Origin of the sequence: Cellulomonas persica (genome assembly GCF_007989825.1) — a bacterium.
GTDB lineage: Bacteria > Actinomycetota > Actinomycetes > Actinomycetales > Cellulomonadaceae > Cellulomonas > Cellulomonas persica.
The window spans coordinates 57,672-239,436 of sequence record NZ_BJUA01000007.1; the positions used below are offsets into that span (position 1 = coordinate 57,672).

Sequence of the window (181,765 nt, forward strand, 5' to 3'; positions counted from 1 at the left end):
GACTACGCGCTGACCCCGACGGTCGCGATCATCGACCCGGTCCTGACCTCGAAGATGCCGCGCTCGCTCGCCGCCGACTCGGGCTTCGACGCCCTGACGCACGCCACCGAGGCGTTCGTCGCGGTCTACGCGAACGACTTCACCGACGGCATGGCGCTGCAGGCGATCCGCCTCATCTTCGACAACCTCGCGCAGTCCGTGAACGGCGACCCGGCCGACCCGGCCACGCAGGACGCGCGGGAGAAGATGCACAACGCGGGCACGATCGCCGGCATGGCGTTCGGCAACGCGTTCCTCGGGATCGTGCACGCGATGGCCCACGTCATCGGCTCGACGTACCACCTGGTGCACGGCCGGACGAACGCCACGCTGCTCCCCCACGTGATCCGCTACAACGGCACCGTCCCGACGAAGCTCACGAGCTGGCCCAAGTACGAGAGCTACGTCGCACCGGAGCGGTTCCAGCAGATCGCCCAGACGCTCGGTCTGCCGGCCGCGACGCCGGAGCAGGGCGTCGAGTCCTACGCCCTGGCGGTCGAGGCGCTGCGCGCGAAGGTCGGCATCCCGTCGTCCTTCCAGGCGCAGGGCGTCGACGAGCAGGAGTTCATGTCGCGTCTCGACGAGGTCGCCATGGGTGCCTACGAGGACCAGTGCGCCCCCGCCAACCCGCGCATGCCGATGATCGACGACATGAAGGACATCATGACCGCGGCCTACTACGGCACGTCGCTGGAGGACGTCCGAGGCCGCAAGAGCGGGCAGGAGGGCTGACCACCTCCGGCGGGCTCCCGACCAGGCTGTAGCCGTCGGTAGAGCCCCGCCCGCTCCGACGCCCCGTCCGGCTCATCCCTCGCCGGACGGGGCGTCGACCTTTGTCCCCGGACCCCGGCGCCCGCTCCTGGCGCCCCGGGGCGTGCGCGACCCGGCGCACCGGACCTGCCGCGCAGCGCGGCTCGGACGTTCGTCCACAGCCGCATGGAACCCACCCCAGCAGGGCGCCCGATATGGGTAGGTTCGCGGGCGTGCACACGACGCCGACCACCGTGCCCCTCGCCGAGCGCCCGGTTCGCCGTAGCTGCGGGCATCCCCGCCGCCGCGCGCTCTGGCCGTACGCGGCCGTGCTCGCTCTGGTCACGGTGCTGGCCGCCTGCACGGGCGACGCCCCTGCCCCACCGCCCTCGTCCGCCACGGCCGCGAGCACCCCGACCGCAACCGCCGCACCGACGCCATCGGCGACGCCCACGCCGAGCGCGCTCCCGAGCGCGTCGGACGACTTCTCCTCGATCGACCTCACCGTCCCCCCACCGCGCCCGGACGCCCTCGACGCACCCCCGAGCAAGGAGGCCGCCGCCGAGATCGCGACGTACTTCGCCTTACTCTTTCCGTACAGCGCGGTCACGCACGACCTCCGCGCGTTCGACGACCTCTCACACCCGGAGTGCGGGTTCTGCAGCGACTTCATCGATGAGATCCAGGGGTACGAGGCCCAGGGCGTGACCACCGAGGGAGGTGCGATCGCCGTCCATCGAGCCGACGTCCGGACGCAGACCGACGACTACTTCATCGTCACCACGACGATGTCGCAGGACTCGTCCCGCGAGCTCGACGCGGACGGCGGAGTGGTAGGGAGAGACGAGGGCTTCGCGGCCAGGACCTTCGAGATCGACGTGATGTGGTACGACGGCTCGTGGCTCATCGCCTCAGTGGTCCCCACATGAGAGCAGGACGACGAGCGGCGGCGACGGTCACCGGCGGCGTCGCGTCGCTCGCGCTGTTGCTGCTCAGCGCCACGGGCGCCGCGGGCGTCGGATGGACCCCGAGCGTCGACGACGACAGCCTCCTGATCCGCGCCCGCAACGCCAGCCGGGGTGCCGCCGAGTACGAGGCGAACCCTGACGCGGGGGCATATGTGTGGAAGCGGGACCTGCCGTGCTGGAGCCGGTACCCCGAGATCGACCGGGACTCGAGCGAGGCGTGCTGGGGCGGTTCGGCGATCCAGCACGACCCGCCCGTGTGCGAGGACGGAGCGCCCCTCCTGCCGATCTGGCGCCGGCCGCGCACGGAGGAGACGTGGTACCTCCAGGTCGGGTGGCACTGCCCGGAGGATCTGATCCCGCGCATGACGCAGGACGACTTCAGGCGCATGACGATCCCCGCTGCGCCCGCGCGCATGCAGCCCGACGGCGGTCCGGTGCTGGTGAACAAGCAGACGATCGTCTATACGGAGACCGGGGTGCAGACGCTCCGCACCGATCTGCTGGGCTACGGCGTCGAGGTCGAGGCGACTCCCGTCTCGTACGCGTGGGACTTCGCCGACGGGCAGAGCCCCCTCGTCACGACGTCACAGGGCCACCGCTTCCCCGACCACGACGTGTACAGCACGTACGTCCGCCCCGGCACGGCCCGGATCACGCTCACGACGACGTGGACTGGTCGCTACCGCGTGGACGTCGACCCGCTGCACAAGTGGCGCGAGATCGGCGGCAACGCCTTCACGACGTCCGCCACTGCCGACTTCGAGGTCGTCGAGCTGCGTGGGCACCTCGACGGATGAGCCGTCCGTCGTCGCACGGGTCGCGTGAGGGTGGTTCGTGGTCGTGCGGGTGACCTGCCGCCCCTGTCGTGGGGAGGGACGGGTTGCGTCCGTCCGCGGACTCGGGGACGGTGTCCGGGTGACCCGGACGACCTCCTCCCGCCCGCGAGCGCTCACGACCGCCGTCGCCGCCCTCGGCGTCGCCCTCGCGCTCACCGCGTGCGACGCGACCGACGACGCCCGTCAGGCCGTCAGCGACGCGGCGTCGAACGCCCAGTCGCAGCTCGACAAGGCCCGCGCCGCGATCGACGACCTCAAGGGCTCGGTCGCGGACGCCCGCGCGAAGGCCGACGAGGTCCGCCGTCAGCTCGCCGACGTCGCGCCGGACAAGCGCGAGGAGGCGCAGGCCGCGGTCGACGAGGCGAGCGCCGCGCTGGCCGACGCGAAGAAGGCCCTCGAGAGCAGCGGCGAGGACGCGTCCGCCGAGGGGAAGAAGGCCCTCGAGGACGCCCGTGCCCGCGTCGAGGACGCCAAGAAGTCGCTGGACGACGCCGCGGCCGACGCGGGCGGGAAGGCCGCCGACGGCCTGAGCGGTCTCGCGGACCAGCTCGAGGGCGTCGCCGACGACCTGCGCTCGGCGTCGGGGTCCTGACCCGCCCTCCAGCACCGGTCGCGATGGCGACCGAACGGGTGATCTCCACGACGGTGTACCCCGGATGTTGTACCGCGGGGCTCTGCTGCCGATCTTGACTGACATGGCAGACCGTCGAGCGATTCGTCGCCACCACGTGGAGTGGTGGGTCGTCGCCGCGTGGTCGTCGCTCGCCCTGGTCGTCGTCGCCGGGCTGGCCGCGGCCGCCGGCTCCTTCTAGCGACCCGCACCCCACCGGCCCGGCATGTCCCGGCGCCGGGCGACGTCGGCGCGAGACGGGACGTCGCGGCGAGACGTGACGTCGCCCGTCGCGCGCGCGACCTACCCTCGGCTGTCATGAGTGCTCCCCGTTGGGTCGACGTGGCCCGGGCCGCGAACCTGCTCGGTGCGGACGGCACCCCGCGCGCGACGGTCTTCGCGGAGATGTCCGCGCTCGCCGCCGCCACGGGCTCGGTCAACCTGGGTCAGGGCTTCCCCGACGTCGACGGGCCCGAGTCGGTCGCGCGCGTCGCGGCGGACTCGATCCGCGCGGGCGTCAACCAGTACCCGCCGGGGCCGGGCATCCCGGAGCTGCGTCACGCGATCGCGGCGCACCAGGCCCGACGCTACGGCCTGTCGCTCGACCCGGACTCGCAGGTGCTCGTCACGGCGGGCGCGACCGAGGCGATGGCGGCCACGGTCCTCGCGCTGGCCGGACCCGGCGACGAGGTCCTGACCCTCGAGCCGTTCTACGACGCGTACGCCGCGGTGATCGCGCTCGCGGGTGCGACGCACACCACCGCTCCCCTGCGCGCGACGCCCGACGGGTTCCGGCTCGACGAGGACGCGCTCGCGGCGGCGTTCACGTCCCGCACGCGGCTCGTCGTGATCAACACGCCGCACAACCCGACGGGTGCGGTGCTCACGCGCGACGAGCTCGGCCTGGTCGCGCGCCTCGCGCAGCAGCACGACGCGCTCGTCGTGACCGACGAGGTGTACGAGCACCTGACGCTGCCCGGACCCGACGGCGTGCGCGCGACGCACGTGCCGATCGCGACGCTGCCCGGCATGGCGCAGCGCACGCTGACGATCTCGTCGGCCGGCAAGACCTTCTCCTTCACGGGCTGGAAGATCGGCTGGGTCAGCGGCCCCGCCGAGCTGCTCGACGCGGTGCGGACGGTCAAGCAGTTCCTCACGTACGTCAACGGCGCACCGTTCCAGCCGGCGGTTGCGTTCGCGCTGCAGGACGAGGGTGTCGCGGCATGGGTGGACGAGCTCGCGGCGTCGCTCGCGCGGCGCCGGGACCTGCTGAGCGACGGGCTGCGGGCGGCGGGTTTCGCGGTCGCGCGCCCGCAGGGTACGTACTTCGTCGTGGCGGATGCCGCGCCGCTCGGCTACGACGACGGCGTCGCGCTGTGCCGCGACCTGCCGCGCCTGTGCGGCGTGGTGGGCGTGCCGGTCAGCGCGTTCACCCGGCCCGGATCGCCGACCGACGAGGCCCTGCGCTCGTGGGTGCGCTTCACGTTCGTCAAGCGCGACGACGTGCTCGCCGAGGCGGTCGGACGCCTCGCGCGCCTGGGCGCCTGACGACGTCCGGGCCCGGCCGCTCGTCGGCTCAGCCGGTCCAGCCGCCGCCGGGCCGGTAGGCCGGCGTCGCGAGCGCGAGCACGAGGAGCGCGGAGGCCGCCGCGCCGACCATGACGCCCGCCATCGCGACCGCGTCGCCGCCGAGCAGCCCGGAGACGGGTGAGATGAGGCCCGAGATCGTGGCCTGCGTGGCACCGATCAGTGCGGCTGCGGTCCCCGCGATCTCGCCGTGCCGGCTCAGCGCGAGGGCCGAGGCGTTGGGCGGCGCGAAGTTCACCATCGCGAGCACGAGCCACAGCATGACGAGCAGCACGGGCAGCCCGCCGACTCCGGTGATCGCGATGGCCAGCAGCCCGAGCGTGAGCGCGAGCGACACCGGCAGCACGACGCGGATGATGCGGATCGGCGCGACGCGGCGCACGAGGGCCGCGTTGACCTGCGCGCCCGCGACCAGACCGAGCCCGTTGACCGCGAACAGCAGCGAGAACTGGTGCGACGTGAGGCCGTACCCCTCCTGCAGCACGAACGGCGAGCCGACGACGTAGCTCATGAGCACGGCGTTGCCGAGCCCGGGCATGATCGCGAGCGCGACGAAGTGCCGGTCGCGCAGCAGTGCCCTGTAGCCGCCGAGCGCGGTGCGCAGGCCCGCGCCGCGGCGGCGCGCGGCGGGGAGCGTCTCGGGCAGCCGCCGCCAGCAGACGACCCACAGCCCGACGCCGAACAGCCCGAGCGCGAGGAACACCGCGCGCCAGCCGAACTCGCCGGCGATGAGCCCGCCGACCGACGGCGCGAACAGCGGCGCGATCCCGATGACGAGCATGAGCCGCGAGATGAGCCGCGAGGCGTCCGCGCCGACGAACCGGTCGCGGATCACGGCCATCGCGACGACCGTGGCGGACGCGTTGAAGAAGCCCTGCAGCACGCGCAGCGCGATGAGTATCTCGACGCCGGTCACGGCCGCGCACAGCACGGAGGTGACGACGTGCAGCGCGACGCCGACGAGCACCGGCAGACGCCGCCCGAACCGGTCGGACAGCGGGCCGATGACGAGCTGGCCGACCGCACCGCCCAGCATCATCGCCGTCATGGTGAGCTGCGCGGCCGTGGCCGAGGTGCCGAGGTCGCGCGCGACGTCCGGGAGCGACGGCAGGTAGATGTCGTTCGAGATCGCCGGCAGCGCGCACATCATGCCGAGCAGCAGGACGTACTTCGCGTGGGGGCGGTAGCCGGTCGCGGGGGCGTCCGCGGTCACGTCGGTCGTGCGGGTGCGGGCTGCGGTGTCGGTCACGTGGTGTCTCGGTGGTCGCGTCTGGGGTGTCGGTTCGAGGGAGCGGCACGACGAGGGGGCGGGCACGGACCGAGGGTCGGCAGGTCCGTCGTCGACGGTCGCCCGCCCATGGTGGCATCCGCTGCACGCCTCGCGCGAATCGATTCGACCTCGCGACCCGCACCGGCATAGAGGATGACCCCGACTTGACCTCGACGCCCGGACGACCCCGCGCCGACGGTCTCGGCCCCGACCACCCGGGCGCGTGTCACCGGCGCCTGGCAAGGTGAGCCGCATGTGCGGTCGCTATGCCTCCTTCCGTGAGGACCAGGCCCTGGCCGACGAGTTCGCGGTCGCGGTCGTCGCCGACGACGTGCGCCTGCTGCCGCCGTCGTGGAACGTCGCGCCGACCGACCGCGTGCGCATGGTCGTCGAGCGTGCCGACCGCGAGACCGGCGAGATCACCCGCCGGCTCCAGGTCGCCCGCTGGGGGCTCGTGCCGTCCTGGGCCAAGGACCCGTCGGTGGGCAGCCGCATGATCAACGCGCGTGTCGAGACGGTCGCGGAGAAGTCCGCGTTCGCGCGCCCGTTCGCCACGCGCCGCGCGCTGATGCCCGCCGACGGCTACTACGAGTGGCGCAAGCCCGGGCCCGACCGGCCCGGGAGCCGCAAGCAGCCGTACTACCTGCACCCGGGCGACGACGCGATCGTCGCGTTGGCGGGCCTGTACGAGTTCTGGCGTGACAAGACCAGGTCCGACGACGACCCCGACCGGTGGCTCGTCAGCGCGACCATCCTGACGCGTCCAGCGACCGAGGAGCTGGCGTTCATCCACGACCGCCAGCCCGTGATGCTGCCGCGCAGCGCGTGGGACGCGTGGCTCGACCCTGCGGTCGACGCCGAGGGTGCGCGCGACCTGCTCGCGGTCGACCCGCCGCACCTGACGCCCACCCCCGTGCGACCCCTGGTCAACGCGGTCGCCAACAACGGGCCCGACCTGCTCGTGCCCGACCCGGAACCCGCCGACGCCTGAGGCGCCGGTCGACCTGCCGACGTCGGGCAGGGTCAGGACGCGGTCGCCGCGTCGAGCCGGGTCAGGACTCGGTGGACGCGTCCAGCCGGACGGGCGTCACGGAGCCCAGGCCCTGCAGCTCGCGTGCGGGCAGCTCGGTGAGCGTGAAGCGCGGGTCACGCGCCAGCACGGCCGCGGTCCCGACATCGGTGAGCACGGTCGACGGCTCGGCGATGTCGGTCAGCCGCGCCGCGAGGTTCACCGACGGCCCGAACACGTCGCCGAACCGGGACAGCACGCGCGCCCAGACCATCCCGACGCGCACGGGCGTCACGCCGCGCGCCCCCTCGGCGAGCCCGCCGGCCGCCTGCTCGGACGTCACGTCGATCTCGCGGCCGAGCGTCTCGGCGAGCCCGAGCGCGACCCTGGCGCCCGCCTCGGGGGTGTCTGCGACGAACAGCACCGCGTCACCGATGGTCTTCACGACGCGCCCGCCGCCCGCGGTCACCACGTCACGCGCGGCGGCCTCGAACCGCTGCACGAAGTGCGACAGGTCGGTCGAGCCCAGCCCCGCGGTGCGCCGCGTGAACGAGACCATGTCGGCGAACCCGACGGCACGAGCGAGGGGCAGCGCACCGGGCTCGCTGCCGGTCCGTCCGATCTCGCCGAACTCGGCGGCGTACCGGCCCGCGATGGCGGCGAGCTGACGCCGGTAGGAGTGCACGAGCTGGGCCTCGAGCACCGGGGCGAGGTCCGCGAGCCGGTCCAGGACGAGCAGGCGCGCGGTCGCGTCGTCGAGCTCGTAACGCGAGGCCATGTCCTCGACGAGCGCCTCGACCTGCCACAGCGCGAGCCGGTCCGACGTGTGCCCGAGCGCGCGCGTCACGGTGATGACCGTGTTGAGGTCGAGGCCGTGGTCCCGCATGAGCGACGCGGCGCGGTCGACCGCCTCGGCGTCGCTGTCGGAGAAGTACGTGTCGTCAGGGTCGGCGTGCGGCAGGCCGAGCGTCGACCAGAACGTCGAGACGAAGTCGAGGCCGATGCCCGCACGCTCGGCGAGCTCGCGCGCGCTGTGGGTCCGGCCACCGCCGAGCAGTGCGGCGTCGATCTCGTCGACGGTCGCCGCGAGCGCGGGCTGCTGAGCGGTCGGTACGTCGTCGTCAGGGCCAGGCACGGGAACGAGGGTAGTTCACGCGGTCGTGCGCAGGTGACGCACGTCACCGGCGAGCACCCGAACGGGGTCACCCTCCGGCGGCCGGACGACGAGCGCTCCGTCGTCGTCCAGGCGTTCGGCGACGCCGGCGAGCACGTCACCGCCCGGCAGGTCGACCGCGACCGACGTCCCGATCGTCGAGGTGACCGCCGCGACGTCGTCGGCCAGACCGGACTCGACCACGGACCCGCCCGCGGCGTCCCAGCGGCTCTCGATCGCCTCGAGCGCCTCCACCAGCCCGACGAGCACCGCGAGCCGGTCGACGTGCCGCGCACCCGCGAGCTCGAGCGACGTCGCCGAGGGAACGGGCAGCTCGTCCTGCGTCTGCAGCACGTTGAGCCCGATCCCGACGACGGCCGCGGTCGCCCCGTCCGCGAGCGTGACGAGCTCGGTGAGGATCCCGCCGACCTTGCGGTGCGGTCCCCAGCCCTCGAGCGGCGTCGCGGCGGGCACCAGCACGTCGTTCGGCCACTTGAGCGACGCGGCCACGCCCGCCGTCGCGCGCACGGCGGTCACCGCACCGAGCCCCGCGAGCAGCGGGAGCCACCCGTACAGCTCGGGCGCCATGCGCAGGCGGACGACGAACGAGCAGGTCACCGCCGTCCCGGGCGGCGTCTGCCAGACGCGGTCGCGCCGTCCGCGCCCCGACGCCTGGTGGTCCGCGACGAGCAGGCTGCGGTCCGGCCAGGACGTCGCGTCGGCCCGCAGGTCGCACGTCACGTCGAGGTTCGTCGACCCGGTGCGCGGCACCACCTCGACGCGCGCGAGCGGGCCGGCGGGCCGCTGCAGCAGCCCGCGCACCTCGTCGGGATCCAGCGTCCGCCGCACGTGCGTGGTCATGGGACCCATCCTCGCCCCAACGCCCGCACAGCACGCGACTTGTGGGATGCCGACGACACGACGCGCGCAAACCCGTCCGTGCCGCGCACCCATCTGGAGCCTGTCGACAACTAGCCTCGGTCGGGTGACCCAGACCGAAGCCGCCCAGGACGCGACCCGGCAGCCCCCGCGGACCACCGCGGGCAAGCTCGCCGACCTCGCAGGACGCCGCGCCGCGCAGGACGCCGCCGAGGCGACCGCCGTGGACAAGCAGCACGCGCGAGGCAAGAAGACCGCGCGCGAGCGCATCGACCAGCTGCTCGACCCGGGCTCGTTCACCGAGATCGACGCGTTCGTGCGGCACCGGTCGACGAACTTCGGCCTCGACGCCAAGCGCATCCCCGGTGACGGCGTCGTCGTCGGCCACGGCACGGTCGACGGACGCCCGGTCGCGGTGTACTCGCAGGACTTCACGGTCTTCGGCGGGAGCCTCGGCGAGGTGCACGGCCAGAAGATCACCAAGGTCATGGATCTCGCGCTGCGCACCGGGGTGCCGCTGATCGGGATCAGCGACGGCGGTGGCGCGCGCATCCAGGAGGGCGTCGCCGGCCTGACGCAGTTCGCGGAGATCTTCCGGCGCAACGTCGCGGCGAGCGGCGTCATCCCGCAGATCAGCCTGATCCTCGGCCCGTCGGCGGGCGGTGCGGTGTACTCCCCCGCGCTGACCGACTTCATCGTCATGGCCGACGGCACGTCGAACATGTTCATCACCGGCCCGGACGTGATCCGCGCGGTCACCGGAGAGGACGTGGGCTTCGAGGAGCTCGGCGGCGCGACCACGCACAACGCCCGCTCAGGCGTCGCGCACTACCTCGCGTCCGACGAGGACGACGCGATCGACTACGTGCGCTCGCTGCTGGCCTACCTGCCGCAGAACAACCTCACGGACCCGCCGCTGTACCCGCACGAGACCGACCTCGCGCCGAACGAACACGACCTCGCGCTCGACACGCTCGTCCCGGACTCGGACAACCAGCCGTACGACATGCGCACGGTCGTCGAGGCCGTGCTCGACGACGGTGTACTTCTCGAGGTGCAGCCGTTGTACGCGGGCAACGTCCTCATCGGCTTCGGGCACGTCGAGGGGCACCCCGTCGGCATCGTCGCGAACCAGCCGCAGCAGATGGCCGGCACGCTCGACATCAACGCGTCCGAGAAGGCGGCGCGGTTCGTGCGCACGTGCGACGCGTTCAACATCCCCGTGCTGACGTTCGTCGACGTGCCGGGCTTCCTGCCGGGCACCGACCAGGAGTGGAACGGGATCATCCGGCGCGGCGCGAAGCTCATCTTCGCCTACGCCGAGGCGACCGTCCCGCTCGTCACGGTCATCACGCGCAAGGCGTACGGCGGCGCGTACATCGTCATGGGCTCCAAGCAGCTCGGCGCCGACGTGAACCTCGCATGGCCGACCGCGCAGATCGCGGTCATGGGCGCCGGCGGCGCCGTCAACATCCTGCAGCGCGGCGCCCTGAAGAAGGTCGCCGACGCGGGCGGCGACGTCGAGGCCGAGCGCAAGCGCCTGACGGCCGAGTACGAGGACGCCATCGTCAACCCGTGGGACGCGGCCGACCGCGGCTACGTCGACGCCGTGATCGAGCCGTCGCAGACGCGCGTCGAGATCACCAAGGCCCTGCGGCTGCTACGCACCAAGCGCGCGAGCCTGCCGCCCAAGAAGCACGGCAACATCCCGCTGTAGGACAGGACCCACGATGACCCACGAGCACGACGACCAGCACGAGCACGACGACCAGCACGAGCACGACGACGGCCACGACTCGCCGGCGCACGGGCCCGCACCGCTGACCGACGTCGACCCCGCCGCGCTGCACGCCGCGGTGGACGCGCTCGCCGCCACGCTCCACGAGTACGTCGACACCGCGATCGGCGTCCGCGCCGAGTTCGGCTCGTCGGAGGCCGACGAGGACCCGCGCATCCTGGCGCTCGAGGCACGCGTGGGCACCCTCAACGCGGGCCTGTACGACGCCATCCACGAGCGTCTCGGGATGCACTCGGACCTGACGGGCATGACCTGGCAGGACGACGACGAGGACGACGAGGGCACGCTCGGCGACGACGAGGAGAGCGACTCGTTCCACGTCGGCCTCGTCGTGGTGCGCACGCCGTCGGCGGGAGACCGCACGCTCGACTCCGCTCTCGACGTCGTCGAGGCCGGGGCCGCGGACATCACGCAGTCGCTCGTCGAGGCAGGCTTCTCGGTGGTCGAGTGGGGCGTCGCGCGCGGGTCGCACGTGATCCTGGGCGACGAGGACGACGACGAGGACGACGCATGAGCGAGGACGCCCAGCTCCAGGTCGTGCGTGGCGCGCCCGACGACGTCGAGCTCGCCGCGCTCGTCGCCGGGCTCATGGCCGCCGCGACCTCCGCGCCGGCCGGACCATCGACGAGCTCGTCGTCGGCGTGGTCCGACCGGCGCCGCCAGCTCCGCCCGGTCGCGAGCCCCCCTCCGGGCCCGGACTCGTGGCGCTGGAGCCTGCGGGGCTGACGGGCTGGGTGCGGCGCCCCCTGCGCGCCGCACGTGCGGGCCCGTCACCACTGAAGACGTTCGACGGACCCGTTTGGTTGGGTCCGCCACGCGGATTCCTTCGTCGAGCTCGTGGGCTACCGACGAGTAGGGTCGAGCGCATGCGTGAACCCACGGCCGTCGACGCCGTCGCCGAGAAGTACGTCACCACCCTCGCCGCCCTCGACCCGCTCGCTGCGACCGAGATGGGCCTGGCCGGCCACGACCACGAGATGACCGACCTGTCACCCGCAGGTCACGACGAGCGCGACGCAGCGACGCGCGCGACGCTGCGCGAGCTCGACGCGATCGAGCCCGCGGACGACGTCGACCGCATCACGCTCGCCGCGATGCGCGAGCGGCTCGGCCTGGAGGTCGAGCTGCACGACGCGGGCGAGCACCTGCGCAACCTGAACAACATCGCCTCTCCCGTCCAGGGTCTGCGCGACGTCTTCGACATCATGCCGACGGGTGACGTCGAGGCGTGGGAGAACATCGCCTCGCGCCTGAACGCCCTCCCGCAGACGATCGACGGGTACGTCGAGTCGCTGCGCGCCGGCGCCGCACGCGGGCTGGTCCCCGCGCACCGCCAGGTCGTCGAGGGGGTCAAGCAGGCCGGCGAGCTCGCCGCCGCGGACTCGTTCTTCACCTCGTTCGTGACCGGTGAGGCCGCCGCCGCGGCGCTCGACGACTCGTCGTCGTGCTCGCTCGTGCGCGCCGAGCTCGAGCGTGGCGCCGCGGGCGCGCGCGAGGCCTACGGCCGCCTCGAGGCGTTCCTGCGCGACGAGCTCGCACCGCAGGCTCCGCAGGACGACGCGGCCGGTCGCGACCGCTACCAGCTCTTCTCCCGCGCGTTCCTCGGCGCCACCGTGGACCTCGACGAGACGTACCAGTGGGGCATCGAGGAGCTCGCACGCGTCGTCGCCGAGCAGGAAGCCGTCGCCGCGCAGATCGCCGGCCCGGGCGCCACGGTCGAGCAGGCCGTCGCCGCGCTCGACGCCGACCCGGCGCGCACGCTGCACGGCAAGGACGAGCTGCGCCGCTGGATGCAGGAGACCTCGGACGCGGCCGTCGCCGCGCTCGACGGGACGCACTTCGACATCCCCGAGCCGCTGCACACGCTCGAGTGCCTGATCGCCCCGACGCAGTCCGGCGGCATCTACTACACCGGTCCGTCGGACGACTTCTCCCGCCCGGGCCGCATGTGGTGGTCCGTCCCGGAGGACGTCTCGACGTTCAACACGTGGCGCGAGAAGACGACGGTCTACCACGAGGGCGTCCCGGGCCATCACCTGCAGGTCGGCGCGGCCGTCTACAACCGCGCGGAGCTCAACACGTGGCGTCGCCTCGCGTGCTGGACGTCGGGCCACGGCGAGGGCTGGGCGCTGTACGCCGAGCGCCTCATGGCGGACCTGGGCTTCCTCGACGACCCGGGCGACCGCCTCGGCATGCTCGACGGCCAGCGCATGCGCGCGGCCCGCGTCGTGTTCGACATCGGCGTGCACCTGGGCCTGCCCGCGCCCGAGCAGTGGGGCGGCGGCCGCTGGGACGCGGACAAGGCGCTCGCGTTCCTGCTCGCCAACGTCAACATGCCCGAGTCGTTCGTGAAGTTCGAGTGGATGCGCTACCTGGGCTGGCCGGGCCAGGCCCCGTCGTACAAGGTCGGTCAGCGGCTGTGGGAGCAGACGCGTGACGCGGCCCGCGCGGCGCAGGGCGACGCGTTCGACCTGCGCGCGTTCCACGCCAAGGCGCTGAACCTGGGCTCGCTCCCCCTGGACGTCCTCAAGCTCGCGTTCTGAGCCACCGCGTACGACGAAGGCCCGGTCGCCCTCACGGGGCAGGCCGGGCCTTCGTCGTCGGCTGTGCGGCTCAGAAGAGCGTGTAGCCGTACTTGACCATGACCAATCCGGCCAGCACGACGAGCAGCGCGATCGTCACGAACCAGTCGTTGCCGCCCTGCACGAACCGCCGACCCCACGGGCCGAGGCGACCCGGCAGCGAGATCGTGCGTTCCCGCACGTTGATGCGGGTCAGGCCGACCCAGACGAGCGTCGTCGTCACCGTGATGAGCAGGCACCAGGGGCACAACGCGCCGATCACGAAGTAGGCCATGCCGAACAGCCACCACGCGAAGACCAGTCCGAGCGTGTAGACCACCTGCGCGATCCGCATGTACCAGCGCGGGAACACCACCCCGCCCACGAGCGCGACCGCGACCGTCAGCACGACCGACTCCGCCGCGATCCCCAGGTACGCGTTCGGGAAGCCGAACAGGCTCGCCGCCCAGTGCTTGGCGACCGTGCTGCAGCTGATCACGTCGTTGAGGTCGCAGCTCGCGGACGCGTCCGGGTCGCCCGCGAGCGTGAGCGCCTCGACCGACAGCACGAACGACGCGATCAGCCCGAGCAGCCCGGAGATGACCATCTCGATCGCCGTGCGGCGGCGCCACACCGGGTCGGGCGGGCCGAGCAGGTCCGGGTCGTCGTCGAGGACGACGTCGTCGTCGACGAGGTCGTCGTCCAGCTCGGCGACCGGGTGGTGCTTGCTCACGTGCCCTCCTTGAGGCGTCCCCCGCCACTGCCTGACCGCACTGCCACCTGCACGCGACCGGCATCCGGCACAGCCGGCTGGTCGTCCGGGCCGTGCGCACGCGCGACGCGCCCCGCCATTGTGACCCAGGAACCTGTCACCCCGACACGACGATCGTCCCCCACCCGCCCGACTCCCCCGAACCCACCCGATGCACGGCAGCTCGCCCGCGACCGCGGCAGACCGACCGCGACCGCGGCAGATCGACCTCGAGCGCGCGTCCCCTGGAACCGCGCTCGGCGCGCATCACCCGCGCTCGGCGAGCCGGGTACGAACGGGCAAGGCCCGCGCGCTCAGCCCGCGAGCGCGGCAGACCGAACGCGAGCGCGGGAGATCGAACTCGAGCGCGCGTCTCCTGGAGGCGCGCTCGACGTGGATCACCCGCGCTCGGCGAGTGGGGTGCGGACGGGGAGGGCCGCGCACGCAGACCGCGAGCACGGCAGACCGTGCACGAGCGAGACAGCCCGCGAGCGCGGCGGACCGTGCTCGAGCGAGGCAGCTCGACTCGAGCGCGGTTGGTCTGTCGCGAGCGCGGCAGGTCGGGCTCGAGCGCGGGTCTCCCGGGAGGGCGTTCGGCGCGCATCACCCGCGCTGGGGCGCGGGAGGCGCGGGTGAGGGGATGGGGTGAGGGGATGGGGTGAGGGATGGGATGGGGTGAGGGGATGAGGTGAGGCGGGTCGGCGGTGGGTGGCCGTTACGCTCGCGGCGTGACCCGGTTGCTGCTCGCCTCTGCCTCGCCTGCTCGTCGGGCCACCCTGCGCGCGGCGGGGATCGAGCCGCTGGTCGCGACGTCGTCGGTCGACGAGGACGCGGCGCTCGTCGCCGCCCGTGAGCGGTTCGCCCCCGACGGCGAGCTCGAGCCCGCGGACGCGGTCCTGGTGCTCGCGCAGGCCAAGGCGCACGACGTCGCCGCGCACCTGCCCGACGACCTGGCCGACGCCGACGACCTCGTCGTCCTGGGCTGCGACTCGATGCTCGAGCTCGACGGCGACGTCCTCGGCAAGCCGCGCGACGCCGACGACGCGGTCGCCCGCTGGCAGGCCATGCGCGGCCGCTCGGGCACCCTGCACACCGGCCACTGGCTCGTCGACCTGCGTGAGTCCGACGAGGACACGCCCCCACCCCGACCCGGGACGCTGGGTGCCGGCCGCGGGGCGGTGCTGGGTGCCACGTCGTCGACCGTCGTGCACTTCGCGGACCTGACCGACGACGAGGTCGCGGCCTACGTCGCGACGCGCGAGCCGCTCGCGGTGGCCGGGGCGTTCACGATCGACGGCCTGGGCGGTCCGTTCGTCGAGCGCATCGAGGGCGACCACCACGGCGTCGTCGGCCTCTCGCTCCCGCTGCTGCGCGCGCTCCTCGCCCAGATCGAGGTCCCGATCCACACGCTCTGGACCCCGCAGCAGTAGCCCCCACCGCCCCGAGCCCGCCCGCTCGTCGGACCGTGCCTCCCCCGCCGGGGCGACACAGCACCCGCTCCGACTCCCGCTCTGGCCAGCCGGAGCAGGCGCAGGGTCGCGGGCGTCGCGCGACGCGAGGCGGTGGGTGCTCAGGCCGCACCGGGTCATTGCCGGCGCGTCCACCGGGTCGCGCGGCGGGGCACGCGCGGGGGGTTGCTCGGGTGGAGCGGGTCGCGGCCCGAGCGGGTGGGGTTGTGGGGATCGTGCAGGGTGAGTGGGTCAGGGGCCGAGGGCCGCGCTCGTCATCGTCGGGTTCCTACAAAGGTGTACGCGCGACGGTGGGGCGGTTCGCCAATCTTGTCCCACCCACGGCGCAGCCGACGGCCCCGCGGACGCCGGGGCGTTACGGTGAGCCGTGCCCTCCAGCCTGTCTCCCTCGCGCCTGCGCAAGGTCCTCATCGCCAACCGCGGCGAGATCGCCGTCCGCATCGCCCGCGCGTGCCGCGACGCCGGTGTCGCGTCCGTCGCGGTGTACGCCGACCAGGATCGCACCGCACTGCACGTGACCCTCGCCGACGAGGCGTACGCGCTCGACGGCGCCCGCGCGGCGGACACCTACCTGTCGATCGACAAGCTGCTCGACGTCGCGGCCCGCTCGGGCGCCGACTCGGTGCACCCCGGCTACGGCTTCCTCGCGGAGAACGCGGACTTCGCGCGCGCGGTGATCGCCGCGGGCCTGACGTGGATCGGCCCGTCGCCGGACGCGATCGAGGCCCTCGGCGACAAGGTGAGCGCGCGGCACATCGCACAGCGCGCGGGCGCCCCGCTCGTCGCGGGCACGCCCGACCCGGTGTCCGGCGCGGCCGAGATCCACGCGTTCGTCGCCGAGCACGGCCTGCCGGTCGCGATCAAGGCGGCGTTCGGCGGTGGCGGCCGCGGCCTCAAGGTCGCGCGCACCGTCGACGAGATCGACGAGATGTACGAGTCCGCGGTCCGCGAGGCCGTCGCGGCGTTCGGGCGCGGCGAGTGCTTCGTCGAGCGGTACCTGGACAAGCCCCGCCACGTGGAGACCCAGTGCCTCGCGGACGCCCACGGCACGGTCGTCGTGGTCAGCACGCGCGACTGCTCGCTGCAGCGCCGCCACCAGAAGCTCGTCGAGGAGGCGCCCGCACCGTTCCTCACCGACGCACAGCGCACGCAGCTCGTCGAGTCGAGCAGGGCGATCCTGCGGGAGGCGGGCTACCAGGGGGCAGGCACGTGCGAGTTCCTCGTCGGCGCGGACGGCACGGTCTCGTTCCTCGAGGTGAACACGCGCCTCCAGGTCGAGCACCCGGTCACCGAGGAGATCTCGGGCATCGACCTGGTGCGCGAGCAGCTGCGGATCGCCGCGGGTGAGCCACTCGGGTACGACGAGGTCGTCACGCGCGGGCACTCCCTGGAGTTCCGCATCAACGGTGAGGACCCGGCCGCGAACTTCCTGCCCGCGCCGGGGCGCATCTCGACGCTGCGCTTCCCGAGCGGTCCGGGCGTGCGCGTGGACTCGGGCGTCGTCGAGGGCGACACCGTCTCGGGCGCGTTCGACTCGATGATCGCCAAGCTCGTCGTCACGGGTGCGGACCGGCAGCAGGCGATCGCCCGAGCCAGGCGTGCGCTCGCCGAGATGGAGGTCGTCGGCATCCCGACGGTCGTCCCGTTCCACCGCGCGGTGCTCGAGGACGAGGCGTTCGCGCCCGCCGACGCCGCGACGCCCTTCTCGGTGCACACCCGCTGGATCGAGACGCAGTTCGCGGACACGCTCGCGACGCTCGGCAGGGCGCCCGCGGCCGCGGTCGAGGACGCGCAGGACACGCCGGACCTGGAGCGCGTGGTCGTCGAGGTCGGGGGTAAGCGGCTCGAGGTCGTCCTGCCCGCCGCGCTCGCGCTCGGCCGGCCGGGTGCGCGCCCGGGTGCTCCCCGACGCCCGTCACGCCGCAGCAGCGCGGGGCCCAAGGCCTCGTCGGCGAGCGGCACGACGCTGTCCTCGCCCATGCAGGGCACGATCGTCAAGGTCGCGGTCGCGGACGGTGCGACGGTCGCGGAGGGCGACCTCGTCGTCGTCCTCGAGGCCATGAAGATGGAGCAGCCGCTCGTGGCGCACCGCGCGGGGAAGGTCACCGGCCTGGCCGCGGACGTCGGCGCGAGCGTGAGCGCCGGGACCGCGATCTGCGAGATCGTCGACTGACGACCGGCTGACGGCAGACCCCGCGACCTGATGACCGAGCCGCCCCGCCACGTGCCCGCGCCGGGCGACGGCTGGGTCGAGTGCGCATGCGGGTCGCGGCACTGGGGTCTGCACGGCGCGGCGGGCCTGCTGGTCGCGCGTCGTGATCCGACGGGTGCGCCGACCCACGTCCTGCTGCAGCACCGCGCGCCGTGGAGCCACCACGGCGGGACGTGGGGTATCCCGGGCGGTGCCCGGCACCCGGTCGAGGACGCGACCGCCGCGGCGCTGCGAGAGGCGGGCGAGGAGGCGGGCGTGCCGTCGGGTGCGGTCCGCCCGTTCGCGACGCGCGTGCTGACACACCCGGACTGGACGTACACGACGGTCCTGGCCGACGAGGTCCGCGCGTTCGACGCGCGCCCGACGGATGCGGAGTCGCTCGCGATCGCCTGGGTCCCCGTGGACGAGGTCGCCGCGCTCGACCTGCTGCCCGCGTTCGCGCAGGCGTGGCCCGCGCTGCGCGCTGAGCTCGGCCGGCGTCCCGCCTGATCACGCCGCTGCGGGCGCCGCGACGCGGCGTCGGGGTGACGCGCACCACAGCACGGAGCGTGGTCAGCCCCTCCCGCACGCGCGGCCCGGGGAGTAGCGTCACCCCACGAATGAGGGAAGGCTTGCCTCACTCCCACGCCGGTTCCCCGGCGTGGACGTCGCTCGTGAACGGTCCCCCATGGTCGCCAACTTCCTCATCGGCCTGCGCGAAGGCCTCGAGGCCGCGCTCGTCGTGAGCATCCTCGTCGCCTACCTCGTCAAGACCGGTCGGCGCGACCTGCTGCCCGCGCTCTGGTCGGGCGTCGCCGTCGCCGCGGGCGTCTCGCTCGCATTCGGGGCGCTGCTGACGTTCGGACCCCAGGGCCTCTCGTTCGAGGCGCAGGAGGCGATCGGCGGGTCGCTGTCGATCGTCGCGGTCGGCCTGATCACGTGGATGATCTTCTGGATGGCCAGGACGGCCCGGCACCTCAAGGCGGACCTGCAGCACAAGCTCGACGACGCCATCGCGGCCGGTCGCGGCGCGGTCGTGGTCATGGCCCTGCTCGCGGTGGGCCGCGAGGGGCTCGAGACCGCGCTGTTCCTGTGGGCGGGCGCCAAGGCGACGTCGTCGGGCACCGCGGGCCCGCTCCTGGGCGCCGCGGTGGGGATCGCGGTGTCGGTCGTGATCGCGTGGCTCATGTACCGCGGGGCGGTGCGGCTCGACCTGCGCCGGTTCTTCGCGTGGACCGGGCTGTTCCTCATCCTGGTGGCCGCGGGCGTGCTGTCCTACGGCGTGCACGACCTGCAGGAGGCCGCGATCCTGCCGGGCCTCGACAGCCTGGCCTTCGACGTGTCCGCGACGGTCCCGCCCTCGTCCTGGTACGGGACCCTGCTCAAGGGCATCTTCAACTTCACGCCGGCGACCACGTGGCTGCAGCTCGTCGCCTGGACGTGCTACGTCGCGGTCGTCCTGACGTTCTTCATCCGCACCACCTGGGGTCCCCGCCCCGCGCCCGCGTCCCGTCCCGTCGTGCCGTCGACGACGGCCGGCGTGCCCGCCTGACGCGCCCCACCCGAGCTCCTGAGGAGACCCATGTCCCGCTCCACCGTCGGCGCGCTCGCGCTCACGGCCCTGCTCCTGCCGCTCGTCGCCGCGTGCGTCGACAACGACCCCGGCGCGGGCGCGTCGTCGGGCGCGCTCACCGTGAGCAGCACGGCCGACGCCTGCACGGTCTCGTCGGCGACGGCCGAGTCCGGGACGCTCACGTTCCAGGTCACGAACGACGGCTCGGACGTCACCGAGTTCTACCTGCTCGGCGAGGACGGGCTGCGGGTGATCTCCGAGGTCGAGAACATCGGCCCCGGCATCACCCGCGACCTCGTCGTCCAGGTGCGCCCCGGCACGTACTTCACGGCGTGCAAGCCGGGCATGGTGGGCGACGGCCTCCGCGCGAAGTTCACGGTGACGGACTCCGGCAAGGACGTCGGACCGACCGGCGACGTCGCCGAGCAGCTCACGGCCGCCGAGGCGCAGTACGTCGCGTACGTGAAGGACCAGGTCGGCGCCCTGATCGCGGGCACGCAGGAGTTCGCGGACGCGTACACGGCCGGCGACGACGAGCAGGCGCGCGCCCTGTACGCCGCGACGCGCGTGCACTGGGAGCGGGTCGAGCCCGTCGCGGAGTCGTTCGGCGACCTCGACCCGCTGACCGATGCGCGTGAGGCCGACCTCGAGGACGGCCAGACGTGGAGCGGGTGGCACTACATCGAGAAGGACCTGTGGCCCCCGGCACCCGCGGACAACGGCGGTGAGGAGTACGTGCCGCTCACGCCCGCCGAGCGCACGAAGGCCGCCGACGACCTCGTCGGCTGGACGCAGGACCTCGTCGACCAGGTCAACGACCCGCAGTTCACGTTCGAGGCGTTCCAGATCTCCAACGGCGCCAAGGAGCTGCTCGACGAGGTCGCCACGGGCAAGGTCACGGGCGAGGAGGAGATCTGGTCGCACACCGACCTGTGGGACTTCGCGGCCAACGTCGACGGCGCACGGGTGGCGTACGAGGTGCTCGCCGACGTCGTCGAGGACAAGGACCCCGACCTCGCCGCGACGCTGCTCGAGCGGTTCGCCGCGCTCGACGCGCTGCTCGCCGCGCAGGGGTCGGTCGAGACCGGGTTCACGTCCTACGACGAGCTCACCGAGCAGCAGGTCAAGGAGCTCTCGACGGCCGTCGACGCGCTGTCCGAGCCGCTGTCCGAGCTGACGGCCGTCGTCACCGGAGCCTGACGTGACCGAGCAGCCCGCGACGACCGAGGCGGCGGGGTCCGAGCAGCCGGGGTCCGCGCACCCGGGGTCCGCGCAGCGCGGACTGTCGCGTCGCGCGCTGCTCGGCGGCGGGCTGCTCGGTGCCGCCGCCGTCGGCGCGGCCGGTCTCGGGATCGGCCGCGCCACGGCGCACGAGCCCGTCGGCTCGAGGGCCACGCCCGGGACGTTCGCGTTCACGGGCGAGCACCAGGCGGGCATCGTCACGCCCGCGCAGGACCGGCTGTACCTCGCGGCGTTCGACGTCACGACGAAGGACCGCGACGACCTCGTCGCGCTGCTGCAGCGCTGGACGACGATCGCCGCCCGGCTCACCCAGGGCCTGGCGGCCGGACCCTTCGGACCCGCGTCAGGCCCGTACGACGCGCCGCCCGACGACACGGGCGAGGCCGCGGACCTGCCCGCCGCAGGCCTGACGATCACGTTCGGGTTCGGCCGCTCGCTGTTCGTGACGCCCGACGGCACCGACCGGTTCGGGCTCGCGGACCGCCTGCCCGACGCGCTCGTCGAGCTGCCCCACTTCCCGGCCGACAACCTCGACCCGGCGCGCTGCGACGGCGACCTCGTGGTGCAGGCGTGCGCCGACGACCCGCAGGTCGCGGTGCACGCGATCCGCAACCTGTCGCGCGCGGCGTTCGGTGCCGCGACCATCCGCTGGACCCAGCTCGGCTACGGCCGCACGTCGTCGACGTCGACCGCGCAGCGCACGCCGCGCAACCTGTTCGGCTTCAAGGACGGCACCGCGAACCTCAAGGCCGAGGATCCGACGCACGTCGACGAGCACGTCTGGGTGCCGGCAGCGGCAGCCGCCGCGGACAGCCACGACTCGGCCTGGCTCACGGGCGGCACGTACCTCGTCGCGCGGCGCATCCGGATGACGATCGAGACGTGGGACCGCACGTCGCTGCGCGAGCAGGAGGCGCTCGTCGGCCGGACCAAGGGCGAGGGCGCGCCGCTGTCGGGCGGCACAGAGTTCACGGAGCCCGACTTCGCGGTGACGGGCCGCGACGGTCAGCCGCTCGTCGCGGTCAACAGCCACGTGCGTCTCGCGCACCCGGCGCAGAACGGCGGCGTGCGGATGCTGCGCCGGGGCTACAACTTCACCGACGGCAACGACTCGCTCGGCCGCCTCGACGCGGGCCTGTTCTTCATCGCGTTCGTGACGGACCCGCGCACGCACTACATCCCGATGCAGACCACGCTCTCGCGCGACGACGGCCTCATGGAGTACCTGCAGCACACCGGCTCGGGGCTGTTCGCGGTCCCGCCGGGCGTGCCCGACGGGACGCTCGTGGTCGGGTCGGACGGCACGCCGATCACGACGAGCAGTAGCCCGTTCGTCGGCCAGGCGCTGTTCGCCTGAGGCCGCGGCCCGCAGGGCCCGCCGCGCGGACCGCCCGACGCCGTCACGACGCGAGCAGCGCCGCCACGTCCTGCGGGTACGGGAAGGACCCGGGCTGGTACGCGCACAGCGGGTCGGACGCGTAGGCGTCCCCCGTGGAGGCGTACGCCCGCGAGCGCGAGCCGCCGCAGATGCGCGCGAACTCGCACGACCCGCACCGCCCGGTCAGGCGCGAGGAGTCGCGCAGCCCTGTGAACAGCTCGGAGGTCCGGTAGATCTCGGTGAGCGGCTGCTCGCGCACGTCGCCGGCCGAGACGGGCAGGAAGCCCGAGGGGTGCACGGTGCCGACGTGCGAGACGAACACGAACCCGTAGCCCGCGTTGACGTTGAGCGGCGGCCGCCGCGTGCGGTCCCCGTCGCCCCAGCCGAAGGCGGCGGTCCGCTCCGTGAGCTCGGCGTACAGGTCACCGAGGCCCAGCGCCGCCACGTGGTCCACGCCCCGGTCGGCGAGCACCGCGCGCTGCAGCGCGACACGCCGGAAGTGGTGGCCCTCGGTGGTCTTGACCGGGACGTGCGGGCCCAGGTCGTACAGGTAGTTCATGACGTCCTCGGCCTGCTGCGCGCTGAGCGCCCCGAGGTCCACGCCGCGACCCATCGGGACGAGCATGAACGCGCTCCACGTCATGGCGCCCTGCTCGCGCACGAGCGCCGCGAGGTCCGGCAGCTCGTGCACGGTGCGGCTCGACATGGTCGAGTTGACCTGCACCTTCATCCCGAGCTCGCGCGCGGTCGCCCACGCCTGCACGGTCCGGTCGAACGTGCCCGGGACGCGGCGGAAGCCGTCGTGCACCGCCGCGGTCGCACCGTCGAGCGACAGCGACATCGCGGTGACGCCGGCGTCCTGCAGCGCGACGAGCGCCGCGCGGTCCAGCTTGTCGGTGCCCGAGGGTGAGACGGCGACCGCGAGACCGAGCTCGCGCCCCCTGCGCACGAGCTCGGTCAGGTCGTCCCGCTCGAAGCAGTCGCCACCGGTGATGACGAAGATCGGGGACGGGCGGCCGAACGAGGCGACCTGGCGCATGAGCTCGGTCGCCTCGTCGGTGTCGAGCTCGCGCGGATGGCGCCGAGGTGCGGCCTCCGCGCGGCAGTGCACGCACGACAGCGCGCACGCGCGCGTCGCCTCCCAGATGACCAGGAGCGGCCGGTCGGCCGGGTCGTGACGGACGGTGCGGACGACGGGCCCGTGCGGTCGCATGGGCGCATGCAACACCCCCGGACACGCGCCGGACCGGGACGTGCGTCCCGGGGTCGACGCGTAGCCTTCGGCCGTGACGCACAGCACCGACGACCGCGCGACCGCCACGACGAGGCCGCCCGACGACGGCAACCCCACCCGCGTGTGGCTGCTCGCGGCGCTCGTCGCCGCGACGCTCGAGCTCGTGCGGGCGAGCGGCCCGCTGCTCGACCACGCGTTCGCGTCGGGTGTGGTGACCGCGGGGGTCACGTCGCTCGTCACGTACGCGGCCGCGGGCGTCGTCGTGGCGGTGCTGCTGCTCGCGACGCGCGCGCAGGCGGGTGTGCCGTCGGGACGCACGGTGGTCGTGGGCGCCGCGGTGCTCGCCGCGCTGCGCCTGGTGCTGCAGGCCCTCGACGGCGACGCGCGCTACTGGCTGGGTCTGGTGGCCGTCGCGTGGGCGTGCGGCGTGCTCGCGCTCACGGTGACGTTCGTCGCCGGACGCGCGGCCGGCCCGCGACAGGCCGCGCTCGGGCTCCTGCTGGGTTCGGGGTTGTCGGTCGGGCTGCAGGTGCTGCTGGGCACGTGGGACGCGGTGTGGCGCTCGTCGTGGGCCGGCTGGGCGGTCGCGCTCGTGGTCGCCCTCGCACCGCTCGCGGCCTTCCGCGTCGCACGGCCCGGGACGGGGGCGGGTGAGCCCGCCACGTCGCGCCCGCGCCGGCTGTGGGCGGTCGGCCTGTTCGTCGGCCTGGCGGTCATGGTGGGCGCGAACCCCGCGTTCCTCGCGGCGCAGTCGGGCGTCGCGCTCGGCTGGGCGGGCCTGGCGATCGTGCTCGCGACGGGGGTCGGCGGCTGGCTCCTGCTGCGGCCGGACCGCTGGCCGGGCGTGGTGCGCGTCGGTGCCGCAGGGCTGCTCGTCGGCGGTGTGGCCGCCGCGGTGTACGCGACCGGCTGGGTCGCGCTCGTCGGCGTGGTCGCGCTCGACGTCACCGCCGCGGTCGTGCTCGTCGGGATGCTCTCCGTGCGCCGGCCGGCGCCGCGTGGCACGTGGCGCACCGCGGGCGCGGGCGCGCTCGTGGGGCTCGGTGTGATCGTCCCCGTGCTCGCGTACATGGTCGACTACGACGTCCCGCTGCCGGTCGACAACGCGGTCGTCCCGGTGCTCGCCGCGCTCGTCGTCGCCCTGTCCGGGCTGCACCACCGCGCGCCGGGCGAGGAGCCCGACGCCTCCGCCACCGACGAGCGACAGCCCGCCCGCGTGCGCTCCGCGCGTCTGCTGCTCGTCCCGGCCGCGGCGCTCGCGCTCGTCGGCCTCGCCCCGTCGACGACGAGCACGGACGGCACCGACGTCCCCGACCGCACCACCGACGACGCCCTCGTCGTCCTGGGCTGGAACCTGCACTACGGCGTGTCACCGCTCGGCGGGGTCGAGCTCGAGACGATCGCGACGACGATCGAGGCCGCGGACCCGGACGTCGTGCTGCTGCAGGAGGTCGAGCGCGGCTGGGTGCTCGGCGGCGGCACGGACATGGCCACGTGGCTCGCGCACCGGCTCGACATGACGGTCGAGTTCGCGCCCGCGGCCGACCGCCAGTTCGGCAACGCGATCCTGTCCCGCTCGGCGCTCACCGACGTCGCCGTCCACCCGCTGCCGTACGGCGCGGGCCCGCAGGACCGCTCGGCGCTGTCGGCCACGGTCACCACCGCGGCGGGCACCCCGGTGCGCGTCACGAGCGTGCACCTGCAGCACCGCGAGGAGAACACCCCCACACGCCTCGACCAGCTCGCCGCGCTCGCCGAGGCCGAGCCCGTCACCGGGCCGTCGGTGCTCGCGGGCGACCTCAACGCCGAGCCGGGCTGGCCGGAGATCACCCTGCTCGAGGACGCGGGCTGGGTGAGCGCGGTCGACGTCGCGGGCGACCCGGACGCGCTCACGTCGCCGTCGGTGGTGCCCACGCAGCGGATCGACTGGGTGTTCGGTCAGCAGGTGACGTTCACGCACGCGGAGGTGGTGTCGGGCGTGACCGCCTCGGACCACCTGCCGGTGGTCGCGCACGTCGCGCTCCCCTGACCGCTCCCCAGCCGACGCCCGGACGACGCGCGTCGGCGGCGGCCCCGCGACAGCGCCCCGACGTCAGTCGGTGGCGCGGTGGTGCAGCGTGCGGGCGACCTCGGCGAGCGAGCCCGACATCGACGGGTAGACCGTGATGACCTCGGCGATCTGGTCCACCGACAGGCGGTGCGTGATCGCGAGCGCGAGCGGGAACACCGACTCCGACGCGCGCGGCCCGACGAGCACCGCACCCAGGACCGTGCCCGCGCCGGGGCTCGCGAAGATCTTGACGAACCCCTCGCGCACCCCCAACATCTTGGCGCGCGGGTTGCGCGTGACCGGCAGGGTGCTGACCTCGTAGGGCAGGCCCTCGTCGCGCAGCCGCTGCTCGGAGAAGCCGACCGTCGCGATCTCCGGCGCGGTGAAGATGTTCGCCGCGACCGCGCGCAGGGACAGCGGCGTGACCGCGTCGCCGAGCGCGTGCGACATCGCGATGCGACCCTGCGTCGCGGCGACCGACGCGAGCGGCAGGACGCCCGTGACGTCACCGGCCGCGTACACGCCGCGCGCGCTCGTGCGCGAGACCTTGTCGACCTCGATGTGCCCCGACGGCGCGAGGCGCACACCGGCCTCCTCGAGCCCCAGCCCGTCGGTCGTCGGGATCGAGCCGACCGCGAACAGCACGTGCGAGCCCTCGACCTCGCGGCCGTCGGCGAGCGTCACGACGACCCCGTCGGAGGTGCGCCGCGCACCCGCGGCCCGCGAGCGCGACAGCACGGTCATGCCGCGGCGCTTGAACACGTCCTCGATGAGCTCGGCGGCGTCGCCGTCCTCGCCGGGCAGCACACGGTCGCGCGACGAGACGAGCGTGACGTCCGCGCCGAGCGACGTGTACGCGCCGGCGAACTCCGCGCCGGTGACGCCCGAGCCGACGACGATCAGCTTGTCGGGCAGCGCGGGCAGGTCGTAGAGCTGCGTCCAGGTGAGGATGCGCTCGCCGTCGGGCCGGGCCTCGGGCAGCTCGCGCGGGCGGGCCCCGGTCGCCACCAGCACCACGTCGGCCTCGAGCGCGCGCTCGGGCGAGCCGTCGGTCGCGGTCACGACGACGCGCTGCGGGCCGTCGAGCCGGCCGCGGCCGAGCACGACGTGCACGCCCTCCTTCTCGAGGCGCGCGCGGATGTCGGCGGACTGCGCGGCTGCGAGCGCCTTGACGCGCGTGTTCACGGCGGCGAGGTCGATGTGGTGGCGGTGGTCCGAGCCGACCGCGTTGCGGATGCCGAGCTCGGGAGCGCGGTCGGCGATCGTCATCCACTCGGCCGTGGCGATGAGCGTCTTGGACGGCACCACGTCGGTCAGGACGGCCGAACCGCCCAGACCCTGTGCCTCGACGACCGTGACGTCGGCGCCGAGCCGCCGCGCGACGAGCGCGGCCTCGTACCCGCCGGGGCCACCTCCGACGATCACGACGCGGGTCTCGGGCAGCGCGGGGGTCCCAGGCGGTGTGCTCACGCAGGCATTCTGCCGTCTGCCGCGCGGCTGCTCTCGCCGGGCACGGCTAACCTGCGTCTCATGAGCCACGACCTGGACCTCGACGACCCCACGACCGACCCCTTCGAGGTGGCCCGCGCGGCTGCCGCGTACCTCGCCGACGCGACGGGGGTGGCGCAGCACGACGTGGCGCTCGTCCTCGGCTCCGGCTGGGGCGGCGCGGCCGACCTGCTGGGCGAGACGGTCGCGGAGGTCGCGAGCACCGACGTGCCGGGCTTCTCCGCCGCGGCGGTGCACGGGCACGTGGGCACGATCCGCTCGGTGCGCATCGGCGAGACGGGCAAGCACGCGCTCGTGCTCGGGTCGCGCACGCACCTGTACGAGGGCAAGGGCGTGCGGCGCGTCGTGCACGGCATGCGCACGGCCGCGGCGGCGGGCGCGACGACGGTCGTGCTCACCAACGGGTGCGGCGGCCTCAACCCGGCCTGGGGTCCGGGCACGCCGGTGCTCATCAGCGACCACATCAACCTCACGGCGACCTCGCCGCTCGAGGGCGCGACGTTCGTCGACCTGACCGACCTGTACTCCTCGCGACTGCGCGCGCTCGCGCGCGAGGTCGACGCGTCGCTCGACGAGGGCGTCTACGTCCAGTTCCGCGGCCCGCACTACGAGACGCCGGCCGAGGTGCAGATGGCCGCGCGGATCGGCGGCGACCTCGTCGGCATGTCGACGACGCTCGAGGCGATCGCGGCCCGCCAGGCGGGCCTGGAGATCCTGGGGATCTCGCTGGTCACGAACCTTGCCGCCGGGATCAGCCCCGAGCCGCTGTCGCACGCCGAGGTCCTCGAGGCGGGCCAGGCGGCAGGTCCGCGCATCAGCGCGCTGCTCGCCGACATCATCCGGCGCCTGTAGCCCGTGCGGCGACGCGCGGGCCGGGACGTTCGGTTCGTGCGTCGCCGTACTGGTCAGTACGTTGGGTCCATGAGCCGCGACGAGCCGTGGGAGGACCTGCGCGCGCAGGTCGAGGCGTGGATCGACGACGACCCGGACCCGCAGACCGCCGACGAGCTGCGAGAGCTCGTGCGGACCGCCGACGACCTGCCACCCGGCCTCGTCAGCGGCGTCGCCCCCACCCCGGAGCAGGACGGCGTGCTGCGCTCCGCCCGCGCGGCCCGCGCCGAGCTGGCCGACCGCTTCCAGGGTCTGCTGCAGTTCGGCACCGCGGGGCTGCGCGGCGCGATCGCCGGCGGCCCGCACCGGATGAACCGCGCCGTGGTGATCCGGGCCGCCTCAGGCCTCGCCGACTACCTGCTCGGTGAGCTCGACGGCCTGACGCCGCCCCCGCGCGTCGTCGTCGGCTACGACGCGCGGCACAACTCGCGCGCGTTCGCGCTCGACACCGCGGCCGTGCTCACCGCGGTCGGCATCGAGGTGCTGCTGCTCCCGCGCCCGCTGCCCACTCCCCTGCTCGCGTTCAGCGTGCGGCGCTTCGACGCCGACGCGGGCGTCATGGTCACCGCGTCGCACAACCCGCCGCAGGACAACGGCTACAAGGTGTACCTCGGCGGTCGGGTGGTCACCGACGGCGGCCAGGGCGCGCAGATCGTGCCGCCCGCCGACGCCGCGATCGCGGCCGAGATCGCGCGCGTCCCGTCGGTCGCGTCCGTGCCGCGCGCCGACGGCGGCTGGACCGTGCTGGGCGACGACGTCGTCGACGCGTACGTCGAGGCGACGCTCGCGCTCGCCGACCCGACGGTCCGCGGCGTCGCGGCCGACCTGAAGATCGTGCTCACGCCGCTGCACGGCGTGGGCGGCGCGGTCGCCGAGCGCGTGCTGCGCAGCGCCGGCTTCACGAACCTGCTCGTCGTCCCGGAGCAGGAGGTGCCCGACCCGGACTTCCCGTCCGTCGCGTTCCCGAACCCCGAGGAGCCCGGGGCGATCGACCTCGCGCTGGGTCTGGCGTCCGACGAGGGCGCCGACCTGGTCATCGCGCTGGACCCCGACGCCGACCGGTGCGCGGTCGCCGTGCAGGACCCGCGTGCCCGCGCGTTCCGCGGCCCCGACACCGCGGGCGCCGAGGGCTGGCGCATGCTGCACGGCGACGAGACGGGTGCGCTGCTCGGCCAGGTCGCCGCGGACCGCATCCGCGCGGACCTCGGCCCGGTGGACCCGGACGTCACGTTCGCGAGCTCGATCGTCTCGTCGCGGCAGCTCGCGCAGATCGCCCAGGCGGCGGGCGTGCGCCACGTGCAGACGCTCACCGGCTTCAAGTGGCTCTCGCGCGTCGACGGGCTCGCGTTCGCCTACGAGGAGGCGCTCGGCTACTGCGTCGCCCCCGCGAACGTGCGTGACAAGGACGGCATCTCCGCGGCCCTGCTCGTCGCGGGGCTCGCGGCGCGCCTCAAGGCCGGCGGCAGCACGCTGATCGCCGCGCTCGACGACCTCGCCCGCGCGCACGGCCTGTACCTGACCGGTCAGGTGTCGGCGCGCTACGACGACCTGTCGCAGATCCCCGCGACCGTCGGACGCCTGCGGGAGCATCCGCCCGTCACGCTCGGCGGTGCGCACGTCACGCGCGTCGTGGACCTCGCGGCGGGCACCGAGGAGGAGCGCGGCGGCCTGCCGCCCACCGAGGGCCTGCGGTTCGACGCGGCCGACGGGACGCGCGTGATCGTGCGTCCCTCGGGCACCGAGCCCAAGGTCAAGTGCTACCTCGAGGTCATCGAGCCCGTGCTGCCGGACGCGGACGACGAGGCCGTCGGTGCCGCGCGGCGGCAGGCGCGCGCGCGTCTGGACGCCGTGGCCGCGGACATGCGCACGGCCCTCGGCATCGCCTGAGCGCCGGTTCGCGCACGAACGGCTCCCGGGTCTGACCCGAGGAGCCGTTCGTCGACCCGGCGATCAGTAGCCCGCGTCGGCCTCCAGGCCGGCGACCACGGCCGCGGTCCCGGACAGCCCGAGGCGCGTCGCGCCCGCCTCGACCATCGCGAGCGCGTCGGCCGCCGTGCGCACGCCACCCGAGGCCTTGACCCCGAGCCGACCGCCCACGGTCTGCGCCATGAGCCGCACGGCGTGCACCGTCGCGCCGCCCGACGGGTGGAAGCCCGTCGACGTCTTGACGAAGTCGGCACCGGCCGCCTCGGCCGCCCGGCAGACGGCCACGATCTCGTCGTCCGTCAGCGCGGCCGACTCGATGATGACCTTGAGGACCTTCGGCGCCGGAACGGCTGCGCGGACCGCGGCGATGTCGGCCTGCACGTCGTCGAAGCGGCCCTCCTTGGCGGCGCCCACGTCGATCACCATGTCGACCTCGTCGGCGCCGTCCGCCACGGACCGTGCGGCCTCGGCGGCCTTGACCTCGCTGTGGTGCTTGCCGGACGGGAACCCGCACACGGTCGCGACCTTGAGTCCGGGCACCGACGAGACGTCCACCGGCAGGAACGACGGCGAGATGCAGATCGAGAAGGTGCCGAGCCGGCCGGCCTCCGCGACGAGCGCGTCGACGTCAGCCCGGGTGGCCTCGGGCTTGAGCAGCGTGTGGTCGACGAGCTGCGCGAGTGCGGCAGGGTCCAGCGGTGCGGTGGTCATGCTCGGTGCCTTCCTCCCCGGGCCGCGGCGTACGCAGGCCGGATCACGGTGTCGATCAGGGCAGCGCGCTCGTCGTCGTGGACGAACGCGTGCGCGGCCGCGGTGACGGCCACGTCTTCCAGGTCGTGCAGGGTCCAGCCCGCCTGCTCGACCAGGAGCGTGAGCTCGCGGCCGAGTGACGTGCCGGACTGCAGGCGGTTGTCGGTGTTGACGGTCACGGCGAAGCCGAGGCGATGCAGGCGCGTGACCGGGTGCTCCGCGATCGACGGCGCGCCACCGGTCTGCACGTTGGACGACGGGCAGACCTCGAGCGCGATCCGCCGGTCGCGCACCCAGTGCGCGAGCAGCCCGAGCCGGTCCCCCAGCTCGTCGGCGGACACGTCGTCGGCGAGCCGCACGCCGTGGCCCAGGCGCAGCGCACCCTGCGCGACCGCGTCGGCGACCGAGTCGGTGCCCGCGGCCTCGCCCGCGTGCACCGTGCACGGGAAGTGCGCCTGGCGCAGCGCCTCGAACACGGACGCGTGCGTGGACGGCAGGTAGCCGTCCTCGGGGCCGGCCAGGTCGAACGCGACGACGCCCGCGTCGCGGTTGGCGACGGCGAGCGCGGCGACGTCCTGCCAGCGGTCGAGGTGCCGCATCGCGCACAGGATCGCCAGCACGCGGATCGGGCGGCCGTCGGCGCGCGCCTGTGCCGCGCCCTCGTCGAACCCGGCGCGCACCGCGTCCACGACCTCCTGCAGGGTCAGTCCCTGCTCCAGGTGCTGCTCGGGCGCGAACCGGATCTCGGCGTAGACCACGCCGTCGGCGGCGAGGTCGAGCACCGCCTCCCGGGCGACGCGCTGCAGCGCGGGCGCGGTCTGCAGCACCCCGACCGTGTGCGCGAACGTCTCGAGGTAGCGCTCGAGCGAGCCCGCCGACGCGGCCTCGACGAACCACTGGCCGAGCTCCTCAGGGTCGGTGCTGGGCAGCTCGTGCCCGATCTCGGCCGCGAGCTCGACGACCGTCGCGGGGCGCAGCCCGCCGTCCAGGTGGTCGTGCAGCAGCACCTTGGGCAGCGTCGGGATGAGCGCGACGAGCGACGCCGCGTCGTCCGTACCCGCATCGTCCGTGCCCGCGTCGCCGGTCTCGGCGGCGCCCTCGTCGCTGCTGTGGTCGTGCTCGCTCACGCGTCGTCCTCGTCGTCGGTGGGAACCTCGGTGTCCTGCTCGACGACGTCCGCCTCGTCGGCGGCGCCGTCACGGTCCGGCCGCGCGAACCCGGGGGTGTACTCCTCGGGGTCGAGCTCGGGCTGGTCCTCGTCGGTCAGGCGCGCGGGGATCTCGGGGTCGGCGGGTTCGAGCCCCGCGTCGCGCCACGCGTCCGGTCCGGGCAGCGTGCTCATCACGTCCTCCTCATCGCCGGTCGTCCACCCATCCTTGTCCCGACGAACGGCCCGCGCCATCGGGCCGTCGCCGCAGGTCACGTGCCACGTCGGGGCGTGCGGACGAGCGGTGCCGGCGCGGAGCGGCGGCGTCAGGCCGTGATCCGGTCGAGCACCAGCGGGCCGGCACCCGGAGCCGCGGCGGCGTCGACGACGATGCCGCCGACGAGCGCGTCGCGCGCGCGGTCGAACCGCTCGGGGGTGTCCGTGTGGAGCGTGAGCAGCGGCTGACCGGCGGTGACCCGCTCGCCCGGGCGCACGTGGATCTGCACACCCGCACCGGCCTGCACCGGGTCCTCCTTGCGCGCACGGCCCGCGCCGAGCCGCCACGCCGCGATGCCCACGGCGTACGCGTCGAGCGTCGTCAGCACGCCGTCGGACTCCGCGAGCACCTGCTCGGTCTCGCGCGCCCACGGCAGCGGAGCGTCGGGGTCGCCGTCCTGCGCGCGGATCATCCGGCGCCACACGTCCATCGCGCGCCCGTCGGCCAGGGCCGCCGCGGGGTCCGCGTCGGGCTGGCCGGCGGCGTCGAGCATCTCGCGCGCGAGGGCGAGCGTGAGCTCGACGACGTCCGCCGGCCCGCCGCCCGCGAGCACCTCGACGGACTCACGGACCTCGAGCGCGTTGCCCGCGGTCAGCCCGAGCGGCGTCGACATGTCGGTGAGCAGCGCCGTGGTCGTCACGCCCGCGTCCGTGCCGAGCTCGACCATGGTGCGGGCGAGCTCGCGCGCACGGTCCAGGTCCTTCATGAAGGCGCCCGAGCCGACCTTGACGTCGAGCACGAGCGAGTCCGTGCCCTCGGCGATCTTCTTGCTCATGATCGAGCTTGCGATGAGCGGGATCGCCTCGACCGTGCCGGTCACGTCCCGCAGCGCGTACAGCTTGCGGTCGGCGGGCGCGAGGCCCGAGCCGGCCTGGCAGATGACCGCACCGACATCCGCGAGCTGGCGCATCATCTCGTCGTTGGTCAGCGCGGCACGCCAGCCCGGGATCGACTCGAGCTTGTCGAGCGTGCCGCCCGTGTGCCCCAGGCCGCGGCCCGACAGCTGCGGCACCGCGACCCCGAACACCGCGACGAGCGGCGCGAGCGGCAGCGTGATCTTGTCGCCCACGCCGCCGGTCGAGTGCTTGTCGGCGGTCGGGCGGCCCAGGTCGGCGAACGACATGCGCTCGCCCGAGGCGATCATCGCGGCGGTCCACCGCGCGATCTCGGCGCGGTCCATGCCGTTGAGCAGGATCGCCATGTTGAGCGCCGACATCTGCTCGTCGGCGACCACGCCACGCGTGTACGCGTCGATGACCCAGTCGATCTGCGCGTCGCTCAGCCGGTTCCCGTCACGCTTGGCGACGATGACGTCGACCGCGTCGAACTGCTCGCTCATGCCCGCTCCTCGAGGTCGGCGGGCCCGAACGCGTCGGGCAGCACCTGGTCCATGGTCCGGATGCCCGAGACGGTCTCCAGGACGAGGCCCGGGCCGCCGTGCTCGAACAGGAGCTGGCGGCAGCGGCCGCACGGCATGAGCACGTTGCCGTGCCCGTCGACGCACGTGAACGCCACGAGGCGCCCGCCGCCGGACATGACCAGCGCCGAGACCAGCGAGCACTCGGCGCACAGCGTGACGCCGTAGCTCGCGTTCTCGATGTTCGCCCCGCAGACCACGCGGCCGTCGTCGGCGATCGCCGCGGCCCCCACGGGGAACTTCGAGTACGGCACGTACGCCTTGCCCATCGCCTCGGTGGCGACCGCGCGCAGCGCATCCCAGTCGACCTGCACGCGACTCACTCCTTGATGTACGGCTCACCGGCGGCCGCCGGGCCGCGCGAACGTCCGACGAGGCCCGCGACGGCCAGGATCGTCACGACGTACGGCAGCATGAGCATGAACTGGCTGGGCACCGGGGCCCCGACGATCGACAGCGCGCCCTCGAGGTTCGACGCGAAGCCGAACAGGAGCGCGGCGAGCGCGGCCCGGATCGGGTCCCACTTGCCGAAGATCACGGCGGCCAGGGCGATGAAGCCCGCGCCCGCGGTCATCTGCTTGCCGAAGCTCGAGACCGACACGACGGTGTAGAAACCGCCGCCGACGCCCGCGATCGCACCGGCGATCATGAGCGCGCGGTACCGCGTGCGCTCGACCTTGATGCCCACGGTGTCGGCCGCGCTCGGGTGCTCGCCCACCGCACGCACCCGCAGCCCCCAGCGGGTCCGCATGAGCGCGAACCACACCGCGGGCACCGTGAGGTACATGAGGTAGATGACGATCGTCTGGTTGAACAGCGCCGGGCCGATCACGGGGATCTTCGACAGCACGGGGATCGCGATGCGCGAGAACCGCTCGGTGTCGTTGAACTTCTCCGCGTTCGGCACGAGCACCTGCGAGTACAGGAAGCTCGTCACGCCGATCACGAGCACGTTGAGCACGACACCGACGATGACCTGGTTGACCTTGTAGGTGATCGCGAAGACGCCCAGGACGAGCGCCACGAGCACACCCGACAGGACCGCGGCGAACAGGCCGACCCACGGGCTGCCCGTGGCGGAGCCGACGAACGCGGCGGAGAACGCGCCCGCGAGCAGCTGCCCCTCGATCGCGATGTTGACGACGCCCGCACGCTCGCCGATCACGCCGCCGAGCGCGCCGAACACGATCGGCACGGACAGGAGCACGGAGCCGCCGATGAGGCGCACGGCCGGGATGTCGCTCGCGCTGCCCGCTGCGGCCCACGCCAGGAAGCCGACGAGGAACACGAACGCGAACAGCAGCGAGAGCCACACCGGGACGCGGCGCCGCCGGCTGGCCAGGACGAACGCGACGACCGTCGCGACGGCCATGAGCGCGACCGTGACCCACGCGGTGCCCATGCCGGGCACGGTCGCGTCGGGGATCGTGAACAGGTCACCGACGGTCGCGAAGCGGAACGTCGCGTCGCCCTCGCGCGGGGCGACCAGCAGCAGGAGCGCGAACAGCGCGGTGACGACCGCGAACGCGATCGGCGCCTTGCGGCTGACGACCGCGACCTGACGATGGGCCTCGGGGTCCGGGACAGCCACGGGTGCGGGTGCCAGGGCGGTCATCGTGCTGCTCCGTCCGCCGTCGGGGTGGTGGGCGCGGCCATCGCGGCGGCCGCCTTGGACTCGCGCGGCTTCTTCCTGCCCGAGCTGTGCTTGTCCGGCTGGGGCAGGCGGAAGATCGCCCGGACCAGCGGGGGTGCCGCGATGAACAGCACGATGAGGGACTGGACGACGAGGACGATCTCGATCGGGATGCCCTCAGCGGCCTGCATCGCCGAGCCGCCGGCCTTGAACGCACCGAACAGCAGGCTCGCGAAAAACACGCCGACCGGCTGCGAGCTGCCGAGCAGCGCGACGGTGATCGCGTCGAACCCGACGCCCGCGTCGATGTCCGAGCCGAACCCGTTGGTGATCAGGCCGAGCACCTGGGTGGCACCCGCGGCGCCGACGAGGGCACCGCCGACGAGCATCGAGCCGACGATCGTGCGCGAGACGTTGACGCCCGCGACGCGACCCGCGTACTGGTTCTCGCCGATCATGCGGAACCGGAACCCGAGGCTCGAGCGGTTCAGCAGCCACCACACGAGCACCACGGCGACGAGCGCGAGCAGGAAGCCCAGGTGCAGCGGGTACTGCGGGCCGAAGATGCGCGGCAGGACCGCGGAGCCCGCCATCGGCGGCGTCTTCGGGTTCGCCGAGCCGGGCGCCTGCAGCAGCCCGGGCGTCGCGAGCAGGTACGACAGCAGGTAGAACGCGATGTAGTTGAGCATGATCGTGACGATCACCTCGTGCGCGCCCGTCGTCGCCTTGAGGACACCCGCGATCCCCGCCCACAACGCTCCGGCGACGACGCCCGCGGCGACCGCCACGAACAGGTGCAGCCCGGCCGGCAGGTCGAACGAGAAGCCGACCCACCCGGCGGCGGCGGCCGACATGAGCATCTGCCCCTGGCCGCCGATGTTGAACATGCCGGACCGGAAGCCGATCGCGATGCCCAGACCCGCGAGGATCAGCGGCGTCGCGTACGTGAGCGACTGCGTGAGCGGCCGGATCGCCTTCTCGAACGTGTCCGCGTTGTAGTTGTAGATCGCGCCGCGGAACAGCGCCGAGTACGCGCCCCCGACCGCGTCGCCGACCGCGCTCAGCAGGTCGCCGGGTCGCGAGAAGAAGTACCCCGCGGCCTTCTGGACCTCGGGGTCGGTGACCGCGATCATGATCGACCCGGCGACGACGGCGAGGATCACCGCGCCGACCGCGACGGCCCAGCCGCCCGAGGTCACGCGCGCGATCGCCTCGCGCCACCGGTGGTCGGGCCCGCCGTCCGCGCCGCCCGAGTCCGGGCTCGTGGGGGCCACCGTGCGCTCGGCTGCGTCGCCGGCCGGTGCGCTCTGCGAGGCGCTCATGCCGCTTCTCCTGCGTCGTCAGGCGCGATCCCGGCCATCATCAGGCCGATCACGTCGCGCGGCGTCGTCGACGGCACGATGCCGACGACCCGACCGCGGTACATCACGAGGATCCGGTCGCCCAGCGCGACCGCCTCGTCGAGCTCGGTCGCCAGCACGATGACGGGGATGCCCGCGTCACGCGTCTCGACGATCCGCTTGTGGATGAACTCGATGGAGCCGACGTCCACGCCGCGCGTGGGCTGCGCGGCGACCAGCAGGCGCAGCTCACGCGACAGCTCGCGCGCGAGGACCACCTTCTGCTGGTTGCCGCCCGACAGTCGTCCCGCGGGGACGTCGATGCCCTGCGTGCGGATGTCGAACTCGTCGACCTTGTCGCGCGCGAACTGGTCGCGCGCCTTGAGCTGGAGCATGCCGAGCTTGGCGAACGGCGCCTCGTCGGCGCGGTTCAGCATGAGGTTCTCGGCGACCGTGAACGAGCCGACGAGACCGTCGACGCCGCGGTCCTCGGGGACGAACCCGAGCCCCGCGTCGATGATCTGCCGGACGCTACGACCCACGAGCTCCTGGCCGTCGAGCGTGATGCTGCCCCGCACGTTGGGCTGGAGACCCGCGAGCGCCTCGGCGAGCTCGGTCTGGCCGTTGCCCTGCACGCCCGCGACGACGAGCACCTCGCCACCGCGCACCGTGAACGACACGTCGTCGACGAGCACCGTGCCACGCGCGTCGCTGACCTCGAGGTCCTTCACGACGAGCGCCGACTCGGAGTACGTCGGGGCGTCCTTGCGGACCGTGAGCTCGACCGCGCGGCCGACCATGAGCGCCGCCAGCTCGGCGTCGCTCGCGCCCGGCGAGGCCTCGCCGACGATCGCACCGCGACGGACCACCGTGATCCGGTCCGCGACCTCGCGGACCTCACGCAGCTTGTGGGTGATGAAGACGATCGCGACGCCCTCGGACTTGAGCTGGCGCATGATCGCCATGAGCTCGTCGGTCTCCTGGGGCGTGAGCACCGCGGTCGGCTCGTCGAACACGAGGACCTTGGCGTCGCGCGAGAGCGCCTTGATGATCTCGACGCGCTGCTGCACGCCGACGGGGAGCTCCTCGACGACGGCGTCGGGGTCCACGTGGAAGCCGAACCGGTCGGCGATCTCGCGCACCTTCGCGCGGCCCGCCTCGAGGTCCAGCCGGCCGCCGCCGCGCGTCTGCTCGTGCCCGAGCATGACGTTCTCGGCGACCGTGAAGACGGGGATGAGCATGAAGTGCTGGTGCACCATGCCGATGCCGGCCGCCATCGCGTCGCCGGGGCCGGAGAAGCTCTGGACCTCGTCGTCCAGGAGGATCTCGCCCTCGTCCGCGGTGTACAGGCCGTACAGCACGTTCATCAGCGTGGACTTGCCGGCGCCGTTCTCCCCGAGAAGGCAGTGGATCTCGCCCGGCTCGACGACGAGATCGATGTGGTCGTTCGCGACGAGCGACCCGAAGCGCTTGGTGATGCCTCGAAGCTCAAGCCTCATGTCCTGATCCTGGTGACTGGCGGCACGTGCCGCACGACGACACGCGGCGGGGAGGCCACGCAGGGCCTCCCCGCCGCGTCGGGTTCACAGCGTCGCGATCACTGGTTCAGGTACGAGGTGACCTCGACCTTGCCGTCGATGATGTCCTGCTGCAGCTGCTCGACCTCGGCCCACAGCGCCGGGTCGACCTTGCTCTCGAAGTTGTGCAGCGGGGCCAGGCCGACGCCACCGTTCTCGAGCGTGCCGACGTACGCCTCGGGGTCCCAGTTGCCCTGGCCCGCGGCGAGCACGGCGTCGTACGCCGAGACGTCCATCTTCTTGAGGATCGAGGTCAGGACGAGGTCCTGCGTGCTCGTGTCCGTCTCGAAGAAGTCGGCGTCCACGCCGACGAGCGCGATGTCACGGCCGGCGTCCGCGATGGCGTCCATGGCCGACTGGTAGATCGGGCCACCGACGGGGAGGATCACGTCGACACCCTGGTCGATGATCCCGGCCGCGACCTCCTTGGCGCTGTCGTTCGCCTCGAAGCCACCGGTGAAGGAGCCCTTGTCGCCGCCCTCGAAGCCGACGACCTGGACCGAGGTGCCCTTGGTCTTGTTGTAGTACTCGACGCCCTGCTTGAAGCCGTCCATGAAGATCGTCACGGTCGGGTAGGGCTGGCCGCCGAAGGTGCCGACCTTGCCGGCCTCGGAGTAGCCCGCCGACAGGTAGCCCGCGAGGAACGCGGCCTGCGCCGTGTCGTACAGCAGCGGCTTGATGTTCTCGGCGTCCTTGGTGCCGTCGAAGTCGTTGTCCGCGGCGTCGTCGACCAGGATGTAGTGGATGTCCGGGTTCTCGGTCGCGGACGTCACGGTGTCGGCCGACAGCGCGAAGCCGACGGAGACGATGGCGTTGCAGCTCTCGGAGACGAGGCTCTGCAGGTTGCCGGGGAAGTCGGCGGCCGAGTCGGACTGGACCTCGGCGAAGCCCGCGCCGAGCTCGTCGGCGGCCTTCTTGGTGCCCTCGTAGGAGAGCTGGTTGAAGCTGCGGTCGTCGAAGCCACCGGCGTCGGAGACGATGCACGCCTTGAAGTCGATCGGCTCGGCGGTCGGCGCTGCGGTCTCAGCCGTCGTGCTGCCGGCGCCCGGCGTCGAGTTGCTGTCGTCGGGGGCGTCGCCACACGCGGCGAGCGCGAGGGCGACCGCGCCGCTGAGCGCGGCCACCTGGATGAGCTTCTTCACGCGTCTCTCCTGAGTCTCGTCAGAACACCTGGCCGGACCGTCGGAGAACGCGCGGGTGCGCGGTCCCGACCTCGGCACGGTCGGCATCGATGACTCGGACTGTAGTGAGCGTCCGGTGACGCGCTTGTTACCGGCGGGTATCGCCGCAGGTTCCGTTACGCACTTGGTACATCTGCTCAGGTGGCGGATGTGCAGTACCGCCATGCGAGACGGTCACCGCGGACCGATCGGACAGGTCAGGCACCGGCCCCCGCGCGGACCGCGGCGCGCGCCAGCAGCAGCGCACCGGCCTCGATCGCACGCTCGTCGACGACAAGGTCGCCCTGGTGGATGTCGTACGTGCGCCCGCCGGGCGTGCGCGTGCCCAGCCGCGCCATCGCCCCCGGCACGCGCGTGAGGTACCACGCGAAGTCCTCGCCACCGAGCGACTGCTCGGTGAGGTTCACGGCCTCGTCGCCGAGCACGTCGCGCGCCGCGGCCTCGAGGACCGTGGTCGCCCGCTCGTCGTTCTCGACCGGTGGCACGCCGCGCTGGTGCCGGATCTCGACCTCGACGTCGTACGGCGCGACGACCTGCTCGACCGCGTCGTGGAACACCTGCGACGCCGACTCCCACGCGCGCACGTCCAGGCAGCGCAGCGTGCCGCGCACCGAGCCCGTACCGGGGATGACGTTGTGCGCGGTGCCCGCCTGCACGGCGCCCCACGTGAGGTTCACGCCCGAGCGCGGGTCGAGCCGACGCCCGAGGATCGCGGGCACCTGCGTGACGACCTGCGCCATCGCGTACACGAGGTCCCCCGTCAGGTGCGGGCGCGACGTGTGCCCGCCCGCGCCGGAGAACGTGACCGTCACCTCGTCGCTCGCCGACGTGATGGGCCCGATGCGCGTGCCCACCTGGCCGACGTCGACCTTCGGGTCGCAGTGCACCGCGAAGATCTGCGCGACGCCGTCGAGCCCGCCCGCGGCGATCACGTCGAGCGACCCGCCCGGCTGGACCTCCTCGGCCGGCTGGAAGATCAGGCGCACCCCCGTGGCGAGCTCACCCGCGGCCGCGAGCTCCGCGAGCGCGAGCCCGGCCCCGAGGACGGCGGTGGTGTGCACGTCGTGGCCGCACGCATGCGCGACGCCGCGGTGCGTCGACGTCCACGGCAAGCCGCACTCGTCGGCGACGGGCAGCGCGTCGAGGTCGGCGCGCAGGCCGATCCGGCCGCGCCCGGTCTGGGCGTGCGACGGTCCGAGGTCGCACACGAGCCCGCTGCCGGGCAGCAGCCGCGGCTCGAGGCCCGCGAGCCGCAGCCGGTCGGCGACGACGCGCGTCGTGCGCTCCTCGGTCCGCGCGAGCTCGGGGTGGGCGTGCAGGTCACGGCGGATCTCGACGAGCTCGTCCCGGAGGGAGTCGACGAGCCGCGCGAGGCGCAGGACTCCTGCGGCGGTCGGCGCGGGGCGCAGCGTGTCGAGCGACGGGACGGCGGAAGGCAGGACTGGCACCCCGCGAGGTTATCGCCGCGCGCGGACGCGGGCCGGGGCGGTCCACCGCGGCAGGCGCCGGGCGCGCTGCCGTGCTGACGTGTCGGCCCTGCTACAGCAGGTCGTCGCGCCCTGCGGTCCGCCACGCGTCGACAGCGCCCTTGACCTGCTGCGCGTGCGCGCGCGTCGTGACCAGCAGCGCGTCGGGCGTGTCGATGACGACCGCGTCGGGCACGCCGACGACCGAGACCGTCCGCCCCGCGGCCGGCACGACGAACGCGCCGGGCGCGTCCAGACGCAGCACCGCCGCCTCGTCGCCCAGCGTCGCGGCGGGCAGCAGGTCCGCGAGCGAGGCGAAGTCGCCGACGTCGTCCCAGCGGAAGTCGCCCGGCACGACGGCCACGCCGCCCGCGGCGGCGACCGGCTCGGCGATCGCGTGGTCGATCGCGATCTTGGTCAGGCCCGGCCACACGCGCGCGAGCACGTCGCCGCGCGCGTCCGTGTCCCACGCTCGGGCGATCTCGCGCAGCCCCGCGGCCAGGCCCGGGATCTGCTGCGCGAGGTGGTCGAGCAGCACGGCGGCCCGCACGACGAACATGCCCGCGTTCCAGCGGTACTCCCCCGTGGCCAGGTAGGCGATCGCGGTCTGCTCGTCGGGCTTCTCGACGAAGCCTGCGACGTGCTGCGCGCTCGGCGCGCCCGCGACGCCCAGCGGGTCCGCCGAGCGGATGTAGCCGAACGCGGTCGAGGGCCCCGTCGCGGTGATGCCGATCGTCACGACGTAGCCCTCGCGCGCGGCCGCGACCGCCTCACGCACGGCCCGCTCGAACTGCGCGGTCCCGTCGATCACGTGGTCGGCCGCGAACGACCCCAGCACGACGTCCTCGCCGTGCCGTTCGAGCAGCACGGCCGCCGCCAGGCCGATCGCCGCCATCGAGTCGCGCGGCGACGGCTCGACGAGCAGGCGACCGCGTTCCCCGCCGGCGTCGAGCCCCGGCACCTGCCGCGCGACCTCGGCCTCGTGCCGCACGCCGGTCACGACGACGACGCCGTCCGGTCCGGTCAGCGGTGCCAGGCGCTCGACCGTCGCCTGCAGCAGCGTGCGCCCGGACCCCGTGAGGTCGAGCAGGAACTTGGGGTGGCCCGCGCGCGACAGCGGCCACAGCCGCGTGCCGGCGCCGCCCGCCGGGATCACCGCGTGGAACCCCGGGATCGGGCCGGCCACGGGTGCGTGCGTCTCGTCGGACATGCGCGTCAGGCTAGTTGCTCGGGCACGCCGCCAAGCCGCTCCCGGGCACCTCACCCTCGACCGGGCTCGGCACCCGCCCGGGCCCCGCACTCCCCGTCCCGCGCCGCCGGTGGCTGCAGCGTGGGATGCAGGATCCCTGCGGGCCCGGTGCACCGTCGCTGCATTCATGCCTGCACCCAGACGCGTCCTGGACCGGGTGCGCCGGCGCGTGGAGCCGGCGCGAGGGAACGAACCGGCACGAGCTGACCGGAGTCGCCCGCACGTCCCACGGTGTGCACTTGGTCACACGCGCGGTCTGGGCCCAGGGTCGTGCGAAGGGACCCGCGCGGGTCTATACAGTGAGGGAGCCCATGGGACGAGGCCGTCCCAACCCCTGACTCGCCAGGAGGCACCTCCCGTGTCCGCAGCGCCCACCGCGCCCTCCTCGCCACAGGCGAAGAAGAAGGCGCCCCTCGGCACGCTCTACCGAGGGCGTGAAGGGATGTGGTCCTGGGTCGCACACCGCGTCACCGGCGTCGCGATCTTCTTCTTCCTGCTCGTGCACGTGCTCGACACGTCGCTCGTGCGCGTCTCCCCGGAGGCGTACAACGAGGTGATCGGGACGTACAAGAACCCGGTCATGGGACTCGGTGAGGCCGGCCTCGTCGCCGCCATCGTGTTCCACGCCTTCAACGGCGTCCGGATCATGCTCGTGGACTTCTGGGCCAAGGGCCCGAAGTACCAGCGCGTGATGCTGTGGATCGTCATCGGCCTGTTCGTCGTGACCATGGCGGGCTTCCTGCCGCGGCACCTGATGCACGTCTTCGGGGGTGAGTGACCGATGACCACGATCGCCGACCCCAAGGCGCCGCGTCCGCCGCGCGCCCGTCCGTCGCGCCTGACCACGCGCGGCAACACCGAGCTCTACGGCTGGGTGTTCATGCGCGCGTCGGGCGCGCTGCTCATCGTGCTGATCTTCGGCCACCTGTTCATGAACCTCGTGGCGGGTGACGGGATCTCCGCGATCGACTTCGGCTTCGTCGCCGGGAAGTGGGCGTCACCGCTGTGGCAGATCTGGGACCTGCTCATGCTGTGGCTCGCGATGATCCACGGCACGAACGGCATGCGCACGGTCGTCAACGACTACGCGTCGAAGGACGGCACGCGCCTGGTTCTCAAGGGTCTGCTGTACCTCGCCTTCACCGTGACGGTCGTCCTGGGGACGCTCGTGATCTTCACGTTCAACCCGTGCCCCACCGACGCGCCGCTCGACCTGCTGCCGTCGTTCTGCACCGCCTGACGCCCCGAAGGAAGCCCTGACTCACATGCAGACGCACCAGTACGACGTCGTCATCGTCGGCGCAGGCGGCGCCGGGATGCGCGCGGCCCTCGAGTCCTCCACGCGCGTACGCACCGCCGTCATCTCCAAGCTCTACCCGACCCGCTCCCACACCGGCGCGGCACAGGGCGGCATGTGCGCCGCGCTGGCCAACGTCGAGGAGGACAACTGGGAGTGGCACACGTTCGACACCGTCAAGGGCGGTGACTACCTCGTCGACCAGGACGCGGCCGAGATCATGGCCAAGGAGGCCATCGACGCGGTCCTCGACCTGGAGAAGATGGGCCTGCCGTTCAACCGCACGCCCGAGGGCCGGATCGACCAGCGCCGGTTCGGCGGGCACACGCGCAACCACGGCGAGGCCGCCGTGCGTCGCGCCTGCTACGCGGCGGACCGCACGGGTCACATGATCCTGCAGACGCTCTACCAGCAGTGCGTGAAGAACGACGTCGAGTTCTTCAACGAGTTCTACGTGCTGGACCTGCTCGTCGACCACGACCTCGCCGCGGGGCATGTGCCCGAGGGTGAGGAGGTCAACGTCTCGGGCGTCGTCGCGTACGAGCTCGCGACCGGGGAGATCCACGTCTTCCAGGCCAAGGCGGTCGTGTTCGCCACCGGCGGCGCGGGCAAGATCTTCAAGACGACCTCGAACGCGCACACCCTGACCGGTGACGGCATGGCGCTCGCGTACCGCCGCGGCATCCCGCTCGAGGACATGGAGTTCTTCCAGTTCCACCCGACGGGCCTCGCGGGCCTGGGCATCCTGCTGTCCGAGGCCGCGCGCGGCGAGGGCGGCATCCTGCGCAACGGCGAGGGCGAGCGGTTCATGGAGCGCTACGCCCCGACGATCAAGGACCTGGCCCCGCGCGACATCGTCGCCCGGTCGATGGCCAACGAGGTCCGCGAGGGACGGGGCGCAGGCCCGAACAAGGACTACGTGCTGCTCGACCTGACGCACCTGGAGCCCGCGCACATCGACGCCAAGCTCCCGGACATCACCGAGTTCGCGCGCACCTACCTGGGCATCGAGCCGTACACCGAGCCCGTCCCGGTGTACCCCACGGCCCACTACGCCATGGGCGGCATCCCGACGAACGTCGCCGGTGAGGTGCTGCGCAACGAGACCGACGTCATCAAGGGCCTGTACGCCGCCGGTGAGGTGGCGTGCGTCTCGGTGCACGGCTCGAACCGCCTGGGCACGAACTCGCTGCTCGACATCAACGTGTTCGGCAAGCGCGCGGGCCGCTCGGCCGCCGCGTACGCCGCCGAGGCCGCCTTCGTCGAGATCCCCGCGAACCCGGCCGCCACGGTCGAGGCGGAGCTCGAGACGATCCGCACGCGCCCCGACGGCGAGCGCGTCGCGGACATCCGCAAGGCCCTGCAGGAGACGATGGACGCCAACGCCCAGGTGTTCCGCACCGAGGAGTCGCTCACGCAGGCGCTCGCCGACGTCAAGGCGCTGCAGAAGCGGTTCCAGGCCGTGTCCGTGCAGGACAAGTCCCGCACGTTCAACACCGACCTCCTCGAGGCCGTCGAGCTGGGCTTCCTGCTCGACATCGCCGAGACGGTCGTCGTCGGCGCGCTCAACCGCAAGGAGTCCCGCGGCGGTCACTTCCGCGAGGACTACCCGAAGCGCGACGACGAGGGCTACATGCGGCACACCATGGCGTACCGCCGCCCGGTCCCGAGCGAGGGCCGGCAGTGGTCCGCGGGCGGGGACGGCGACGCCGAGGGGTCGTTCCACCGCGTCGAGACCTTCGACGACTACCAGCTGGTGCTGGGTTCCAAGTCCGTCGCCATGACCCGCTACCAGCCGATGGAGCGCAAGTACTGATGACTGCCACGATCGCGGACGCACCCGCCAAGGTCGGAGCCGTGCCCACCTTCACGGTCACCCTGCGCGTCGCCCGGCACCTGCCGGGCGACGACGGCACCGCCGTCACGCGCTGGGACGACTTCCAGCTGCAGGTGCACGGCACCGACCGCGTGCTCGACGCCCTGCACAAGATCAAGTGGGAGCAGGACGGCTCGCTCACGTTCCGCCGCTCGTGCGCGCACGGCATCTGCGGCTCGGACGCCATGCGGATCAACGGCCGCAACCGGCTCGCGTGCAAGACGCTGCTCAAGGACCTCGACCCGTCCAAGCCGATCACGGTCGAGCCCATCAAGGGTCTGCCCGTGATCAAGGACCTCGTCGTCGACATGGAGCCGTTCTTCGCCTCCTACCGCGAGATCATGCCGTTCCTCATCACCACCGGGAACGAGCCCACCAAGGAGCGGCTGCAGTCGGCCGAGCAGCGCGCGCGGTTCGACGACACGACCAAGTGCATCCTGTGCGCGTCGTGCACGTCGTCGTGCCCGGTCTTCTGGACCGACGGGCAGTACTTCGGCCCGGCGGCCATCGTCAACGCGCACCGCTTCATCTTCGACAGCCGCGACGAGGGCGCCGCGCAGCGGCTCGAGATCCTCAACGACAAGGAGGGCGTGTGGCGCTGCCGCACGACCTTCAACTGCACCGAGGCCTGCCCGCGCGGGATCGAGGTCACCAAGGCGATCCAGGAGGTCAAGCGCGCGATGATCACGCGCGCCTTCTGAGGTCCGCAGCACCGACGACGCCCGCCTGCGTCGGCCCGGCACGCACGCCGAGGTCGACGCCGGCGGGCGTGGTCGTCCCTGCCCGGCACCGCGCGGGTGTGGTTGGGTGTCCCGGTGATCCCGACACCCGACGACGAGGTCGTGCTGCCCGGCGGCAACGTGGGCGGCGCGGTGCGCGTGGGCGACACCGTCCGGCGCCCCACGGGCCCGTGGACGCCCGCGGTCCACGAGCTCCTCGGCTTCCTCACCGACGCCGGGCTGCGCTGCGTACCGCGCGTGCACGGGATCGACGAGCGCGGTCGCGAGGTCCTCGAGTACCTGCCCGGCGAAGTGGTCCCCGTAGGCGTCGTCGCGCTCACCGACGGCCAGCTCGCGTCGGCCGCCCGCTGGTTGCGCGAGTATCACGAGGTCGTCGCGGACTTCCCGCGCGGCCCGCGGCGCTGGCGGTTCGCCGACCGCGCACTGCAGGCCGGCGAGATCGTCTGCCACCACGACTTCGCGATGTACAACCTGACCTTCGACGGGGACGAGCTCGTCGGGGTCTTCGACTGGGACGTCGCGGGCCCGGGCGTGCCGCTCGACGACCTCGCGATGTTCGCGTGGGCGTCCCCGCTGCTGTTCCCCGACGACGACGCGGCCCGCATGGCGCACGGCCTGCAGGTGCTGGCCGACGCCTACGGCACCGACCCCGAGCGGCTGCTGCGGCACGTCGAGCGCCGGCTGACCGACTCGTGCGACCGCATCGAGGCGGGTCAGCGCGCGGGCGACGAGGGCATGCTGCGCCTCGGCGAGCGCGGGGAGCCGGCCAGCACGCGTGAGCGGCTCGCGCGGCTCGTCGTCCGCACCGACGAGATCGCGGCCGCACTCACGCACGCCTGACGCCGCGCTCGGGCGAGTCGGACGCGTCGGCGGACGGCCCCGCGCGCCTGCGGCGCCGCGGCCCGTGCTCGGGCCGGGGACGGTGGCTCAGGACGCAGCGGGTTGGCCCGCCGGCGGCCGTGGCGGCGGGTTCGCCGTCCACGCGGCGGCGAGCAGCACGATGCGGGCGATGAGGTTGACCCAGACCAGCAGCGTCACGATCACCGCGAACGACGCGAGCAGCGGGTTCTTGGTGGCGCTGCCCGCGACGACCGACGTGCCGAGGACCCGCACGACCCCGACCCCCACGGCGCTGATGACCGCGCCCCGCAGCAGGTCCGGCCGCGGCGGCGTGATGCCCGCGAGGACCCGCACGACGAGCACGAACACGGCCGCGTCGACGACGAACGCGACGAGCGCACCCGCGACCCCCACGGCCACCGTCGTCGCGCCGCTCCAGCCCAGCTCGCGCAGCACCCACTGCACGGCGCCCGCGACGCCCGTGGTGAGCACGGCCGAGACCAGCACCGCGAGCGCGAGCCCCGCGAGCCCGCCGAGCTCGCGCAGCTTGCCCAGCACCAGTCCCCCGCCGCCGCCCTCGTCGGCGAACATCGCGCGCACCCCGGTGCGCAGCGCAGCCGTCGCGGACAGCGCGGAGATCAGCAGCACGACGAACGCGACCACACCGGCGGCCGTGAGGCCCGCGCTCAGGCGCAGCGTCGTCGGGTCGACGAGGCCCTCGTCGCCCGGGCTCGTCTGCACCAGGCCGGGCAGCGCGCTGTCGATCGCCTCGAGCACCTGCTCCCGCAGCTCGTCGTTCCCGCCGAGGACGGCCATGAAGATCGTCCAGCCGATCGTCAGCGCCGCGAAGACCGAGAACAGCGCCGCGTACGCGATCCCGCCGGTGAGGACCCCGCCGCCGCGCTCCCCGAACCGGGCGTTCGCCCGCGCGGGCCGCGTCTGCTGCCACCAGGCGAGCAGCGCCTGCCCGCGGGCGACGAGCCGCGCCGCCACGGACCGCCGCGGCGGGGTGACGTCCTCGCCGACGTCGGCCGCGGCGTGCAGGTGGGCAGCGCCCGAGCCCGCTGCGGGCTCCACCACGTCGTGTCCTCGTTCCACCTCACGAGGCTAGGTGAGCAGCGGGACGGCGGCACGCGGACGGGTCCCGACTCCGACCCACGCGGCGCGCGGCCGCCGCGGCGGCGCTCAGTCCGCCGCCCGGACCTCGTCCGTCACGTGACGCGACGCTCGGCCCGTCAACCGGTACTCCGAGCGCGTGCGCCAGACCTCGTCGTCGCCGCGCACGTAGCAGTGGAACCGGGTCACGACGAACGCCGCGTCGAAGTCCGCGAGCTCGTCCATCGCGTCGTCGAGCTGCTGGTCGGACAGCTCGTGCGCGACCGTCACGTGCGGGTGGTAGTGGAACCGCAGCTCCTGCGCGAGCGGACCCTGCCGCACCGCGGCCTCGAGCTGCTCGCACCCCGCGATGCCGTCGGCCACCTGGACGAACGCCACGGGCGAGACCGGCCGGAACGTCCCCGTCCCGCGCAGCCGCACGACGAACGGCGCGTGCGCAGCGGCCACCGCACGCAGGTGCGCGTCCACGACCGAGCCGTCGGCCGGGTCGATCGCGGTGGGCCCGAGCAGCGTGATGTGCGGCGGGATCGCCGGCGCCTGGGGGTCCCCGAGACGGGCCCGCGCGGACTGGAGCTGGCTGCCGTACGGCTCGGGGATGGTGATCGCGACGCCCGCGATCACCTGGTCCCCGACCAGCTCGGGCAGCTTCACGCGCGCGCTCGCCGGGCGAGGAGACCCGACCGCTCGTAGACCCGGTCGAGCGTGACGGCCGCGATCGACCGCGCCTTCTCCGCGCCGGCCGCCAGGACCGCGTCGAGCTCGGCCGGGTCGTCCAGGTACTCGTTCACGCGCGCCTGGAACGGCGTGACCCACTCGACGACGAGGTCCGCGAGCGCGACCTTGAGGTCGCCGTAGCCCTTGCCGTCGAACTCGGCCTCGAGGTCGGCGATGCTCCGCCCGGACAGCGCCGAGAAGATCGTCAGCAGGTTCGAGACGCCCGCCTTGTTCTCGGGGTCGAACCGGATCTCGCGGCCGGTGTCGGTCACGGCCGAGCGGATGCGCTTCGCGATCGTCTTCGGGTTGTCGAGCAGCTCGATCAGACCGTTGGGCGAGCCCGCGGACTTGCTCATCTTCGCGGTCGGGTCCTGCAGGTCGTAGATCTTGGCGGTCTCCTTGACGATGTGCGGTTCGGGGACGACGAACGTGCCCGCGCCGAACCGCGAGTTGAGCCGCTGCGCGAGGTCGCGCGTGAGCTCGAGGTGCTGGCGCTGGTCCTCGCCCACGGGGACCTTCGCGGTGTCGTAGAGCAGGATGTCGGCCGCCATGAGCACCGGGTAGGTGAACAGCCCGACCGTCGTGCCCTCGGTCCCCTGCTTGGCGGACTTGTCCTTGAACTGCGTCATGCGCGAGGCCTCACCGAACCCGGTGTGGCAGGACAGGATCCACGCGAGCTCGGCGTGCTCCGCGACATGCGACTGCACGAACAGCGTCGAGCGCGCCGGGTCCACGCCGCCCGCGAGGTACTGCGCGGCCGTGCGGCGCGTGCGCTCGCGCAGCACCGCGGGGTCCGGGCCCACGGTCAGCGCGTGCAGGTCCACCACGCAGTAGATCGCGTCGTTGCCGTCCTGCAGGGCCACCCACTGCGTCAGCGCACCCAGGTAGTTGCCGAGGTGCAGCGAGTCCGAGGTGGGCTGCATGCCGGAGAAGATGCGAGCGGTCTGTGGCACTGCGGGACCTATCTGTGAGCGGCTCGTCGGGTCGACGGGCGTGGACGGGTGCGGGGCACGGGCGAGGTCAGGTCGCCTCGTCGTCGAACGGGGCGGGACCTGCCAGCGGGGCGGACGCCGCGGGGACGATGCCGACGACGGCGCCGGAGGCCCGGCGCGCCGAGGACGGCTCGTCGACGAGCGCGTCCCGCACGATACGGCGGGGGTCGTACTTGCGGGGGTCGAGCGCCTCCCAGTCGACGCCGAGGTCGCCGGCCTCCTCGTCGAGCCTCGTGCGCGCCTGCGAGACCCAGTCCCGACCGCGCCGCACGAGGTGCGCGAGCTGCTCGGCGTACGCCGGCAGCCGCTGCGGCCCGATCACGAGGGCCGCGACGACGAAGAGCACGACCAGCTCGCCGCCGTTGATGTCGAACACCGGCTCAGGCTACCCCGCCGCGGCACCCGCACCGGCGCGCAGCGGCTGGTCCGGACGCGGGCGGGCGCCCCGCCTCACTCCGACTCGTCGAGCGTCACGTCGACCGTGTGCTCGCGCATGCCGGAGCGGACCTCGAGCTCGATGACGTCGCCCGGCTCGTGCGCGCGGATCGCGACGATGAGCTCGTCGGGGTCCGTCACCGGACGCCCGTCGATCGCGACGATGACGTCGCCCGGCTCGATGCCCGCGAGCTGCGCCGGCCCGCCCGGCGTGACGGGCTCCTGGCCCTGCTGCGCCTGGGTCGAGACGCGCACGCCCTCGCCCGCGTACTGCCGGTCGAGCAGCACGCCGATGATCGGGTACGTCGCGTGGCCCGTCTCGATGAGCTGCGTCGCGGTGCGCCGCGCCTGGTTCGAGCCGATCGCGAAGCCCAGCCCGATGCTCCCGCCCGCGGCCGACTGGCCGGGCGGTTGCGCGATCGCCGAGTTGATGCCGATGACCTCGCCACGCGCGTCGACGAGCGGGCCGCCGGAGTTGCCGGGGTTGATCGCGGCGTCGGTCTGGATCGCGTTGATGAACGCCGTCTCGGTCTCGTCGCCCGCCGAGACGGGTCGGTTGAGCGCCGAGACGATGCCGGTCGTGACCGTGCCGGTGAGCCCGAGCGGCGCGCCGATCGCGACGACCGGGTCGCCCACGCGGACCGCGTCGGAGTCGCCGAGCGCGAGCGGGACGAGCCCGTCGACGTCGACCTTGATGACCGCCAGGTCATACTCGGCGGTGCGGCCGACGATCGACGCACTCGCCTCACGGCCGTCGGAGAACGTCACGACGAGCGTGCCGCCGTCCGTGTCCGCACCCGCGACGACGTGGTTGTTGGTGAGCAGGTAGCCGTCCTGCCGCAGCACGAAGCCCGAGCCCGTCGCCGCCCCCGCGGCCGACGACGCCTCGATCGAGACGACGCTCGGCAGCACCGCGGCGGCGATCGACGTGACCGACGCCGCGTCCGTGCCCTGCGTGCCCTGCGGGCGGCCCGAGGGTTGCTGGACGGTCACGGGCAGACCCGCGTCGGCGAGGTGGTCGTCCTGCAGCAGGCGCGCGCCGGCGAGCCCGCCGACGAGCCCCGCGCCGAGCGCGAGCACCGCGATCCCCGCGACCCAGCCACCCGACAGCCCACGGCCCCGGCGGCGACGCGACGGCTGCGCCGACGTCCAGTCGGACGCCCAGGGCGCCGACGTCCCGGCGCCGACCGCGGTGGCGCCGTACCGGCCGTACGCCGACGCGAACCGCGCCTGGTCCTGGGTGCCGTCGAACGCCGGCGCGGTCGGCGGCGCCTGCGCCCCCGAGGTGGACGGCGGTGCGGTGCTCGGGTGCTGCGCGCCCGGTGCCGGGACCGGGGTGGGACGCGGCGGCGGTCCGGGGTGCGCGAAGAGCGGCCGCTCGCGCTCGTCGTCGTGAGTCGTCATGGGCGGTCGAGCACCCCGGCCACGGTCGACCAGCCGCGCGAGATGCGCGCGGGCACGCCGTCGTCGAACGCCGCGACGGGGAAGGCCTCGACGAACGTCGACGCGTCGTCGCCCGCGACCACCTGGACCACGGTCGAGCCGCACTGCCACACGACGTGCCACGGCGCGTACGACAGCACGTACGCGTCGTGCCCACCGATGCTCACGCGGTCCGCACCGCCCAGCGCGGACGCGTCGAGCCGCCCCTCCTGCTCGGTGACGACGAGCGTGCCCTGCGCGCTGGTGAGGTCGACCTCGAGCACGCGCTCGTCGGCGGACCAGCGCACGGCCGAGACCGACCAGCCGGCGGGCAGCGCGTCGGGGAAGCTCCACCCACGCGCGCGCAGCGACGCGACGACGCCCTGGGTGCCGACCGCGTCCGCGGCCGCGTTCACCGCGGCACCGGACGCGAGAGCGCCCGAGGCGAGGGTGCCGGACGACGAGCCGTCGGGCGAGCCCGCGCCGGTCGAGGCGTTGCCGAGCAGGTCGAGGTCGGCGCCGGGGTGGCCCACGGGCGCGACGACGGGACGGTCACCGAGCACGAACAGCATCGCCGCGATCGCGCCCACACCCGCGAGCGAGCCCGCCGCGAGCCGCGGCAGCCGCCGCTGGGTGACCTCGCCGCGCAGCGCGCGCTCACGCCGGCCGTGCACCGCGGGGACGCTGAGGGCGGGGTGCGCGAACGGGTCGCGCGGGGCGTTCGTCGCGCACGCGCCGACCGGCGACGGCGCCAAGGACATGAGCCGCGCGGTCAGGTCGGGCGCCTGCGGGACCTCGTCCGCGGCGGCGGCTGCGAGCGCGCGGCGTGCGAGGCGCGCGGCAGCGAGCTCGTCGGCGCACTGCGGGCACGCGGCGACGTGCACGAGCACACGGTCGGTCGCGGCGGGCGAGAGCCTGCCGTCGACCAGCTCGCTGAGCTGGGACCCGAGGTGGTGCGTCACCGCGTCACCTCGACGGGGACGAACGCCGCCTCGTCGTCGGCCTGCGCCGCGTCGTCCGGGTCGGCGGTCGCGCGCGCGTGGTGCACCGGCGCTCGATGCTCGAGCGACTCGCGCAGGCGCGCCCGCGCGCGGTGGATGCGCGAGCGCACCGTGCCGATCTTGACGCCGAGCGTCACCGCGATCTCCTCGTACGACAGGCCCTCGATGTCGCACAGGACGACGGCCGCGCGGTACTCGGGCGGCAGCGCGTCGAGCGCGCGCTGCACGTCGTGGTCCAGGTGGCCGTGCTCGAACGCGCGCTCGGGCGTCGCGAGCCCGTCGGTGTTCTCGTAGCGCTCGTCGTCGTCGCCCATCGCGTCCATGCGGATGCGCTGCCGACGACGCGCCTGGTCGAGGAACAGGTTCGTCGTGATGCGGTGCAGCCAGCCCTCGAACGTGCCGGGCGAGTACGTGTGCAGCGAGCGGAACACGCGCACGAACGTCTCCTGCGTGAGGTCCTCGGCGTCGTGCTGGTTGCCCGTGAGCCGGTACGCGAGGCGGTACACGCGCGCGGAGTGCTCGCGCACGATCTCCTCCCACGTCGGGGGCTGCCACCCCGCGGGCACCTCGCTGCTGCGCACGCGCTCCCTCTTCGTCCGTCGGCTCGTCTGTCGGGCGTCCCCGGCTCGGCGTCATTGTCCCAGGGCCACGACCTCGCCCGCGACCGCGGTCGCCGCGCGCGGGTCCACGATGCCAGGTCAACGCCTCGTGGCCGGGTTTCGTTCCGCGGGAGTCGTGAGGATCGTGTGCACGTGCGCGTCCGGCGAGCACGACGAGGGCGCGGGACTAGGCTGGGGCGAGCCCGTGACCGCGGGCGTCCGTCCGCGCACGTCGCGCGCCGCCGCCCCGGAGGCCATCATCTCCGCCGACAAGGCCAGCAGCTGGGTCTACGCCGAGGAGTTCCTCGCCGAGGACGATGCCGTGCTCGCCGCACGTGAGCGCGCCGCGCAGCTCGGCGCGGGCGCCGTGCCCCCGGGTACCGGAGCGGCCCTGTCGGTGCTCGCCGCGGCCGCCAACGCGCGCACCGTCGTCGAGATCGGCACGGGCACGGGTGTCGCGTCGCTGTACCTGCTGCGCGGCATGCCCGCCGACGGCGTGCTGACGACGATCGACGCCGAGGTCGAGCACCACCGCGCCGCGAAGGAGTCGTTCGCCGAGGCGGGCATCCGCTCGACGCGCACGCGGACCATCTCGGGTCGGGCGCTCGACGTGCTCCCCCGGCTCACCGACGCGGCGTACGACCTGGTCCTGCTCGGCCTCACCAGCGGCGGCGTGCTCGAGGCGGCCCCCGAGTACCTGACGCAGGCGGTGCGTCTGCTGCGCCCGGGCGGCGTGCTCGTGGTCGACCACGCGCTGTGGCACGACCGGGTCGCCGACCCGGCCCGGCGCGACGAGGCGACGACGGCCGTGCGCGAGCTCGGCCGCGCGGTGCGCGCCGACGAGCGTCTGCTGCCCGCGCTCCTGCCCGTCGGCGACGGGCTCCTGGTGGCCGTGCGCCGCTGACGTCAGGTCAGCTGAGGTCGGACAGGTAGCGCAGCAGCAGCCGCGCGCCGTACCCGGTCGCCCCCTCGGTGACCTCGTGCTTGTCCGACGCAGCACGCGCGGGACCCGCGATGTCCAGGTGCGCCCACGGCCGCTCACCCACGAACTTGCGCAGGAACAGCGCCGCGGTCACGGAGCCCGCCCCGATCTTCTTGTCCTCGGGGACGTGTCGCAGGTCCGCGACCGAGCTGTGCACGGCCTCGTCGTACTCGGGCACGAGCGGCATGGGCCACGTGAGCTCGCCCGAGTCCGTGCCGGCCCGCTCGAGCGCGGTCACGAGCGCGTCGTCGGTCCCGTACAGCGCGCTGTACTGCTTGCCGAGGCCCACGGTCGCGGCGCCCGTGAGCGTCGCGACGTCGATGAGGACGTCCGGGTCCAGGGTCGCGTCCGCCCACGCGAGCGCATCGGCCAGGACCAGCCGGCCCTCGGCATCCGTGTTCGCGATCTCGACGGTCGTGCCGCCGTACATCGACAGCACGTCGCCGGGCCGGTAGGACGAGGCACCGAAGTGGTTCTCGGCGAGCGGCAGGACCGCGGTCACCCGGTGCAGGACGCCCGCACGGGCAGCGCCGAGCACCGTCGCGAGCGCGACGGCCGCACCGGTCATGTCCGTCTTCATCGGGACCATCGACTCGCGCGGCTTGATCGACAGCCCGCCCGTGTCGTAGGTGATCCCCTTGCCGACGATCACGACGTGCCGCCCGGAGCCCGACCGACCGCCGTACGTCGGGGGCGTCCAGGTCACGGTGACCAGGCGCGGGGGCGAGGCCGAGCCCGCTCCGACCGCGAGGATGCCGCCGAAGCCCTCGGCGGCGAGCTCACGCGGTCCGCGCACGCTCACCTCGAAGCCCGGCCCGCTCGCGAGGCGACGCGCCTGCTCGGCCATCCACTCGGGGTTCTTGGTGTTCGACGGCGTGGACGCGAGATCCCGCACGAGCCACGTCGCGGTGGCCGTGGTGCGCGCGGCGTCGACCGCGGCGCCGACGCGCGTCCCGTCACGGCCGAGCAGCACGAGGTCCGCCGCGGGCTTCGCGGCGGGCTTGCGCGCAGCGGTCGGCGGCACGTACGCCGCGAGCAGGTAGCCCTCCACGAGGGCACGCGCCGCACGAGCGGCCTGCGACTCGCTGTGACCCGCGTCGTCGCCGATCGTCGTGACCACGCGGCGCAGGCCGCGCGACGCCCGCGCGAGCGCCGCGCCCGCACGGCGCAGGTCGGTGTCGGTGCTCGCACCGATGCCGACGAGCACGATGCGCGGCGGCAGACCCGTCCACGGCAGCGTCACGCCCGAACCCGCGGGACGCGGGAGCTGCACGACGAACGACTCGCCCGCCGCGCCGGTCAGCCCGGCGCGCTCCGCGAGCTCGGCCAGGTCGATGCCGTACCGGTACGCCGTGGACGCCGCCCCGCGCCGGGGCGCGGGACCCTCGTCCTCGTCCCCCGCCACCGCGGGGGCGACGGGAACGGCGACGGCGTCGACGTCAGGCTCCGACAGCAGGGGGCTGTCGGCCACGACGCCGCCGATCAGCGAGACGCCGGGAGGCGTCCGGCCGATCGTCGGGAGACGACCGCCCGGCACGTCAGCCTGCGACGGAGGTCAGTGCCTCGCCGAGCTCGGCCGCCTCGGTCGCGTTCAGCTCGACCACGAGACGTCCACCGCCCTCGAGCGGGACGCGCATCACGATGCCGCGCCCTTCCTTGGTCACCTCGAGCGGTCCGTCTCCGGTCCTCGGCTTCATCGCGGCCATGCGTGGCCTCTCCTTCGCCTCGTGCGTCCCGACCGGATGGCGACGTGGAAACCGGCCGGCAGCGCCTGCGCGCCGCTCATGCCGTTCCACCTGCGCACCCGTGGTGCCGGATGTCCGTGGACCATCCTAGTTCACAGGGCGGACATCACGGCGGCCAGCCGCTCGTCAGCCGCCAGAAGCGCCACACCCACACGGCCTGCAGGACCAGCATGAGCAGCACCACGCCCACGAACCACGCCCACCGCGCGGCCGGGGGCCGGCGCACCACGCCCGCCGTGATCGCCCCGAACGGGAACGCGAGCACCAGGAACCTGGCGAGGCTGCTGCCGGGCTCGATCGCAGCCGCGAGGTACAGGACGTACGCCGCGGGCCATGCGTGCAGCTCGGGGCCCAGCCGCCACGCGGCGGGCACGACGAGGAGCGCGACGACGAACGCCACGGCCGCCGCCAGCACCCACCACGCGTCGTCGCGGAACCAGAAGTGCAGCACGTAGTCCCAGCCGCCGAACGGCGTGACCTCACGCACGCCGCGCCACGCCTCCTGCGTGCGCAGGTACCCCTGCGGCACGCCCGTGACCCAGCCGCAGATCGCGGGCCACAGGAACCCCGAGACCACCGCGACCACGCCGAGACCGCCGACGGTGACGACGTCGCGCGCGGGCAGCGGCTCGTCGCCGCGCCGCCACGCGCGCCAGCGCGCCAGCGCGTGCACCCCGACGACGACCGCCATCGGCAACGCGACCGCGCGGGTCAGGCCCAGCAGGAGCAGCACGCCCGCCGTCGCGACGTAGTGCCGGCGCACGAGCAGCAGCAGCGCGGCCGCCACCAGCAGCAGCGCGAGCGACTCGGTGTAGGCGACCTGCAGCACGGGCGACGTCGGGAACACGCTCACGAGCACGACGGTCGCGAGCGGCAGCCCGGGCCACGCCCGCACCGCGCGGGGCGCCCCTGCGACGACCGCGCGGTGGATCAGCAGGACCGCGCCGGCACCCAGCAGGAGCGACGTGGTCGGGGCGACGACCTCCCAGCTCAGCGTCGTGAAGGCCATGAGGCCGCGCACGAGCATGGGGTACAGCGGGAAGAACGCCCATGCGCTCTGCTGGACGTACCCGCCCGCGTCGACCGGCAGCTCGCTCGGGTAGCCCTCGTCGGCGATCCGGTGGTACCAGCCGGCGTCCCAGAACAGCCCGGTGGTCTCCGCGTACGACGGGTGCTCACCCGCCCACGGCGTCGCGCCCTGGTGCGCGGCCGCCTGCAGCAGGAGCAGGGCGGTCGCCCCGCGCGCGAGCGCGTACACCGCGAGCACCTGGACCCACCACGACCACGCGCGTGGGTCCCACCACGGCCGGGCGGGGCGGGTCCCCGCCAGCTCGCCCACCTCGGCCACGGGATGGTGGCCTTCGGGCCCGGCGGCGGTGAGCGCCGGGCCGGTCATGCCAGCCCCCGCACGGCGAGCTCGGGCGCGCGGTCGGCGCGGATGGTCGCGACCATGTCGAGCGTGCGGCGCGTGGCCGCGACGTCGTGCGCGCGGAACACCCGCGCACCCAGCCAGGCCGCGACGGCAGTCGCCGCGAGCGTGCCCTCGAGCCGCTCCTCGGCCGGCAGGCCCAGGCTCTCGCCGACGAAGTCCTTGCGCGAGAACGCCATGAGCACCGGGTACCCGAGCGCGACGAGCGCGGGCGTGCGGCGCACCAGGTGCAGCGAGTGCCACGTGTTCTTGCCGAAGTCGTGCGTCGGGTCGACGAGCACGCTCGCGGGGTCGATGCCGAGGTCGACCGCCCGGCGCGCGGCGGAGGCGAGCGTCGCGACGACGTCGTCGACGACCCCGTCGAGCGCGTCGTGCGCGTGCGCGTCGTGCTCGTCGTGCTCGTCGGCAGTGCGCCCCGGCGCGAGCGGGTACGTGACCCGGAACGGATCGGTGCGGGGACGCGCGCCCCCGGTGTGCGAGCACACGACGCCGAGCCCGTGCTCGGCCGCGACGGCGACGAGCCCGGGGTCGTGCCCGGCCCACGTGTCGTTGATGAGGTCCGCGCCCGCGAGCGCCGCGGCCCGCGCGACCTCCGAGCGCCATGTGTCGACGCTCACGAGCAGGCCCGGGTGCCGCCGCCGCACGCGCTCGACCAGCGGCACGACGCGCGCGATCTCCTCGTCGGCCTCGACGCGCGGACCGCGGCCCGCCCGCACACCGCCGAGGTCCACGACGTCCGCGCCCTCCTCCTCGGCGCGCGCCACCGCGGCGTCCGCTCCGGCCTCGTCGTACCGGGCGGGTGCGTAGAAGGAGTCGGGCGTGCGGTTGACGACCGCCATGACGACGGGCCGGTCGGTGCCGAGCACGCGGTCGCGCAGGCGCACGACCGCGCCCGCCGCGGGCACGCCCGGCAGTCCCGGCACCGCGAGGCTCACGACTCGTCGGTCGAGGCCTGCGCGGCCTCCTGAGCGGCCTCGGCCTCCGCGACCGCCTCCTCCTCCCGCCGGCGCAGCTCGACGCCGCGCCGCACGACGATGTCCACGGCCTCCTCGGCGGTGTCCACCACCTTGATGAGGTCCGGGTCGACCGGCGAGATCAGGCCCGCGGACACGACCGGCCCGGAGATCCAGTCGAGCAGGCCCTGCCAGTGCTCACGCCCGACCAGCACGATCGGGAACTCGACGACCTTGTGCGTCTGGACGAGCGTGAGCGCCTCGAAGAGCTCGTCGAGCGTGCCGAACCCGCCCGGCAGCACGATGAAGCCCTCGGAGTACTTCACGAACATCGTCTTGCGCGCGAAGAAGTAGCGGAAGTTGACGCCCAGGTCGACCCAGTCGTTCATGCCCTGCTCGAAGGGCAGCTCGATGCCGAGCCCGATCGAGAGGCCGTCGGCCTCCTTGGCGCCGCGGTTCGCCGCCTCCATGATGCCCGGGCCACCGCCCGTGATGACCGCGTACCCGGCCTCGACGAGCAGCCGCGCGACGTCGACCGCGAGCGCGTACGCGGGCTCGTCGGCGCGCGTACGCGCCGACCCGAACACGCTCACCGCGGGCCCGACCTCCGCGAGCGCGCCGAACCCCTCGACGAACTCCGACTGGATGCGCATGACGCGCCAGGGGTCGTCGTGCAGCCAGCTCGCACCGCCCTCCGGGCGGCTCAGCAGGCGCTGGTCGGAGGTGGTCGTGGGGATCTGCTGCCCGCGCAGCAGCACGGGGCCCTGGCGGTAGCCGCGGCCCGGCTCGGGCTGTCCGTCGTCACTCATGGGGCGAGCCTAGGAGGTCAACCACAGGTGCAGGACGTCGAACGACGCCTGGAGCTGGTCGAGCGGGCAGCGCTCGTCGTCCTTGTGGGCGAGGAGCGGGTCGCCGGGGCCGAAGTTCACGGCCGGGATGCCGAGCTCGGAGAACCGGGCGACGTCCGTCCAGCCGTACTTGGGTGCAGGGCCGCCGCCGGTCACGGCGTGCACCGCGCGAGCGAACTCCTGCGCGGCGGGCGCGTCGAGGCCGGGACGCGCACCCGCGGCCGCGTCGGTCACGACGACCTCGTAGCCCTCGAACACCTCACGCACGTGCGCCTCCGCCTCCGCAGGCGTCATCGAGGGAGCGAACCGGTAGTTCACCGTCACGACGCACGAGCTCGGGATGACGTTCGTCGCGGTGCCGCCGCTGATGAGCACCGCGTTGAAGCTCTCGCGGTAGACCAGTCCCTCGACCTCGACGGACCGCGGCTCGTACGCCTCGAGCCGGCGCAGCACCTCTCCTGCGGCGTGCACCGCGTTGACGCCCACCCACGCGCGCGCCGAGTGCGCCGCGACGCCGCTCAGCCGGACCTCGGCGCGCAGCGTCCCGTTGCAGCCGCCCTCCAGACCCCCGTCGGACGGCTCCCCCAGGATCGCGAAGTCGCACGCGAGCCAGTCGGGGTGGTTCCGCACCAGCCGCCCCAGGCCGTTGAGCTCGGACGCGACCTCCTCGTGGTCGTAGAAGACCCACGTGACGTCCTTCGTCGGCTCGGTGAGCTGCACCGCGAGCGCGAGCGCGACCGCGACCCCGCCCTTCATGTCGACCGTCCCGCGCCCCCACAGGTGCCCGTCCTGCACGCGCGTCGGCAGGTTGTCCGCGACGGGCACGGTGTCGATGTGCCCCGCGACGACGACGCGCGAGGCGTGGCCCAGGTGCGTGCGGGCGACGACCGCGTCGCCGTCGCGCAGCACCTCGAGGTGCGGCGCGGTGCGCAGCGCCTCCTCGACGAGGTCGGCGAGGGCGCGTTCGTCGCCGGAGACCGACGGGACGTCGCAGATCGCCCGCGTGAGGGCGACGAGGTCGCCGTGCGGGTCCAGGAGGGGGTGCGTCACGGTCCGAGCCTAGGCCGCGCGGCGAGTGGTACCGGCGGGTAACACAGATCGCCACCGTAGGCTTGTCGGCATGACTTCTCGCCCCGCCTGGGGGTTCGGTCTCGCGACCACGACCTTCGACGGCACCACCCTCGACACCTGGTACCCCGCACCCACGCTCGGTGAGCCCGACGATGGCAGGTCGGCCCCGGCCGACCTGCACGAGCACGACGACGACGCGCGCGGCGTGCGCGTGCGCGTGGTGCGCACGGTGATCGACCTGGACGCACCGCCCGCGGACACGTCCGACGCCTACCTGCGGCTGCACCTGCTCTCGCACCGGCTCGTCGCACCGCACGGCGTGAACCTCGAGGGCCTGTTCGGCGCGCTGCCGAACGTGGTGTGGACCGACCGCGGCCCGTGCGCCGTCGAGGGATTCGAGACCACGCGCGCGCGACTGCGTGCCGCGACGGGCGTCGCGCCGACCGTCTTCGGCGTCGACAAGTTCCCGCGGATGGTCGACTACGTGCTCCCGTCGGGCGTGCGCATCGCGGATGCCGACCGCGTGCGCCTCGGCGCCCACCTCGCGCCGGGCACGACGGTCATGCACGAGGGCTTCGTGAACTTCAATGCGGGCACGCTCGGCACGTCGATGGTCGAGGGCCGGATCTCCGCGGGCGTCGTCGTCGGCGACGGCTCCGACATCGGTGGCGGCGCCTCGATCATGGGCACGCTGTCCGGCGGCGGGCGCGAGGTCGTCGCGATCGGCCGCCGCACGCTGCTCGGCGCGAACGCGGGCCTGGGCATCGCGCTCGGCGACGACTGCGTGATCGAGGCCGGCCTGTACGTCACCGCGGGCACCAAGGTCACGCTCGTGGGCTTCGGCGAGGACTCCGGGCGCGTCGTCAAGGCGCGCGAGCTGTCCGGGGCCGACGGCGTGCTGTTCCGCCGCAACTCCCTGACCGGCGGCGTCGAGGCCGTCGCGCGCACCGGCACCGGCGTCGAGCTCAACGCGGCGCTGCACGCGAACTGACGTGGCCCGACGACCCCGCCGGCGCCGCCGCTCCCGGGTGGCGGGTGCGCTCCTGGCCGTCGTGGCGTTCGTCGTCGCGCTCGGCGTGGCCGCCGCGGTCGTCGTCACCGCGCTCGACCGGCTCCAGCCCGACGCGCCGCTCGTCGCGAGGTGCGCCGCGACGCTCGACGACACCGACTGGACGCTGAGCCCGGACCAGGCGCAGCACGCGGCCCTGTTCGCCGCGATGGCCGAACGGCGCCACCTGCCCGCGCGCGCCGTGACCATCGCGATCGCGACCGGCATGCAGGAGTCGAAGCTCGAGAACATCGACTACGGCGACCGCGACTCGATCGGCCTGTTCCAGCAGCGCCCGTCGCAGGGCTGGGGCACGGTCGAGGAGATCATGGACCCCGTCTACTCGACGGGAAAGTTCTACGACGGCCTGGTCAAGGTCAAGGGCTACGAGGACCTCGAGGTCACCGTCGCCGCGCAGGCCGTGCAGCGCTCGGGCTTCCCCGACGCCTACGCCCAGCACGAGACGCGCGCCCGGGCGTGGGCCTCCGCGCTCACCGGCCACTCCCCCGAGACGCTCACGTGCACGCTGCCCGAGCCCGCCGAGCCCGGCTCGCCCGACGCGGCCGTGGCGCGCCTCGAGCGCGACTTCGGCGGCCTCGCGCACGAGCAGGTCCCCGCGACCGACGACGAGCCCGCGTCGCTCGTCGTGCACACCGGGACGCTGGGCGACACCCCCGAGCGCCAGGCCTGGGCCGTCGCCGCGTGGGCGGTGGCCACCGCGCAGGTCCTGGGCACGACGAGCGTCGACGTCGCCGACCGCACGTGGGCCCGCGACTCGGCCGAGTGGACCTCCACGGACGCCCCGCTCGCGACGGGCGACGTCCGCCTCACCTTCGCCCCCTGACCCCAGACCCGCGCGGTTGCAGCGGGTGGTCCCGCGGGTGCGGGGCGGCGGGTGGTGACGGATGGCTCAGCGGCTGGGGGTGGTGGTGGGCCGTGGGTTGCCGCCGCGGGAGAGGCCGAACGCGACCGCGGCGACGAACGCCAGGACCGCGCCCCACCAGCCCAGGCCGACGATCGCCGCGAGCAGCGCGACGGCGACGAACGGCGCGAGCTGCGTGAGGTAACGCAGCGGCCAGCGCAGACGCGACGGCGAGCGCGGGGCGTTCCAGCGCGCCCAGACGATGACGACCGCCGACACCAGCAGCACGGCGACGACCGCGGCGAGCGCCCGGTTCGCGGGGACGTCCGCGAGCATCCCGAGCCGCCAGCCCGTGACGCCCGCGAGCACGAGCAGCCCGATCTCGCAGCAGAACGCGACGATCGACAGCGGTCCGAGCACGCCCGGCGGCAGCCCGCCGCCGTCGCCAGCCGCAGCCTGTCCCGAGTGGTGCACGCCGCTCACGGTTCACCAGCCAACCGCAGGTCGGCGTCGGTCGCAGGTCGGAGCCCGTCACTGGCCCGGGCCGGGCGCAGGTCGGTGCGGGCGCAGGTCGGTGCGGACCCGGCGTCAGCGCTCGTCGACGGGGATGTAGTCGCGCTCGACCGCGCCCGTGTAGACCTGGCGCGGACGGCCGATCTTCGTGGCGGGGTCGGTCATCATCTCGCGCCACTGCGCGATCCACCCGGGCATCCGGCCGAGCGCGAACAGCGGCGTGAACATCGACTGGTCGAAGCCCATGGCCTTGTAGATCAGGCCCGTGTAGAAGTCGACGTTCGGGTAGAGCTTGCGCGAGATGAAGTAGTCGTCGTTCAGCGCGATGTCCTCGAGCTTCATGGCGATGTCGAGCAGCTCGTCGGCCGCACCCAGGGCCGTGAGGACCGCGTGCGCGCTCTCCTTCACGATCGCGGCGCGCGGGTCGTAGTTCTTGTAGACGCGGTGCCCGAAGCCCATGAGCCGGACGCCCTGCTCCTTGTTCTTCACGCGCGTCATGAAGTCGGTCGCGTCGCCGCCGTTCGCCTGGATCTCCGCGAGCATCGCGAGCACGGCCTCGTTCGCGCCGCCGTGCAGCGGCCCCGAGAGCGCGTTGATGCCCGCGGCCACCGACGCGTACAGGTTCGCGTGCGACGAGCCGACGATCCGCACCGTCGAGGTCGAGCAGTTCTGCTCGTGGTCGGCGTGCAGGATGAGCAGCTTGTTGAGCGCCTCGACGACGACCGGGTCCGGCTCCCACTGCTGGTACGGGACGGCGAACGTCATGCGCAGGAAGTCCTCGACGTAGCCGCGGCTGTAGTCGGGGTAGAGCAGCGGCTCGCCCTTGGACGTGCGGTGCACGTAGGAGGTGATCGTGCGCGTCTTCGCGAGGATCAGGACCGTGGCGAGCTCGACCGTCTCGGGGTCGAACGGGTCGAGCGACTCCGGGTAGAACGTCGACAGCGCGTTGATCGCCGACGACATGACGGCCATCGGGTGCGCGCCGCGCGGGAACGTCCCCATGAACGTGCGGAAGTCCTCGTGCACGAGCGTGTGCCGGTTGACCCGCTCCTCGAACGCCTCGAGCTCGGCCGGGGACGGCAGCTCGCCGTTGATGAGCAGGTAGGCGACCTCGAGGAAGCTGGACCTCTCCGCGAGCTGCTCGATCGGGTACCCGCGGTAGCGCAGGATGCCCGCGTCGCCGTCGATGTAGGTGATCTTCGACTCGCAGGACGCCGTGTTCATGAACCCCGGGTCCACCGTGACGAGCCCGGTGTCGCGCAGCAGGGTCGAGACCACCACGCCGTCGTTGCCCTCGGTGGCGGCGACGACCGGCAGGTCCTTCGCCTGGCCGTGCACGACCAGCTGGACCGGTGCGGTGGTGGTCTCGGACATGGCGTTCCTTCCTGCGACGGACCCCGCGCGCGGTGTGCGCGTCGGTCGTCACCGACGTCGGCTCGACAGCCGGAGCGGCCCCCGTTGGCCGTGCTCGACCGTACCTGCGCCCGACGGGTGGTGACGAATCCTGGGACGACCCGATGTGCTGTGAATCAGGTCACAGCACCCATCGTCAGGCGCTTCGTAGGCGCGCCGCAGCCTCGGCGATCGACTCGTCGGACGCGGTCAGCGCGACGCGCACGTGCCCCGCGGCCGCGGGGCCGTAGAACGCACCCGGGGCGACGAGGATGCCCAGCCGGGCCAGGTCCGCGACGGTCTCCCAGCAGTCCTGGCCACCCTCGGGCCGCACCCACAGGTACAGGCCGGCCGCGGACTCGTCGACCACGTAACCGGCGTCCTGCAGCGCCGAGCGCAGCAGCACACGCCGCGCGCGGTAGCGCTCGCGCTGCTCGGCCACGTGCGCGTCGTCGTCGAGCGCGACCGTCAACGCCGCCTGCACAGGACCGGGCACCATCATCCCGATGTGCTTGCGCACCTCGAGCAGGTGCGCGACGAGCGCCGGGTCGCCCGCGACGAACGCGGCGCGGTAACCCGCGAGGTTCGACTGCTTCGACAGCGAGTACACCGCGAGCAGACCCGAGATGTCGCCGCCGGTCACGCGCGGGTCGAGCACGCTCGGCACGCCGTCGCTCGCCCACGGCTCGTCCCAGCCGAGCTCGGCGTAGCACTCGTCGGACGCGACGACGACCGGCCGGCCGTCCCGCCGCGCGGCTTCACGGGCTGCGGCGACGACCGCCGCGAGCTCGTCGACGCCCAGGACCGCGCCGTGCGGGTTGGCCGGCGAGTTCAGCCAGACCAGACGCACGTCGCCCGCGCCCTGCGCGAGGCGAGCCGCCGGGTCGTCACACGGGTCGGGCCGCGCACCCGCCAGGCGCGCGCCCACGTCGTACGTCGGGTACGCGACCGCCGGGTGCAGCACCACGTCGCCCTCGCCGAGCCCGAGCAGTGACGGCAGCAGGCCGACGAGCTCCTTGGACCCGACGGTCGGCAGGACGCCCGCCGGGTCGAGGCCCGGCACGCCACGGCGGCGGGCGAACCACCGCACGACCGCCTCGCGCAGCGCCGGGGTGCCGTACGTCAGCGGGTAGCCGGGCGAGTCCGCCGCCGCGACGAGCGCGTCACGCACCACCGCGGGCGTCGGGTCCACGGGCGTGCCGACGGACAGGTCGACGATGCCGCGCTCGTGCGAGCGCGCGACCTGCGCGAACGGCGTGAGGGTGTCCCAGGGGAAGTCCGGCAGCGCGCCGGTCAGCAAGCCCATGCGGGCTCAGTCACCGTGGACGCGCAGCGGCAGCGTGGCGATGATCGGGTGGTCCTTGTCGATCTCACCCATCTTCGCCGCACCGCCGGGCGAGCCGAGGTCGTCGAAGAACTCGACGTTCGCCTTGTAGTACTCGCTCCACTGCTCGGGGACGTCGTCCTCGTAGTAGATCGCCTCGACCGGGCAGACCGGCTCGCACGCCCCGCAGTCCACGCACTCGTCCGGGTGGATGTACAGCGACCGCTTGCCCTCGTAGATGCAGTCCACGGGACATTCCTCGATGCACGCCTTGTCCTTGACGTCCACGCAGGGCTCGGCGATCACATACGTCACGGTCGGTCCTCCACTTGACGGGTCATCCCTAGTATTCCCCACATGCGCCCGCACACGACCCCGTGTCCACCACGCGGCAGCAGGGCCGTGCCGTGACTCCCGCCACTCCGGGCGGCTGGCGCGAGGCCCGGCCCGGCAGCCGGATCGTCGTCCGACGACGCCTGCTCGACCCGCTGCCGGACGGCCCGCACCTCACCGACGTGCTCGGCGTCGTCCTCCGCGTGGACGACGAGGGCCTCACGCTCGACACGTCGCGCGGACCGGCCCGGATCTCCGGCGCGGACGTCGTGCTGTGGAAGCCGATCCCGCCGCCGCCCGAGCGCCGCGCGCGACGTCACTGACACCCGGCGCCGCCACGGACGCGGCACCGGGCCCAGCGCGTCAGCCGTCCTTCTCCTCGTCGTCCTGCGACGGCGGCTCGCCGCACACGACGCGGTTCTGCGGCTTGTAGCGCCACGTCTTCGACGTCGTCTCGAGCAGCTCGCCGTCGAGGAGCAGCTTGCGCGTCACGGTCACCGAGAAGCCCGGGTTGCCCGCCGACTGCGGCGTGCACGTCCGGGAGTCCGAGTACACCGTGCGCGGCTGCACCACGCCCGAGCGCCCGCTCGTCGTCGACTCGACCGTGAAGTGCTTGGTGCCCCAGATCCGCACGTACGCGCGGCCGCCCGACACCCAGCCCTGCACGAGGGCGCCGTACGGCGTCGTGTTCTTCCACTTCATGTCGATCTGGCCCGTGAAGAGCGTCGCCTCGCGGCCCTCCGGGTACCGCGAGAACCACTCGCTGTGCGGCGTGTGCTCGACGTCCTCCATGCCCGCCAGGTAGGCGGCGTTGAAGGTCGTGGTGGACACCTGCGACAGGCCACCGCCCCACGCGTCCGAGTGCTCGCCGTTGACGATCGCGCCGGCCTGCACGAACCCGTGCGCGGCGTCGATCGGTCCGAGCGCCTCGGTGAGGCTGAACGTCTCACCCGGGCGGACGAGCACGCCCGTGATGTTCGACAGGCCCTGCGCGATGTTCTTGGTGCGGCGCGGCTCGCTGGTCAGCGGCGTCGAGAACTCGGAGACGATCTCCTTGATCCCGAGCTTCTCCATCGCCTCGGTCGTCTCGGCCGGGTCCGTCTGCGACAGCTCGACGACCGCCGTGCGGTTCTGGGCGTTCGCGACCTCGGCGACCGCCGCCGCGACGTCCTCGGGCGCGACCGTCGTGCCCGGCTCGCCCGGGACCAGCACGGGCTTGTCGTCCTGGAACTCGAAGTGCGCGTCGGACGCCGAGGTGAGCACGCCCTCGGGCAGCTGGTCGACGACCTCCTCGGCGAGCAGCTCGCCGTCGAGCTGCAGCACCAGCTCGCCGTCCTCGGGCTGCATCGAGGCGGCAGCGGCGAGAGTCGCCGGCTGCAGCACGGCGAGCTTCTCGGACACCGTCACGGAGATCGGCGCCGAGACCAGCGGCTCCGCGACGTCGTCGAGCGCCGCCTGCGCCACCTCCTGCGTGATCGCCGGCTCGACGACCTCGGTGGGCAGCACGAGCGGCTGCGCCGCGACCAGCCAGTCACGCTCGACGACCTCGGCGGCCGCCTCGTCGTCGAGCGCCCAGCCCTCGGTCGCGTCGGTCAGCACCGCACCGCCGTCGACGAACAGCACCGCACCGTCGACCGGGGCGAGCGACAGGGACTCGCCGAGCGCCTCGAGCGCCGCGTCGAGCTTGTCCTCGTCGACCTGCGTCACCGGCTCGCTCTCGCCCAGACCCGTGATCTGGTGCCACAGCCGCAGCGGGTCAGCCAGGTCGACGCCCGTGAGGCCGTCGACCGTCGCCTGCGCGTCGAACGACAGACCGGCCTCCGCGGGCTCGATCGTCGCCTGCACGTCGTTCGCCTGCACCGCGACCGCGGTGCCGGTGGTCGCGGCCAGCTCGTCGTCGAGGCGCGCGACCGCGGCGTCGGACGACAGCCCGCCGATGTCCACGCCCGCGACGGTCGTGCCGCGCGGGACGCGGTCGGCCGTCGCGTAGCTCGCGCCGACGTACGCACCACCCAGCACGACGAGCGTGCCCGCGCCGATCAGCACACGCCGCGGCCAACGGCGCGTGCGCTCCTCGGGCTCGAACTCGTCGAACGGCGACGCCTCACGCGGCTGCTGGGGGACCGAGCCGGCCGAGATGCGCGCCGTGCCCGCGAGCGCCGGCGGGACCGGCGGCGTGAGCGGCTCCTGCGTCGGCGCGGCACCCCGCGCCTCGGCCGGCGCCGACGTGCGCTCGGCGCGCCCGGGCAGCACCGACTCACGCGTGGGAGCGGACGCGGCGCTCGCAGCACCGGCCCCCGGCGCAGCGGCGGCCGCGTCGGGTCGGTCGTCAGTGACGGGCGCGAGCACGACCGTCTCGGCGGCCGGAGTCGGGACGACGACCGTCTCGTCAGCGGCAGCCGGCCGGGCGGCCTTCTCGTCCGCCGTGGAGGTGCCGTCAGCGGCGGCGCGCACGGTCGCGTCGGCCTCCGGCCGGAAGATCACCGTCTCGTCGGGTGCGGCTCGGAGCACGGCCGTCTCGTCGGCGGCGGTCGGGTCGCCGTCGGGGTAGTGCTCGCTCGCGCCGCGAGCACCCCCGGAGGGGGCGTGCTCCAGCGCGGGCTCCTCGGCGTGGGCCTCGGGCGTGCTCTCCTGGGCTGCCTCGGTCGACGACTCCGAGGTCACCTCATCGGCCGGTGCGGCCTCGGCGTCGCCGGCGGCGTTCAGAGCCTGCGCGCCGTCCTGGTCGGCCGCGTCGTCATCGCCGGCGACCTCACCGGGCGTCGCCTCCTGCACGGGGGCATCGGCGTCAGCTGCGGCGTCGCCGGTCGCGGCGTCGTTCACCGCGTCGTCGAGCGGCCCGGGGGCGACTGCCTCAGCGGCGACGGCTTCAGCGGCGACGGGTCCGTCCGAGACGGGCACGTCAGCAGCAGCCTCGTCGGATGCAGCGCCTTCCGCGGCGGTCTCGTCCGCGGCCGTCTCGTCGGTCGCGGCCTCGCCGGCCACGGCCTCGTCGGTCACGACCTGGCCGGTCACGCTCTCGTCGGTCGCGGTCTCGTCGATCGCGACCTCGCCGGGTGCGGTGTCGGAGGCGCTCTCGGCAGGCTCGCCGGCGATGGGCTCGTCCTCGTCCGGCTCACCCGCGGCCGACTCCTCGGCGGGGGCCTCATCCGCCGAGATCGCACCAGTGGCGACCTCGTCCGCTGCGACCTGAGCGGTAGCCGCGTCCTCGGCGGAGCGCTCACCAGCGGGCGTCTCGTCGGACGCGGGCTCCTCAGGAGCAGAGCCGTCGGACGCGGACTCGTCGGTCGCACCCTCGTCGGACGCGGTCGCGGGCTCGTCGAGCGACGCCTCGTCGGACGTGGCCTCGTCGGAGGCGGACTCGACGGCAGCGGACTCGACGGCGGCGGGCTCGACGGCGGCGGACTCGACCTCGGCCTGGTCGGACGCGGGCTCGTCGGCCTCGTCGGACGGCGGCTCCTCGTCCTGGACGACGGGGATCTGGTGCGTGTCCTCGGACAGCGCCGGGCGGCGGTCCCCCGCACCCCAGACCGGCCAGACGATCTCGTCGCCGTCGCCTGGCTTCGACGGCTCGTCTTGGCTCGGGCTGTCGACGTCGGTACGGTCGGTCATCGCGTCCTCTGCTCGGTCGTGTTGCGCGCGGCAATTCTACGGTGGCGCGCCGTAGGCCCCTGCGCGCGCGTGCCCCGTACGCCCTCGCAGGTCACGGGTCTGCGCGAGGCCTCTACGCGTGCTCCACGTCGCGTCCACGCCTCGCCCGCGCGCGCGGGACGCGCACGTCAGCGTACGTCGCGCAGCCGTCCGTCCAGGTGCACCAGCCCGCCCGTGTCGGCCGGGCCGCGCTCGGCCACGAGCACCTCGCCGACGACGAGGTCGTGGTCACCCGCGGGGTGGATCGCGTGCGTGCGGCACTCGAACCACGCGGCGGCGCGGTCGAGCCGGACCCCGGACGCCTCGGTCGACGCGTGGTGCGGCACGCGCGCGAGCTGGTCGACCGCGGGCCGCCCGGGAGAGGCGAGCCAGTCGGCGACCGGTCCCTGGTCGGCGCCGAGCACGCTGAGCGTCCACGTGTCGACCTCGTCGAGCGCGTCGCGCATCCGCGCGTCGCCGTGCACGCTGAACAGCAGCAGCGCGGGCTCGAGCGACACCGACGTCACGGAGCTCACGGTCATGGCCCAGACCGTGCGGCGCCACGTGGTCGTGACCACCGCGACGCCCGCGGGCAGGGCCGCGACCGCGGTGCGGAACTCGTCCTTCGTCGCGGTCACGCGAGCCCGTCGGGTCGAGCGCCAGGTCCGTCGGCCGTCGGTCCGGACGCGTCGGGAGCGGCCACCTCGGGACGACGCGGGCGACGGGGCTCGCGCGGCGGACGCGGGGTGTCGTCGAACCAGCGACGCGGTGCGAGCCCGGCGAGGACCACCATGAGGATCGCACCGCCGATCCAGACGCCGCCGATCCAGGGAGTGTTGACGTTGTCGCCCACGGGCACGAGTACGTCGCCGCCCGGTCCGGTCTGGGAGAGGACCTGGATCGCGAGGATCAGACCGCCCGCCATGCCGACGAACGGGATCCAGCCGCCCCACGCACGCACCATCACGAGCGCGGCGAGCACGAGCCCGAGCGCGGCGAGCAGACCCCACGGCACGAGCCCGCGGTGGACGACCGTGCCGAGCGCGCCGACGACGAGACCGAGGACGAACGCGACGAGGGCCCGCACGAAGGTCTGCGGCGTCAGGGACTGCACGGCGTCAGGCTACCGGCCGGACCCCTGCGGGCCAGTCGCGGTCCGCGAGCGTGCGCGCGTGCCTGCCGCGCGCGCGACCCGGGCGCGACGACGCGTCGCGGTACTGCTCGACGGGCAGCAGCGGCTCGGCCAGGCCGAGGCTCAGCGCGTACCGCCCGACGAGGGCTCGCTCGCCGCCGACGGGCTCGTCGACCGGCTCGGCGTGCTGCACCTGCGTGACGTGCGCATGCAGCGCGGCGAGCACCGCGTCACGCACGGGCAGGACGTCGACCTCGAGCGCGATGTCGTCGTCGGGCACGACGACGGAGGCGAACACATCGTCGTCCGCGGGCGCCGTCAGCTGCCCGACCCGCCCGTCGGCGGCCGACGAGCGCAGCGCCCGGCGCGCCGCGCGGGCCCGGCTCAGGCCCTGGGCGGCCCACAGCACCACGGGGACCTCGTACGGCTCGTCGGCCTGCGCCGCGAGCTCGACGGCCCGGTGCGCGACCTCGTGCGCGCGCACGTGGTCCGGGTGGCCGTACCCTCCGCCGGGCTCGTACGTCACGACGACGTCGGGACGGCGGTCGAGGATGAGGGCCGCCAGCGGCGCGGCGACCTCGTCGAGTGGCCGCACCGAGAACGCGGTGCCGGCGGCGACGGCGTCGGGCGCCGCGACCGCACGCCGCCCCTCGTCGGCCCACGCCATGCCGGAGTCCTCGAGCCGGCCGCCGGACCAGCCGAGCAGCGCGTCGAGGAACACGCGGTCGACGACGCCGAGCGCGGCCGTCGCGGCGGCCAGCTCGGCCTCGCGGTGGGCGGCGAGCGCCGGGCCGTCGCCCTCGAGGCCGGCCAGCGCCTCGCCGATCACCTCGCCGCGCTCACCGCGCGTGCAGGTGACCAGCGTGACCGGGCGCCCGGCGGCGGCCCACGTCGCGAGCAGCGAGCCGGTCGCGAGCGTCTCGTCGTCGGGATGGGCGTGGACGGCCAGCAGACCGCCCGACGCAGCCGGCGACGACGCGCTCACGTCAGCCCTTCTTCGTGCGCGCCCAGATGCGCGCGCGCTCCGTCTGGTCGAGCACGACCTTGCGGATGCGCACCACCTCGGGCGTCACCTCGACGCACTCGTCCTCGCGCGCGAACTCGAGCGACTCCTCGAGCGTCAGCTTGCGCGGCGGGACGACGTTCTCGAACGACTCCGCCGTGGACGAGCGGATGTTGTTGAGCTTCTTCTCCTTGGCGATGTTGACGTCCATGTCCTCGTTGCGCGAGTTCTCGCCCACGACCATGCCCTCGTAGACCTCGGACGTCGGCTCGACGAAGAACGTGCCGCGGTCCTGCAGGTTGAGCATGGCGAACGGCGTCGCGACGCCCGCACGGTCGGCGACGAGCGACCCGTTGGTGCGGGTCTCGATGAGGCCCGCCCACGGCTCGTAGCCCTCGGAGATGGACGATGCGATGCCGGTGCCGCGCGTGTCGGTGAGGAACCGCGTGCGGAAGCCGATCAGGCCGCGCGCGGGCACCACGAACTCCATGCGCACCCAGCCGGTGCCGTGGTTGCTCATGGTCTCCATGCGGCCCTTGCGCTGCGCCAGGAGCTGCGTGACGGCGCCGAGGTACTCCTCGGGGACGTCGATCGTCATGCGCTCCATCGGCTCGTGGACCTTGCCGTCGATGACCTTGGTGACGACCTGCGGCTTGCCGACGGTCAGCTCGAAGCCCTCGCGGCGCATCTGCTCGACCAGGATCGCGAGCGCCAGCTCGCCACGGCCCTGCACCTCCCACGCGTCGGGGCGGTCCGTGGGGACCACGCGCAGCGACACGTTGCCGATGAGCTCCTTGTCGAGGCGGTCCTTGACCTGGCGCGCGGTGACCTTGTGGCCCTTGCCGCCCTTGCCCGCGAGCGGGCTCGTGTTGATGCCGATCGTCATCGAGATCGCGGGGTCGTCCACCGTGATGAGCGGCAGCGGGCGCGGGTCGTCCGGGTCCGTCAGCGTCTCGCCGATCGTGATGTCCTCGATGCCGGCGACGGCGACGATGTCACCGGGGCCCGCCGAGTCGGTCGGCACGCGGTCGAGCGCCTTGGTCTCGAGCAGCTCGGTGATGCGCACGTTCTGCAGGCTGCCGTCGTGACGCGCCCACGCGACCGTCTGGCCCTTGCGCAGCGTGCCGTTGAAGATGCGCAGCAGCGCGAGACGGCCGAGGAACGGCGACGCGTCGAGGTTCGTCACGTGCGCCTGCAGCGGCGCGCTCTCGTCGTACGTGGGGGCCGGGATCTTCTCGAGGATCGTCGCGAACAGCGGCTCGAGCGTCTCGCTGTCCGGGAGCGCGCCGTCGGCGGGCCGGGTGAGCGACGCGCGTCCGGCCTTGGCCGAGGCGTAGACGACCGGGACGTCGAGGATCGCGTCGAGATCGAGGTCCGGGACCTCCTCGTGCAGGTCGGAGGCGAGGCCGAGCAGCAGGTCGGTCGCCTCGTGGACGACCTCCTCGATGCGCGCGTCCGGGCGGTCGACCTTGTTCACGACGAGGATGACCGGCAGCTGGGCCGTGAGCGCCTTGCGGAGCACGAACCGGGTCTGCGGGAGCGGGCCCTCGGACGAGTCGACGAGCAGGACGACGCCGTCGACCATCGACAGGCCGCGCTCGACCTCGCCGCCGAAGTCGGCGTGGCCCGGGGTGTCGATGACGTTGATCGTCACGCCCTCGGGCTGGCCCGCGGCGACCGCGGCCGGACCGCGGTACCGCACCGCGGTGTTCTTCGCGAGGATCGTGATGCCCTTCTCGCGCTCCAGGTCCCCGGAGTCCATCGCACGCTCGTCGACGTGGTCGTGCGCGCCGAACGCGCCCGACTGCCAGAGCATGGCATCGACGAGGGTGGTCTTGCCGTGGTCGACGTGCGCGACGATCGCGACGTTGCGCAGGTCGGCGCGGACGGCCGTACCGGAGGCGGACGAGGGCATGCGTGCTCTTCTCGAGTCAGGGTGTGGGGGTGACGCGCCGACGGCGGCGCCGATCGATCCTACCCGTTCGCCCCAGATCGCGGGATGTGACGTTGGCGTCAGCGGCTGCCGACGTGGCCCGGCAGCTCGCCCGACGAGTCGGCTCGGCGCTCCCGCCCGGTCACCGACCTGGCTGCTCGCTCGCCCAGGCCCACCAGTCGGTCAGGTCCGCGCGCGAGAGCCGCAGCAACGGCACGGCGTCGAGCTGCGGTCGTCCGGCGAGCGGCTCGGCGCGCGTCGCCGTGAGCGCGGGCGCCCGCACGAGCGACGTGAGCGCACCGGCCTCGACCAGGCGCGTCGCGAGCACGCCCTCGGCCTCCGCGAGGGCCGCGGGGTCCACCTGGGCGGCCAGCGCGGCGAGGGCCTCGTCGGTCGCCGCGTCGGACCACGCCGTCACGTTGGTCGCGCCGTCGGTCCCCCACCGGTCGACGAGCGAGGCGACCGGCAGCTCGTCCTGCACGGCAGGCACGAGCGCGACGTCCCAGCCCGCCGGGTCCGACCACAGTCCCGTCGCCGGGTCGGACGTCGCGGCGACGACCTCGAAGCCCGCCTCGCGCGCGTGCGTCGTCACGAGGTCGACGACCTGCGCGCGCAGCGGGTCGACCGTGTTGGCGAGCAGCCGCACGGTGACCGGCGTGCCGACCTGGGCGCCCTCGAGCAGCGCCCGCGCGCCCGGGACGTCGGCCTGCGCGGTGTCGGCCGCTCCCCCGGCGCCCACGCCCACCGTCGCGAGCACCGCCTCCTCGACCGACGCCTGCGGCCACAGCGGGGCGACGACCTCGTCGACCACCTGCGCCCGCGGCACCGAGCCCCACAGCGCGCGACGCACGTCGACGGCGCGCGCGAGGTCCTGCTCGGACGGCTCGTCCCCCGCGGCGGCGAGCACGCCCCCGGCAGCCGCCCGTGCGACGAGCTGCCACACCGCGTCGCCGCCCGTGACCACCTGCGCGCCGGACTCGGCGAGCGCCTCCTGGACGTCGGCGGTCGCGACCGGCGCGACCGCGTCGACCTCGCCGTCGCGCAGCGCGGTCACCTGGTCGAGCGGGTGGAGATCGGAGCGCACGACGAGCGAGTCGAAGCGCGCGGGACGTGAGCCCGCGTAGTGCTCGTTGCGCACGAGCTCGACGCGCTCGTCGGGCAGCACGCGCGCGAGCGCGTACGGACCCGTGGTCACGGCGTCCGCCACGCCGGCCGCCAGCGCGTCGTCGTCGAACGCCGTGCGCCACGCGCGCGACAGCGCGACGAGGTCGTCACGGTGGTCGGCCGGCGCGCCGACCGCCGCGACGACCGCCGCGGCCGCAGCCGCGTCGTCCTCGACCCCGAGCGCACTGCGTGCCAGCGCGTGCGCGGGCAGGTTGACGTCGAGCGCGAGCTGCCAGTCCGCGACCGGCTCGGCGTAGACGACCGTCACGCGGCCCTCGTCGTCGACCGTGGGCGTGGCCTGCGCGTGCACGAGCGCGCGCGACGTCGCCGCGAACGCGACGCCCGCGTCGAGCGCGTCGCGGTTCACGACCTCGCCGTCCTCGCCGAGCTCGGGGACCACGTCGTCGAGGGAGCCCGACCGGGCTGCCCACTCCAGCAGCAGGTCCGCCGCGGTCACCGGGACGCCGTCGGACCACGACGCCGTGGGAGCGATCGTGTAGCGGACCGTCAGCGGGTCGTCGGCGACCTTCTCGACCGTCCCGAACGCCTCGTCGGGAACCGCGCGGCCCGCTTCGTCGAGCGAGACGAAGCCGTCCTGCACGAGCGAGCGCACGAGCACCGAACCCGGCGCGCGACCGCGTGCCGTGCCCGCGTTCAGCGACGCGAACGGCACGTCGACCGCGATGACGACGGCCCCCGTTCGGGACGGCAGCGGCGCCGGGTCACCCGTGCAGCCGGCGAGCACACCACCCACGACGAGGACGACCCCCGCGGCGAGCAGCCTCGGGACGGCCCTCACGCCGCGTCGGAGTGCCGTCGCGGCCCGGGCACCGTGCGTACCGACTGCTCGTCGTGCCACCTTCACCCCCGGCCCGCGACGGGCACCCTCGGTCCGTCAGAAGCCGCGCCCCGCCTCGCGCTCGTTGTCGACCTCGGAGATCTCGTGGATCTCGCGACGCGTCGCCTCGTGCGCCTGGTGCGCCTCGTCGCGCGCGAGCTCGAGACGCTGGGCCTCGAGGAGCGCGTCACGCGCCTCGCGCCGCTCCTGCTGCGCCTGCGGGTCCGGCACCGGAACCGCGGCGAGCAGCCGCTGCGTGTACGGGTCGCGCGGGTGGTTGACGACCTGCGCCGTCTCGCCCACCTCGACGAGCTTGCCGTTGTGCATCACCGCGATGCGGTCCGAGAGCATCTCGACGACCGCGAGGTCGTGGCTGATGAACAGGCACGCGAAGCCGTGCTCGCGCTGCAGCTCCTGGAACAGCTCGAGCACCGTCGCCTGCACCGACACGTCGAGCGCGGACGTGGGCTCGTCGGCGACGAGGAGCTGCGGCTCCAGCGCGAGGCTGCGTGCGATGCCGACGCGCTGACGCTGACCGCCCGACAGCTCGTGCGGGTAGCGGTTGCGCATCGCACGCGGCAGCTGGACCTGGTCGAGCAGGCGCTCGACGGCGCGCTGCATCTCCTCGCCCTTGACGCCGCGGTGCAGCAGCAGCGGCTCCGCGATCGACTCGCCGATGGGCAGTCGCGGGTTGAGCGAGCTGCCCGGGTCCTGGAACACGATGCCGACCTTGGTGCGCAGCGGCTTGAGGTCGCGCATCGAGGCGCCGACCATGTCCTGCCCGACGATGCTGAGCTTGCCGCTCGTGACCGGCAGCAGGCCGACGATCGCGCGGCCGACGGTCGTCTTGCCGGAGCCGGACTCGCCGACGAGGCCCACGACCTCGCCCTTGCGGATCTGCAGGCTCACGCCGTCGACGGCGCGGAACGCGGGCGTGCGGCGACGACCCGGGTACTCGATGACGACGTCCTGCGCGTCGAGCACGAGCTCGCGGTCCTCGGTGGTGGTCGACGACGTCGCCGTCACCGGCTGCTCGCCCGCGGCCTCGGCGGCCGCCGCCTCCGCGCTGCGGCCCAGGTGCGGCACCGCGTCGAGGAGCTTGATCGTGTACGGGTGCTGCGGGTTGGCGAACAGCTCGCGCGCCTCACCCTGCTCGACGACCTGGCCGTCCTTCATCACGAGGATCTTGTCGGCCATGTCCGCGACCACGCCCATGTCGTGCGTGATCAGGACGATGCCCGAGTCGATGCGCTCACGCAGGTCGCGCATGAGCTTGAGGATCTCGGCCTGCACCGTGACGTCGAGAGCGGTCGTCGGCTCGTCCGCCAGCAGGAGCTTCGGGTCGCACGCCAGCGCCTGCGCGATCATCGCGCGCTGGCGCTGACCGCCCGAGAGCTGGTGCGGGTAGGAGTCGACCCGGACCTCGGGGTCGGGGATCTCGACGAGCGTGAGCAGCTCGATCGCGCGCGCACGCGCCTCGGCCGGGCCCATCTCGAAGTGCGTGCGCAGCGTCTCGACGATCTGGAAGCCGATCGTGAACACCGGGTTCAGCGCCGTCATCGGCTCCTGGAAGATCATCGCGACCTCACGGCCGCGGATGCGACGCAGCTTGGAGGTCGACATGCCGATGAGCTCGCGGTCGCCGAGCTTCGCCGAGCCGCGGGCACGGCCGTTGGGCGGCAGCAGACCCATGAGGGCCATGGACGACTGCGTCTTGCCGGAACCGGACTCGCCGACGATCGCGAGGACCTCGCCCGGCCGCACGTCGTAGGAGACGCCCTGGGCCGCGGGGTACCACGTGCCGTCCACGTAGAAGTCGACGCCGAGGTCGCGGACCTCGAGCACGGGCGTGCTCGTGTCGGCGGGGGTCGGTGCGTCGGTGGTGTCGATGGCCACGGTCAGGATCCTTCCGGGGTCAGGTGGCGGCGCCCGGTCAGGGCCGCGCTCACCTGCGGGTCTGGGAGCATGGCGGGGTGGGTCCCACGCTGAGGTTCTCGTCGAGGTACGGCCGGTGGCTGACCGTCGCGGCCGGTCTGGCCGGTGTCGTCGCGGTGGCGTCGATCGCCGCGACCGACGGTCTGACGGCCGCGCTGCGCGCGCTGCCGGTCACCGGTCTGGTGGTGCTGCTGCTCTGGGCGGCGTTCTGGCGTCCGGAGGTCGAGGTGTCCGACGGCGGCGTCACCGTGCGCAACGTCTGGCGCACCACCGTGATCCCCTGGCCGACGTACCGCGACGCCGACGTGCGGTTCGCGCTGCGCGTCGAGACCACCGACGGTGCCGTCGAGGCCTGGGCGCCGCCCCGCAGCAGCGGCTCCGGACGATGGCTGACCCGCCGCGGTCCCGCGACGCCCGCACTGCCGACGGACGACGACCGCGTCGACGGCACCGCCGAGGACGCGCTGCGCGCGATCGTGGACCGGCACGCCGCGCTCGACCGTGCGGGGCACCTCGACCGGGCCGAGGCCGCGGTGGCGAGCGGTGCCGTGCACGTCGCACGGACCTGGCACGCGCGCCTGCTCGGCGCGACGCTCGTCCTGCTGGCCGCGAGCGTGCTCGTGCTCACGACCTGAGCGCGCGGCGGTGACCCCGGCCGGAGCCGGGGTCACGCGCACGGTGCTGGCCGTCATGACGGTCAGGCCAGGCCGGCTTCGGACTGGGCCGCGAGCTGCTGCTTGGCGGCAGCCTCGCGGGCCTTGGCCATCTTGCGCTCCGACGGGATGCGCTTCTGACGCGGGTCGAACGCGTCGCGCAGGCCGTCACCGATGAAGTTGACGGTCAGCGCGATCACCACGATGAACAGACCCGGCCACCAGAACAGCCAGGGCCGCGTCGAGAAGGCCTCCTGGTACATCTGGATGAGCTGGCCGAGCGAGATCGTCGGCGGCTGGATGCCGAAGCCCAGGTACGACAGCGCGGTCTCGAGCAGGATCGCCGAGCTCATGAGCAGCGTGGTGCTCACGATGATCGTGCCGATCGCGTTCGGCAGGATGTGCTTGAAGATGATCCGCCGGTTGCTCGCGCCCGCGACGCGCGCCGCGTCGACGAACTCACGCTCGCGCAACGCCAGGAACTCACCGCGCACGAGCCGCGCGAGGCTGGTCCACAGGACGATCCCGAGCGAGACCGCGAACAGCACACCCGAGACCTGGCCGGCGAGCTTGCCGATGACGGCGCCGATCACGATCGTCGGGACCGTGATGAACAGGTCGGTCGTGCGCATGAGGAACGTGTCGAGCCGCCCGCGGAAGAAGCCGGCGAGCGAGCCCACGAGCACGCCGATGCCGCACGCGACGAGACCGATGATCACCATGACCATGAGCGAGGTCTGCACACCGTGCATGACCCGCGCGAACAGGTCACGACCCAGCTCGTCCTGGCCGAACGGGTGGGCGCCGAGGGCGAACCCCTCACCGCCGAGCCATGTCGGCAGCGTGAAAGTGGGTGCGCCGCCCGGGTTCACGACGTCGAGCGTCGTCTCGTAGCCGGTGTACTTCCACCAGCCGGGGACGGGCCCGAAGCCCACCGAGGAGAAGGCGAGCACGACGACCGCGATGAGGACACCGAGGCCCACCATCGCGCCCTTGTGCCGGAAGAACCGGCGACGGACGATCTGGCCCTGGGACAGTCCGACGACGTCCTTGAGCTCGATCTCGTTCTCGGTCCGCTCGTTGTGGTCGGCGGACAGCTGGGGGTCGGGAGAGGTGCTCATGCGTCCAACCGGATTCTCGGGTCGATCACCGCGTAGATGATGTCAGCGACGATGTTGGCGATGATGGCGAGCGACGCCGTGATGAGCAGGTACGCCATCACCGTGTCCTGCTCGGCCGCGTCGAGGGCGTGCACGAAGAGCTGCCCCATGCCGGGCCGGGCGAACACGGCCTCGGTGATGACGGCACCGCCGATGAGGGTGATGACGTCGATCGGCACGATCGTCGCGAGCGGGATCAGCGTGTTGCGGAAGCCGTGCCGCACGACCACCACCCGCTCCGGCAGGCCCTTGGCGCGCGCGGTGCGGATGTAGTCCTGGTTCATCACCTCGAGCATGCTCGAGCGCGAGTACCGCGTGTAGGCGGCGAAGGCGATGAGCACGAGCGTCGCGGTCGGCAGGATCAGGTGCGTGAACGCGTCGAGCACCTGGACCCAGTAGTTGCCGCCGAGGCCCGGGGTCCGGTCGCCGAACGTCGGGATCGGACGGCCGCCGAGCGCCTTGGAGTACGGAGGCCAGACCTGCATCACCTTGTCGACGAAGATCAGCGCGCCCATCACGAGCGCCACGGCGACGCCGACCTTGGCCGACACACCCCAGTCCGGCCCGCCGTAGAGGCGACCGACGACCCAGCCGATCACGCCGGTCACGACCGCGAGCCCGACGAGGATCCAGAAGGTCCCCTCGCCGTCGACGCCGAAGGCGTCCGCCTTGAAGACGGTCTGCATCGGGAAGTACAGGACGAACCCGATCGCGACGACCGTCAGGGCGGTCCACAGCGCGCGGCGGTTCTGCAGGCCGGCGAACACGCCGACGATGGCGAACGCGACCGCGGCGCCGATCACGAGCAGCAGGATCGGGCCGATCTTGGGCTCGAGCCACCAGTTCGACAGCTGCAGGTAGGCCAGCATGCCGGTGGTCGCGGCTGCGGCGATCAGGAACACCTGCACGCGGCGCCGCGGGGAGCCCCCGATCGCGAGCGACCAGAGCAGGCCCATCACGATGCCGACCACGGCGATCGTCGCCCAGGCCAGGTTAGGGTCCCGCAGGAAGTCGTTGAAGCCGATCGCGCCCCACTGCTTGAGCATCACCGCGACCCAGAACGAGGGCAGCGAGTACAGCAGGAAGGACAGGAAGATGATCAGGTAGTCGAACGTCGCGTACTGGCGCAGCGCGCTCACGATGCCGACGGTGATGCCGAGCAGCAGCGAGAGGAACGTCGCGGCCGTCACGAGCTGCAGCGTGGAGATGATCGCGTGGCCGATCAGCGAGCTGACCGACTCCCCGGTCTTCCACGCCACGCCCAGGTCGCCCTGCAGCACGTCGCCGAGCCACTGGAAGAAGCGGATGACCGGGCTGGTGTCCAGGTCGAGCAGCTCGATGCGCGCAGCGATCAGCTGATCCTTGTTCGCAGCGGTGCTCTCGCGCAGGTCCTTCAACGGGTCGATCGCCGCGGCGACCAACAGATACATCAGAAATAGGGCCACGAACAACGTGGCAAGGCCGGCCAGGAGCCGGCGGGTGAGGAATCTCAGCACGGGTGGGCTACCTCTTGGTTCGGTGCACCGCGGTCCTGGGGATCCTAGCCCCGACACGCGGTCCGGTCGTATCCGGTCGTGCACACGCTCAGGGCGCTGGGATGGTGCTCCCAGCGCCCTGAGCAGGAGTCACAGGCCGGCGACACCCGCCTTCCCGACATTTCGTCGGGAAGGCGGGTGTCACGTGTGTCACTCCGAGGCAGCCTCTCCGGCCGTCCAGTTCCAGAAGCCGTAGAAGATCGTCGGGGCGATCGTCAGCTTCGAGACGTTGCCGATCTTCTCCGGGTTCCAGGCGGTGACGCCGGGGAACTGGAAGATCGTCACACCGAACGCGTCCTTGACGAGCTCGGCCTCGACCGCGGTCAGGATCTTCTCCTGCTCGGCCGGGTCGGTCTCGACCTGGAGCTTGTCGAACTCGGCGTCGACCGTCGCGTTCGAGTAGCCGTAGAAGTTGTTCGTCGCGCCGGTGCGGTAGTTCGCGTCCGACTCGGTCACGGCCGTCGAGGTCGACTGCCAGCCGAACAGCGCTGCGTCGTAGAAGTCGGTCGCGTTCGACAGGTCCGTGCCCCAGTCGGTCTGGACCTCGTAGGGAACCGCGGTGATGCCGGCCTCGGCGGCGGACGCCTTGATCAGCTCGAACTGGTTCGTACGGCGCGTGTTGTTCGGGTCGAACAGGACGCGGACCGTCGGGTTGGCGACGCCGACCTCGGCGAGGAGCGCCTTGGCGCCGTCGATGTCGACCTCGCCGTACGCCTCGGCCTGGCCGTTGCCCGCGACGATGCCGTCGTACATCGGCGAACCGGGGACGACCGTGTACGAGTCACGCGTCGTGGTCATGGTCGGGTCGAGCGGCGTGATGAGCTTGTCGACGATCGCCTGACGCGGGATCGTCTTGAGGAAGGCCTGGCGGACCTTGAGCGCCTTGTCCGCGTCGCCGCCGTAGGTGGCCGGGTCGAACGGGCCGCCGTTGGCGAACTGCAGGTCGACGTGCTCGTAGGTGCCCTCGGCGCCGGTCGAGACCTCGACACCGTCGAGCTTCTGGACCGCCGTCAGCAGGTCGGCCGTGGCCTGCGGGTTGATGAGGTCGACCTCACCGTTCTGCAGCGCCTGGACCTGACCCATCGGGTCGCCGTTGTAGCGGACCGTGACCTTGTTGATCGCGGCCTTGTGGTCACCCTTGTAGTCGGGGTTCGCCGTCAGGGTGATGTACTGGTCCTTCACGAACTCCGTGATGGTGTACGCACCTGAGGTGACCAGCAGGTTCTTGTCGGCCTCGGCCGGCATCTGCGCGAAGTTGAAGTCCGTGCTCCAGACCTTGGCGATCTTGGAGAGCGTCGCGCTGTCGTTGTCCTGGATCGCCTTGACGACGGCGTCCTGCGCCTCGACGCCGTCCTCGATCGCCAGCGCGCGCTGGCCGACGACGTGGGCCGGGAGGTTCATCGAGATGGCCGTCTCCCAGTCGGCGAACGGCTTGTCGTAGGTCAGCGTGATCGACTTGCCGTCGATCTCCGGGACCTGCGTCACGAGGGCCATCGCCGGGCTCGCGGCGTCGAAGTAGACGCCCGCGTCGAGCTCGTCCTGGTTGGTGATCTCGCCCGTCTCGGGGTCGGTCTCCGCCTCGACGTTCGTGTACTTGCCGCTCTGGGCGGCCCACTCCAGCAGGAGGTCGGCCGGGCCGGCGGGCGTGCCGTCGGACCACACCGCCGTGTCGGCGAACGTGTACTTGATCTGCAGCGGGTCGTCCGAGATCTTCTCGTACGAGCCGAACGACTTGTCCTGAACCAGGTTCAGTTCCTCGTCGTAGTAGTTGAAGCCCGCGTTCAGCATGTACAGGATGACGTTGTTCGCCGTCGCGTTGCCGGTCATGCTCGTGCCGTTGGCCGAGTAGAACGGCTGGTTCCACGCGATGTTGACCGCGCTGTCCTGGCTGATGCCGGCGTTGTCGTCGCCCTTGGTCGGGTCGTCGCCGGTGTCGCCGTCGCTCGAGCACGCGGCGAGCGACAGGGCGCTCACGGCGGCGACCGCAGCCAGTGCGGCCTTACGGGTGATCCTCAATTGATCCTCCTGGATGAAGGTGGCAGATCCTGCCGGGCACTCCGGTGCCGAGCACGGGCGCGACCGGGCGGCAGACCCACCAGGGTTGCGGTCAACGTTAGTCAAGCAAATTCAGGCAAAGCGTCCCGGTCGGGTCGCAGGGGCTGATCGTTACCCGATTGATACTGACCAGTAAGTCTCACCATGTGAGACCGTGGCAGCGGATCGTCCCGAATTCTTCCCCTTTTCCAGCACGAACTCCGTCCAGAGGGCGTCAAATCGTCGGACGGATCCGCGCGAGTGTGTTAAGGGCATGTCACACGCCCGACACACGCATGACACACGGGCGTCACGGCGCGAGCCCCCCGCGAGGCCCGGCGCAGCCGCGCAGGCCGCCGCCAGACCCGTCGCGCACGGCGCATCGACGCCCTGACCTGCGCACAATACGGACGTGCACCTCACCGACCTCGCGCGCCGCGCCTCCCGCACCCGCTGGTTCGCCGCCCTCGGTCGGTCGGCGTCCCGCCTCGACCGTCGGCTGCAGCGCGCGACCGACGGTCGGTGGACCGTCATGGGCCGCGCACGCCTCCCCCAGCTCGTGCTCACCACGCGCGGCCGGCGCACGGGAGCGCCGCGCGAGGTCGTGCTGCTGCACGCCGTCGACGGCGACGCGTGGGTCGTGCTCGCGTCCAACTGGGGCCAGGCCCACCACCCCGCGTGGGCGCTCAACCTGCTTGCGGAGCCTCGCGCGCAGGTCACGGTCCGTGGTCGCACGACGCCCGTGGTCGCGCGCGTCGCGTCGCACGACGAGGCCGAGCGGCTGCTGCCGCGCATGCGCGCGCTCTGGCCGGGGTACGAGGCCTACGAGCAGCGCGCGGGCCGCGACCTGTACCTGTTCGTGCTGGAGCCGGTCCCTGCCGGGGACGACGAGCGCAGCCACTGACCTCTCCGCGGTCGCGAGCGTGCTGACGGGCGGGCGCCGACAGGCTCCCCGCGTACCCGTCGAGACCCTCGACACCTACCACGCGGTAAGTGATTGTGGTCTACTCTCGTCCCGACGTGGAAACGCTCCCGCAAGGCCGTGCGACGCCGCACGAGCCCGCGCCGGGGCCGCGCTGCGACCAGCGCCACCGTCGCCCTGATCGTCGTCGTAAGGACCCGTCGTGACCACTTCTCACGAGACCACCTCGGTCGAGACCACCGCTGCCGACCTGGACGCCGCGTACCTCGACCCCGCGCTGCCCGTCGCGGACCGCGTCGCCGACCTCGTCGGCCGCATGACGCTCGCCGAGAAGGTCGGGCAGATGATGCAGCTCGACCCGCGCGGCTCGGTGCGCGGCCTCATCGAGGAGCAGCACGTCGGCTCGATCCTGCACACCTCACCCGCGCTGGTGCGCGAGGCGCACGCGATCACCGCGGGCACGCGCCTGCGCATCCCGCTGCTCATCGCCGAGGACTGCATCCACGGGCACTCGTTCTTCGAGGGCGCGACGATCTTCCCGACGCAGCTCGGCATGGCGGCGTCCTGGAACCCCGAGCTCGTCGAGCGCGCCGCGCGCATCACCGCGGTCGAGGTCGCCGCGACGGGCATCCACTGGACGTTCTCCCCCGTGCTCTGCATCGCGCGGGACCTGCGCTGGGGCCGCGTCTCCGAGACGTTCGGCGAGGACCCGTTCCTCATCGGCGAGCTCGCGTCCGCCATGGTCAAGGGCTACCAGGGGCACGGCCTGACCGACCCGACCGCGATCCTCGCGACCGCCAAGCACTTCGCCGGCTACTCCGAGACGCAGGGTGGTCGCGACGCGACCGAGGCCGACATCTCGCGCCGCAAGCTCACCGCGTGGTTCCTGCCGCCGTTCGAGCGCGTCGCGCGCGAGGGCTGCGCGACGTTCATGCTCGGCTACCAGTCGATGGACGGCACTCCCATCACCGTCAACGACTGGCTGCTGACCGACGTCCTGCGCGGCGAGTGGGGCTACACCGGCACGCTCGTGACCGACTGGGACAACGTCGGCCGCATGGTCTGGGAGCAGCAGATCCAGCCCGACTACGCGCACGCCGCCGCCGCCGCGGTCAGGGCGGGCAACGACGTCATCATGACGACGCCACAGTTCTTCGAGGGTGCGCAGGAGGCCGTCGCCTCCGGGCTGCTCGACGAGGCCGCGATCGACGCCGCCGTCGCGCGCATCCTCACGCTCAAGTTCGAGCTCGGCCTGTTCGAGGACCCGCGCCGCCCCGACGACGCGCGCATCGCGCAGGTGCTCGGCATCCCCGAGCACGAGTCGGTCAACCTCGAGCTCACGCGTCGGTCGGTCGTGCTGCTGCGCAACGAGGGCGTCCTGCCGCTCGCGGGCGGCTGCACGGCGGGCGACGACGAGCGTGCCGTCGCGCCCGCGGGCGCCGAGCGCAAGCGCGTGCTCGTCGTCGGCCCGAACGCGCACGACACCGACGCGCAGCTCGGCGACTGGGCCGGCCGCTCGGGTCAGGTGGACTGGCTGCCCGACGGCCAGCCGCGCCACATGATCGAGACCGTGCTCGACGGCCTGCGCCGCCGCACCCCCGAGGGCTGGGAGGTGTCCTACGCGCGCGGCGCCGACATCCTCACGCTCGCGCCCGACCCCGAGGGCGATTTCTTCCCCGACGGGCAGCCGCGCCCGCAGGTCGTCATGCCGTGCGAGCCCGACGAGGCGCTCATCGCGGAGGCCGTCGCCGCGGCGCAGGAGTCCGACTACGTCGTCGCCGTCGTCGGCGACCGCATCGAGCTGATCGGCGAGGGCCGCTCGACCGCGACGCTCGAGCTCATCGGCGGGCAGGTCGCGCTGCTCGACGCGCTCGCCGCGACCGGCACGCCGCTGGTCGTCGTGCTCGTCGCGTCCAAGCCGCACGTGCTGCCCGACTCGGCGCTGCACGCCGACGCCGTGGTCTGGGCCGCGAACCCGGGCATGCGCGGCGGGCAGGCGATCGCCGAGATCCTGCTCGGCCTCGTGGAGCCGTCCGGCCGCCTGCCCCTCACGTTCGCGCGGCACGTCGGCCAGCAGCCCACGTTCTACAACCAGCTGCGCGGCCAGCACGGCACGCGGTACGCCGACCTCACGCAGCGCCCCGCGTTCGCGTTCGGCCACGGCCTGAGCTACACGACCCTCGAGTACGACGACCTCCAGGTGCTCACGCCGGCCGTCGGCCCGTCCGACGAGGTGCGGGCGCGCGTGACGCTGCGCAACACGGGCTCACGGCCCGCGCTGGAGACCGTGCAGGTGTACGTGAGCGACCTCGTGACCACCACGATGTGGGCCGAGTCCGAGCTCAAGGCGTACCGCCAGGTCACGGTCGAGCCCGGCCAGAGCGTCGTCGTCGACCTCACGCTGCCCGTCTCCGCGTGCTCGATCGTCGACGCCCAGGCGCGCCGCGTCGTCGAGCCCGGTGAGTTCGAGCTGCGCGTCGGCCCGTCGTCGGTGCGCGAGTCGCAGCTCACCGCGCGGTTCACCGTCGAGGGCTGAGTCACGTCTCGAACGCTGCCTGGTCACGGCCTGGCAACGACCTGCGCCGGTTCGGGTCGCAGCGGCCCGGCACCGGCTACGGTTGCGGCCATGCAGGTTCAGGTCATCGGCGACCACCGCGTCCTGGTGCTCCCCCGCACCGGTCCCTCCCTCGGCGCGAGCGAGGCGAACGACCTCGTCGGCGACGCCTGGGGCTACGACGCGAGCGTCGTGGCCGTCCCGGTGGAGCGGCTCGACCCGGCGTTCTTCCAGCTGAGCTCGGGCGTGGCCGGCGAGATCACGCAGAAGCTCGTCAACTACCGCCTGCACCTCGCGGTCGTCGGCGACGTCAGCGAGCACGTGGCTGCGAGCGACGCGCTGCGTGCGTTCGTCGTCGAGTCCAACCGGGGACGGCACGTGTGGTTCGTCGCGGACGACGACGAGCTCACCGAGCGGCTGGCGGGCTGACGCAGGTCGGGGCCGCTCGACGCCGGTGCGGGCGTCGGCAGGTGCCGTCGGGTCAGCCGACCTTCTCCCCGCGCAGGATCGAGGTCATCTTCTTGCCGCGCGCGAGCTCGTCGACGAGCTTGTCCGCCCAGCGCACCTTCTGCATGAACGGGTCGGTGATCTCCTCGACGCGGTAGCCGCAGATCACGCCCGTGATCAGGCGCGCGTCCGGGTTCATCCCCGGGGCCTGCGCGAAGAACGTCTCCAGGTCCACCTCGGCGGCGACCGCGCGGTCCAGCCCCGCCTCGTCGTAGCCCGTGAGCCACGTGAGCACCTCGCGCAGCTCGTCCGTGCTGCGCCCCTTGCGCTCGACCTTCGTGACGTAGAGCTCGTAGATGCTCGCGAACGTCATGCGTCGGACCCTGTCGTCCGCCATCTCGGCCACCCGCCCCTCGTCGTCGCTGGTCGTCGGTGCTGCTGGTCGTCGGTGCTCGTCGTCCGCGGCACACCCACCCGATCCCATGCTGCCAGCCGCGGCGGGGCCCGGGCGGTCCGGCTCGGGAGCGGGCCCCCACGACAGGTTCCCGACACCATGTCGGGAACAGGCGTAGGATCTGTGGACGTGAACGCCCACCCGGACCGCTTCCACCGCCTGCGCTGGTGGGGGCTCGCCGCGATCTCCGTCGGCGTCGCCCTCATCATCATGGACGCGACCATCGTCTCGGTCGCCATGCCGAACATCATCGAGTCGCTCGACCTGTCGACCACCCAGGTGCAGTGGGTGCAAGAGGTCTACACGCTCGTGTTCGCCGCGCTGCTCATGGTCTGGGGGACGACGAGCGACCGCATCGGCCGCCGTCGCCTGCTGATCACCGGGCTGGTCGTGTTCGTCGGCGCGAGCATCCTGTGCGCGTTCGCCACCTCGGGCGCGTGGCTCATCGCCGCCCGCGCGCTGCAGGGCGTCGGCGGCTCGATGATCCTGCCGACCACGCTCGCCCTGCTCAACGCGACGTTCCGCGGCCCCGAGCGTGGCATCGCGTTCGCGGTGTGGGGCTCCACGATCGGCTCGATGGCCGCCGTCGGGCCCGTGCTGGGCGGGTGGCTCACGTCGTCGTTCTCGTGGCACTGGGCATTCTGGATCAACGTGCCGTTCGGCATCGCCGTCATCGTGGGCCTGCTGCTCTGCGTCCAGGAGTCCCGCCAGCTCGACACCGCGCGCTTCACCGACTGGGTCGGCGCGGTCGCGTCGGTGCTGGGCTTCGGGATGCTGGTCTTCGCCCTCATCGAAGGCCGCGCGTACGGCTGGTGGTCGGCGCGCGAGTCCGCGCCCGTGAGTCTGGGTGAGCTGAGCATCATCCCGGTGCTGTTCGCGCTGTCCGTGATCGTGCTCGCCGCGCTCGTCGTGTGGGAGAAGGCGCGCGTCACCGCCGGCAGGTCCGTGCTGCTCGACGTCACGCTGTTCCGCATCCCGACCTTCAGCAACGGCAACGTCACCGCCCTGACCGTGTCTCTCGGCGAGTTCGGTCTCATCCTCTCGCTGCCGTTGTGGTTCCAGTACGTGCGCGGCATGGACGCGCTCGACGCCGGGCTCGCGCTCCTGCCGCTCGCGGTCGGCTCGTTCCTCGCGAGCGGCGGTGTGCACTCGCTGTCCAAGCGCCTGAGCGCGGTGCAGCTCGTCCGCCTCGGACTCGCGCTCGAGATCGCAGCGCTCGCCTCGCTCGCGCTGCTGATCCGCCCGGGCTCGTCCCTGTGGGTCACGGGTGTGCCGCTGTTCGTCTACGGCATGGGCGTCGGGTTCGCGACCGCGCAGCTCACGCAGCTGATCCTCGCCGACGTGCCCGTCGACCGCTCGGGTCAGGCGTCCTCGACGCAGTCCACCGCACGCCAGGTGGGCTCGGCGCTCGGCATCGCCGTGCTCGGCACGGCGCTGTTCACCACGCTGCGCGCGAGCACCGAGTCGCGCCTGGCCGACGAGATCGCCGCGGACCCGAAGGTCGACGGCCTCGTCGCGGCGGTCTCCGACTCCGCCGGCGCCCTCATCGAGCCGCTCGCGGCCAACCCCGCGACCGCGCACATCGCGGACGCCGCGCGTGAGGCACTCACGCACGGCGTCTCGGTCGCCGCGTGGACGGCCGTCGTCGCGCTCGTCGTCGGCTTCCTCACGACGATCCCGCTGGGCCGCTCGCGCGCGAGCGCGCCCGGACCGGACGGGCCGAGGTCCGACGAGACCGGGTCCGACCAGATCGCGTCCGACGAGACCGCGCAGGAGCCGGCGCGCGCCGCACGACGCGAGGGCTGACGGCCTCGAGCCTCAGGCCCGTTCCTGCCACGTGCACAGGCAGATGCGGTTACCCTGCGCGTCCGCCAGGACCCAGAAGCTCGGGGCGGCGCCGTCGTCCACCAGGCGCCCACCCGCGGCCAGTGCCGCGTCGATGCGCGGCTGCACCTGGCTCGGGTCCACCCACACGTCGAGGTGCCAGCGCTGCCGGGGCTCCTCGCTCCCGGACTGCTGGAACCAGACGGGCGGGAGCGCCTCGGCGGGGTCGCGCACCTCGTCGTCCTGGGCGCGGTAGCCGAGCGTCGCGGTGTAGAAGTCGATCACCTCGTGGTGGTCCGGGCTGTCGAGCGCGAGCTCGATGACGGCGCGCGACGTGCCCTGCAACGCGTGCCCGGCCTCGGCGGCGAACGCGCTGATGTCGCGCGCGAGCCGGACGTCGCGCTCGGTCACGCCGCCGGCGTCGTGACTCGTGAGCCGGACGTCGACGTGCGGGTAGCGCAGGTCGACGTCCGGATGGTGCCCCTGCTCCTCGGCCGCGGCGCCGATCCGGTTCGCGAGCGCGAGCCCGGCGGCGAAGCTCCCGGTGGCGATCCGGGTGTGAAGCCCGCCGGGCAGGTACACCCAGCCCGTCAGACCGGCGTCGGCGATCTGCTGTCCCGTCAGCGTTCCCATCGCCCCATGCTGACGCGCGCCTCCGACACGCGCAGGGCGAGCGGGCCGGGCGCTCGGGTGACCGGCCGCGACGCGCGTTCAGCACCTCGGGTGAATCGACGCCCCGGGGTAGCCGGTGCACTCGTGACGCTCAGTTGCCCCCGGCACGAGCCGATGGAGGACCTGGAGGTGGCCGGTGGTCGTCAAGGCTGTCCTGACGCTCGTCTCCGCCGCGGTCGCAGGTGTCGTCGCGGTGGCTCAGTGGCGACGACGCGCGACGACCGGGACCGCACCGCTCGCGCTGGTCATGGCCGCGGCCGCGTTCTGGGCCGTCGCCGAGGTCGCCGCCGCGAACGCGCCGTGGCCGCTCGCGCGGGACCTCGCGTCACCCGCGCTCCTGCCCGCGGGGAGCCTCGTCTCCGCCGGCGTCCTCTGGTACGCCCTGCACCTGTCCGGCCACGAGTCGTTCCTCACGCGACGCACCGCGCTGGCCCTCGCGGCCGAGCCCGTCCTCGTCGTCCTCGCGTCGGCGACGAACGGGCTCCACCAGCTCGTCGTCGTCGACGGCCCGTCCGGCCAGCGCCCCGCCGTCCTCTTCTGGGTCCACACGGCCTGGTGCTACGGGCTCATCGTGGCGGCCGTCGTGCTCCTCGTCCGGACCGCCGCCCGCTCCGTGCCCGGGCACCGCAGGGTCCTCGTCCTCGTCCTCGCGTCGTTGGCCCCGCCCCTGCTCGGCAACGTCGCCTCCCTCGTGTTCGAGGCGCAGGGCCTCGACCTCACCGGGGCGCTGTTCCTCGTCACCGCGTGCCTGTGGCTGTGGGTCGAGCGCAGTCGGCACCGGCTGCGGCGCACCCCGATCTCGACCCAGCAGGTCCTGCGCACGCTCCCGGACGCCGTGGTCGTCATCGACGACGACGGCGTGGTCGTCAGCGTGAACGAGGCTGCGCTCGCCCTCCTCGACCGGACCCCGTCCGACGTCGTCGGAGCGCCCTGGGCGAGGATCGCCCGCGACGTCCTCCCGTCCGAGGTCGCCTCGACCACGCGGACCGTCACGATGCTCGACGACGGCCGGCACCTCGACGTCCGGATCACACCCATGTACGCGCCGAACGGGAGCGTCGCCGGCTCGGTCGTCGTCGCCCGTGACGTCACCGAGCTCGAGCGGATGCGCGCCGAGCTCGCGGACCAGGTCCTGCGCGACCCGCTCACCGGGCTCCACAACCGCCGCCACCTCGACGCCGTCCTCGCCAGGATCGACGCGGGCGGCGCGTCCGAGCGATCCGTCGTCGCCGCCGTCGTCGACCTCGACCACTTCAAGCAGGTCAACGACCGCTACGGGCACGAGGTCGGGGACCAGGTGCCCGTCGCGTTCGCGGGCCAGCTCCGGCGGCTCTTCCGGTCCGCCGTGACCGGGTGACGGTCGCCGGGAGTGGGTGACCCGCCCCCGGCGCCTGAGCGAAGGGCGCGCCCGGGCGGGGGGCAGGTCCGTGCGGGGGTCAGGTCCGCGCGCGGGCGCGGTACGCGCGGGCCTTCATCACGTCGCCGCACTCCCCCATCGAGCACCACCGGCCGGACCGGTTGCGGGACGCGTCGTAGTAGACCCACTGGCAGGCGGGGTTGGCGCACGCCTTGAGTCGCTGCAGCCGCCCCTCGCGGTGCTCGTCCAGCACGACGACGAGCAGGCGGGCCAGGTCGTCGTCCTCGTCGGCGGGTGTCAGCCGGGGGCCGTCGGGGCCGACCCGGAGCACGACCCGCCGTCGCGCGGCCTCGTCGTCGAGAGCCGCCGGGTCGCCGTCGACCACGAACGCACGCAGGGCGTCGCGCAGCGCGCGCAACGGCGCGGGGGCCTCGGCGAGCGTGTCGACGCCGTGGAAGCGGTTGTCGGTGTTGAGCAGCGCCCGCAGTCGCTCGAGCGCGCCGGGCGCGACGCCCGGTTCAGCACCCTGGGTGATCCAGGGGTCCAGGGCGTTGACGACGGGCACGAGAGCCAGCATAGTCGTCACCATCGTGCAGTTTTCACTAGTGACGTTGGGACCGCGATGACGACGACCACCACACCGACCAGGCCACGCGCCGACCAGCCCGGGTGCGACACCTCCGACATGCTCACGATCCACGCGCTGTTCCGCCGCGCGTTCACGGACCTGCCCGACCTGGTGCGCGGCGTCGCCGACGGCGACCTGCGGCGCACCGCTGTCGTCGCCGCCCACGCACGTGAGGTCGCGGGCGCGCTGCACCACCACCACACCGGCGAGGACCAGCTCCTGTGGGACGAGCTCGAGAAGCGCGCGCCCGCGTGCGCGCTGCACGTCGGCCGCATGCGCGCCCAGCACGCCGTCACGGCCGAGGAGCTGCGTGAGCTGCACGAAGCGCTGCCCGCGTGGGAGCGGACGGCATCCGTACCCGCGCGCGAGCACGTCGCCGACGTCCTCGACACCATGCGGGACACGCTGCTGACGCACCTCGGCGACGAGGAGTCCGCGATCCTGCCGACCGCGTCCACGGTGATGACCCAGCGCGAGTGGTCCGCGCTGCACGAGCACGGGATGAAGTCCGTCCCGCGTGACCGCCTCCTGCTTCAGCTCGGCTGGATCCTCGAGGTCGTCCCCGCCGACGAGCGAGCGGGTTGGCTCAAGGCGAACCTCCCGGCCCCCGCCCGGCTGCTGTGGCACCTCGTCGGCCGACGCCGGTTCGCCGCCCACCGAGGACGCATCTACGCGAGCTGACCTCTCGCCGAGGCGCCGGGCGCGTCCCCGGCATCACGCCCGTCGACGCCGGCCATCCAGCCGCCGGACGTCGACCGGGCGTCCTCAGCAGAGGGCAGGGGTGCCGCCGTCGCCCGCCACGCACAGGTCCTTGCCCGGCCCGCCGTCCATGGTGTCCACCCCCGGGCCGCCGATCAGCAGGTCCTTGCCCGCTCCGCCCTCGAGCACGTCACCCCCGGGGCCTCCGAGCAGCAGGTCCGCGCCGTCACCGCCGATCAGGCGGTCGTCGCCCTTGCCGCCGATGAGGATGTCGGCACCGCCCAGGCCGCACAGCACGTCGTCGCCGTGCCCGCCGATCAGCAGATCGCTCCACGCGGTTCCCGTGCGGGTGCAGACCGCCTCGGCGGCGGGCTCCTCGATCTCGACCGCACCCGCCTCGCAGTCGGTGCCGGTCGGCCGGGTGACGCCGCGCTGGTCGACCGCGAAGACCGTGCACGCGGCGGCGGGGACGGCGCCGGCCACGGGGCTCGTGCCCAGCGGCAGCAGCGTCCGGGTCGGTCCGCCGTTGTCGGCCAGCGCCCCGAGCTGGACGTCGCCCACGCCGCTCTGGTCGCCGGGACCGCCGACGAACGCGCACGACGCGTCGCCGCCGACGTTGTACCCCGACGAGGTCGTCGTGCCGGCGATCGCGCAGTCCGTGCCGCCGCCCGCGGCCGCCCCGACGACCGAGCCGAAGCTCCCGAGATCCGCCCCGGTGGCGATGTTCGCGCCGGTCGGCGCGCTGTTGCCGACCACGGTCGCGTGCCGCAGCACCACGTCGCCGGTGCTGGTGGCGACACCGCCGCCGGCCACCTGCGCGGTGTTCCCCGAGAACGTCGAGTTGTCGACGTGGACCTCGCCGGTCACCGCGTGGATGCCGCCACCACGACCGTCCGCGCCGGTCGCCGAGTTCCCGCTGAACGTCGACCGCGTGACGACGACCTGGGCCTGCGGCGCGTCGTCGGTCAGCTCGACGATCGAGACGACCAGCCCGCCGCCCGGGCCGACGCGCGTGTTCCCGGCGACGGTCGAGTCGGTGATCGTCGCGGTCCGCTCATCGGTCGGCTCGTCCTGGTCGACCGCCCACACGATGCCACCGCCGGTCGTCGAGCCGGCCGGGACGTTCCCGGTGATCGTCGACCCGGTCACCACGAGGTCCCCGCACGCCGAGCAGGAGACGCCCGGTCCGCCGTTGTCGACGGCCGACGACCTGATGAACGTCAGCTCGCCCGCGCCCTGGCCCGTCGTGAAGACGCCGCCCTGGCCGTTGTCGCTGATCGTCGAGTCCTCGATGCCGACCGCGCCGTCGATCGCGCCGATCGCCCGCCCGGTGTGCTGCGTGATGGTCGACCCGTCGAGCGAGATCCCGCCGAACGAGACCCGGATGCCGGTGCCGGTGTTCGGCCCGAGCACCGAGTCGACGACCGCGATGCTCGACCCGTGGCCCTCCTCGCCGCTGTTCAGCACCGGACCGGTCGCCGCGTCGTTGCCGGACACGGTCACACCCGTCAGAGCGAGGTCGCTGTTGAACCGCACCGCGGCGCCGTCGAAGGTGTCGCCGCCGGTGATCGTGAGGTCGTCGATCGCGACCTCGGTGGTGCTGTCGAGCGTGTCGAGCACCCGTTCGCCCGGGCAGGTCTGCTCGACCGTCGAGCCGTTGCCGTCGATCGTCAGCGTCTGCGCGCCGGTGTGGTCGAGGTCGCCCGCGACGTTCGCGTCCTCGTCGTCGCCGCACACGGTGAGCTCGTACGTGGCGGCCGCGGCGAGGTCGACGACCGTGGGCTCCGTGGCCGCGTTGGCCGCGTCCAGCGCCTCACGCAACGAGACGAGGCCGTCGCCGCCGTCGACGACGTCGGCCGTCGTCGTCACGGTGACCGTCGCGGCCGCCGACGGGGTCGCGAGCAGCACCACCGGGATCGAGGCTGCAACGAGGGCGAAGGTGCTGACGACAGCGGCGCGCTTCATCATGGCGAGGTCCCCCAGACCGGGCCCGCCCGACGGCATTGTCGGATTCGCCCGATTTCGACACCTCAGGATCCACCCGACGGCGCGTGCCCGCCACCCCCCGCCGAAGAGAGCGACGGGGGGGCACCACCCCAGCGCCCTCGTCAGACGTTGAAGCGGAACTCCACCACGTCGCCGTCGTGCATGACGTAGTCCTTGCCCTCGATCCGGGCCTTGCCGGCGGCACGCGCGGCGGCGACCGAGCCGGTCTCGACCAGGTCGTCGAACGAGACGACCTCGGCCTTGATGAAGCCCTTCTGGAAGTCCGTGTGGATCACGCCGGCGGCCTGCGGCGCTGTCCAGCCCTGGCGGATCGTCCAGGCGCGGGCCTCCTTGGGCCCCGCGGTGAGGTACGTCTGCAGGCCGAGGGTGTGGAAGCCGACGCGCGCGAGCTGGTCGAGCCCCGCCTCGTCCTGGCCGTTCGCCTCGAGCATCTCGCGCGCCTCGTCGGGCTCGAGCTCGACGAGCTCGGACTCGAACTTCGCGTCGAGGAAGATCGCGTCGGCCGGCGCGACGAGCGCGCGCAGCTCGTCCTGCATCGCGGCATCCGCCAGGCCGGCGTCGTCGGTGTTGAAGACGTAGATGAACGGCTTCGACGTCATGAGCTGCAGCGCGCGGACGTGCTCGTCGTCGCCGAGGCCCGCGGAGAACAGCGTCTTGCCGGTCTGCAGCACCTCGAGCGCACGCTTCGCCGCGTCCAGCACCTCGGGCTCGGTCTTCTTGCCGCGGACCTCCTTCTCGAGACGCGGGATCGCGTTCTCGAGCGTCTGCAGGTCGGCGAGGATCAGCTCGGTCGAGATGATCTCGATGTCGTCCTTCGGGCTCACCTGGCCGGACACGTGCACGACGTCGGGGTCGGCGAACGCGCGCGTGACCTGGCAGATCGCGTCGGCCTCGCGGATGTTCGCGAGGAACTTGTTGCCCAGGCCCTCGCCCTCGGAGGCGCCCTTGACGATGCCGGCGATGTCGACGAACGAGACCGTGGCGGGCACGGTCCGCTCCGAGCCGAAGACCTCGGCGAGCTTGTCCAGCCGCGGGTCGGGCAGCGGCACGACGCCGACGTTCGGCTCGATCGTCGCGAAAGGGTAGTTCGCGGCGAGCACCTGCGCGCGGGTCAGGGCGTTGAAGAGGGTGGACTTGCCGACGTTGGGCAGGCCGACGATGCCGATGGTGAGTGCCACGGGCGGACAGTCTACGGGGGCGCTCGCACGGCCCGGTCCGCCGCGGGACTACTCGAACGCGATGACCTTCTGCAGCAGCATCGGCGCGCGCCGGTCCAGCAGGCGCCCACCCACGCGGACACCGACCGTCAGCCACACGGCACCGAGCGCGAGCCCGACGACGAGCGCGCCCCACCCGAGCAGCGCCGACGCACGCGCGACCGCGACCCACGCGAGCACCGCGGGCGGCAGCGCCGCGACGAGCACGGCCGTCCACCCGACCATCTGCGACAGCACGGTCGCGAGCGACGCGCCCTGCCGGGTCTGGAACGGGTTCTCCCCCGGCTGCTGCACGGGCTGCACGAACAGCGCCGACACGATGCTCGCGCCGCCGTACGACGTGAGCAGGATCCCCATCGCCGCACCGAGCAGCGCCGGGAGCGCATCGACCCGATCGGCGATCACGGCACTGGCGACCGTGATCACCACGACGAGCGGCAGTGCGACGACCGCCGACGCGATCACGCGCCCGAGCCGGTCGACCCACCCGCGCACCCCCGCGCTGACGTGCATCCAGAACGCCGAGCCGTCGTAGGACACGTCCGCGCTCAGCCCCCATCCGGACACGAGCGCCGCGAGCAGACCCGAGACGAGCAGCATGCCGCCGCCTCGCCCGACCACCCACATGAGCACCGGGATGAACGGCACGATCGCGAGCGCGATCGCGTAGCGAGGGTCGCGGAACCAGTACACGAGGCACCGGCCGGCGACCGCACCGAGCGGCGTCGCCGGGATGCGGCCGAGCACGCCGATGCCGTTCGACCGAGCGGTGCTGCTCACGGCGCGCGCGGGCTCCGTGAGCGTGCGTGCGAGCGCGACCGACCAGAGGCGTAGCGCGAGCCAGAGCGTCGCCGCGGCGATCGTGAGCCGCGCGAGCGCCGGCAGCCAGTCGCCCGTGGCGGCATCGGCCGCCGCGGCCCACGGCGCGCCGAACGGCGTCCACGCGAGCACGCGCACCAGCCCGTCGAACGAGCTCCGGTCGACCGTGACCTCGCCGATGCCTGACAGCACCGGCCCGATGCTGATGACCGCGACGAGCCCGACCATCGCGAGCACCTCACGCGCCCGCCGGCGCGCCACGAGCGGCGCGAGCAGCGCGACGAGCGCCCGACCGCCGACGACGGCGACCGCGAGCCCGAGCACCCCGCCGACGAGCCCGACGACGAGCGCGAGCGGGTGCCGGAACCACGCGAAGCTCGTCGCGACCGCCGCGACCGCGCTGAACGCGCCGGGGATCCCGACGAGCGCCGCCACCGCGAGACCCGCCACCAGCTCGCGGCGCGGGATGGCGAACGTCGCGAACCGCTCGGGGTCGAGCGTGGCGTCGACGCCGAACGCGAGCAGCGGGACGAACCACCACCCGACGACGAGCGCAGAGCCCAGCAGCACCGTCACCGTGCGCTGCAGCTCGACGTCCTGCGTCCCGACGGCCACCATCCCGGCCACGACGAGCACCGCGAAGCCGAGCGCGTACAGCGCCCCGAAGACGAACCCGATGACCTGCCAGACGCTGCGCTTGAAGCCGTTGAGCAGCAGCGCGAGCTTCAGTCGGACGAGGTGCGCAACCACGCGAGCCCCTCCCCGCTGACCCGGCCGCCCACGAGCTCCACGAACCGGTCCTCGAGGCTCGCACCCGCGCGCACCTCGTCGACCGTCCCCGCAGCGAGCACGTGCCCGCCCGCGACGACGGCCACGTGGTCGCACATGCGCTGCACGAGGTCCATGACGTGCGACGACACGATGACCGTGCCGCCGGAGGCGACGTACTGCGCGAGGATGTCGCGGATGTTCGCGGCCGAGACCGGGTCGACGGCCTCGAACGGCTCGTCGAGCACCAGGAGCCGCGGGGCGTGCACGAGCGCGCACGCGAGCGCGATCTTCTTCGTCATGCCCGCGGAGTAGTCGACGACGAGCGTGCGCGCGTCCGCGACGAGGTCCATCGCGACGAGCAGGTCGCGCGCGCGCTGCGCGACCGTGTCCCGGTCGAGCCCGCGCAGCAGGCCGGCGTAGGTGATGAGCTGCTCGCCCGTGAGGCGGTCGAAGAGCTTGACGCCGTCGGGCAGGATCCCGATGAGCGCCTTGCCCGCGACCGGGTCGGCCCACAGGTCGCGCCCGTGCACCAGCACCGTGCCCGCATCCGGCGTGAGCAGGCCGGTGGCCATCGACAGCGTCGTCGTCTTGCCCGCGCCGTTCGGTCCGACGAGCCCGTAGAACGAGCCGGCGGGCACGACGAGGTCGATGCCCGCCACGGCGACCTTCTCGCCGAACCGTCGCCACAGCCCGCGCAGCTCGAGCGCGGGGGGCGCCGGGCTGGCCGGCGCGTCGGTCGCCGGCGCTGGGCTCGTCGGCGCGGCGCCGGTCGCGCCGGCCGGCACCCCGGCGGGCTCGCTGACGGGACCTCCCGCCGCGGCGGCGGCCTCGGGTGGCGGCACGGCGTGCGGGTTCGGCAGGTCGGGGGTCAGGTCGTCGGGCACGCGGGCCAGCATAGGCAACGCGACCGGGCGCTCATCGACGTTCGCGCGCGTCGTGACCTGGACCGACGCGCGCGACTCCCCGCGCCTTCCTGCCTGCCCGGCTCCGGGCCGGGCTGGTTCGTGGTCCGGCCCGCCGGGAGCCGGTCGTCGTCGTGTCGGTGGTGTCTGGCACGGTGCGGGCCATGGGACAGATGCTGCTCGGGCTGCTGATCGGACTGGTCGTGGGTGCGGCCGTCGCGTGGGTGCTCGCCACGCGCCGCTCCGAGCACGCCGTGCGCGCGGCCGAGGTGGCCGCGGCCACGGCGACGGCACGGCTCGAGGCCGAGCGCGCCGCGACGCAGGGCGCCGCTGCGCACGTCGCCGAGCAGTTCCGGGCGCTCGCGTCGGACGCGCTCGCACAGAGCTCCGAGCAGTTCCTCGCACTGGCGTCCCAACGGTTCGCGGCCGATCGGCAGACGCAGGTCGGCGAGCTCGCGCAGCGCGAGCAGGCCGTCCGTGCGCTCGTCGACCCGCTGACCCGCACGCTCGAGGAGGTCCGCGGCCAGATGCACGCCGCCGACCGGGCCCGGGCCGAGGCCGCCGCCGCGCTGCGCGAGCAGGTCGAGCAGATGCGCTCGACGTCCGAGCGCGTGCGCGCCGAGACCGCGCAGCTGGTCACCGCGCTGCGCGCCTCGCAGGTGCGCGGGCGCTGGGGCGAGATGCAGCTGCGCCGCGTCGTGGAGGCAGCGGGGATGCTCGCGCACGTCGACTTCGAGGAGCAGGAGCACGCACGCACCGACGACGGCCTGCTGCGCCCGGACATGGTCGTGCGGCTCGCGGGCGGCAAGCAGGTCGTCGTCGACGCGAAGGTCGCGTTCCTCGGCTACCTGGAGGCCCACGAGGCGTCCGACGAGCGCGTGCGCGCCGAGCGGCTCGCGGCGCACGCCCGGCACGTGCGCGCGCACGTCGACTCGCTCGCGCACAAGCGGTACTGGGACCAGTTCGCGCCCGCGCCGGAGTTCGTCGTCATGTTCGTCCCCGCCGAGGCGTTCTGGCACGCGGCGCTCGAGCAGGACCCCGGGCTGTGGGAGTACGCGGCGGACCGCGACGTCATCGTCGCGACGCCGACGACGCTGCTCGCGCTGCTGCGCACGGTCGCGTACGCGTGGCGGCAGGACGCGCTCGCGCAGAACGCGCAGCAGGTGCTCACGCTCGGCAAGCAGCTGCACGGACGCCTCGCGACGCTCGGCAGCCACCTCGCGAAGCTCGGCCGCTCGCTGGACGCCGCCGCGGGCGCCTACAACCAGACGGTCGGCTCGCTCGAGACGCGCGTGCTGGTCAGCGCGCGCCGGTTCGCCGAGCTCGGCGTCGTGAGCGATGCGCTCGAGACACCGCCGCCCGCCAACCCGCAGCTGTCGGCCCTGAGCGCGCCCGAGCTCGTCGCGTCGGCCGCGGACCAGCTCGTCAGCCTCGACGGCTTCGACACGAGCGCCGGCCGCGACGCCGCGGCGCTCGACCGCGAAGCGGCACAGGACGCCGACGACCTCCCCGACTCCGCCACGACCGCGTGACCCGCCAGCGGTCGTCGCGCGACCGTGGCACCCGCCAGCGGTCGTCGCGCGACCGTGGCACCCGCCAGCGGTCGTCGTGCGACCGCGATGCGGTCGTCGTGCCCGCGGGTGTCAGGCGGGGGTGACGTCGAGGGCACGGCGACCCTCGCGGCGCGGCCGGACGGGCGCGTTGCCCGCCGCCTTGAGGTCGGCGCGCAGCTCGCGCGGCAGCGAGAACATGAGGTCCTCGGTCGCCGTGCGGACCTCCTCGACCTCGCCGAAGCCCTGCGTGGCCAGCACGTCGAGGACGTCGCGGACCAGGATCTCCGGCACCGAGGCGCCTGAGGTCACGCCGACCGTCGTCGCACCCTCGAGCCAGGCCAGGTCGATCTCGGCGGCCTTGTCGATCCGGTAGGACGCGCGGGCGCCGTTCTCGAGCGCGACCTCGACGAGCCGCACCGAGTTCGACGAGTTCGCCGACCCGACCGTGATGACCACGTCACACTGCGGCGCGATCTTCTTCACCGCGACCTGGCGGTTCTGCGTGGCGTAGCAGATGTCGTCGCTCGGCGGGTCCTGCAGCGCGGGGAACCGCTCGCGCAGGCGTCGCACGGTCTCCATGGTCTCGTCGACCGAGAGCGTGGTCTGCGAGATCCACACCACGCGCTCCGGGTCGCGGACGACCACGTCGGCCACCGACTCCGGCGAGTTCACAACCTGGATCCGCTCGGGCGCCTCGCCCTGCGTGCCTTCGACCTCCTCGTGCCCGTCGTGCCCGATGAGCAGGATGTCGTAGTCGTCGGACGCGAAGCGCACGGCCTCCTTGTGCACCTTGGTGACCAGGGGGCACGTCGCGTCGATGGTCTGCAGCGAGCGTGCGGCCGCCGCCGCGTGCACGGCCGGCGAGACGCCGTGCGCCGAGAACACGACGCGCGCACCCTCGGGCACCTCGTCGGTCTCGTGCACGAAGATCGCACCCCGGGCCGCGAGCGTCTCCACGACGTACTTGTTGTGGACGATCTCCTTGCGCACGTACACGGGAGCGCCGTAGTGCTCGAGGGCCTTCTCCACAGCGATCACCGCGCGGTCGACGCCGGCGCAGTACCCACGGGGCGCGGCGAGCAGCACCTTCTTGCGTGCGGAGGGATCGGTCACGCGTCCGAGTCTAGGTGCTGCCCACGGACGTGCCGCCTGCGCAGGCGTGGGCCGACGCCACCCACCCACCACGTTCACGTCTCCCCCGCACCACCCCCGAGCACACGACTCCGACGCGGCGACCTGACCACGAGCGCCATCCATGGAACGCGAGCGCGGGCGATCGGGCGCGACCGCCGGTGTTCGGCCGCGAGCGCTGCCTCTGGGTGACTGCGCTCGCACCCGATCCACCGCGCTCACGGGCTGGGCCGGGTCGCGGGCGGCCCGGCGAGCGCGGGTGTTCGGGCGCGAGCGCGGGTGTTCGGGCGCGACCGCTGTCTCTGTGTGACCGCGCTCGCACCCGATCTACCGCGCTCGCGGGGTGGGCCCGGTCCGGGGGGGAGCGGGGGCGCGGGGCGACCGGCGAGCGCGGGCGAGCGGCCGGCGCGGGCGCGGGTCCGTGTGGGTGGGGTGGGTGCGGGCGGCGGGTGGGGTGGGCGTGGGAGGAGTAGGGCAGGGTGGGGGCGTGAGCGAGTGGGCGGCGGACGAGCGCGGTGGACCGGGCGACGTGCGTGCGGGCGACGCGCGTGCGGGCGACGCGGGTGCGGGCGTGGCGGCGGGTGCGGGCGGCGCAGCGGCGGGTGCGGGCGCGGCGGCGGGTGCGGGGGCGTTGGAGGGTGCCCCAGTGCCGGGCGGAACGGGTGGGCGGCTGCCGTTGCCGGTGAAGGCTGCCGACACGACGCCCGATCGGCCGTGGCCCGTGCGGCACCTCGCCCCCAAGATCGCGGACTACGTGCAGCGCATGCCCCCGGTGTGGATCGAGGGGCAGGTGCTCGACCTCAAGCGGTGGAACTCGATGTGCTTCCTCACGCTGCGGGACACGGACGTCGACATGTCGATCTCCGTCACGACGAGCGCGGGCAACGTCGCCCGGCTCGGCAAGGGGGTCGGCGACGGCGCGCACCTCGTCGTGCACGCGCGCCCGACGTACCACCTCAAGCGCGGCAGCCTGTCGTTCGCGGCGGACGACGTGCGGCTCGTCGGGCTGGGTGAGCTGCTCGAGCGGATCGAGCACCTGCGGCGCGTGCTGGGGTCGGAGGGCCTGTTCGACGAGTCGCGCAAGCGTCCCCTGCCGTTCCTCCCTGCGGTCGTCGGGCTGGTGTGCGCGCAGCAAGGCGACGCCGAGCACGACGTCGTGTCGAACGCCCGCGCGCGGTGGCCCGCCGTGCGGTTCGAGATCCGCCGCGTCACGGTGCAGGGGCCGCGCGCGGTGCCCGAGGTGAGCGCCGCGATCGCCGAGCTCGACGCGAACCCGCGGGTCGAGGTGATCGTCGTGGCCCGCGGCGGTGGGTCCTTCGAGGACCTGCTGCCGTTCAGCAACGAGACGCTCGTGCGCGCAGCGGCCGCGTGCCGCACGCCGCTGGTCAGCGCCATCGGCCACCACCTCGACGCCCCGCTGCTCGACCTCGTCGCGGACCTGCGCGCGTCGACCCCGACCGACGCGGCGAAGCGGATCGTGCCTGACGTGGCCGAGGAGCGCGCGCGGATCGCTCAGGCGCGCCTGCGCAGCCGAGGGGCGCTGGTCCAGCGCCTGCAGCGCGAGCAGACCGCCCTGGACCACTGGCGCAGCCGTCCCGTGCTCGCGCAGCCGTCGACGCTCGTCGACGCGCACGAGTCGCGCGTGCACGCGCTTCGGGACAGCGCACGCCGGACGCTGGGGCACCTGCTCGACCGTGCGAGCACCGAGGTGCGGGGGCTGGCCGGTCACGTGCGCGCACTGTCCCCCGCGGCGACGCTCGACCGCGGGTACGCCGTGGTGCAGCGCGCCGACGGGCTGGTCGTGCGCGACCCGGCCGAGGTCAAGGCCGGCGACGCGCTGCGCGTCCGTGTCGCGCGCGGCGAGCTGGCCGCGCAGGTCGTCGACCGCTGACGCCGCACACGCTCCGGTCGCTCCGTGGCGATGTGGGCGCGTTCTGGTTGACTGGCGGCCGTGCCGAAGGAGACGACCCAGCCCGTGGACGACGCGACTGCCGGACCGAACGCCGACGTCCAGGCGCTGAGCTACGAGCAGGCGCGTGACGAGCTGGTCGCGGTGGTCGGCCGTCTGGAGAGCGGCGCGGAGTCGCTCGAGGAGTCGCTCGCGCTGTGGGAGCGCGGCGAGGCCCTCGCGGCGCGGTGCCAGCAGTGGCTGGACGGCGCACGCGACCGCCTGGCCGCGGCACGCGGTGAGACGGCCCGCGACGAGGCGGGCGACGACGCATGAGCCCGGCCCGCCCGGGTCCGCACGACGAGCGGGCGCTCGTCGTCGGTGAGGCGCTCATCGACGTCGTCGCGCGAGCCGACGGCACGCGCGAGGAGCACCCGGGTGGCAGCCCGGCGAACGTCGCGCTCGGGCTCGGCCGGCTGGGCCGGGCGGTCGACCTGCTCACGTGGCTCGGCCACGACGCCGCGGGAGACGCCGTACGGCGGCACCTGGCGGCGTCGCACGTGCGCGTCCTGACGGGCGACCGCTCCGCGGTCCGCACGCCGGTCGCGACCGCGCACCTGGACGACGCGGGCGTCGCGACGTACGAGTTCGACCTCGAGTGGGACCTCCCGACGACGTGGGAGGGCGACGACGCGACACCGCTCGTCGTCCACACGGGGTCGATCGCCGCGGTGCTCGAGCCGGGAGGCACGCGCGTCGCGCACGAGATGGCGCGCCGGCAGTCGTCGGCGACGCTCACGTACGACCCGAACCTGCGCCCCGCGCTCATGGGCAGCGCCGAGCACGCGGCCGGCTACGTCGAGGCGATGGTGCGCCTCGCGGACGTCGTCAAGGTCAGCGACGAGGACCTCGCGTGGCTGCACCCGGGTGTCGCACCCGCGGAGATCGCCGAGGAGTGGACGCGTCGCGGTCCCGCGATCGTGGTGGTGACGCACGGCAGTGAGGGCGCGTTCGCTGCCACCTCGGCGGGCGCGCGGCTGCAGGTGCCGGCTCCGCAGGTCACGGTCGCGGACACCGTCGGCGCGGGCGACTCGTTCATGGGCGGGCTGATCGACGGGCTGTGGTCGGCGGGGCTGCTCGGCGCGGCTCGCCGCGAGGCGCTGCACGACGTGTCCGCCGAGACGGTCGAGGCGGTGCTCACGCGGTGCGCGCGCATCGCGGCGATCACCGTGTCCCGCGCCGGGGCCAACCCGCCACGCTCGGCCGAGCTCGACTGAGCCGACCAGCAGGACCCGCGAGCAAGCCGGCCGCAAGCAGGCCGCACGGACGACGACGAGATCAGGCCGACCGCTGGGTGCGCTTCTCGCGCTCCTGCGCGCGCTCGAGCGACGCCTTGCGATCGGCCTCGTTCCGCTCGTCGATCTCCCGCGCGCGGTCGGCGTCGAACGTGAGGTTCTCGCCCGACTCCGGGTCGAAGACCATGAGCTTGGCGGGGTCGAACCACAACGTCGCGGTGTCGCCGTCGCGGATCCGCGACTCGGAGTCGAGCGCGACGACCAGCTGCGTACGCATGCCCTCGCCGTCGAGGTCGCGGTCGAGCTCCTCGAGCGTGCCGGCCACCTCCGAGCTCGTCTCGAACGGCACGTAGGCGTACAGGTCGGAGCCCAGCCACTCGGTGACGTCGACCTCGGCGTCGAACGTGACGCCCGCATCCTTCTTCCCGTCCTCGAGCAGCGAGGTGTCCGCGAAGTGCTCGGGCCGCAGACCGACGATGACGATGTCGCGCGACCCGATCCGCGAGCGCAGGTCGTCGGAGAGCGGCACGTCCGCGAACGGCAGGGAGAGGGTGTCGCCGGAGACCTCGCCGGGCAGGAAGTTCATGGGCGGCGAGCCGATGAACCCGGCGACGAACAGGTTGACGGGCTGCTCGTACAGGCCGCGCGGTGAGGCGACCTGCTGCAGCTCGCCCTTGCGGAGCACGGCGACGCGGTCGCCGAGCGTCATGGCCTCGGTCTGGTCGTGCGTGACGTACACGGTCGTCGTGCCGAGCCGGCGCTGCATGCGGGCGATCTCGGTGCGCATCTGGCCGCGCAGCTTCGCGTCGAGGTTGGACAGCGGCTCGTCGAACAGGAACGCGTTGGCGTCGCGGACGATCGCACGGCCCATCGCGACGCGCTGACGCTGGCCGCCGGAGAGGTTCGCGGGCTTGCGGTCCAGGTGGTCCTGCAGCTCGAGGGTCTTGGCGGCGAACTCGACCTTCTCGCGGATCTCGTCGTCCGTGAACTGGCCCTTGGTGAGCCGCAAGGGGAACGCGATGTTCTCGTACACGGTCAGGTGCGGGTACAGCGCGTAGTTCTGGAACACCATCGCGAGGTGGCGTTCGCGCGGCGCCTTGTCGTTGACGACCTGGTCGCCGATCTTCAGCTCGCCCGACGTGATGTCCTCGAGCCCGACGATCATCCGCAGCAGGGTGGACTTCCCGCAGCCGGACGGCCCGACGAGGATGACGAACTCGCCGTCGGCGATGTCCAGGCTCACGCCCTTCACGGCGAGGTAGCCGTCGCCGTAGCGCTTGACGATGTCCTTGAGGGTGATGGCAGCCATCGGAAGTCTCCTTGTTCAGCCCTTGACGGCGCCCTGGGTCAGGCCGGACACGATCTGGCGCTGGAACAGCAGCACCAGGATGACGACGGGGATGGTCACGACGACCGCAGCCGCGGAGATCGCCCCGGTGGGCTCCTCGAACTGCGACGCACCGGTGAAGAACGCGAGCGCCGCGGGGACGGGGCGGGCCGCGCTCGTCGAGGTCAGCGAGATGCCGTAGACGAAGTCGTTCCACGCGATGAAGAACGCGATCAGCGCGGTGGTGAACACCCCGGGAGCGGCGAGCGGCACGATCGCCTTGCGGAAGGCCTGCCAGCTCGTCGCGCCGTCGACCTGCGCGGCCTGCTCGAGCTCCCACGGGATCTGCCGGAAGAACGCCGCGAGCGTCCAGATGGAGATCGGCAGCGTGAGCGACAGGTACGGGATGATCAGGCCGAGCCACGTGTCGTAGAGGCCGATGTTGCGCCACAGGTTGAACAGCGGCGTGACGATCGAGATGACGGGGAAGATCGAGACGCCGAGCGCCGTGGTCAGGATGAGCTTCTTGCCGCGGAAGTCGAGCCGCGCGATCGCGTACGCCGCGAGCGTCGCGAGGACCACGGCGACGAACGTGGCGATCAGTGAGATGCCGATGGAGTTGCGCAGCGCGGGCAGGAACAGGTCCTTGGCCGAGCCGGCGAAGATCTGCTCGTAGTTCGTCGTCGTCCAGGTCTTCGGCCAGAACGTGCCGAGGTTGAGCTGGCTCGGCAGCTTGAACGACGTCGCGATGATCGACACGACGGGCAGCAGCGCCCACACGAGCACGACGACGGTGATGACCGCCCACGCGACCTTGGCCCGGGTCGTCAGCGTGCGCATCAGCCCTCCCCCCTCGCGCTGGCCAGGTCGACCTTGAACAGCTTGATCGCGACGAAGCAGATCCCGATGACGCACAGGAACAGCAGCACGGAGATGGCCGAGCCGAGTCCGATCTCGAGGCGTCCGATCGACGTCCGGTACGCGAGCAGCGAGAGCACGTCGGTGCCGTTCGCGCCGTTCGTCATGATGAACACGTTGTCGAAGATGCGGAACGCGTCCAGGGCCCGGAACAGGACGGCGACCATGATCGCGGCCTTCATGTTCGGCAGGACGACCCGTTGCAGGCGTTGCCACGCCGTCGCGCCGTCGACCTGCGCGGCCTCCTCGAGCTCGCCCGGCACCTGCGAGAGCCCGGCGAGCAGGAGCAGCGAGATGAACGGGGTCGTCTTCCAGATCTCCGAGGCCATGATGACGAACAGGCTCGTGCCCTGGTGCGCGAACCAGTTGAGGTCGGGGTCGATCCCCGGCACCCAGTCGAACCAGTGGTTGACGAAGCCGGAGTTGATGTCGAACGCGTAGAACCACGCGAACGCGGAGACGACCGTGATGATCCCGTAGGGGACCAGGATCGCCGTGCGCAGGACCCCGCGCAGCTGCCTGATCGCGCGGTGCATGACGAGCGCCAGGAAGAACCCGAGCACGAGCTCGACGAGCACGGTGATGATCGTGATGACGGCCGTGACGAGGAACGCCTGCCAGAACACCGGGTCGGACAGCACGACGACGTAGTTCTGGCCGGCGTTGAACTCCTTGTCGGAGGGTGCGGTGAGCCGGTAGGAGAACAACGAGTCGTAGAACGCCTGCAGGATCGGGTAGATCGTCACCGCGAGCATCACGACGAACGCGGGACCGGCGAGCCACCAGCCCAGGCGGGCCTCGTCGCGCGCACGGTCGCTGCGACGTGCCGCGCGCGGCTCGCCGTTCTCGCTCGTCGTGGCGCCCGGGGCGACAGCGGAGGACGTCACAGCAGGGCCTCCCCTCGCAGGACCGCGGTGATGAAGTCGGTGGACGTGGTCGGCGTGGTCTCGGGGTCGACCGAGGCCGGCGGGTGCCACGTCTCCTGCAAGCCCGTGGAGACCTCGTTGTAGTACGGGGTCTGCGGGCGCGGCGCGGCGTTCTCGAGCGACTCCCGGATGACGTCCGCCATCGGGAACGCCTCCTGCACGGCCTCGTCGTCGTAGGCCTTGGTCGACGCCGGCGGGTTCCCGTTCGTCGCGAAGTAGTACGCCTGGTTCTCGGGGCTGACGATGCACTGTGCCGCCGCGAGCGCGAAGTCGACGTGCGCGCTGAACGCACCGATCCCCAGGTTGATGCCGCCGTACGGCGGTCGGGCCTCGGTGCCCTCGTCGACCCGCGGGTAGATCGCCCAGCCGATGTCGTCGACGAGGTCGGCGTCGAGCGTGCCGTCCTCGACCGCCGCGTTCGTCGCGGACCACACGAACGGCCAGTTGACCATGAACGAGCCGTTGTCCCGCTGGAACACCGTCATCGTCGCGTTCTCGTCGGCCGTCGGCAGGCCGGCGCCGCCGAGGCCCTCGCGCCCGATGGTCCCGATGATCTCGGCGGCCGCACGGCCGGCGTCGGACTCGAGCCCGAGCTCGACCTCGTCGGCGGGCGCCTCGGGGTTCTCGATGATGTGCCCGCCGGCCGACTCGACCAGCGCGTTGATCCACACCGTGAGCGACTCGGCCTTGGCGCCCTGGACCCCGAGGACCTTGCCCTGCTCGGCGGCCGCGTCCATGATCTGCTGCCACGTCACGGGCTCCTTCGACGGGTCCAGGCCCGCCTTCTCCGCGACCGACTTGCGGTACCAGAGCAGCTGGGTGTTGGCCCAGAACGGGATCGCGACGAGCTCGTCCCGCCACGTCGCGCCGTCGATCGCGCCCTGCACGACGTCCGCGGTGACCGCCTCGGCCACGTCGTCGGGGATCGGCGCGAGGAAGCCCGGCTCGGCGAGCTCGGGGATGAACGGCGGGTCCAGGCTCATGATGTCGATCGACGAGTCCTTCGCGGCCAGTCGGCGCGCGAGCTGCTCGCGCTGCGAGGCGGCGTCGCGCGGGAGGACCTCGGTCGTGATCCGGTACTCGCCCTCGGCGGCCTCGGTGCACCGGGAGGCGATCTCGACCTGACCGCCGTTGTCCGGGTTGATGTACCACGTGAGCGTCGGCGGGCCCGACTCGCTCGCGCACGCGGCGAGCGTCAGGGCGAGCGCCAGGGCGGCGGTCGCCGCCATGCCGCGGTTGCGTCGTCGCACGCTGTCTCCCGTCCTCGTCGCTCCGTTGCGTCCTGGGACCTGGGTACACCCGCGCGAACGGTGCCGCACGCCGGGAAGGCTCGCGACGTGCGATCGCGCGGCACGCCGCGTGGCAGCCGTCACCCCGTGTGCCCGGTTCGCGAACGCCGCGCGACGAGACGAGACGGACCTGCGACGATGGCGCCGTGACGACACCACTGACCCCGGCCGCCGCCTGGGCCGCGCTCAAGGCCGGCAACGAACGATTCGTGAACGACGCGATGCTGCACCCGTCCCAGGGCGTCGACCGGCGCTCCGAGGTGGAGAGCGGGCAGAGCCCGTTCGCGGTCCTGTTCGGCTGCTCGGACTCGCGCGTCGCGGCCGAGATCATCTTCGACCGCGGCCTCGGTGACCTGTTCGTCGTCCGGACCGCCGGGCACGTGATCGACACGACCGTCGTCGGCTCGATCGAGTACGGCGTCGAGCTGCTCGGCACGCCGCTCGTCGTCGTGCTCGGCCACGACTCGTGCGGTGCCGTGGCCGCGGCGACGGCCGCGCTCACGCAGGGCGCTCAGGCCCCTGGCATGGTCAGCGCCGTCGTCGACCGCGTGATCCCGAGCATCGTCGGTCTGACGCGGCTCGGCGAGCCGATCGAGTCGCTCGCCGCGGCGACGCTCGGGCACGAGCACGTCAAGCACACCGTCCGCATGCTGCAGACCTACTCCGTGATCCTCGCGGAGGCCGTCGCGCAGGGGCGGTGCGCGATCGTCGGGCTCGAGTACACGCTGACCGACGGGCGCGTGCGCATCGCCGAGGTCGTCGGCGACATCGGCGAGGCCTGACCCGCCGCCCCGTCCCCGGGCCGGGGCCCCGGTTCACGGACGGCGCTGCTACGGGTACCAGGGCTCGTCGGGCCGGGGCCGGGCCGAGGACTCGTCGTCGTGCGGCGTCGTGCGCTCCCGCCAGTACACGGACCCGTCACCCCGGCGGCCGAGCAGACCCGCCTCGACGAGGTCGCGGCGCAGGCGGACCGGGTCGTCGACCAGGTCGGCGAGCCGCTGGGTCACCTCGCGCTCGTCGGCCCACTCGCCCGACGCCAGGACGCGCGAGGCGAGGTGCTCGACGACGAGGTCCCGGTCGCTGCGGCGCCGCGGCGAGCGCACGAGGCGCCCCCGCTCGAAGAACCGCTCGGCGGGGCACGCGTCCGCGGGCCGCGGCTCCGGGAGAGGCGTCTCGTCGGTCACGCCGACCAGTGTGGCCGGTGCGGCAGGATGGGTGCATGACTTCTGCGCCTGGCGACGACGCCGTCGACTACCGGATCGAGCACGACACCATGGGTGAGGTCCGCGTCCCCGCGGCCGCCCTGTACCGCGCGCAGACGCAACGCGCGGTCGAGAACTTCCCGATCTCGGGCACCGGCCTCGAGCGCGGGCACATCGAGGCCCTCGCCCGCATCAAGAAGGCCGCGGCGCGTGCCAACGCCGAGCTGGGGGTGCTGCCCGCGGACGTCGCCGAGGCGATCGTCGGCGCGGCCGACGAGGTCGCGAGCGGTGCGCACGACGCGCACTTCCCCGTCGACGTGTTCCAGACGGGCTCGGGTACGAGCTCGAACATGAACACCAACGAGGTCGTCGCGACCCTCGCGACGCGCGCGCTCGGCCGGGACGTGCACCCGAACGACCACGTCAACGCCTCGCAGTCGTCCAACGACGTGTTCCCGACGAGCGTGCACGTGGCCGCGACCGCGGGCGTCGTCCGCGACCTCGTGCCGGCCCTCGAGCACCTCGCCGCCGCGCTGCAGGACAAGGCCGACGCGTGGGCGACCGTCGTCAAGTCCGGGCGCACGCACCTCATGGACGCCACCCCCGTGACGCTCGGGCAGGAGTTCGGCGGGTACGCCGCCGCGGTCCGCTACGGCGTCGAGCGCCTGCAGGCCGCGCTGCCGCGTGCCGCGGAGGTACCGCTCGGCGGGACGGCCGTCGGCACGGGCATCAACACGCCCGCGGGCTTCCCGCAGCGCGTGATCGAGCTCCTGCGCGAGGACACCGGCCTGCCGCTGTCCGAGGCGCGCGACCACTTCGAGGCGCAGTCGTCGCGCGACGGGCTCGTCGAGCTGTCCGGCGCGCTGCGCACCATCGCCGTGAGCCTGACGAAGATCTGCAACGACCTGCGCTGGATGGGCTCGGGACCGAACACCGGGCTCGGCGAGATCGCGATCCCCGACCTCCAGCCCGGCTCGTCGATCATGCCCGGCAAGGTCAACCCCGTGATCCCCGAGGCGGTCCTCATGGTCGCCGCGCGCGTCGTCGGCAACGACGCGACCGTGGCCTGGGCCGGCGCCTCGGGCTCGTTCGAGCTGAACGTGCAGATCCCCGTGATCGCCTCAGCCGTGCTCGAGTCCATCCGCCTGCTCGCCAACGCGAGCCGCGTGCTCGCCGACAAGACCGTCGTGGGCCTCGTCGCGAACGAGGAGCGCGCGCGTGCCTTCGCCGAGTCGTCGCCGTCGATCGTCACGCCGCTCAACCGCGTCATCGGGTACGAGGCGGCGGCGAAGATCGCCAAGCACGCGGTCAAGCACGGCCAGACCATCCGCCAGGCGGTGATCGACCTGGGCTACGTCGAGCGCGGTGAGGTCACCGAGGCGCAGCTCGACTCGGCGCTCGACGTGCTGAGCATGACGCGCCCACCGCAGGCCTGACGGCACCGCGCACGACGCCACGGAGCCCGTCGTCCCCTCCGCGGGGCGACGGGCTCCGTCCTCCGGCCGGGCTCGTCCGGACGGGCTCGTCCGGACGGGCTCGTCCGGACGGGCTCGTGCTGCCGGGGCCGTCAGCCCGACACCGTCTCCGGGCGAGGCGCGTCGACGGGCACGTCGTGCGCGTGCGGGCGGATCGCCTGCATCGCGAGCGCGGCGACCAGACCGACGACGAGGACCGCGACGGTCAGCAGCAGCGTCTGGCTGACCGCGGTCGCGAAGCCTGAGTGCACCGCGTCGAGCGCGGCCGCGCGCAGCTGCTCGGCGACCTGCGCGGAGACGCCGTCGGGCACCGGGAAGTCCGCTCCCCCGCCACCGGAGAACTGCGACGCGTCGACGCGCGACAGCCCGTCGACGAACGGCTGCCTCGCACCCGCGGGCAGCGACCGTGCGGCGTCCTCGGCCGCCGCGGGGATCGTCGCCGACAGCCGCGACGTCAGCATGGCGACGACGGCCGCCGAGCCGACCACGCCTCCGATCTGGCGCGTGGTGTTGAACGCCCCCGCTCCGGCGCCGGCCGTGCGCTGGTCGAGGCCCGCGGTCGCAGCCGCGGCCAGCGGCGAGAACAGGAACCCGGTGCCCACGCCGAACAGCGTCATCGGCCACACGAGGTGCCACACCCACACGTCCGGCCCGATCGCCGCGGCGAGCCACGACACGACCACGACGAGGATCGCGAACCCGGTCGCGACGACCCACTTCGCGGGCACACGGTCGGACAGGCGTCCCGCCATCGGCGCGACCACGCCCGAGATCAGCGAGCCGCCCGCGCCCACGAGCGCGGCGTGCAGCGGCGAGAGCCCGAGCACGAGCTGCAGGAAGATCGTGAACGGGAAGAAGATCCCCGTCATCGCGAAGGTGACCGCGAAGCCGGAGACGTTCGCGAGCGAGAAGTTGCGCACGTGGAACAGCCGCAGCGGCAGCAGCGCGTCGTCGGCGAGCCGGTGCTGCCACCACACGAACACCGCGAGCACGAGCGCACCCGCGGCGATGACCATCCAGACCGTGACCGGCCCGGCGATCGACCCCCACTCGTACGTGTCGCCCTCCTGCAGCCCGAAGACCAGCAGGAACATGCCGACGACCGACAGGACGACTCCGAGCATGTCGAACGTGCGCGCGTGCGTCGCGAGCGCGGGCAGGTTGCGGAAGGAGAACCACAGCGCGACGAGCCCGACCGGCACGTTGATGAAGAAGATGTACTCCCAGCCCACGGTCTCGACCAGCAGACCGCCCAGCACCGGTCCGGTGATCGTCGCGACGCCCGCGACGGCGCCCCAGACACCCATCGCGGCACCGCGGCGCGCGGGCGGGAAGACGCGCGTGATCATCGACATCGTCTGCGGTGTCATCAGCGCGGCGCCGATCCCCTGCACGGCGCGTGCGGCGATGAGCAGCCCGATCGAGTCCGCGAGCCCGCACGCGACCGAGGTCACGGTGAACACGACCAGGCCGCCGATGAACACCGGGCGCGGGCCGAACCGGTCCCCGAGCCGCCCGGTCACGAGCAGCAGGACCGCGAACGACAGCAGGTACGCGCTGTTGACCCACCCGACCGCGGTGATGCTCGCGTCCAGCTCACGCACGAGCGTCGGGACGGCGATGTTCACGATCGTCGTGTCGAGCATGATCATGAAGAAGCCGAGGCACAGCGGCGGCAGGACGCTCCACGGGCTGCGCCCGTGCAGGTCGGCGAGCGCCGGCGGGCCGGGCGTGGCGGCGTGCGGCTGGGACTGCTGGGACATCTGGGGGCCTCTCGGCGAAGGGCGACAGCCTGACCGCGTCGCCGTCCCGAGCGTATGCCGGGGTCCCGACACGGCACCGGTCGAGCGGGGCGGAGCCGACCGGACCGTCCGCGATCCGGACAGATGACCAGGACGAAGCGCCCTCAGCCGTGGGAACGCTCCCGCGAGGCGGCCCGCCTGGGTTATGGTCGCCGGACTTGCCGAGGACGACGAGGTCAGGGGGCCGTTGCGTGACGTGGATGCCGCGCCTGCTCGCGCACCGCACGCGCGCCCATAGCACGCTGCTGCTCGCGGTCGTCGCGGTGACGGTCGTCGCCGCGACCCTGCTCGGGACCTTCGCGCTCCTGCTGTCCGTCGGCGGGGACCGCGCGCCCCAGGTCGCCCTCGACCGCGCGGGGGCGCAGGCGACGACGATCGACGTGCGCAGCACGGTCGGCAACAACGACCACGAGAAGGTCGCCGCCGCGATGGAGGCGGGGCTCGCCGAGCTGCTGGGTCCCGTGGACGCCGAGGTCCGCACGTGGACCTCCTCCCCGTGGCTCCTCGTGGACCGGGGCCCCGGTCTGCCCAAGCCGCTGGTCTACCTCGCGGACTACCCGATCGTCCCGGAGCTCACGGCCCTGGAGTCCGGCCAGTGGCCGACGACGGCGTGGGACGGCGAGGGCGTGCCCGTGGCGGTCCCGGTCGCCGCCGCCGAGGAGTACGGCTGGGAGCTCGGGGACGTGCTGCGCACCGAGGGCACCGACGTCGCCAGTGAGATCCCGGTGCGCGTCGTGGCCACCTACCGCGCCGAGCCGCCCCGCGGGCAGTGGTCCCGTGACCTGCTCGAGGGTCGCGTCCACCTCTCCGACTACCCAGTGCCCGGCTCGTTCGGGGGCAGCGTCGCCGAGGCCTGGGGTCCCCTCGTGGTCGCCCCGGGCACGGGTGCCGTCATCCCGGGCACCCTGCGGCTCGAGGCGTGGCCCGACCTCGACTCGGCGACGCCCGCCGAGCTCGACGGGCTCCGCGAGCGGCTCAGCACCGCGCAGACCGACCTGTACGCGGCCGTCCCCGCGGCGACCACCGACGTGCTGACGTCCCTCGACCGCACGCTCGACTCGATCGCAGCGAGCCTCGCCGTGACGCGCGTCGGCGTCGTCGTCGTCGGGCTCATGCTGCTCGTCGTCGCCGTCACCGTGCTGCTGCTCGCCGCACGGCTGCTCGCCGAGCGCCGCGCAGCCGAGCAGACCCTGCTGACCTCGCGCGGCGCGTCGCACCCCCAGCTCGTCGGCCTCGCGGCGCTCGAGGCACTGGGGGTCGCGGCTCTCGCCACGCTCGCCGCGCCGTGGCTCGCCGGCCTCGTCTACCGCGGGGTCACGCGCGTCCCGGTGCTGCACGACGCGGGACTGGCCGTCGACCCCGGGGCACCTGCGCTGCTGTGGCTGACCTGCGCGGTCGCGTCCCTGCTGCTCGCGGGCGTGCTGCTCGCGCCGTCGCTGCGTCGTCGTGTCTCGGCCGTGGACTCCGAGCAGCAGGAGGTCCGCCAGGACCGCAAGCAGGCGCTCGCCCGCTCGGGCGTCGACCTCGCGGTCGTGGTCGTCGCCGGGGTCGCGCTGTGGCAGCTCCTCCGGCACGGCTCGCCCGTGCTCGACGGCTCGGGCGGGTTCGACCCGCTGCTGGTGGCCGCGCCCGCGCTCGTGCTCCTCGCGGGCGGCGTCCTGGCGGGACGTGTGCTGCCGCTCGTCGCGGGCGTGGGCGAGGTCGTGGCCCGGCGCAGCCGTGCGCTCGTCGCACCCCTGACGGCCTGGGAGATCAGTCGCCGGCCGCGTCGCGCGGCGGGCGCCGTGCTGCTCGTGACCCTGGCGGTCGCGGTCGGTACGTTCGCGCAGGGCTGGCACGACACCTGGCGCACGTCGCAGCGCGAGCAGGCGGAGCTCGAGGTCGGCACCGACCTGCGCGTCACCGACCTGGACGGCTCGGTGCTGGACCAGTCCGCGCGCGTCGCGGCCGTCGACGGCCTGTCCGTCGTCTCCCCGGTGGGGATGCGGCAGGTGCAGGCCGGCGTCGCGACCGGGCCTGCCCCGTCGGTCTCCGGGATCACGACGACGATGCTCGCGGTCGACACCCGGCACGCGGGCGATCTCCTGCGGGGCCGGCTCGACGGCGGCTGGTCCGCGGCGACGGCGGGCCTGGCGCCCGCGTCCCCCGTCACGGGGGTGCCCGTGCCCGCCGGGACGAGCGAGCTGGGGCTGACGCTGACCGCACGCGTCACGGCCGACCTCGGCCCCGGCGTGAGCGCGCTGACCAGCGCCTCCCTCGTCGTGCAGGACGCGCGCGGCGCACGCGTGAGCCTCGACCTGCCTCCGGTGCCGACGCCGCTGGGCGATGCGCCCGACGAGCCGACCGAGCTCACGGTGCCGCTGCCCGAGGGCCTGGGCGCGGTGCAGGTCATCGGGGTGAGCCTGCGGCTCACGATCCCCGGGGACCTCTGGGGCATGCTCGACGCCCAGGTCTGGGACCTGCCCTGGGAGGCCGCGCTGGGCGACGTGCGTGCCCTCGACGCGGACGGCGAGCCGACCCCGCTCGACCTGGGGCGTGGCCAGTGGCGCACCTCCGGCGGGGTCCCGCTGTACGACCCCTGGATCAGGCTCGGCTCGACGTGGGTCGACGACGACGGCCTGCACGTCACCGGCACGCCGAACCTGGGCATCGTCGCGGACAACCAGGCCGCGCTGTTCACGACGTCGTTCGACCGGGAGCCGATCGTGCACGCGCTGGTCACGCCCGATCTCCTCGCGCAGCTGAGCGCGACCGAGGACGACGTGCTCGCGATCGACGTCGACGGGACGGTGGTCCAGCTGCGCATCGACGGGCAGGTGCCGTACCTGCCCGGGCTCCCGCGCGGCGCAGCCCTGCTCGTCGACCGCGACTCCCTCCTGCGCGCGACGCTCGTCACGGGTTCACGCGCCACGCTCACCGACGAGTGGTGGGCCCTCGTGGACGACGACGACGCGCGCGACGCCGCCGCGGCGGTGCAGGCCGCGGGTGTCGGGCGGACCACGACGCGCGTCGAGGCGGCGGCGCAGGCGACCGACGGTCCGCTGCACGTCGCGATCCCCGCCGCGCTGTGGATCGTGACGCTGTCCGCGGTCGCGCTGGCCGTCGCGGGGATCGCGCTCAGCGCGACGGTCGCGGTCCGCACGCGCAGGCTCGAGCTCGCCCGGCTGCAGGCGCTCGGCGCGTCGCAGGGGTCGCTCGCACGCTCGATCGTCGGCGAGTACCTGCTGCTGGGCGTCATCGGCACCGCCGCCGGGATCGGCGTCGGTGCCCTGCTCGCGTGGGTCGTCGGGCCGCTCGTCACGGTGTCGCCGCGCGGGCTCGCGCCCGTGCCGGCCGTCGTCGTGCAGTGGCCGTGGCCCGTGCTGGGCTCGGTCGTCGGGGCGCTCGCGCTCGGCGCGATGCTCGCGGTCGTCGTGACGACGCGCGCCCTGCTGCGCCGCGCGTCCGGCGCGCTCCTGCGACTGGGGGACGAGGGATGAGCCTGACGACGAGGGTGCGCACGACCGTCGCGGCCGGGCCGCTGGTCGCGCGGCGCCGCGCCGCGACCGATGCCGGGCTGCTGGTCCTGTCCGGCGTGCTCGCGGCCGCGCTCGTGCTCGTCGCGCTGCTCGCACCGCGCCTGGTCATGGCCGTGGCGGACAGCGGGGCGCGCTCCGCCGTCGAGCGCGGCCGGCCGAGCACCGACGTGATCGCGCGCACGAACCCGCCGACGGCGGTCGTGCTGGGCGCCCGGCCCTCGGGCTCGGCCGACGACCTGCGCCGCGACGCCGCGACGATCGCCGACGGCATGCCCGCCGAGCTGCGCTCCGACCTCACCGACCCGACGACGACGACCGTGGTCGCCGCGTGGAACGCGCAGGTCCCCGCGGGCGTCGCGAGCGGGCGGCTCGGCCACGTGCTCACGGCCGACGGGTCGGACCCGGTGCGCTGGGTCGCCGGGCGCGAGCCCGCCGGGCTCCCCGAGGTCGTACAGGCCGAGGGGCAGTCGGTCGCAGACCTGGAGCGGTACGTCGAGGTGGGGGTCAGCGTCACGGCCGCCGAGGCGCTCGGGCTCGAGCCGGGCGACGAGGTCGTGGTGCAGGGCACTCTCGTCTCGCGGCTCACCGCGCGCGTCGTCGGGACCTACGAGGCCGTCGACCCCGACGACCCGATGTGGACCGGGCTGCAGGACTTCGTCGAGGCCCGACCCGCGCCCGCCGGGACGGGCTCGGTCGCCGCCGCAGGCTTCCTCGTGTCCGACGACGCGCTGCCCGACCTGCTCGTGGCGTTCGCCGCGACGGGCGTGACCACCGACGTCCGGTTCCTCACGCTGCCCGACCGGCTCACCGCCGAACGTGCCGCGACGATCGCCGCACGGGTCGCCGAGCTGCGCGCGGACCCGCTCCCGCTGCAGCTCATGGATGCGCGCGTGCCGCTCCTCGAGACGCGGCTCGACCAGACGCTCCTCACCTACCGCGAGCGCCTGTCGGGCGCGACGGCGCAGGCGAGCGTGCTGCTCGCAGGCATCGTCGCCGTCGGCGGGCTGACCCTGCTGCTCGCGGCCCGGCTCCTCGTCGAGCGCCGCGCGTCGCTGTACACGCTCGAGCGTGCGCGCGGCGCGTCGGTCGCGTCCGTCGGCTGGCGCGCGCTGCTGGAGTCCGTGCCGCTGACCACGCTGGCGTGCGCGGTCGCGGTCGGCCTGCTGGCCGTGCTCGTGCCGCGGGCGGACGGCGCGTGGTGGCCGGGTGCCGTCGTCGCCGCCGTCGGGGTGCTCGCACCCGCGGTGCTCGCCGGGTCGCTCGTGCGGCGCTCGTGGACCGGGCGGCGCGTCCCGGCCAACCGCGCGGACCGGGACCGGCTCGCCTCGCGACGCCGCGCGCGCCGGCTCGTCGGCGAGCTCACGCTCCTCGTCGTCGCGGGTGGGGCGCTCGCCTCGGTCCGGGCGCGTGGGCTCCTCGCGAGCAGCACGGGTGGCGTGGACTGGCTGCTGGCAGCGACGCCCGTGCTGCTCGCGGGCGCCTCGACCGTGCTCGTCGCGCGCGTGCTCCCGCCCGTGCTGCGCGCGTCGCGCCGGGCGGCGTCGCGCGGTCCCGCGCTCGCGGGGCTCGTGGCGACCGCGCGCGCGGAGCGCGCGAGCCGGACCGCGATCCCGCTCCTGACCGTCACCGTCGCGGTCGCGCTCGTCGTGTTCAGCGGCCTGACGGTCGCCACCGTCGACCGCGGTCAGCAGCGCGCGGCCGATCTCGTCGTCGGCGGGGACGTCCGGATCGACGGACCCGTCGACGACGCCGCGATCGACGCGCTCCGCCAGGCGCCCGGGGTCACGAGCGTCGTCGGCACCCGCGTGTGGCTGAGCCGCTCGTTCGGTGTGAGCTCGGGTGTGGACGCGACGCTCATCGCGGTCGACGCCGGTGCGCTGGCCGAGCAGCGCGACCGCGAGGGCGCACCCCAGCCCGAGCTCACCTCACTCGTGGACGCCGGCGGGGACCGGGTCCCGGCGCTCGTCTCGCCCGAGCTCGAGCGGGTCGCGGAGCAGTACGACCCGCAGGTCTGGACCACCGACACCTTCGTGCCGGTCGACGTGCGCGGCACCACCGCCATGCGCGATGAGGACGGCCGCCCGGTCGTCGTGGTCGACCGGCAGGCGCTCGCCGCCGCGCTCGGCGCCGAGGTCCCCGCGCTGCGCACGCAGCTCGTCGGCCCGGGGGCGAGCGCAGCCGTGGACGAGCTCGGGGTCTCGACGAGTCCGGGGGTCACCACGCTGGGGCGCGCCGAGTGGCTCGAGGAGTGGACGACGTCGCCGTTGACCTCGGGGCTGCGCACGCTCATGGCCGTCTCGCAGGTCGCGCTCGCCGGGCTCGCGGTGGTGGCGCTCGTCCTGACCGTCGTCGCCACCGCGCGCGACCGCAGCCGCACGCTGCACGTGCTGCGCACGCTCGGGCTCGACGCCGGCACCGCCCGGCGCCTGTCGGCGGGCGAGGTCCTGCCGCTGCTGGTCGCGGGGCTCGTCGCCGGGTCCGCGATCGGCTTCGTCGTCCCGTGGCTGCTCACGAGCGCGCTCGGCCTGTCCGCGCTCACCGGCGAGCCGGACGGCACCCGGCTCGCGATCGCGTGGCAGCCCGTCGCGATCGCGGCGGGCGCCCTGCTGGTCGGGCTGGCGGTCGCTGTCGAGGTCGAGGCACGCGTGCGACGGGACGACGACCTGGCGGTCGGGATCCGGGAGGCGGAACGATGACGACGAAGGAGGCCCGATGACCACGACGCTCGACCGGCTCACCGAGAAGGCCGGCGCGCCCGCGTTCGGGCAGGACGCACTGATCGTGTGCGACTCGCTCGTGCGCATCTACCAGGCCGACGGCATCGAGGTGCAGGCACTGCAGGGCCTGGACCTGCTCGTCGACGAAGGCGAGCTCGTCGCGATCGTCGGCGCGTCCGGCTCCGGCAAGTCGACGCTGCTCGCCGTGCTGTCGGGGCTCGACGTCCCGACCGCGGGGCGGGTCCGCGTCGGGCCGTGGGACCTCATGGCGATGACGCCCGCGCAGCGCGTGGCGTACCGGCGCGAGATGGTCGGGTTCGTCTGGCAGCAGACGGCCCGCAACCTCGTGCCGTACCTGACCGCCACCGAGAACGTCGCGCTCCCCCTCGCCCTGGCCGGCACCGCGCGCCGCGAGCGCACCGCACGCGCCACGCAGCTGCTGGACCTGCTCGGCGTCGGGTACTGCGCGGATCGCCGCCCCGGCCAGCTCTCGGGCGGTGAGCAGCAGCGCGTCGCGATCGGCGTCGCGCTCGCGAACTCGCCGCGCGTCGTGTTCGCCGACGAGCCCACGGGCGAGCTCGACACCGCGACGTCGCACGAGGTCCTCGAGTGCCTGCGGCTCGTGAACCGCGAGCTCGGCACGACGGTCGTCGTGGTGACGCACGACCCGGGCGTGAGCGAGCACGTGCAGCGCACGGTCGCGATCCGCGACGGACGCACGTCGTCGGAGGTCGTGCGGCGCACCCAGACGCGCGACGACGGCACCGAGCACGTCGTGGCCGAGGAGTTCGCGATGCTCGACCGCGCCGGCCGCGTCCAGCTGCCGCAGGAGTACCGCGAGGCGCTCGAGCTCAGCGGACGCGTGCGGCTCGCGCTCGAGGAGTCGCACGTCTCGGTGTGGCCGGACCGGCCGCGCATCCAGCCCCGGACGGCGTCCGACGAGGCCGTGCCCGAGTCGACCGGTTCGAGCAGGCAGGAGGGGACGCGATGACCGTCCAGAGCGCACGCCACCGCGCGGCCGACCCCGTGACCGAGTCGATGGTGCTCGTCGAGCACGTGTCACGCACGTACGGGAGCGGCGACGCGGCCGTGCACGCGGTGCGCGACGTGTCGCTGAGCATCGCCCCGGGCGAGCTCGTCGTGCTCGTCGGGCGCTCGGGCTCGGGCAAGACGACACTGCTCAACGTCGTCGGCGGTCTCGACAAGCCCGACGAGGGTCGCGTGGTCGTCGACGGTCGCGAGGTCTCGAGCCTCGACGAGCGGGGTCTGGTGGCGCTGCGCCGGGACGTCGTGTCGTTCGTGTTCCAGACGTTCGGGCTCGTGCCGGTCCTCTCGGCAGCCGAGAACGTCGGCGTGCCGCTGCGCCTGCGCAAGGTGCCGCCGCGAGCGCGCGACGAGCGCGTCGCGCTCCTGCTCGACCTCGTCGGGCTCACGGACCACGCGGACCAGCGCCCGGGCGAGCTGTCCGGCGGGCAGCAGCAGCGCGTCGCGATCGCGCGTGCGCTCGCCAACTCGCCGCGCCTGCTCGTCGCGGACGAGCCGACCGGTCAGCTCGACTCCGCCACCGGCGTCGCGATCATGGGCCTGCTGCGTGCGGTCGTCGAGCACGAGCGCACCACCGCGCTCGTCGCGACGCACGACCCCGTGATGATGGCGCTCGCCGACCGCGTGGTCCGCCTGCAGGACGGCGTGCTCGTCGAGGAGTGAGGCGCAGCGGCGGCCCGGACGCGAGGTCCGGACCGCCGCCCGCTCAGGTGCCCGCTCCGGACGCCACACGCCCGGAGCGGGGTCTCAGACCTCGATGCCCTCGAGCAGCTCGGTCACGAGCGCGGCCACGGGCGAGCGCTCGGACCGCGTGAGCGTGACGTGGGCGAACAGCGGGTGCCCCTTGAGGGCCTCGATCACCGCCGCGATCCCGTCGTGCCGGCCGACGCGCAGGTTGTCGCGCTGCGCGACGTCGTGCGTGAGCACCACGCGCGACGACTGCCCGATCCGGGACAGCACGGTCAGCAGGACGTTGCGCTCGAGGGACTGCGCCTCGTCCACGATGACGAACGCGTCGTGCAGCGACCGCCCGCGGATGTGCGTGAGCGGCAGGACCTCCAGGAGGTCGCGGTCCATGACCTCCTCGACGACCTCGCGCGAGACGACGGCGCCGAGCGTGTCGAACACCGCCTGCGCCCAGGGGTTCATCTTCTCGGCCTCGGACCCGGGCAGGTACCCGAGCTCCTGCCCCCCGACGGCGTACAGCGGCCGGAACACCATGACCTTGCGGTGCTGCCGCCGCTCGAGGACGGCCTCGAGCCCCGCGCAGAGCGCGAGCGCCGACTTGCCCGTCCCCGCGCGGCCGCCGAGCGAGACGATGCCGACTTCCTCGTCGAGCAGCAGGTCGATCGCGATCCGCTGCTCGGCGCTGCGGCCGTGCAGTCCGAACACGTCCTGGTCCCCGCGCACGAGGCGCACGTGCTTGTCCGCGGTGACGCGGCCGAGCGCCGAGCCGCGCGGGCTGTGCAGGACGAGGCCGGTGTGGCACGCCAGGTCCCCCGGGTCGGTCGTCGGCCCGGTGCCGAGCGCGGGTGCCGGGACGACGTCGGCGAGCGGCAGGGACTCGTGCTCCCAGAGCTGGGACATCTGCTGCTCGGACAGGTCGAGGGAGTCCATGCCGGTCCAGCCGGACTCGACCGCGAGCTCGTGCCGGTACTCCTCGGCCCGCAGCCCCACCGCGGACGCCTTGACGCGCATCGGCAGGTCCTTGGAGACGACCGTGACGTCGCACCCGTCGGCGGCAAGGTTCGCAGCGACCGCCAGGATGCGCGTGTCGTTGTCGCCGAGCCGGAAGCCTGCGGGCAGCACCCCCGGGTCGGTGTGGTTGAGCTCGACCCGCAGCGTGCCGCCCTGGTCGCCGAGCGGGATCGGCTGGTCGAGGCGGCCGTGCTGGATGCGCAGGTCGTCGAGCAGGCGCAGCGCCGAGCGCGCGAAGTAGCCGAGCTCGGCGTGGTGCCGCTTGGCCTCGAGCTCGGTGACGACGACGACCGGCAGGACGACGTCGTGCTCCGCGAAGCGGTAGATCGCCCGTGGGTCGGACAGGAGCACGGAGGTGTCCAGGACGTGGGTCCGCCTGCCCTCGTCGACCGGGACCTGCTGATCGGCCTGCGTCCGGGCGACCTTCGTCGTGACGGACCTGGCGTGGGTCGTTCCCTGCCGAGCTGCGCTGCTGACCACGGCGTGCTCCCTCCGGCGCTAGGTGCGCCGCAGAAGGCGTCGCGTGCCGGTGACCCACGCGGGGACCACGTGCCGGCTCGCGGCGACGGGACGGGGGCGGCCGGGCCCTGACGAGCAGGGCCGGGACCGGCCCTCCTCCCGGAGCGGATGCTCCATGGGCTGGCCTTCCCGGGGACGACGGGGCGACGTCCTTGCGGGGACGGTAACCCCGGCGCACGGCGACGCGAATGCGACACGCGCACCGCAACGCGCTGTTCACACGAGCGTGGGCCCGCGTTCGTCGTCAGCGGCCGAGGCGCCGCTCGCGCGCGGCGTACGCGCGCACGGCGCGCAGGAAGTCCACGCGCCGGAAGTCGGGCCAGTACGCCTCGCAGAAGTAGAACTCGGAGTGCGCCGACTGCCACAGCAGGAAGCCCCCGAGCCGCTGCTCGCCCGACGTGCGGATGACGAGGTCGGGGTCGGGCTGACCCTTGGTGTACAGGTGCGCGGCGATGTGCTCGACGTCGAACTGCTCGGCCATCTCGTCGAGGTCCAGGCCCTGCTCGGACGCCTGGCGCAGGTAGGCGCGCACGGCGTCGGCGATCTCGCGCCGGCCGCCGTAGCCGACGGCCACGTTCACGTGCAGCCCGACGACGTCGCGCGTCGCGTCCTCGGCCGCCCGCAGCGCCTGCGCGGTGCTCTCGGGCAGCATCTCGAGCGAGCCCACGGCCTGCAGCCGCCAACGTCGCGTCGCGGCGAGCTCCCGCACGGCGTCCTCGATGATGCCGAGCAGGTCCCCGAGCTCGGCGGCGGGGCGGTTGAGGTTGTCGGTGGACAGCATCCACAGCGTGACCACCTCGACGCCGACGTCCTCGCTCCAGGCGAGCACCTCGCCGATCTTGTCCGCTCCGGCGCGGTGCCCACGCGCGGTGGACTTGCCGATCGACCGCGCCCAGCGGCGGTTGCCGTCGAGGATCACGCCGATGTGGCGCGGCATCCGGTCCGACGGGAGCGAGGCTGCCAGACGACGCTCGTAGAGGCCGTAGAGCGGGTGGGGCAGTCGCACTCGCGCATTCCTCCAAGGCTCCGGGCGGGCTCGTCGTCGGCCCCGGTCCACCGTACTCGTCGCGACGCGACCCGCGGGGCGACTCCTGCTCCCATCACCCCGGTCCTGTGGTCGACAGCGTTACCTACGGTGCCGTAACCTACGGGAACGTAACTTACGACGACGAACGCGAGGCAGCATGACCAGCACTTCGGCCACTGGCGGATCCGGCCAGCGAGGCGCGCTACCGTCGTCGCACGACAGCAACCCGCTGCGGGAGGAGATCGCCATCAGCGTCAGCCGTGCCGTCGAGCAGGTCGCCGCCACCGTCAAGCCCCTGCTGCGAGGCTGGATCCACGCCGGCGTGTCACCCTTCGTGCTCGCGGCGGCGATCGTGCTCGTCGCGCTGTCCCCCACGCCCGCCGCGCGCTGGGCCAACGCGGTCTTCGGCCTGTCCGCGGTCATGCTGTTCGGCACGAGCGCGATCTACCACCGCGGCACCTGGTCACCGCGCGTCGCGGGCGTGCTGCGCCGCCTCGACCACACCAACATCTTCCTCATCATCGCCGGGACGTACACCCCCCTGTCCGTCCTGCTGCTGCCCGCGAGCACCGCGCGCGTCCTGCTGATCATCGTGTGGTCCGGCGCCCTCGTCGGGCTGCTCGCGCGCATCTTCTGGCTCGGCGCACCGCGCTGGGTGTACGTGCCGATCTACCTCGCCCTCGGCTGGGTCGCGGTCGCGTTCCTGCCGCAGTTCTACCGCGCGGGCGGCCCCGCCATCCTCTGGCTCGTGATCGCCGGCGGGCTGCTCTACACCGCGGGGGCGATCATCTACGGCCTCAAGAGGCCGAACCCGAGCCCGCGCTACTTCGGCTTCCACGAGATCTTCCACGCGCTCACGGTCGCCGCGTTCACGTGCCACTACATCGCGGTCTCGATCGCGACGTACGCGCTGCGCTGACCACGGCCGCCGCCGCTCACGGTCGACCGACCGGCCCGCGCAGCGACCCCGTCGCGTGCGCCGTCGGGGACGTCCGTCAGCCGCGCGGGACCACCGCGTAGCGACGGTTCGCGAGCGACGGGTTCGCCTCACGGACGCCGCGCAGCTCCGCCGGGTCCAGGTCGACCGTGCGGATCCCGGGACGCTCGTCGAGCTCGAGCCCCACCACGCCGTCCGGGCCGACGACGAGCGAGCGGCCGACGACGCCCTTGCCCGCCATGCCGACCGCGACCACCGCGGCCGTGTTCTCGATCGCCCGCGCGACCGCGAGCGTGCGCCAGTGCATCGCCTTGAGGTCGCCGTCGGCCCACGCCGCGGGGATGACGAGCACGTCGGCACCCGCGTCCGCGAGACGCCGCGCCGACTCGGGGAACCGCAGGTCGTAGCACGTCAGCACACCGAACCGCACCCCCGCGACGTCGAGCACCAGCGGTGCGGCGTCCGACGGCCCGGGCCGCAGCCGGTCGGACTCGCGTGAGCCGAACGCGTCGTACAGGTGCACCTTGCGGTACAGCCCGACGAGGGCGCCCTCGCCGTCGACCGCGACGACCGCGTTGGTCGCGCGCTCGTCGTGCTCGTCGCCCGGGAGCGTCACACCCGCGAGCGCCGCGACACCCGTGGCCGCCGCGCGCTCGCGCAGCGCCGAGACGAACGGGCCGTCGAGCGGCTGCGCGTGCGCCGCGCCCACGCCGCGCCGGTCGAACGCCGAGGCGTACTCCGGCAGGACGAGCAGGTCCGCGTGCACGCGCTGCGCCTCGTCGAACGCACCCCGCGCCACCACGACGTTCGCCGACGCGTCGTCGGAGACCTCGAGCTGGGCGATCGTGACCCGCACCGCGGGCCGCACGGGCGGCTGGGGGCCTGAGGTCACCGCGCGGGCCCGTCCTCGCGCGGGCCGCGCGCATCGCGCTCGGCAGCGGGCGAGTCGGACGCCGCGTCACCGGTCGCGTCGGCGAGGTCCGCACCCTCGTCGTCGACGGCGAGCTCCTTCGCCCGGCGGTCCACGCGCCGCAGGTGCCGCGTGAGGGACAGGAACAGCCCGGCCGCGGCCAGGGCGAGCGCGAACGTCACGACGAAGCCGATGAACCCCGGCGAACCGCCGGACGTCGACTCGACCGTCGGGCTCGGCGTGGGCGTCGCCGCCAGGACCAGGACGAGCGCGTTCATCGGGCCGCCTCCGCGCCCTGGTCGACGGGCCGGATGCCCGCGAAGAGGTCCGTCTCCGGCAGGGTCACCGGCACGCGCGACTCCGCGAGCTCGAACTCCTCGGTGGGCCAGTGCGCGAGCTCGATCTCGCGCGGCACCGCGAAGAAGAAGCCCTCGGGGTCGATCTGCGTCGCGTGCGCGCGCAGCGCCGCGTCCCGCTGGTCGAAGTAGTCCGAGCACTCGACCCGCGTCGTGACCTCGCGCTCGGGGATCTCCCGCGCCTGGCGCGAGTCGATCCAGTCGCCGAACGGCGAGTCGCCGCCCGCCGCGACGATCGCGTCGTGCACCTCGCGCAGCCGCGCGAGCGAGAAGCCGTGGTTGTAGTAGAGCTTGAGCGGCGTCCAGGGCTCGCCCCGGCCGACGTACCGGTCGGGATCACCGGCGGCGGCGAACGCCTCGGCGGAGACGCGGTGGCACATCACGTGGTCCGGGTGCGGGTAGCCGCCGGTCGGGTCGTACGTCGTCATGACGTGCGGGCGGAACTCGCGCACGAGCTCGACGAGCGGCGCGCTGGCCTCCTCGAGCGGCACGAGCGCGAAGCACCCGTCCGGCAGCGGCGGCAGCGGGTCGCCCTCCGGCAGGCCGGAGTCGACGAAGCCGAGCCAGTGCTGCCGCACCCCGAGCGCGGCCGCGGCGGCGGCCATCTCCCCGCGGCGCACCTCGCGCATGCCCTCGATGCCGCCCGTCACCTCGCCGTACTTCGGGTTGAGCACGTCGCCGCGCTCACCGCCCGTGCACGTGACGACGAGGACCTCGACGCCCTCGGCGGCGTACCGTGCCGTTGTCGCGGCACCCTTGCTCGACTCGTCGTCCGGGTGGGCGTGGACCGCCATCAGGCGAAGCGGCTCGTGTGACGTGTTCTGGGGTCGCCGTGGCGCGGCGGGCTGCTCGGACACGGGACAATGATCGCGCACGACACCGACACGGCACGCCACCCGCCACCCAGCGGACCAGCGGCGCGAGGTCACAGCACAGGAGGAAGCCCCGTGGGGAGCACACCCGCCGCGAGCGCGACGCCGCCCGCCGGCCGGTACGGACCGGACCCGGAGGAGCGCTCGCGCGTCCCGTGGCTCGTCACCGTCGTCCTCACCACGCTCGTCGCCGCCGTCGTCGTCGCGTGGATCGGGATCGGCGCCCTGCGCGACCCGGTGCAGTGGAAGGACATCGGGTTCTCGGTGCGCGGCGCCGACACGATCGACGTGACGTTCGAGGTGACCAAGGACCCCGAGTCGACCGCGACGTGCCGCGTCCGGGCGCTGTCGCAGTCGTACGCCGAGGTCGGCGTCAAGAACGTGCAGATCGGCCCCGGCGCGCGGACCCAGCGCGTGACCGTCGTCGTGCCGACCGCGGAGCTCGCGGTCTCCGGGACCGTCTCCGGGTGCGAGCCGATCGACGAGACCCCCTGAGCCCGGCGCCGACGACCGACGCCCGCACCCGCGCGCGACGGGACGGCGTCGACAGGACCCCTCAGCGTGACCCGGTTGCTATCCTTGTCGTTTCGCACGCCGCCCCCGGCCGAACCCGCGCCGGCTCCCGACGGTCGACGCGACCAGCAGGGAAGGCGACACCCCCGTCCTGACACAGGTGTCCGGCCACGCCTGCGGCCTCGAGCCGCGGCGCGACGGAGACCGACGCGAGACGACACACGAAGCAGGAAGGAGCGATCGTGACCGACACGACTGCCGCCACGTGGCTGACGCAGGAGGCCTACGACCGCCTCACCGCCGAGCTCGAGGACCTCAAGGGCCCGCGGCGCGAGGAGATCACGCAGCGCATCGCCGCCGCGCGCGACGAGGGCGACCTCAAGGAGAACGGCGGGTACCACGCCGCGCGTGAGGAGCAGGGCAAGAACGAGGCCCGCATCCGTGAGCTCGAGGCCAAGCTCCGCAACGTGCAGATCGGCACGCCGCCCGACGACGGCGTCGTCGAGCCCGGCATGGTGGTGACCGCGCTCGTCGCGGGCGACGAGGAGGTCTTCCTCCTCGGTTCGCGCGAGATGGCCGGCACGACCGGGATCCAGGTGTTCTCCCCGACGTCCCCGCTCGGCGCCGCGATCAGCGGCACGTCCGTGGGTGACACGACGAGCTACCTGGCGCCCAACGGCCGCGAGATCGAGGTCAAGATCGTCGACGCCAAGCCCTTCCAGGGCTGACGGGCAGGACTCCCCCGCAGCCGACGCGCTGCACCAGGCCTCCCTCACGAAGGGCGCCCCGCACACCCGCGGCGGCGCCCTTCGTCATCCCGGCCGGGCGCGCTGCCAGACGCTCCCCGACGAGATCGGCAGTCTCGCTCGAGCTCGGCAGCCCGGATGCACGATCTCGCGCCGGAGTGCCGATCTCGCGGGAGGGCGGGGCGAGGTCAGTCCGTCAGGCGGTAGCCGGCGGTGCGCAGCGCGTGCATCACGGCGGCGCAGTGGTCGGGGCCCTTCGTCTCGACCTGGACCTCGATCGCGACCTCGTCGACCGCGAGCTCGACCTGCGTGCGCACGTGCGACACGTGCATGACGTTCGCCCCGGTGGCCGCGAGGTCGTGCAGCAGGTCCGCGAGCGCACCCGGGCGGTCGTCGATCCGCACGTGCAGCCACAGGAAGCGGCCCGCGGAGGCCAACCCGTGCCGCACGACGCGCAACAGCACCTGCGGGTCGATGTTGCCGCCGGACAGGATCGCGACGACGGGCCCGGTGAACTCGCCGGGAGCGGCCATGAGCGCCGCGACCGCCGCCGCGCCGGACGGCTCGACGAGGAGCTTGGCGCGCTCGGCGACGAGCAGCAGCGCGCGGGACAGGTCCTCCTCGGAGACCGTGCGGACCTCGGTGCCTGCGCGTGCGAGCACGTCGAACGGCACCTGGCCGGGCATGCCGACCGCGATGCCGTCGGCCATGGTGCGCAGCTCGGGTGCCGGCGTCGGCTGCCCGAGCGCGAGCGAGGCGGGGTACGCGGCGGCGTGCGCGGCCTGCACGCCCACCACGCGCACGTCGGGTCGCAGCTCGGCGAGCGTCGCGACGACGCCCGCGGCGAGCCCGCCGCCGCCGACGGGCACGATCACGGTCGCGACGTCCGGGACCTGCTCGACGATCTCGAGCGCGATGGTCCCCTGCCCGGCGACGACGTCCGGGTGGTCGAACGGGTGGATGAGGACCGCACCGGTGCGCTCGGCGTACGCGCGCGCGTGCACGAGCGCCTCGTCGACGCTGCTGCCGACGAGCTCGACGTGGGCCCCGTACTCGCGGGTCGCGGCGATCTTGGGCAGCGCCGCGTCGGTGGGCATGAAGACGACCGCGTCGAGGCCCAGCAGCCGCGCGGCGAGCGCGACGCCCTGCGCGTGGTTGCCCGCGCTCGCGGCGACCACGCCACGCGCGCGCTCGTCGTCGGACAGCCCCGCCATTCGCACGTACGCACCGCGGATCTTGAACGAGCCCGCGCGCTGCAGGTTCTCGCACTTGAGGTGCACGGGTACGCCCGCGATCTCCGAGACCGCCCGGCTGGACTCGACCGGGGTGCGTTCCGCGACGCCCTCGAGCAGGGCCGCGGCGCGGTGGACGTCGGCGAGCGTGATCACTTCTCGCGCCCCTCGCCGGGATCGGCGTCCGGCGTGCGCGCGTCGTCGAGGTCGGTCGCGGCACCCTCCTCGGGGCCGGTCGCGGGCTCGTCGCCCAGGTCGACCGAGCCCTCGTCGGCGGACGCCAGCTCGGCCTCGGCCATCTGCGCGATCGCGCGGTCGAGGACGGGGTGCGCACGGGGTCGGACCACCACGTGGTCGTCGTGGCCGAGCTGCGGGAACTTGTCGTGACCGTGCAGGTAGAGCACCACGGTGTTGAGCACCGCGACGAGCGGGACCGCGAACAGCGCCCCGAGGATGCCGGCCATGAACGAGCCGGCGGCCACCGCGAGCAGCACCGCGACCGGGTGCAACGACACCGCGTGCCCCATGAGGAACGGCTGCAGCACGTGCCCCTCGAGCTGCTGCACGGCCAGCACGATCGCGAGCATGATGAGCGCGACCACCGGACCGTGCGTGACGAGCGCGACGAGGACCGCCACGGAACCGGTGACGACCGCACCGACGATCGGGATGAACGACCCGAGGAACACCAGGATCGCCAGCGGCAGGGCGAGCGGAACCTGCAGGATCGCCGCTCCCACGCCGATGCCGACCGCGTCGACCGCGGCCACGAGGATCTGCGTGCGCGTGTAGGCCCCGAGCGTCACGAGCCCGCGCCGTCCCGCCTGGTGCACGTGCTCGCGGCTGCCGCGCGGCAGCAGCCCGACGACCCACGACCAGATGGTCCGCCCGTCGAGCAGGAAGAAGAACGTGCAGAACAGTGCGATCACCGCGCCCGCGAGCACGTGCCCGACGGTCACCGTCGCGTGCAGCGCCCCCGCGACGAGCGTGTCGCTGTTCGCCGAGGCGGTCTCGCGCGCCTGCTCGATCCAGCTCTCGAGGTTGTCCGTCGACAGCTGCAGCGGCCCCTCGGCGAGCCAGTCGAGCAGCTGGTCGACGCCCTGCTGCGCCTGGTCCCACAGCTCGGCGATGCCCAGCACGACCGACCGCCCCGCGAGCACGAGCAGCCCGAGCACGACGACGACGAGCGCGACCACCGCGATGCCCGACGCCGCCGCGCGGCCGACCCGCAGCCGCCGCTGCAGCCAGGACGCGAGCGGTGCGAGGAGCACCGCGAGCAGCAGCGCGACCGCGACCGGCACGACCACGAGCTTGAGGTAGGCGACCGCCGCGACGACGACCGTGACGCACGCCGCGATGACCAGCAGCCGCCACGACCACGCGGCCGCGCGCTGCACCGGCATGGGCACCGCATCGGTCGCGCTCGTCGACGGCGCCGACCGCGCGGGAGGAGATGCGGGAGATGCTGCGGAAGGACCGGCGGGGTGCGGAGCGCTCGTCACGTCCCCAGGCTACGTTCGCCGACGGCCCGCGCGGCCAGGAACACTCCCGGGACCCCCACGGTTGAGCCACCTGCGAGGGTGCGCCCGCGCCGCACACGGCGCGCGAGGCGCGCACCCCGGAAGGAGTCCAGATGAGCTGGCTGTTCGGTTCCGCGATCCGGTCGACGATGGTCGAGCCCGAGCGTGCGCTCGCCGGTCGCGACGACTACGCGTACGAGGTCCCCGCGACGCACGTGGTCCTCGGCACCCCGCTCGCCGGGCCCTGGCCGGAGGGCACCGCCACGATCGGGCTGGCGCTCGGCTGTTTCTGGGGCGCCGAGAAGGAGCTGTGGCAGATCCCGGGCGTCGTCACCACCGCCGCGGGCTACCAGGGCGGCTTCACGCCGTTCCCCACGTACGAGGAGGTGTGCACGGGCCTGACCGGGCACACCGAGACGGTCCTGGTCGCCTACGACCCGCAGGTCCTGTCGCACGACGAGCTGCTGCGCCACTTCTGGGAGGCGCACGACCCGACGCAGGGCTTCCGGCAGGGCAACGACGTCGGCACGCAGTACCGCTCGGCGATCTTCACGACGACGCCCGAGCAGGCGCAGGCCGCCGCGCGCACCCGCGAGGTCTTCGCGCCGCGCCTGGCGCGCGCCGGGTACGGCGACATCACCACGGAGATCCGTCCGGCCGACGAGGCGGGACGCTTCTACTACGCCGAGGGCTACCACCAGCAGTACCTGGTCAAGAACCCCAACGGCTACTGCCCGGTCCACTCGACGGGCGTCTCGTGCGCGTGAGCGTGTGACCAGCAGGTGGGCGGTGCCGTCTCCCCCGGGACACCGCCCACCCGCGGCGCGCGCGGGGTTCCCCCTGAACCCGCGCTGCGACGAGGGCCTTCCGTCGACCGTGCGGTGCACCACGCTGTGCGCCTGGTTGGACCTCCGGTCGGCCAGGCACGACGGTACGCATCCGGACGAACGGCGTGAACCCGGCGTCCACGTGGGGTCGGACTGCAGTCCAGATCGACCCGCCCGGCCGGTCGAGCGGCCCGAGCGCAGCGTCAGTCCGCGGTCGGCGCGGGGACCTGCTCGTCGGCCGTGTCCCCGGGCGTGTCCGTCGCGGGCGGCGACGACGCGACCGCGTCGCTGTGCCCGAGCGGCTTGCCGGGCGCGACGACGTCCCGCACGCGGCGCTTGAGCTCGGTGATCTCGGGGAACCCGCCGTCGCGGCTGCGGTCCCACAGGACGACCGGCGCGGGGGCGGCGTGCTCGTCGGTCGCGGAGGCCTGCGCCTCGACGACGAACACGCCGCCCGTCCCGGGACGCAGCGCGACCTCGTCCACCTCACGGTGGAAGGTCGTCAGCAGCTCCTGGGCGTACCAGGCCGCACGCAGCAGCCAGCGGCACTGCGTGCAGTAGGTGACGGTGACGCGACTCAGCGCGACGTCCCGACGATGTCGACGACGAACACGAGCGTGTCGCCGCCCTTGATGCCGGCCTGCGGCACGCCACGGTCGCCGTAGCCCAGGTGCGACGGGATCGACAGGAGCACGCGGCTGCCGACCTGCTGGCCGACGAGGCCCTCGTCCCAGCCCGCGATGACCGCGCCGACACCGATCGGGAAGGTGATCGACGAGCCGCGGTCGTAGGAGTTGTCGAACACGCCGCCCTGCCACGACTGGCCGAGGTAGTTCACCTCGATGTCGTCGCCGGCCTCGACCAGCTCGCCGGCGCCGCGGCTCAGGACGAGCACCTCGAGCTCGGCGGACGGGGTGGTGTCGGGGAAGGCGAGCGTGGGCTTCTCGCCGAACGAACCCGAGACCTCGGGCAGAGCTGCAGACATCGGAGAACTCCCTCGATTGACGGCGCGGCCACGGCGAACGCGCGCGGCCCATCGTGCCGCACCTCGCCCACACACGCCGCATCCGGCCGCGGGTGGGTCGCGCACCGGGGCCGACGCACCGCCCCGACGAGTGCCGACGCGCGTCGGCTGGCAGGGTGGGCGCGTGACCGAGCACGGCGTCGAGGCGTCCGCGGAGGTCGACCGGCCCGACGAGCCGGTCGGCCCGGCGGTGCTGCGCGTGCTCGCGGCGGCTCTCGTCTGCGGGTCCGCGGTGCTGCTGTTCGCGGTGCACGTGCGGCCCCTGGCGTACGTGCCGCTCGTCGTCGGCGTCGCGCTCGCGTTCGTGGTCGACCGCGTGCTGGGCCGGGACCTGCTCGTCGTCGCCGTCGGCATGTCGATCGTCTCGAGCATCCCGTTGGCCGCGGACCTGTCCGACGCCGGGATCGCGCGGTTCGCCGTGGCGCTGTCGCTCGCCGTCGTCGTCCCGTACGTGCTGTCCCACCGCGTGTTCGGCGACGACGTGATCCGCTTCCCGTGGCGGACCGGCAGGCCGTGGACCAGGTTCCAGTGGGGCTACCTCGTCGTCGTGGTGGCCGCGGGGTACCTGGTGCTGCCGTTCTACTTCCTGTCGTCCGGCGCGTACCAGAACTGGCCGACCGTGGTGGAGCCCGACGAGATCGCGCGCCTGTTCGTCGGCGTCAACGCCGTCGGGACGTGGGACGAGCTGTTCTTCATCTGCACGGTGTTCGCGCTGCTGAGACGGCACTTCCCCGTCGCGCTCGCCAACGTCCTGCAGGCCACCGTGTTCGTCTCGTTCCTGTGGGAGCTCGGGTACCGCTCGTGGGGTCCGCTGCTGACGCTGCCGTTCGCGCTCGTCCAGGGCTGGACGTTCAGCCGGACCAAGTCGCTCACGTACGTGCTCGTCGTGCACCTGCTGTTCGACGCGATCGTGTTCATGGTGCTCGTGCACGCGCACTCGCCCCACCTGTTCGACGTCTTCGTGACCGCCCCACGCTGAGAGGACCGGCATGACCCTGACGACCTGGGCCGGCAGCCACACGTTCCGCGGCGGGCCGCTCGAGCACCCGACGAGCGTCGAGGAGGTCGCGCGCGTCGTCGCAGCGGCGCGGCACGTGCGCGCGATCGGCTCCCGGCACTCCTTCCACGACCTCGCGGACGGTCCCGGCACGCTCGTCGCGCTGGACCGGCTGCAGGTGCCGCTGGCGATCCGGGACGACGAGGGCCCCGGCACGCTCGGGGCGACGGTCACGGTCGGCGCGGGCGTGCGCTACGGCGAGCTCGCGCGTGACCTGCACGCCGCGGGCTGGGCGCTGCACACCATGGCGTCGCTGCCGCACATCGCGGTGGCCGGGACGGTCGCGACCGCGACGCACGGGTCCGGCGACTCGGCGGTCAACCTCGCGGCCGCGGTCCGCGGGCTCGAGGTCGTCGGCGCGGGCGGCGAGGTGCGGCGGCTGGGACCGGACGACGACGAGCTCGCGGGGTCGGTCGTGGCCCTCGGCATGCTCGGCGTCGTGACGCGCGTGACGCTGGCGGTCGAGCCGACCTACGACGTGGCGCAGGAGGTGTGGCTCGACCTGCCGTGGGACATCGCGCTCGACCGGTTCGACGAGCTCATGGGCTCGGCGTACTCGGTCAGCCTGTTCACCGACTGGCGCGGCGACGCCGTGGGCCAGGTGTGGCGCAAGCACCGCGTGCTCGACGCCGCCACGTGGTCGCTTCCGGATGCGGATACCGAGCTCGCCGGCGCACGGCCCGCCCCCGGCCCGGTGCACCCCGTCCCGGGCGTCGACCCCGCCGCGTGCACGCAGCAGGGCGGCGTCCCCGGGCCGTGGCACGAGCGCCTGCCGCACTTCCGGCTCGAGTTCACGCCGTCGGCCGGGGCCGAGCTGCAGACCGAGTACCTCGTGCCGCGCGCCCGCGCGGTCGAGGCGATCACCGCGGTGCGGGGCCTGCGCGAGCAGGTCGCGGCGCTGCTGCAGATCTCGGAGATCCGCACCGTGGCGGGCGACGACCTGTGGCTGTCGACCGCGCACGGCGGGCCGCACGTCGCGCTGCACTTCACGTGGAAGCCGTGGCGCGCCGAGGTCGAGGCGGTGCTGCCCGTGCTCGAGGACGCGCTCGCACCGTTCCAGGCGCGCCCGCACTGGGGCAAGCTCTTCGCCGACCGCGACCACCGGCTCGCCGAGCTGTACCCACGCTGGGACGACGCGCGCGCGCTCGTCGCCCGCCGCGACCCGGGCGGCGTGTTCGCCAACGACTTCGTGCGCCGGTACGGGCTGCGGGACTAGTCCCAGGTCGTCGTGCGCGCGACGAGGTCCGTGGTGCCCGTGCGGCCCAGCGGCGACCACGTGCGCACCACCGTGCCGGGGTGCAGGCGCGGGTCCGACGCGTAGAGCGCCGCGAGCGCCGCCTCCGCCGCCGTGTCGCCCGCGTCCGCGCGCACGAGCAGGTCCGCGACCTCGTCGGCCAGGGCGTCCGCCTCGTCGGGCGAGCCCACGGGGTCCTCGGGCGCGCCGTCCGCGCCGTCGCCCCACACGTCCCACAGCAGCAGCTCGTCGCCGCGGCGGTGCGCCGCCTCGAGCCGCACGTACGCCCGCACCATGTCCGGACCGCCGATGTCGACGCTCGGGTGCACGCCGAAGCGCGAGAGGTCGAGGCCGTCGCGACGGTACGCGAGCCACGCCTGGGCGGCCGTCACGAACGGTGCGCCGACGCCCGTGCGGATGTCCCGGACGTCGAACGGCGGACCGGCGAACGGAGCTGCGCCGAACGCCGCCGGCATCTCGGCGTCCCACAGCACCCAGCGCCGCCCGTCCCACTGCTCGACGACCACGTGGTCCGCGTGGAAGTCCGGGATGAGGTACGCCGAGAAGCCGACCCGCGACCGGGCGGGCACGCCGTGCTCGCGCAGGACCGCCACCGCCAGGAGCGTGTGGTCGCGGCAGCAGCCCCCGCCGCGCAGGTGGTCGGGCCGACCCGCGAGCTGTGGCGAGCGCGCCAGCCCGGCGTCGAGGATCCGCTCGCACCAGCGCAGGTCGACCTCGGACACGCGCTCGTCGTCGAGCACCGCCGCCTCGGCGCGGTAGTGCGCGACCAGGCCCGTGACCGCACCGTGGACGGCCTCCGGCTCGGGCGAGACCGCCGCGAGCACGTCCGCGTGCCGGCCCGGGTCCGAGAACGGGGAGTGCCCGACCCAGTCGCCGGGCTCGACTCCGCGCGACCTCGTCGTGCGTCCGTCCATGCGCGCCCCCTCGGGTACGGACCGTCAGGCCACGCGGCTCCTCAGCCAGCGCAGCTGCCGGTCGAGCTGGTAACCCTGCCCGCCCTCGTGCTTGTTGAACGGGTAGACCGCGATGTCCGTCTCGGGGCGCTGCCCCGCGAGGCCCGCGTAGTGGTTGTACGCCGCGAACACGGTGGACGGCGGGCAGATGTCGTCGCGCAGCGCGACGCTGAACAACGCCGGCGCGGTCGCGCGCCGCGCCAGGTGGACCGCGTCGAAGTACGCGAGCGTGCCGAACACCTGGGCCTCGGCGGTGCGGTGCACGGCCAGGTACTGCACGAGCTCGCCGTACGGGAAGCCGTCGGTGATGTCGACCGCGCGGCGGATGTGGCACAGGAACGGCACGTCCGGCATGACGCCGACGAGGCCGTCCGACAGCCCGGCGGCCGCGAGCGTGAGCGCCCCGCCCTGGCTGCCGCCGGTGACAGCGACGCGCTGCGCGTCGACGCCCGGCAGCGCGCGTACCGCGTCGACCGCGCGCACCGCGTCCGTCATGAGCCGGCGGTAGTAGTAGCGGTGCGGGTCCTCGATGCCGCGCGTCATGACGCCGGGGGCCGCGGGGCCCGAGCCGCCCTCGTCAGGCGTGTGCGCGCCGTTCCCCCACGTCGAGCCCTGTCCGCGCGAGTCCATGACCACGTGGACGAACCCGGCCGACGCCCACGCGAGCCGCTCGTGCGCGAACCCGCGGCCGCCCCCGTAGCCGATGTACTCGACGACCGCGGGCAGGTCCTGGCCCTGCGAGCCCGCGGGCCGCGTGACCCAGGCCTTGACCGGGTGCCCGTCGAAGCCCGCGAACGTCAGGTCGGTCGTGTCGATCAGGCGCAGTCCCGTGTCGTGCGGCCGCGCGTCGACGACGACGTCGTGGCGGCGTGCCTCGGCCAGCGTGCGGGACCAGAAGTCGTCGAGGTCCGCAGGCTCGTCGAGGTCAGGCAGGTAGCGCTCGAGCTCAGGAAGGGGGAGGTCGTAAAGAGCCACCCGCCGACCTTAGCGAGGTCGGCGGGTGGCTCTGTGTCGTTCGTGCGGCGCGCCGGGGCCGTGTCCCCGGCGCCGCGGTCAGTTCCGGAAGATCGCGAGGATGCGCAGGATCTCCAGGTACAGCCAGACCAGCGTGACGATGAGGCCGAACGCGGCCGACCAGGCCATCTTGCGCGGCGCTCCTGCGTCGACGCCCTTCTTGATCGCGTCGAAGTCGACGATGAAGCTCGCGGCGGCCAGACCCACGGCGAAGAGTCCGACGAGGATGCCCAGGCCGCCGCTGCGCAGCGGTCCGAACTCGCCGCCGCCCACGCCGACCAGCATGAGGACCACGTTGAGCAGCGAGAACACCAGGTAGCCCACCATCGCGAGGATGAGCCAACGCGTGAACTTCGGGGTGACGCGCACCTTGCCGGACTTGAACACGAACAGCGCGGCAGCGGCCACGGCGAGCGTCCCGAGCACCGCCTGGCCCACGATCCCGGGGTACCGGGCCTCGTAGAACGCCGAGATGCCACCCAGGAACACGCCCTGAGCGACGGTGTACAGCGTGATGAGCACCGGGCTGGGCTCACGCTTGAACGCGTTGACCAGGCCGAGGACCAGGCCGACGAGCGCGCCGGCGATCCACAGGCCGGGGGCCAGGGCCCACGTCGCCGCGCCCGTCACGACGAGCAGCGCGAGCAGCCCGCCGGTCTTCATGATCACGTCGTCGTAGGTCAGGCGACCCGTCTCGCGGGTCGTCGCCGCGGGGGCGCCGTACATCTGGTCGAGCGTCGCCGCGTCGATCGTCGAGTGGGTCGCGGTCGACTCGGCGTAGACCGTCCCGCCGGGCTGCGGGCGGCCGGACTGCGACTTGGGGTCGCCGAACACCGGGCTGTTGCTGAAGACGGGGTTGGCCACGTCGTCCTCCTGATCGGCCTGCGCCACGTCGGCGCCGGTCTGTGGTCCTCCAACGTACAAGGGACCGGGCCGGTTCCCGCCACTGCTGACCTGCGTCTGTGGACGGATCGGGACCCGAGCGGCGGTCGACAAGTCCACCCTGGGTCGGATGCCCGGCTGTGGGGCCCTGCCTCTAAGGTCGAGACGACCCGTCACCGAACCGGAAGATCCTCCGCGATGATCGAGGCAACGAACCTCACCAAGCGATACGGCGCGAAGCTCGCCGTCGACCAGATCTCGTTCCGGGTCGAGCCCGGGACCGTCACCGGCTTCCTCGGCCCGAACGGCGCCGGCAAGTCCACGACCATGCGCATGATCGTCGGCCTCGACCGCCCGACCGCGGGGCACGTCACCGTCAACGGCAAGCCCTACGCCGAGCACCACTCGCCGCTCACGCAGGTCGGTGCGCTGCTGGAGGCCAAGGCCGTCCACACGGGCCGCAGCGCCCGCAACCACCTGCGCGCGCTGGCCGCGACCCACGGCATCGGCGAGAAGCGGGTCAACGAGGTCATCGAGATGACCGGCCTGGAGTCCGTCGCCAAGCGTCGCGTCGGCGGGTTCTCGCTCGGCATGGGTCAGCGCCTCGGCATCGCCGCCGCGCTCCTGGGCGACCCGCGCACCCTCATCCTCGACGAGCCGGTCAACGGGCTCGACCCCGAGGGCGTCCTGTGGGTCCGCAACCTCGTGAAGTACCTCGCGAGCCAGGGCCGCACGGTGTTCCTGTCCTCGCACCTCATGAGCGAGATGGCCGTCACCGCGGACCACCTCATCGTGATCGGGCGCGGCAAGATCGTCGCCGCCGGCCCGGTGAAGGACATCGTCGCGCAGGGCACCCGCACGTCCGTCCGCGTCGTCAGCCCGCAGGCCGCGCAGCTCGCCGAGCTGCTGGTGGGGCCCGAGGTGAGCGTCACGTCCGACGAGCGCGGCTCGCTCGTCGTGCACGGCACGACCGCGCCCGCGATCGGTGAGGCCGCCGCGGCGGCCGGCGTGGTGCTGCACGAGCTCACGCCCGTGCAGGGCTCGCTCGAGGAGGCGTTCATGTCCCTCACGCAGGACACCGTCGAGTACCACTCCACGATGGGCCACGACGTCGCGCCCGTCGCCGCGACCGGTCAGGAGGCCACGCGATGACCGCCACGACCCTCGACGCACCCGCACCCGCCGGCGACGTGCGCGTCACGTTCCCGCGCCTGCTCCGCTCGGAGTGGATCAAGCTCTGGTCGCTGCGCTCGACCGCGTGGACCCTCGCGATCACGGCGGTCGTCATCGTCGGGTTCGTCCTGCTGATCACGTGGGGCATGCTCGACGCGAACGAGATGAGCGGGAACTCCGAGGACGTCAACGCGCTCGACGCCTTCGGCGCCGTCCCGTACCTCGGGCCGACCGCGGTGGCCGTGCTCGGCGCCCTGACGATCACCGGCGAGTACACGACCGGGATGATCCGCTCGAGCTTCGCCGCGGCGCCGCGTCGCCTGCCCGTCCTGTGGTCCAAGGCCCTCGTGCTCGCGGTGGTCGTGTTCGTCACCACGGCGCTCGCGGTCGCCGTCGCGGCGTCGCTCCAGGCCCTCATGTTCGGCAGCCGCGGGGCGTCCGTAGACCTCGGTGACCCGCAGGTCGTGCGCGCGCTCATCGGCAACGCGCTCTACGTGACGGGGATCGCGGTGCTCGCGTTCGGCCTCGGCGTGCTCATGCGGCACTCGGCGGCCGCGATCACCACGACGCTCGGCATCCTGCTGGTGCTGCCGATCCTGTTCAGCCTCATCCCGTGGGAGCCGCTGCAGGACCTCACGCCGTTCCTGCCGAACGTCGCCGGCTCCCAGATCACGCTGACGGACGCCATGATCGAGCAGCAGGCCGGCTTCACCGGGTCCGTCGTGCTCTCGGCGTGGCAGGGCTTCGGCGTCCTGCTCGCCTACCTCGTCGTCGTGCTCGCCGCCGGAGCGTGGCTCACGAAGCGCCGCGACGCCTGACGCACACGACGAAGGCCGCGACCCGCCGAGGGTCGCGGCCTTCGTCGTACCGGGCTCAGACGAGCTCGAGCGCCTCCCCACACCGGCCGCTGTGGGCGACCTAGGCTGGGCGTGGCGGTCGCCCCTCCCCGCCGGCCGCCACGAAGGAGCTCCCATGGATCCCGCGATCGCCGACGTCGAGCGCCAGGTCGCCCTGCTGCTGCGCCTCGCCGACCGCAACCGTCGTCGCAGCCGCCGCCTCGAGGGCACGTTGGAGCGCTCGGCCTACCTCGCGCTCGGCCGGCTCATCGACCAGGGACCCGCCGGCATCAACGAGATCGCCGACCACCTGCGGCTCGACGCCTCGACCGTCACGCGCCAGGTGCTGCAGATGGAGGCTGCGGGCTACGTGAGCCGCGGCCGGGACGAGGCCGACGGGCGTCGTTCCGTCATCGCGGCGACCACGACCGGCATCGCGGCCTGGGAGGCGACGCGACGCGCGCGTGCGGACGTCTACGCCGAGGTCCTGTCCGCGTGGGAGCCCGACGACCTGCAGGTCCTCGCCCGCTCCCTCACCCGGCTCAACGCGTCGCTCGACGCCTCGCTCGACGCGTCGGCGCGCCCGGCACCCCTGCAGGCCGCGGGCGCCGAGTCGTCCCGCTGACGCCCACCCGCGGGCCGACGCGCAGCCCGCGCGGTTAGGCTCGCGCCTCGTGACCCTCCCTTCCTCGGCGACGCCCACGCCCCGTGGTCGGCCCGCGCCGGTCCTCACGCACGTGCTGCGCGCCGAGCGCCTGACCCCCGGCCTGGTCCGCGTGGTGCTCGGCGGACCTGGCCTGATGCCGTTCGTGCCCGACGAGCGGGCCGACTCCTACGTCAAGCTCATGTTCCTGCCCGCCGGGCCGCGCCCGCTGAGCGCGGACGGCCGCGTCGACATCGAGGCGGTGAAGGCCGCACTGCCTGACGGCGTCGCGCCGCGCCTGCGCGCCTACACCGTGCGTCGCTTCGACCGCGCGGCGCTCGAGCTCACGCTCGACGTCGTCGTGCACGGCACCGAGGGTCTCGCCGGGCCGTGGGCGGCACGCGTGCGCGGCGGCGAGGAGGCGCTCGTCGTCGGCCCGGGCGGCGGCTGGTCCCCCGCACCCGACGTCGACCACCACCTGCTCGTCGGCGACGCGAGCGCCCTGCCCGCGATCGCGGTCGCGCTCGAACGCCTCCCCGCCGACGCGCGCGGCTGGGCGCTCGTCGAGGTTCAGGGGCCCGAGCACGAGCTGCCACTGACCGCGCCCCCGGGTCTGGAGGTCCGATGGGTGCACGCGTCGCCCGCCGCGCCCGGGCGCAGGCTCGTCGCGGCCACCCTGGACCTGCCCTGGCCCGCCGGGCGGGTCGGGGCGTTCGTGCACGGCGAGGCCGGTGCCGTGCGCGACGTCCGCCGGTACCTGCGCCTCGAGCGCGGCCTGCCGCGCACCGACCTGTCCGCGTCCGGCTACTGGCGCGTGGGCGTGGACGACGAGGGCTGGCGCAGCACCAAGCGCGAGTGGACCACCGCGATCGAGCAGCAGGAGCAGGCGGCAGGCCTCCCCTGACCCCCCTTGCCCCCACCCACCTGGGCCCTCCCCACTGCCGAGCGCGGGAGATCCGCCGCGAGCGCTGCTCCCCGACGACCGCGTTCGCGCCCGAGCACGCGCGCTCGCGCCCGGACGACCGCGCTCGTGAGGGGTGCGCCGGGCTGGTGGGAGGATGCTCGCGCGCGCCCGTAGCCCAATCGGCAGAGGCATCCGGCTTAAACCCGGCGCAGTGCGGGTTCGAGTCCCGCCGGGCGCACCAGCTCCGCCCCGACCCCCGAGCGCGTCGCGCGGGACGAGGCCCGGAGACGACGAGAGCCCCGGCCGACTCGACCGGGGCTCTCGTGCAGGAGATCAGCTCGCGCTCTTGGCCTTCGTGCTGGAGGAGGCACCCTTCGCAGCGGGCTCCTTCACGGCGGCGTCCTTGGCCTCGTCGGCCTCGACGACGCGCGGCTTGGGCGGCACGGACGCGGCACGGAACTCGGCGCGCGGGTCGTGCAGCGCGCCGAGCGGCACGACCTCACGACGCAGCAGCAGCGACCCGGTCCAGCCGGCCATGATGCGCAGCTTGCGGTTCACGGTCGGCATGGCGAACACGTGGTACGTGCGGTGCAGCACCCAGGCCAGGAAGCCGCGCACCTTGATCCGGCCGAACATCTGCGCGACGCCCTTGTACATGCCGAGCGAGGCGACGGCGCCGATGTTCTTGTGCGAGTACGGCGTGACCTCGGCGGAGCGCAGGACGCGCGCGAGGTTGTCGCCCAGGTGGTTGCCCTGGCGCAGCGCGTGCTGGGCGTTGGGCGGGCAGAAGCCGCCCGGGTTGTACAGGTCCGGGACGGCCGCGCAGTCGCCGGCGGCGTACGCGTCGGCCACGACGTCCCCCTCGGCGTCGACGACCTGCAGCGAGGTGTTGCAGGTGACCCGGCCCATCTTGTCGAGGGGCAGGTCCGACTGCTGGAGCACCGGGTTCGCCTTGACCCCGGCGGTCCACACGACGGTGTCGGCGTCGAACTCGAGGTTGTTCGACAGCACGATGTGCCCGTCGACGCACGAGTTGAGGAACGTCGAGAGGTGGATCTCGATCTTGCGCTTGCGCAGCTGCTCGAGCGTGTAGCCGCCGAGCTCCTCGCTGACCTCGGGGAGGATCCGCGGGCTGCCCTCGACGAGCACGAACCGCAGCTCGTCCTGCTCGATCTGGTTGTAGTGGTTGACCGTGTACCGCGCGATGTCCTCGAGCTCACCGAGCGCCTCGACACCGGCGAACCCGCCGCCGACGAACACGAACGTCAGCATGCGGCGCCGCAGCTCGGGGTCCCACGTCGAGGCCGCGACCTCGATGCGGTTGAGGATGTGGTTGCGGACCGCGATGGCTTCCTCGACGTTCTTGAAGCCGATCGCCTGCTCCGCGAGGCCCGGGATGGGCAGCGTGCGCGCGACGGAGCCGAGGCCGACGATCAGGTGGTCGTACGTCACCCAGTAGGGCGCACCCTCCTCGGGCGTGATCTCGACCGTGCGCTCGGCGTGGTGGATCTGCGTGACCTTGCCCTGCAGCACGTCGACGCCCTTGAGCGCGCGGCGGTGCGGGGCGACGACGTTGCGCGGGTCGATCGACCCGGCGGCCGCCTCGGGGAGGAACGGCGCGTACGTCATGTAGGGGCGGGGGTCGACGACGACGATCGCGGCCTCGCGACGCCCGAGGCGCTTGCGCAGCCGGCGGGCCGAGTACAGGCCGACCGTGCCACCACCGAGGATGAGGACGCGAGGGACCTTGCGCGGCTTGGCGGGGCGGCGCGGGACCGCCGACTCGTCGACCGGTGTCGAGGCAGACTGAGGCATATCTCCACGGTATCGGCGGCGGACGAACGCGACACCTCGCGGGCCGGTGAGAATGCGCACACGGGACCGCTCAGGCGTGTGAGCGTCGTCACCGCCGCCGTGCGTCGTCCCACGTGAGCACGTGCGGCGGGCGTACGCGCTGCGGTCAGTCGCGTGCGACCGCGTTCGCCCGGACGACCTCGGAGTACCAGTGCGCGCTCGCCTTGGGCGTGCGCTCCTGCGTCTCGTAGTCCACGTGCACGATCCCCCACCGCTGCGTCATGCCGCGCGCCCACTCGAAGTTGTCGAGGAAGGACCACGCGTAGTACTGCCGCAGGTCGACGCCCTCGGCCACGGCGCGCGCGGCCTGCTGCAGGTGCGTGCGCAGGAAGTCCATGCGCTGCGGGTCCTCGATCTGGCCCTGCGCGTCCGGGTCGGGGATGCCGTTCTCGCTGATGATCAGCGGCGGCAGGTCGGTGTAGTCGGCGGTCAGGCGGACCAGCAGCTCGTAGAGGCCCTCGGCGTGCACCTGCTGCCAGCCCGCGGGCGACGGCGGGAACATCTGCAGCCACGTGCCGAGCTTGTCGATGCCGGCGGCGCCGTAGTATTGCACCGCGAGCAGGTCGCACGGTGTGGCGATGGTCTGCAGGTCGCCGGGCAGGACGAGCGCGTCGAACGCTGCCCGGTCCCCACGCAGCTGACCGGCGGCGGGGCCGATCGCCTCGTCCGGGTACTCGCCCCGCAGCAGCGGGTCCAGGTAGAGGCGGTTCTCGGCCGCGTCGAGCCGGTCGGCCGCGGCCTCGGCGCCCACGGCCCCGTACACGGGCATGAGGTTGAGCGCGATGCCGATGCTGCCCTTGCCGCCGACGGCCCGGAACGCCTCGACCGCCTTGCCGTGCGCGAGGAGCTGGTGGTGGACGGCGGCCAGCCCCGCGTCGAGGTCGCCGAGCGCGGGCGCGTGCTCGGTGCCCGCGTACCCGACCATCGCGGTGGTCTTGGGCTCGTTGATCGTCAGCCACGTCGCCTCGACGTCCCGCAGCGCCTCGAACATGACCTGCGCGTACTCGACGAACCGGTCGGTGGTCTCGCGCACCGCCCAGCCGCCCGCGTCCTGCAGCGGCTGCGGCAGGTCCCAGTGGTAGAGCGTGATCGCCGGGTGCAGGCCGCGGTCGAGCAGGCCGTCGACGAGCCGTCGGTAGTGGTCGATGCCCTTCTGGTTGATCTCGCCCGAGCCGGTCGGCACGATACGCGGCCACGAGACCGAGAACCGGTAGGCCTGCAGCCCGAGGTCGACCATGAGGTCCAGGTCGGACTCCCAGCGCCGGTACTGGTCCGCGGTGGGGTCGCCCGTGGACCCGTCGTCGATGCGCCCGGGCTGCGCGGCGAAGGTGTCCCAGATGGACACGCCGCGCCCGTCGGCAGTCGTCGAGCCCTCGACCTGGAACGCCGCGGTCGCGGCGCCCCACACGAAGCCCTGCGGGAAACGCAGCGGCTCGGCGGGAGCCGTCCAGGCGGTCGTCGTCGGACGCGGGAGGTTCGCGTGCTCGTCGTCGTCCGCGCAGGCTGCCAGCAGACCGAGGCCGACGAGGCCGCAGCCCATCTCGAGCACCGTGCGCCGGGCGACGAGGCGCCCGTCAGGCACGGTGCGGTCCAGCTGGTCCATCCTCAGGCTCCTCGTCGAGCGGTGTACGGGATGCGGCGAGCGGTGACGGCTCTCGCCGACCGTGGAACCGCTCCCATTGGGGCACTGCCGCACATCGTGCCATCCCCGCGCTCGAGGGGTCAGCAGTTCAACCGGTGGGATGGTACCGGTTTCAGTGACCTGTGCCACAGGAGAAAACCCCTGCCGACACGGTTCGTGACCGGGTCGCAACCTGGGGCGCGACGTCGGGCCCGGACCTCAGGCCGTGCGCTCGGCCGCGCTGAACGCGATCCCGTCGAGGATGTCGTGCTCGGAGGTCACCACGGAGTCGAGCGAACCGCCCGCCGCCGCGACCTCGTCGCGGACCCGGGCGACCACGTCGTGCCAGACCAGCGCGCCCGCGCCGATGACGTCGACGCGGCCCGGGTGCATGAAGCCGAGCGCGGCCCGCTGCGCACGCGAGCGGCCGAGCAGGTCGTCGCACGCCGCCAGCACGACGTCCGTCGGCAGCACCGCACCGTCGATCAGCTCGGGACGGTAGGAGTCCAGGCCGAGCGCGTGCGCGGTCACGGTCGTCACCGAGCCGGCCAGCCCGACGAGCGTCGCGGTCCTCGCGAGCGGGACGACGGCCGCTGCCTCGTCGAGCGCCGCCGCGACGTCGCGGTGTGCTGCCGCACGCTCGTCGGCCGAGGGCGGGTCACCCTGCAGGTGCCGCTCCGTGAGGCGCACGCACCCGACGTCCATCGACAACGCCGCCTGCGGGACGGTCTCCCCCAGGACGAGCTCGGTGCTGCCGCCGCCGAGGTCCACGACGAGGAACGGCCCGGGGTGCTGCCCCGCGACGACGCCCGTCGCACCGCGGAACGACAGCGCGGCCTCCTCCTGGCCGGAGACGACCTCGGGCTCGACCCCGAGCAACGCCTTGACGCCGTCGACGAAGTCGTCGCGGTTCTCGGCGTCGCGCGACGCCGACGTCGCGACGAACCGGATCGTGGAGACGCCGAGCTCGTCGCAGATGCGCGCGTAGCGGGCGCTCGCGTCGAGCGTGCGCTCGAGCGCTTCGGGGGCCAGGCGACCGGTGCGGTCCACTCCCTGCCCGAGCCGCACCACCTCCGAGCGACGGTCCACGTCGACGAGCGTGCCCGCGGTCGGATCGACGTCCGCCACCAGGAGCCGGATGGAGTTGGTCCCGCAGTCGATGGCAGCCACTCGAGTCACGGCGGACATCCTCGCACCCGCGGCGGGGCTGTCCGGGACGGCGGACGGGTGATGCCCGTCATGCCCGCCGTCCTCGTCGTGCGAGCGCCCCTGGGGCCCGGGCGTCAGCAGCTGCAGCGGTCAGGACGCCACGTCGGGCGCAGCAGCTCCAGCGCCTCGTCGCCGAACGGGTTGACGCCCGGACCGGCCGCGAGCGCGTGCCCGACGAGCACGTGCAGGCACTTCACCCTCGTCGGCATGCCGCCCGCGGAGATGCCGGCGATCTCCGGGACGTGCCCCAGCGCCTCACGGTCGGCGAGGTAGGCCTCGTGCGCGTGCCGGTACGCCTCGGCGAGGTCGGCGTCCAGCGCGAGGCGCGTGGTCCACTCCTTCATCAGCCCCGACGCCTCGAGCGTGCTGACCGCCGCGACCGCCTGCGGGTTCGTCAGGTAGTACGTCGTCGGGAAGGGCGTGCCGTCGTCGAGCCGCGGGGCGGTCCGCACGACGAGCGGGCGGCCGCACACGCAGCGCGCCGCGATCCCGACCACGCCGCGCGGCGGGCGGCCGAGCTGCTCGGCGAGCACCTCGAGGTCTCGCTCGGTCACGGCGGTGGTGGTGGTGGGCACGTCGTTCCTTCGTCGTCGTCCGTCCAGGAGATCCATTGTCCCTCAGGTCGACGCCGACGACGCCGCCGAACCCGTCAGGGCGCCGTCGTCTCCGTGGCGCCCTCGGCGCCCTTCGACGAGTCGTCGCCGGGGGTCGCGTCCTTCGACGTCGCGTCCTTGCCGGAGCTCGTGCCCGACGAGGCCTTGCCGGAGCCCTTCGTGCCGGTCGAGCCCCCGGTCGTGCCCGCATCGGCGGGCTCGTCGGACGTCTCCCCGGCGACGACGAGCGACTCCCACACGGACGTGTACCAGGGGACCTCGGCGGTCGTCGCGACGACGGGGGTCTCGTCGGCCACCTCGTCGTCCGGGTCCTGCACCGACTCGGGGTCCACGACCCGGTACGCCTTCTCCCCCGGCAGTACGTACGACAGGCGCTCGCGCGCCTGCGCCGTGACGTACGCGGGGTCGTCCCAGCGCCCGAGCTCGGCCTCGAGGTCGTCGTTGCGCTCGCGCGCGGCAGCGACCTGCGCCCGCAGCGCCCGGAGGTCCGCCTCCTGGCGCAGGTACGTGTGCAGCGTCGGGTAGACGAGCACGAACGCGAGGACCAGCACGCAGCCCAGGACGATCGTGCGCACCGAGAACAGACGCGGCGGTGCGACCTGGGCGCGCTCGGCTCGCGCTGTGCCGCGCGGCGGGGTCGCGGGTGCGCGGCCGCCCGGTCGGGTCGCGCCCGGCCGCGACGTGGCGCGCGGCACCCCGCGGGACGGGGTGCTCGCCCGCCCGGCCGTGCCGCGCGTCGCCCGCGAGCGCGCGCTCGTCGAACGACCAGGAGCCCGGGCCTCGCCCGTCGCGTCCGCGCCGGGACGGCCCCGCACCACGCCACCGGACGACGAGCGCTCGCGCGACCCATCTGCCGCGTCCGCGCGCGACGCGCCCGCACCGGTCGCGCGAGACGTGCCGCCACCGGTCGCTCGGGACGCCCCGCGGGCACCGCGGCCGTCGGCCGGGCGCGGCTCGACCGGGCGTCGGGGCGCTGACATGCCCCGATTGTGCCCCGGACGCCCCTGCTCGCCCGGGACGCCGCCCCGTCCCGCCGTGTCCTTCACCGATCCCCCACGTCCGCGGCCATGTTCGCCGTGCCCATGTGCCCCCGGGCGGAGCCGGTGCGGCCGGGTCGGTGGGAGGGGGCCCGCAGGGCGGGACCGGTGGGGCGGGGCGGTGGGATGACTGGTCGTGTGAGGGTCGAGATGGGTGAGGCCGGTCGCCCTCGGGGGCGACCGGCCTCGGGAGTCGGCCGGGGCCGACTGTCAGGCTGAGGTGATCAGGCCTGGAAGCGCGGGAAGGCCGAGCGGCCGGCGTAGCGACCGGCGTCGTCCAGCTCCTCCTCGATGCGCAGCAGCTGGTTGTACTTGTTGATGCGCTCGCCACGGGCCGGCGCACCGGTCTTGATCTGGCCGGCGTTCGTCGCGACGGACAGGTCGGCGATCGTCGTGTCCTCGGTCTCGCCGGAGCGGTGCGAGGTCATCGTCGTGAAGCCGTTGCGCTGCGCGAGCGTGACGGCGTCGAGCGTCTCGGTGAGCGTGCCGATCTGGTTGAGCTTGACCAGCAGCGAGTTCGCGGCCTTGAGCTGGATGCCCTTGGCGAGGCGCTCCGGGTTGGTCACGAACAGGTCGTCGCCGACGATCTGCACCTTGCCGCCCACCTCGGACACGAGCTGCGCCCAGGAGTCCCACTCGTCCTCGGACAGCGGGTCCTCGATGGAGACGAGCGGGTAGTCCGCGACGAGCTGCTCGTAGTACGCGATCATCTCGGCCGGCGTCTTGGCGCCGCCCTCGAACTGGTACGCGCCGTCCTTGAAGAACTCGGTCGACGCGACGTCGAGCGCGAGCGCGACGTCGGTGCCCGGCGTGAAGCCGGCCTTCTCGATCGCCGTGATGATGAGGTCGAGAGCGGCACGGTTGCTCGACAGGTTCGGCGCGAAGCCACCCTCGTCGCCCAGGCCGGTCGACAGGCCCTGGGCCTTGAGGACCGACTTGAGCGAGTGGTAGACCTCCGTGCCGGTGCGCAGCGCCTCGCGGAACGTGGCGGCGCCGATCGGGGCGACCATGAACTCCTGGATGTCGACGTTGGAGTCGGCGTGCGACCCACCGTTGAGGATGTTCATCATCGGGACGGGCAGGACGTGCGCGTTCGGGCCACCGACGTAGCGGAACAGCGGCAGGTCGGCCGAGTCGGCCGCGGCCTTCGCGACGGCCAGCGAGACGCCCAGGATCGCGTTCGCGCCGAGCTTGCCCTTGTTGGGCGTGCCGTCCAGCTCGATGAGGGCGGCGTCGACCAGACGCTGCTCGCTCGCCTCGAAGCCGATGATCTCCGGCGCGATCTCGTCGATGACCGCGTTCACGGCCTCCTCGACGCCCTTGCCCAGGTAGCGCGACTTGTCGCCGTCACGACGCTCGACGGCCTCGAAGGCACCGGTCGAGGCACCCGAGGGCACCGCGGCGCGGGCGATGGTGCCGTCGTCGAGCGCGACCTCGACCTCGACAGTGGGGTTGCCGCGCGAGTCCAAGATCTCGCGGGCGCCGACGGCCTCGATGCTGGCCATGAGGGCTCCTTCGACGTGCAGGTGGGATTCCCATGCAGGGTGGGTTTACGACCTCACCCTAGTGGGGCCCACGGCGCGTCGCGTCGGGACCTCCGTCCGCGAGACGGCGCCGCGGGACGTGTCGCCGAGCCTCAGGAGGTGGGTGCGGGCGCATCCGACGAAGGCCGCGGGTCCGTGGCCAGGACCGCCATGAGCACCGAGTCGTGCCAGGTGCCGTCCCACAGCAGCGTGTGGCGCTGCCGCCCCTCGACGACGAACCCCGCCTTCTCGTAGGAGCGCTGCGCACGCGGGTTGAACGCGTAGACGCTCAGCTCGACCCGGTGCAGGCCGACTGCCCCGAACGCGTGGTCGAGGACCGCGGTCATGGCCTCGGTGCCGTACCCCCGCCCGGGTGCTCCGGGGACCAGGGCGATGCGCACGTTCATGCACGCGTTCTCGTCGTCCAGCTCGTTCAGCACGACCTCGCCCAGGTACGTGCCGTCGTCCGACGAGGTGATCGCCCAGTCCGCGCGGTCGTCGGCCGCCCCGATGCGCTCGAGGTGCGCCGCGACCTGCTCACGCGTGAACGTCGCGTGCGTGCCGGTCAGGCGGTTCGACTCCTCGTCGCCGAGCGCCGCCCAGACGCCCTCGAGGTGCTCGGGGCCCAGCGGGACGAGGACGAGCCGCGACGTGCGCAGCGTGGGGACGGGCGACAGGGCGCTGTGCTGGACCACCCGGCCAGGCTACCCGGGCCGAGCGGTCCAGCACGCGTGATGATGCAGGTCAGCCCGCTGCGCAGGGCGCGCCGTTGAGCCGGAACGCCGTCGGCGCCGTCGGGGTGCCGGGGTGCGACGCGTTGAACCCGATCTCCACCGACGAGCCCGCGGCCAGGCGGCCGTTCCACGGCGCGTTCGTCGCCGTGACCGCGCTGCCCGTCTGCGACCACTCGGCGCTCCACCCCTGGGTCACCTTCTGGCCGTTCGGGAAGTCGAACGTGAGCGTCCAGCCGTCGATGGTTGCGCTGCCCGTGTTGGTCACGCGCACGTTGGCCGTCAGGCCGGTGTTCCACGCGTTGCCCACCCAGCGCACCGAGCACCCGGCGGGCCCGCCCGTCGGCGTCGCGGTCGGCGTCGAGGTCGGCGTGGGCGTCGAGGTCGGCGTGGGCGTCGGGGTCGGCGTGGGCGTGGGCGTCGGGGTCGGGGTCGGGGTGGGGGTGGGGGTCGCGGTCGTGCCGATGCGCGACGGGTCGACGATCCCCCAGAACGCGGACTTGGCCTGGAGCCGGCCGTCGAAGAGCAGCGGGGCGGCCCCCGAGCGCAGCCACGTCCGCGAGTCGTCGACGCCCCACACCGTCACGGACTCGAACGACGACGCATGCCGCTTGAGCACCGCGAAGAGGTCGCGGTAGTAGTACGCCTGCTCGAGCAGACGCTCGGCGGGCGGCGTGGTCCACGACTCACCGCCGTGCAGGTAGGTCGACACGTCGAGCTCGGTCACGGCCTGCGTGACGCCGAGACCCTCGAACGCCGTGATGGTCGCCTCGATGTTGCTCAGCGAGCGGCCGACCTCGACGTGCAGCTGGTGGCCGACGCCGTCGACCGGCACACCCTGCTCGAGCAGGGACGTCACGAGCGCGACGTACGGCGCGCGCTTGTTCGGGTACTCGCTGTTGTAGTCGTTGATGAACAGCTTCACCTCGGGGCCGAACGCGGCGCGTGCGTACGTGAACGCGTTCGCGATGTACGACGGGCCGAGGATCCGGTACCACTCGCTGCGACGCAGGCCATCGGGCTGGGACTCGTCGATGACCTCGTTGACGACGTCGAACGCGACGATCGGGTTGCCGGGCGTGCCGAACTCGCCGTACGTCTCGCGGTAGTGGTCGGCGATCGCGCGGATGTGCGTCCTGAGCCGCGAGCGCAGCAGCGCCTGGTCGTCGGCGCTCGTCGTGAGGGCGACGCCGTCGTTGCGCTCGAACCACCACTGCGGCGTCTGCTGGTGCCACACGAGCGTGTGCCCGTAGACGCGCTGCCCGTGCTCGACCGCGAAGTCGACGAGCTGGTCGGCGGGGCCGAACCGGAACTCGCCCTCGGTGGGCTGGATCGCGTCGGGCTTCATCTGGTTGCCGGGCGTGATCTGCGCGGCGTGGTGGGCGACGAGCTCGCCGCGGCCGGCCAGGACGTCGGCCGGCTCGACGGCGATGCCGAACGGGAACCAGGGCTGCAGCGTCGTGTCGAGCGCCGGGAGGGTGAGGTCCGGGGTCAGGCGGTCGCCGGTGACGACGACGTCGTCGACCAGGATGTCGGTCAGGGAGTCGGTCGACTCGACGTACAGCTGCGCGCTGTCGAACGGGCCGGGCGTGTAGCTCGCGGTGACCTGCTGCCAGCCGCCGCTCGTGACGCCCGTGGCGGTCGCGACCGTGTCGTACGACGACTCGCCCGCGTTGTCACGCTGCACCGAGACCCGCAGGTCCGCGTACCCGGTGCCCGTCGACGGCAGCCGCAGCCACAGCGAGACGGTGTACGTGACACCCGGTGCGAACGTCGTCGTCACGGGCAGGCTCGCGCCGTTCCACGACTGGGTGCGCCCCGTGACCAGCAGGCTCTGGGAGCCCCGCGCGTTCTGGGTGGTCAGGGAGACGGCCGCATCGCCGCGCCCCTGCCAGCCGCCGAGCCCGTCCTCGAAGTCGGACGTCACGACGACGGTCGCGGCCGCACGCGCGGGCGTCGCGAACGGCGCAGCGAGCGCGAGGACGGCGAGCAGCGCCCCGACGACGAGTGCCGCGAGCCCCGCCACGGTCAGCGGTCCCGTCTCGGGCGACGGTACGGACGGGTGGGCACGACGGGACATCACAACGCTCCTAGCCGGCGGGCCGACGGCACACCCGCCGGCTGCGCCGGACGCTAGGGAACGCGCGTCGGGACCGACGAGGGGTGAAACGGTTCGGTCCGGACTGTGGACCGGACCGCCCCCTCAGCCCTGCGCGAGCGCTGCGACGATCTTCTCGGTCTGGTCCCGCGCGTCGCCGAACAGCATCGCGGTGTTGTCCCGGAAGAACAGCGGGTTCTGCACGCCCGCGTAGCCGGTGGCCATCGACCGCTTGAACACCACGACCTGCTTGGCGTTCCACACCTCGAGCACGGGCATGCCCGCGATCGGCGACGACGGGTCCTCGAGCGCGGCGGGGTTGACGGTGTCGTTCGCGCCGATCACGAGCACGACGTCCGTCTCGTCGAAGTCGTCGTTGATCTCGTCCATCTCGAGCACGATGTCGTACGGCACCTTGGCCTCGGCGAGCAGCACGTTCATGTGCCCGGGCAGGCGGCCGGCGACGGGATGCACGCCGAACCGCACCTGCACGCCGCGAGCCCGGAGCTTCTCGACGAGGTCCGCGACGGGGTACTGCGCCTTGGCGACGGCCATGCCGTAACCGGGCGTGATGACGACCGAGCGGGCACCGGCGAGCACGTTCGCGACGTCCGCGGCGGACATCTCGCTGTGCTCCCCCACCGGCCCGCCGGCGGACGGCGCCGCGGCGCCCTCCTCGGCCCCGAAGCCGCCCAGGATGACCGAGACGAACGACCGGTTCATGGCCCGGCACATGATGTACGAGAGGATCGCACCGGACGCACCGACGAGCGCACCGGTGACGATCAGCAGGTCGTTGCTCAGCATGAAGCCGGCCGCGGCCGCGGCCCACCCGGAGTACGAGTTGAGCATCGACACGACGACAGGCATGTCGCCGCCGCCGATCGCGGCCACCAGGTGCCAGCCGAGCGCGAGCGCGATCACGGTCATGATCGCGAGCGGCCAGATCGACGGCGCGGCGACGAACCACGCGAGCAGGCCGAGCGAGACGACGACCGCACCCAGGTTCAGCAGGTTGCGTCCGGGCAGCGTCAGCGGCGCGCTCGTGATCTTCGCGGAGAGCTTCAGGTACGCGACGATCGAGCCGGTGAACGTGACCGCACCGATGAAGACGCCCAGGAACACCTCGACGAGGTGCACTCCGTGCGGGGGCTCGGTCAGGTAGGAGTTGAAGCCGACGAGCACCGCGGCGGCACCGACGAAGGAGTGCAGCATCGCGATGAGCTCGGGCATCTGGGTCATCTCGACCTCACGCGCCCGCCACGTCCCGACGACCGCGCCGACGCCCAGCACGAGCGCGATGAGCAGCGCCGTCACCACGGGCGGGCGCTGCGAGGCGTCCAGGGCCAGCGCGATCGTGGCGACGAGCGCCAAGACCATGCCGACCATCCCGAGCACGTTGCCGCGCCGCGCGGTCTCCTGCTTGCTGAGCCCGGCGAGGGACAGCACGAACAGGACCGCGGCCAGCAGGTAGGTGGCCTGAGCCAGCGTCACGAGCGTCATCTCATGCCCCCCGTCGGAACATGCGGAGCATCCGGTTCGCGACCAGGAACCCGCCGAAGATGTTGATGGACGCGACCGCGGCGGCGACGCACGCGAGCACCGTCACGACGAGGTTGTCCGAGCCGATCTGCAGGAGCGCGCCGACGAGGATGATCCCGGAGATCGCGTTCGTCTGGGCCATCAGCGGCGTGTGCAGCGAGTGCGACACGTTCGAGATCACGTAGTAGCCGACGAACACGGCCAGCACGAACACGGTGAAGTGCCCGAGGAACGCCGCCGGCGCGAACGCGATGCCGAGCGTGAGCAGCACGGCCGCGAGCGCGTAGGCGATCATGCGCCGCTTGCCCTTGGCCGCGGCGACCTGCGCCGCGGCGGCGGCCTGCGCCGCCCGCTCCTCCTGCGACGGACCGACGGGCGCGGGTGGCGGCGCGGCCGAGACCGCGACGGCCGGCGGCGGCCACATCAGCTCGCCCTCGTGCGTGACCGTCATGCCGCGCTGCACCGGGTCCTCGAGGTCGAGCACCAGCGCGCCGTCCTTGTCGGGCGTGAGCAGCTGCAGCAGGTGGACGATGTTCGTGCCCAGCAGCTGCGACGAGTGCTGCGGCATGCGGCCCGCGAGGTCGGTCCAGCCGAGGACGACCACGCCGTTGTCGCTGACCACGCGCTCGCCGGGGACGGTGAGCTCGCAGTTGCCGCCGCCGGGGGCGGCCAGGTCGACGACGACCGAGCCGGGCTTCATCGCCGCGACCGCCTGCGCCGTGATGGTCGTCGGCGCGGTGCCGCGTACGAGCGCGGTCGTGATGACGATGTCCGCGTCCGCGCACTCCCGCGCGTACACGTCGAGCGCGGCGGCGGCCTGCTCCTGCGTCAGCGGCTTGGCGTAGCCGTCGGCGCTGATCTCCTGCTGCGCCTCGGGCGCTCGCACGAACGTCGCACCCATCGACTCGATCTGCTCGCCGACCTCGGGCCGCACGTCGAACGCGCGCACCTGAGCGCCGAGCGAGTCCGCGGTGCCGATCGCCGCGAGCCCCGCGACACCGGCGCCGATGACGAACACCCGAGCGGGCGGCGTCTTGCCCGCGGCGGTGACCTGACCCGCGAACATCCCGCCGAACTCCTGCGCGGCCTCGACCACGGCCCGGTAGCCCGCGACGTTCGCCATGCTGGACAGCACGTCGAGCGACTGCGCGCGCGAGATGCGCGGCACGGCGTCGAGCGCGAGCGCCGTGACGCCGCGCGCGACGAGCGCGTCGACCAGCTCGGGGCGCTGCGCCGGCTGGAGCTGCGCGACGAGCACCGCGCCCTCCCGCAGCATCGCGACGTGCTCGAGCGACGGCGCGTCCACGCCCGTGACGACGTCCGCGCCCCACGCGCCGGCCTCGTCGACGACCTTCGCGCCCGCGTCGGCGAACGCCTCGTCGGAGAACGTCGCCGCAGCGCCCGCCCCCGCCTCGACCAGCACGTCGTACCCGAGCCCGACGAGCTTCGCCACGGTCGCCGGCGTCGCCGCCACCAACCGCTGGCCGCTCGCCTCCCGCGGGATACCGATCGTCGTCACGCACGCCTCCTGACCTGCGTGCACCCGCCGCTGGAGCGCGGGCGCACGGTGACCGCCTCGTGGCCGGGTGACCCTCTCACCGGCTCGCCGACGACCCTATCCACGCACGCGACCACATCACGGGACCACGGTCCCGCGCTGACCACCCCACGCCCGACCCGCACCCACCGACCCATACCCACCGACCTGCGCCGACCCGCCCCGCGCCGACCGGTCCGCGCGTGTGCGGCGGGGCGCTCAGGTCAGCCCGAGGTCGGCCTGCAGCACCCCGACGAGGCGCACCCACTCGTCGCGCTCGGCATACCCCCGCGCGATGACGCCCGTCGCGCCCTGCAGCGCAGCGGTGTCCCCCGCGTCGAGCGCATCGGCGAACTGCCGCAGCCCGAGGTCGAGCTGCTCGACCGCGGTCCTCGCGTGCGCCTGCATCTCGTCGAGGCGCGCCGTCCCCGTCGCGGTCGCCTCCACCGCGTCCTGCACCGCGCGCACCGCAGGCAGGACGTCGGTGCGGACCCGGTCCGCCCGCTCGCCGGGCGGCAGCGTCGTGTCCTGGTCGATCGCGAGCGCGACCTGGTCGACCTGTGCGAACGCCGTCGCGATCGTCGGGACCGCAGCCTGCAGGTACGCCAGCTCTGCCGACTCGTCGGGCGTCGACGCCGCCGTGCCGTCCGACCCACCCAGCCCGAGCCCTGCGCCGAACAGGCGCGTGCGGGCGTCGACCACGAGCAGGGCGCCGCCAGCGCCCAGCACGGCCGTGCACAGCGCCGCGACCAGCGCGATCCTGCGGCGCGACCCGCGCGGGAACGGCGCCGCCCCGAGCCCCGCGCCCGCGAGGCCGAGCACGAGCGCGAGCGGTCCGACGTCGCGCAGGAAGCGTGCCGTGGTGCCGCCACGCAGCAGGTCGGGGACGACGAGCACGAGCGCGCCCGCCGCGAGCAGCGCCGCCACGGGCGCGACGAGCAGCCCGAGCCCTGCGCCGCGCGCACCCCCGGCCGCGGCGAGCGCGACGAGCGCGGCCGCACCGACGACGACCGCGACCAGCTCGTACGCCTGCGCACGTTCCACCGGGGTGTCGCCCGAGGACGTGGCCTGCGCGAGCGCGACGACGAGGACCGCGGCGACGCTCGCGACAACCGCGACGATCGCGGCCACCCCGGTCCCCGGGGGCGCCGCGGCGGGCCACGACGTGCTCGTCCCCCGCGTTCGAGAGCCCACGCCGGTGCCGTGCGTGCGTCGCCGCCGCGCAGCACGAGCGCGACGCCCGTGGCGAGGGCGAGCGCCACGCACGCCCCGGTGAGCGCGCCCGCGCCCGAGGACGCGAGCGCCGACAGCACGAACGGCCAGTCCACCTGCTCGGCCGCGAACGCCCCGAGCGCGAGCGCCCAGGTCGCGACGACGAGCACGAGCGCACCGCAGCCCGCCGCGACCAGCCAGTGCCCGGCCGCGTGCCGCACGCGCACGGCCGCGTCCGCCCACAGCTCCCCGAGCCCCGTCACGACGACCAGCGCACCTGCGCCGACCAGGAGACCGAGCAGCGCGGGCTCGGCGTGCAGCGACCCGAGCGGCTCACCACCGAGACGCTGCGGGTCCACCGCCGCGCCCAGCGCGAGCCCGACACCGACGACGAGCGCCGGGCCGCCCACGCGCGCGCCCGGCCCGCCGAGCCGCTCGAACAGCGCGGCACGCCACTGCCCCAGGGCGAGCACGACCCCCAGCGGCGCCCCGACGACCACCGCCGCGATCGTCCGGGCGACGTCCATCTGGCCCGTGCCCGTGAGTGCCGCCGAGGCGACGGCCTGCACGGTCGGGAAGGAGGCCGCTGCGAGGAACGAGACCGTGAGCGCGTCGAGCCACGACGAGCGGGCGAGCCGCGTCGGGTCGTCCAGCACGGCGACGCGCTCGGCGGGCGTCGGGTGCTGCGCGGTCAGCCGCCGCCGGCGCGAGCGCGTGGGCACGGGTCGCAGAGCACCGACCACGGCGCGGAGGTCGTCGAGCCGGCCGCGCGTTCCCGGCCCGGGCGCGTCCGCGGGGAGGTCGGGGTGAGGGGTCGTGGCAGCGGTCGGGTGAGGGGTCGCGGCGGCAGGGCTCGCGGCGGCGAGGTCGGCGTCGTGCTCGCGTGAGCGCAGCATCGCGTCGGCGACGAGGCGCACGACGAGCAGCACGAGCACCGCGCGCCACGCGTACGGGCCGAGCACCCCGAGATCGCGCCGCGCGACCGAGACCACCGCCGGCACCAGCACCACCGGCCAGAACGCCCACCACGCGAAGCGCCCGAACCACGCCAGCGTGACGTCCCGGTGCCGCACGTGCGCGAGCTCGTGGCGCAGCACCGGGTCGAACAGCGCGCGGTCCCCCGGACTCGTCGCGAGCTTGGGCGGCAGCGCGACCCGGTACCGCCCGGGCGTGCCGAACGAGAACGCGTCGACCTGCGAGAGCCGTCCGACGACGAGCGTCGGCGCGCGTCGCAGGCCTGCCTCGGCAGCGAGCTGCGCGACCCGCTCGTGGGTCGCGGTCAACGTCTGCGGCAGGGGGCGCAGCCCGCGCCGTCGCATGACGACGCGCGGGTGCACGAGCAGCAGGACCACCGCGAGCGCGAGCGTCACGACCGCGCCCGCGACGGAGGCCCAGGCGCGCTCGCGCTCGAGCGCGGCCGTGCAGTCCTCGAACGCCGCCTGCGCCTCGAACGGGTCCTCGGGAAGTCCGTCGAAGCACGCGGCGACCCCGCGCGCCCACCGTCCCCCGGCCGCGATGTTGTACGTCCACGAACCGACGAACAGCCCGCCCGCGAGCACCGCGAGCACCAGGACGAGCAGGTGCACCGACGTGGGCGTCGGGTAGGCGAGCACACGGGGACGAGGGCCGGGCACGGCGGGGTCGCCGGGCGCGGGGGCCTCGGCGGTCACGGCAGCCGCGCCGCTCACGTCGGTCCGCTAGGCCACGACGAGCCCACCGACGACCGCGTCGGCGAGCAGGCCCGCGCGGGTCTCGTCGAGTCCCAGGTCGAGCGCCCGGCGGTGTGCGAGGTCGTGCACCGCACGCGCCTGCTCACCGGTCAGGGCGGGCGCGACCTCGTCGGGCACGACGGCGCCGGACGGGGCGGAGTCAGGCGAGGCGCCGAGCGCCGGTGCCGGCGCGGCCGGGTCGTCGCCCCGGCGCGTCACGCGGCGCAGCCACGCCGCGACCCTCGGCGTCAGCTCGTGCTTGGCCGAGTCCGTGATCGTCTCCTTGATCGTGTCCGTGGCCAGGTCCACGAGGAACTGGACCACGGGCGTCACGACGGCCAGGACCAGCGGCGTGAGCATCGCGAGCTCGATGCCGAAGCCCAGCGACTCGTCTCGTCGGTCGCGCGTGAGCGCCGCGTCGGGATCGGCGAAGAACTCCTCGCTCGTCAGGTCGAGGAGAGCGAGCTCGTCCGGTGCCTGGCTCGCCAGGACCGTGCTCGCGAGGTCGCGCACGAGCGCACGCTGCGTGTCCACCGCCACGGCCGCCTCCCTGGGGCGGGGTCCCCCTGGCGCCAGCGTGGCCCTGCCGCGCGCGGCGGTAAAGGATGAAACGGACCTCGACGAGACGCGGGTCAGTGGTCCGCGGCGTCGGCCTCCGCGGCTCGGACGTGCGCCTCCCAGGCGGCCGTCGTGCGCCGCAGCTCGCCCTCGGCGTCCAGCCCGGCCGCGCGGGCGCGGACGACGAGCGCGAAGAGCTGCGCACCGAGCTCGTCGGCATCGATCGAGGACCCGGCCGAGATCGCGGGCGCGGGCGTCGGGACGGTCAGACCTGCGCGCTGCGCACGCGCCACGAGCTTCTGCGCGCGGGCTAGCGCACCGAGCGCGAGCGGGACGCCGTCGAGCACCGACGCGCGCGCCTTCTCCTCGCGCTTGATCCGGTCCCACGCGATGTGGCGGCCCTCGTCGTCGGGCGCCGCCTGCTCGTCGGCGAACACGTGCGGGTGCCGCCGCACGAGCTTGGCGACGAGGTCCGCCGCGACGTCCTGCACGTCGAACGGGCTGTCCGCGTGCTCGGCCGCCACGCGGGCGTGGAACACCACCTGCAGGAGCAGGTCGCCGAGCTCCTCGCGCAGGCCGGCACGGTCGTCGTGCTCGATCGCCTCGACGAGCTCGTAGGCCTCCTCGAGCGCGTACGGCGCGAGCGACGCATGGGTCTGCTCGGCGTCCCAGGGGCACCCGCCGGGCGAGCGCAGCCGGTCCATGACCACGACGAGCTCGGCCAGGTGGTCGCGGTCGTCGTCCCGGGTCACATCCCCGTCCAGGGGCACCGCGTCAGGACTCGCCCGCCCCGACCACCCACGGCCGCAGCCCGGGCACGTCGATGTTCGCGTCGCCGACGAGGGTGCCGAAGCGCGGGTTGACCTCGATGTCGAGCTCTCCGATGCGCTCGCTGAACTGCTGGGCGAGCTCGGCCGCGTTGTCGGCGTCCTGCAGCGCACCGCTCGCCTGCACGTACCGCGCGACGGCGATCGTGGACGGCGCGAGGTCGTCCGGCAGCGCGGCGCCGCCGGCCGTCGCCGCGGACTCGAGCAGGGTGCGCGCCTGCTCGGGCGAGACGCCGATGCCGTTCTCCGCGGCGAGCTCGGTGATCGTCGGCTCCTGGATCAGCACGGACGTGACCGTCTGCGTGCTGACGCCCTGGAACAGGCCGCCGAGCTGCTCGACCGCGACCTGCACCTCGTCGGCCGTGATGACACGGTCGTCGACGACGGCTGCCGCACCCGGCGTCCCGGAGCACGCGCCGAGCGCCGCGGCGGCGGCCAGCGCCCCGCCCGCGAGCAGCGCGGTGCGCGAGAGCCTCGTCGCGCGGCTCGTCGTGGGACCCGTCGTGAGCCTGCTGGTGAGCACCTGACCTCCTGCGTCCTCGCTCGTCGATCGGCGCCATCGTAGGCCCCTGCGCTACGCGCTCACGCACCCGGGTGCTGCGCGTGGCGGTCGAGGAAGGCGTACATCTCCGCGGCGTCCACGCCGGGGAACCTCCCGGAGGGCAGCGGGGCGAACACGTGCTGGTGGATCCTGGCGCTCGGCCACGACCTCTGCTCCCACCGCGCGGCGGCCTCGGCGTCCGGCCTGCGGCAGCACGCCTCGTCGGGACACGTGCTGCGGCGGCGTACCTGCGTCTCACGTCCGCGGAACCACTTGGCCGACGAGAACGGCACACCGACCGCGAGCGCGAACCGGCCCGTGGGCGCGACGCCCGGCTGCGTGGAGCACCAGAACGTGCCCGCGGGGGTGTCGGTGTACTGGTACGACTCCGTCGCGTGGTCGCGTCGGGACAGCGCCTCGCGCACACCCCAGCGCCGGCACACGACCTGACCCTCGATGGCTCCTGTGACGTCGACGGGCAGCGGCAGGCCGTCGTTGGCGTACGCGCGGTAGATCGAGCCGTCCTCGTTGATCCGCAGGAAGTGCACGCGGATGTCGAGATGGTGCGTCGCCAGGGAGGTGAACCGCTGCGCGGCGGCCTCGTGCGTGACGCCGAACGCGTCGCGGAAGTCCTCGATCGCGAGCTCGCGCTGCCGCTTGCGCGCGGCGAGGAACTCGACCGCAGCGGACTGCGGCACGAGCGCGGCCGACGCGAAGTACGTCGTCTCCATGCGTTGACGCAGGAACGCCTCGTACGACGTGGGCTCGCCGTGCTCGAGCACGCGGTGCGCCATGGCCTGCAGCGCGAGCGACCGCAGGCCGTGCCCGCCGGGGGTCGAGGCGGGCGGCAGGTAGATCCGGCCGTTCTCGAGGTCCGTCACGGTGCGCGTCGAACGCGGCAGGTCGTCGACGTGCCGGATCTCCAGCCCCAGGCGTTCGGCCATGCGCCAGACCGTGCGGTGCGTGAGCGCTCCGGAGGTGTACCCGGCCTCGCGGACCATGCGCTCGGCGAGCACCTCGAGCTCGGGGAAGTGGTTGTCGCGTGCCTGCCGGGCCAGCCGCAGCGCGGTGTTCGCGCGGCGCGCCTCCTCGGGCGTCGCGATCGCCTCGCGCTCGCGCCGGGCCAGCTCGGTGTGCAGCCCGACGAGCTGCTCGAGCACCGGGGTGGGCAACGACCGGTTGGGCCGGACCTGCGGCAGCCCGAGCCGCAGGAACGCGCTCGAGCGCTGCGCCTGCTCCAGCTCGATCTCGAGCCCCGCGCGGCGCGTGGGTGGTTCGGGGTCGACGAGCTCGTCGAGCGTGACGCCGAGGGCAGAGGCCAGCTCCCGCAGGAGCGTCAGCCGCGGCTCGCGCCGACCGTTCTCGACGAGCGAGAGCATGCTCGAGGTCACGCCCACCTGCGCCCCGAGCGCGTCGAGGGTCAGTCCCCGGGCGGTGCGCAGGTGCCGGATGCGTCGGCCGGTCGTCAGCACGTCGTCGGAAGCCACGCTCCTCACGCTACGTCAAGAACGACGAAACTTGACATCGTTTTGAGTCGCCATCCGCCCTTGGTGTTGACAGACGATGAAGGAGCGAACCCGTCTCGCGGGAACCCGCACCAGGCACGAGCACCCACCCGGAACCTGTCCAGGAGCCGTTCATGACCGCCACGTCCGTCCGCGTCCCCCAGCTCCCGACCGTCGAGCCCGGCCACCCGCTCGACCCGTACGCCTGGGTCGAGGCCGTCGCCGCGCTCACCGAGCCCGACGCGGTCGTCTGGTGCGACGGTTCCGACGCCGAGCGCGACGCGCTGGTCGCCGGGATGGTCCGGACCGGGACCCTGCTGCCGCTCGACCCCGAGCTCCGGCCCCGCTCGTACCTCGCCCGCTCCGACCCCGACGACGTCGCCCGCGTCGAGTCGCGCACGTTCATCTGCTCCGAGACCGCCGAGGACGCCGGGCCGACGAACAACTGGCGCGAGCCTGCCGCCATGCGCGCCGAGCTCGCGGGGGTGTTCGCCGGCTCGATGCGCGGCCGCACCATGTACGTCGTCCCGTTCTCCATGGGGCCTGTCGGCAGCCCCCTGGCCCAGCTCGGCATCGAGATCACCGACTCGCCGTACGTCGTCGTGAGCATGGGCGTCATGACGCGCATCGGCATGGAGGTGCTCGACCTCATCGTCGACGGCGCGCCCTTCGTCCCCGCGGTGCACTCCGTGGGCGCCCCGCTGACCTCGTCGGACTCCGACGTGCCCTGGCCCTGCAACCCCACGAAGTACATCTCCCACTTCCCGGCGACGCGTGAGATCTGGTCCTACGGGTCCGGCTACGGCGGCAACGCGCTGCTCGGCAAGAAGTGCTTCGCGCTGCGCATCGCGTCCGTGATCGGGCGCGACGAGGGGTGGCTCGCCGAGCACATGCTGCTCGTGCGCGTCACGTCTCCCGAGGGCCGGCAGTACCACGTGGCCGCCGCGTTCCCGTCGGCGTGCGGCAAGACGAACTTCGCGATGCTGTCCCCTACGCTGCCCGGCTGGCGCGTCGAGACCATCGGCGACGACATCGCCTGGCTGCGGCCGGGCGCCGACGGCCGCCTCTACGCCATCAACCCCGAGGCGGGGTTCTTCGGCGTCGCACCCGGCACGGGCGTCGCGACCAACCCCACGGCCGTCGAGATGCTCTCGAGCGACGTCATCTTCACCAACGTCGCGCTGACCGACGACGGCGACGTGTGGTGGGAGGGCCTCACGCCCGAGCCGCCGGCCCACCTGACCGACTGGACCGGGCGGTCCTGGACGCCGTCGTCCGGGCGTCCCGCCGCCCACACCAACTCGCGCTTCACGGTGGCCGCGGCGCAGTGCCCGACCATCGCCGACGTGTGGGAGGACCCCGCGGGCGTGCCCGTCGACGCGATCGTCTTCGGCGGCCGTCGGGCCAGCAACGTGCCGCTCGTGACCCGCGCTTTCGACTGGCAGCACGGGGTGTTCCTGGGCGCGACGATCGCCTCCGAGCAGACCGCCGCGGCCGAGGGCACCGTCGGCGAGCTGCGCCGCGACCCGTTCGCGATGCTCCCCTTCTGCGGCTACTCCATGGCCGACCACTGGGCGCACTGGCTGCGCGTCGGCGAGGGCCTGTCGCCCGCCGGCCGCCCGCTCGTCTTCGGCGTCAACTGGTTCCGCAAGTCCGCGTCCGGCTCGTGGCTGTGGCCCGGGTTCGGGGAGAACTCGCGGGTGCTGGCGTGGATCGTCGCTCAGGTGGACGCGGCCCGGTCCGGGTCCGACGAGGGTGCCGTGCCCGGTCCCGTCGGGCTGCGACCCGCTCCCGGCGCGCTCGACGTGTCCGGTCTCGACCTGACCGACGACGACCTGGCCGAGCTGTTCGCGGTCGACCCTGACGCGTGGCTGGCCGAGGCCGACCTCACCGAGGAGTTCTTCGCCCGCTTCGGCGACCGCCTCCCCGCTCCCCTGCGCACGCAGCTCGCCGCCCTCCGCCACCGCCTCACCCACCCCTGACCCCACCCCCGCCCCGCCCGACGGCCAGGGGCGCGGGCGCGCAGTGGGTGGGGTTCCGCCCGCTGAGCGAGCGCAAGCCCACCCACTGTGGGGGCGGCCGCGCGGGGGCGGGGGCCGGGGGGATTGCCCGTGGAGCGGCGGGCGGCCAGGGTGGGCGGATGGGCGATGACACGCTGTTCTGGGTGTGCCGGACGTGCGGGGTCGAGCACGCCGAGCGGGTCCAGGTGTGCGCGATCTGCGACGACGAGCGGCAGTGGGTGCCGGCGACCGGCCAGGCGTGGGCGACGCTCGACGAGCTCGCGGCCGAGGGCGTGCACGTCACGACGCACGAGCTCGAGCCGCGGTTGCTGGCGCTCGAGGCACCCGGGGTCGGGATCGAGCAGCAGTCCAAGCTCCTGACGACCGAGCAGGGCGCGCTGCTGTGGGACCCGCTCGGCTTCGTCGACGACGCGGGCCTGGCGGCGGTCGTCGACGCCGCCGGGTCGAGCCGGACGCTCGTCGTCGCCGCGAGCCACCCGCACATGTTCGGCGTGCAGGTCGAGTGGAGCCGACGCGCGTCGGCCGCCTTGGGACGGGACGTCCCCGTGCTGGTCAGCGAGCCGGATGCCGGCTGGGTCGCGCGGCCCGACGCGGCGGTCCGCCCGTGGCGCGGCGAGCTCGAGGTGCTCCCGGGCGTGGTGCTGAGCCAGCCCGGCGGGCACTTCCCCGGCTCGGCGGTCGTGCACTGGGCCGGCGGTGCCGAGGGGCGTGGCGCGCTGCTGTCCGGCGACACGATCTTCGCCAACCCCGACCGCACGTCCGTGAGCTTCATGCGCAGCTACCCCAACCGCATCCCGCTGTCCGGCCAGGTCGCGCTGCGCGTCGCCGAGCACGTCGCTCGTCGTCCGTTCGACCGGCTCTACAACAACTTCGCGGGCGTCATCCCGGCCGACGCCCGCGCGATCGTCGGCCGTTCCGCCGAGCGCCACGCCGCCTGGACCCGCGGCGACCACGACGACCTCACCTGATCCGGCCCACCGGGCTCTCCCCTCCCGGCGACCCCGGCGAGCGCCCTCTCAGGCACCCGCCACGCGCTGAACAGCCCAGACAGACCTCGCCTCACGCTCGGGGTGGAGAACGTCAGTCGCGCCCGGGCGCCGCCGGCGGGCGGTGAGGCGTCAGGGTCGAGGGGCGTGGCGGTCGAGGAACTCGTAGACCTCGGTGGTGTCGACGCCCGGGAACACACCCACCGGGAGCGCCGCGAGCAAGGAGGCGTGCGGGCGGGCGGACGGCCACGACGCGCCCTCCCAGCGCTCGGCGAGCACCGCCGGCGGCTGGCGGCAGCACGACGGGTCCGGGCAGGTCGAGACCGAGCGCTCGGTGGTCTCGCGGCCGCGGAACCAGCGCACGTGCGCGAACGGCACGCCGACCGACACCGAGAACGCGCCCTGCGACGAGCTCTGCACGCGGGACGTGCACCAGTACGTGCCCGACGAGGTGTCCGTGTACTGGTAGTAGGGCGAGAACCGGTCGGCGAGCGTGAACACGACCCGCGCGGTCCACTGCCGGCATACCGGCTGGCCCTCGATCGCGCCGAGCGGGTCCGACGGGAACGCGACGCCGTCGTTCTCGTACGCCTTGTGCAGCGTGCCGCCCTCGTGGACCTTCATGAAGTGCACGGGCAGGTCGAGGTGCCGCGTCGCGAGGTTCGTGAACCGGTGCGCGGCGGTCTCGTACGGGACCGCGAACGCGTCGCGCAGGTCCTCGACCGACAGGTGCCGCTCGTCCTTGGCGGCCCTGAGCGAGGCCACCGCGCTGTCCTCCGGGAGCATGAGGGCGGCGGCCAGGTAGTTCGCCTCGACGCGCTGGCGCAGGAAGTCCCGGTAGTCGCGCGGCTCGGTGTGCCCGAGCACGTGGCTCGCGAGCGCCTGCAGCAGCGGAGAGCGCGAGTCGCTGAACGAGCGGTCGCCCTGCGGCAGGTAGATCCGTCCGTGCGCGAGGTCGGTGACCGTGCGCGTCGTGTGCGGCAGGTCCGGGACGTAGTGCAGCGTGAAGCCCAGGTGCGCGGCGATGTCGGCGGTCGCGCGCTGCGACAGCGGCCCGCCCGTGTGCCCGACGGCCTCCAGGAGCGAGCGCGCGTGGGCCTCGAGCTCGGGGAAGTAGTTGTCGCGCTCGCGCATCCGGGCGCGCAGCTCGGCGTTCGCGCGCCGCGCCTCCTCGGGGGTGGCCGCGTGCTCGGTGAGCAGGCGTTCGACCTCGTGCTGCAGCGCGACGATCGCCTCGAGCGCGTCGGTCGGCAACGACTTGCCGACCTTGACGGACGGCAGGCCGAGCTGGCTGAACAGCGGGCCGCGCTGCGCGCGCTCGAGCTCGACCTCGAGCGCGGCGCGGCGGCTCGGCGCCTCGGCGCGCAGGAGCTCGGCGAGCGGGACGTCGAGCGCCTCGGCGATCTGCGCGAGCAGGCTCAGCTTCGGCTCGCGGTGCCCGTTCTCGAGCATCGAGACCTGCGACGGAGCACGCCCGATCGCCGCCCCGAGCTCGTCGAGCGTCAGGCCGCGCTGCGTGCGCAGGTGGCGGACACGCCGGCCCAGCACCAGGGTGTCGAGCGCGCCCGACGAGGCCCCGCGGGACTCGTCGGACGTGGCCCGTGCGCCGGGGCGACCGAGCACCGGGGAACCGCTCGGGCGCATCGGCCGGGCGCCCGATCCATCCGCGCGACGAGCACCGGTCGCGCCGTTCGTCACGGGCGGCCTCGTGCCGTGGGTCGCGGGAGCGCGCGTCGTGCCGGTCGTCGCGGGAGCACGCGTCGTCCCGGTCGTGGCTGCGCCTGGCGTGCGCGCGCTCGTCGTCGTCATGTGTCCAGGGTCACACTCGCACGGCTTTCTGTCACGCAGAAGTTCTGCGGATCTTCTCGCACTCCCACCGGTGAAGAACCGTTGCGGATGCCCCAACGTGGTGGGCAGGCCAGTCCGGCCGAGAAGAACCCGCAAGCCCTACGGAGGAGCCATGACCACGCAGACGGACCCGGCGCGTTCGCCGGGTCAGCCCCGCACCGGCGACCAGACCACCACGGCCGACGAGCTCGACGCGGCCTGGCAGCTCGACCCGCGTTGGGCCGGCATCCGCCGGACCCACACGGCGGCCGACGTCGTCGCGCTGCGCGGGTCCGTCCGCGAGGAGCACACGCTCGCCCGCCGCGGCGCCGAGCGGCTGTGGGAGCTGCTGCGCACCCGCACCCACGTGCCGGCGCTCGGCGCCCTGACCGGCAACCAGGCCGTCCAGCAGGTCAAGGCGGGCCTCGAGGCCATCTACCTGTCGGGCTGGCAGGTCGCTGCCGACGCCAACCTCTCCGGTCAGACCTACCCGGACCAGTCCCTGTACCCCGCCAACTCCGTCCCCGCGGTGGTCCGCCGCATCAACAACGCGCTGCTGCGCGCCGACCAGATCGACGTCTCGGAGAACGGCCGCCGCACCCGCGAGTGGCTCGCGCCGATCGTCGCGGACGCCGAGGCCGGGTTCGGCGGGCCGCTCAACGCCTACGAGCTCATGCACTCGATGATCGCCGCGGGCGCCGCGGGCGTGCACTGGGAGGACCAGCTCGCCGCGGAGAAGAAGTGCGGTCACCTCGGCGGCAAGGTGCTCATCCCGACGAGCCAGCACGTGCGGACCCTGTCCGCCGCGCGGCTCGCCGCGGACGTCGCCGACGTGCCGACCGTGATCGTCGCGCGCACCGACGCCCTGGGCGCGGACCTGCTCACGACCGACGCCGACGAGCGCGACCACGAGTTCCTCACCGGCGAGCGCACCGCCGAGGGGTACTACCGGGTGCGTCCCGGGCTCGACGCGGTCGTCGCGCGGCAGAAGGCGTACGCGCCGTTCGCGGACCTGCTCTGGGTCGAGACCTCGACGCCGGACCTGGGCCTCGCGATCGAGTTCGCGGAGCGGATCCACGACGAGTACCCGGGCAAGCTCCTCGCGTACAACTGCTCGCCGTCGTTCAACTGGCGTCAGCACCTGTCCGACGAGCAGATCGCGCGCTTCCAGCGCGACCTCGCCGGCCACGGCTACGCGTTCCAGTTCATCACCCTCGCCGGCTTCCACGCGCTCAACCACTCGATGTTCTCCCTGGCGCACGGTTACGCCGAGCGCGGGATGAGCGCGTACGTCGAGCTCCAGACCCGGGAGTTCGACTCCGAGCCCGACGGCTACACGGCCACGCGCCACCAGCGCGAGGTCGGCACCGGCTACTTCGACCGCGTCGCCACCGCGATCTCGCCCGACAGCGCCACCCTCGCGCTCGCGGGCTCCACCGAGACGGCCCAGTTCACGCACTGACCCCGTCCGCCGCCCACCGCGACGGCGCCTTCACTCCGGCACCCTGCACCCCGCCTCCCGGTGCCGGCACCGCACACCCGCCCGGCGAGCTCGGCAGTCCCGTTCCACCTCGTGCATCTGGACGCACGAGGTGGAACGAGAAGCACGAGCTCGACCCGCTCGACACCTGAGGGATCCACCATGACCGTCATCACGCCCCTGGCGAGCCGCACGCTGCTCACCGACCCGTTCTCCCGCCCCCACCTGGAGGTCATCGGCCCGGACACGACCGGCTCGTCGCAGATCCTCACGTCCGAGGCGCTCGACTTCCTGACCGACCTGCACGCGCGCTTCGCGGGCCGCCGGCACGACCTGCTGCTCGCGCGTCAGCACCGTCGCGACCGCTGGTCCAACGGCGCCGACCCCGGCTTCCTGCCGCTGACCGCGGGCATCCGCGCCGACCCCACGTGGCGCGTCGCGGGCCCCGGTCCCGGGCTGGAGGACCGCCGCGTCGAGATCACCGGCCCGACCGACCGCAAGATGACCGTCAACGCGCTCAACTCCGGCGCGAAGGTCTGGCTCGCGGACCACGAGGACGCCATGAGCCCCACGTGGGCCAACGTCATCGGTGGCCAGCTCAACCTGTTCGACGCGATCCGCGGGCAGGTCGACTTCACGTCCGCCGAGGGCAAGGAGTATCGCGTCGGCGAGCAGACGCCGACGATCGTCTTCCGGCCCCGCGGCTGGCACCTCACCGAGAAGCACCTGGCGTTCCACGACCGCGCCGGCCAGCGCTCGTCGTCGTCCGCCTCGCTCGTCGACGCCGGGCTGTACCTGTTCCACAACGCGCAGGCGCTGATCGACGGGGGCCGCGGCCCGTACCTGTACCTGCCGAAGCTCGAGGGTCACCTCGAGGCGCGGCTGTGGGACGAGGTGTTCCGCTTCACCGAGACCTACCTCGGTCTGCGGCACGGGACGATCCGCGCGACGGTCCTCATCGAGACCATCACGGCCGCGTTCGAGATGGAGGAGATCCTCTACGAGCTGCGTGACCACTGCGCGGGGCTCAACGCGGGGCGCTGGGACTACATCTTCAGCGTCATCAAGAACTTCCGGAACCGTGGCCCGCGGTTCGTCCTGCCGGACCGGTCGCGCGTCACGATGACCGTGCCGTTCATGCAGGCGTACACCGAGCTGCTGGTCTCGACGTGCCACCGCCGCGGCGCGCAGGCGATCGGTGGGATGAGCGCGTTCATCCCGAACCGCCGGTCGCCCGAGGTCACCGAGCGTGCGCTCGAGCAGGTCCGCGCGGACAAGCAGCGCGAGGCCGGACAGGGCTTCGACGGGACGTGGGTCGCGCACCCCGACCTCGTGCCCGTCGCGCGTGAGGTGTTCGACGAGGCGTTCGGCGACCGGACCGACCAGCGGCACCGGCTGCGCGAGGACGTGCACGTCACCGCGGCCCAGCTGCTCGACATCCCGTCCGCGGGCGGTGCCGAGCCGGGCTCCGTGACCGACGCGGGCCTGCGCGGCAACGTCTCCGTGGCGGTCCGCTACCTCGAGTCGTGGCTGCGGGGCGTCGGTGCCGCGGCGATCGACAACCTCATGGAGGACGCTGCCACGGCCGAGATCTCGCGGTCGCAGGTCTGGCAGTGGGTCCACCAGGGTGTCGTGACCGACTCCGGGACGGCGATCACGCAGGCGCACGTCCGCGAGGTCCTGGCCGGGGTGCTCGACTCGCTCCCCCGTTCGTCGGACGACCGGTTCGACGACGCGGCGGCGCTGTTCGAGCAGGTCGCACTGGCCGACGAATTCCCGACGTTCCTCACCGTCGCGGCATACACCCAGCACCTCGTCGAGCACCCCTGACGAGCTCGTCTCGACCCGAGCGAGCCACCCGGCGGTTCCTCCGGCCTCCACACCCGCAGACCGGAGGAACCGCCCTCACCGTCCCACCTGCACTCCCCCAACCGTCCCCTGACCTCGTCGCTCCGACTCGACCAGTTCTCGCTCCCGTCGTACCTCCTCGCGCCGGAGCAAGGACTGGCTCGAGACATGTGGCCGCCAACGACCGCCCATCCCCCACTCACGACCCAGCACTCGCCCGGCGCAAGTACCCGGGACTGCGCGGGTCCCACACCGCGAGCGCGAGCCCGACCATCGCGACGACCGCCGCGACGACGAGCTGCTCCGTCGACGCGGTCTCCCGGAACGACATCGACCACGGGGTCCACTCCGAGCTCTCACCCGGCGTCACCATCGCCGCGGCGAGCGCGACCACCGCAGGGATGAACACGTACACCGGTCCCGCCAGCGCACCCGTCGCCGCGCAGACCCCGCTGATCAGCAACAGGTTGCGCAGACACGCCGCGAGCGGCAGACCCGTGCCGAGCTGTGCCCCGAGCAGCACGATCCCCCAGCTCACGAGGAGCGTGAGCGCGTAGCAGGCGGCACGCACCAGGACCACCCTCCCGTTGCGGAAGACGACCGGTGTCGGCGCGACGCCCTGCGATATCCCCACCGCGACCGCCATGAGCATGGGCACGACGACGAGCACACGCAGCTGCGGGTTCAGCACGAGCGGCCCGAACTGCGAGATCCGGCCGTCCGGGAACGCCACGGTCAGCACCAGGGCGAGGCCGAGCACCGGCACAGTCGCGTACCACCCCGTCGACGCGAGCACCGCCCTCACCAACCGCAACGGACGCCACGCCCGGGACGAGGTCGCCGGAACCGGCAGACGCCTCGGCGAAGCTCCCTCAGGAGTCGGTCCGCCTCGTTCGGCTCGGACGTCCGGCACGGAGCTCATCGGGACAGCTCGCCGCACGCTCGGAGGTTCGCCATGACGTGCGCGGCGTCGCCCGGCGCAAGCAGCGGCCCCGCTCCTTCGGACGCAGAGGACTGCTCGGGCTCGACGAGCGAGAGCCAGGTGCGCCGGAGCGTCTGGGCGTCCGCGGCGAGCTGGTCCGAGAACGGCGACTCGCCGTTCTCGTCGAAGCAGTGATAGGGCATGACGAGGTCCTGGACGAGCGCCTCCACGTCCATGGCCGCACCGCCCAGCGGCTCGTCGAGCAGGATCTGAGGCCCCTGCCACGAGGTGACGCCGGTGCTCGGGACCTCTCGCACCTCCTGCGGGACGAGGCCGTCGTATCCGGCGGCACGGGCACCGTCGAACAGTCGGGAGAGCTGCGCCACGACCTCGCCCTGCAGACGTGCATGCTCGGGATAGAGGCACACCCGGGAGCCCGAGACGTCCGCGCACAGGTCGGGCGGCTTGCCCGTGTACGTCAACCTGCTGCTCGGCCCGACCGCACTCGCGCCCAGTACCGCACCGACGGCCAGGAGTGCGACCGTTCGATCCGCCATCAGCCGCCCCTTGCCGCGCACGATCCCCGGCCGCGCCATGAGTAGCGCGAGGACGAGCCCTGACAGCAGGGCTGCCTGACTGCCGAGGTACACGAGGTTGTAGCTGCGACCCACGCGTGACACGAGTGACGCACCGGCGTAGAGCAGCGCGATGTGCTCGCTCCGGGTCGCCAGCAGGTAGATGCCGACGAGTGCAGCGAGGGCCGCCACGATCCCGCCCAGCACAGGCCCGAACAGCCGACCGACGAGCGTTCCGGTCGCAGCGAACAGCGTCAGCATCAGCAGCTGGACCCCGACGCCGAGGAGTACCCGCGGGTCGGGCTCCGGCGTCGGCTCGACGAGCACTGCTCCCACGATCACCGCGACGTACACCGCGCCGATGCCGATGGCGTACGCAGACGTCACGGCCGTCCCGGGTGACCGCCACCAGCGGCTCGCCTCGATGTGTCGCACGCCCACGCCCAGTCGAGCCATGTCGATCGCCGCTGCACCGGCGACGACCGGCGCGACTGCTACATGGCCGATGGGGAGCCAGTCGACGATCCAGAGCAGGTCACCGCGCCACGGCGCACCGCGTGTCGCGAGCACAGCCGAGGAGACGAGAGCGACCAGCAGCATCGCCCAGGGCAGCACGCCTTGACGCGCGACGAACCACCATGCGTGCCATGTCCGCACCGCGGCGGCGGACTGGCGCGAACCGTCACGTGGAGGCTCCAGCGCGTCGTCACGACGTGCGCGCGTGGCCGTACCCACGTTCACGCCGGAACCCGATCGCGAACGACGGCGAGGAAGCCACGCTCGACGGCCTCGGACGACACGGTGGCCGCCCCCGCGCGCTCGGCGAGCTCTGCGACGCTTCCCTGGAACACCACGGCGCCTTCGGCGAGGATCATCACCCGTTCCGCCACCGCGGCGACGTCCTCGGCGAGGTGGGTCGAGACCAGGACGGCGCGGTCGCGTCCCAGCGCGCCGATGAGCTCCCGCAGATCTGTCCGCTGCACCGGGTCGAGCCCCACCGTCGGTTCGTCGAGCACGACAACGTCCGGCGAGCCGATCAGGGCATGAGCGACGCCTACTCTGCGGCGCATGCCGCCCGAGAGCGCCCCGAAGCGCCAGCCTGCGCGGTCCTGCAGACCGACTGCCCGGAGCGCGGCGCCGATCTCGGCATCGGTGATCGGCGCCCGCCGGGTGCTCCGGCACCAGGCGGCGAACCGGAGGTAGTCGATGACTCGGACGCGGCGCGGCGCGTCGAAGTCCTGAGGCAGGTAGCCAGGAGCTCGCCCGGGGCTCCCCGACTGCTCAAGCCCGACACGGCCCCTGCTCGGCGCGAGGACGCCGACGACGGCCCCCATGAGCGTCGACTTGCCTGCGCCATTCGCACCGAGCAGTGCCGTCACGCCGGTACCCAGATGGGCGTCGACCGGCCCGAGCTCGAACCTTCCCCGGCGGACCACAAGATCCTCGAGAACAACCATCTTCATCCCCCTGCGACGCGCCGGCCCGCGACGGGCCGGCGCGTCCGTCCGCGACTAGTAGCTCAGGCTGGCGTTCAGGGCTTTGCCGGCGGAACAGACGTCCACGCGGGCCGGGATGTCCAGGCACGTCTTGACGACTGCGTCCACGCGCACCCGGACGGGCTTCATCGTCACCGAGTACGTGTGCACCGGCTGCGAAGCGACGTCGAGCCAGCCGCTGCTCTCGCGCGTGCCGTTGGCGGACTTGGACGACTTCTCGTACGGGCCCAGGTTGCCGATCGCAGCGACGCTCTTGAGGTGGACGTAGACCTTGTGGTCGTCGGCGTTCTGGAGCTTGTACCGCGCGCCGGTCACCTTCGAGGTCGCCGTCGACGAACCCCTCACCGCGAGCCAGCTGCCGTACGTCTTGCCCGTGCTTCCGTACCCCCGTGCGACCTGCGGCGCCGACTTCGTGGCGTAGGCGACCGCTGCCGCGCCCGCCGCCGGCCCGGCCACGGCGAGGCCGACCACGACGGCAATGACCGCCATCACGCGGTGGCGCTTGGACATGGTTGTACCCATCGTTCCCCCTGCTGGTCTCCTGCTCGGGAGCGTCGCAGCTCCGCGACGCCCGCCGGTGAGAACGATCCCATCCGGCTGCTCGGAAAACTAGCGAACGCGCACGAACGGGACACGAGGATCGTCGGCGGCTGTGGATAAGCAGGGGACACTCGCTCCCGTCGAACCCCCCGGCTCTCCGGCCCCAGCCGGTCGGGGCCGGCGCACGTGCTGGGTCACCGAGAGTGCGGGTGCACGAGCATCAGGACGGGTGAGCGACGGGGCGGGTGGTCAGAGGGACTGGCCGCCTGAGGCCTCGATGCGCTGGCCGGTGGTCCACGCCATCGCCGGGGCGGTGATCGCCGCGACGACCCGGCCGATGTCCTCCGGCTCACCAACGCGGCCCATCGCGCTCGCCCCGGCGATCATCGCGCGGTAGCGCTCGTCGTCGCGGATCACCCCGCCGCCGAAGTCGGTCGCGGTGGCGCCCGGCGCCACGGTGTTCACCGCGATCCCGCGCGGCCCGAGCTCCTTGGCGAGGTACCGCGTCCACACCTCGACGGCGCCCTTCATCGAGGCGTAGACGCTGTACGGGCCGCCGCCGGTGAAGCGCGTCAGGCCGGTGGAGACGTTGACGACGTGCCCGCCGTCGCGGAGCATCGGCGCGACGGCCTGCGTGAGCAGCACCGGGCCGCGCACGTGGATCGCGTACAGCGCGTCGACGGCGTCGGCGGTGATCGAGCCGAACGGCGTGTGGCCCGCGACGCCCGCGTTGTTCACGAGCACGTCCAGGCCGGACTCGCCCCAGCCGTCGAGCACGGTGCGCAACGCGGAGGTGAACGCCGCGAACTGCGCGGGCGAGGTGGTGTCGAGCGGGAGCGCCGCGGCGCGGGCGCCCGTTGCCGCGATCTGGGCGACGACCTCGTCGGCCGAGGTCCTGTCTGTGACGTACGTGACGACGACGTCGGTGCCGGCGGCGGCGAGCGCGAGCGCCGCAGCGCGGCCGAGCCCGCGCGAGCCGCCGGTGACGAGTGCGGTGCGAGTCATGATGCGTTCCTTCCCGTGGTGGTCCTGGGTGGTTCCACGGTCGGCCGCGGGCGAGGTCCGATCCAGGCCGCACCTGTCCAGGGATCGGCGATCCCTGGTTCAGCGGGCACCACGGGACGACGATGGCGACATGGACCGTGCCCAGCTCGCCGACTTCCTGCGGGCGCGCCGCGCGGCGCTGCAGCCCGAGGACGTCGGCCTGCCGCGCGGGCCGCGCCGGCGCACGTCGGGGCTGCGCCGGGAGGAGGTCGCGGCGCTGTGCGGCATGTCCGCGGACTACTACACCCGTCTCGAGCAGGGCCGCGGCCCGCAGCCGTCCGAGCCGATGCTCGCCGCCATCGCGCGCGGGTTGCACCTGTCGGTCGCCGAGCGCGACCACCTGTTCCGGCTCGCGGGCCATCACGCGCCCGAGCGGACGAGCCGCGCGGACCACGTCGCGCCGGCGATCCTGCGCATCCTCGACCGCCTTCAGGACACGCCCGCCCAGGTGGTCACGGACCTCGGCGAGACTCTCGTCCAGACGCCCGCCGCCGCGGCCCTGCTCGGCGACCAGACCCGCCACGAGGGCTTCGCGCGGGCCACCGTGTACCGCTGGTTCACCGAGCCCGCGTCGCGTGAGGTCTACCCGGACGAGGATCACGACGAGCGTGCGGCGACGTTCGTCGCCGAGCTGCGGTCCGCGCTCTCGCGGGGCGGCAAGGGGTCACGCGCAGCACGGCTGGTCGACGACCTGCTGGGACGCAGCGAGGAGTTCGCCGCGCTGTGGGCGCGGCACGACGTCGCCGACAAGCACGTGCGGACCAAGCGCCTGCAGCACCCCGAGCTCGGCGTCATGACGCTCGACTGCGAGACGCTGCTCGACACGGACACGGGTCAGCGCCTGCTGGTCTTCACCGCGATACCCGGCTCCCCCGACGGGGACAAGCTGGCCCTGCTGACGGTCCTCGGCCCCCGCCGCGTGCCCGCCTCGTCCTGACCCGCCCAGCCCGGCCGGGCTTCGTCGGCGCACGGCACCGCGCCGGCGCTGCCGCCAGCCGGCGCTGCCGTCCAGCCGGCGCTGCCGTCAGGGGGCGGTGCCGAGCTGGGCGGCGGCCGAGACGTCGTTCAGGACGATCGCGTCGATGAGCTGACGGCACCACGTCAGGACCTCGCGGCCGTGCAGCGGCTTGCCGCCGATCCGCGCGGTCGTCGGGAACGGCACGAGCACCGTGCGCACCGCGGGCTTGAGGACCGAGCCCGGGTACAGGCGCTTGAGCCGCAGCTGCGCGGACTCGGGCAGGTCCAGCGGCGCGAACCGCACGAACTTGCCCTGCGCCGTGATGTCGGACAGCCCCGCCCGACGCGCGTGGTGCCGGAACTGCGCGACCTCGAACAGGTTGTCGACCGCCTCGGGCACGGGTCCGTACCGGTCGACGAGCTCGGCACGCACCTCGCGCAGCGTGGTGTCGTCGGTGGCGACCGCGAGCTTGCGGTACGCCTCGAGGCGCAGCCGCTCGTGCGCGATGTAGTCGTGCGGGATGTGCGCGTCGACGGGCAGCTCGATCGTGACGTCGGGCAGCTCCTCGGGGACGTCGTCGCGGAACGCCGCGACGGCTTCGCCGACCATGCGGATGTAGAGGTCGAAGCCGACGCCCTCGATGTGCCCGGACTGCTCGCCGCCGAGCAGGTTGCCCGCGCCGCGGATCTCGAGGTCCTTCATCGCCACGGCCATGCCGGCTCCCAGGTCCGTGTTGGCGGCGATGGTCTGCAGGCGGTCGTGCGCGGTCTCGGTGAGCGGCTTCTCGGGCGGGTACAGGAAGTACGCGTACGCGCGCTCGCGGCCACGGCCGACGCGCCCGCGCAGCTGGTGCAGCTGGGACAGCCCGAGCAGGTCGGCGCGCTCGAGGATGAGGGTGTTGGCGTTGGAGATGTCGAGGCCGGTCTCGACGATCGTCGTGCAGACCAGCACGTCGAACCGCTTCTCCCAGAAGTCGACGATGACCTGCTCGAGCTGGTGCTCGTTCATCTTCCCGTGCGCGACGGCGATGCGGGCCTCGGGCACGAGCTCGTTGAGCCGCGACGCGGTGCGCTCGATCGACTCGACGCGGTTGTGCACGTAGAACACCTGGCCCTCGCGCAGCAGCTCGCGCCGGATCGCCGCGGAGATCTGCTTCTCCTCGTACGCGCCGACGAACGTCAGCACCGGGTGCCGCTCCTCGGGTGGGGTCGCGAGCGTCGACATCTCCCGGATGCCGGTCACGGCCATCTCGAGCGTGCGCGGGATCGGGGTCGCGGACATCGCGAGCACGTCGACGTTGGTGCGCAGCGCCTTGAGCGTCTCCTTGTGCTCGACGCCGAACCGCTGCTCCTCGTCGATCACGACGAGCCCGAGGTCCTTGAACCGCACCTCGCCGGTGATGAGGCGGTGCGTGCCGATCACGACGTCCACGGACCCGTCCGCGAGCCCGTCGACGATCGCCTTGCTCTCCTTGGCCGTCTGGAACCGCGACAGCGCCTTCACCGTGACGGGGAACGCCGAGTAGCGCTCGGTGAACGTGTCGAGGTGCTGCTGCACGAGCAGCGTCGTCGGGACGAGGACCGCCACCTGCTTGCCGTCCTGCACGGCCTTGAACGCGGCGCGCACCGCGATCTCCGTCTTGCCGTAGCCGACGTCGCCGCACACGAGCCGGTCCATCGGGATCGGCTTCTCCATGTCGGCCTTGACCTCGTCGATCGTCGCCGCCTGGTCGGGCGTCTCGACGAACGCGAACGCGTCCTCGAGCTCGCGCTGCCACGGGGTGTCGGCGCCGAACGCGTGCCCGGGTGTCGCCATGCGCGCCGAGTACAGCCGGATGAGCTCGGAGGCGATCTCCTTGACCGCCTTGCGCGCGCGACCCTTCGTCTTCGCCCAGTCCGAGCCGCCCATGCGGTTGAGGCTCGGGGCCTCGCCGCCGACGTACTTCGTCACCTGGTCGAGCTGGTCGGTCGGCACGTACAGCCGGTCACCCGGCTGGCCGCGCTTGGACGACGCGTACTCGATCACCAGGTACTCGCGCGTCGCCGCCGCGGCTCCCGACCCGATGGTCCGCTGCACGAGGTCGACGAACCGCCCCACCCCGTGCTGCTCGTGCACGACGAAGTCGCCTGCGCGCAGCGCGAGCGGGTCGACGACGTTACGTCGCCGGCTCGGCATCTTGCGCATGTCGCGCGTCGAGGTGCCGGTGCGCCCCGTCAGGTCCGACTCGGAGAACACCGCGAGCTGCAGCTGTTCCGCGACGTACCCCGGCCCGACCGGCGCGGGCACGACGAGCACCACGCCGCCCTCGGGCTCGGCCCCGATCGAGGTGACGAGCCGCGCGGGGCAGTCGGCGGCCTTGAGCTGCTCGACCATGCGCTGCGCGGGGCCGTGCGCCTCGGTCGCGAGGACGAGCCGCCAGCCGGCCTGCTGCAGCGCCCGCACGTCGGCCACGGCGCGCGCGACCTCCCCGCGGTACCGCTCGACGTCCCGCGCCGCGACGACGAGCGTCTCGACGCCGTCCGTCTCGCGCACGGGCGCGTCCGCGTCCTCGTCGCCGGCGCCCGCGTCGAGCGTGAAGCCCGACAGCGTCCACCACCCCAGCCCGCGGACCGCGGACAACGCCCGGACCTCGGCGAACGTCGCGAACGACGCGGCCGACAGGTCGAGCGGGGTCGCGGCGCCGGCGGCCGCCGACGTCCACGCGGCGTCGAGGAACTCCTGCGTGGTCGCCACCAGGTCGTGCGCGCGGCGCCGGATGCGCTCGGGGTCGACGAGCACGAGCAGCGCGTCGTCGGGCAGGAGGTCGAGCACGGGCACCATCCGGTCGACGAGCGCCGGCGCGAGCGACTCCATGCCCTCGACGGCGATGCCCGCGGCGAGCTTGTCGAGCATGTCGATCGCACCCGGGAGCTGCTCGACGAGCGCGGCCGCACGCTCCCGGACCGCGTCGGTCAGCAGGATCTCGCGGCACGGCGGCGCCCACACCCCGTGCTCGGCGATCTCGAGCGAGCGCTGGTCCGCGACCGAGAACCAGCGGATCTCCTCGACGTCCTCGCCCCACAGCTCGATGCGCAGCGGGTGCGACTCGGTGGGCGGGAACACGTCGAGGATGCCGCCGCGCACCGCGAACTCGCCGCGCTTCTCGACCATGTCCACACGGCTGTAGGCGGCGTCGACGAGCCGGTGCGTGAGGTCCTCGAGGTCGACCCGGTCCCCCACGGCGACCTCGACGGGCCGCAGCTCGCCCAGGCCCTCGACGACAGGCTGCAGCAGCGCCCGGACGGGGACGACGAGCACGCGGATCGGCCCGGCCGGGCCGGGCTCGGGCGTCGGGTGCGCGAGCCGGCGGAACACCGCGAGGCGCCGCGCGACGGTGTCCGCGCGCGGCGAGAGCCGCTCGTGCGGGAGCGTCTCCCACGCGGGCAGGACCGCGACGTCGTCGTCCGGCAGGTAGCAGCGCAGCGCGGCCGCGAGGTCGTCGGCATCGCGTCCCGTCGCGGTGGTCACGACGAGCGGGCGCCCCGTGGTGTGCCCGCCCGCCCCGGCGAGCGCCGCGAGCAGCGGCGGCCGCACGCCCGCGGGCCCGACGACGTCCACCTCTCCGCGCGCGGGCAGCGCCTCGAGCGCGGCGGCAGCGGCAGGGTCGGCGAGCAGGGCGGGCAGCAGTCCGGTCAGGTCCATGGGGTCCTTCAGAGCGCGGTTCGGGCACGACGAGCGTGGGCTGCCGCGACGAGCGCGGGCGGGTCTCGCGTGGCGACGAGCGCGACGGACCCGCCCCCACGACGACGTGCGGGCAGCACGAACAGCCCCGGACCGCGCCGACAGGGGCCCTCCGTGGAGCCGCCAGGCCCGCGCGCAGGGAGCCGGTCATCGGCGGCTCAGGGGTGCGGCCTCAGTCTACGAGCGGCCGCCGACATCTCACCCGGGGTCGGTCCGACCGCGGGTGCGGCGGCACCAGCAGACGTCGGCAGCGGACCGCTCAGGGACGCGCGCTGCCCGCCAGCTCGGGGGCACTGGCGCTCCCGTCCAGCGTGGCCAGCGCGCGACGCAGCGCCGTGCTCGAGGTCTGCAGCGTGTACGGGAAGTACACGACCTCGACGCCGACCTCCGCGAACCGCCGCTCGAGCTCCTCGCCCTTCGGGGTGCCGCGCCAGTCGTCGCCCTTGAAGAACACGTCGAACTTCAGCTCACGCCACGTCTCGAGCTTGTCCGGGACCACCTCGGCGTGCACGGCGTCGACGAACGCGATGTGCTCGACGATCTCCATGCGCTCCGCGAGCGGCACGACCGGGCGCCGTCCGCGCGCCTGCTCCAGCATCTCGTCGCTCACGACGCCCGCGATGAGGAAGTCGCAGTGCTCCCGGGCCCGCCGCAGGATGTTCAGATGTCCGACATGGAACAGGTCGTACGCGCCCGGCGCGTACCCCACACGTCCTGCCATGCCGAACCCCCAGGTCACTCGCTGCTCCGGGGCCCTCCCGAACAACAGATCGAGACTAGGTGCTGGTCGGGCATTTCCGACATGTGCGACAGGGTGAATTAACCCGTTTGGCTCGTCGTGGCACGCGCGTGCGTCCGGCTCGTCCGCTCGGGGCGGCCCCAGCGACGTCGACGACTCCTGGTGGCGCCGTACACGTACGACTCCTCCTGCGCGGTCCGCGACCGGTTCAGGACGAGGCCGACGACCCGACCGCCGCCCTGGTGCACGGCCTCGACCGCCCGCGTGAGCTGCGGGCGTCGTGCCTTGCTCGCGTCGACGACGAGGATCAGGCCGGCCACCTGGCGCGAGACCACGACCGCGTCCGCGACGGGCAGCAGCGGCGGCGTGTCGATGAACACCGCGTCGTACTCCTCGGCGACCTGCTCGAGCAGCGCGGCGAACTCCTTGGACGCGAGCAGCTCGCCGGGGTTCGGGGGCATCGCCCCCGACGCGAGCACCGACGGGCCGTCGCCCAGGTGCTGCACCACGTCGTCGAACTCGGCGCGGCCGACGAGGCACTCGGTGAGCCCCGCGGCACCCTCGAGCCCGAGCCGGTCGGCGACCGCCGGACGGCGCAGGTCCGCGTCGATGACGAGCACACGGTCGCCGGCGGCGGCGAACGAGAACGCCAGGCGCAGGTTGGTGTGCGTCTTGCCCTCGCCCTCGACGGCGGACGACAGCGCGAACATGCGCGGAGCACCGCGCTCGCCGACCATCTGCAGGTTCGTGCGCAGGCGGCGGAACTCCTCGGCCTGCGGGCCGTTGAGCACCGCGTCCCCGACGCGCACCTCGAGCTCGGCCTTGCGCACGCCGCGCACCACCCCGAGCAGCGGGACGTCCGTGGCGGTCGCCAGGTCCTCGGGGCGGCGCACGCGCGTGTCGAACGCCTGGCGCAGGTAGGCGGCGGCCAGGCCGATGATCAGGCCGGCGAGAGCGGCCGCCAGCACGTTGCGCTTCGTGTTCGGCGACGCCGGGTACCTCGGCGGCACCGCCTGGTCGACGATCGTCGCGCGGATGGACGCGGTGCCGGCGGTCGTCGTGGGCGACACCTCGGCGATCACGCTCGTCAGCTCGCGCGCCACGGCGTTCGCGATGTCCGCGGCGGCCTGCGGCGAGCTGCTGCTCGCGGCGATGTTGAGGATCGACGTGCCGTTCGCGGTCGTCGCCGAGATCCGGCCGGCGAGCGATCGCGCGGTGGTGCTCAGGCCGAGGTCCTCGACGACCGGGTCGAGCACGATCGGGAGCGTCGCGAGCTGCGCGAACGAGAGCATCTGCGCCTGCGTGTAGCTCGAACCCTGGTTGAGGTCCGACGCCGAGTCCCCCGCGGCGAGCGCGACGAACAGCGCCGTGCGCGCGCGGTACACGGGCTCGGCGCGGTCGGACATGACGTAGATGCCGATCGTGAACACCAGGATCGGCGTGAGCACCCACAGCCAGTGCTTGCGGACGGCACGCACCGCGTCGTGCAAGGTCATCGGTCCCACTCTCTGTCAGAACGCCCGATTCAACCATCGCGACGCGGGACGACGCTTCCGCCGAACGCGCTCATGTTGTGCAGATCCGATGGAGCCGACGCGGCCCGGGCGTCCGGGCGACTCCGAGCCAGGGCGTGCTGCGTGACCGCCAGCCCCGTGACGAACCAGAAGAACGTCGTGAACTGCGTGATGAACGCGACCGAGGTCAGCCCCGGCAGGATCGCGACCACCGAGACGATCGCCGGGCCGCGGTACCCCCGCACGAGCGAGGCGACCGCGGCGAGCGCGCTCGCGAGCAGCAGGATGAGCGGGATCAGCCCGTAGCTGAGCCCGATGAGGATGATCGCCGAGTCGATCGACTCGAACGAGCCGTACGACTGCGTGCCCGCGGCGTCCCGCGCGGCGGCCGACGACCGGCCCAGCCACGTCATCGTCGGCACGAGCGACAGGAGGTCGCCGCGGTACTGCGCGCTGCCCGCGGCCTCGTCGCCCGCGCTGGAGAACACGTCCATCGCGATCGGTGCCGCGATCACGACGCCGACCCCGAGCAGGGCGGCGGTGCCGATCCGGAAACCGCGCGTGACCTCCTTGCCCAGCAGCGTCGCGCACAGCACGATCCCCAGGACGGCCGAGATCATGCCGATGCGGCTGAACGTGAGGACCGCCGCGGACGCGATCGTGAGGATCACGACCGCCTTGACCCACGGCCGCAGGCGCGAGACCCACACGAACGGCACGGACATCGCCAGGCACGCACCGAGCGCGATCGAGTGGCCGAACGCGCCCTCGACGCGCGCCACGCCACCTCGGTACTGGATGCTGCTCCACCCCGAGTACAGGGAGTTCGGGAACGCCAGCCCGACGAACCAGTTGTGCCGCATGACGAACTCGAGGATGCCGAGGACCGCGACGACGAAGAACACCGTCGCGATGCACGTGCTCAGCCAGTCGTGGTCGACGCGCGTGCTGAGCCGGCCGACGAGGTAGGGCAGGCCCCAGCCGATGACGGCCGCGTACGCCTGCGCCAGGCTGACGTAGCCCACGAGGAAGGAGACCGTCACGGCGCCGAGGACCACGATCGTCACGACGTCGTACGTCAGGAGCCGGATCCCCGAGCCGCGCCACAGCGCCACGACCATGGCGAGGCTCAGCATCATGAGCGGCGTGACGAGCACCCCGACCGTGACACCCGCCCACGGCGGCACGAGGCACAGCGCGAGCAGGTACAGGACGTAGGCGACCTGCGGCCGCTGGTGGACGACGAGCGTCATCGCCGCACCCAGCGCTGCCACGAGGAGCATGAGGGCGAGGCCGTCCACGCTCCCTACCCCGGGCATCCGACCTCTCCCACCGCCGACGACGGCTCAGTGTCCACTCGCGGCGGCGGCGGTGTCGAGAGGACGCCCCGCCACGCGGGGCGTCCTGTCGTCACCCGATCTGCAGCGCCCGCACGTCCCGGACCGAGAACACGATCGCGCC

The 181,765-nt window shown here is 73.5% G+C and carries 156 protein-coding genes, 1 tRNA gene and 1 pseudogene (1 of these 158 running past the window's edge); 62 read left to right on the forward strand and 96 right to left on the reverse strand.

Features of this window, described 5'->3' with window-relative positions; translation table 11 throughout:
* From adhE to CPE01_RS08420, 6 genes are all read left to right on the forward strand, one after another.
* Positions 1-771, forward strand: partial view of a bifunctional acetaldehyde-CoA/alcohol dehydrogenase gene (gene adhE / locus CPE01_RS08395; protein WP_186811469.1) — the 3' portion only. Its footprint begins 1,968 nt before the window's first position; 771 of the gene's 2,739 nt are visible here — the last part of the coding sequence; the start codon falls outside the window, past its left edge; its stop codon occupies positions 769-771.
* A gap of 251 nt (positions 772-1,022) precedes the next feature.
* Positions 1,023-1,718 (forward strand): DUF6318 family protein, encoded by a 696-nt coding sequence (locus CPE01_RS08400; RefSeq protein ID WP_146806202.1) that lies wholly within the window; start codon positions 1,023-1,025, stop codon positions 1,716-1,718.
* Positions 1,715-2,554 carry a hypothetical protein gene (locus CPE01_RS08405; protein WP_146806203.1) on the forward strand — a complete coding sequence of 280 codons (840 nt, stop codon included), beginning with the start codon at positions 1,715-1,717 and terminating at the stop codon, positions 2,552-2,554. Before CPE01_RS08400 ends, CPE01_RS08405 begins: the two co-directional genes overlap by 4 nt.
* A 118-nt stretch (positions 2,555-2,672) precedes the next feature.
* A complete protein-coding gene (locus CPE01_RS08410) occupies positions 2,673-3,185 on the forward strand; it encodes a hypothetical protein (protein ID WP_146806204.1) in 513 nt (170 codons plus the stop codon).
* Positions 3,186-3,288: 103 nt separating this feature from the next.
* The gene (locus tag CPE01_RS08415; RefSeq protein WP_246783815.1) at positions 3,289-3,405 is read left to right on the forward strand and encodes a molybdopterin oxidoreductase; all 117 of its coding nucleotides are present in this window, start codon (positions 3,289-3,291) and stop codon (positions 3,403-3,405) included.
* A 116-nt stretch (positions 3,406-3,521) separates the two neighbouring features.
* Positions 3,522-4,751 (forward strand): pyridoxal phosphate-dependent aminotransferase, encoded by a 1,230-nt coding sequence (locus tag CPE01_RS08420; RefSeq protein ID WP_146806206.1) that lies wholly within the window; start codon positions 3,522-3,524, stop codon positions 4,749-4,751.
* 28 nt (positions 4,752-4,779) lie between these two features.
* On the opposite strand, the gene CPE01_RS08425 is transcribed toward CPE01_RS08420, so the two are convergent.
* Positions 4,780-6,039 carry a multidrug effflux MFS transporter gene (locus CPE01_RS08425; protein ID WP_371861987.1) on the reverse strand — a complete coding sequence of 420 codons (1,260 nt, stop codon included), beginning with the start codon at positions 6,037-6,039 and terminating at the stop codon, positions 4,780-4,782.
* Between the two features lie 274 nt (positions 6,040-6,313).
* On the opposite strand from CPE01_RS08425, the gene CPE01_RS08430 reads away from it, so the two are divergent.
* Positions 6,314-7,051, forward strand: coding sequence for an SOS response-associated peptidase (locus CPE01_RS08430; protein WP_146806208.1), 738 nt, complete (start codon positions 6,314-6,316; stop codon positions 7,049-7,051).
* 61 nt (positions 7,052-7,112) lie between these two features.
* Here the strand turns inward: CPE01_RS08430 and CPE01_RS08435 are convergent, their stop codons facing one another.
* Both CPE01_RS08435 and CPE01_RS08440 read right to left on the reverse strand, forming a co-directional pair.
* Complete coding sequence (locus CPE01_RS08435) at positions 7,113-8,204, reverse strand: adenylate/guanylate cyclase domain-containing protein (RefSeq protein WP_146806209.1); 1,092 nt, start codon at positions 8,202-8,204, stop codon at positions 7,113-7,115.
* 15 nt (positions 8,205-8,219) lie between these two features.
* On the reverse strand, positions 8,220-9,083 hold the full coding sequence (locus CPE01_RS08440; RefSeq protein WP_146806210.1) for a biotin--[acetyl-CoA-carboxylase] ligase: 864 nt from the start codon (positions 9,081-9,083) through the stop codon (positions 8,220-8,222).
* A 124-nt stretch (positions 9,084-9,207) separates the two neighbouring features.
* Between CPE01_RS08440 and CPE01_RS08445 the strand changes: the two genes are divergently transcribed.
* The 4 genes from CPE01_RS08445 to CPE01_RS08460 all read left to right on the forward strand — a co-directional run bounded on the left by CPE01_RS08445 (position 9,208) and on the right by CPE01_RS08460 (position 13,442).
* On the forward strand, positions 9,208-10,818 hold the full coding sequence (locus CPE01_RS08445) for an acyl-CoA carboxylase subunit beta (protein ID WP_146806211.1): 1,611 nt from the start codon (positions 9,208-9,210) through the stop codon (positions 10,816-10,818).
* A 13-nt stretch (positions 10,819-10,831) separates the two neighbouring features.
* On the forward strand, positions 10,832-11,413 hold the full coding sequence (locus CPE01_RS08450; protein ID WP_146806212.1) for a hypothetical protein: 582 nt from the start codon (positions 10,832-10,834) through the stop codon (positions 11,411-11,413).
* Complete coding sequence (locus CPE01_RS08455) at positions 11,410-11,625, forward strand: acyl-CoA carboxylase subunit epsilon (RefSeq protein WP_146806213.1); 216 nt, start codon at positions 11,410-11,412, stop codon at positions 11,623-11,625. Before CPE01_RS08450 ends, CPE01_RS08455 begins: the two co-directional genes overlap by 4 nt.
* A gap of 140 nt (positions 11,626-11,765) precedes the next feature.
* Complete coding sequence (locus tag CPE01_RS08460; RefSeq protein WP_146806214.1) at positions 11,766-13,442, forward strand: DUF885 domain-containing protein; 1,677 nt, start codon at positions 11,766-11,768, stop codon at positions 13,440-13,442.
* Positions 13,443-13,512: 70 nt separating this feature from the next.
* Here CPE01_RS08460 and CPE01_RS08465 read toward each other — a convergent pair whose 3' ends face one another.
* Positions 13,513-14,193: a vitamin K epoxide reductase family protein gene (locus CPE01_RS08465; RefSeq protein ID WP_146806215.1), complete on the reverse strand. Its 681-nt coding sequence runs from the start codon at positions 14,191-14,193 to the stop codon at positions 13,513-13,515.
* A 746-nt stretch (positions 14,194-14,939) separates the two neighbouring features.
* Here CPE01_RS08465 and CPE01_RS08470 point away from each other — a divergent pair.
* From CPE01_RS08470 to efeB, 6 genes are all read left to right on the forward strand, one after another.
* Positions 14,940-15,641, forward strand: a complete 702-nt coding sequence (locus CPE01_RS08470) for a Maf family protein (protein WP_146806216.1) — start codon at positions 14,940-14,942, stop codon at positions 15,639-15,641.
* 406 nt (positions 15,642-16,047) lie between these two features.
* Positions 16,048-17,853: an acetyl/propionyl/methylcrotonyl-CoA carboxylase subunit alpha gene (locus CPE01_RS08475; protein WP_246783816.1), complete on the forward strand. Its 1,806-nt coding sequence runs from the start codon at positions 16,048-16,050 to the stop codon at positions 17,851-17,853.
* A 30-nt stretch (positions 17,854-17,883) separates the two neighbouring features.
* Entirely contained in the window at positions 17,884-18,381 is a 498-nt protein-coding gene (locus CPE01_RS08480; RefSeq protein WP_146806217.1) for an NUDIX hydrolase, read from the forward strand.
* Positions 18,382-18,559: 178 nt separating this feature from the next.
* Entirely contained in the window at positions 18,560-19,423 is an 864-nt protein-coding gene (gene efeU, locus CPE01_RS08485; RefSeq protein ID WP_146806218.1) for an iron uptake transporter permease EfeU, read from the forward strand.
* Positions 19,424-19,453: 30 nt separating this feature from the next.
* On the forward strand, positions 19,454-20,644 hold the full coding sequence (gene efeO / locus CPE01_RS08490; protein WP_146806219.1) for an iron uptake system protein EfeO: 1,191 nt from the start codon (positions 19,454-19,456) through the stop codon (positions 20,642-20,644).
* Position 20,645: 1 nt separating this feature from the next.
* Positions 20,646-22,043 (forward strand): iron uptake transporter deferrochelatase/peroxidase subunit, encoded by a 1,398-nt coding sequence (efeB, locus tag CPE01_RS08495; protein ID WP_371861988.1) that lies wholly within the window; start codon positions 20,646-20,648, stop codon positions 22,041-22,043.
* 43 nt (positions 22,044-22,086) lie between these two features.
* Here the strand turns inward: efeB and CPE01_RS08500 are convergent, their stop codons facing one another.
* Positions 22,087-23,277: a TIGR04053 family radical SAM/SPASM domain-containing protein gene (locus tag CPE01_RS08500; protein ID WP_146806220.1), complete on the reverse strand. Its 1,191-nt coding sequence runs from the start codon at positions 23,275-23,277 to the stop codon at positions 22,087-22,089.
* A gap of 73 nt (positions 23,278-23,350) precedes the next feature.
* Here CPE01_RS08500 and CPE01_RS08505 point away from each other — a divergent pair, with 73 nt between their 5' ends.
* Positions 23,351-25,327, forward strand: coding sequence for an endonuclease/exonuclease/phosphatase family protein (locus CPE01_RS08505; protein WP_146806221.1), 1,977 nt, complete (start codon positions 23,351-23,353; stop codon positions 25,325-25,327).
* Positions 25,328-25,390: 63 nt separating this feature from the next.
* Here CPE01_RS08505 and CPE01_RS08510 read toward each other — a convergent pair whose 3' ends face one another.
* Complete coding sequence (locus CPE01_RS08510) at positions 25,391-26,818, reverse strand: NAD(P)H-quinone dehydrogenase (protein WP_146806222.1); 1,428 nt, start codon at positions 26,816-26,818, stop codon at positions 25,391-25,393.
* 60 nt (positions 26,819-26,878) lie between these two features.
* Here CPE01_RS08510 and CPE01_RS08515 point away from each other — a divergent pair, with 60 nt between their 5' ends.
* Positions 26,879-27,709: a purine-nucleoside phosphorylase gene (locus tag CPE01_RS08515; protein ID WP_146806223.1), complete on the forward strand. Its 831-nt coding sequence runs from the start codon at positions 26,879-26,881 to the stop codon at positions 27,707-27,709.
* Positions 27,710-27,778: 69 nt separating this feature from the next.
* The gene (locus CPE01_RS08520) at positions 27,779-29,635 is read left to right on the forward strand and encodes a phospho-sugar mutase (protein WP_146806224.1); all 1,857 of its coding nucleotides are present in this window, start codon (positions 27,779-27,781) and stop codon (positions 29,633-29,635) included.
* A 63-nt stretch (positions 29,636-29,698) separates the two neighbouring features.
* Here CPE01_RS08520 and deoC read toward each other — a convergent pair whose 3' ends face one another.
* The 11 genes from deoC to CPE01_RS08575 all read right to left on the reverse strand — a co-directional run bounded on the left by deoC (position 29,699) and on the right by CPE01_RS08575 (position 41,672).
* Positions 29,699-30,385, reverse strand: a complete 687-nt coding sequence (deoC, locus tag CPE01_RS08525) for a deoxyribose-phosphate aldolase (RefSeq protein ID WP_146806225.1) — start codon at positions 30,383-30,385, stop codon at positions 29,699-29,701.
* Positions 30,382-31,449: an adenosine deaminase gene (locus CPE01_RS08530; RefSeq protein ID WP_146806348.1), complete on the reverse strand. Its 1,068-nt coding sequence runs from the start codon at positions 31,447-31,449 to the stop codon at positions 30,382-30,384. Before CPE01_RS08530 ends, deoC begins: the two co-directional genes overlap by 4 nt.
* A gap of 98 nt (positions 31,450-31,547) precedes the next feature.
* Positions 31,548-31,766: an Rv3202a family protein gene (locus CPE01_RS08535; protein WP_146806226.1), complete on the reverse strand. Its 219-nt coding sequence runs from the start codon at positions 31,764-31,766 to the stop codon at positions 31,548-31,550.
* 131 nt (positions 31,767-31,897) lie between these two features.
* A complete protein-coding gene (locus CPE01_RS08540) occupies positions 31,898-33,187 on the reverse strand; it encodes a thymidine phosphorylase (protein ID WP_146806227.1) in 1,290 nt (429 codons plus the stop codon).
* A complete protein-coding gene (locus CPE01_RS08545; RefSeq protein ID WP_146806228.1) occupies positions 33,184-33,579 on the reverse strand; it encodes a cytidine deaminase in 396 nt (131 codons plus the stop codon). The genes CPE01_RS08540 and CPE01_RS08545 overlap by 4 nt, the downstream gene beginning before the upstream one ends.
* A gap of 5 nt (positions 33,580-33,584) precedes the next feature.
* Positions 33,585-34,880, reverse strand: a complete 1,296-nt coding sequence (locus tag CPE01_RS08550; protein WP_146806229.1) for an ABC transporter permease — start codon at positions 34,878-34,880, stop codon at positions 33,585-33,587.
* A complete protein-coding gene (locus CPE01_RS08555) occupies positions 34,877-36,220 on the reverse strand; it encodes an ABC transporter permease (protein WP_146806230.1) in 1,344 nt (447 codons plus the stop codon). Before CPE01_RS08555 ends, CPE01_RS08550 begins: the two co-directional genes overlap by 4 nt.
* On the reverse strand, positions 36,217-37,737 hold the full coding sequence (locus tag CPE01_RS08560; protein ID WP_146806231.1) for an ABC transporter ATP-binding protein: 1,521 nt from the start codon (positions 37,735-37,737) through the stop codon (positions 36,217-36,219). Before CPE01_RS08560 ends, CPE01_RS08555 begins: the two co-directional genes overlap by 4 nt.
* 98 nt (positions 37,738-37,835) lie before the next feature.
* Complete coding sequence (locus tag CPE01_RS08565; RefSeq protein WP_146806232.1) at positions 37,836-38,957, reverse strand: BMP family lipoprotein; 1,122 nt, start codon at positions 38,955-38,957, stop codon at positions 37,836-37,838.
* A 236-nt stretch (positions 38,958-39,193) separates the two neighbouring features.
* The gene (locus CPE01_RS08570; RefSeq protein WP_146806233.1) at positions 39,194-40,444 is read right to left on the reverse strand and encodes an amidohydrolase; all 1,251 of its coding nucleotides are present in this window, start codon (positions 40,442-40,444) and stop codon (positions 39,194-39,196) included.
* A 91-nt stretch (positions 40,445-40,535) separates the two neighbouring features.
* On the reverse strand, positions 40,536-41,672 hold the full coding sequence (locus CPE01_RS08575) for a mannose-1-phosphate guanylyltransferase (protein ID WP_146806234.1): 1,137 nt from the start codon (positions 41,670-41,672) through the stop codon (positions 40,536-40,538).
* 397 nt (positions 41,673-42,069) lie between these two features.
* Here CPE01_RS08575 and sdhC point away from each other — a divergent pair, with 397 nt between their 5' ends.
* The 5 genes from sdhC to CPE01_RS08600 all read left to right on the forward strand — a co-directional run bounded on the left by sdhC (position 42,070) and on the right by CPE01_RS08600 (position 46,464).
* Entirely contained in the window at positions 42,070-42,489 is a 420-nt protein-coding gene (gene sdhC / locus CPE01_RS08580) for a succinate dehydrogenase, cytochrome b556 subunit (RefSeq protein WP_146806235.1), read from the forward strand.
* A 3-nt stretch (positions 42,490-42,492) separates the two neighbouring features.
* Positions 42,493-42,951: a succinate dehydrogenase, hydrophobic membrane anchor protein gene (gene sdhD, locus CPE01_RS08585; RefSeq protein WP_146806236.1), complete on the forward strand. Its 459-nt coding sequence runs from the start codon at positions 42,493-42,495 to the stop codon at positions 42,949-42,951.
* A gap of 25 nt (positions 42,952-42,976) precedes the next feature.
* Entirely contained in the window at positions 42,977-44,824 is a 1,848-nt protein-coding gene (sdhA, locus tag CPE01_RS08590; RefSeq protein ID WP_146806237.1) for a succinate dehydrogenase flavoprotein subunit, read from the forward strand.
* Positions 44,824-45,585, forward strand: a complete 762-nt coding sequence (locus tag CPE01_RS08595; RefSeq protein ID WP_146806238.1) for a succinate dehydrogenase iron-sulfur subunit — start codon at positions 44,824-44,826, stop codon at positions 45,583-45,585. The genes sdhA and CPE01_RS08595 overlap by 1 nt, the downstream gene beginning before the upstream one ends.
* 114 nt (positions 45,586-45,699) lie before the next feature.
* Positions 45,700-46,464, forward strand: a complete 765-nt coding sequence (locus CPE01_RS08600; RefSeq protein ID WP_246783817.1) for a phosphotransferase — start codon at positions 45,700-45,702, stop codon at positions 46,462-46,464.
* 87 nt (positions 46,465-46,551) lie between these two features.
* Here CPE01_RS08600 and CPE01_RS08605 read toward each other — a convergent pair whose 3' ends face one another.
* The 7 genes from CPE01_RS08605 to sigE all read right to left on the reverse strand — a co-directional run bounded on the left by CPE01_RS08605 (position 46,552) and on the right by sigE (position 52,725).
* Positions 46,552-47,544, reverse strand: coding sequence for a YihY/virulence factor BrkB family protein (locus CPE01_RS08605; protein WP_246783818.1), 993 nt, complete (start codon positions 47,542-47,544; stop codon positions 46,552-46,554).
* 105 nt (positions 47,545-47,649) lie between these two features.
* On the reverse strand, positions 47,650-48,231 hold the full coding sequence (locus tag CPE01_RS08610) for a 2'-5' RNA ligase family protein (RefSeq protein ID WP_146806240.1): 582 nt from the start codon (positions 48,229-48,231) through the stop codon (positions 47,650-47,652).
* Positions 48,228-49,247 carry a tryptophan--tRNA ligase gene (trpS, locus tag CPE01_RS08615; protein WP_146806241.1) on the reverse strand — a complete coding sequence of 340 codons (1,020 nt, stop codon included), beginning with the start codon at positions 49,245-49,247 and terminating at the stop codon, positions 48,228-48,230. Before trpS ends, CPE01_RS08610 begins: the two co-directional genes overlap by 4 nt.
* 67 nt (positions 49,248-49,314) lie before the next feature.
* Positions 49,315-49,662: a twin-arginine translocase TatA/TatE family subunit gene (locus CPE01_RS08620; RefSeq protein ID WP_146806242.1), complete on the reverse strand. Its 348-nt coding sequence runs from the start codon at positions 49,660-49,662 to the stop codon at positions 49,315-49,317.
* Positions 49,663-49,736: 74 nt separating this feature from the next.
* Positions 49,737-51,125 (reverse strand): S1C family serine protease, encoded by a 1,389-nt coding sequence (locus CPE01_RS08625; RefSeq protein ID WP_146806243.1) that lies wholly within the window; start codon positions 51,123-51,125, stop codon positions 49,737-49,739.
* Complete coding sequence (locus CPE01_RS08630) at positions 51,122-52,105, reverse strand: zf-HC2 domain-containing protein (RefSeq protein ID WP_146806244.1); 984 nt, start codon at positions 52,103-52,105, stop codon at positions 51,122-51,124. Before CPE01_RS08630 ends, CPE01_RS08625 begins: the two co-directional genes overlap by 4 nt.
* The gene (gene sigE / locus CPE01_RS08635; RefSeq protein ID WP_146806245.1) at positions 52,102-52,725 is read right to left on the reverse strand and encodes an RNA polymerase sigma factor SigE; all 624 of its coding nucleotides are present in this window, start codon (positions 52,723-52,725) and stop codon (positions 52,102-52,104) included. The genes CPE01_RS08630 and sigE overlap by 4 nt, the downstream gene beginning before the upstream one ends.
* Before the next feature lie 277 nt (positions 52,726-53,002).
* On the opposite strand from sigE, the gene CPE01_RS08640 reads away from it, so the two are divergent.
* Positions 53,003-53,647: an O-methyltransferase gene (locus tag CPE01_RS08640; protein WP_146806350.1), complete on the forward strand. Its 645-nt coding sequence runs from the start codon at positions 53,003-53,005 to the stop codon at positions 53,645-53,647.
* 7 nt (positions 53,648-53,654) lie between these two features.
* Here the strand turns inward: CPE01_RS08640 and CPE01_RS08645 are convergent, their stop codons facing one another.
* The 6 genes from CPE01_RS08645 to dapE form a co-directional block, all read right to left on the reverse strand.
* Positions 53,655-55,196 (reverse strand): leucyl aminopeptidase family protein, encoded by a 1,542-nt coding sequence (locus CPE01_RS08645; RefSeq protein ID WP_246783819.1) that lies wholly within the window; start codon positions 55,194-55,196, stop codon positions 53,655-53,657.
* Between the two features lie 67 nt (positions 55,197-55,263).
* On the reverse strand, positions 55,264-55,431 hold the full coding sequence (locus CPE01_RS08650; protein ID WP_013884554.1) for a DUF3117 domain-containing protein: 168 nt from the start codon (positions 55,429-55,431) through the stop codon (positions 55,264-55,266).
* A gap of 145 nt (positions 55,432-55,576) precedes the next feature.
* A complete protein-coding gene (locus CPE01_RS08655) occupies positions 55,577-56,866 on the reverse strand; it encodes a hypothetical protein (RefSeq protein ID WP_246783820.1) in 1,290 nt (429 codons plus the stop codon).
* Entirely contained in the window at positions 56,863-57,834 is a 972-nt protein-coding gene (folP, locus tag CPE01_RS08660; RefSeq protein ID WP_246783821.1) for a dihydropteroate synthase, read from the reverse strand. The genes CPE01_RS08655 and folP overlap by 4 nt, the downstream gene beginning before the upstream one ends.
* Positions 57,831-58,661, reverse strand: a complete 831-nt coding sequence (locus CPE01_RS08665) for an LOG family protein (RefSeq protein WP_146806247.1) — start codon at positions 58,659-58,661, stop codon at positions 57,831-57,833. Before CPE01_RS08665 ends, folP begins: the two co-directional genes overlap by 4 nt.
* A 9-nt stretch (positions 58,662-58,670) precedes the next feature.
* On the reverse strand, positions 58,671-59,750 hold the full coding sequence (gene dapE, locus CPE01_RS08670) for a succinyl-diaminopimelate desuccinylase (RefSeq protein WP_146806248.1): 1,080 nt from the start codon (positions 59,748-59,750) through the stop codon (positions 58,671-58,673).
* Positions 59,751-59,820: 70 nt separating this feature from the next.
* On the opposite strand from dapE, the gene dapD reads away from it, so the two are divergent.
* Both dapD and CPE01_RS08680 read left to right on the forward strand, forming a co-directional pair.
* The gene (dapD, locus tag CPE01_RS08675; protein ID WP_146806249.1) at positions 59,821-60,762 is read left to right on the forward strand and encodes a 2,3,4,5-tetrahydropyridine-2,6-dicarboxylate N-succinyltransferase; all 942 of its coding nucleotides are present in this window, start codon (positions 59,821-59,823) and stop codon (positions 60,760-60,762) included.
* 1 nt (position 60,763) lies between these two features.
* A complete protein-coding gene (locus tag CPE01_RS08680) occupies positions 60,764-61,663 on the forward strand; it encodes a hypothetical protein (RefSeq protein ID WP_246783822.1) in 900 nt (299 codons plus the stop codon).
* Between the two features lie 66 nt (positions 61,664-61,729).
* Here the strand turns inward: CPE01_RS08680 and CPE01_RS08685 are convergent, their stop codons facing one another.
* The 4 genes from CPE01_RS08685 to fdxA form a co-directional block, all read right to left on the reverse strand.
* Positions 61,730-62,164, reverse strand: coding sequence for a YrdB family protein (locus tag CPE01_RS08685; RefSeq protein WP_146806250.1), 435 nt, complete (start codon positions 62,162-62,164; stop codon positions 61,730-61,732).
* A 105-nt stretch (positions 62,165-62,269) separates the two neighbouring features.
* Positions 62,270-63,568: a citrate synthase gene (locus CPE01_RS08690; RefSeq protein ID WP_146806251.1), complete on the reverse strand. Its 1,299-nt coding sequence runs from the start codon at positions 63,566-63,568 to the stop codon at positions 62,270-62,272.
* A 175-nt stretch (positions 63,569-63,743) separates the two neighbouring features.
* Positions 63,744-64,892, reverse strand: coding sequence for a succinyldiaminopimelate transaminase (dapC, locus tag CPE01_RS08695; protein WP_146806252.1), 1,149 nt, complete (start codon positions 64,890-64,892; stop codon positions 63,744-63,746).
* Positions 64,893-64,898: 6 nt separating this feature from the next.
* Positions 64,899-65,225 carry a ferredoxin gene (fdxA, locus tag CPE01_RS08700; protein ID WP_013772042.1) on the reverse strand — a complete coding sequence of 109 codons (327 nt, stop codon included), beginning with the start codon at positions 65,223-65,225 and terminating at the stop codon, positions 64,899-64,901.
* A 92-nt stretch (positions 65,226-65,317) separates the two neighbouring features.
* Between fdxA and CPE01_RS08705 the strand changes: the two genes are divergently transcribed.
* Positions 65,318-65,566 (forward strand): hypothetical protein, encoded by a 249-nt coding sequence (locus tag CPE01_RS08705; protein ID WP_146806253.1) that lies wholly within the window; start codon positions 65,318-65,320, stop codon positions 65,564-65,566.
* A gap of 40 nt (positions 65,567-65,606) precedes the next feature.
* Here the strand turns inward: CPE01_RS08705 and CPE01_RS08710 are convergent, their stop codons facing one another.
* The 7 genes from CPE01_RS08710 to CPE01_RS08740 form a co-directional block, all read right to left on the reverse strand.
* Positions 65,607-68,855: a VanW family protein gene (locus CPE01_RS08710; RefSeq protein ID WP_146806254.1), complete on the reverse strand. Its 3,249-nt coding sequence runs from the start codon at positions 68,853-68,855 to the stop codon at positions 65,607-65,609.
* A 167-nt stretch (positions 68,856-69,022) separates the two neighbouring features.
* Positions 69,023-69,511 carry a flavin reductase family protein gene (locus CPE01_RS08715; protein WP_146806255.1) on the reverse strand — a complete coding sequence of 163 codons (489 nt, stop codon included), beginning with the start codon at positions 69,509-69,511 and terminating at the stop codon, positions 69,023-69,025.
* Positions 69,508-69,987 (reverse strand): hypothetical protein, encoded by a 480-nt coding sequence (locus CPE01_RS08720; RefSeq protein WP_146806256.1) that lies wholly within the window; start codon positions 69,985-69,987, stop codon positions 69,508-69,510. Before CPE01_RS08720 ends, CPE01_RS08715 begins: the two co-directional genes overlap by 4 nt.
* Before the next feature lie 4 nt (positions 69,988-69,991).
* Complete coding sequence (locus tag CPE01_RS08725) at positions 69,992-70,990, reverse strand: PIG-L family deacetylase (RefSeq protein ID WP_146806257.1); 999 nt, start codon at positions 70,988-70,990, stop codon at positions 69,992-69,994.
* Position 70,991: 1 nt separating this feature from the next.
* Positions 70,992-72,923 (reverse strand): translational GTPase TypA, encoded by a 1,932-nt coding sequence (gene typA, locus CPE01_RS08730; protein WP_146806258.1) that lies wholly within the window; start codon positions 72,921-72,923, stop codon positions 70,992-70,994.
* Between the two features lie 160 nt (positions 72,924-73,083).
* Entirely contained in the window at positions 73,084-74,904 is a 1,821-nt protein-coding gene (locus tag CPE01_RS08735) for an ABC transporter substrate-binding protein (protein WP_186811470.1), read from the reverse strand.
* A gap of 96 nt (positions 74,905-75,000) precedes the next feature.
* Positions 75,001-76,839 (reverse strand): ABC transporter ATP-binding protein, encoded by a 1,839-nt coding sequence (locus CPE01_RS08740; RefSeq protein WP_146806260.1) that lies wholly within the window; start codon positions 76,837-76,839, stop codon positions 75,001-75,003.
* 77 nt (positions 76,840-76,916) lie between these two features.
* Here CPE01_RS08740 and CPE01_RS08745 point away from each other — a divergent pair, with 77 nt between their 5' ends.
* Complete coding sequence (locus CPE01_RS08745; RefSeq protein WP_186811471.1) at positions 76,917-77,513, forward strand: PH domain-containing protein; 597 nt, start codon at positions 76,917-76,919, stop codon at positions 77,511-77,513.
* 62 nt (positions 77,514-77,575) lie between these two features.
* On the opposite strand, the gene CPE01_RS08750 is transcribed toward CPE01_RS08745, so the two are convergent.
* The 3 genes from CPE01_RS08750 to CPE01_RS08760 form a co-directional block, all read right to left on the reverse strand.
* Positions 77,576-78,652: an ABC transporter permease gene (locus tag CPE01_RS08750; protein ID WP_146806262.1), complete on the reverse strand. Its 1,077-nt coding sequence runs from the start codon at positions 78,650-78,652 to the stop codon at positions 77,576-77,578.
* Positions 78,649-80,121, reverse strand: coding sequence for an ABC transporter permease (locus CPE01_RS08755; protein ID WP_246783823.1), 1,473 nt, complete (start codon positions 80,119-80,121; stop codon positions 78,649-78,651). Before CPE01_RS08755 ends, CPE01_RS08750 begins: the two co-directional genes overlap by 4 nt.
* A gap of 255 nt (positions 80,122-80,376) precedes the next feature.
* A complete protein-coding gene (locus CPE01_RS08760) occupies positions 80,377-82,242 on the reverse strand; it encodes an ABC transporter family substrate-binding protein (RefSeq protein WP_146806264.1) in 1,866 nt (621 codons plus the stop codon).
* Positions 82,243-82,672: 430 nt separating this feature from the next.
* Here CPE01_RS08760 and CPE01_RS08765 point away from each other — a divergent pair, with 430 nt between their 5' ends.
* The 3 genes from CPE01_RS08765 to CPE01_RS08775 all read left to right on the forward strand — a co-directional run bounded on the left by CPE01_RS08765 (position 82,673) and on the right by CPE01_RS08775 (position 86,165).
* Complete coding sequence (locus tag CPE01_RS08765) at positions 82,673-83,164, forward strand: nitroreductase/quinone reductase family protein (RefSeq protein ID WP_146806265.1); 492 nt, start codon at positions 82,673-82,675, stop codon at positions 83,162-83,164.
* 220 nt (positions 83,165-83,384) lie between these two features.
* Positions 83,385-85,718: an exo-beta-d-1,3/1,6-glucosidase gene (locus tag CPE01_RS08770; protein WP_371861989.1), complete on the forward strand. Its 2,334-nt coding sequence runs from the start codon at positions 83,385-83,387 to the stop codon at positions 85,716-85,718.
* Between the two features lie 90 nt (positions 85,719-85,808).
* Positions 85,809-86,165 carry a DUF4180 domain-containing protein gene (locus CPE01_RS08775; RefSeq protein ID WP_146806266.1) on the forward strand — a complete coding sequence of 119 codons (357 nt, stop codon included), beginning with the start codon at positions 85,809-85,811 and terminating at the stop codon, positions 86,163-86,165.
* Positions 86,166-86,217: 52 nt separating this feature from the next.
* Here the strand turns inward: CPE01_RS08775 and CPE01_RS08780 are convergent, their stop codons facing one another.
* Entirely contained in the window at positions 86,218-86,556 is a 339-nt protein-coding gene (locus CPE01_RS08780) for a DUF2200 domain-containing protein (RefSeq protein ID WP_246783824.1), read from the reverse strand.
* Positions 86,557-86,766: 210 nt separating this feature from the next.
* On the opposite strand from CPE01_RS08780, the gene CPE01_RS08785 reads away from it, so the two are divergent.
* On the forward strand, positions 86,767-88,443 hold the full coding sequence (locus CPE01_RS08785; protein ID WP_246783825.1) for an MFS transporter: 1,677 nt from the start codon (positions 86,767-86,769) through the stop codon (positions 88,441-88,443).
* A gap of 12 nt (positions 88,444-88,455) precedes the next feature.
* Here the strand turns inward: CPE01_RS08785 and CPE01_RS08790 are convergent, their stop codons facing one another.
* Positions 88,456-89,094: a 4a-hydroxytetrahydrobiopterin dehydratase gene (locus tag CPE01_RS08790; protein WP_146806269.1), complete on the reverse strand. Its 639-nt coding sequence runs from the start codon at positions 89,092-89,094 to the stop codon at positions 88,456-88,458.
* A 175-nt stretch (positions 89,095-89,269) separates the two neighbouring features.
* Here CPE01_RS08790 and CPE01_RS08795 point away from each other — a divergent pair, with 175 nt between their 5' ends.
* Positions 89,270-90,490 carry a histidine kinase N-terminal 7TM domain-containing diguanylate cyclase gene (locus tag CPE01_RS08795; RefSeq protein WP_146806270.1) on the forward strand — a complete coding sequence of 407 codons (1,221 nt, stop codon included), beginning with the start codon at positions 89,270-89,272 and terminating at the stop codon, positions 90,488-90,490.
* Between the two features lie 79 nt (positions 90,491-90,569).
* On the opposite strand, the gene CPE01_RS08800 is transcribed toward CPE01_RS08795, so the two are convergent.
* A complete protein-coding gene (locus CPE01_RS08800) occupies positions 90,570-91,067 on the reverse strand; it encodes a CGNR zinc finger domain-containing protein (RefSeq protein ID WP_146806271.1) in 498 nt (165 codons plus the stop codon).
* 45 nt (positions 91,068-91,112) lie between these two features.
* Between CPE01_RS08800 and CPE01_RS08805 the strand changes: the two genes are divergently transcribed.
* A complete protein-coding gene (locus CPE01_RS08805) occupies positions 91,113-91,799 on the forward strand; it encodes a hemerythrin domain-containing protein (RefSeq protein ID WP_146806272.1) in 687 nt (228 codons plus the stop codon).
* A gap of 84 nt (positions 91,800-91,883) precedes the next feature.
* Here the strand turns inward: CPE01_RS08805 and CPE01_RS08810 are convergent, their stop codons facing one another.
* The 4 genes from CPE01_RS08810 to CPE01_RS08825 all read right to left on the reverse strand — a co-directional run bounded on the left by CPE01_RS08810 (position 91,884) and on the right by CPE01_RS08825 (position 97,527).
* A complete protein-coding gene (locus tag CPE01_RS08810; protein ID WP_186811472.1) occupies positions 91,884-93,785 on the reverse strand; it encodes a right-handed parallel beta-helix repeat-containing protein in 1,902 nt (633 codons plus the stop codon).
* Between the two features lie 140 nt (positions 93,786-93,925).
* Complete coding sequence (ychF, locus tag CPE01_RS08815; RefSeq protein ID WP_146806274.1) at positions 93,926-95,002, reverse strand: redox-regulated ATPase YchF; 1,077 nt, start codon at positions 95,000-95,002, stop codon at positions 93,926-93,928.
* Positions 95,003-95,050: 48 nt separating this feature from the next.
* The gene (locus tag CPE01_RS08820) at positions 95,051-96,610 is read right to left on the reverse strand and encodes a hypothetical protein (RefSeq protein ID WP_146806275.1); all 1,560 of its coding nucleotides are present in this window, start codon (positions 96,608-96,610) and stop codon (positions 95,051-95,053) included.
* The gene (locus tag CPE01_RS08825) at positions 96,586-97,527 is read right to left on the reverse strand and encodes an ABC transporter ATP-binding protein (protein WP_146806276.1); all 942 of its coding nucleotides are present in this window, start codon (positions 97,525-97,527) and stop codon (positions 96,586-96,588) included. The genes CPE01_RS08820 and CPE01_RS08825 overlap by 25 nt, the downstream gene beginning before the upstream one ends.
* A gap of 170 nt (positions 97,528-97,697) precedes the next feature.
* Between CPE01_RS08825 and CPE01_RS08830 the strand changes: the two genes are divergently transcribed.
* Positions 97,698-99,065, forward strand: coding sequence for a DNA recombination protein RmuC (locus CPE01_RS08830; protein ID WP_146806277.1), 1,368 nt, complete (start codon positions 97,698-97,700; stop codon positions 99,063-99,065).
* Between the two features lie 111 nt (positions 99,066-99,176).
* On the opposite strand, the gene CPE01_RS08835 is transcribed toward CPE01_RS08830, so the two are convergent.
* A complete protein-coding gene (locus tag CPE01_RS08835) occupies positions 99,177-100,199 on the reverse strand; it encodes a 4-hydroxy-3-methylbut-2-enyl diphosphate reductase (protein WP_146806278.1) in 1,023 nt (340 codons plus the stop codon).
* Positions 100,200-100,848: 649 nt separating this feature from the next.
* On the opposite strand from CPE01_RS08835, the gene xseA reads away from it, so the two are divergent.
* The 3 genes from xseA to CPE01_RS08850 are packed head-to-tail and all read left to right on the forward strand — an operon-like array spanning position 100,849 to position 103,382.
* Entirely contained in the window at positions 100,849-102,108 is a 1,260-nt protein-coding gene (gene xseA / locus CPE01_RS08840) for an exodeoxyribonuclease VII large subunit (protein WP_146806355.1), read from the forward strand.
* Between the two features lie 60 nt (positions 102,109-102,168).
* A complete protein-coding gene (locus CPE01_RS08845) occupies positions 102,169-102,441 on the forward strand; it encodes an exodeoxyribonuclease VII small subunit (protein WP_186811473.1) in 273 nt (90 codons plus the stop codon).
* Positions 102,438-103,382: a carbohydrate kinase family protein gene (locus CPE01_RS08850; RefSeq protein WP_146806279.1), complete on the forward strand. Its 945-nt coding sequence runs from the start codon at positions 102,438-102,440 to the stop codon at positions 103,380-103,382. Before CPE01_RS08845 ends, CPE01_RS08850 begins: the two co-directional genes overlap by 4 nt.
* A gap of 61 nt (positions 103,383-103,443) precedes the next feature.
* Here CPE01_RS08850 and CPE01_RS08855 read toward each other — a convergent pair whose 3' ends face one another.
* The 4 genes from CPE01_RS08855 to CPE01_RS08870 are packed head-to-tail and all read right to left on the reverse strand — an operon-like array spanning position 103,444 to position 107,800.
* Positions 103,444-104,709 carry an ABC transporter ATP-binding protein gene (locus CPE01_RS08855; protein WP_146806280.1) on the reverse strand — a complete coding sequence of 422 codons (1,266 nt, stop codon included), beginning with the start codon at positions 104,707-104,709 and terminating at the stop codon, positions 103,444-103,446.
* Between the two features lie 15 nt (positions 104,710-104,724).
* Positions 104,725-105,567, reverse strand: coding sequence for a carbohydrate ABC transporter permease (locus tag CPE01_RS08860; protein WP_146806281.1), 843 nt, complete (start codon positions 105,565-105,567; stop codon positions 104,725-104,727).
* The gene (locus CPE01_RS08865) at positions 105,567-106,532 is read right to left on the reverse strand and encodes a carbohydrate ABC transporter permease (protein WP_146806282.1); all 966 of its coding nucleotides are present in this window, start codon (positions 106,530-106,532) and stop codon (positions 105,567-105,569) included. The genes CPE01_RS08860 and CPE01_RS08865 overlap by 1 nt, the downstream gene beginning before the upstream one ends.
* Complete coding sequence (locus CPE01_RS08870) at positions 106,529-107,800, reverse strand: extracellular solute-binding protein (RefSeq protein ID WP_146806357.1); 1,272 nt, start codon at positions 107,798-107,800, stop codon at positions 106,529-106,531. Before CPE01_RS08870 ends, CPE01_RS08865 begins: the two co-directional genes overlap by 4 nt.
* A 206-nt stretch (positions 107,801-108,006) precedes the next feature.
* Here CPE01_RS08870 and CPE01_RS08875 point away from each other — a divergent pair, with 206 nt between their 5' ends.
* Positions 108,007-108,642, forward strand: coding sequence for a carbonic anhydrase (locus tag CPE01_RS08875; protein ID WP_246783827.1), 636 nt, complete (start codon positions 108,007-108,009; stop codon positions 108,640-108,642).
* 48 nt (positions 108,643-108,690) lie between these two features.
* Here CPE01_RS08875 and CPE01_RS08880 read toward each other — a convergent pair whose 3' ends face one another.
* Entirely contained in the window at positions 108,691-109,044 is a 354-nt protein-coding gene (locus CPE01_RS08880; RefSeq protein ID WP_246783828.1) for a DUF2087 domain-containing protein, read from the reverse strand.
* A 35-nt stretch (positions 109,045-109,079) separates the two neighbouring features.
* Between CPE01_RS08880 and CPE01_RS08885 the strand changes: the two genes are divergently transcribed.
* Positions 109,080-110,498, forward strand: a complete 1,419-nt coding sequence (locus CPE01_RS08885; RefSeq protein WP_146806284.1) for a class II fumarate hydratase — start codon at positions 109,080-109,082, stop codon at positions 110,496-110,498.
* A gap of 131 nt (positions 110,499-110,629) precedes the next feature.
* Here the strand turns inward: CPE01_RS08885 and CPE01_RS08890 are convergent, their stop codons facing one another.
* Positions 110,630-112,300, reverse strand: coding sequence for a DHA2 family efflux MFS transporter permease subunit (locus tag CPE01_RS08890; RefSeq protein ID WP_146806285.1), 1,671 nt, complete (start codon positions 112,298-112,300; stop codon positions 110,630-110,632).
* Positions 112,301-112,539: 239 nt separating this feature from the next.
* Here CPE01_RS08890 and CPE01_RS08895 point away from each other — a divergent pair, with 239 nt between their 5' ends.
* From CPE01_RS08895 to CPE01_RS08910, 4 genes are read left to right on the forward strand one after another with little or no spacing between them, the layout of a single operon-like run.
* On the forward strand, positions 112,540-115,818 hold the full coding sequence (locus tag CPE01_RS08895) for an ABC transporter permease (RefSeq protein WP_246783841.1): 3,279 nt from the start codon (positions 112,540-112,542) through the stop codon (positions 115,816-115,818).
* Positions 115,815-118,553: an FtsX-like permease family protein gene (locus CPE01_RS08900; RefSeq protein WP_146806287.1), complete on the forward strand. Its 2,739-nt coding sequence runs from the start codon at positions 115,815-115,817 to the stop codon at positions 118,551-118,553. The genes CPE01_RS08895 and CPE01_RS08900 overlap by 4 nt, the downstream gene beginning before the upstream one ends.
* A 16-nt stretch (positions 118,554-118,569) precedes the next feature.
* Positions 118,570-119,565, forward strand: a complete 996-nt coding sequence (locus CPE01_RS08905; RefSeq protein ID WP_146806288.1) for an ABC transporter ATP-binding protein — start codon at positions 118,570-118,572, stop codon at positions 119,563-119,565.
* Complete coding sequence (locus CPE01_RS08910; protein ID WP_146806289.1) at positions 119,562-120,281, forward strand: ABC transporter ATP-binding protein; 720 nt, start codon at positions 119,562-119,564, stop codon at positions 120,279-120,281. Before CPE01_RS08905 ends, CPE01_RS08910 begins: the two co-directional genes overlap by 4 nt.
* An 84-nt stretch (positions 120,282-120,365) precedes the next feature.
* Here CPE01_RS08910 and phoH2 read toward each other — a convergent pair whose 3' ends face one another.
* Positions 120,366-121,679: an RNA 5'-3' helicase PhoH2 gene (gene phoH2 / locus CPE01_RS08915; RefSeq protein ID WP_186811480.1), complete on the reverse strand. Its 1,314-nt coding sequence runs from the start codon at positions 121,677-121,679 to the stop codon at positions 120,366-120,368.
* 400 nt (positions 121,680-122,079) lie between these two features.
* Positions 122,080-122,841, reverse strand: a complete 762-nt coding sequence (locus CPE01_RS08920; RefSeq protein ID WP_146806291.1) for an isoprenyl transferase — start codon at positions 122,839-122,841, stop codon at positions 122,080-122,082.
* 178 nt (positions 122,842-123,019) lie between these two features.
* Here CPE01_RS08920 and trhA point away from each other — a divergent pair, with 178 nt between their 5' ends.
* The gene (gene trhA, locus CPE01_RS08925) at positions 123,020-123,781 is read left to right on the forward strand and encodes a PAQR family membrane homeostasis protein TrhA (RefSeq protein WP_146806292.1); all 762 of its coding nucleotides are present in this window, start codon (positions 123,020-123,022) and stop codon (positions 123,779-123,781) included.
* Positions 123,782-123,857: 76 nt separating this feature from the next.
* Here trhA and CPE01_RS08930 read toward each other — a convergent pair whose 3' ends face one another.
* Genes CPE01_RS08930 through mca form a run of 3 tightly spaced genes read right to left on the reverse strand, consistent with a single transcriptional unit; the run spans position 123,858 to position 125,859 of the window.
* Complete coding sequence (locus CPE01_RS08930; protein ID WP_146806293.1) at positions 123,858-124,691, reverse strand: carbon-nitrogen hydrolase family protein; 834 nt, start codon at positions 124,689-124,691, stop codon at positions 123,858-123,860.
* Positions 124,688-124,987: a hypothetical protein gene (locus CPE01_RS08935; protein ID WP_146806294.1), complete on the reverse strand. Its 300-nt coding sequence runs from the start codon at positions 124,985-124,987 to the stop codon at positions 124,688-124,690. Before CPE01_RS08935 ends, CPE01_RS08930 begins: the two co-directional genes overlap by 4 nt.
* Positions 124,984-125,859, reverse strand: a complete 876-nt coding sequence (gene mca, locus CPE01_RS08940; RefSeq protein ID WP_146806295.1) for a mycothiol conjugate amidase Mca — start codon at positions 125,857-125,859, stop codon at positions 124,984-124,986. Before mca ends, CPE01_RS08935 begins: the two co-directional genes overlap by 4 nt.
* 153 nt (positions 125,860-126,012) lie before the next feature.
* Here mca and CPE01_RS08945 point away from each other — a divergent pair, with 153 nt between their 5' ends.
* Together CPE01_RS08945 and greA are read left to right on the forward strand one after the other, a co-directional pair.
* Positions 126,013-126,432, forward strand: coding sequence for a DUF4307 domain-containing protein (locus tag CPE01_RS08945; RefSeq protein ID WP_246783829.1), 420 nt, complete (start codon positions 126,013-126,015; stop codon positions 126,430-126,432).
* A gap of 260 nt (positions 126,433-126,692) precedes the next feature.
* Positions 126,693-127,178, forward strand: a complete 486-nt coding sequence (gene greA, locus CPE01_RS08950; RefSeq protein ID WP_146806297.1) for a transcription elongation factor GreA — start codon at positions 126,693-126,695, stop codon at positions 127,176-127,178.
* Between the two features lie 206 nt (positions 127,179-127,384).
* On the opposite strand, the gene ilvA is transcribed toward greA, so the two are convergent.
* Both ilvA and CPE01_RS08960 read right to left on the reverse strand, forming a co-directional pair.
* On the reverse strand, positions 127,385-128,584 hold the full coding sequence (ilvA, locus tag CPE01_RS08955) for a threonine ammonia-lyase (protein ID WP_146806298.1): 1,200 nt from the start codon (positions 128,582-128,584) through the stop codon (positions 127,385-127,387).
* A complete protein-coding gene (locus CPE01_RS08960; RefSeq protein WP_146806299.1) occupies positions 128,581-129,831 on the reverse strand; it encodes an AI-2E family transporter in 1,251 nt (416 codons plus the stop codon). The genes ilvA and CPE01_RS08960 overlap by 4 nt, the downstream gene beginning before the upstream one ends.
* A 230-nt stretch (positions 129,832-130,061) precedes the next feature.
* Between CPE01_RS08960 and msrA the strand changes: the two genes are divergently transcribed.
* On the forward strand, positions 130,062-130,715 hold the full coding sequence (msrA, locus tag CPE01_RS08965; RefSeq protein WP_146806300.1) for a peptide-methionine (S)-S-oxide reductase MsrA: 654 nt from the start codon (positions 130,062-130,064) through the stop codon (positions 130,713-130,715).
* Positions 130,716-130,978: 263 nt separating this feature from the next.
* Here msrA and CPE01_RS16745 read toward each other — a convergent pair whose 3' ends face one another.
* Together CPE01_RS16745 and CPE01_RS16750 are read right to left on the reverse strand one after the other, a co-directional pair.
* A complete protein-coding gene (locus CPE01_RS16745; protein WP_246783843.1) occupies positions 130,979-131,356 on the reverse strand; it encodes an Rdx family protein in 378 nt (125 codons plus the stop codon).
* Positions 131,353-131,760, reverse strand: a complete 408-nt coding sequence (locus CPE01_RS16750; RefSeq protein ID WP_246783830.1) for an FKBP-type peptidyl-prolyl cis-trans isomerase — start codon at positions 131,758-131,760, stop codon at positions 131,353-131,355. The genes CPE01_RS16745 and CPE01_RS16750 overlap by 4 nt, the downstream gene beginning before the upstream one ends.
* Positions 131,761-131,923: 163 nt before the next feature.
* On the opposite strand from CPE01_RS16750, the gene CPE01_RS08975 reads away from it, so the two are divergent.
* On the forward strand, positions 131,924-132,778 hold the full coding sequence (locus CPE01_RS08975; RefSeq protein ID WP_146806301.1) for a CPBP family intramembrane glutamic endopeptidase: 855 nt from the start codon (positions 131,924-131,926) through the stop codon (positions 132,776-132,778).
* A gap of 10 nt (positions 132,779-132,788) precedes the next feature.
* The gene (locus tag CPE01_RS08980; protein ID WP_146806302.1) at positions 132,789-134,072 is read left to right on the forward strand and encodes a D-arabinono-1,4-lactone oxidase; all 1,284 of its coding nucleotides are present in this window, start codon (positions 132,789-132,791) and stop codon (positions 134,070-134,072) included.
* On the opposite strand, the gene CPE01_RS08985 is transcribed toward CPE01_RS08980, so the two are convergent.
* The 3 genes from CPE01_RS08985 to CPE01_RS08995 form a co-directional block, all read right to left on the reverse strand.
* Positions 134,069-135,025: a transglutaminase-like domain-containing protein gene (locus CPE01_RS08985; RefSeq protein ID WP_146806303.1), complete on the reverse strand. Its 957-nt coding sequence runs from the start codon at positions 135,023-135,025 to the stop codon at positions 134,069-134,071. The genes CPE01_RS08980 and CPE01_RS08985 overlap by 4 nt on opposite strands.
* A gap of 24 nt (positions 135,026-135,049) precedes the next feature.
* Positions 135,050-136,039, reverse strand: coding sequence for an acetylxylan esterase (locus CPE01_RS08990; protein WP_146806304.1), 990 nt, complete (start codon positions 136,037-136,039; stop codon positions 135,050-135,052).
* A gap of 78 nt (positions 136,040-136,117) precedes the next feature.
* Positions 136,118-136,942: a Bax inhibitor-1/YccA family protein gene (locus tag CPE01_RS08995; protein ID WP_146806305.1), complete on the reverse strand. Its 825-nt coding sequence runs from the start codon at positions 136,940-136,942 to the stop codon at positions 136,118-136,120.
* Positions 136,943-137,158: 216 nt separating this feature from the next.
* Between CPE01_RS08995 and CPE01_RS09000 the strand changes: the two genes are divergently transcribed.
* From CPE01_RS09000 to CPE01_RS09020, 5 genes are all read left to right on the forward strand, one after another.
* Entirely contained in the window at positions 137,159-138,112 is a 954-nt protein-coding gene (locus CPE01_RS09000; RefSeq protein ID WP_146806306.1) for an ABC transporter ATP-binding protein, read from the forward strand.
* Complete coding sequence (locus CPE01_RS09005) at positions 138,109-138,951, forward strand: ABC transporter permease (protein ID WP_146806307.1); 843 nt, start codon at positions 138,109-138,111, stop codon at positions 138,949-138,951. The genes CPE01_RS09000 and CPE01_RS09005 overlap by 4 nt, the downstream gene beginning before the upstream one ends.
* Positions 138,952-139,105: 154 nt before the next feature.
* On the forward strand, positions 139,106-139,594 hold the full coding sequence (locus CPE01_RS09010; RefSeq protein WP_146806308.1) for a MarR family winged helix-turn-helix transcriptional regulator: 489 nt from the start codon (positions 139,106-139,108) through the stop codon (positions 139,592-139,594).
* Positions 139,595-139,643: 49 nt separating this feature from the next.
* Positions 139,644-140,516 carry a siderophore-interacting protein gene (locus CPE01_RS09015; protein ID WP_146806309.1) on the forward strand — a complete coding sequence of 291 codons (873 nt, stop codon included), beginning with the start codon at positions 139,644-139,646 and terminating at the stop codon, positions 140,514-140,516.
* Positions 140,517-140,680: 164 nt separating this feature from the next.
* Positions 140,681-140,757: transfer RNA gene (locus tag CPE01_RS09020), tRNA-Leu, on the forward strand.
* A 92-nt stretch (positions 140,758-140,849) separates the two neighbouring features.
* Here the strand turns inward: CPE01_RS09020 and CPE01_RS09025 are convergent.
* From CPE01_RS09025 to CPE01_RS09095, 16 genes and pseudogenes are all read right to left on the reverse strand, one after another.
* On the reverse strand, positions 140,850-142,331 hold the full coding sequence (locus tag CPE01_RS09025; protein ID WP_146806310.1) for an NAD(P)/FAD-dependent oxidoreductase: 1,482 nt from the start codon (positions 142,329-142,331) through the stop codon (positions 140,850-140,852).
* A gap of 145 nt (positions 142,332-142,476) precedes the next feature.
* The gene (locus CPE01_RS09030; RefSeq protein WP_146806311.1) at positions 142,477-143,973 is read right to left on the reverse strand and encodes a GH1 family beta-glucosidase; all 1,497 of its coding nucleotides are present in this window, start codon (positions 143,971-143,973) and stop codon (positions 142,477-142,479) included.
* A 237-nt stretch (positions 143,974-144,210) separates the two neighbouring features.
* Positions 144,211-145,170, reverse strand: coding sequence for a Ppx/GppA phosphatase family protein (locus CPE01_RS09035; protein ID WP_146806312.1), 960 nt, complete (start codon positions 145,168-145,170; stop codon positions 144,211-144,213).
* Positions 145,171-145,274: 104 nt separating this feature from the next.
* The gene (locus CPE01_RS09040; RefSeq protein WP_146806313.1) at positions 145,275-145,811 is read right to left on the reverse strand and encodes a DUF501 domain-containing protein; all 537 of its coding nucleotides are present in this window, start codon (positions 145,809-145,811) and stop codon (positions 145,275-145,277) included.
* Positions 145,812-145,849: 38 nt separating this feature from the next.
* The gene (locus tag CPE01_RS09045) at positions 145,850-146,794 is read right to left on the reverse strand and encodes a septum formation initiator family protein (RefSeq protein WP_146806314.1); all 945 of its coding nucleotides are present in this window, start codon (positions 146,792-146,794) and stop codon (positions 145,850-145,852) included.
* Positions 146,795-147,075: 281 nt separating this feature from the next.
* Positions 147,076-148,356: a phosphopyruvate hydratase gene (gene eno, locus CPE01_RS09050; protein ID WP_146806315.1), complete on the reverse strand. Its 1,281-nt coding sequence runs from the start codon at positions 148,354-148,356 to the stop codon at positions 147,076-147,078.
* 131 nt (positions 148,357-148,487) lie between these two features.
* Positions 148,488-149,069, reverse strand: coding sequence for a GNAT family N-acetyltransferase (locus CPE01_RS09055; RefSeq protein ID WP_146806316.1), 582 nt, complete (start codon positions 149,067-149,069; stop codon positions 148,488-148,490).
* A gap of 49 nt (positions 149,070-149,118) precedes the next feature.
* Positions 149,119-151,185 (reverse strand): endo-1,4-beta-xylanase, encoded by a 2,067-nt coding sequence (locus CPE01_RS09060; RefSeq protein ID WP_146806317.1) that lies wholly within the window; start codon positions 151,183-151,185, stop codon positions 149,119-149,121.
* A 123-nt stretch (positions 151,186-151,308) separates the two neighbouring features.
* Positions 151,309-152,706 (reverse strand): Re/Si-specific NAD(P)(+) transhydrogenase subunit beta, encoded by a 1,398-nt coding sequence (gene pntB / locus CPE01_RS09065; protein ID WP_146806318.1) that lies wholly within the window; start codon positions 152,704-152,706, stop codon positions 151,309-151,311.
* 1 nt (position 152,707) lies between these two features.
* Complete coding sequence (locus CPE01_RS09070) at positions 152,708-154,264, reverse strand: Re/Si-specific NAD(P)(+) transhydrogenase subunit alpha (RefSeq protein WP_146806319.1); 1,557 nt, start codon at positions 154,262-154,264, stop codon at positions 152,708-152,710.
* Between the two features lie 237 nt (positions 154,265-154,501).
* On the reverse strand, positions 154,502-155,413 hold the full coding sequence (locus CPE01_RS16755; protein ID WP_246783832.1) for a hypothetical protein: 912 nt from the start codon (positions 155,411-155,413) through the stop codon (positions 154,502-154,504).
* Positions 155,414-156,150: 737 nt separating this feature from the next.
* A pseudogene (locus CPE01_RS17010) lies at positions 156,151-156,813 on the reverse strand (M48 family metalloprotease); the annotation flags it as partial.
* Between the two features lie 378 nt (positions 156,814-157,191).
* The gene (locus CPE01_RS09080) at positions 157,192-157,743 is read right to left on the reverse strand and encodes a hypothetical protein (RefSeq protein WP_146806321.1); all 552 of its coding nucleotides are present in this window, start codon (positions 157,741-157,743) and stop codon (positions 157,192-157,194) included.
* A gap of 92 nt (positions 157,744-157,835) precedes the next feature.
* Complete coding sequence (gene mazG, locus CPE01_RS09085; protein ID WP_246783833.1) at positions 157,836-158,513, reverse strand: nucleoside triphosphate pyrophosphohydrolase; 678 nt, start codon at positions 158,511-158,513, stop codon at positions 157,836-157,838.
* A gap of 22 nt (positions 158,514-158,535) precedes the next feature.
* Positions 158,536-159,111: a SurA N-terminal domain-containing protein gene (locus CPE01_RS09090; RefSeq protein WP_146806322.1), complete on the reverse strand. Its 576-nt coding sequence runs from the start codon at positions 159,109-159,111 to the stop codon at positions 158,536-158,538.
* A gap of 59 nt (positions 159,112-159,170) precedes the next feature.
* Entirely contained in the window at positions 159,171-160,616 is a 1,446-nt protein-coding gene (locus CPE01_RS09095; protein WP_146806323.1) for a helix-turn-helix transcriptional regulator, read from the reverse strand.
* A 152-nt stretch (positions 160,617-160,768) separates the two neighbouring features.
* Here CPE01_RS09095 and CPE01_RS09100 point away from each other — a divergent pair, with 152 nt between their 5' ends.
* Positions 160,769-162,616, forward strand: coding sequence for a phosphoenolpyruvate carboxykinase (GTP) (locus tag CPE01_RS09100; protein WP_146806324.1), 1,848 nt, complete (start codon positions 160,769-160,771; stop codon positions 162,614-162,616).
* 158 nt (positions 162,617-162,774) lie between these two features.
* Positions 162,775-163,623: an MBL fold metallo-hydrolase gene (locus CPE01_RS09105; protein ID WP_146806325.1), complete on the forward strand. Its 849-nt coding sequence runs from the start codon at positions 162,775-162,777 to the stop codon at positions 163,621-163,623.
* Positions 163,624-163,773: 150 nt separating this feature from the next.
* Here CPE01_RS09105 and CPE01_RS09110 read toward each other — a convergent pair whose 3' ends face one another.
* Positions 163,774-165,285 (reverse strand): helix-turn-helix domain-containing protein, encoded by a 1,512-nt coding sequence (locus CPE01_RS09110; protein ID WP_371861991.1) that lies wholly within the window; start codon positions 165,283-165,285, stop codon positions 163,774-163,776.
* A 316-nt stretch (positions 165,286-165,601) separates the two neighbouring features.
* On the opposite strand from CPE01_RS09110, the gene aceA reads away from it, so the two are divergent.
* Both aceA and aceB read left to right on the forward strand, forming a co-directional pair.
* Positions 165,602-166,930, forward strand: a complete 1,329-nt coding sequence (gene aceA / locus CPE01_RS09115; RefSeq protein ID WP_146806326.1) for an isocitrate lyase — start codon at positions 165,602-165,604, stop codon at positions 166,928-166,930.
* A gap of 180 nt (positions 166,931-167,110) precedes the next feature.
* The gene (gene aceB, locus CPE01_RS09120) at positions 167,111-168,778 is read left to right on the forward strand and encodes a malate synthase A (protein WP_146806327.1); all 1,668 of its coding nucleotides are present in this window, start codon (positions 167,111-167,113) and stop codon (positions 168,776-168,778) included.
* Between the two features lie 217 nt (positions 168,779-168,995).
* On the opposite strand, the gene CPE01_RS09125 is transcribed toward aceB, so the two are convergent.
* From CPE01_RS09125 to CPE01_RS09145, 5 genes are all read right to left on the reverse strand, one after another.
* A complete protein-coding gene (locus CPE01_RS09125; RefSeq protein ID WP_186811476.1) occupies positions 168,996-169,592 on the reverse strand; it encodes a hypothetical protein in 597 nt (198 codons plus the stop codon).
* Positions 169,593-169,714: 122 nt separating this feature from the next.
* Complete coding sequence (locus CPE01_RS09130; protein ID WP_146806329.1) at positions 169,715-170,908, reverse strand: hypothetical protein; 1,194 nt, start codon at positions 170,906-170,908, stop codon at positions 169,715-169,717.
* A 122-nt stretch (positions 170,909-171,030) separates the two neighbouring features.
* Positions 171,031-171,750, reverse strand: a complete 720-nt coding sequence (locus tag CPE01_RS09135) for an ATP-binding cassette domain-containing protein (protein ID WP_146806330.1) — start codon at positions 171,748-171,750, stop codon at positions 171,031-171,033.
* Between the two features lie 54 nt (positions 171,751-171,804).
* Positions 171,805-172,299, reverse strand: a complete 495-nt coding sequence (locus CPE01_RS09140) for a hypothetical protein (RefSeq protein WP_146806331.1) — start codon at positions 172,297-172,299, stop codon at positions 171,805-171,807.
* A gap of 279 nt (positions 172,300-172,578) precedes the next feature.
* Positions 172,579-173,334: an SDR family NAD(P)-dependent oxidoreductase gene (locus tag CPE01_RS09145; protein WP_146806332.1), complete on the reverse strand. Its 756-nt coding sequence runs from the start codon at positions 173,332-173,334 to the stop codon at positions 172,579-172,581.
* 130 nt (positions 173,335-173,464) lie between these two features.
* On the opposite strand from CPE01_RS09145, the gene CPE01_RS09150 reads away from it, so the two are divergent.
* Positions 173,465-174,310 (forward strand): helix-turn-helix transcriptional regulator, encoded by an 846-nt coding sequence (locus CPE01_RS09150; protein ID WP_146806333.1) that lies wholly within the window; start codon positions 173,465-173,467, stop codon positions 174,308-174,310.
* A gap of 87 nt (positions 174,311-174,397) precedes the next feature.
* Here CPE01_RS09150 and mfd read toward each other — a convergent pair whose 3' ends face one another.
* The 4 genes from mfd to CPE01_RS09170 form a co-directional block, all read right to left on the reverse strand.
* Positions 174,398-178,012, reverse strand: coding sequence for a transcription-repair coupling factor (mfd, locus tag CPE01_RS09155; RefSeq protein WP_146806334.1), 3,615 nt, complete (start codon positions 178,010-178,012; stop codon positions 174,398-174,400).
* 298 nt (positions 178,013-178,310) lie between these two features.
* On the reverse strand, positions 178,311-178,772 hold the full coding sequence (locus CPE01_RS09160; protein ID WP_146806335.1) for an FAD synthase family protein: 462 nt from the start codon (positions 178,770-178,772) through the stop codon (positions 178,311-178,313).
* A gap of 98 nt (positions 178,773-178,870) precedes the next feature.
* A complete protein-coding gene (locus CPE01_RS09165) occupies positions 178,871-180,286 on the reverse strand; it encodes a tyrosine-protein kinase domain-containing protein (RefSeq protein WP_146806336.1) in 1,416 nt (471 codons plus the stop codon).
* Positions 180,287-180,315: 29 nt separating this feature from the next.
* The gene (locus tag CPE01_RS09170; RefSeq protein WP_146806337.1) at positions 180,316-181,605 is read right to left on the reverse strand and encodes an O-antigen ligase family protein; all 1,290 of its coding nucleotides are present in this window, start codon (positions 181,603-181,605) and stop codon (positions 180,316-180,318) included.
* Between the last annotated feature and the right edge of the window lie 160 nt (positions 181,606-181,765).

What these genes read in the sequence shown, in the direction of transcription:
- eno (WP_146806315.1), bottom strand. Translation starts at nt 148,356, where the DNA reads ATGGCCAGCATCGAGGCCGTCGGCGCCCGCGAGATCTTGGACTCGCGC.
- CPE01_RS08870 (WP_146806357.1), bottom strand. Translation starts at nt 107,800, where the DNA reads ATGGCGGCGACCGCCGCCCTGGCGCTCGCCCTGACGCTCGCCGCGTGC.
- CPE01_RS08980 (WP_146806302.1), top strand. Translation starts at nt 132,789, where the DNA reads ATGACCCTGACGACCTGGGCCGGCAGCCACACGTTCCGCGGCGGGCCG.
- CPE01_RS09110 (WP_371861991.1), bottom strand. Translation starts at nt 165,285, where the DNA reads ATGCGCCCGAGCGGTTCCCCGGTGCTCGGTCGCCCCGGCGCACGGGCC.
- CPE01_RS08780 (WP_246783824.1), bottom strand. Translation starts at nt 86,556, where the DNA reads ATGACGTTCGCGAGCATCTACGAGCTCTACGTCACGAAGGTCGAGCGC.
- CPE01_RS08755 (WP_246783823.1), bottom strand. Translation starts at nt 80,121, where the DNA reads ATGTATCTGTTGGTCGCCGCGGCGATCGACCCGTTGAAGGACCTGCGC.
- CPE01_RS08860 (WP_146806281.1), bottom strand. Translation starts at nt 105,567, where the DNA reads ATGCGCACGCTGACGACCCGGGCCAAGGTCGCGTGGGCGGTCATCACC.
- CPE01_RS08440 (WP_146806210.1), bottom strand. Translation starts at nt 9,083, where the DNA reads ATGACCACGCACGTGCGGCGGACGCTGGATCCCGACGAGGTGCGCGGG.
- CPE01_RS16750 (WP_246783830.1), bottom strand. Translation starts at nt 131,760, where the DNA reads ATGTCTGCAGCTCTGCCCGAGGTCTCGGGTTCGTTCGGCGAGAAGCCC.
- CPE01_RS08655 (WP_246783820.1), bottom strand. Translation starts at nt 56,866, where the DNA reads ATGACCGGCCCGGCGCTCACCGCCGCCGGGCCCGAAGGCCACCATCCC.
- CPE01_RS08420 (WP_146806206.1), top strand. Translation starts at nt 3,522, where the DNA reads ATGAGTGCTCCCCGTTGGGTCGACGTGGCCCGGGCCGCGAACCTGCTC.
- CPE01_RS08540 (WP_146806227.1), bottom strand. Translation starts at nt 33,187, where the DNA reads ATGAGCGAGCAGTTCGACGCGGTCGACGTCATCGTCGCCAAGCGTGAC.
- aceA (WP_146806326.1), top strand. Translation starts at nt 165,602, where the DNA reads ATGACCACGCAGACGGACCCGGCGCGTTCGCCGGGTCAGCCCCGCACC.
- CPE01_RS08885 (WP_146806284.1), top strand. Translation starts at nt 109,080, where the DNA reads ATGACTTCTGCGCCTGGCGACGACGCCGTCGACTACCGGATCGAGCAC.
- CPE01_RS08560 (WP_146806231.1), bottom strand. Translation starts at nt 37,737, where the DNA reads ATGAGGCTTGAGCTTCGAGGCATCACCAAGCGCTTCGGGTCGCTCGTC.
- CPE01_RS09135 (WP_146806330.1), bottom strand. Translation starts at nt 171,750, where the DNA reads ATGGTTGTTCTCGAGGATCTTGTGGTCCGCCGGGGAAGGTTCGAGCTC.
- typA (WP_146806258.1), bottom strand. Translation starts at nt 72,923, where the DNA reads ATGCCCTCGTCCGCCTCCGGTACGGCCGTCCGCGCCGACCTGCGCAAC.
- pntB (WP_146806318.1), bottom strand. Translation starts at nt 152,706, where the DNA reads ATGACGCTCGTGACGCTGGCTCAGGCCACCTACCTGCTGGCCGCGGTC.
- CPE01_RS09010 (WP_146806308.1), top strand. Translation starts at nt 139,106, where the DNA reads ATGGATCCCGCGATCGCCGACGTCGAGCGCCAGGTCGCCCTGCTGCTG.
- CPE01_RS08665 (WP_146806247.1), bottom strand. Translation starts at nt 58,661, where the DNA reads ATGAGTGACGACGGACAGCCCGAGCCGGGCCGCGGCTACCGCCAGGGC.
- CPE01_RS09060 (WP_146806317.1), bottom strand. Translation starts at nt 151,185, where the DNA reads ATGTCCCGTCGTGCCCACCCGTCCGTACCGTCGCCCGAGACGGGACCG.
- CPE01_RS08900 (WP_146806287.1), top strand. Translation starts at nt 115,815, where the DNA reads ATGAGCCTGACGACGAGGGTGCGCACGACCGTCGCGGCCGGGCCGCTG.
- CPE01_RS08550 (WP_146806229.1), bottom strand. Translation starts at nt 34,880, where the DNA reads ATGACCGCCCTGGCACCCGCACCCGTGGCTGTCCCGGACCCCGAGGCC.
- mca (WP_146806295.1), bottom strand. Translation starts at nt 125,859, where the DNA reads ATGGCGGTCCACGCCCACCCGGACGACGAGTCGAGCAAGGGTGCCGCG.
- CPE01_RS08710 (WP_146806254.1), bottom strand. Translation starts at nt 68,855, where the DNA reads ATGACCGACCGTACCGACGTCGACAGCCCGAGCCAAGACGAGCCGTCG.
- CPE01_RS08415 (WP_246783815.1), top strand. Translation starts at nt 3,289, where the DNA reads ATGGCAGACCGTCGAGCGATTCGTCGCCACCACGTGGAGTGGTGGGTC.
- CPE01_RS09140 (WP_146806331.1), bottom strand. Translation starts at nt 172,299, where the DNA reads ATGTCCAAGCGCCACCGCGTGATGGCGGTCATTGCCGTCGTGGTCGGC.
- CPE01_RS08800 (WP_146806271.1), bottom strand. Translation starts at nt 91,067, where the DNA reads ATGCTGGCTCTCGTGCCCGTCGTCAACGCCCTGGACCCCTGGATCACC.
- CPE01_RS08575 (WP_146806234.1), bottom strand. Translation starts at nt 41,672, where the DNA reads ATGTCCGACGAGACGCACGCACCCGTGGCCGGCCCGATCCCGGGGTTC.
- CPE01_RS08405 (WP_146806203.1), top strand. Translation starts at nt 1,715, where the DNA reads ATGAGAGCAGGACGACGAGCGGCGGCGACGGTCACCGGCGGCGTCGCG.
- CPE01_RS09165 (WP_146806336.1), bottom strand. Translation starts at nt 180,286, where the DNA reads ATGACCTTGCACGACGCGGTGCGTGCCGTCCGCAAGCACTGGCTGTGG.
- CPE01_RS08910 (WP_146806289.1), top strand. Translation starts at nt 119,562, where the DNA reads ATGACCGTCCAGAGCGCACGCCACCGCGCGGCCGACCCCGTGACCGAG.
- CPE01_RS09030 (WP_146806311.1), bottom strand. Translation starts at nt 143,973, where the DNA reads ATGGACCAGCTGGACCGCACCGTGCCTGACGGGCGCCTCGTCGCCCGG.
- CPE01_RS09145 (WP_146806332.1), bottom strand. Translation starts at nt 173,334, where the DNA reads ATGACTCGCACCGCACTCGTCACCGGCGGCTCGCGCGGGCTCGGCCGC.
- CPE01_RS09150 (WP_146806333.1), top strand. Translation starts at nt 173,465, where the DNA reads ATGGACCGTGCCCAGCTCGCCGACTTCCTGCGGGCGCGCCGCGCGGCG.
- CPE01_RS08690 (WP_146806251.1), bottom strand. Translation starts at nt 63,568, where the DNA reads ATGTCCGAGACCACCACCGCACCGGTCCAGCTGGTCGTGCACGGCCAG.
- CPE01_RS08515 (WP_146806223.1), top strand. Translation starts at nt 26,879, where the DNA reads ATGAGCCACGACCTGGACCTCGACGACCCCACGACCGACCCCTTCGAG.
- CPE01_RS08650 (WP_013884554.1), bottom strand. Translation starts at nt 55,431, where the DNA reads ATGGCCGCGATGAAGCCGAGGACCGGAGACGGACCGCTCGAGGTGACC.
- deoC (WP_146806225.1), bottom strand. Translation starts at nt 30,385, where the DNA reads ATGACCACCGCACCGCTGGACCCTGCCGCACTCGCGCAGCTCGTCGAC.
- CPE01_RS09105 (WP_146806325.1), top strand. Translation starts at nt 162,775, where the DNA reads ATGGGCGATGACACGCTGTTCTGGGTGTGCCGGACGTGCGGGGTCGAG.
- CPE01_RS08985 (WP_146806303.1), bottom strand. Translation starts at nt 135,025, where the DNA reads ATGGACGGACGCACGACGAGGTCGCGCGGAGTCGAGCCCGGCGACTGG.
- CPE01_RS08935 (WP_146806294.1), bottom strand. Translation starts at nt 124,987, where the DNA reads ATGAACGCGCTCGTCCTGGTCCTGGCGGCGACGCCCACGCCGAGCCCG.
- CPE01_RS09000 (WP_146806306.1), top strand. Translation starts at nt 137,159, where the DNA reads ATGATCGAGGCAACGAACCTCACCAAGCGATACGGCGCGAAGCTCGCC.
- CPE01_RS08535 (WP_146806226.1), bottom strand. Translation starts at nt 31,766, where the DNA reads ATGAGCACGCTGCCCGGACCGGACGCGTGGCGCGACGCGGGGCTCGAA.
- mfd (WP_146806334.1), bottom strand. Translation starts at nt 178,012, where the DNA reads ATGGACCTGACCGGACTGCTGCCCGCCCTGCTCGCCGACCCTGCCGCT.
- CPE01_RS09160 (WP_146806335.1), bottom strand. Translation starts at nt 178,772, where the DNA reads ATGGCAGGACGTGTGGGGTACGCGCCGGGCGCGTACGACCTGTTCCAT.
- CPE01_RS08890 (WP_146806285.1), bottom strand. Translation starts at nt 112,300, where the DNA reads ATGTCCCAGCAGTCCCAGCCGCACGCCGCCACGCCCGGCCCGCCGGCG.
- CPE01_RS08830 (WP_146806277.1), top strand. Translation starts at nt 97,698, where the DNA reads ATGGGACAGATGCTGCTCGGGCTGCTGATCGGACTGGTCGTGGGTGCG.
- CPE01_RS08430 (WP_146806208.1), top strand. Translation starts at nt 6,314, where the DNA reads ATGTGCGGTCGCTATGCCTCCTTCCGTGAGGACCAGGCCCTGGCCGAC.
- CPE01_RS08790 (WP_146806269.1), bottom strand. Translation starts at nt 89,094, where the DNA reads ATGGGAACGCTGACGGGACAGCAGATCGCCGACGCCGGTCTGACGGGC.
- CPE01_RS09025 (WP_146806310.1), bottom strand. Translation starts at nt 142,331, where the DNA reads ATGCCTCAGTCTGCCTCGACACCGGTCGACGAGTCGGCGGTCCCGCGC.
- CPE01_RS09040 (WP_146806313.1), bottom strand. Translation starts at nt 145,811, where the DNA reads ATGGATCTCCTGGACGGACGACGACGAAGGAACGACGTGCCCACCACC.
- msrA (WP_146806300.1), top strand. Translation starts at nt 130,062, where the DNA reads ATGAGCTGGCTGTTCGGTTCCGCGATCCGGTCGACGATGGTCGAGCCC.
- dapD (WP_146806249.1), top strand. Translation starts at nt 59,821, where the DNA reads ATGACTTCTCGCCCCGCCTGGGGGTTCGGTCTCGCGACCACGACCTTC.
- CPE01_RS08500 (WP_146806220.1), bottom strand. Translation starts at nt 23,277, where the DNA reads ATGCGACCGCACGGGCCCGTCGTCCGCACCGTCCGTCACGACCCGGCC.
- CPE01_RS08455 (WP_146806213.1), top strand. Translation starts at nt 11,410, where the DNA reads ATGAGCGAGGACGCCCAGCTCCAGGTCGTGCGTGGCGCGCCCGACGAC.
- CPE01_RS08960 (WP_146806299.1), bottom strand. Translation starts at nt 129,831, where the DNA reads ATGCCGGTGCAGCGCGCGGCCGCGTGGTCGTGGCGGCTGCTGGTCATC.
- CPE01_RS08750 (WP_146806262.1), bottom strand. Translation starts at nt 78,652, where the DNA reads ATGAGCACCTCTCCCGACCCCCAGCTGTCCGCCGACCACAACGAGCGG.
- efeU (WP_146806218.1), top strand. Translation starts at nt 18,560, where the DNA reads ATGGTCGCCAACTTCCTCATCGGCCTGCGCGAAGGCCTCGAGGCCGCG.
- CPE01_RS08520 (WP_146806224.1), top strand. Translation starts at nt 27,779, where the DNA reads ATGAGCCGCGACGAGCCGTGGGAGGACCTGCGCGCGCAGGTCGAGGCG.
- CPE01_RS08480 (WP_146806217.1), top strand. Translation starts at nt 17,884, where the DNA reads ATGACCGAGCCGCCCCGCCACGTGCCCGCGCCGGGCGACGGCTGGGTC.
- CPE01_RS08850 (WP_146806279.1), top strand. Translation starts at nt 102,438, where the DNA reads ATGAGCCCGGCCCGCCCGGGTCCGCACGACGAGCGGGCGCTCGTCGTC.
- trhA (WP_146806292.1), top strand. Translation starts at nt 123,020, where the DNA reads ATGACCAGCACTTCGGCCACTGGCGGATCCGGCCAGCGAGGCGCGCTA.
- CPE01_RS08450 (WP_146806212.1), top strand. Translation starts at nt 10,832, where the DNA reads ATGACCCACGAGCACGACGACCAGCACGAGCACGACGACCAGCACGAG.
- CPE01_RS08810 (WP_186811472.1), bottom strand. Translation starts at nt 93,785, where the DNA reads ATGATGAAGCGCGCCGCTGTCGTCAGCACCTTCGCCCTCGTTGCAGCC.
- CPE01_RS08825 (WP_146806276.1), bottom strand. Translation starts at nt 97,527, where the DNA reads ATGCTGGCCCGCGTGCCCGACGACCTGACCCCCGACCTGCCGAACCCG.
- CPE01_RS09045 (WP_146806314.1), bottom strand. Translation starts at nt 146,794, where the DNA reads ATGTCAGCGCCCCGACGCCCGGTCGAGCCGCGCCCGGCCGACGGCCGC.
- CPE01_RS08460 (WP_146806214.1), top strand. Translation starts at nt 11,766, where the DNA reads ATGCGTGAACCCACGGCCGTCGACGCCGTCGCCGAGAAGTACGTCACC.
- CPE01_RS08805 (WP_146806272.1), top strand. Translation starts at nt 91,113, where the DNA reads ATGACGACGACCACCACACCGACCAGGCCACGCGCCGACCAGCCCGGG.
- sdhA (WP_146806237.1), top strand. Translation starts at nt 42,977, where the DNA reads ATGCAGACGCACCAGTACGACGTCGTCATCGTCGGCGCAGGCGGCGCC.
- CPE01_RS08895 (WP_246783841.1), top strand. Translation starts at nt 112,540, where the DNA reads ATGCCGCGCCTGCTCGCGCACCGCACGCGCGCCCATAGCACGCTGCTG.
- CPE01_RS08855 (WP_146806280.1), bottom strand. Translation starts at nt 104,709, where the DNA reads ATGGCTGCCATCACCCTCAAGGACATCGTCAAGCGCTACGGCGACGGC.
- aceB (WP_146806327.1), top strand. Translation starts at nt 167,111, where the DNA reads ATGACCGTCATCACGCCCCTGGCGAGCCGCACGCTGCTCACCGACCCG.
- efeO (WP_146806219.1), top strand. Translation starts at nt 19,454, where the DNA reads ATGTCCCGCTCCACCGTCGGCGCGCTCGCGCTCACGGCCCTGCTCCTG.
- CPE01_RS08625 (WP_146806243.1), bottom strand. Translation starts at nt 51,125, where the DNA reads ATGACGACTCACGACGACGAGCGCGAGCGGCCGCTCTTCGCGCACCCC.
- CPE01_RS09100 (WP_146806324.1), top strand. Translation starts at nt 160,769, where the DNA reads ATGACCGCCACGTCCGTCCGCGTCCCCCAGCTCCCGACCGTCGAGCCC.
- CPE01_RS09005 (WP_146806307.1), top strand. Translation starts at nt 138,109, where the DNA reads ATGACCGCCACGACCCTCGACGCACCCGCACCCGCCGGCGACGTGCGC.
- CPE01_RS08595 (WP_146806238.1), top strand. Translation starts at nt 44,824, where the DNA reads ATGACTGCCACGATCGCGGACGCACCCGCCAAGGTCGGAGCCGTGCCC.
- CPE01_RS08775 (WP_146806266.1), top strand. Translation starts at nt 85,809, where the DNA reads ATGCAGGTTCAGGTCATCGGCGACCACCGCGTCCTGGTGCTCCCCCGC.
- CPE01_RS08555 (WP_146806230.1), bottom strand. Translation starts at nt 36,220, where the DNA reads ATGAGCGCCTCGCAGAGCGCACCGGCCGGCGACGCAGCCGAGCGCACG.
- dapC (WP_146806252.1), bottom strand. Translation starts at nt 64,892, where the DNA reads ATGGGCTTGCTGACCGGCGCGCTGCCGGACTTCCCCTGGGACACCCTC.
- CPE01_RS08905 (WP_146806288.1), top strand. Translation starts at nt 118,570, where the DNA reads ATGACCACGACGCTCGACCGGCTCACCGAGAAGGCCGGCGCGCCCGCG.
- sdhD (WP_146806236.1), top strand. Translation starts at nt 42,493, where the DNA reads ATGACCACGATCGCCGACCCCAAGGCGCCGCGTCCGCCGCGCGCCCGT.